This is a genomic window from Pseudomonas sp. AE27 (assembly GCF_037113495.1).
Lineage (GTDB): Bacteria > Pseudomonadota > Gammaproteobacteria > Pseudomonadales > Pseudomonadaceae > Aquipseudomonas > Aquipseudomonas palmensis.
This window is the reverse complement of record NZ_CP146966.1, coordinates 170,911-398,125: the sequence shown is the minus strand read 5'-3', so window position 1 is coordinate 398,125 and position 227,215 is coordinate 170,911. Positions and strand designations below refer to the sequence as shown.

Genomic DNA, 227,215 nt, shown 5'->3' with positions numbered 1-227,215 from the left:
AGCGTGCCGCTGACATTGCGCAGCTGCTTCTCGGCCTCCAGCTGCGTGCTGTAGTCCAGCCAGCCCAGGCCCGCGCTGCTGCCGGCGGCGCCTTCCAGGCCCAGTGGGTCATGCACGTGGGTCCCGAGCATCTGCAGGCCACCACAGATGCCCAGCAGTTTGCCGCCGTAGCGCAGGTGGCGGGCTATCGCCTCCTCCCAGCCGCGCTCGCGCAGGTGCGCCAGGTCGCTGCGTACGCTCTTGGAGCCCGGCAGGATGATCAGGTCGGCCGGCGGTATCGCGTCGCCCGGCCCGATGAACTGCAGATCCACCTGCGGATGCAGGCGCAGCGGGTCGAAGTCGGTATGGTTGCTGATGCGCGGCAGCACCGGCACGATCACCTTGAGCACCTGCGCGGCTTTCTGGCCCTGGCGTCGGTCCAGGCCATCCTCGGCTTCCAGATGCAGGTCCAGCACATACGGCAGCACGCCCAGCACCGGCTTGCCGGTACGCGCCTCGAGCCAGTCCAGGCCGGGCTGCAGCAGGGCGATGTCGCCACGAAAGCGGTTGATCACGAAGCCCTTGACCCGCGCCTGCTCGCTGGGCGACAGCAGCTCCAGTGTGCCGACCAGGTGTGCGAACACCCCGCCGCGGTTGATATCGGCGATCAGGATCACCGGGCAGTCGACCGCCTCGGCAAACCCCATGTTGGCGATGTCCCCGGCCCGCAGGTTGATTTCGGCCGGCGAGCCCGCGCCCTCCACCATCACCACCGGGTAGGCGTCGCTCAGGCGCTGGTGCGAGGCCAGTACCGCCTGCATGGCGATGGCCTTGTAGTCGTGATAGGCCACCGCGTTCATGCTGGTGACCGCGCGGCCATGCACGATCACCTGGGCTCCGGTCTCGCTGTTGGGCTTGAGCAGTACCGGGTTCATGTCGGTGTGCGGCGCCAGCCCGGCGGCCTGGGCCTGCACCGCCTGGGCGCGGCCGATTTCGCCCCCGTCGGCCGTCACCGCACTGTTGAGTGCCATGTTCTGCGGCTTGAACGGCACGACACCCACGCCCTGGCGCGCCAACCAGCGGCACAGCGCGGTCACCAGGGTGCTCTTGCCGGCATCGGAGGTGGTGCCTTGCACCATCAGGGTGGTCATGGGTGTTCCTTGCGGTAGTCGTCCAGCGCCTGGACCAGGCGCTGCCAATCGGTGTCGGTGGCCGGCAGGCCGAAACGCAGGCTGCTCAGGTGCTCGAACAGGCGCAGCAGGATGCCGCGCCGCGCCATGAACTGGTGCAACTGCGCGGCGTGGGCAAGCTCCAGGTACTGGAACAGGTCGCAGCCGCCGGCCGGCGTGAAACCGGCAGCATCGAGTACCTGCGCCAGGCGTGTGCTGGCCTCGGCGCAGCGGGTGATCTGGCGCTGCTGGGCGCCATGGTCGAGCAGGCAGGCCTGGCCCAGCACCCGCGTGGGCCCGGCGATCGACCAGGGCCCCAGTTGTTCGGCCAGCAGCTGCAGCAGTTGACGTTCGGCCAGCACGAAGCCCAGGCGTACACCGGCCAGGCCGAAGAACTTGCCGAACGAGCGCAGCACGATCAGCCCGTTGCGCCAGGTTTCGGCGGCGATGCTGTGTTGCGGGGTGTTGTCCATGAACGCTTCATCCACCACCAGCCAGCCACCGCGCTGGGCCAGGCGGGCGTGCCAGCCCAGCAGGCGCTCGGCGCTCAACAGACGCCCGGTGGGGTTGTTGGGGTTGACCACCACCAGCACATCGAGGCTGTCGAGAAAGAACTCCACCTCGGCCTCGCCGACTTCACGCACGCGGTGCCCGGCGCGCCGCCAGCCCTCGGCATGTTCGGCGTAGCACGGCGACAGCACACCGACCTTGCCACTGCGACGCAAGCGCGGCAGGGCCTGGATGGCGGCCTGGGACCCGGCCACCGGCAGCAGTTGCGGCACGCCGTAGTACTCGCGGGCCGCCTGCTCCAGGCCATCGTCGGTTTCGGGCAGGCGTGCCCAGGCGCGCAACGGGATCTCGGGGATCGCGAAGGGCCACGGCGCGATGCCGCTGGACAGGTCGACCCAGTCCTGCACTGCGATGCCGTACTCCAGCACCGCCCGTTGCAAACGACCACCGTGTTCAAGCATAGAATTGCGCCCCCACGCACAACAGCAGCAACCACAACCACACGCCCTTGCACACCAGTTGCCAGCCACGCTCGATGGCGTCGGCATCGGCCGGCGGGCCTTCACCCAGTTGCGGGCGCTGGTGCAGCTCGCCGTGGTACACCGCCGCGCCGCCCAGTTCGACACCCAGCGCACCGGCGCCAGCTGCCATCACCGGGCCGGCGTTGGGGCTGTCCCACAACGGTGCCTGACGGCGCCAGCAGCTCAGTGCCAGGCGCGTCCTGCCCAGCACCGCGTAGGTCAGGGCCACCAGCCGCGCCGGAATATAGTTGAGCAGATCGTCGATGCGCGCTGCGGCCCAGCCAAAGCGCTCGAAGCGCTCGTTGCGATAGCCCCACATGGCATCCAGGGTATTGCTCAGGCGATACAGCACCACACCTGGCGCCCCCGCCACCACGAACCAGAACAGGGCGGCGAACACTGCATCGCTACCGTTCTCCAGCACCGATTCGGTGGCGGCACGCGCCACGGCGGTGTCATCCAGTTCGCCGGTTTCACGGCTGACCAGGTAGCCCACGCGGCGGCGCGCTTCATCCAGGTCGCCGCCACGCAGCGCCTCGGCCACGGGCCGTACATGCTCACCAAGGCTGCGCAGGCCCAGCGCGCAGTACAGCGCCAGTATCTCCACCAGCCAGCCGATGTAGGGCAGCCACGACAGCACAGTGACCAGCAGGGTCAGGGGCACCACCGCCAGAAACCACGCGGTGACGCCATGGCTGCGCCAGCCACGACCGCCGGCATTGAAGCGTTGTTCCAGGCGTCCGGCATAACGGCCGAACGCGACCAGCGGGTGCGCACGCCGGGGCTCGCCCAGCAAGGCATCCAGCGCCACCCCGGCCACACTCAGCAAGGCCACACTCATCAACGCTCTCCCCAATGGTTTTCGTAGAGCATCTCGCTCAATGGCCGCTCGCGGGCCCAGCCTTCGAGCACCAGCATGGGCGCCTCGTAGAACGCCTCGACCGGGCCCAGGCACAGTACCGCCAGCGGTTTGGCACCGGCCGGCATGCCCAGCAGGTCGGCCAGTGCCTGCGGTTCGAACAGCGACACCCAGCCCATGCCCAGGCCCTCGGCACGGGCCGCCAGCCACAGGTTCTGGATGGCGCACGACAGCGAGGCCAGGTCCATTTCCGGCAAGGTGCGACGGCCGAAGATGTGCGCCTCGCGCCCGTCCATCAGCGCCGCCACCAGCACCTCGGCGCAATCGTTGATGCCCTCGACCTTGAGCCGCATGAAATCGTCAGAACGCTGCCCCAGTGCCTCGGCGGTGCGCACCCGCTCCTGCTCCACCAGCGCCTGGATCTGCTGGCGCAGCTCGCGGCGGGTGATGCGGATGAAACGCCAGGGCTGCATCAGGCCCACGCTCGGGGCCTGGTGCGCCGCCTGCAGCAGGCGTGCCAGCAGCTCGGGGGCCACCTCGCCGCCGCTGAAATGGCGCATGTCGCGGCGCTCGCCGATGGCGCGGTAGACCGCCGCGCGCTCGGCGTCGTTGAAGGCCTGGTCGCTCATGGTGCCAGCAGCGCCGCCAGCGCAGACGGGTTGGACGGGAAGTAGAAATGCACATACGAGGCCGTCAGCCGGCCGCAACGGTACACCGCCTCGGCGCCGCGCCCGCCGTTGGGGCTTTGCCCGCGGGCGATGGGTTCGAGCGCGGTGCTGGTCAGCGAATGGTGATAGGTATGCCCGCGCAGGGTGCCCTCGGGCAGCTCTACCGCTTGCAGGGCCAGGGCCGCCAGGCGCTTCTGCATCACCGCCTCGCCCGGCAGCAGGCCGGCCAGTTCGGCCCGTTCGCCGGCCACATCGGTCAGTGCATCGAGCAGGTAGAGCATGCCGCCGCATTCGGCCAGCAAGGGCTTGCCTGCCTGGTGATGGGCCCGGATCGCCGCCAGCATCGGCGTGTTGGCGGCCAACGCATGGTGGTGCAGCTCAGGGTAGCCGCCGGGCAGGTACAGGCTGTCGCAGTCTGGCAGCAGGCGGTCGTGGATCGGCGAGAAGAAGCTCAGCTGTGCGCCCATCTCGCGCAACAGGTCCAGGCTGGCGCCATAGGTGAATGCGAAGGCTTCGTCGCGCGCCACGCCGATCCGCACGCCGGCCAGCAGTGGCTCGATGCTGCGCGGCTGCGGCGCATCGAAGGCCACCGCCGGCGGCAGGGCCGACTCGCAGCTGTCGCCCAGGGCGTTGGCGGCGGCGTCCAGGCGCAGGTCCAGGTCGGTCAGTTCACTGGCCTGCACCAGGCCCAGGTGGCGGCTGGGAAGTTCGATGCCGGTTTCCCGCGACAGCCCGCCGTACCAGCGCAGGCCTTCGGTCAGGCTGCCTTCGAGCAGTTGCGCGTGACGCAGCGAGCCCACCCGGTTGGCCAGCACGCCGGCAAACGGCAGGTCGGGCTGGTAGCGCGCCAGGCCCAGGGCCAGCGCGCCGAAGGTCTGGGCCATGGCCGTGCCGTCGATCACCGCCAGCACCGGCACGCCGAAATGCCGCGCCAGGTCGGCGCTGGACGGCGTACCGTCGAACAGCCCCATCACCCCTTCGATCAGGATCAGGTCGGCGTCGGCGGCGGCTTCCCACAGCAGGCGCCGGCTTTCCTCGGCGCCGACCATCCACAGGTCCAGCTGGTACACCGGTGCGCCACTGGCGCGCTCCAGAATCATCGGGTCGAGAAAGTCCGGGCCACACTTGAACACCCGGACCTTGCGCCCCTGGTTGCGGTGCAGGCGCGCCAGTGCGGCCGTCACCGTGGTCTTGCCCTGGCCAGATGCAGGTGCCGCGATCAGCACCGCCGGGCAATGACGGGTTTGCCTCATAGTTCCACGCCCTTCTGGGCACGGATGCCGGCCTGGAAGGCATGCTTGACCATGCCCATCTCGGTCACGGTGTCGGCCAGCTCGATCATCTCGGGCTTGGCGCCGCGGCCGGTGACGATCACATGCTGCATCGGTGGGCGTGCCTGCAGGTCGCCGAGCACCTGGTCGAGGTCGAGGTAGCCGTGCTTGAGGGCGATGTTGAGCTCATCGAGCACTACAAAACCGATGGCCGGGTTCTGCAGCAACTGGCGCGAAACCGCCCAGGCAGCCTCGGCGGCGGCGATGTCGCGCTGGCGGTCCTGGGTTTCCCAGGTAAAGCCCTCGCCCATCACGTGGTAGCGCACCTGTTCGGGGAAGCGGCGGAAGAACAGCTCCTCGCCGGTGCTGTTGCGGCCCTTGATGAACTGCACCACGCCGCATTGCATGCCGTGGCCCAGGGCCCGCGCCAGCATGCCGAAGGCCGAGCTGCTCTTGCCCTTGCCGTTGCCGCTGAGTACCAGCAGCAGGCCGCATTCATTGGGCGAGTTGGCAATGCGTTCGTCGATTACCGCTTTTTTGCGCAGCATGCGCGCCAGATGGCGTTCGTCGCGATCGGTGGTGTCGGTCATCGGAGGCTCCGTGGGCAACTGGCGCGCACAGGGACCGGGGGGATCGAGTCGGCGCGACAGCAGGTTGGCGATGGCACACGGAAAACGCGCAGGCCCTGCCACTGGCCGGGAGAACCGCGCATCACCCTCCGTGATGCCGTTGATCTGTGACAGGCCGGTCTCCGGGCTCATGGGCGGGTCTGATCGACCCGGATCGCGCGCCTTCCCGGGCTGTTGCACCCAGTGGCCCTGCGCGATCCCGACTCATTTACCGTTGCGGGGGCAGCGCCGGAATCGCACGTTGCACGTGCCCACCGGCTTCCCTGTTTCACCCTGCCGGCACCTTGGCCGCAGAGCACCTGAAACAAGTCGCGAAGGTTAGAGGGTTGGGCCATGAGCGTCAATCAAAGGCGCTGCGAAGCGGTCTGGATCAATGGCATTTATGTCATCTTGTGTCACACTCACTGCAGTGATATCACATAGCCATTATCCGCACCTCTCCGATCCACAATAACAATGGAGCACGGCATGCAAGGTCTGATCATCAACAACCCGCGTCTGGAGTTCCTGCGCCCCGCCCTGGAACGTTGGGCCGAGTGCCTGGAGCGCTACAACCAGACCCTGGGCGACAGCGACGCCCCCTACTGGCAAGGCGTGCAAAGCAACCTTGGCGTGCTGGGCGCGGCGGCCTGGCAGGCGGAGCTGGTGACCTTGCAGGGTGCGCAGACCAAGAAGCAGCGCGACGAAGGCGAGCGTGCGGCGCACTGCGACCTGGTGATCGCCAGCAAGGAAGAGACCGCCTACCTGCAAGCCACCCAGCGCTGGCCACGGGTCGGCAAGCTCGACCTCACCGATGCCCTGCAGGAGAGCGTCGCCCAGGCTCGCCTGGTGGGCTATGCCAGCCAGCTCAAGGTCGCCGCGCTGTTCGTCAGCCCGTACAAGGCCGGGCAACACGCCAGCCCCGAAGAGCTTCAGGACCTGGTCGACGACCTGCAAAAGCACAATGCATGCGCCATCGCCTGGGTGTTCCCCTATGGCTACCGCAAGCTGCACGACGACGTGGGCCGCTACCACCCCGGCATCGCGCTGCTGCTCAAGCAGGCCTGAGCCCCTGTCGAGGGAACCTCGCCGACGTGCCCGCCTCTACCTTACTGGACACGGCCAACTTCGCGAGGGACACCGATCATGGGCAACATGCGCATTGCTGTACTGCTGGCACTCACCACCGGGCTGGTGGCCTGCGGCGAGAACGCCCGCCTGGACGTCACCGATGGCACCGGCCCGTCGCCGCGCCTGCCCGAACCGAACAAGACCCTGATCCCCACGGTAAACATCGCGCCGGCCATCGGCTGGCCAGAGGGCGGCAAACCCAAGGCTGCGGCAGGCACCCAGGTGGTGGCCTTCGCCGACAAGCTCGACCACCCGCGCTGGCTGTACGTGCTGCCCAACGGCGACGTGCTGGTGGCCGAGACCAACGCGCCGCCCAAGCCCGATGACGGCAAGGGCATCAAGGGCTGGGTGATGGGCAAGGTGATGGGCCGCGCCGGCGCCGGAGTGCCCAGCCCCAACCGCATCACCCTGCTGCGTGACAGCGACAAGGACGGCGTGGCCGACACCCGCACCACCTTCATCGAGGGGCTGAACTCGCCGTTCGGCATGGCCCTGGTGGGCAACGACTTCTATGTGGCCGACACCGATCGGCTGTTGCGCTTCACCTACGAGCCAGGCGCCACCCGCCTGCAGGGCACCGGCACCAAGGTGGTCGACCTGCCGGGCGGCACGCTCAACCACCACTGGACCAAGAACGTGATCGCCAGCCCCGACGGCAAGAAGCTGTACGTGACCGTGGGCTCCAACAGCAACGTGGCCGAAAACGGCATGGAGCAGGAGAAAGGCCGCGCCGCGATCTGGGAGGTCGACCCGGCCACCGGCAGCCAGCGCCTGTTCGCCACCGGCCTGCGCAACCCCAACGGCCTGGCCTGGGAACCCCATAGCCAGCAGCTGTGGACGGCGGTGAACGAACGTGACGAGATCGGCAGCGACCTGGTGCCGGACTACATCACGTCGGTGAAGGACGGCGCCTTCTATGGCTGGCCCTACAGCTATTACGGGCAGCATGTGGATGAACGCGTACAACCGCAGGATGCAAAACTGGTGGCCAGCGCGATTGCGCCGGACTATGCGGTGGGGCCGCACACCGCCTCGCTGGGGCTGGCGTTTACCGTGCCGAATGCCTTGCCGGCGCCGTTCGACCAGGGCGCGTTCATCGGCCAGCACGGCTCATGGAACCGCAAGCCGCACAGTGGCTACAAGGTGATCTTCGTGCCGTTCAGCACGGCGGGCAAACCGTCGGGCAAGCCCATCGATCTGCTGACCGGGTTTCTCGACGAGGACGGCAAGGCCATGGGGCGCCCGGTCGGCGTGGTGAACGATCAGCGTGGCGGGGTGCTGGTGGCCGACGACGTGGGCAATGTGATCTGGCGGGTGAGCAAGGCGCAGTAGCACTGCGCTGACGTGTTCGCCGGCAAGGTCGGCTCCTGCTGGAGCCGGCTTTGCAGGCCACGCTGTCAGGGATTGCGCGCCAGGTGCGCCGGCTGCAGCACGCGCTTGGCGTTGAGGTAGGTCTTCTGCCAGTAGCTGTTGGACAGGTAGTCCAGGCGCACCGTACCGCCCGTTGACGGTGCATGCACGAAACGCCCCTCGCCCACGTAGATACCGGCATGGCTCACCTGGGTGCCGCCATTGGTGGCGAAGAACACCAGGTCGCCCGACTGCAACGCACCCTTGTCGATGTCCGGGGCACGAATGCCGATCATCTCGCGGGTTGAGCGCGGCAGGGCGATACCCGCCGCGTCCCGGTACACGTAGCCAATCAGCCCGCTGCAATCGAACCCCGAGTCCGGGGTATTGCCGCCCCAGCGGTAAGGCGTGCCCACCAGGCCCAGGGCCCGGAACAGCACATCCTCGGCCACTGGCGAGAAATACACCTGGGGCGCCATCACCTTCGGCTCGACCACCTGAGGTTTCTGCGGGGCATGGCTGGAGCAGGCACCCAGCAGGGCCGCCAGGGAAAGTACAGCAACGCGCGCGAGTATCGACATAGTCAGAACATCCTGTCTGAAGCCGCCCGACCCCAAGTCGGAAATAGGTGAGAAACTAGATTAGACGTTTTCTGTAAACACGCACGGCGGCGAGCTTTTCAGCTACGCCGCCGTGCGGGACATCACGCGCAGACTCAGTTACGCGACAGGGTAGTCGGTGCCATGGCCAGCGCGCGCTTGGCTTCGATGAAGGTCTTGCTCCAGTAGCGGTCACCGAGATTGTCGATGCGCACGCCACCGCTGCGGCGGCTGCTGGAGTGAATGAACTGATCGTCGCCCAGATAGATGCCGGCGTGGCTGACGCGGCCGCGGCCATTGGTGCTGAAGAACAGCAGGTCGCCTGGCTTGAGCTTGTTGCGCGCAACCAGCGGGGCTTTCACGTTGATCATTTCGCGGGTGGAGCGCGGCAGGTTCATGCCGGCCTCTTCGCGGAACAGGTAGCCGATGAAGCCGCTGCAGTCGAAGCCGGACTTCTCCGAGGTGCCGCCGAAACGGTAGCGGGTACCGATCAGGGACATGCCACGTTCGAGAATGTTGTCGGCCAGGGCTGGCAGTTCGTAGGGCTTGGTGCTGGAGGAGAACGCTTCCAGGTCCTGCTCGGTGGCCAGCTCTTCTTCGAACACCGACGCGGCGGTGGAAGGCTTGGCGGCAGCCTGGGCAGCAACTGGAGCGGGAGCCTGCTGGTGGGTGACGGGACCGGTGGTCGCGCAGCCGAACAGCAAGGTCACAAGTGCGAGGGGCACGAGGGGTGCGAAGCGATTTAGCATGGGCACGACCGTGGCTTGAATTTGATGAAGCCGAGACTATGCCTTCTATCGGATCGATTTGCAAATTCAATCGAAAAAAATGTGACTTTTATGTGCCGAGGCTCTGGGCCGGCCCTACCAGCCCAATGTCTCTTTCAAAAACGGGATGGTCAGCTTGCGCTGCGCCTGCAGTGAAGCCTGGTCGAGGCGTTCGAGCAGGTCGAACAGTGCGCTCATGCTGCGCGTGCCTCGGGTCAGGATGAAATGGCCGACTTCGTCGGTGAGGTGCAGGCCCCGGCGCGAGGCGCGCAACTGCAGGGCACGCAGCTTGTCTTCATCCGACAGGGCGCGCATCTGGAAGATCAGCGCCAGGGTCAGGCGCGACTTCAGGTCGGCCAGCTTGATCGGCAGTTCCCGGGGGGAGCTGGACGCTGCCAGCAGCAAGCGGCGGCCGCTGTCGCGCAGGCGGTTGAACAGGTGGAACATGGCCTCTTCCCAGTCCGGCTTGCCGGCAATCACATGCAGGTCGTCCAGGCACACCAGTTCGTACTGTTCCAGGTTGTCGAGCAGTTCCACGCCGCGATCGAGCAGTTGCGCCAGAGGCAGGTACACCGCAGGCTCGCCCAGTTGCTCGAAGCGCAGGCACGCGGCCTGCAGCAGGTGGGTACGCCCTACGCCCTGCTTGCCCCACAGGTAGATCAGGCTTTCGGTCCAGCCGGCGTCGGCTTCGCAGAGTCGCTCGACGTAGCCCAATGCGGCGGCGTTGGCACCCGGATAGTAGTTGATGAAGGTGGCGTCATCACGCAGACGCACACCCAGGGGCAACTGGATCGGTTTCATGCTGGCTGGGCAGTCCCGAGGAACCGCAAGGGGCCTTTGGTGAAAAGTCCGCAAAGTCTATACCCGTGACGCCAACCGCACAATGCGTTAGCAAAATCAAAGGCTTGCGCGGCATATGGGGCAGGCATGGGTCAATCCTCCAGCAGTTCCTCTGCACTCAGGCGAAACAGCTCCACGGTGTTGATGCTCGCCCCTTCGAGCGAGCCTTCCTTATCCAGTACCTGGTTGGCCGCGTTCATCTCCGAACTGCGCCCGGCAACGCGCTGGAAGGTGCTGCGCGGTAGTGCGGCGCTCCAGCCATTCTCGAAGGTGTTGTAGGCCAGGGTCAGCGCCGCGGTGAAGTAGTGCTGATTGGCGACCGGGATCCGCACCGCATTGTCGTCCTGGTCATAGGCCGTGAAATGACTGGGCAGCGCCTTGAGCCCCAGACGCTTGAGCACCACCCAGGAAAACGCCGAGGGTACGAACATCGTGAGCTTCTCGGCCGCGTGCCGCGAGTAGCCCTGCTGCTGCAGGGCCGCTGCCACCTCATCCTCGTCGAGGTCATCGGCCAGCAGCGGCAATGCATCCATCACGCCTGCCAATGCACAGGCGTGGTCGGTTTCATGTTCCATCACTCAGGGTGTCCTTCAAAGGTCCGGGTCGATTTCACCAGCATACATGTCCGACTCTTTATAGAGGTCGTGCATGTGCCGCAGCAACACCATGATCACCGCCGCCACCGGCAGCGCCAGCAGCACCCCGGTGAACCCGAACAGCTCGCCGCCGGCCAGAATCGCGAAGATCACCGCCACCGGGTGCAGACCGATGCGGTCGCCCACCAGCAACGGCGTGAGCACCATGCCTTCAAGGGCCTGACCCACCATGAACACCGCGACGATGCCCAGCATCGGGTACAGATCGCCGCCGAACTGGAACATGCCGGCGATCAATGCCGCGCCGATGCCGATGATGAAACCCATGTAAGGCACGATGGCCGCAAGCCCGGCCATGATACCGATCAGCAGGCCCAGTTCGAGGCCCACCAGCATCAACCCGGCGGCGTAGATCACCCCCAGCGCCAGCATCACCAGCAACTGCCCGCGCACGAACGCACCGAGCACCTCGTGGCATTCCAGGGCCAGCGACACCACCTGCTCTTCGCGCTGGCGCGGCAACAGGCGGCGCAGTTTGGCCATCATCAGGTCCCAGTCGCGCAGCAGGTAGAAGCCCACCACGGGGATCAGCACCATGTTGGCCAACCAGCCGATCAGCGCCAGCCCGGACGCGGTAGCCTGGCTGAGCACGATGCCGACGATGTCGGTGGTCTGGCCCATGTGCTCGCTGATCGCCGACTTGATCTTGTCGAACTTCCAGAAGCCATCGGCCAGCCCCAGGCGCGTCTGCACCCACGGCAGCGCCACGTGCTGCAACCAGTCGAGCATCTGTGGTGCCAGCTCGTACAGGCGCACCAACTGCTTGGCCAGCATCGGGATCAGCACCAGCAGCATCGCCATGAACACCAGGGTGAACAGGGCGAACACCACCACCACGCCCCAGGTGCGTGACAGCCCGGCGCGCTCCAGCCGGTCCACCAGCGGGTCGGCCAGGTACGCCAGGCCGATACCTATAAGGAAGGGCGAGAGGATCCCGTGCAAGAAGTACAGCAGCGTGCCGATTACCAGCACCCCCAACACCCATACCCAACGGCGTGTATCCATCATTCAGTCACGCTCCCTGCCAACGAAACCGCAAACCGGTGAACGGTGCCGGCGCAGCCACCTGGGCCTCGCCTGGGGCTGCGGGTGCGACCGGCGCTGGGGCGGCGGCCTCTGCCGGCACCTCCTGCAGCCTGGCCAGGCCCAGTTGCGCACGCACCTGTTCGGGGGTGCCGCTGACGGTGTAGGTCAGGGTATCGCCGTCCACATAGGTCAGGCGCCCGCCCAGCGGCTCAAGGGTCTGCAAAAGCTGCGCATAGCGCTCCAGGGTCATGCCCTGGACCTGTATCTGGTTTTCGCCACCGGTGCCCGGCCGCGCGACAAAGCGCGGCGCCAGGCGCGTGCTGACGGCCAGCATCACCGCATCGGCCAGGGCGGCCTGATCGGCGCCTTCGACCTTGCCCTGCTCGCGCTGGTCGCCCAGCCACAGGCGCCAGGTGCCCTGCCATTTGCCCTCGCCCTCGGTGGCATGCACCGCCAGCAACGCATCGGCCGCGTAGCGCTCGGAGGCCTCGCGCAGGGGCGCGGGGTCGGTGCCTTCGAGGTTCTTGGCAGTGGCCACCAGTTGCTCGTTCAGGTCGCCCATGGGCAGGCGCAGCGGCAAGCCACGGTGTTGCGCGGCGCGGCGCAGCGGTTCGGCGCTGCTCTGGCCATCGCCCACCAGGCTCGAACCGCCCACGCTGTCGTTCAACCACCAGCCGAGGATGGCCGGCCGGTTGCTGCCCCACAGGGCCAGCCCGGCCTGGCGCAAAGCCCGGTCGGTGCTGCCGGGGTCGAAATCCACCAGCACGGTTTCAGGCGGGCCGGCCTCGAAACCGAACTGGCTGATGATTTGCTGCGGGTCCTTGCGTAGCCCTGCCAGGCCCGCACTCTGCGGCGCCTTGGGGTCGCCCGTGAGGCGCACCACCAGGGTGCTCAGGGCATTCTGGGTGGCCTGGGCGCGGGCTTCGGTGCCCTCGCCGCTGACCGGCTCGCGCACCTGATAAAGGCCAGTGAGGGTTTCGGCCTGAACGCTCAGGCCAAACAGGGCAAGGCAGCCAACGGCCAGGTATGAACGCAAACGCATGGAGGATTCCTGTCCAGGTAAATAGAAAGCGCGGTCAGTGAAAAGTGAAGCTCTGACCACCCCCGCGGGTAAAACATTCAGCCCTGCGGTCAAATTTCATTACCTATACCTTATACAGCCCATGGCGCGGCAACCAGCCGCCGTGCCGAATCAATGTTTTTATGTCGAATGAGGCCCTGCCCGTCGGCCTGAGGATGGCCGCTACCGGGTAACCCTGATAAAATCGCGCGCCTTCGCAGACCGGCGACGCTCAGGCAGCAGGAAAACCCTCGCAATGCCTGGCAGGTGCCGGTCGATTCCCCCGAATCCCTCCCCCTAAAGGCCTGGATCATGAGCAAGCAACCCTCCCTGAGCTACAAGGACGCCGGTGTAGACATCGACGCCGGTGAAGCATTGGTCGAACGCATCAAAGGCGTCGCCAAGCGCACGGCGCGCCCGGAAGTCATGGGCGGCCTGGGGGGCTTCGGCGCCCTCTGCGAAATTCCGGCCGGCTACAAGCAGCCGGTGCTGGTTTCGGGCACCGACGGCGTGGGCACCAAGCTGCGCCTGGCACTGAACCTGAACAAGCACGACACCATCGGCCAGGACCTGGTCGCCATGTGCGTCAACGACCTGGTGGTGTGTGGCGCCGAGCCGCTGTTCTTCCTCGACTACTACGCCACCGGCAAGCTCAACGTCGACACCGCGGCTGACGTGGTCACCGGCATCGGCGCCGGCTGCGAACTGGCAGGCTGCTCGCTGGTAGGCGGCGAAACCGCTGAAATGCCGGGCATGTACGAAGGCGAAGACTACGACCTGGCCGGCTTCTGCGTCGGCGTGGTGGAAAAGGCCGAGATCATCGACGGCTCCAAGGTGGCTGCCGGTGACGCCCTGATCGCCCTGCCATCGTCGGGCCCGCACTCCAACGGTTACTCGCTGATCCGCAAGATCATCGAAGTGGCCGGCGCCGACATCCAGAACGTCCAGCTCGACGGCAAGCCGCTGACCGAACTGCTGATGGCCCCGACCCGCATCTACGTCAAGCCGCTGCTCAAGCTGATCAAGGACACCGGCGCGGTCAAGGCCATGGCCCACATCACCGGTGGCGGCCTGCTCGACAACATCCCGCGCGTGCTGCCAAAAGGCGCCCAGGCCGTGGTCGACGTGGCCAGCTGGCAGCGCCCGGCGGTGTTCGACTGGCTGCAGCAGCAGGGCAACGTCGACGAGACCGAAATGCACCGCGTACTCAACTGCGGCGTGGGCATGGTGATCTGCGTGGGTCAGGATCAGGTCGACAACGCCCTGAACGTGCTGCGCGAAGCCGGCGAGCAGCCTTGGGTGATCGGCCAGATCGCCACCGCTGCCGAAGGCGCCGCCCAGGTCGAGCTGAAGAACCTCAAGGCGCACTGATGCCGAGCACGTCTTGTGATGTAGTGGTGCTGCTGTCCGGCACCGGCAGCAACCTGCAGGCCCTGATCGACAGTACCCGCACCGGCGACAGCCCGGTGCGGATCCGCGCGGTGATCTCCAACCGCGCCGATGCCTACGGCCTGCAGCGCGCCCGCGATGCGGGCATCGACACCGCCGTGCTCGACCACAAGGCCTTCGACGGCCGCGAGGCCTTCGACGCGGCGCTGGTCGAGCTGATCGACGGCTTTGCCCCGCAGCTGGTGGTGCTGGCCGGCTTCATGCGTATCCTCAGTGCCGGTTTCGTGCGCCATTACCACGGCCGCCTGCTCAATATCCACCCTTCCCTGCTGCCCAAGTACAAGGGCCTGCATACCCACCAGCGTGCGCTGGAAGCCGGGGATGCCGAGCATGGCTGCAGTGTGCACTTCGTCACCGAGGAACTCGATGGCGGGCCACTGGTCGTACAGGCTGTGATACCGGTAGTCTCGGATGACACGCCGGCGCAACTGGCCCAGAGGGTTCACAGCCAGGAACACCTGATTTATCCGCTGGCGGTGCGCTGGTTCGCCGAAGGCCGTTTGCGCCTTGGCGAGCACGGTGCTCTACTGGATGGCCAGCCCTTGGCGGCCAGCGGCCACTTGATTCGACCCTAGGAGATTTTATGCGTCGTGCCCTGCTCTTCGCACTTGCCGTGCTTGCACTGCCGCTTCAGGCAGCCGATCTGAAGCCTTTTTCGGCCAGCTACACCGCCGACTGGAAGCAACTGCCCATGAGCGGCACCGCCGAGCGCAGCCTGGCCAAGAACGCCAACGGGACCTGGAGCCTCAACTTCAAGGCCTCGATGATGATTGCCAGCCTGACCGAACAAAGTACCCTGCGCCTGGACAAGGACACCCTGCTGCCGCAGACCTACCACTTCGAACGTGGCGGCCTGGGCAAGGCCAAGAAGGTCGACCTGGACTTCGACTGGTCGAGCAAGAAGATCACCGGCTCCGACCGTGGCGACGCGGTCAACCTGCCGCTCAACCGCGGCGTGCTGGACAAGTCGTCCTACCAACTGGCCCTGCAGCATGACGTGGCAGCCGGCAAGAAGAGCATGACCTACCAGGTGGTGGATGGCGACGAGATCGACACCTACGACTTCCGCGTGCTGGGTACCGAGAAGGTCAGCACCAAGACCGGCCAGGTCGATGCGATCAAGGTCGAGCGCGTGCGCGACCCGAGCCAGAGCAAGCGCGTCACCGAGCTGTGGTTCGCCAAGGACTGGGACTACCTGCTGGTGCAACTGCGCCAGGTCGAGACCGACGGCAAGGAGTACGTGATCGTGCTGCAGGACGGCACGGTCGACGGCAAGTCGGTCAAGGGCAGCTGACAGGCCGCTAGCGTGCATTACCCGGAACCCCGCCTTGTGCGGGGTTTTGTTTTTGTGGCGTGGCCCTCCCTGCAGACACCAGCCTTGCTGGCGAAGGAGTCGCCTCGACCGTGCGGCATGAAAGATGTTTCATGCGCCAAGCATTTACTTAGGCTGCTAACAAATTCTATAAAAGAGACCTGCGACACGGTGCCGCAGTTAACTGGATTTGGAGTTAGCAGATGACTGTCAAAGTAACTGAGCGCGATGAATCGAAACTGTCCCACGAAGGCCTGGCCGCAGGCGTGCGTATCTGGGATGTGCATCAGCAGGACCAACTGGTCGGCATGTTCCACAACGAACAGGAAGCCCACAGCTACCGGATCGAACTGGAGTACCTCGAAGCCAAGCGCCAACCCCAGTAATTCCCCGTCTTCAGAAACAGCAAACCCCGCCGAGGCGGGGTTTGTCGTGTCTAGCCCAGCAGGCTTACCACATCAGGTCATCCGGGATGACGTAGGCGGCGTACGGGTCGTCCGCATCCGGCGCTTCGACCTGGGTGTTGAGCAGCACGATGCGCTGCGGGTCGCGCTCCTGGATCTTCAGCGCGGCCTCGCGCGGGATCACCTCGTAGCCACCGCCATGCTGCACGATCGCCAGCGAGCCGCTGCTCAGCTTGCTGCGCATCAACGCGTTGACCGACAGGCGCTTGACCTTCTTGTCGTCGACGAAGTTGTAGTAGTCCTCGGTGGTCAGCTTGGGCAGGCGCGACACCTCGATCAACTGCTTGACCTGGGCGGCACGGGCCTTCTGCTCGGCCTTTTCCTGCTGCTGGCGGTTGAGCTCCTGGTCACGCTTGGCCTTCTCGGCCATGGCTTCCTTGGCCAGGCGCTGCTGGGTGTCGTCGACTTCGACCTGGCCTTTGTGCTCCAGGCGTTTCTGTTTCTTCTGTTCTTTGCTGACCTGCTTGACCTGCTTCTGGTTGACCAGGCCGGCTTTGAGCAGTTGGTCACGAAGGGAAAGGCTCATCGGTGTTCACTCACTTATGCAACAGCTCAGCCGCAGCTGGGCAGGTTCTTTTCCTGACGTTTGGCTTCGCCCCAGAGCGCGTCCAAGTCTTCGAGGGTGCAATCTTCAATCGGGCGCCCCATGTCGCGCAATGCCTGTTCGATAAAACGGAAACGTCGTTCGAACTTGCGATTGGCGCCACGCAGGGCGTTTTCCGGGTCCAGCTTGAGGTGGCGGGCCAGGTTGACGGTGGCGAACAGCAAATCGCCCACCTCGTCGGCCAGCGCCGCCGGGTCGTTGTCGGCCATGGCCTGGAGTACTTCGTCCAGCTCCTCGCGCACCTTGTCCAGCACCGGCAACGGGTCGTCCCAGTCGAATCCGACCTGGGCCGCACGCTTTTGCAGTTTGGCCGCACGCGACAGGGCCGGCAAGGCCGCCGGCACGTCGTCGAGCAGCGACAGTTGTTCGGGCTCGCCCTTTTCGGCGCGCTCCTGGGCCTTGATCTCTTCCCAGCGCTGCTTGACCTGTTCTTCATCGAGCCGTGGCAGGTCCAGCGGCGCATGGAGCTCGCCGGTGGGGAACACGTGCGGGTGGCGACGGATCAGCTTGCGGGTGATGCTGTCGATCACCCCGGCGAATTCGAAACGGCCCTCTTCACGGGCCAGCTGGGCGTAGTACACCACCTGGAACAGCAGGTCGCCCAGTTCGCCCTGCAAGTGTTCGAAGTCGCTGCGCTCGATGGCGTCGGCCACCTCGTAGGCTTCTTCGAGGGTGTGCGGGATGATCGTGGCGTAGGTCTGCCTGAGGTCCCACGGGCAGCCGTACTGCGGGTCGCGCAGGCGGGCCATGAGGTGGAGCAGGTCGTCTAGGGTGTACATCGTGTGCTCTCTGTTCGGCAGGTCTGGCCACATCGCGGGTCAAGCCCGCTCCCACAAGGATCCTGCAGGAGCGGGCCTGCCCCGCAATGGCGCCCTCAAGGCGTACGGTTGCGCCGCGTCTCGATGATGTTGGGCAACTGCGAAATGCGCCCCAGCAAGCGCCCCAGGGCGTCCAGGCCCGGGATCTCGATGGTCAGCGACATCAGCGCGGTGTTGTCCTCCTTGTTCGAACGGGTGTTCACCGCCAGCACGTTGATTCGCTCGTTGAGCAGCACCTGCGACACGTCGCGCAGCAGGCCCGGGCGGTCATACGCACGCACGATGATGTCCACCGGGTAGGTCTGCACCGGCACCGGGCCCCAGCTGACCTGGATGATGCGCTCCGGCTCGCGACCGGCCAGTTGCAGCACCGAGGCGCAGTCCTGGCGGTGAATGGTCACCCCACGGCCCACGGTGATGTAGCCGACGATGGCATCGCCCGGCAGCGGCTGGCAGCACCCGGCCATCTGCGTCAGCAGGTTGCCCACGCCCTGGATCTGGATATCCCCGCGCTTGCCCGGCTTGTAGCCGGTGGCCTTGCGCGGCACCAGCTCAATGTGGTCGATGCGGTCCGGCTCCACCAGTTGCTGCGCGGCGTTGACCAGGTGCGCCAGGCGCAGGTCGCCGGCGCCCAGCGAGGCGAACATGTCTTCGGCAGTCTTGAGGTTGGCCTTTTCGGCCAGGCGCTCGAAGTCCACCTGCGGCAGGCCCAGGCGGTTGAGTTCGCGCTCGAGCAGGGTCTTGCCGGCGGCGACGTTCTGGTCGCGGGCCTGTAGCTTGAACCAGTGCACGATCTTGGCCCGCGCCCGCGAGGTGGTGACGTAGCCCAGGTTCGAGTTCAGCCAGTCGCGGCTCGGGTTGCCGTGCTTGCTGGTGATGATCTCCACCTGCTCGCCGGTCTGCAGGCTGTAGTTGAGCGGCACGATGCGCCCGTTGATCTTGGCGCCCCGGCAGTTGTGGCCGATCTCGGTGTGCACGCGGTAGGCGAAGTCCAGCGGCGTGGCGCCCTTGGGCAGGTCGATGGCGTGGCCGTCGGGGGTGAACACGTACACCCGGTCCGGCTCGATATCCACGCGCAGCTGTTCGGCCAGGCCGCCGATATCCCCCAGTTCCTCGTGCCATTCCAGCACCTGGCGCAGCCACGAGATCTTCTCCTCGTAGTGGTTGGAGCTGGGCTTGACGTCGGTGCCCTTGTAGCGCCAGTGCGCGCAAACGCCCAGTTCGGCCTCCTCGTGCATGGCATGGGTGCGGATCTGCACCTCCAGCACCTTGCCCTCGGGGCCGATCACCGCGGTGTGCAGCGAGCGGTAGCCGTTCTCCTTGGGGTTGGCGATGTAGTCGTCGAACTCCTTGGGGATGTGCCGCCACAGGGTATGCACGATGCCCAGCGCGGTGTAGCAGTCGCGCATCTCGGGCACCAGCACACGCACGGCGCGCACGTCGTAGATCTGGCTGAACTCCAGGCCCTTGCGCTGCATCTTGCGCCAGATCGAATAGATATGTTTGGCCCGGCCGCTGATGTCGGCCTTGACGCCCGTGGCCAGCAGCTCGTTCTGCAGCTGGTTCATCACGTCGCTGATGAAGCGCTCGCGGTCGAGCCGGCGCTCGTGCAGCAGCTTGGCGATCTGTTTGTACTGATCGGGTTCCAGGTAGCGAAACGAGAGGTCTTCGAGCTCCCACTTGATGTGGCCGATGCCCAGGCGGTGGGCCAGCGGCGCGTAGATGTCGAACACCTCGCGGGCCACGCGGTTGCGCTTCTCGTCGTCGGCGCCCTTCACCGCACGAATGGCGCAGGTTCGTTCGGCCAGCTTGATCAGCGCCACGCGCACGTCGTCGACCATCGCCACCAGCATCTTGCGCAGGTTCTCGACCTGCGCCTGCGAGCCCAGCACCAGCGAATGGCGCGGGCTGAGGCTGGCACTGATGGCCGCCATGCGCAGCACGCCGTCGATCAGCTTGGACACCACTGGGCCGAAACGCTGGCCCACCTCGGCCAGGGTCACCTTGCCTTCACGCACCGCACGGTAGATGACCGCCGCCACGAGGGAGTCCTGGTCGAGCTTGAGGTCGGCGAGAATCTCGGCGATCTCCAGGCCCGCCTGGAAGCTCGAGGTACCGTCGGCCCAGGAATGCTTGGCCGGGTTACCTTTTTTCTCTATGTCCTGAGCGAACTCGCAGGCCGCCTTGAGGGCTTCCCGGTCCAGCGCCAGGTCGACGCTGACCACATGATCCAGCCATGCTTCGAGATTGATACTGCCGTCGGTGTTGACCGGCTGGTGCACTCTCACCTGTACCATCTTTGTTTACCTTTCCCTACAGCGCATGCTCATGCGCTTGAAAACACGGGTGTCGCCCCTGCCAGATCGAAGGGGCGACACCGGGCGGGCCAGCGTCGCTAACCCACCTCGAATAACGCCATGGCCTCGACATGCGCAGTCTGCGGAAACATGTCGAGGATCCCGGCACATTTTAACCGGTACCCCTGCTTGACCAGCTCGACGGTGTCGCGGGCCAGCGTCGCCGGGTTGCACGACACGTAGACCAGACGTCGGGCGCCAAGTGCGGCGATGTTGCGCACCACCTCGAAGGCACCGTCGCGCGGTGGGTCCAAGAGTACCGCACAAAAGCCTCCTGCCGCCCAGCCTGAAGTCGCCAGAGGCTGGGATAAATCGGCCTGAAAAAACTGCGTGTTATGCAGTTTGTTGCGCTGGGCATTGGCCGCGGCCCGATCGACCATGGCCTGCACCCCTTCCACCGCCACCACTTCGCGGGCCTGCCGGGCCAGCGGCAGGGCGAAGTTGCCAAGGCCGCAGAACAGGTCCAGCACACGCTCGTCGGCCTGTGGCGCAAGCCATGCCAGGGCCTGCTCGATCATCGCGGTGTTGACCTGGGCATTGACCTGCACGAAGTCACCTGGCCTGTAGGCCAATTCCAGGTTCCACGGTTCCAGGGTAAACCCTAGCGTGTCCGCTGGATTGGCCGGGGCCGGTTGCCCCTCACCTTGTAACCAGAGTTGTACACCCGCCTCGCTGCAGAACGCCTGCAAACGTGCCAGGTCGGCCTCGACCAGTGGCGCGGTATGGCGCAGCAGCAGTGCCAGGGCGGTGCCGCTGAACAGCTCCACGTGCCCCACCACCTGTGGCTTGCTCAGGCTCTGCAACAGCAGCGGCAGGTGACGCAGTATCGACTGCAAGGGTTGTACCAGCACCGGGCAGTCGTCGATGGCGACAATGTCCTGGCTGGCTTCGGCGCGAAAGCCCACGTCGAGCTTCCGGGCCTTGGCGTCCCAGCGCACCGCCACGCGGGCGCGCCGGCGGTAACCGAATTCGGGGCCGGACAACGGCGCGGCCCACTGCTCGGGCACCACGCCGGCCACCCGCTGCAACTGCTCGGCCAGCAGGCGCTGCTTGAGTTCGAGCTGAGCGGCATGGGGCAGGTGCTGCAGGTTGCAGCCGCCACAGCGATCGAAGTGCTTGCACGGCGCCGGGCGCCGCGCCTCGCTGGGGCTGAACACACGCTCCAGGCGTGCCTCGACCACCTTGCCGTGGGCATTGAGCACCCGTGCCTCGACCTCTTCACCGGCCAGGGCGCCGCTGACGAACCAGGTGCGCCCTTCGAAGAAGGCGATGCCGCGGCCGTCACCGGCCAGGCGCTCGATGCTCAGGCGCTGCTTCTTGCCCGTTGGCACCTGGGGCGCACGGGTACCACCGGTCGGCTGGAAGCGCAGACCGCCATTGCGTTTGGCCTTGGACATCAGTTGGCCGCGTCGAAGATGCCGGTCGACAGGTAACGGTCGCCACGGTCACAGATGATCGCCACCATTACCGCGTTTTCCAGCTCGCGCGACAGGCGCAGCATGGCCGCCACCGCACCACCGGAGGACACGCCACAGAAAATGCCCTCTTCGCGGGCCAGCCGGCGGGTGGTTTCTTCGGCTTCGCTCTGGGCCATGTCGACCACACGGTCGACGCGGCTGGCGTCGAAGATCTTCGGCAGGTACTCGTGGGGCCAGCGGCGGATCCCGGGGATCGCCGAGCCTTCCATCGGTTGCAGGCCGACGATCTGCACGTTGGGGTTCTGCTCCTTGAGGTAGCGCGAGCAGCCCATGATGGTGCCCGTGGTGCCCATGGAGCTGACGAAATGGGTGATGCTGCCGCCGGTCTGCTGCCAGATTTCCGGGCCGGTGCTGACGTAGTGGGCTTCGGGGTTGTCACCGTTGCCGAACTGGTCGAGCACCTGGCCACGGCCTTCGGCCTGCAGGCGCTCGGCGAGGTCGCGGGCGCCCTCCATGCCTTCTTCCTTGCTGACCAGGATCAGCTCGGCGCCGTAGGCGGTCATGGCGGCCTTGCGTTCGGCGCTGGAGTTGTCGGGCATGATCAGGATCATCTTGTAGCCCTTGATCGCCGCTGCCATCGCCAGGGCGATACCGGTGTTGCCGGAGGTTGCCTCGATCAGCGTGGCGCCTGGCTTGATCTGCCCGCGCAGTTCGGCACGGGTGATCATCGACAACGCCGGCCGGTCCTTGACCGAGCCTGCCGGATTGTTGCCTTCGAGCTTGAGCAGGAGGGTATTGCTGGTCTCGCCGGCCATGCGCTGCAGGCGAACCAGGGGCGTGTTGCCGACGCAATCGGCGATGGTAGGGTACTGCAAGGTCATGGCGTATTTCGCAATCCAGACTGCGGGGGCGCCTATCATACCGGCAAACGGCTTTGGCCCATATCACGCAATGGTTGAGGGTTATAGCCGAGGGATATAAGCAGCCCGCGCGCAGCAACTTGAAACGGTGGTGGTGCATTGGCCGGCAAGGCCGGCGCCTACAGCCGCAGCGGTGTTAGATCACCGCCGGCAGCTGCATGTTCACCCGCAAGCCCTTGGCGTTGTTCTGCGCCCACAGCTGCCCGCTCTGACGCTGCAGGGCATTGCGCGCAATGCTCAGGCCCAGGCCGAAGCCGCCGTTCCCCGGCCGCGAGTCGTCCAGGCGGGTGAACGGCGCAAAGATGTGTTCCAGCTGGGCCTCGTCCACGCCTCCGCCTTCGTCCTCCAGCCACAGCAGCCACTGGCCCCCCTGGCGGCTTCCCGCCAGGCGTATCACCCCGCCCGGCGGAGAGTGGCGAATGGCATTGCGCAGAATGTTCTCCAACGCCTGGGCCAGGCTGTTGAGGTTGCCCTGCACCCAGCAGTCGGCCCCCAGCGTGCACACCAGTTGCTCCCGCGGCCAGCCACTTTCGAAGCAGGCATCCTCCGCCAGCATCTCCCACAACGCCTGCACCTGGATCGGTTCGCTGACCAACTGCGTGCGCTCGGCGTCCAGCCAGGCCAGTTGCAGGGCGTCTTCCACCAGGCGCTGCATGTTGTCCACTTCCCGGCCCAGGCGTTCGCGCAGCGCCTCCAGGTCGGTCTCGCCCTCGCTGGCCACCCGCAGGCGGCTCAGCGGCGTGCGCATTTCATGGGACAGGTCGCGCAGCAACTGCTGCTGCAGGGCCACCGTGCCCTGCAGGCGCTCGGCCATGTCGTCGAAGGCGCGCCCCAGCTCGCCGAACTCGTCCTTGCGGCTGGTGGTGTCGCTGGCCACCCGCGCGGTGAGCCGGTCGGCGCGCCAGGCATTGGCCTGCTCGCGCAACTGGCTCAGCGGGCGAATCAGCATGCGATACAGGCCCACGCAGAACACCAGGGTTAGCAAGCCGGGGATCAGGCCGTTGGTGACCATTCGCCAGAACAGCATGTTCAGGCGCCCCGGCATCAGCCGCTGCGGCAGTTCGATCACCAGGCTGCCCAGGCTGGAGTCGTCCGGGAACGGCACGAGCATCCATGGCGAGCGCGCCGAATGCCGGCTTACCGGCCAGTCGGTGCCGCGCAGAAACGTCAGGCGCTGGCTCTGGGCGTCGGTCAGCGGCACGCTGCCCAGCGATTGCAGATCGCTGCCGATCACGCCCACGAAACCGCGCTCGCGCTCGTGCATCTGCGTCAGCCACGCATCCACGCCGGCCTGCCCGCCGCGGCGCACGGCGTTTTCGGCCTCGCGGGCGTAGTCTTCCAGGGTGGCGCGCGCCTTGGGCGACAGGTAGGCGTTGCGGATCTCCATGTGCCGGCCCCACTGCCAGCTCAGGGCAATCATCAGCAGGCAGAACACCACCAGCAGCAAGGCCAGCTTCCAGAACAGGGAATGACGGCTGAGCACCTACAGGTCCTCGCTGGCGCTGAGCACATAGCCCTTGCCCCACACCGTGCGCACCTGGCGCTCCAGGTAACCGATGGCCTTGAGCTTGCGGCGGATCTGGCTCACGTGCATGTCCAGGCTGCGGTCATGCCGGGCATAGCCGCGCTGCAATACGTGCTGATAAAGGAATGCCTTGCTCAACACCTCTTCCTGGCTGCGGTGCAGGGTGTCGAGCAGGCGGTACTCGCTTAAGGTCAGGCCGGCCCGCTGCTGCCCGTGGAGCACATCGCAGGCCAGTTCATCGAACACCAGTTCGCCCGCGGGCGTGCCCTCCCCCGGCTGGTGCCGGCGCTCCAGCGCCACCCGCCGCAGGATCGCCTCGATGCGCACGCGCAGTTCGACCATGCTGAACGGTTTGGGCAGGTAGTCGTCGGCGCCGCGCTGGAAGCCGGTGATGCGATCGCCTTCGGCGCCCAGCGCCGACATCAGGATCACCGGTATCGAGCTCTTCTCGCGCAGCCGCGCCAGGGCATCCAGCCCGTTCAGGCCGGGCAGCAGGATATCCATCAGCACCACATCGAAGCTGCGCTGGCGAGCCATCTGCAGCCCTTCGCGGCCATCGCGGCACCAGGTCACCAGAAACCCGCTGCGCTCGAGCTGCTCGTGCAGGTGGGCACCCAGGACCGGATCGTCCTCGATGGCAAGTATGTTTGAGGCGTTAATGGCGACGGGATTCATTGGCGGGTGCTAGCAATTCTCAATCGCTCGATTATTGAGCATTCCCCCCATGCAAGCAACACGCGCCGACAAAAGCACCTGCGCCTCCTACAATCGACAAAAACAGATACAAATGAGTGCATTAGATACACAGTCGCGGTAATTTTCAGAGTTGGGTCGTCGGAACATGCCGACGAAGGTCCTACAGCGCTAACCGAGCACAGGAGAGTGGGCGTGCTGAATCGATTGGGAATCAGAAGCCGCGTACTGCTGCTCGCCCTGCTCCCGGCCAGCATGATGGCGCTGGTGCTGGGTGGTTACTTCACCTGGTTGCAGCAAAGCGAACTGCAGGCCCAGCTGCTGCAACGCGGTCGCATGATCGCCGAGCAACTGGCGCCCCTGGTGGCCCCGGTGCTGGCCCGCAACGATTCGGCGCAGCTCGAGCGCATCGCCGCCGAGGCGCTGGAGCAGGCCGACGTGCGCGCCGTGTCGTTTCTGCACCCCGACCGCAGCCACCTGGCCCACGCCGGCCCGAGCATGCTCAACCAGCAGCCCAGCGGTGGCGGCACCCAGTTGCTGCAACGCAGCGGCAACGATGCCACGCGCTACCTGTTGCCGGTGTTCGGCCGCCATCGCGAGCTGGCCGGCGAACGGGTTCCCGGTGAAGCCGACCGCCTGCTGGGCTGGGTCGAGATCGAGCTGTCCCACGATGGCACGCTGCTGCGCGGCTACCGCAGCCTGTTCGCCAGCCTGCTGCTGATTCTGGTGGGCCTGGGCGCGACCGCCCTGCTGGCGCTGCGCATGAGCCGCACCATCAACGGCCCCATCGGGCAGATCAAGTTCGCGGTCAACCAGCTCAAGGACGGCAACCTCGAACAGCGCCTGCCGAGCCTGGGCAGCCATGAGCTGGATGAACTGGCCAATGGCATCAACCGCATGGCCGAAACCCTGCACAACGCCCATGAAGAGCTGCAGCACAGCATCGACCAGGCCACCGAGGACGTGCGCCAGAACCTTGAGACCATCGAGATCCAGAACATCGAGCTGGACATGGCGCGCAAGGAAGCCCTGGAAGCCAGCCGCATCAAGTCCGAATTCCTGGCCAACATGAGCCACGAGATCCGCACGCCGCTCAATGGCATCCTGGGCTTTACCCACCTGCTGCAGAAAAGCGAACTGACCCCGCGCCAGCTCGACTACCTGGGTACCATCGAAAAATCCGCCGACAGCCTGCTGGGCATCATCAACGAGATCCTCGACTTCTCCAAGATCGAGGCCGGCAAGCTGGTGCTCGACAGCATCCCGTTCAACCTGCGCGACCTGATCCAGGACACCCTGACCATCCTCGCCCCGGCGGCCCACGCCAAGCAGCTCGAACTGGTCAGCCTGGTGTACCGCGACACCCCGCTGTCGCTGGTGGGCGACCCGCTGCGGCTCAAGCAGATCCTCACCAACCTGGTGAGCAACGCGATCAAGTTCACCCGCGAAGGCACCATCGTTGCCCGCGCCATGCTCGATGACGAAACCGAAGACAGCGTGCAATTGCGCATCTGCGTGCAGGACACCGGCATCGGCCTGTCCAGCCAGGATGTGCGTGCCCTGTTCCAGGCCTTCAGTCAGGCCGACAACTCGCTGTCGCGCCAGCCCGGCGGCACCGGCCTGGGGCTGGTGATCTCCAAGCGCCTGATCGAACAGATGGGCGGCGAGATCGGCGTCGACAGTACCCCGGGCGAGGGGTCGCAGTTCTGGATCAGCCTCAACCTGCCCAAGGCCCGCGACGACGCCGAGGACCTGCCACCCCAGGCGCTGCAAGGCCGGCGCATGGCAATCGTGGACGACCACGAACTGGCCCGCCAGGCATTGGCGCACCAGATGCAGGACTGCGGCCTGGACGTGACCACCTTCACCACCAGCGAGCAGCTGCTTAAGGGCATCGAGGCCGCCTTCCTTGCCGGCCAGCCGTTCGAGCTGGCGATCATGGGGGTCAACCTGCAATCGCTGGCGCCCGAGCGCCTGGGCCAGTACATCCAGCGCCTGGAGCACTTTGCCTGTCAGGCCCTGGTGCTGTGCCCCACCACCGAACAGGCGCTGTACCACCCGCACCTGCCCAATGCCCACGGCCAGTTGCACGCCAAGCCTGCGTGTACGCGCAAGGTGCGCCGGGCCCTGCTCGAGCTGGTGCAGCCCAGGCGTACCAGCGGCGAATACAAGGTGCCCAGCGGCCAGCGCCAGCCCCGCGTGCTGTGCGTGGACGACAACCCGGCCAACCTGCTGCTGGTGCAGACCCTGCTCGAAGACCTCGGCGCCGATGTGCTGGCGGTGGACAGCGGCCATGCGGCGATCAGCGCAGTGCAGGACGAGCACTTCGACCTGGTGCTGATGGACGTACAGATGCCGGTGATGGACGGGCGCGAATGCACCGAACAGATCCGCCAGTGGGAGGCCACGCGCAGCGCCCCGGCCTTGCCGATCGTGGCCTTGACCGCGCATGCCATGGCCAACGAGAAGCGCGCCCTGCTGCACAGCGGCATGGACGACTACCTGACCAAGCCGATCAGTGAGCGCCAGCTGGCCCAGGTGGTGCTGAAGTGGACCGGCCTGCAACTGGGCAGCCCGACCAACGAGCGCGGCGCCGAACTGCCGGTCGACGGCAACGACCTGAAGGTGCTGGACCCTGAGGAAGGCCTGCGCCTGGCGGCAGGCAAGCCGGACCTGGCCGCCGACATGCTGGCCATGCTGCTGGCTTCGCTGGATGCCGACCGCGACGCGATCCGCTGCGCCCGCGAGGCCGACGACCGCCACGCCACCATCGAGCGCGTGCACCGACTCAATGGCGCCACGCGCTATTGCGGCGTACCGCAGTTGCGCGCCGCCTGCCAGCGCAGCGAAACCCTGCTCAAGCAGGACGACCCCGAGGCCCAGCGTGCCCTCGACGAACTGGACCAGGCCATCAACCGCCTGACGACCGTGGCCCGCCAGAGCGCCTGATCTCTGGCAAGGCCCGGGCCTTGCCGGTTGGTTACACTGACGGCATCCGACCCTTGGGAACCATGCCATGCAAGCCTTGCTCTTCAGCAGCCAACACTATGACCAGGACAGCTTCAGCAGCGCGCCAGGGGCCACGCAACTGGCGCTGCACTTTCAAGGCGCGCGCCTGACCGAAGACACCGCGGCACTGGCCGAAGGCTACGAGGTGGTGTGCGCGTTCATCAACGACGACCTCTCGGCGCCGGTGCTGACCCGCCTCAAGGCCGGCGGCACGCACCTGATCGCGTTGCGCTCGGCCGGCTACAACCATGTCGACCTGGCCGCCGCCAAGCGCCTTGGGCTGACGGTGGTGCGGGTGCCGGCCTACTCGCCGCATGCGGTGGCCGAACACGCCGTGGCCCTGATTCTTGCCCTCAATCGCCGCCTGCACCGTGCCTACAACCGCACCCGCGAGGGCGATTTCAGCCTGCACGGGCTGACCGGTTTCGACCTGCACGGCAAGACCGTCGGCGTGGTCGGCACCGGCCAGATCGGCCTGGCTTTTGCGCGGATCATGGCAGGCTTCGGCTGCCAGCTGCTGGCGTACGACCCCTACCCCAACCCCGAGGTGGAGGCGCTGGGTGCACGTTACCTGGACCTGCCGGAGCTGCTGCGCGAATCGCGCATCATCAGCCTGCACTGCCCGCTCACGCCGCAGACCCGGCACCTGATCAACCCGCAGAGCCTGGCCAGCCTGCAGCTGGGCGCCATGCTGATCAATACCGGGCGCGGCGCGCTGGTCGACACACCGGCGCTGATCGACGCGCTCAAGAGCGGCCAGCTCGGCTACCTGGGGCTGGACGTGTACGAGGAGGAGGCGCAGATCTTTTTCGAGGACCGCTCCGACCTGCCGTTGCAGGACGACGTGCTGGCGCGGCTGCTGACCTTCCCCAACGTGATCGTGACCGCGCACCAGGCCTTCCTGACCCGCGAGGCACTGGCGGCGATCGCCGCCACCACGCTGGAGAACATTGCCCGCTGGGCGGCAGGCAATCCGCAGAATCTGGTCGAGGGATGATGCTAGGATACGCGCCATATTTGGAGGACCCATGGTCGAACACGATTTCCGCTACACCCTGTTCAATCCGCAACACACCCTGATCGAATGCCGCTCGCTGGTACCCGGTCGCTATCAGGTCACCGGCAACGGTGGCTCGATCCAGAAAGGCGACGTACTGCTGGTGACCCTCAAGGGCAGCAAGACCCTGTCGATGCGCCTGACGGTCGAGACCGTGCGCCACCTGATCAACCCCACCGGCCAGTGGGTGGCGGTAGCGGCGGGCCCGGTGTTCGGCGAGCTGGCGATTCATGCATGGCAGGTCAACTGCGATGGCTGCCAGGCCACACTGGACTTCGAATTCGCCGTGGATGCCAAGCTGGGCACCAAGGCGCAGAAGCCGGCGGCCGTGGCGCGCATCGCCGAATTGGGTTGGTGCACACAGGGCGACAAGCACCTGTGCCCGAAATGCCAGGAGGCTGCAAAGTGAAACCCGTGATGGTCTGTGCAGCGGTGGTCGCGACCCTGGCCGGTTGCGCAGCCGAGCCGATGAAGCTGCAACAGGAGCAGAGCTACGTGCTGGAGTGGATTGGCGAACGTCCGCTGATCGACTACAGCCACCTGACCCTGACGCTGGCCGAGGATGGCCGGGCGTATGGCAATGCCGGCTGCAACCACTGGTTTGCGCCGTATACGCTGGACGGCGAGAAACTCAGCTTTGGCCCGGTGGGCAGCACGCGCAAGCAGTGCGCGCCGGCGCTGATGGAGCAGGAAAAGCGCTTTCTGAAGGCGCTGGAGACCGTGCAGCGCTGGGACATCTCGCCGATCGAGCAGGTGCGCTTCTGGCCCGAACAGGGCAAGCCGCTGCGTTTCTGGCCTGAGGAAGGCTGACAGCCCGCATCGCCTGCATCGCGGGCCAGGCCCGCCCCACAACGCTGTGGGAGCGGGCTTGACCCGCGATCGGCGCACCGCCGATCAGGCGCCCTTTAGCACCTTGATCTTCTCGGCCAGCCCCTCGGCCGTCTGCTCGCCCATCAACTGCTCACGCACCTTGCCCTTGTCGTCGATGATGTAGGTCACCGGCAGCGCCTCGCTGCGCGGCAGGTCGTAGCGCTCGGCCGGGTCGTCGGCGAGCACGGTGAAGTCGATGCCCAGCGCCTGGCTGGCCTTTTTCAGCTCATCGCCGCGCAAGCCGTCGAAATTCACCCCCAGTACGGTGATCCCCTGCGCCTGCCAGTCCTTGGCGGCTGCGTTCAGTTCGGGGATCTCGGTGCGGCACGGCCCGCACCATTCGGCCCAGTAGTTGAGCACCACCCAGCGCCCTTCGATCTGCTCGGCTTTCACCGCATTGCCGTTCTGGTCGAGGCCGTAGTCCACACCGCATCCGCCGAGCAACAGGCTCGCGGTGATGGCCAGGGCTGCTGCCAATCGCCTTGTCATGGGTCAATCCTTCTTCAAGATTCAGGCAAAATGCCAATTCGCTGCGGTTAGAATAGCCGCCACCCCCTGCCGGATGCGACCCCGAACATGACCGAACTGACCCTGTATCACAACCCGCGCTGCTCCAAGTCCCGTGGCGCGCTGGAATTGCTCGAAGCCCGTGGCCTGACCCCGGAGGTGGTGCGCTACCTGGAAACCCCACCCGACGCCGCCACCCTCAAGGCCCTGCTCGGCAAGCTGGGCATCGGCGCGCGCCAGCTGCTGCGCAGTGGCGAAGACGAATACAAGACCCTGGGCCTGGCCGACCCGGCCCTGAGCGACGACCAGTTGATCGACGCCATGGCCCGGCACCCCAAGCTGATCGAACGCCCGATCCTGGTGGCGGGCAACAAGGCCGTGATTGGCCGGCCGCCCGAGAAGGTGCTGGAGATTCTGCCGTGAGCGCGCCCTATATCCTGATCCTGTTCTACAGCCGCCACGGCTCCACCAGCGAAATGGCCCGGCAGATTGCCCGTGGCGTCGAACTGGGTGGGCTGGAGGCGCGCCTGCGCACGGTGCCGGCGATTTCCACCGAGTGTGAAGCGGTGGCCCCCGACATCCCCGAGAACGGCGCGCTGTATGCCACCCTCGACGACCTGCGCCATTGCTCGGGCCTGGCCCTGGGCAGCCCGACGCGCTTCGGCAACATGGCCGCGCCACTCAAGTATTTCATCGACGGCACCAGCAGCCTGTGGCTGAGTGGCGGGCTGGTGGGCAAGCCAGCGGCTGCGTTCACCTCCACGGCCAGCCTGCATGGCGGCCAGGAGTCGACCCTGCTGTCGATGCTGCTGCCGCTGATGCACCACGGCATGCTGATCATGGGGCTGCCCTACAGCGAATCGGCGTTGCTCGACACCCGGGGCGGCGGCACGCCGTATGGCGCCAGCCACCATGCCGGGGCCGATGGCAAGCGCGACCTGGACGCCGACGAGATCGCCCTGTGCCGTGCCCTGGGCCAGCGCCTGGCGAGCACTGCCAAACTGCTGGAGAACGGCCGTGGCTAAGAAGCCCAAGGTGCTGCCGCCGCTGGAGTGGCTGGAGCCACGTGTGCGCGCTACCCGGGTGCTGAGCCTGGTGGCGTTTTTCAGCCTGATGGCGTTGCTGACGGTGAACAACCTGTGGTTCGCCAACCTGCACGGCGCGCGCGTGGGGGTGATCCTGGCCATCGAGCTGGTGCCGTTGCTGCTGGTGCTGCCGGGCATGCTGATGGGCAGTGCACGGGCCCATGCGTGGACGTGCTTCGTGGTGAACCTGTACTTCATCAAGGGCGTGCTGGCCGCGTTCGATCCGGCGCGGGCGTTGCTGGGGTGGCTGGAAGTGGGGATCAGCCTGGTGCTGTTCGTGAGTGCGCTGCTGTTTGTGCGCTGGCGCTTTCAGTATGAGCGGCGGGTGGCAATGTAGGAGCCGGCATTGCCGGCGAAGGGCTGCAACGCAGCCCTGTAGCATCAGACAGAATCGCGTTGCGGCCTTCGCTGGCAAGGCCAGCTCCTACAGGCGGCAGCAATACCGTCGATCTCAATGGTTGACGGTATACGCCAGCATCATCGACAACTGGCACATCGGCCGCCCGCTCTGGGCATGCCACTGGTTGAACGCCTGCTGCACGGTGGCCAGGTCGCGCTGGCTGGTCGGCTGCCGGTCGATCACATCCTGCGCCACCAGCGCCGCCACCACGTCATTGCTCGGCACGAAGGTGTCCTTGCCGGCCATGCGCAGAAAACGCGGCGCCGACAGCCCGCCCATCTGGTTGCCCTGCTTGGCCAGGTACTTCCACAGGCCGACGATGTCGGTCACCGGCCAGTCGGCGATCAACGCACCGAAACTGCCCTTCTCCCTGGCCACGTCGAGCATGAACTGCGCATTGCGCGGCACGCTCTTGAGCTTGCCCAGGTGGCGGATGATGCGGGTGTCCTGCATCAGCCGCTCCAGGTGCTCGGCGCCCATCAGCACCACCTTCTCTGGGTCGAAGCCGAAGAACACCTGCTCGAACGCCGGCCACTTGGCGTCCACCAGGCTGTGCTTGAGCCCGGCGCGAAACACCCGCAGGGCCATGGTCGAGAGGTAGCGGTCGTCGCTGATCTGGCGCAGCTGCGCCGGGCTCAACGGCTCGGGCAGGTGCGCCTCGAGCGCCGCCGCCGAACCGAAGCGGTTCAGGCAGAATTCATGCAGCCACTGATAATCGCGCATGCCGGTCAGAGGTTCAGAACATCGACGAACCGTGGGGTGGCGGTTTCATCGATGCGCAGGTTGGTGAAGTCGAACAGGTTGCGGTCCGCCAGCTGCGACGGCACCACGTTCTGCAGGCCGCGGAAGATGCTCTCGGTGCGTCCCGGGGTCTTGCGCTCCCACTCCACCAGCATGTCCTTGACCACCTGGCGCTGCAGGTTTTCCTGCGAGCCGCACAGGTTGCACGGGATGATCGGGAATTGCTTCATGTCCGAGTAGGCCTGGATGTCCTTCTCGGCGCAGTAGGCCAGCGGACGGATCACCACGTTGCGACCGTCGTCGGCGCGCAGCTTGGGCGGCATGGCCTTGAGCGTGCCGTTGAAGAACATGTTGAGAAAGAAGGTCTCGACGATATCGTCGCGGTGATGCCCCAGGGCCATCTTGGTCGCGCCGATCTCGTCGGCGAAGGTGTACAGCGTGCCGCGACGCAGGCGCGAGCACAGCGAGCAGGTGGTCTTGCCTTCCGGGATCAGTTCCTTGACCACCGAATAGGTGTCTTTCTCGACGATGTGGTACTCGATGCCCAGGGTCGCAAGGTAGGCCGGCAGGATGTGCTCGGGGAAGCCTGGCTGCTTCTGGTCCATGTTGACCGCGACGATGTCGAACTTGATCGGCGCCACTTTCTGCAGGTGCAGCAGAACATCGAGCATGGTGTAGCTGTCTTTGCCGCCCGACAGGCAGACCATGACCTTGTCGCCCTCTTCGATCATGTTGAAGTCGGCGACGGCTTCGCCGGCAAGGCGACGCAGGCGTTTTTGCAGTTTGTTCTGGTTGACCGAAAGGGTGCCCATGGCGATTGAATCCGCAAGGTGTGACAAAAGCGGCACATTTTACGCACAAACCTGACGCTCGCGTAGCCCATCCGATAAAGACTGCAAGGAAATGAAGCGCCGCGCTTACAGCGCAATTTGCTCTAAAAAAGCGGATTTGTGCAGCGAACCCCTTCCTATACTGCGTCATAAGGCCACAGCAAGCGTGACCTGATCCCGTCAGGCCCAGCCACTGGGCCGCGCAAGCGCTCCGCTGGGGGGCGATGGCAACAACGAGGGAGTGACTGGCATGATCCATCACGTTCTGGGGCTGTTCACCCATCCTGACCAGGAATGGAAAGAAATCCGTGGCGAAGACGAAACCATCAGCCACATGTACCTGACCCACACCTTGATACTGGCGGCGATACCCGCCGTTTCCGCGTTCATCGGCACCACCCAGGTGGGCTGGGTGATCGGCAACCGCGCACCGGTCATGCTCACCGTCGACAGTGCGATCTGGATGACCGTGATGTCCTACCTGGCCATGCTGGGCGGCGTCGCGGTGATGGGCGCCTTCATCCACTGGATGGCGCGCACCTACGACGCCACCCCGAGCATGGCCCAATGCATCGCGTTCGCCACCTACACCGCCACCCCGCTGTTCATCGGCGGCCTGGCGGCGCTGTACCCGCACCTGTGGCTGGGAATGATCGTCGGCACGGCAGCCATCTGCTACACGGTGTACCTGCTGTACGTGGGCCTGCCGACCTTCATGAACATCCCGTCCGACGAGGGCTTTCTGTTCTCGAGTTCGGTGCTGGCGGTGGGGCTGGTGGTGCTTGTCGCCATCATGGCCTTCACCGTGATCGTCTGGGGACTGGGCGTGGGGCCCGTCTATACCAGCTAGACAATACGCCAACCTAGGGGCTGTACCCATCAGGCCGCCGCAAGGCGGCTTGATGCTGTGCGGACCAGCGGTCTCGGCAGCGCCGCCCGGGTTGCGGCATAATTGCCGGCCAGGAGTGTCCAACCGATATGCCAGAGCTGCTCAATTCCCGCGTCGAAAGCTGTTACCAGCAAGCCGAAAGTTTTTTCAAGCGCCCCTTCCTGCGTCCCGAGGTGAGCTTCAAGCTGCGCGGGCAGAAGGCCGGTGTCGCGCACCTGCACGAAAACCTGCTGCGCTTCAACCTGCAGCTGTACCGCGAGAACAGTGAAGACTTCCTACGCCAGACCGTGCCCCACGAAGTCGCGCACCTGGTGGCGCATCAACTGTTCGGCGACCGCATCCAGCCCCATGGCGAGGAGTGGCAGCTGATCATGCGCGGGGTGTACGAGCTGCCACCCAACCGCTGCCACAACTATGCAGTCAAGCGCCGCAGCGTGACCCGCTACATCTACAAGTGCCCATGTGCGGGCAGTGACTTTCCGTTCTCGGCGCAGCGCCACGGGCTGGTGCGCCAGGGGCGGCGGTATTTGTGCCGGCGGTGTCGGCAGACGCTGGTGTTCACCGGCGAGACGCGGGTGGAGTAGACGCTTCGCCGGCAAGCCAGCGCCCTGCAGGAGCCGGCCTTGCGGCGAAGACGCCTGCACAGGCACAAAAAAAAGCCCATCCGAAGATGGGCTTTTTGCGTTTGGCTAACCTCAGCCCTGGCGTACCGCACCTTCGGCGACACCCAGGTCGTCGGTAGGACGGGTGTCGACCAGCGGCGAACCACCCGAAGCCAGCTCGGCTTGCAGCTTGTCTTCGTCCAGCTCGTTGACCCACTTGGCCACCACCACGGTTGCCACCGCGTTGCCGATCAGGTTGGTCAGGGCGCGGGCTTCGGACATGAAGCGGTCGATACCCAGGATCAGCGCCAGGCCGGCAACAGGCAGGTGGCCGACCGCCGACAGGGTCGCGGCCAGCACGATGAAGCCGCTGCCGGTAACGCCTGCAGCACCCTTGGAGGCCACCAGCAGCACCAGCAGCAGGGTGATCTGGTGGGTGATGTCCATGGTGGTGTCGGTGGCCTGGGCGATGAACACCGCAGCCATGGTCAGGTAGATCGAGGTGCCGTCCAGGTTGAACGAGTAGCCGGTCGGGATCACCAGGCCAACCACCGATTTCTTCGCGCCCAGACGCTCCATCTTGGCCAGCATGCGCGGCAGGGCCGACTCGGACGACGAGGTGCCGAGCACGATCATCAGCTCTTCACGGATGTAGCGGATCAGCTTGAGTACGCTGAAGCCGTGGGCACGGGCGATACCGCCCAGAATCACCAGGATGAACAGCAGGCAGGTGATGTAGAAGCAGGCCATCAGGTAGCCCAGCTGCACCAGCGAACCCACGCCGTACTGGCCGATGGTGAAGGCCATGGCACCGAAGGCACCGATCGGGGCCAGCTTCATGATCATGTTGATGATGTTGAACATGACGTGGGCGAAGCGGTCGATCAGGTCCAGCAGCGGCTTGCCGTAGGCACCCAGGCGGTGCAGGGCGAAACCGAAGATCACCGAGAACATCAGCACCTGCAGGATGTCGCCGTTGGCGAAGGCACCGACCACGGTGTTGGGGATGATGTTGAGCAGGAAGCCGACGGTGGTCTGCTGCGCACCGGCGGCGGCATAGGCAGCCACGCTGCTGGCGTTGAGGGTGGTTACGTCGATGTGCATGCCGGCACCCGGCTTGACCACGTTGACCACGACCAGGCCGATGATCAGCGCGATGGTCGAGACGATTTCGAAGTAGAGCAGCGCGTAGCCGCCGGTCTTGCCGACCGATTTCATGCTCTGCATGCCGGCGATGCCGCTGACCACGGTGCAGAAGATGATGGGGGCGATGACCATCTTGATCAGTTTGACGAAACCGTCACCCAGCGGCTTGAGCGCCACACCGGTGTCGGGATAGAAGTGACCCAGCAAGATACCGATGGTGATGGCGATGATCACCTGGATATACAGCGATTTGTACAGCGGCTGACGCGTCGTCATGGCTATTTTCCTCAATGTGCCGGCCCATCCTTCCCAGGAGGCGATCGGCACCTAAAGCGCGAACCCTCCTGCATTGGAGGGATTTGTTGTGTCGAGCTGCGTGGCAATGCTCTGCGGAGTCAATAGCAAGGCTGATGCCAGGATGTGCCAAGGCGGTGCAAACACCCTGTTTCAGGGCATTTCGTGCACCGCAAGGCAGCAAGGCAGGACGCGCCAGTTGGCGGATTTCCGCCCGGCACTCAAAGAATAGACCCGATGATGGCGGTAATCCGCCCACTGGGCGGAATGTGGCAGGCGCTCAGTCGAGCGGAAAGCGGATACGGAAGGCAGCGCCGCCCAGGGGCGAATCGTCGAGAGTGAGGGTAGCGTCGTAGCTCTCGATGATGTCCTTGACCACCGCCAGGCCGATGCCCTGCCCCGGGTACTGGCGATCGAGGCGCTCGCCCCGCTGCAGGATACGTTCGCGCTGGTGCACCGGTACGCCGGGGCCGTCGTCCTCGACACACAGCTCCAGCGCCGTGTCGCTGACCCGCAGGCTGATGCGGATCTGCCCCAGGCACAGACGGTAGGCGTTTTCCAGCAGGTTGCCGAGCAGTTCGAGCAATGCGCCCTGCTCCATGGGTACCAGTGCCTGGTCGGGCACTGCGTAGGTGATGTGCACCTGCTTGTCGCGGTAGACCTTGGCCAGGGTGCTGCACAGGCTGTCGAGCAGCGGGTGCAAGGCCACCTGGTGGCGCACCAGGCCGCTCTTGCGCAGGCTGGCGCGCTGCAACTGGTAGTCGATCTGCTGGCTCATGCGCTCGATCTGGCTCTGCAGCACCCGCGCCTGCTCGCGCTCGCCTTCGCGCTGGGCCATGCTTTCGCTGACCCCTTGCAGCACCGCCAGCGGGGTCTTGAGGCTGTGCGCCAGGTCATCCAGCGAGTCGCGGTAGCGCCCGCGCTGCTCGCGCTCGCTGCGCAGCAGGCGGTTGAGCGAGCCGGTCAGGCGCAACAGCTCGCGCGGGTGTTCGGCACTGAGGCCCTCGCGGGCGCCGGACTCCACGTCGTCCAGCTCCACGCTCATGCGCCGCAGCGAGCGCAGGCCCCAGGTCAGCCCGGCCCAGAGCAGCAGCATCAGGGCCAGCAGCGCCGCGCCAAAGCCCAGGTAGAGCTTCTCTTGCAGGCCGTTGAGGGTTTGCTGGTACTCGCGCACCGGTTGCAGGGCAACGATGCTGAAGGCCGCGCTCTTGCCGCCCAGCAGCTTGACCTCCACGTCATAGACGAAGAACTCCTCGCCGTGGTCCTGGCGGATGCGCGCGAACTCGTTGCCGCGCCCGTCGTAGCGGGGTGTGTAGTTGATGTTCTCGTCGTTGGTGGCACGCGAACGCCACACCAGGTTGCCCTGGCGGTCGTAGATGTAGCCGAGCAGGCGGCTGTCGGGCAGGTTGAATTTCTCGTCCGGCAGCAGATCGGGCATCTGCAGCTTGCCGCCGTCTATGCGCGCCGCCGAGATCAGCGTGGTCACGTCCGAGGCCAGGCGCTGCTCGATGGACTCCTGCAGGGCCAGGCTGAAGGCCTTCTGCAGGGCCGGCAACAGGGCCAGCATGAACAGCAGCGCCAGCACCGCTGCGGCCAGCATCAGACGCAGGCGCAGCGAACGAATCACAGGCAGCGCTCGGTGAACAGGTAGCCCAGGCCACGTACCGTGTCGATGGGCTTGAAGCCGTTGTCGCCCTCGAGCTTGCGGCGCAGGCGGCCGATCAGCACTTCTATCACGTTGGGGTCACGCTCGCCGTCGTCGGGGTACAGCTGCTCCATCAGACGGTCCTTGGCCACCACCTGCTGGTGATGGCGCATCAGGTATTCGAGGATGCGGTATTCGTAGGCGGTCAATGCCAGGGGCTGGTCATCGAGCAGCGCCTGCTTGCGGTTGAGGTCCAGGCGCAGGGGGCCTGCGATGATGGTCGACTGGGTGAAGCCGCTGGAGCGGCGCAGCAGCGCATTCAGGCGCGCCTCCAGCTCTTCGAACTGGAACGGCTTGACCACGTAGTCGTCGGCACCGGCGGCCAGGCCTTCGACCTTGTCCTGCCAGTTGCCACGGGCGGTGAGAATCAGGATAGGAAATGTCTTGCCCTGACTGCGCAGTTGGCGGATCAGGTCCAGCCCGCTCATGCCCGGCAGGCCCAGGTCGACGATGGCCAGGTCGTGATTGAACTGTTCGGCCTGGTACAGCGCCTCCTCGGCATTGGCCACCGCTTCGACCACATGCCCGCTTTCGCTCAGACGGCTGAACAGGTGATGCCGCAACAGGGCTTCATCCTCGACCACCAGCAGTTTCATACGCTCCTCCATAACCAGGCCCGGCCTGCTTGGCCGGGCATCTCGCTACATAACGGCAGAATAACAGCGAACCGGCCAGAGTGAAGGCCGGTTCGGGTATTGCGCGGGGGTTCAGAACAGGTAGTTGGCCGACAGGTAGGTTTGCGCGCTGCTTTTCAGGCGCAGGGCACCGAGCTTGTCGCCGTCGTGCTCGGACAGTTCGGTGGTGGCGTTGCTGCGCAGGTAGCGGTAGCCCAGTTCGACCGAAGCATTGCTGCTGACCTGTTGCAGTACGCCAGCCTGCAGGCCGTAGGCGTAGCCGGTGTCGGTGTCGCGGCTGTAGCCGGAGGATTCCTGGCTGAGCTTGGTCACGCCCAGGCTCGCACCGCCGAATGCCTTGGTGCTGCTACCCAGCGGATAGAACACGTCGTAGCTGCCCAGCAGGTTTTCCTGGCGCATTTTCAGGCCGCTGTGGTTGTTGGAGACGTTGTCGTAGGTGAGGTAGTAGCGGCCCTGGTCGTTCTGCTGACCAATGCGCGCACCCCAGGTGCCGTCCTTGCTGATGATGCCGTCGGTGTTGAGGTGGTCGGTGTTGCTGCTGAGCAGGCCGGACTTCTTGATCTTGTCGCTGGTCTGGCCGTAGGTGAGGCCGGCGAAGGTGGTGTCGGCAGCCTGTACCAGGGAGCTGGCACCCAGCATGGTGATGGCGATCAGTACGGTATTGAGGCTTTTCATGAGTGTGTACTCCAGAGTGATGCGCGGTGTTTGTGTGGGAGCTAGAGTAAGCAGGGCGCCCTGAACCGCCGCTGAATGCTGGCTGAACCCCGGCTGAACGAGCGGGCATCAACGGAAAAAAGGAGACTGACCATGCGTTACCTGCTCGCACTTGCCCTGATCGGCGCCACTGGCCTGGCCCAGGCTGCGGTGCAAACCCGCCAGATCGACTACCAGGACGCCGACGGCAAGCGCCTGGTGGGCTACTACGCCTATGACGACGCCGTGAAGGGCGAACGTCCCGGGGTGGTGGTGGTGCACGAATGGTGGGGGCTGAACGACTATGCCAAGCGCCGTGCCCGCGACCTGGCCGGGCTGGGCTACAGCGCGCTGGCCATCGACATGTATGGCGACGGCAAGAACACCGAGCACCCGGCCGATGCGCAGGCGTTCATGGCGGCGGCCCTGAAAGACCCGAAGACGGCAGCAACACGCTTCGATGCCGGGGTCGAGTTGCTGAAGATCCAGCCGCAGACCAACCCCGACAAGATCGCCGCCATCGGCTACTGCTTCGGCGGCAAGGTGGTGCTGGACGCTGCGCGGCGCAGTGAGCCGCTGGCGGGGGTGGCGAGCTTTCACGGAGCGCTGGTGACGGCCACGCCGGCAACCAGCGGCAGTGTGAAGGCACCGTTGCTGGTGGAGCATGGCACCAGCGACAGCATGGTAACCCCCGAGCAGGTGGCTGCGTTCAGGAAGGAGATGGAGGCAGCCGGCGCCGACCTGAAGTTCGTGAGCATCCCGGGTGCCAAGCATGGCTTCACCAACCCGGATGCCGACCGCCTGAGCCACGGCGAGCACGGCGGGCAGGATATCGGCTATGACAAGGCCGCCGATAAAAGCTCGTGGGCAGACCTGCAGGTGTTCTTGAAGAAGGTGTTTGACTGAAGCCCGCCTGGCGGCAACGCTGGCTCCTGCGGCAGGCCGCGTGAACCTGTAGGCGCCAGCGTTGCTGGCGAAGGCTCGTGGGCCACGGCACAATAGCGCCCATGAATCGACTCCCGCACTGCTGCGCCCCGCTCCAGCACCACTGGCCCCTGCCCCACCCGGTTCCCGGTGCGGTGCTGGTCAGCTGCGCTTTCGACCCGGCCAACCTCGCCGCCGATGACTTCCGGCGCGCCGCCATCGAACCCACCCCCAGCCTGCAACGCTCGGTGGCCAAGCGCCAGGCCGAGTACCTGGCCGGCCGCGTGTGCGCCCGCGCCGCCCTGCAGCGCCTGGACGGGCGCGACTACCTGCCCGCCACCGGCGACGACCGCGCCCCCCTATGGCCGGCCGGCATCAGTGGCTCGATCACCCACGGCAAGGGCTGGGCGGCCGCCGTGGTGGCCCGCAGCAGCGACTGCCAGGGCCTGGGCCTGGACCAGGAAAACCTGCTGGAGACCGAACGCGCCGAACGCCTGATGGGCGAAATCCTCACTGCCGATGAGCTGCAGCGCATGGACCGCAGCCAGCTGAGCCTGACCACCACGCTGACCTTCTCCCTCAAGGAAAGCCTGTTCAAGGCGCTGTACCCCATCGTGCACAAGCGCTTCTATTTCGAGCACGCCGAACTGCTGGAATGGTCCGCCGATGGCCACGCCCGCCTGCGCCTGCTCACCGACCTGTCGCCGCTGTGGTGCCACGGCCGGGAAATCCAGGGGCAGTTCAGCCTGCAGGGCGATCAGCTGCTGAGCCTGGTCAGCGTGTGAGCCGCAGGCTTACAGCGGGCACTGCGCGCAGCGCCCAACCCACTCGACCTTGTAGCTCAGGCAACAGGTGCGCCTGACCCGCCGCCCGTCAGGGGTGTAGCGCACCGCGCCGTACAGCGGGTTGCCGGGCGTATCCAGCAACCGCTGGACCTCGGGCCGCTCACCTGCAATCTGCTCCAGGCAGTCACCGGCATTGCCCCACAACACCGCCGCCGGCACGCTGCCCAGCACGGCCAGTTGCTCGACGATGGCTGGCAGGTGCCGTTCCAGTACCGCCGCCACACCGCCCACCGCCGCGGACGTCGACAGGTCGGTTGGCAGGCCGCGCCCATCCAGCGTCACCTCCAGCGCCTGAACCTGCAACGGGGCGCGCCCGACCAGGGCCGCACGCCACAGCACGGCGAAGTAGTACTTGGACCATTGCGACACCAGCACCGGCCGTTGCGCCGGCATCAGCTCGGGGCCGTACAGCCCCAGCAGCAGGGCATCGAAGGCGTCGGGGCGCAACAGCTCAGCGAGCCTCAAGGCCGTCCTCCTGCGCCTGCTCCGTGTCATGCGCGCGTGGCCAGCTCAGGCTGAAGCAGGCACCACCCAGGCGCTCGCTCTTGCCGATCAGGGCGCGCCCGGCATGCCAGTAGATGATCCGCCGCACGATCGACAAGCCCAGCCCGTGCCCGCCAGAGGCGCGGGTACGGCTGTCGTCCAGGCGGGTAAAGGGCGTGAAGATGCGCGACCAGGCGCTTTGTGGCACCCCCGGCCCATCGTCCTCGACGTCGATGCGACAGCGCTGGGCGCCCAGTTGATAGCTCAGGCTGACCTGCGACTCGGCGTGGCGCATCGCATTGCTCACCAGGTTCTGCAGGGCGCGGTGCAGGTAGCGCGGCTCGGCCTCGACCCACGCCCCCTGCTCGCCGCCCTGGCACGGCCCGCGCAGCACCCGCACCTCGCGGCGCAGCGGCGCCAGTTCGGCAATCACCTGGTCGAGCAAGGCGTCCAGGTCGATACGCTGGAAGTTCAGGGCCGGCGCCCCTTGCTCAAGACGTGCGTAGGTGAGCATCTCGTCGACCAGTCGGTCGAGGTCCTGAATGTCGTTGTCCATGCCCAGCAGGTATTTCTCGCGGGCGTGCTCGCTGCTGGCGTTCTCGACCATCTCCAGGCCAAAGCGCAGGCGCGCCACCGGGGTGCGCAGCTCATGGGACACCGCCCGCACCAGTTCGCGCTGCATGTTCAGCGATTGCTGCAGGTGCCCGGCCATATGGTTGAACGCCGCGGCCAGGCGCCCCACCGAGTCGGCGTCGTCCGCTGCCACCCGCACGTCCAGGCTACCCTGGGCAATCTGCGTGGCTGCCGCCTCCAGGCCCGACAGACGCCGCTCCAGCTGGCGCACCAGCAGGTACACGATCAGGCCGATCAGGCACAGCCCCAGCGCCGCGATCACCAGCAGCATCTGCGGTGGATACGGGTTCATCTGATACAGCGGCCCGATCTCCAGCACCCAGGGCGTGGCCACCATGCCGGCGAACACGCGGATCGAGTTGCCGTCCTTGCCCAGCGCCATCACGGTGTCGCCTTCGTCGACGCGACGGCGCTGGTCGCCGTCCATGTCGGTCTGGTCGAGGCTGAGCAGGCGCAGGTCGAAGCCGAACCCCTTGCTCTGCTTGAGTTCGGCCAGGCGCTGCGGCTGCTCGCCCACCGGGTAGCGCACCAGTTCGTCGGCCAGCAGGTAGATGGTGGCGCGGGCCAGTTGCTCGCTGATCTGCTGCACCTCGCCGGTCAGCAACAGGTTCTGCCCGCGCACCTGGCGCAGCACCCGCGCCGCATGGGGGCCGGTGCGCTGCACCAGCACATGCCCGCGTTGCAGGCGGGTGCGCTGGCTGCCGTCGAGGGCGGCCTGATCGATCGAGGCGAGGGCCAGCGGAATGCCCAGCAGGCGCCCCCATATCGCCAGCGCCCGGGTACGCTCCACATCGCTCATGGGGGCCAGGTTGTCGGCCATCAGGGTAAAGGTGCCGTGGGCCAGGCGCTCGCGGTACTGCTCGGCACGCACCTCGTTGAGCAGGTGCAGGCTGAGCGCGCCCAGCAACGCCACCAGCACCAGGGCGGCCAGCATGCCGCCGTAGATGCGCAGGAAGATCGAGTTCATTCAACCAGGCCCAGCGCCTGGGCAGCCTCGCCCACGAACAGGTAGCCTTTGCTGCGCACCGTCTTGATCATGCGCGGGTGGTCGGGGTCGTCGCCTATCTTGGGGCGGATGCGCGAAATGCGCACATCGATGGAGCGGTCCTGGCCGTCATAGCCCACCCCGCGCAGGGAGGTAAAGATCTCTTCGCGGGACAGGATGCGCCCCGCGTTGCTCACCAGCAGCCACAGCAGGTCGAACTCGGCAGCGGTCAGCTCGATGCCATTGTCGCCGAGCCAGGCTTCGCGCAGGGTGTTGTCCACCCGCAGCGGGCCGAACTGCAGGCTCTGGCGCTCGGCCGTGGTGGCCGGCACCTCGGTGCGGCGCAGCAAGGCGTTGATCCGCGCCAGCAACAGGCGCGGGCGCACCGGCTTGCACACGTAATCGTCGGCGCCCAGGTCCAGGCCCTGCACCTGGTCCAGGTCCTCGCTGCGCGCGGTGAGCATCAGGATGACCCCGTTGTACTGCGTGCGCACCTTGCGGCAGATGCTCAGGCCGTCCTCGCCGGGCAGCATCAGGTCGAGGATCACCAGGTCTGGCTGCTCGGCCACGATGCGCGCCGCCGCCTTCGCCCCATCGCCCTCCACCGCCACGTCGAAGCCATTGGCTTGCAGGTAGTCACGGGTCAGCTCGGCTAGACGCTCGTCATCCTCGACGATCAACACCTGACTGTTGGGCTGCTGCACGGATCACCTCGGCTGGGCTTTTTATTGTTGGAGTGAAGCCCTTCAATAAAGGGCAACATTGGCCCGCGATACTACCACTGCCGGGCGCCGGAAAAAGCCGCGCCAAAGTCGCTGGACAAGTGCGTTTTTTGTGATAGGGTTCGCGCCCTCAAAAATGCCCCTGCGACGCTTTGCCCGGGCAAAAAAAGAGTGACGAGCGGTGGAATGGCGGTGGGACGCGGCCTACAAGGCTTTGCCCATAATCACGCACAATCTACCCACACGTTATCCACAGGCCACTGCCTTGCAATACCCCCGATACCGCATTATCTTGTATCCCCAGCGCGACAAAACACTACATGTTGGGTTTTGAACAAAAATCCAAGCACAAGTGGAGCAGAGAACTCAAGCCTTCAGAGGCGCTTTTTTTGCTTGAACTTTGATTGAAATTCGCAGCCAAACCGCTCCTGCGGAAGGCGACCGGTGCAAGCCCGCGACGGGCCTTGTTTCGGGTACGGGTGTTGCAAGTGCAACCCCGTCAGCAACAGTTTTTGGGCCGTGGCCCAGAACCTTTGACTTCGGCCAGGGAGCGGCAAGCGATTGCCCCTTTTTTTCCTGATCTGTCCCGAAGTCGGTAGACCCTGCCCGGCCAGGCGCGCATGCGCCGGTGGGCAAGTTGGCGAGCTTTCGGACGGAACGGTAGGTGCCCAAAAGGCATCTGAACAAACATAGAGAACGTGGAGACACCCATGCAAACCGACACAACTCGCGAGAACCCGCAGGCGCTGGCGCCGCAGGCCGCTGATTCGAACCAGGATCTGGCTGCCACCGCCCCCGGCCAACTGCGCGTGATCAAGCGTAACGGCACTGTCGTCGCCTACACCGACGACAAGATCACCGTGGCCATCACCAAAGCGTTCCTCGCAGTTGAAGGCGGCACCGCTGCCGCCTCGTCGCGCATCCACGACACCGTCGCCCGCCTGACCGAGCAGGTCACCGCCACCTTCAAGCGTCGCATGCCTTCGGGCGGCACCATCCATATCGAAGAGATCCAGGACCAGGTCGAACTGGCCCTGATGCGTGCCGGCGAGCAGAAAGTCGCCCGTGACTACGTGATCTACCGTGACCAGCGTGCCAAGGAGCGTGCCACCCGCACTCCGGCCGACGCCTCGGTACAGCCGCACCCGAGCATCCGCATCAGCCTGGCCGACGGCAGCTTCGCGCCGCTGGACATGAACCGCCTGAACACCATCATCACCGAGGCCTGCGAAGGCCTGGCCGAAGTCGATGGCGAGTTGATCCAGCGCGAAACCCTGAAGAACCTGTACGACGGCGTGGCCATCAAGGACGTCAACACCGCCCTGGTGATGACCGCCCGTACCCTGGTAGAGCGCGAGCCGAACTACTCGTTCGTCACCGCCCGCCTGCTGATGGACACCCTGCGTGCCGAAGGCCTGAGCTTCCTCGAAGTGGCCGACAGCGCCACCCACCACGAAATGGCCGAGCTGTACGCCAAGGCGCTGCCTGCCTACGTGGCCAAGGGCGTGCAGTTCGAACTGCTCAACCCTGCCCTGGCCGACTTCGACCTGGAGCGTCTGGGCAAGGCCATCAACCACGAGCGCGACCAGCAGTTCACCTACCTGGGCCTGCAGACCCTCTACGACCGCTACTTCATCCACAAGGATGGCGTGCGCTTCGAGCTGCCACAGGTGTTCTTCATGCGCGTGGCCATGGGCCTGGCGCTGGAAGAGAAAGACAAGGAAGCCCGTGCGATCGAGTTCTACAACCTGTTGTCGTCGTTCGACTACATGGCCTCGACCCCGACCCTGTTCAACGCCGGCACCCTGCGTCCGCAGCTGTCGAGCTGCTACCTGACCACCGTGCCGGACGACCTGTCGGGCATCTACCACGCGATCCACGACAACGCCATGCTGTCGAAATTCGCCGGTGGCCTGGGCAACGACTGGACCCCTGTGCGTGCACTGGGCTCCTACATCAAGGGCACCAACGGCAAGTCCCAGGGCGTCGTGCCCTTCCTCAAGGTGGTCAACGACACCGCTGTTGCGGTCAACCAGGGCGGCAAGCGCAAGGGCGCGGTCTGTGCCTACCTGGAAACCTGGCACCTGGATATCGAAGAATTCATCGAGCTGCGCAAGAACACCGGTGATGACCGTCGTCGTACCCACGACATGAACACCGCCAACTGGATCCCCGACCTGTTCATGAAGCGTGTCTTCGATGACGGCAAGTGGACCCTGTTCTCGCCAAGCGAAGTACCAGACCTGCACGACCTGACCGGCAAGGCCTTCGAAGAGCGCTACGAGTACTACGAAGCCCTGACCGAGTACAACAAGATCAAGGTGTTCAAGACCGTCCAGGCCAAAGACCTGTGGCGCAAGATGCTGTCGATGCTGTTCGAGACCGGCCACCCGTGGCTGACCTTCAAGGACCCGTGCAACCTGCGTTCGCCGCAGCAGCACGTGGGCGTGGTCCACAGCTCGAACCTGTGCACCGAGATCACCCTGAACACCAACAAGGACGAGATCGCGGTCTGCAACCTGGGCTCGATCAACCTGCCGAACCACATCGTCGACGGCAAACTGGACACCGCCAAGCTGCAACGCACCGTGAACACTGCCGTGCGCATGCTCGACAACGTGATCGACATCAACTACTACTCCGTGCCGCAGGCGCGCAACTCGAACCTCAAGCACCGCCCTGTGGGCCTGGGCATCATGGGCTTCCAGGACGCGCTGTACCTGCAGCACATCCCGTACGGTTCGGACGCTGCGGTCGAGTTCGCCGACAAGTCGATGGAAGCGGTCAGCTACTACGCGATCCAGGCCTCCTGCGACCTGGCCGATGAGCGTGGCGCCTACGAGACGTTCCAGGGCTCGCTGTGGTCCAAGGGCATCCTGCCGCTGGACTCGCAACAGATCCTGATCGAGCAACGTGGCCAGCAGTACATCGATGTCGACCTGAACGAGAGCCTGGACTGGGCACCGGTACGTGCCCGCGTGCAGAAAGGCATTCGCAACTCGAACATCATGGCCATCGCACCGACCGCGACCATCGCCAACATCACCGGCGTTTCGCAGTCGATCGAGCCGACCTACCAGAACCTGTACGTGAAATCGAACCTGTCGGGCGAGTTCACCGTGATCAACCCGTACCTGGTCCACGACCTGAAGGCCCGCGGCCTGTGGGACTCGGTCATGATCAACGACCTGAAGTACTACGATGGTTCGGTGCAGCAGATCGAGCGTATTCCGCAGGAGCTCAAGGACCTGTACGCCACCGCGTTCGAAGTCGAGACCAAATGGATCGTCGATGCAGCCAGCCGTCGCCAGAAGTGGATCGACCAGGCCCAGTCGCTGAACCTGTACATTGCCGGCGCTTCGGGCAAGAAGCTGGACGTGACCTACCGCATGGCCTGGTACCGTGGCCTGAAAACCACCTACTACCTCCGTGCCCTGGCCGCCACCAGCACCGAGAAGTCGACCATCAGCACCGGCAAGCTCAACGCCGTGTCCAGCGGTGGTGACAGCGCCCCGGTCCAGGCAGCAGCGCCAGCCGGCCCTGCCCCAGTGCCAAAAGCCTGCGCGATCGACGAGCCGGACTGCGAAGCCTGCCAGTAAGGCCTGAAGGCGCTGGCCTTGCCAGCGAAGAGGTCGGCACAACCACCGGCCTCTATCGCCGAACACCCAGGTGCGGGTCACCCCGCCCTCCCCGAGGGGCTGCGCCCCCGGAAGCATTCCAAGATTTTGCGTGCACACCTTAACCGCGAGCAGCGCAACCCTAGATCCAACCGGCCATACTCTTTCATGGCCCTCAAGCAGGAGACCCATCATGCTGAGCTGGGACGAATTCGAAAACGAAGACGGCGAAGTCGCCGCCAAAGGTCAAACCGCCTCTCAGGTGGCTGAAGCGGGCATCGACAAGCTCGACAGCGCTGGCGGTGTGGCCGCGCAGGAAGCCCGTGCAGTGACCGCCGCCGACTCCGACGCGGTCAAGCGCGCCAAGGCGGCCCTGGACGATCTCGACATCGCCGAAGGCCTGGCCGAGCTGGAAGGCTCTGCTGCCCGTGTAGCGGTCGACGAGAAGCGCATGATCAACTGCCGCGCCGACCTCAACCAGCTGGTACCGTTCAAGTACGACTGGGCCTGGCAGAAGTACCTGGATGGCTGTGCCAACCACTGGATGCCGCAAGAGGTCAACATGACCGCGGACATCGCCCTGTGGAAGACCCCCGAAGGCCTGACCGACGACGAGCGTCGCATCGTCATGCGCAACCTGGGCTTCTTCTCCACCGCCGACTCGCTGGTTGCCAACAACCTGGCACTGGCCGTGTACCGCTTGATCACCAACCCCGAGTGCCGCCAGTACATCCTGCGCCAGGCGTTCGAAGAGGCGATCCACACCCACGCGTACCAGTACTGCATCGAATCGCTGGGCATGGATGAAGGCGAGATCTTCAACATGTACCACGAGATCCCTTCGGTCGCGAAAAAGGCCGCCTGGGGCCTGCGCTACACCCGTGCCATCTCGGACCCGGAGTTCGACACCGGCACCGTCGAGACCGACAAGGAGCTGCTGCGCAACCTGATCGCCTACTACTGCGTACTCGAAGGCATCTTCTTCTACTGCGGCTTCACCCAGATCCTGTCGATGGGTCGTCGCAACAAGATGACCGGCGTTGCCGAGCAGTTCCAGTACATCCTGCGTGACGAGTCGATGCACCTGAACTTCGGTATCGACGTGATCAACCAGATCAAGATCGAAAACCCGCACCTGTGGGATGCCGAGATGAAGGAAGAGGCCTCGCAGATGATCCTGCAGGGTACCCAGCTGGAAATCGAATACGCACGCGACACCATGCCACGCGGCGTGCTGGGCATGAACGCGGCGATGATGGAGGACTACCTCAAGTTCATCGCCAACCGTCGCCTGTCGCAGATCGGCCTGAAGGAAGAGTACCCAGGTACCACCAACCCGTTCCCATGGATGAGCGAAATCATGGACTTGAAGAAAGAGAAGAACTTCTTCGAGACGCGGGTTATCGAGTATCAGACTGGCGGCGCGTTGAGCTGGGATTGATTAAGCTCTAAGACCAAAAAGGACAGCTTTTAGCTGTCCTTTTTTTTTAAAATATCGTCAAAATCAGAAAGATCGCCTGATTGTTAATGGCCTATAGCCATGGTACAAATTAGCCTAGCGTATTCCTGCTCATCGAATAGCAAAGGATCTGTAATGGCAACTCAAAAAGCAAAGCTGCGAGACATTGTAAAGGATACAGATCTTGTCCAAAAAATCACAAAATCTTTCTCTGATTTACGAGCCGACTTCGATCTAAGCCTTGAGGCCTCTGCCGAAAAAATCATTGAGTTATCTGAAACACATGTTGACATAAAAGATCACCTCAACAAGCTAATATCTCACACCGGATCTTCTAGCGGCGTACTTCAAGGTTTGCGTGGAACGGGTAAAACACATTTACTTTTGCTTGCAAGACATCGAATTAACCAAGACCTATTTAAGAATGGTCACTTAGCTGTATGAATCGCCCCTGGTTTCCTAGACACTCTCCAAGCTCAGGAAATAGCGTTTCTCATACTCTACTGGAGACAGCTGCATAGCACTGCTGTGTCGGCGTTTAGGGTTATAGAACATCTCGATGTAATCGAAAATATCACTTCGGGCTTCTTCACGGGTTGTGTAGATCTTTCGTCGGACTCGCTCCCGCTTCAAAAGCTGGAAAAAGCTCTCGGCTACGGCATTGTCGTGGCAGTTTCCCCGCCGGCTCATGCTGCTGATTACATTGTTGGCCTTCAAGAAACTTTGCCAATCCGAGCTACTGAACTGACTGCCTTGATCTGAGTGAATCATCACTTGCTGCTGAGGCTTGCGTCGCCAAACAGCCATCAACATCGCGTCGATAGCTAGGTCGCTGCTCATCCTTGGCTTCATTGACCAACCAATTACTTGGCGTGAGAACAGATCCAGCACTACCGCGAGGTAGAGCCACCCTTCATAGGTGCGGATGTAAGTGATATCTGTCACCCAGACCTTGTTCGGCTCACTGACCTTGAACTGCCGCGCGAGGTGGTTGGGCGAGGCCACTGTTGGTTTTCCACCATAGAACCCTGGACGCCGCCGATAGCCCGTTTGAGAACGCAGCCCCTCCGCCTGCATCAAGCGCCCGACTCGATTTCGACCGCATTCCTCTCCCAGCTCACGCAGGTCATCGTGAATTTTGCGGTAGCCGTATACACCTCCGCTTTCCAGCCAAGCGTGTTTGATCAAGCCAAGCAGACGTTGATCTTCTTTTGCTCGGGAAGATTGAGGCTCGGCCAGCCAGGCGTAATAACCGCTGGGGTGCACCTTGAGGGTATGGCAAAGGCGCCGCACCGGGTAATCAGTCGAGTGCTTCTTGATGAAGGCGTACTTCAGCCGCACTCCTTGGCAAAGTACGCGGCGGCCTTTTTTAAGATGTCTCGCTCTTCCGTCACGCGCTTGAGTTCAGCGCGTAGCTTGCGCAGTTCGGCCTGCTGATCGTCGTCTTGCTGACGCTGCTCTTGGGGCTTGCTGTAGACCTTGATCCAGGCGTAAAGGCTGTGCACGGACATACCCAGGCGCTGGGCGACATCGGCGACAGGTTTGCCTTTCTCGGTCACTTGCTTGACCGCTTCGATCTTGAATTCTTCGGGGTAACGCTGACGACTCATGGCTCCTCCTATTTGGGCCTCATTATGAGGCTTGGAGGTGTCTACGAAACTAGGGGCGATTCAGTATACCTAAACTCAAAAAAATTAAACATCCCAGCAGACTGCACTCAAGAAATACTTAATCGGATATTTTCAAGCTTCTTGATAACTGGAATCATAGAACATCTCCAGAAAACATTAACAACATCAACCAAAACCACTACACTTGAAAAAATAAAATCCTACATTATCCCAAACAAACTAACACAGCAAATCAGTGAAGCACTGGATGTTTTGCTTGAGGCACAAAAGCCTCTACTGGCTGGGACGCACACTATACAGAACTATGAGGCTGGCCAGCAAAAAATAAATAGCCAACTTAAAGACTTGATAGAAGCAGTTGAAGAATTCTCACTCAAGGCCTCTCCAGCAGGCGTCAACCTAAATATTGCAAATAAAATAAAGCAAGTCGAAGAAACTAAAATCTCACAAGAAGAACACTCAAAATACTTAAGTTATCTCGATATTTCCCACATATCAACTACCATAAAAAAAATCATAGAAAAGCTAAAAATAAAATCTATAACATTCTATATTGACGAGTGGGAAAAACTTTACTACGAAGGGAGCGCACAGAAACTTCTGGCCTCCTACATAAACAAAATCATCGACAACCCAATTTATTTCTGGATCGCATACGTACCGTATCGCGGAACCCTTCACCCTCTTTCGATAGGTAACGACTTACAACATCTCATCGACTTAGATGAATCGCTTATATATGAAACCGATCAAAGCTCGTGCATTAAATACTTTCAGGACTTCATCGACAAACGTTTGCAACACCACTTACTCAGGACTGACATCTCAAACTCTGTACTAATAAACAACAAAATCAATTTTGAGTTACTAATCATGGGCTCTATGGGAAACCCTAGAGACTTCGGCACCATATTGGTTCACGCCTGGAATGAGTTTGTAACTTATAGAAACAACCCCCTGAAACGAGGCGGTGCATTCCAATATGTCTCAGCTTCAATGATAAAAAGTGCTATTAAGTCTGACGGAGAGAAAAAACTACTAAATTTCGAAGCTAGCTCCCACGCAATGTCTGCCTGGCGTGATCTTGAAGATTTTGCAATTAAAAATAAAACCAGCCACATCGCAGTAGAAGAAAGTGCTGAAAACCATGCCGCATTAGCAGAGAATGATTTTTCCGAGCTGATTTACCAACGTTTACTGCACAAGAGAACGGACCGTGTAAGCGCCAAGGAAAGCCACATACCAAATAAACTTTCCATATTTGCACTTAGCTACTCATGCACATACGACCGTCATCAAAAAGACAAGAAATTTCAATTCATTACAAAATATGAAGATATTCATAACAGAGTACGGCGATATATCTACAACCCCGTGACCGTAATCAAGAACAGAAAGCTCAAAGCAGGGGAGATTTTCCCTTGCCCTACTTGCAAATTTGAAATCACGCAAACAATGAAATTCGCTTGGGAAAAAAACATGTGCCCTGGATGTGGAGGCCATATAGTTAAAACTTGACACTCGCACAGCGCTCTGGGAGAGAGGCTCTCTCCCGAGCAAAGTTAATCTATTTAGATCATAAAAAAACTAAAGCACTTCACACCAAAACCCTTGTGACTTCTAAAAAAATAAAACTTATAGAAAAATAAAAACAGAAACCCCTACCACCTCAGACTAACCAACAATTCAAGGCACTTTACCTTCTACTTCCACGCTTAAAAAACAATCGCCTAGCAGATTTTCCACTTCACAGGAAACCGAATAATACTAAACGCTAAGGAGCTACACTTTTATTAGACCACAACCTCCCTCTCCCCCTCTGGCTCGAATCCAACACCTGATTGCGCCCGCGAATTTGGCCGCCTAATTTGCCGCTATTTCGACGAATAGATCATTTTCAAGCTTGAGGCAGAGCATGCGATCCATAATTCAATGTAAACGCTCCACAAACCCCACATGCAATGCGCTCAACTGATCCCCGGTGCAGCGCTTCCGATTTCCTTCTGGAGCCCGCCCACCATATGCGTCCCGGCGCGGAAGTCGAAAAATTCTATCTATATCCCCAGCCTGTAGATCTCCGAAAATCCATTGGAACTGCAAATCTTAATTTCAGAAATGGACTACACCATTCTAGATTGACCCTCCCGCTCAAATCTCTTACCTTCCTCCATGGCGCCTAAGAAACGCCGCACACAGCGGCTCACCCGCTCCCGACAGATGCGGCATTTTTGTGCCTGTGGTCTACTGCTGCGCACAGAAACACTCTGTTATGTCGGGAGTGGGCTAATACAAGACCCGAAAGGGAAATACGTCCGGCCCGCTGTGTGGGGTTTCTTAGCTCCCGACACCTAGCCCTGAGAAGGCTGTCATCACACAGAGGTAGTAGAAATGCCTAACGTAGCTCATGCTCGCAGGCTTTTCGCAGACGCGGCCCGCCTGAATCAAAACACCTGCACCACGGAGGTCAGCCATGACTGATCTCTATGAACCTACCCTTTTCTCCCGCCACAACCGCCCTCTCCACGCCCTCTGGCTCGAATCCCAAGCCTGGTTCTGCGCACGCGAACTTGGCCGACTGATCGGCCGTTATCTCGACGAGCAAATCATTCGCAGGCTCGATGCGGATCAGCATCGCACCGTCATGCTTTTGCGATACGGCGAGTACCGGAACACCGTGATGATCAGTGAGTCGGGCGCGTACACCGTATTGGCACACCACTACATTCCAGAGAATCGCAGCCTGCGACGATGGCTCACCTATGAGGTGATTGCTGTGATGCGTGACGCACAAGGTCCAACACAGCACGATGCTCCGCAGACCAGCCTGATGACCTGGACCGGGCGGTCGTTGTGCTTGCTGCATTGGCAGAGCGAACCGTGGATACGGTTGCGGGATATGCCGGAGGTGCTTGGTAAGTCATCGATTCATACGCCCTCGACTAATGCCAAACTTGCACAACCTTGGAGACAAGCCGCTGCTCGGCTGTTCAGAGGGTGATCCGCGCGCTGGCTTTGTAGCGAGCGACTGGTGGGAGCGGATTATGTCTATACAACCAATGGGTGCAGCGTAAGACCGATGCATGTCAGACCTCACTCCGAAAAATCGGACCTGGGCCAGGATTTGTCTACATCAAACTTGGCGCGTGCAACTGTCTTGGCGTTTTTGATGGAGTTCAGTGGACATGCTGCATGTCCGTCGCCTAGTTAAATGCGCAGTTGCCGAGTAGTTGATATCGCTGCGCCTACCAGCGTCTGGCGCCGTGGCTCCATGTTCCGGGCTGCTTTGCAGCCCTTCGCCGGCAAGGCCGGCTCCTACAGGGTCACGCTGTAACCCGGTAGGAGCCAGCCTTGCTGGCGAAGAGGCCAGCAGACCTTGCGCACTACTACAGTTGATCCGGCAAAAACTGCGGCACCCTGGCCTTCAACAGTTCAACCAACTCCGGCGCCATGAACCCATAGTCGTCCGGGATGCCCAGGCAAACGATGCGCTTGTCGCCCAGCACCGAGCGGAATCGCGCCGACAGTTTCTTGCGGTGCGCCTGTTCCATCACGATCACCAGGTCTGCCCACGCCAGCAACTCGTTGCCCACCGGCACGTCCGCATCATTGCCCACACCGGCAGAGGCCGTCTCCACCCCCGGCCAGTCGGCAAACACCTGTTCAGCCGTGGGGCTGCGCAAGCGGTTCTGAGTACACACGAACAGTACATGCAGTGTCATTGATTACCTGGAATTACAACAAGATTAGGGTTGGCAGACAGCCCATCGCGGGGCAAGCCCGCTCCCACAGGAGGGCGCAAACACTTTGTGGGAGCGGGCTTGCCCCGCGATGGCGTCGGCAAATCAGAGGGTCGCGCGATGGCTACCCGCGTTGCGAATCGAAAAACCGATACAACGCCCGCAAACCGATCACGACGGCCTCGACCGAAGCCGCATGCTCCTGCGGCTGCAACGCCTCGACTTTTTCGATGTTCTCGTCCAGCCCATGCAGCGCAATCGCCTCCAGGTGCCGTACCTGCACCGGCGGCAGCGCCGGCCAGCGCGCTACCTGCACACCCCGCAAATAGCCGAAGCACCACTCCTCGACCACCAGCTGCGGATCAGGCTCGGACTCGTCTTCGAGAAACAACGGCTCGAAGGCATCACACGCCTCACTGAGCTCGCCCGCCACGTTGTTCATGTAGCGCATCAACAACGCCGAAAACGCCTCGGCCTCGGCCGGCTTCTTGAACCGCGGCGCTCTGCCGCCGGTCACTTCGGGCAGCCATTCGTTGGGCGTCAACAACACGGGCGAACTGGCCAGCGCCACCAGAAAGCCATCCAGCTCCGAGAGCGTGAGGATGGCTTCATCGTTACCGTACTTGAGCAGAAAACCATCAAGACGGGTCATTTCCTTATCGTTCAAAGGCTGTACAAAAGCTGTCATGGCATAGCCTCAAGGCGGGATCCTGCCGTAACACTACATCACCCCGCCCTTCAGCGCTTACCCGGCGCCCGTCAGCCACGCCACAAATGGCAGGATCATCAGCGTGCAGGCAGCCATCGACAGCACGTTGCCAATGTACCCATGCATATGGCTGGGCAGGCGCTGGCTGATTGCGACCGCCAATGGCGGTGCCATCACCGCGCCCAGGCCGGCGCTGAGCACCACTACCTCCCACGTGCCACCCAATGTCAGCACCGCCGCCGGCACTACGGAAACGATCGGGATGTAGGTCGGGTACCACCCCCGCTGCATCCATTGCCTGCGCCACAACAGCACGCCGATCAGCGACGCCAGCGCCTGCCCGCCCACCATCTCCAGCACCAGCTGGGAGCCGTAGGCCGGCCCGGCCGGCGACAGCAGGTAGGCCGCCAGCACGCCGAGCAACAAGCCCAGGCTGGCCAGCTCATTGCCGAAGAACGGCGCCTCGCTGAAGTCGGCCAGCACCCGTCGCAGCGTCCAGCCAACGCCGTGGTGCGGTGGCGCTCTCTCGACGACCGGTGCTGGTGGCGGCGCATCGACAGGCGGCGTCGAGCGCACCAGGCCTGCAAACCGCCGGCACAGCATGAACGCCAGCACGCTCGCCACGGCCATGCCGCCAACATTGCCGATCACCACCGGCAAGCCCAGTGGGTAGCACAGGTAGTTGACCAGCAGCAGGCTCGCTGGCGTCACCAGCAGTGCCCCCAGCAACGCGCCATTGATCGTGACCTTCCAGCCGCCGCCGAACAGCAGCACCATCGCCGCCGGCAGCGAGACGAACGCGACGAAGGTGGGTTGCCAGGTGCTGGCGCTGAGCGTCCAGCCCCACAGCACATGGCTGAACACCAGCCCCAGCAGCGAACTGGTCACCAGCCAGGGCCACAACCCGGTGCCATAGCAGATCGCAAAGCCCTGCCATGCCCGGCCCGTGCGGTGCGCCCAATGGGCCAGCGCGGCGCCCAGCAGCAACCCGATCGCCGGCAGCTCATGCTTGTAGAACGCTACCTCGCTGATATCGCCGACGATCCAGCGCAACCGCGCCAGCGGCTCGTGCAGGTTGGCGACCATGTGCGCGTAGTCGGGCCATACCCCGACCCAGGATGCCGCACGCCCGCTGATGACCTCGATGAACACCCCGGTGCCCAGCGACACGCACACGCACATCAGCAGCAAAGGCAGAAAGCCTGCCTCCACCTTGTCGATTGACTTGTCCATGGCGACTCCTCAGCGCGGCAGCGCTGGATGCTGGTCATAACCCAGCATCGCGCCATAGCAATCGGTGCGACGGTCCCGTGGCAGGTCATTCAGGCTGTTCCAGACCGGCGCGCTGCGTGCAGTGCTGAGGTCGACATCGGCATACAGGATGCACTCGTCCTCGGCGCCCCCCACCTTGCCCAACGGCCAGCCATTGGTGCCCGCGATCAGCGAACACCCCAGAAAACGCCCGCCACGCTCGCTGCCGATGCGGTTGGCGGCGGCAATGTAGACATTGTTGACGTGGGCCGCGGTGATGGTGAGGTACGAGGCCATGCACCTGCCGCTGGCATCGAACAGCGGGGGCGGTGTCCACACCCAGTTGTTCAGGCTGCAGATGATGTCTGCACCCTGCAACGCAAGCAGGCGTGGCACCTCGGGAAACCATACGTCCCAGCAGATCATCAGGCCGATCCGGCCGATCGGGGTTTCAAACACCGGAAAGCCCAGATCACCGGGGCTGAACCAGAGCTTTTCCTGGTTCCACAGGTGTGCCTTGCGGTAATGGCCCAGCAGGCCGTCGGGGCCGAACAGCACCGCGCTGTCATACAGCTTGAGGCCATCGCGCTCGGCAAATCCTGCCACCAGGTACACCTGATGCTCCCGGGCGAAGGCGCGCCAGGTCTTGATGCTGGGACCTTCATCGAGGGTTTCGGCATGCGCATAGGCTTCTGCTCGGGTCTCGAAGGTGTAGCCGGTGTTGGCAAGCTCGGGCAGCACGATCAGGTTGGCGCCGTCATGCACCGCCTCTTCGGCGAGCTGCAGACCTTTGCACAAGTTGTTGTCGCACTGGTCCAGCCCGACCTGAGGGTCGAACTGGATCACGGCAATACGCACGGGGCTGACCGGGACAGAGGGTGCAGGCATGGGAGTGTCCTTTTTGTTGTTCGAGTTGTCGTTTGGAGGCTTTCCAGTGGACAAAACAACCCTCAAGAGGGACAAGTCGGCCCCTTCCGACAATGCTGCAAGGCCGCTCTGCGCCTGTAGGAAAGGCCTACCAGGACGCCTGGGGCTGAATGCGATAGTGCGGATAGACCGCCATGCTGAAACCGCCGTTGAACAGTGCCCCGGTGTCGTTGCACAGGTTGATCACGGCATCAATCGCGGTACGCAGGCAGGGCTCGGTCCAGCCTGCATCCACCGAGAACGACTCGCCTGCCAGGTACAACCCGCTGTGACGGGCATGCTCACGGCTGTATCGCATCAGGCTCAACGCATCGTAGTAGGTGCCGGCCCGGTAGAGCCTGGCGCAGCCCAGGGCATTGCGGTCGGTGACCCAACGCTGCACCCGCGCATTGCGGGTATCGACATACGGCGATAGCGGTGCCTGCACATTGCTGCACCGCAACAGGATCCGGTCCAGCTCCTGCACGCACTTTTCCACCAGTTGCTCATCGCTGAACGCGGCCAGTTTGGTCGCGTCGTCCTCCCAGGTGTAGCTGAGCAGGATGCAGTCGCTGGCATAGCGGTCGTTGTAGCGATAGGCATAAACATCGTGGATAAAGCTGTCAGTAACGAGAATTTGCGGGATGGCCTGATTACGTTGCAAAAAACTTTTCTGCAATGGCGCATACACCTTGCAGCTGGTTTCCCAGTGCGCCGTCTTGTACGCATCGATGATCTGCTGAGGCAGCATTGCCGCAGTGAAGCCTTCAAGACGCACCGATGTCTCGATCAGCCAGGAAGGCAAGGTGACGATCACTGCGTCGAAGTCTTCGCTCTGCAACGTGCTCGACTGCAGGTCGCTGGCATGCCACTGGTACTGCACGCGAATCTGCTGGTTCGCCAGCTTGCGCAGGCCAGTAACCGGGCTGTCGGTGAGCAGCCCGTTGGGCAGGGCACTGAGGTGCTGGTAGGGAGATGCACCGGTTGGCGCCACCGGCATGAACAACAGGCATTCATCCAGAGCGGCCAGCCCCAGGTAGGTAGGTGACGCGAACGGCAGACCTCTGCTGTCGTATACAGGCTGATTGGCAACCAGCGGCGCGTCCAGCGGGTCACCCTGCTCGTCCACGCGGCCATGCACCAGTTGCAGGTGGCTGCTGAAGCCGAAGATCGCCGTTCGCAGCGGATACAGGCTGCAGACATCATAGAAAGCCCCCCAGCTGCCGTCGCCGATACCGATGGCATAGAACAACGCGGACTCTGCCGCGCTCATGCCCAGGCCGCCGAAGTCGCCGGGCGTTTCAGGGTTCCACACATCAATTGCCGGCAACCTGACCAGGTCCCGAAACGACATTGCCTGATAGCGTTCAACAATGGCGGCCCACAGGTCTTCCCACTGCTCGCCGCCATAGGCTTGCGCCACGGTTTCGGTCATCCGGTCGGCAAACACCCGCCACTTTTCATGTACCTGTTGCAAGGTGGCCGTAGGTGGCGGTGTCCGGCCGTCAGCGTTGTCCCAGATCAACAGCGTCGGCTCGCCCTCGCCGTCCAGCAGGCCTTCACGCAGGTAGATGCCTGTCGAGCGTACGGCCGGCGTACCCGGGTTGGGAAAATCGGACAAGCGCAGATCGAACTGACTGGCGTAGTACGCCATCAACGAGCGCCCCTCTTTCGGCGCTTCGCCACTGCGATTGAACAACGGCATGCGCATGGCGCCCATTTCGAACGGCGTCGAAGGCTCCCTGTCGCCTGGGCCAGGGTCGACGATGGTCATGTGCCGACCGCCGATCCGTTGCGACTTTTCGATCAGGGTGATGTGCTGGAAGCCGCAACGCAGCAGCTCGCGGGCGGCAGTCAAGCCGGTAACACCGGCACCGATGATGCAAATGCGGTGCTCGGCGCGACGGGCTTGGGCGATACCACCGACCTGCTCGAGCAACCTGCGGTAGTCAAAACACAGATCGGGCGGGTTGGGGAACCGCGCCGACCAGCCTTCGGCATTACCCGCCAAGGGGGTCGCAACATCAGCGGGATGGTTGTAGGTGGAACCGATAGTCATGGGCTGCTCTCTGCTTGAAGTGGCGGAGCAGAGAGCTTGAAGTCGCTGCAGGTTGCAGCGGTGCTACATAGTTGAACGCCCTCACTCCGGCAGTTCGAGCGCCACCCCACCTGCATGCTGCCTCACTATCCGATACGGCAGCACCGCCCAGCCCACCCCACGGCAATGGCGCTGCACGCTGTCGAACACCGGGTCGAACTGGATGCCTTCGGGGGTAAAGCGCCATGTGGGCATCTGCCACACCTGCGCCTGTGCGTAATCGCAGCCGTCCTCGCCCACCTCGCCCAACATGTGCTGCGGATAAAGCTGCTTGAGCTGGCCCAGCAACCACGGCGCAAAGGTGCGCGAACGGTAGTCCACATAGGCACCGAAACTCACGGTGGCGAACTGCTCGGGGTTGGGGCCAGGCTGGTACTCGTAGTGAAACGGCTTGCCCTCGCCCACCCACAGCACATCGTCCAGGGTCAGCTCCTTGCCCGACTCCACCGCCAGGTTGAGCGGCGCATCGGTGGGCAGCATCGGCGTGCCGTCGCAGCTGTAGTCCTGCACGATGCTGACACTGAGCAGCGCATTGCTCATGAACCGCGGCGTCACCGTCTGCCGGTAGTACCCGCCAGGGCGCCCCAGCAGCATGCACTGGTGGTAGGCCACCACATCACTGGACAGGCGCGCGCGCAGCAACTGGTTGAGGCGTGTGAGCTGCTGCGCAGGGTAACCGTCCTCGATCACGAACAGGCTTATCCCCGAGGACGGCTCGCTCAGCCAGCGCAGCGGGTAGCCTTGAAAGTGTTCAAGCTCGCCGGGCTTCAACGGCAGTTGCATCAGCCTCAGGTATTCATAGGGTGAGTCGGTGTACTGGCGGCCCAGGAACGGATCGGCACCCGACGGTACCTGCGGCAGTCGTGCCGGCAGCAGCGTGATCGGCAGGCGTTTGCCCTGGGGGCTTTGCCACTCACCTTGCAGGCCGCCCTGGGCAGCCGGCCACAGCGCGAGTGTTGGCAGCGAGTCGATGCCTGCCTCCGGGGCCGGCTCATGCCCCTCCACCAGTTGAATCCGCGTGCCCTGGATGCTGCCGGTGAGCTGCAGGTCGTGGTGATGCTTCACGTAGAAGTAACGCCCGCTGACATCCTCGGGCACGGCGCGGTCGAGCTCCAGCACGATCGACTGGGTACCCAGGGTACCGGTGAACACGTCGCTGTCCAAGCCCGCCTGGGCGGGCATGGCTGCGGTCAAGGCCTGCGCGGCCAGCAGTGCGACGCAACATCCATGTTTCATGGGAAAAACGTCCGCTATTCAAGAGGGGTGAATTATGCCGACAAAGCCTGCGGCACAAGGCAACTAATTGAACGGCGGCGGATCTTTACTCAGAGCCCCCCACGGAAACCTCCCCCATGAACGAGCAGAAAAGCGGCAAGACCCCGGGCCTGTCAGCGGACGAAGAGCAGGAGGTCAGCCACAACCAGCCGCCACGTGCCGCTGTGCTCCACGAGATCATCCGCGCCCAGGGCGACAAGGAACTGCAGCGCACCATCGCGGCGCTGTGGTGGTCGGCACTGGCGGCCGGCTTGAGCATGGGCCTGTCGCTGATGGCGATGGGGCTGTTCTATTCCCGCCTGCCCGAGGGCGACAGCAGCCAGGTGATCGCCAGCCTGGGCTATTCGGCGGGCTTTCTGGCGGTGATTCTCGCGCGCCAGCAACTGTTTACCGAAAATACCCTGACCGCCGTGCTGCCGGTGATGACCAAACCCACGTTCAACAATGTAGGGCGCCTGTTGCGCCTGTGGGGCGTGGTGCTGTTCGGCAACCTGGTGGGCACCGTGCTGGTGTCATACGTGATGCTGCACCTGCCGATCTTCGACACCAAGACCGATCTCGCCTTTCTTGAAGTGGGGCGCAAGGTCATGGAAAACGAGGTGGGCCAGATGTTTGCCAAGGGCATCATCTCGGGCTGGATGATCGCGACCATGGTGTGGATGATCCCGTCGATGGAGAACGCCAAGATCTGGATCATCCTGCTGATCACCTATCTCATGGCGCTGGGTGACTTCACCCATATCGTGGTTGGCTCGGTCGAGGTGTCGTACCTGGTGTGGGCCGGGGAAGTGAGCTGGCAGCAGTTCTGGCTGCACTTTGCCGCGCCGACCCTGGCGGGCAACATCGTGGGCGGCAGCTTCATCTTCGCGCTGATCAGCCATGCGCAGATTCGCAGCGACGCCGGCCTGCCCGATGAAACCCTGAGCAAGGGCCGCGAGCGCCCCTTGCCCGGCCGGCGCGACCCTAGCGACGCACCTTAACGCTGCCCGGAGGCCAACACGGCCGCCTGGGCCTGCTGTTGCTCCAGTGGAAGCCACCACGCGGTACCCCGCTGCGGTTGCACCAGGCTGACCCGCTCCCCCATCTGCGGGGTGCTCAGCGGTACCCGTGCGTTGGCCGCCAGGGCCATGATGCGGTCGAAGGGTTCATGCCAGGCGTGGGTGGACAGGTCGAAGGTGCCGTTGTGGATCGGCAGCAACCAGCGCCCGCGCAGGTCCAGGTGCGCCTGCAGGCTCTGCTCGGGCTGCATGTGCACATTGGGCCAGTTGACGTTGTAGGCGCCGGTTTCCATCAGGGTCACGTCGAATGGCCCATAGCGTTCGCCGATCCGCCTGAAGCCCTCGAAATAGCCTGTATCGCCGCTGAAGAACAGGCGCAGGTCCTCATCGAGCATCACCCATGACGCCCACAGGGTGCGGTTGCTGTCGAACAGCCCGCGCCCGGAGAAGTGCTGCGCCGGGGTGGCGACGAACTGGATGCCCGCAACCTCCGTGGCCTGCCACCAGTCGAGCTGGCGCACCTTGGCCGCAGGCACGCCCCACCCGACCAGGGTGTCGCCCACCCCAAGCGGGGCAAGGAACACCTCGGTGCGCTCGGCCAGGGCCAGCACCGCCCGTTCATCCAGATGGTCGTAATGGTCGTGGGACAGTATCACCGCCGTGATCGGCGGCAGTTGCTCCAGCGCCAGCGGCGGCTGGTGAAAGCGCTGCGGGCCGGCCCACTGCACCGGCGAGGCGCGCTCGGCGAACACCGGGTCGGTGATGAAGAAACGATCGCGCAGCTTGAGCAGCACCGTGGAATGGCCCAGGCGCCACAGGCTGCGGTCCGGCGCGGCCAGCACCTGGGCCTGGCTCAGGGGGTGCACCGGTATCGGCAGGGTTGGCCGGGTGTCGGCCGGCTTGCTCAGAAACAGGAACTTGAAACCGATGCGCAGTTTTTTCAGCACCCCGTCGCGGGGCAACTGGGCCTGGTTGCGGTACCGCCCGTCCTGCTGCAGCGAAGGCTGCGCGGGGGTTTCGGTGGCTTGTGCTGCAAGGGAAGCCATGAATGCAAATACTCCGACTAACCGTTTCAGGTGCATGCCCATTGCCCGTACCAACTGTGAAATGGCCTGCAAGGCCATTCTTGAACAGCCCGGCTTTGTTCAACAATATTCACGCAAATTATGCGATGAACGGCGTCAGGCAGATCGGCAAATCATGACTCAAATCAGCAACGGCAAGGGACTATCATTTGTCAGAAGAATTTACCTGCCGCGTATCATCGGCTCGGGTATCGGCCTGTTCAGCGTGCTCTCCGGCGTGCTGCCCCTGCAGCTGCCGTACTGGGTCGTAGCGCTGCTGGTGTTCAACGGCCTGGGCTGGCCGCACCTGGCCTACCAGCTCGGCCTGCGCTCGCAAGCCCCCTATCGCGCCGAACAGCGCAACCTGATGGTCGACTCGCTGATGGGCGGCTTCTGGGCCGGCACCGTGCAGTTCAACCCGCTCATCAGCGTCACCATCCTGGCCATGATGGGCATGAACAACGTCGCCGCCGGTGGTCAGCGCCTGTTTGTGCAAGGTCTTTTGGCCATGGGGCTGGGCATGGTGGCGGCGGTGGCGCTGTTCGGGCCGAGCCTGCAACTGGAGGTCAGCACCGTGCAGGTGTACGCCTGCCTGCCGATGCTGACCCTCTATCCGCTGGCGCTGGGCTGGGTGTGCTACCGCCTGGCGATCAAGCTGGCCGAGCACAAGCGCAGCCTCAGTGCGCTGAGCCGCACCGACAGCCTCACCGGCCTGTTCAACCACGGCTCATGGAAAGACCTGCTGCAACTGCGCTTTCAGCTGTGCCAGCAGGCCCCGGCCCAGGCCGTGATCGCGATCATCGACATCGACCACTTCAAGACCATCAACGATGTGTATGGCCATGTGGTGGGTGACTGCGTGCTGCGCCAGCTGAGCGTCGAGCTCAAGCGCAACCTGCGCGAGGACGACGTGCCGGGGCGCTACGGCGGGGATGAATTCGGCGTGATCCTGCCCGGGTGCAGCCTGGAGCATGCCAGCCAGGTCATGGAGCGCCTGCGCCAGCGGGTCAACGAGTACCGCAACGAGCAGCTCCCGCAATTGCGCATCAGCCTGAGCATCGGCCTGGCCAGCTTCCAGCCAGGCTTCGCAGACTCCATGGTGTGGCTGAACGAGGCGGACAAGGCGCTGTATGCGGCCAAGCAGAGTGGCCGCAACAAGGTCAATGTGGCCCGCGGCGAGGTGGTGCCGCTGCGCCTGGCCTACCCGGACTGAAATGCAGGCACCACGTTCCGGCGCCTTCGCCGGCATGGCCGGCTCCTGCAGCTAGGGCTTGCGGCCCTGTGTCACGCCCGCAAGCGGCGCTGGGCCGCGATCTCCGGCAGGTCGTTGCGACGCAGGTACACCCGCAACGGCTCGGTGATGTTCAACCGCTCGTCGACATTCTGCGCCAGCAGCACCTCGATCAGTTCGCGGCGCAAGGTCATCACCTCGCCGCCGCTCGCCTGCCACACGAATTCATGGCTGGGGATGATGCTGTCGTCGGCCACGTCCATGCCGAACGAGTCTTCGCTGAAGCGCACGATATGCCGGCCCAGCTTGTGGTTGAAGCCTACGAAGCCCTTGAGCTGGTCGGCCGCGGCGCAGATATCCTGGGAAGTGATGTGCATGTCAAACCTCACTGAAGCATCGTCGAAGATGCGGGGTGAATGGAATTGGCACGCGGGGCGGGTCGTCTGCGGCCCTCTCTGACGGAGAAGCTCGACAGGCAGAGGTTACTAAAAACCCGCCTGCGCCTGACACCCTTTTTTTCGCTAAACTGCCAGACATCCTCACCTTGCCGCCAGCCACGTGGACGTTCCATGAGTACTGCCATCACCGCCGACCTTGCCACGATTGCGCGGATCAACGCCGTGCCGGCCATCCTCCAGGTGATCTGCGAAACCACCGGCATGCGCTTTGCGGCCGTGGCCCGTGTCACCGAGAACAACTGGACCGCCTGCGCCGTGCTCGACAACCTGGGCTTTGGCCTGGGAGTGGGCGGCGAGCTGGACGTGGCCACCACGCTATGCCACGAGATTCGCGGCAGCCACCAGACCATCGTGATCGACAAGGCCAGCGAGGACGCCCGCTACTGCCACCACCCCACCCCGCGCCTGTACCGCTTCGAAAGCTATATCTCGGTGCCGGTGTTTCGTACCAACGGCAGCTTTTTCGGCACCATCTGCGCGCTCGATCCGGCCCCGGCCGCTCTCACCGGCAGTGCCATCCAGCCGATGATGGAGTCCTTCGCGCGGCTGTTGACGATCCAGATCGAGAGCGAGGAAGCCGCCCAGCAGACCGAGGCGGCGCTGAAGAAGGAGCTGGCCATCGCCGAGCTGCGCGAACAGTTCATCGCGGTGCTCGGCCACGACCTGCGCAACCCGCTGTTCGCCATCACCGCCGGCGCCGAGCTGCTGGTCAAGCGCCTGGGCGATGCACGCTCGCGAACCATCGCCGAGCACATCCTCGCCTCCGGACGCCGTGCCACCGAACTGGTGCGCGATGTGCTGGACTTCGCCCGCGGGCGCTTGGGCAACGGCATCATGGTGAACATCCAGCCCTGCCCCGACCTGGACACCGCCCTGCGTCAGGTGGCCTCCGAGCTGCAACGGGTCTACCCGCAGCGGGTGATACGCCTGCATATCGATGACCTCAGCGGCATGTGCTGCGACCGCGAGCGGATCACCCAGCTGCTCTCCAACCTGCTGGCCAACGCCCTGAACCATGGCGACGCCAACAGCCCGGTAGATGTATCGGCGCGTATCGAGCAGCAGGTGTTCACCCTGGGCGTGCACAACCAGGGCGCGCCGATTGCCCCGGCGGTGATGGCGCAACTGTTCCAGCCGTTTTCGCGCCCGCTCGACGGCACCCCGCAAAGCGGCCTGGGGCTGGGCCTGTACATCGCCAACCAGATTGCCCTGGCCCATGGCGGGCGCATGGAAGTGGTGTCCAGCCGCGAGGCCGGCACGCTGTTCAGCCTGCGCCTGCCACTGGATCGAGTTGCCCCGCCAGAACCTGCTCCAGCCACCCCATGAACGCCGCCACCCGCAACGGCAGGTGCACCTGCCGAGCGAACAGCAATGACACCGGCATCGGCTCGGGCACCTGCTGGTCCAGCACGCTGACCAGTTGCCCGCTCTCCAGGTACTCGCGCACACCGGCAAAGGGCGCCTGGATGATGCCCAACCCGGCCAGGCAGGCGCTTTCGTAGGCATCGGTATTGTTCACCGTGACTGCACCGCCCATGGGCTGATACCGCGTCGTGGCGCCCTGTCGGTACTCGAACCCCGGACAGCGCGCCCCCAGGTTCTGTACGTAGTGGATCAACTGGTGGTCGCGCAGGGCCTCCAGCCGTGTCGGCACCCCCATGCGCTGCAGGTAGGCAGGGCTGGCGCAGTTGACCATGCGCAGGCTGCCCAGGGGCCGGGCAACCAGCGCAAGGTCGCTGAGCGCACCAATGCGCAGCACGCAGTCGAAGCCCTCGCGCACCAGGTCGACCTGGCGATCGGTGCAACTGATCTCCAGCGCCAGCCCCGGGTGCTGCTGCATGAACGCCGGCAAGGCCGGCAGGATGATGCGCCGTGCCATCAGCGTTGGCAGGTCGATGCGCAGGCGACCGTGCAACTGGGCCGGGTCGGGCCGAAACAGCCCTTCGAGCTCGTCCATTCGCGACAGCAGGTCTTTGCTACGCTCGTACAGTTGCAGGCCATCCTGGGTGGCCTGTACACGCCGCGTGGTGCGGTTGAGCAGGCGCGTGCCCAGGTGCCTCTCAAGCAGGCGCACCTGTTCCGAGACGGTAGAACGCGGCAGCCCCAGGCTCTCCCCGGCCAGGGTGAAGCTCGACAGTTCGGCAACCCGCACAAAGGTGCGCAACAGCTCCAGCGTGTTCATCCAGCCCCTCCATTGTTCGACCCTGCCGAACAGTATTTCCGAATCCAGCGGATTTATCAGTACCGGAGCGACCAATAGACTGTGCTCGACTTCAGCCACCCCGAGGAACCGACCATGACCCGCAAGATCGCACTGATTACCGGCGCCAGCCGTGGCCTGGGCAGGAACACCGCGTTGCACCTGGCAGCCCAGGGCATCGACATCATCGGCACCTACCACAGCAAGGCCGACGAGGCCCACGCGCTGGTGGCCGAGCTTGAGCAAAAAGGCGTGCGCGCCACCATGTTGCAACTGGACGTGAGCAACAGCGCCAGCTTCGAGGCGTTCGCCGCCACCCTCGATGACACCTTGCAGCGTACCTTCGGCCGTCGACAGTTCGACTTTCTGGTGAACAACGCCGGCATCGGCATCAACGCAAGCTTCAGCGAAACCACCGAAGCGCAGTTCGATACCCTGCTCAACATCCAGCTCAAGGGCCCGTTCTTTCTCACCCAGCGGCTGCTGCCGCTGCTTGCCGACCAGGGCCGCATCGTCAATATCTCCACCGGGCTGACCCGCTTCGCCCTGCCCGGCTTTGCCGCCTACGCGGCGATGAAGGGCGCAATGGAGGTGCTGACCCGCTACCAGGCCAAGGAGCTCGGTGCGCGTGGCATTCGCGTGAACATCCTGGCCCCCGGTGCCATCGAGACCGACTTTGGTGGCGGTGTGGTGCGCGACAATGACCAGGTGAACGGCTTTATCGCCAGCAACACCGCCCTGGGCCGCGTGGGCCTGCCGGATGATATCGGCGCGGCGGTGGCTGTGCTGCTCGGCGACGGTGGCAGCTGGATCAACGGCCAGCGGGTGGAGGTGTCGGGCGGGATGTTCCTGTGAAACCTCAGAGGTGCCTGTACAGCTCGGTGAGGCGGTCCAGCGCGGCCTGCACGAAGTCCTCGGGCAGGTCCTGGATCAATCGCGACGGGGCCTCGAACAGGTCCTCGCCGTGCGCTGCCTCAAGCGCCTCGAGCACTTCCATGCGCGCGTCACGACGCTCGGGATAGTGCGGGCCGAACAGCGCCAGGGCATCACCGAACGCCTTGGCAGTGACCGGCATGTGCAGGGCATGCAGGCCGCGCAAGGCGATCAGGGCCTGGTCGCCGGCACTGTTCCAGAAATACTGGTCCAGCCGCCCGTTCATGGTTTCGGCCTCCAGCCACCACAGCGCGATGGCTTCCTGCTCCTGCGCCAGCAAGGTGTCGAAACCGTGACCCCAGCGTGCTTCGAGTTGCGCCCAGGTGGGACTGTTGGTGATGCTCATGTACGTTCCCTCGCCCACGTGCCGAATCGATGGGCGCGATTATAGGCGCCGCCTCAGTCCTCGCGCACCTGCACGCTGGCGGTCATGCCTGCACTGAGGTTGACCCCCGCTGGCACCTCGTCGAGCCGGATGCGCACCGGAATGCGCTGGGCCAGGCGCACCCAGTTGAAGGTCGGCTCCACTTCGGCCAGCAACTGGCTGTCGGGGGTGGCGTTGCGATCGGTGATGCCGCGGCTGATGCTCTGCACATGGCCCTGCATCGGCTCGCCGGCGCTCATCAGCCACACCTTGACCGGCGCACCGACCTTGATGCGCGGCAGCTTGGTTTCTTCGAAATAGGCCTGCACATAGAAGGTCGAGTCGTCCACCAGCGCCATCACCGGCTGCCCGGCATTCACATAATTGCCCTCGGCCAGGCGCAGGTTGGTGATGTGCCCGTCCCGCGGTGCCTTGACCTGGCTGCGCGCCAGGTTGAGCGCGGCCACCTTGACCTCGGCCAGGGCCTGGCGCAGCTCGCCACGGGCCACGGCGGCGTTGATCTGGGCATTTTCGCGCAGCTCGGCGCTGATCGCCTGCGGGCCCAGTGCAGCGCGGCGCGAGGCCTCGTGTTCGCGCAGGCGCAGTTGCTGCTGGCGGGTCTCGGCCACGGCATTGGCTTTTTCCAGCGCGGCCTCGAAGCGGTCCTTGTCGATGGACATCAGCAAATCCCCCGCCTTGACCTCCTGGTTGTCGTGCACCTTGAGCTCGCGCACCCAGCCCGACACATCCGGGGCGACGATCACCACGTCGGCGCGGATCTTCGCGTCGCGGGTCCAGGGGGTGAGCATGTAGTAGCGCCACAGTTCGAGGCCGGCGAACACCGCCACCACCACCAGGCACAGGGTTACGGCAACACGCACATAGGTACGCATGGTCAAACTCCTTACAGGGGCCCCAGTACGCGGGTGACCAGGGCCAGAATACAAACGAACAGTGCAGTGTCGAACAGGGCTTCATGCCACACCCAGCGCCCCAGCGGGGTCAGACGCAGCAGCAGCCGCACCGCGAAGGTCAGCAGCAGCGCCAGCACCGCATAGATCAGAAACGGGCTGAGCAGTACCCCGCCCATTGCCCACTCACGCAACCCCATGGAGTTCCTCCTGTCGCCGGCACCATTTGGCCCAGCTGTGTCGAAGTTGCAGTACCGCGCCCACGGCAAGACGCAGCGGGTCGCTGTCGGGGCGTTGCTGCAACGCCGCGATGAAGGCTTCGCTGGCAGCATCCAGGCGCTGCCCGCGCCCGGCACCCGGGCCCTGTGCCAGCACGTTTTCCAGCTGCTGGAAATACGCACGCTGCGCCGCGTCCGGTGGCACCTGGGCCACCGCCAGGCACATGCGCAGGTGCAGCAGTTCGTCGCCGATGTCCAGCCCGTGCAGGCCATCGTCCCAGTGGCCGCGCTCCTGCTCGGGCAGCGCGGTGTAATGGCGCGCCAGCTGCAGCAGGCGGTCGGCCATGCGCCCGCCAAACCAGGTTTCGGCGCCGCGCAGGTCGCGCCGGGTCAGGCGTACCAGGTCGTTCTGGGTGGCGGCGCGCAGGCGCCGGCCGTGCCATGCGGGGTTGCGCAACACCAGCAGCTTGAACGCCAGCACCGCTGCGCCCACCCCCAGCAGCATGGCCTGGGCACTGTTGAGAAAGTTGGCCACATCGAACGTCATGGTATTGAGCGGTGCCACCAGCACGATGAAGTGCAGGCAGTACGAAGTGGCTGTGGCGCCGATTTTCGGGTTGGCCATGCCCAGCGCGCCCAGGAACAGCGGCACCCCCATACCCATGCACAGCAAGGCAAAACCGCTCCACTGCGGCAGCAGGATCTGCCCGACGAAGAACGCCACGGGCACCGCCAGCAGGATGCCGCGCAAGAAACTCATGCCGATCTGCGCGCCATTCTCGCGACTGGCGAACAGGCTGCACACCACGCAGGTGAGCACCAGGCCGCCGGGCGCCGCCGACCAGGCGGTGGCCAGCCAGAAGCTGGCCATGGCCAGGAACGCCAGCGCACTGCGCGAGCCGAACAGCAGTGCCAGCGGCACGTCGCGGTGCACCGCCAGGCTGTCGGGCAGGTCGGCTGGTGCCTTGCCCTCCTCCACCGCGCGCAGGGCCAGGGTCGCCGCCATGGCGTTATCCAGCAGCAGGGTCAGACGCGCCAGGCAGTAATGCTGCGCGGGGCTGTTGTGCTCGTCATGGGCGGCATCCCAAACGCGCTGGCGCAGCACCAGCAGTGCGGCCTGATCGGGCTCGGCCAGGGCGGCCTGCACCTCGCTCAGCCACGGGGCCATGTGCTGCGCCTGTTCGTCGTCGAGCTGGCGCCACTGACGGCGTACAGAACGGGCGATGCGCAACAGGATCAGCAGCTTCTGGCTGAGCCCGCGAATCGCCCGGGCACGCTGGCGACCCAGGCTGCCTTCGAACCAGGCGTGTTCGCGCTGGGCATCCACCGCGACGATGCGCCCCAGAATCTCCAGAAGGCCCTTGCGCCCCTGCTCCTCGCCGGTCAGGGTCGCACTGGCCGCCTGCAGGCCGCTTTGCCAGGCCTGGCGAGCCTGCCCGCTGAGCTGCTGCTCGACCCGCATCGGCCAGAGCAAGGCGCTGACCAAGGTGGCGCAGATGATGCCCAGGCTGATCTCGGTGCAGCGTGCCACCGCCTGGTCGAACACCAGCAGCGGGTGATTGATGGCCGGCAAGGCGATGATCGCCACGGTGTAGCCGGCCAGCACGAAGGAATACGCCCAGGCGCTGCGCAGCAGGGTCGAGCAGGCCGTGCACAGCGCCAACCACAGGGCCAACGCCAGCAGAAACAGCCACGGCGTCTGGGCGAACAGGCCCATGAACACCACTGACATGATCGTGCCGACCAGCGTGCCGAACAGCCGTGCCAGGCCCTTCTGCAGCACCATGCCCGACAGCGGCTGGGCCACGATGAAAGCCGTCATCAACGCCCAGGCCGGTTGTTCCAGCCCCCAACGCAACGCCAGCCACAGCGCCAACCCGCCGCCAAGCAGGGTTTTCACGGCAAATTGCACAGCGAGTCGGTTGGGCGCCAGCAGGGCCTGCAGAGTGATGGGCACGGATCGAACCTTGGGAAGCGATGAAGTAAAGATAGACACAGATACGCGGGAAAGGTCAGATGCGAATTATTAGCTAGCTAACTACTTATAGTCCAGAATTTTTCTGCCTTCCCGCGCCGGCAAGGCCGGTGCCTACAGGGCCCATCCCGGCAGGCCCCGGTACTGCCACCCCAAATTCCAGGCAAAAAAAATGGGCAACCGAAGTTGCCCTAAATGCCTTGCGTGCTCGTGTATCGGAAAGGATCAGCCCTGCTTGCGCTTGTTCGAGTCCTTCCAGATGAAAATACCCAGGCCTGCGAAAAACAGCAGCATCAGGCCGACTGTCACAACGCCAGCGATAACCACATTATCGAAGAACATATCGGCCTCCATTCGCCTGCACCTGTCTGATGGGGTAACAGTAGCGAATGGGGCGGGACAGGAAATTGACCGAGGTCAATGGCGCCCATCAACGGACGCGCGAGGCGGGTGCAGGGTTGACCTGCATCAAGAATCAGCGCTTCTTCGGCTTGCCCTTGGGCTTTTTCTTGCCCTTGCCCAGGGGCATTGCCTGCTCGAACGCCTGACGCACTTCGTTCAGGCGCTTTTCCTTGAGGTCGTGCACGCGACGGGCGCGCTCGGCGCCGAAATCGATCAGGTTGTCGTCTTGGCTCATGTTCAGGCTCGTGGAACGGACTGCGGAAGTCGCCATGATGAGGGCTCGCGCCCGCACTGAACAGCCCCGCTCAGACTTCGATGTCCACCAGCAGGCCCTGGCGCGGCTGTTCGCCCATCAGCGGCGCCACCGGCACGGTGTTGTCGGCGTTGACCTCGTCGCCCGGCAGGGCCTGGTACAGCTCTTCGTCCGGGGCCTTGCGGCGTTTGCCCTGGCGGCGGCGCTGCTCGTCACGCAGCAGTACCCCCGACTCCTGCGGGTCGCGCTTCTTGAAATCGATATTGCTGTCGGTGGCGCTGGGCTGGGCCGGCACCACGGGGGCGATGGTCGGCGGCTGCTTGACCGGGTCGTGTTGCGTGGTGACCGGGGCGGCACTGAGGGGAATGATGGGCGGCAGCATGGTTGTTGTTCTCCTGTCGCCAATGTGTCGGCTGCCAAACGGCAGCCTTGAGCGCCGATGGCAAAAGTGTGGCATCCGTCACAGCCAGGGGTGTGCCTGAGTATAGTACGCTGCGCTTCCCGTTTTTCGCCCTATAAGGCAGGAGCCTACGATGCGCATCCCCTATCGCCTCCTGGCGAGTATCGGCCTGGCCACGGCCGGCCTTGCGGCCATGGCTGACCCGGCTCCGGTGCTGTTCGGTGGCTGGCGCAACCTCGCCACGGCGGCCGATGCCGGGTATGTCGAAGAGAACATGGCATTCGCCATGCTGCCGGCAGTGGTTGCCCGCGGCACGCGCATGGCTGTGCTGGACGAGGAGCGCAAGCAGACCGTGTGTTGCCTGGAGGTGGTCAGCGTGCCGCTTGAAGACAGCCTGCTGCGCCACCGTTTCGACCTGCCGGGCGTCTGGGTGAGCGACCTGCGCAATGACTGGAACATCGACCACCGGCCCTACCTGCCCGAGGTGTTCGCCCTGCAACGACGCGACGCCCTGGTCGACTATCACTTCGATGAAAATGGCTACGGCCACCTGGGGGGCCTGCTCGTCCCGGCCGATGCACGAATCACGCCCCAGGGCACGCTGCACACCGGTGGCCAGACGTTCATCGTCGACATCGATACCCAGCCGATGGCCAACGACAACGGCTCGATGAGCCGCTACACCCTGACCGACACACGCAACCCGCAGCACCGCTATACGGTGGAAGTCCCCGTCGCCACCTACTGACGTGCCCTACTGATCGGGGTCGTCATCGTCCGGTTCGGGCGCCGCTTCGCTCCACGGGCGCTTGAGCACGCTGTTCCAGACCTTCTCCAGGTGTTCGCGCAGCACCGGCGGTGCGTCCTTGAGGGTGGGGCCGTCTTCGCGTTCACCACCAAAGGCATCCTCGCCTTCCGGGGCGATCAACGACTGGCCGTTGATCACGTAGCTGGCGGCCCCTTCGCGCAGTTCCACATGCAGGTCCTGCGGGTCGACACCGCCGCCGCAAAAGGAATGGCTGGCAACGGTCAGTTCGGCCACACCATCGTTGTTCAGGTCGCTGGCGCCGCTGACGTCGGTATAGAAGCCCACGTCCAGGTCCAGCCCCGGGCAGGTGGTTTCATTCTCGATGGTCCAGCGCGCCTTGTAGGTTTGGGCGTCGTGGCTGCGGCCATACAGGGTAGCGGTGAGCACCACCCGGTCGACCTCCTGCTGGGTTTCCTCGTCGCTGACCTGGTCGTCCAGACGGCTGAGCACCAGCACCGCCTCGCCGTCGCGGTCGCGAAAGTGCACGTTCTGCACCGGCACCTGTACGCCCAGCGCCGCCAGCGCCGGGGGCTCCAGTGGTGGCAGCAGTTCGAAACCCTGCTGGTCGCAGGCGCCGAGCGAGGCCAGGCTGGCCAGTACGATGCAGTGGCGTAACGGGAGGGACAGCAGAGGGTGTCGGAGCATGGGTCGAGGCCTGTGGTGGCAAAGACGGCTTTCGTCGATGAAATCGCCAGACGCTTTGGTCTGTGCAGCCCTATCCGTTAAGATAGTCGCCTTTTGAATGGCGGGAGTCAGGCAGTATGGCGCAGCAGTATCAACCGGGGCAACGCTGGATCAGCGACAGCGAAGCCGAGCTGGGTCTAGGGACCGTTCTGGCACAGGACGGCCGCTTGTTGACCGTGCTCTACCCGGCCACTGGCGACACCCGCCAGTACTCCCTGCGCAATGCGCCCCTGACCCGCGTGCGTTTCTCGCCGGGCGACCAGATCACCCACTTCGAAGGCTGGAAGCTGACCGTGCGCGAAGTCGAGGTCATCGACGGCCTGATGGTCTACCACGGCCTCGATGCCCAGAACCAGGCCTGCACCCTGCCTGAAACCCAGCTGTCGAACTTCATCCAGTTCCGCCTGGCCAGCGACCGCCTGTTCGCCGGGCAGATCGACCCGCTGGCGTGGTTCTCGCTGCGCTACAACACCCTGGAACACACCAGCCGCCAGTTGCAGTCGTCGCTGTGGGGCCTGGGCGGCACCCGTGCCCAGCCGATCGCCCACCAGTTGCACATTGCCCGCGAAGTGGCCGACCGTATCGCCCCGCGCGTACTGCTGGCCGACGAAGTGGGCCTGGGCAAGACTATCGAAGCCGGCCTGGTGATCCATCGCCAGCTGCTCACGGGTCGCGCCAGCCGCGTGCTGATCCTGGTGCCGGAGAACCTGCAGCACCAGTGGCTGGTGGAAATGCGTCGCCGCTTCAACCTGCAGGTGGCACTGTTCGACGCCGAGCGCTTCATCGAAAGCGATGCCAGCAACCCATTCGAGGATGCGCAACTGGCGCTGGTGGCGCTGGAGTGGCTGACCGAGGATGAAAAGGCCCAGGACGCGCTGTTCGCCGCCGGCTGGGACCTGCTGGTGGTCGACGAGGCGCACCACCTGGTGTGGCACGAAGACCAGGTCAGCCCGGAGTACGCGCTGGTCGAGCAACTGGCCGAGGTCATCCCCGGCGTACTGCTGCTGACCGCCACCCCCGAGCAACTGGGCCAGGACAGCCACTTCGCACGCCTGCGCCTGCTCGACCCCAACCGTTTCCACGACCTGGCCGCATTCCGCGCCGAGAGCGACAACTATCGCCCGGTGGCCGAGGCGGTGCAGGAGCTGCTCGATGAAGGCCGCCTGTCGCCCAAGGCCCACGCCACCATCCAGGGCTTCCTGGGTGCCGAAGGCGAGGCGCTGCTGGCCGCAGTCAACGATGGCGACACCCAGGCCAGCGCACGCCTGATCCGCGAGCTGCTGGACCGCCACGGCACCGGCCGCGTGCTGTTTCGCAACACCCGCGCCGCGGTGCAGGGCTTCCCGCAGCGCCAGCTGCACGCCTACCCGCTGCCGTGCCCCGACGAGTACATGGAACTGCCGGTGGGCGAGCATGCCGACCTGTACCCGGAAGTCAGCTTCCAGGCCCAGGGCGACAGCGACGAAGAGAGCCGCTGGTGGCGCTTCGACCCACGGGTCGAATGGCTGATCGACACCCTCAAGATGCTCAAGCGGGTCAAGGTGCTGGTGATCTGCGCCCACGCCGAAACCGCGATGGACCTGGAAGACGCCCTGCGCGTGCGCTCGGGCATTCCGGCCACGGTGTTCCATGAAGGCATGAGCATCCTGGAGCGCGACCGCGCCGCCGCCTACTTTGCCGACGAAGAGTTCGGCGCGCAGGTGCTGATCTGCTCGGAAATCGGCAGCGAAGGCCGCAACTTCCAGTTCGCCCACCACCTGGTGCTGTTCGACCTGCCGGCCCACCCCGACCTGCTGGAACAGCGCATCGGCCGCCTGGACCGTATCGGCCAGAAGCACACCATCGAGCTGCATGTGCCGCACCTGCAGAACAGCCCGCAGGAGCGCCTGTTCCAGTGGTACCACCAGGCACTCAATGCCTTCCTCAATACCTGCCCTACCGGCAACGCCCTGCAGCACCAGTTCGGCCCGCGCCTGCTGCCGCTGCTGGAAAGCGGCGACGACGGCGAGTGGGAAGCGCTGGTCAACGAAGCCTGCGCCGAGCGCCAGCGCCTGGAGTCTGAGCTGCACAGCGGCCGCGACCGCCTGCTGGAGCTCAACTCCGGTGGTGCCGGCGAAGGCCAGGCGCTGGTGGAGGCGATCCTCGAGCAGGACGACCAGTTCGCCCTGCCGATCTACATGGAAACCCTGTTCGACGCCTTCGGTATCGACAGCGAGGACCACTCGGAAAACGCCCTGATCCTCAAGCCGAGCGAGAAGATGCTCGACGCCAGCTTCCCGCTGGGCGACGACGAAGGCGTGACCATCACCTACGACCGCAACCAGGCGCTGTCGCGCGAGGACATGCAGTTCATCACCTGGGAACACCCCATGGTGCAGGGCGGCATGGACCTGGTGCTCAGCGGCTCGATGGGCAATACCGCGGTGGCGCTGATCAAGAACAAGGCGCTCAAGCCGGGCACCGTGCTGCTCGAACTGCTGTACGTCAGCGAAGTGGTCGCCCCGCGCGCCCTGCAACTGGGCCGCTACCTGCCGCCGGCAGCGCTGCGCTGCCTGCTCGACACCAACGGCAACGACCTGGCGGCGCGGGTGTCGTTCGAGACCCTCAACGACCAGCTCGAAAGCGTGCCCAAGGCCAGCGCCAACAAGTTCATCCAGGCCCAGCGCGATGTCCTGACCCCGCGCATCAATGCCGGCGAGGCCAAGATCATGCCGCGCCACGCCGAGCGTGTGGCCGAGGCGCAGCGCCGCCTGGCAGCCGAAACCGATGAAGAACTGGCGCGCCTGACCGCGTTGCAGGCGGTCAACCCGACCGTGCGCGACACCGAAATCCAGGCCTTGCGTGCGCAACGCGAGCAGGGCCTGGCGATGCTGGAGAAGGCCGCACTGCGCCTTGAGGCAATTCGGGTACTGGTCGCCGGCTGACCCACTGGCCGGCTCCTGCACGATCGATGCAGGAGCCGGCTTGCCGGCGAAGGGCGCGACTCGGTTTTAGAACCAAACGCTATCGCCCCAATCTCCAATCCATACAAGTCAATCTGCCATTAATCCCGATGGGTTAATGCTCTCTTCCTATACTCAGCCAAAACCGTCTCCACTCCGCTGGAGGCCGCGTGCACACCGGACCAAGAGGCATGCTATGGAGTGGCAGGGGCTGCATGTACTCGCCGAACTTCCCGCAACCGGACAATTGCTCCTCGATTGCCGGCACAACCCTTACCTGGTGGCACTTGCCTACCTGGTCGCCTGCGCGGGTAGTTTCGCCACCTTCGACATCATCGAACGCGTGGGCAATGCCGAGCACAGCGCCGCCCAACGTCAATGGCGCCTGCTCGGCACCTTCTGCCTGGCCTGCAGCGTGTGGGGCATGCACTTCATCGGCATGCTCGCCTTCCAGGCCCCCCTCGAGGTGCACTACGACCTGGCCCTGACGGCCGTATCGCTGCTGCTGATGCTGCTCGCCGCCTGGAGTGCGATGAACCTGCTCGGCACACCCCAGCCGCGCCTGCACCAGCATGTGCTGGCGGCCATCGCCATCGGCCTGGGCATCGGCGCCATGCATTACACCGGCATGGCAGCCATGCGCTCCAACGCCTCGCAGTTCTACCGCGCCGACCTGCTGGCAAGTTCGGTGGTGGTCGCCTTCGGCGTCAGCCTGCTGGCGTTGCTGCTGACCCGCTACCGCCCGGCCCACAGCAACTGGCCCAGGTACGTCGCCAGCCTGGTGATGGCCACCGGCATCATTGCTACCCATTTCACCGGCATGTGGGCCTTGACCCTGGTACTGCCCGTGGACGCGCCGCTGCAGTTGCCGATCACCGACAACAGCCTGCACCTGAGCCTGGCCATCGCCTTCGTCGCCCTGCTGATCAGCGCCAGTTGCATCAGCGCCGCCCTGTCGGACAAGAAGCTGCAGAGCAAGGAGCACGACCTGCGCCGGGTCAACATGCTGCTCAGCCAGCTGGACCAGGCACGGGTCTCGCTGCAACAGGCGGCGCACTACGATGCACTGACCAACCTGGTCAACCGTCGCGGTTTCAACCAGCTGTTCGCCGAGCGCCTGGCCGAACAGGCGGCCAGCGGCGGCATGCTGGCGGTGATGTTCCTGGACATCGACCACTTCAAGCGCATCAACGACAGCCTGGGCCATGACGCGGGGGACCAGTTGCTGCAGGTGATCGCCGCGCAGATCAAGAGCGCCACCCGCACCCACGACGTGGTGGCCCGCTTCGGCGGCGACGAGTTCTGCATTCTGATCGGCCTGCACAACCGCGACGAGGCCCGCCACCTGGCGCAGCGCATCATGCACAAGGTCAAGGAACCGATCGACCTGAGCGGCCGGCGCATGGTGATGACCACCAGCATCGGCATCAGCGTGTTCCCCGACGACGGCGAAAGCTGCGACGAGCTGCTCAAGCACGCGGACCTGGCCCTGTACCAGTCCAAGGGCTGCGGGCGCAACAACCTGAACTTCTTCAGCAGCAACCTGAAAACCCGCGCCACCCTGGAGCTGCAACTGGAGGAGGAGCTGCGCGTGGCCCTGCTCGAAGAGCGCGGGCTGCGCATCCACTACCAGCCGATCTTCGACCTGGCCAGCGGCCAGGTGGCCAAGCTCGAAGCGCTGATCCGCTGGCAGCACCCGCAGCACGGCCTGCTCAGCCCCGACCGCTTCATCGGCATTGCCGAAGCCAACGGCCTGATCGGCGAGCTCGACCTGTGGGTGTTGCGCCGCGCCTGCCAGGACCTGGCGCAGTTGAGCCGCCATGGCTTCGACCAACTCAAGGTCACCGTCAACTGCTCGGCGCTGACCCTGGGCCGCGAAGAACTCGTCAGCGAAGTGGAGGATGCGCTGTTCAGCGCGGGGCTGCCGGCCTGGCGCCTGGAAATGGAGGTGACCGAAAACGCGCTGATGGGCAACATCCACAACACCATCGCCCTGCTCAAGCGTATCCGGGCCAAGGGCGTTTCGCTCTCGATCGACGACTTCGGCACCGGCTACTCATCGCTGGCCTACCTCAAGCGCCTGCCGCTGGACACGCTGAAGATCGACCGCTCGTTCATCCAGGACATCCCCCACTCCGAGCAGGACATGGACATCGTGCAGGCCATCATCATCATGGCCCACACCCTGCACCTGAAGGTGGTGACCGAGGGAGTGGAAACCGTCGAGCAGTACCAGTTCCTGCGCCAGCAGGGCTGCGACTTTCTGCAGGGCTACCTGTTCAGCCGCCCGGTACCGATGGGCGAGCTGCACGCGGTGCTCGGCAGCCTCAACCAGTGCAGCGACCTGCCTATGGCTTGCGGCGAAACAGCTCGACCAGGGTTGCGGGATCCTTTTCCAGGTAACCCTGGCTGCCGTGCAAGCGCATCAGCTGCGCCGCCAGGCCGCTGATCGGGGTGGCCGAGCCCTGCTCGCGGGAAAACTTGACCGCCGTATCCAGGTCCTTGAGCAAGGTGCGCACGTGCCACTTAACCGGCTCGTAACGCTGCTCGGCCATTTGCGGGGCCAGGATCTGCAACGGCCTGGAATCGGCGAAACCGCCCGCCAGGGCTTCGGCGATCAGGCTGGCATCCACCCCTGACTGTTCGGCCAGGGCCACCACCTCGGCAATCACCAGTGCGTTGCAGGCCACGATCATCTGGTTGCAGGCCTTGGTCACCTGCCCTGCCCCCACCGCGCCCATGTGCGTGACCCTCTGCCCCAGCACCTGGAGCACCGGGCGCACCCGCTCAAGATCGGCCGCCTCGCCGCCGACCATGATCGCCAGGCTGCCGGCCTCGGCGCCCGGGGTGCCGCCCGACACCGGTGCATCCAGCCAGTGCATGCCGCAGGCCTGCCTCAGCTGTGCGGCCATTTGCCGCGTGGCGCCGGGCTCCAGGCTGGAAAAATCCACCAGCAGCTGCCCGGCCGCGCCGCCTGCGGCGATACCGTCGTCACCGAATACCACCTCGTGCACCACCTGGGTGTCGGCCAGGCACAGCATCACCACGTCCGCCGCCGCGCAGAGCTCTGCCGGGCTGTTCGCCTGGCTCGCCCCGGCGGCCACCAGTGGTGCGCACTTGTCCGATGAACGGTTCCATACGGTCAACGGAAAACCGGCCGCCAGCAGGCGCCGACACATGGGCAATCCCATCAGACCGATACCGGCGAACCCCAGCGAAGGTAGTGCAATGCTCATGACAGCTCCTGGCAAATTAAAGAAGTTGGCGATGCGGACGATTCAGTTCTCAGACGTGACAGGAAAACCCTTAGAGGGTTATAGGGCAGGACCCTATCGCTCACGCCAAAGGCGCACTGATACAGTCGCGAAACTTATCCCGTGATGGCTCGATGATATCGACTTTTACCAGCCGTCCACCCAGGCAAATGGCGCAAAATGACCTCAAAGAATACTTCTGCCACCGCGGTTTCCGAGCTGATGTCATCCTCCACCGCGCTCACCGCCCCGGCGCCTCGAGAATACTACAGCCCGCGCGCGGCTACGCCGCAGCAGTACCTGTATTACACCGAGACCGATATCCAGCGCATCCTGGACAACCTCGACGGCCTGCGCGACCTGGTGTTCCCGCCCAGTGTGCATGTCGAAGATGACACCCAGTTGCGCCTGGACCAGCAGTTCCCTTCGGTGTGCCTGATCGGCCTGGGTCGTTGCGGTTCGAACATTGCCCTGGATGTGGCGGAGCTGGTGTACAACGCCCGCACCTTCTACCTCAACGAATTCAACAACGAAGACCGCCACGCCGGCGAGCAGCCCTACAGCCCGGGCCGCTGGATCCGCAACAACCTGCGCCTGGTGCAGAACAAGGGCGCCAAGCCGGTGTTCCTGGTGGAACCGCTGGTGATGCTGGGCGACCTGGACAAGGACATCGCCGGGCGCATCCGTTTTTCGCGCAAGGGCGAGAAGAGCGGCTTTCTGCGCGATTACAGCAAGATGAAGATCATGGACCTGTCCGAGGTGCATGCGGGCGGCGCCGGCAACGCGCCGATCCTGGGCCAGTACCTGGCCAAGATCATCCTCAACAAGGAAACCCAGCGCTTCTCCAGTGCCGACTGGAAGCTGATCCACTCGTACCTGATCGACTCGTGCGGCATCAAGGCCAACCAGTCGCGCCTGTACTTCTACATCTTCAGCGCCGGTGGCGGTACCGGCTCGGGCATGGCATCGGAGTTCGGCCTGGCCCAGCAGTTCTCGTACATGAACAAGACGTTCGACACCAAGCCGGCCGACGAGAACGACACCAAGAGCGGGCACTCCTTCGTCTTCGAGCCGATCTTCACCAGCGGCATCTGCGTGCTGCCGAACATCTCCGACCACCGCAGCGAGATGTCCGAGGCACTGCACATCAACGCCGGCCGCCTGCTGTGCAAGTACCTGTCGGAGGAATGGGACTTCTCGTACAACTTCGACAACGAGGACAGCAGCGAAGCCAGCGTGATGGGGCGTATCCGTCCGTGGAACGCGATGATGCTGATCTCCAACGACATCATGCGCTATGCCGAGGAGAACGATGACGGCAACATCCAGGACATTGACGTCAATGCCATGGAGAAGCACGCCAACCAGTACATCTCGCAGCAGATCTTCAACATCCTCACCGCCCAGGCGGTGACCACCGACTACGACCAGAACTACTTCCGGCGCGCCGGCATCGACATCGGCGAGACCATCCGCCTGGATGCCAACGACCTGTTCATGAGCCTGGCCGGCCCGGTGGCCATCGCCTACGCCGAATCGGTAGTGCCCGAGCAGCCGACACCAGGCAACGACAAGTTCAAGGTGTTCGAGAAAGAGAAGCCGCAGCTCAACATCGACGACCTGTTCTTCCGCTCCATCGACCTGCCGCACTTCAACAAGGTGACCCAGGCGATCGAGGGCATCAGCCTGCTGCCGATCGAGTCCAAGCGCTATCGCGCGGCCCTGGAGCAGTACAAGACCTCCGGCTACGACGCCGCGGCGCTGCATGACCTGCACTTCTTCAAGAACTGCTCGTCGGTGGTGTCGATCGTGTCCCTGCCCAAGGACTACAAGCTCTCGTACATGGACCTGAACCGGCTCAAGACCCACCTCAACAGCCTGTTCCCCAACACCACGCTCAAGCGCTACGCGCTGGTGATCGGCGCCTCGGCCAACCTGTCGCTGACCACCCTGATCGCCAAGAGCCCGTGCCTGTCGGACGACTTCCTGACCCTGATCGTGGCGTTCATCAAGCGCTGTTTCGCGCGCACCCCGTACCGTTTCGACGACACGCTGGACAACGCCATCCTCGACTTCATCACCCGTGAGGAATTCGACGAGGACCGTATCGACGACCTGCTCAACGAGTTCGAGAACCCGGCCAAGATCCTCGATACCAACTGGTACGCGATCAAGCCGATGTACGAGAAGAAGTACCGCGAGCTGATCAACGACAAGAGCAAGTTCGTGTCGATCAACGATATCCGCCTGTCACGCGAGTGCGTGAAGAAGGCGGTGAAGTACCTGCGCGAGATCTACCGTCACCGCATCGGCAAGACGCGGGTGATTTCGCTCAACAGCCATACGGGCAAGACAGACTACGAGTAATCTGCGCGGCGGCTTTGCGGCCATCGCGGGTCAAGCCCGCTCCCACAAGGTCTCCACCAACCTGTGGGAGCGGGCTTGACCCGCGATGAGGCAAGAACTGTTACCGCGTTTTTTGAACCCCTGCCCCACTGTTACCAACAACCACCCCGCCTGAACGCCCTCGCGCACCAAAATCTTCCGGCTGTTCGTTTTTGCGCACCAGATCAGGGCGCGGACTTTTTCTGAATCACGATAAACGGCGAAACCACCACTGCCCAGATCGACGCAATCGTGTGCGAAAGGTCTAGCGCCTGCTCGGCAGTCACCGGCACGACCGTGCCATCATTTCGCCATTTTTCCACGGTTTCACTGCGGTTTTCGGCCATTGCCGACGCCACCTCGATCAGGTCCAGCGACGGGTCGACCCAAATCAGGTCACCCTTGGCCCAAAAACGCTCCAGCGCTTTCCACTCGATGATTGCAGTCTCGCCGAGCAATTTGGCATAGAGGGTGCTTGGTTGATCTGTCATGGGTTCCTACCAGAAATAATTCGACCACTGAAAGGTCGCTATTTTTGCAGAAAAACCCAGTTTCAAATAAGTAATTGATCGACAAGGCCATGAAGATCACGCCCCGCCGCAGCATGCTGGCAAATTGGCGGCGCCTTTATGTAACTTTCTGTCGATTAGGCGACACCCCCGGATTTTGCCCCGAAAAGCCCGCTTTTCAATCGATCAAGCGGCGCTCTACACTGTACCGGTACAGTTGCCAGGGCATTTTGCGGGGGAACACGGGAAAGGCGGGACGGCGTGGCCGTCACGGTATCCCGGTCCGTAGCCCTGGGCACCAGGACTATAAAAATTACAACAGAATGAGTGGAGCACTATGAGTAAGCAGATTTCCAAGCTGTTCGCCGCAATGGTTCTGGCCGGGGTTGCCAGCCATGCAGTTGCCGCCGATACCATCAAGATCGGCATCGCCGGCCCGAAGACCGGTCCGGTTACTCAATACGGTGACATGCAGTTCATCGGTGCAAAACAGGCCATCAAGGACATCAACGCCAAGGGCGGCGTTGACGGCAAGATGCTCGAAGCCAAGGAATACGACGACGCCTGCGACCCTAAACAGGCCGTGGCAGTCGCCAACAAAGTGGTCAACGATGGCGTCAAGTTCGTGGTCGGCCACCTGTGCTCCAGCTCCACTCAACCAGCGTCCGACATCTATGAAGATGAAGGCGTGATCATGATCACCCCGGCTGCCACCAGCCCGGAAATCACCTCCCGCGGCTACAAGCTGATCTTCCGTACCATCGGCCTGGACAGCGCCCAGGGCCCGGCCGCCGGCAACTACATCGCCGACCACGTCAAGCCCAAGGTGGTTGCGGTACTGCACGACAAGCAGCAGTACGGTGAAGGCATCGCCACCGCGGTCAAGCAGACCCTGGAAGGCAAAGGCACCAAGGTTGCCGTGTTCGAAGGCCTGAACGCCGGCGACAAGGACTTCTCCTCGATCATCCAGAAGCTCAAGCAAGCCAACGTCGACTTCGTGTACTACGGCGGCTACCACCCAGAGCTGGGCCTGATCCTGCGCCAGGCTCAGGAAAAAGGCCTGAAGGCCAAGTTCATGGGCCCAGAGGGCGTGGGCAACGACTCGATCTCGCAGATCGCCCAGGGCGCTTCCGAAGGCCTGCTGGTAACCCTGCCCAAGTCGTTCGACGCCGACCCTGCGAACAAGGCCATCGTCGACGCCATCAAGGCTGACGGCAAGGACCCGAGCGGTCCGTTCGTGTTCCCGGCCTACTCGGCGGTGGAGCTGATCGCCGAAGGCATCAAGGCGGCCAAGAGCGAAGACACCGACAAGGTCGCACAGGCCCTGCACACCGGCACCTTCAAGACCCCTACCGGCGACTTGTCCTATGACAAGAACGGCGACCTGAAGGACTTCAAGTTCGTCGTCTACGAATGGCATTTCGGCAAACCTAAAACCGAAGTTTCCCCTCAGTAATCCCGTCACTCCATGACTACAAGCCCACTGTGCGAGCAGTGGGCTTTGTTTTACGAGGTTCATGGGCCTGATTCCCGCGATCCGGGAGCAGGTTCACCTGAAAATCTTAAAACCGTCACCAGCGGTTCGCTGGCAGTGCCCGTGCGAAGTGGCCTCAGACCACAAGCCGGGACGGGCGCAAGCCCACCAGTGAAATGCGTATCGGGTTTTTAGGAGCGCTGTAATGCCTGAGATCTATCACTTCTTCCAACAGCTGGTTAATGGCCTGACCATTGGCAGCACCTATGCCTTGATAGCCATTGGCTACACAATGGTTTACGGCATCATTGGAATGATCAACTTCGCCCACGGCGAGGTGTACATGATCGGTTCCTACGTGGCCTTCATCGCCCTTGCCGGGCTGGCCATGATGGGCATCGACTCACTGCCGATACTGATGACCGCCGCGTTCATCGCGACCATCGTGGTCACCAGCGCCTATGGCTACAGCATCGAACGGGTCGCCTACCGCCCCTTGCGCAACAGCAACCGGCTGATCCCGCTGATCTCTGCCATCGGCATGTCGATTTTCCTGCAGAACACTGTCTTGCTTGCCCAGGATTCCAAGGACAAGTCGATCCCCAACCTGATTCCGGGGAGCATCTCCTTCGGGCCGGGCGGCGCCGAGGAAGTCCTGATTTCCTACATGCAGATCCTGGTCTTCGTCGTCACCCTGGTGGCCATGACCGGGCTGACCCTGTTCATCTCGCGTTCACGCCTGGGCCGCGCCTGTCGCGCCTGTGCCGAAGACATCAAGATGGCCAACCTGCTGGGTATCAACACCAACAACATCATCGCCCTGACCTTCGTGATCGGTGCGGCCCTGGCGGCCGTGGCAGCGGTACTGCTGAGCATGCAGTACGGCGTGATCAACCCCAACGCCGGCTTCCTGGTAGGCCTGAAGGCCTTTACCGCGGCGGTACTGGGCGGCATCGGCAGCATTCCGGGCGCCATGCTCGGCGGGCTGGTGCTGGGCGTGGCCGAGGCCTTTGGCGCCGATATCTTCGGTGACCAGTACAAGGACGTGGTGGCATTCGGTCTTCTGGTTCTGGTGTTGTTGTTCCGTCCGACCGGCATCCTGGGCCGTCCGGAGGTCGAGAAAGTATGAGCAGAAATCTCAAATCGGCGTTTTTCAGCGCCTTGCTGGTCTGGGCCGTGGCATTCCCGGTACTTGGCCTGAAACTCAGCATCGTCGGTATCAGCCTGCAGGTGCATGGCCAGGGGCCCCTGGCCCTGAGCGTGATTGTGGTGTGCTCGGTGCTGATGTTCCTGCGCGTGCTGTTCGACAAGCAATGGAGCGCGATGATGCGGTCCGCCCCCCGGGGTGCACTGATATCGCCCAAGGTCAGCAACTTCCTGACCCTGCCGCGTACCCAGCGCTACATCATCCTGGGCCTGATCGCGGTTGCCCTGGTGTGGCCGTTCTTCGGTTCGCGCGGTGCGGTCGACATCGCCACGCTCATCCTGATCTACGTGATGCTGGGCCTTGGCCTGAACATCGTGGTCGGCCTGGCGGGCCTGCTCGACCTGGGCTACGTGGGCTTCTACGCCGTGGGCGCCTACAGCTATGCGCTGCTGTCGCACTACTTCGGCCTGAGCTTCTGGGTGTGCCTGCCCATCGCGGGGATGATGGCGGCCACGTTCGGCTTCCTGCTGGGCTTCCCGGTGCTGCGCCTGCGCGGTGACTACCTGGCCATCGTGACCCTGGGTTTCGGCGAGATCATCCGGCTGTTCCTGCGTAACCTGACCGACCTCACCGGCGGCCCGAACGGCATCAGCAACATTCCCAAGCCGTCGTTCTTCGGCCTGAGCTTCGAGCGCAGGGCGGCTGAAGGCATGCAGACCTTCCACGAGTTCTTCGGGGTGGAATACAACTCGATCAACAAGGTGATCTTCCTGTACCTGGTGGCACTGCTGCTGGCCCTGCTCGCGCTGTTCGTGATCAACCGCCTGCTGCGCATGCCGATCGGGCGCGCCTGGGAAGCGCTGCGCGAAGACGAGATCGCCTGCCGTGCGCTGGGCCTGAACCCGACCATCATCAAGCTCTCGGCCTTCACCCTCGGTGCCTGCTTCGCCGGTTTTGCCGGCAGCTTCTTCGCCGCGCGCCAGGGCCTGGTGACGCCGGAGTCGTTCACCTTCATCGAGTCGGCGATCATCCTCGCCATTGTCGTGCTCGGCGGCATGGGCTCTCAGCTGGGCGTGATCCTCGCGGCCATCGTGATGATCCTGCTGCCCGAACTGATGCGCGACTTCAGTGAATACCGGATGCTGATGTTCGGTGCCCTGATGGTATTGATGATGATCTGGCGTCCGCAGGGCCTGCTGCCTATGCAACGTCCACACATGGAGCTGCGTCGATGAGCCGCGAAATTCTGCAAGTGAGCGGCCTGAGCATGCGCTTCGGCGGCCTGTTGGCGGTCAACGGCGTGGCCCTGTCCGTCAAGGAAAAACAAGTGGTGGCACTGATCGGCCCCAACGGCGCCGGCAAGACCACCGTGTTCAACTGCCTGACCGGCTTCTACAAGCCCAGTGGTGGCAGCATCCTGCTCGACGGCCAGCCCATCCAGGGCCTGGCCGGCCACGAGATCGCCCGCAAGGGCGTGGTGCGTACCTTCCAGAACGTGCGCCTGTTCAAGGAAATGACCGCACTGGAAAACCTGCTGATCGCCCAGCACCGTCACCTGAACACCAACTTCTTCGCCGGCCTGTTCAAGACCCCGGGCTTTCGTCGCAGCGAGCACGAGGCGATGGAGTACGCGCAGTACTGGCTGGAAAAGGTCGACCTGGTCGAGTTCGCCAACCGTAACGCCGGCACCCTGGCCTATGGTCAGCAACGCCGGCTGGAAATCGCCCGCTGCATGATGACCCGCCCGCGGATCCTCATGCTCGACGAGCCGGCGGCAGGCCTGAACCCGAAAGAGACCGAAGACCTCAAGGCGCTGATCGGCACCTTGCGTGAGGAACACGGGGTGACCGTGCTGCTGATCGAGCACGACATGAAGCTGGTCATGAGCATTTCCGACCATATCGTGGTGATCAACCAGGGCACGCCGCTGGCCGATGGCACCCCGCAACAGATCCGGGACAACCCCGAAGTGATCAAAGCCTACCTGGGGGAAGCGTAAATGCTGCAGTTCGAAAACGTTTCCACCTTCTACGGCAAGATCCAGGCGCTGCACAGCGTCAACGTGGAGATTCGCCAGGGCGAGATCGTCACCCTGATCGGCGCCAACGGCGCGGGCAAGTCGACCCTGCTGATGACCCTGTGCGGGTCGCCCCAGGCCCACAGCGGCAGCATCCGCTACATGGGCGAGGAGCTGGTGGGGCAAAGTTCGGCGCAGATCATGCGCAAGAGCATTGCCGTGGTGCCCGAGGGTCGGCGCGTGTTCGCACGCCTGACCGTGGAGGAGAACCTGGCCATGGGCGGGTTCTTCACCGACAAGGGCGACTACCAAGAGCAGATGGACAAGGTGCTGCACCTGTTCCCGCGGCTCAAGGAGCGCTTCAGCCAGCGTGGCGGCACCATGTCCGGGGGCGAGCAGCAGATGCTCGCCATCGGCCGTGCGCTGATGAGCAAGCCCAAGCTGTTGCTGCTCGACGAACCGTCACTGGGGCTGGCGCCGATCATCATCCAGCAGATCTTCGACATCATCGAACAGCTGCGCAAGGATGGTGTAACGGTGTTCCTGGTGGAGCAGAACGCCAACCAGGCCCTGAAGATCGCCGACCGTGCCTATGTGCTGGAGAACGGCCGGGTGGTGATGCAGGGCACCGGTGAAGCGCTGCTGACCGACCCGAAAGTACGCGACGCGTACCTGGGGGGCTGAACCAGACGGCCCCTTCGCCGGCAACGCCGGCTCCTACAGTGCAGGAGCCGGCGTTGTCGGTGAAGGGGCCGGTACCGGCAACGCACCCAGCGCCTGGCTGCCACGCTTGAACCAGCGCACCAGGTAATCGGCCACCACCTGCACGCGTTTGGGCATCCCGCCCTGATACGGGTGCACCAGGAACAACGGCGTACTGCGTGTCTGGTAATCGCGCAGCAACCAGCACAAGCGCCCGTCCGCCAGCTCGGCATGCAACATGTAGGACGGCAGCCGCGCCACCCCCGCCCCCACCAGCACCGCCTTCTTCAACAGGCTGTAGTGATTGCTGGCAAAATTCCCCGCCACCTGCACCCGCAGCAATTCATGCTGCTGGTGGTACAGCCATTCCTCGCGTCCGCTGTAATGACTGTTGAGCAGGCAGCGATGCTCGGCCAGCGCCTGCGGCGTGGTCGGCGTGCCGTGGCGCTCCAGGTACGCCGGGCTGGCGCAGGTCAGCTCCTGCATGGCCAGCAGCGGCCGCGCCACCAGGCGCTCGTCATTGCCCGGGATCTGTCGGATGGCCAGGTCGAAGCCGTCGCGCAGCAGGTCGCGGTAGGCATTGTCCAGTTCCAGTTCGATCTGCAACTGCGGGTACTGGTTGCCCAGCTCCAGCAGCAGGCCTTCGAAGAAGGTTTCACCCAGCGACACCGGCACCGTCACCCGCACCGGGCCCGACAGGTCATCCTTGAGCCGCGACAGCGCCTGGCGCGCCTGGGTCACCTGGCGCACCAGCGCCTGGGCCTGGGGCAGCAGCGCTGCGCCCGCGGCAGTCAGGCTCAGGCGCCGCGTGGTGCGGTGCAGCAGCTTGACCGAATGGCTGCTCTCCAGCTGGCTGATGCGCTTGGACAACTGCCCCTTGCTCCAGCCCAGCTGCTCCGCAGCCAGGGTAAAACTGCCCGCATCCATCAACACCGCAAAGGCCGCCAGATCGTCCAGCTCGCTCATGGATTGTTTCCGCATGAAAACCAAAGGTTGCCTATTAGCAGGCTTATTCACGCAAAAATCCACCCTAGACTGAAACCTCACCCCACACACGAGGAACAGCCCCATGAAAATCATTCTGATCGGCGCCGGCGGTACCATCGGTTCGGCCGTGGCCCGTGAACTGGAACAGCGCCACGAGGTGATCCGGGTCGGTCGCAACAGCGGCGACCTGCAGGCCGATATCAGCGACAGTGCCTCGATTCGCCGCCTGTTCGAGCAGACCGGGCGCTTCGATGCCCTGGTGTGCGCCGCCGGCAACGTGGTGTTCGCGCCCCTGGACGAACTGGACGAACAGGGGTTTGCCCTGGGCCTGAACGACAAGCTGATGGGCCAGGTCAACCTGCTGCTGATCGGTCGCGAGTTCATCAATGACGGCGGCTCGTTCACCTTCACCACCGGCGTCACCAGCCACGACCCGATCCGTACCGGCACCTCGGCCAGCCTGGTCAACGGTGCCATCGACGCCTTCGTGCGCGCCGCCGCCATCGAGCTGCCACGCGGGCTGCGGGTCAACGCCATCAGTCCGACCGTGCTGCTCGAGGCCATGCCCGACTATGCCCCCTACTTTCGCGGCTTCAAGCCGGTACCGGCGGCCGACGTGGCGCTGGCCTACGCCAAGAGCGTGGAGGGGCTGCAGACCGGGCAGACCTATCACGTGGGCTAGGGCCTTGTGATTGCGCCCCAGGCTGCGTAACGTGACGGCACTTTTCTGGACCCGATGCTGGAGCCCCCCGATGCGTGCCGCCCCTTCGCTGCTGTTAGCCGCCCTGCTGCCCCTGTTCGCCGGTTGCCAGATGCTGGCAGACAAACCCGAGACGGTGTCCACCGTCGGCATGACTCGCCTGCAGGGCGAGCTGTCCGCCGCTGGCGGCCAGTTGCTGTTCAAGCCGTGCGAGGAGAGCCGCCGCTTCGTGGTCCGCGACACCGGCAACACCGGCCTGCTGCAGGAAGCTTCGGCACTGGCGGCAACCCCCGGCACCCTGTTCGCCGACGTGCGCGGCAAGCTGGCCGGCAGCCAGCAGGCCGGCAACGATGGCCAGCTCGACGTGCAACAGCTGTACCGCGTCGAGCACTCCTCCAGCGCCTGCAGCGACCCGAACTTCAAGCGCCTGATCCTGCGCGCCAGCGGCCATGAGCCAGACTGGAACATCAAGGCCAGCGGCCAGGGCATGGTGCTCGACCGCCCAGGCCAGCCCTCGTTGGCGGTGCCGTACCTGGAAGAACAGATGCCCGACGGGCGCCTGTCACTGAGCACCGAAGCCAACGGCCAGCGCATCGACCTGTGGGTCGCCCCGCAGCGCTGCGTGGACATCGCCACCGGCGCGGTCAGCCACCTGAGCGCCGAATTGCGCATCGACGGCCAGACCCTGCGTGGCTGCGGCTACTACGGCGGCTCGCGCAACGACTGACCGGCCGCACGCGTTTAAGCTGCCTTAAGCGCCTGCGAACAGCTTATACTTGGCGGTTTGTGCAAAGCCGCCGGCCCTTTGATGGCCGGGATACTGGACCCTGTCATGCTACGAATCACTGAACTGAAGTTGCCGCTGGATCACCCGGACGAAGCCCTGCGCGAAGCCATCGTGCAGCGCCTGGGGATCAGCGACGACCAGCTGCTGGACTTCACGCTGTTCAAGCGCAGCTACGATGCGCGCAAGAAGAACACCGAACTGCTGTTCATCTACACCATCGACCTGACAGCCAGCAACGAAGCTGAGCTGCTGCAGAAGTTCGCCGACGATCACAACATCACCCCAGCCCCGGACGTCAGCTACAAGCCGGTCGGCCAGGCGCCGGCCGAGCTTGCCGAACGCCCGATCGTGGTCGGCTTCGGCCCGTGCGGGATCTTCGCCGGCCTGCTGCTGGCACAGATGGGCTTCAAGCCGATCATCCTCGAACGCGGCAAGGAGGTGCGCCAACGCACCAAGGACACCTGGGGCCTGTGGCGCAAGAGCGTGCTCAACCCCGAGTCCAACGTGCAGTTTGGCGAAGGCGGTGCCGGCACCTTCTCCGACGGCAAGCTGTACAGCCAGATCAAGGACCCGAAGCATCACGGCCGCAAGGTGCTGCACGAGTTCGTCAAGGCCGGTGCGCCGGACGAGATCCTGTACGTCAACAAGCCGCACATCGGTACCTTCCGCCTGACCGGCATGGTCGAGAACATGCGCCAGCAGATCGAAGCCATGGGCGGCGAGGTGCGTTTCGAGCAGAAGGTCACCGACCTGATCAGCGAGGGCGAGCAACTGACCGGCGTGGTACTCGAAAGTGGCGAACAGCTGCATTCGCGCCACGTGATCCTGGCCCTGGGGCACAGCGCCCGCGACACCTTCCGCATGCTGCATGCGCGGGGCGTGTTCATGGAAGCCAAGCCGTTCTCCATCGGCTTTCGCATCGAGCACCCGCAGACCCTGATCGACAAGGCCCGCCTGGGCAAGTATGCCGGACACCCGAAACTCGGCGCGGCCGACTACAAGCTGGTGTACCACGCCAAGAACGGACGTTCGGTGTACAGCTTCTGCATGTGCCCGGGCGGCACGGTGGTAGCTGCCACCAGCGAACCGGGCCGCGTGGTGACCAACGGCATGAGCCAGTACTCGCGCAACGAGCGCAATGCCAACTCTGGCATCGTGGTCGGCATCACCCCCGAGCAGGACTACCCGGGCGGCCCGCTGGCCGGCATCGAACTGCAGGAACGCCTGGAGAGCCTGGCCTATGAGCTGGGTGGCAGCAACTACCAGGCACCGGCGCAACTGGTGGGCGACTTTGTCGCCGGCAAGCCATCCACCGCCCTGGGCAGCGTGGAACCCTCGTACAAGCCGGGCGTGAGCCTGGGCGACCTGGCGCTGAGCCTGCCGGCCTTTGCCATCGAGGCGATCCGTGAGGCACTGCCGGCGTTCGACCGGCAGATCAAGGGTTACAACCTGCCCGATGCGGTGTTGACCGGCATCGAGACGCGTACCTCCTCGCCGCTGCGCATCACCCGTGATGCCAGCCTGCAGAGCCTGAACCTGAAGGGACTGTTCCCCGCCGGTGAGGGGGCTGGGTATGCAGGCGGGATTCTGTCGGCGGGCGTGGACGGAATTCGCGTGGCCGAGGCGGTTGCGCGCAGCATGCTGGGGCTGGGCCTGGAAGCGTGAGGTAGGGCTTGCGGGCCGTTTCGCCGGCAAGATCGGCCCCTGCAGGGGTTGGCCTTGCTGGCGGAAAAGCCGCAATAGCATATAACAAAAAAGAATATAGTTTTTGTTCTAAAGCATATCCCCACAGGGTAGGGTGTTCCTCTTCGAATTTCAGGATGGAGGAGCACCCTTGCCTCTACGCAGCACATTCACGCGTTTCTTCCAGCTCGAATCAGCCAGCGGCCTGCTGCTGATTGCCGCGGCTGCCCTTGCGCTGATCATCAACAACTCCCCCCTCTCCTACCTCTACAACGGCCTGCTCGAGGTGCCCGTGGTGGCCCAGGTGGGCGCGCTGCAAATCGCCAAGCCCCTGCTGCTGTGGATCAACGACGGCCTGATGGCACTGTTCTTCCTGCTCATCGGCCTGGAGGTCAAGCGCGAGATCATCGACGGCCACCTGTCCAGGCCCTCGCAGATCGTGCTGCCCGGCGCAGCCGCCATCGGCGGCATGGTGGTACCGGCACTGATCTACTACTTCCTCAACAAGGACAACCCCGCCGCCGTGGCCGGCTGGGCGATCCCCACCGCCACCGATATCGCCTTCGCCCTCGGCGTGCTGGCCCTGCTCGGCAAGCGTGTACCGGTGTCGCTCAAGCTGTTCCTGATGACCCTGGCGATCATCGACGACCTGGGCGCGATCATCGTCATCGCCCTGTTCTACTCCGGCGCCCTGTCCAGCCTGTCGCTGATGCTGGCCGCCGCCTGCCTGGTAGCGCTGGTGGCGATGAACCGGATGGGGGTGGTCAAGCTGGGGCCGTACATGGTGATCGGGTTGATCCTGTGGGTGTGCGTACTCAAGAGCGGCGTGCATGCCACGCTGGCCGGTGTCACCCTGGCGCTGACCATCCCGCTGCGCACTCGCAACGCCGAGCCGTCGCCCCTGCTGGCGCTGGAGCACGCCCTTCACCCCTGGGTGGCGTTCGGTATCCTGCCTCTGTTCGCCTTCGCCAATGCCGGCGTGTCGCTGGCCGGCGTCACCGCCGAGAGCTTTACCCACCATGTGCCGATGGGCATCGCGGTCGGCCTGCTGCTGGGCAAGACCGTCGGGGTGTTCGGCCTGACCTGGCTGGCGATCAAGCTGGGCCTGGCCGCCCTGCCCAGTGGCGCCAACTGGGGCCAGGTGCTGGGGGTGGCGATCCTGTGCGGCATCGGCTTCACCATGAGCCTGTTCGTCGGCTCGCTGGCCTTCGTGCCGGGCAGCAGCGAGTACGCCGGCATGGACCGCATGGGCATTCTCACCGGTTCCATCCTGGCAGCGGTGATCGGCTACGCGGTAACCGCCATGGCCAGCCGCAAGGCCGTCGGCAGTTGATGCCGAACCGGCAATGAAAAACCCCGACCGGCGGTGCCGAGTCGGGGTTTTGTTTGCACGCCCTCATAGCCAGAGGGCTGCAGGACAAGGTTCAGTGAGAAACCCGGCTGGTGCCATCCACGGTCATGATGCGAACGCGCTCGCCCACCCGGAAGATTTCGTTCTGCTGAACCTGCTGGACATAGGCGCGCATGCTGCCATCGTCTTCACGCACGGTGATTTCCACACCCTGGGTGCGGGTCAGGCCTTCCTCGGCTGCAGAACCTGCCAGGCCGCCGGCTACCGCACCGATGACTGCCGCGACGATACTGCCACGACCGCCGCCTACCGCGCTGCCGGCCACGCCACCCACGATGGCACCGGCGCCGCCGCCGATCGGGGTCTTGGTGCCTTCGATCTTGACCGGACGCAGCGATTCGATGGTACCCATGCGCACTTGCTGCACGCGACGGGCTTCATCGCGGGAATAGGAATCGCCGGTCAGGTTGGAGGTACAGCCGCCAAGCAGCAGCGACATCGTGGTGAACGACGCCACCAACAAAACTGATTTACGCATAGGATCATCTCCAGAAGACAGGTAGTCATTAGACTCCGCGCGTTGACCACTGTCACGACACACGGTGTATAAAATTGCTTCCATTCAGCGTCGGTACAGGCACTTGATCCCCGCCATGACCCCAACACTCAACAGGCAAGGATAGACATGGATTACTTCATCATCGCCGTAACCACCCTGGCGGGTCTGTATTTTCACGGGTGGCTGTATGTACGCATCAAGCGCTGGATGGACCGCGACCTGGCCCTGTCGCTTGCCGGGGACGACGAGCACAAACGCGTCTTCATGCTACAACGTCTGGACAGCGCCAGGGCGCAAAAGGTCAAACGCAAGGAATTGGCGGCCTGGCTGGAACGCGCGGCCGCCGAATACCGCGCCGGTTAAGGGGCCAGGCGCTCGCGCAGCCACAGGCCCTGTTTGAGCCGGTAGTTGAGACGATCATGCAGGCGGCTCGGGCGGCCCTGCCAGAACTCGATGCGTTCCGGCAGCAGGCGGTAGCCACCCCAGTGCTCGGGGCAGTGCGGCTGGGTATCGCTGAAACGCTGCTCGGTGGCCTTGACCAGATCCTGCAGCTCTTCACGGTTGGCGATCACCCGGCTCTGCGGCGATGCCCAGGCGCCCAGGCGGCTACCCAGCGGGCGTACCTGGTAATACGCATCGGATTCCTGCGCCGTGACCTTCACCACCTTGCCTTCGATGCGCACCTGGCGTTCCAGGGTGGGCCAGAAGAAGGTCATGGCGGCGAACGGGTTGGCGCGCAGGTGATGGCCCTTGGCACTTTCGTAGTTGGTGAAGAAAGTGAAGCCCTGCTCATCCAGCCCCTTGAGCAGCAGGATACGGCAATGCGGACGCCCCTCGCCGTCCACCGTTGCCAACGTCATGGCGTTGGCTTCGACGGGCGGCTGCTCGGTCTTGACGGCATCCTCGAACCATTGGTGAAACAACGCGAACGGCTCTGCCGGCGCCTGGGTTTCGGTCAGGCCGTCGCGAGTGTAGTCGCGGCGCATATCGGCCAGGGTCTGGGTCATGCTGCGTTTCCTTGACGATCAGTTGGTCTTCGCAGGGCTGGTGCTGCTGGCAACGACTTTCTTCGCGGCCGGGGCGGCTTTCTTGGCGGCCGGCTTGGCAGCGGCTGCAGCCGGCTTCTTCTTGGCCACCGGCTTGGCGGCCGGGGCTTTTTTCGCAGTGGCTTTCGCCGCTGGTTTGGTGGCGGGCTTGGCAGCGGCCTTGACCGGCGCCTTGACGTCCTGCACGGCAACCAGTTCGGCCGGGCTAGGGGTCGGCTGCTGGTACTTGGCCACCAGCGCCAGCATGGTGTTCTGTGGCGTCAACAGCAGCTCGACGCGGCGGTTCAAGGCGCGGCCCTGCACACTGTCGTTGGCGGCGCGCGGCGCCACCGACCCCATGCCACGCAGCATCAGGCGATCACGCTGCAGGCCGCTGAGGCGGAAAATCGCCGATACCGACTGGGCGCGCTCCTGGCTCAGCTTCTGGTTGGCAGCAGCTGCGCCGCTGCTGTCGGCATGGCCGAGTACCAGCACGGCGGTCTTGGAGTCGGTCTCGATCACCTTGGCCACGCGCGTGATCGGGCCGAGGGTGGCCGGCAACAGCATGGCGGGGCGGTCAGGGTTGTACGAAGAGTCGACCGGTACGGTCACCACCAGCACGTCTTCGCGGCGCTCGAGCTCGAACTTGCTGTCCTTGATCGCTTCGCGCAGCTTGGGCTCGTAGTCGTCGAGCCAGGCCTGGGTGGCCTTGACGTCGATCTTGGGTACCGCCTGGGCCTGGCTCTGGGCCTTGTCGCTGTTTCCGAACGGCCACCACCAGCGGCTACTGCTTTCAGACTTGGCATCAGCCTGGGCAACCTTCTCGGTGACCACATCCTTCACGTCCTTTTCGGCCACCTTGTCGGAGCCGAAGGGCCACCAGCCATGGCCGCCATCGGCCGAGCCGTTCTGAGGGTGCTGTGCGCAACCGGTCACGGCCAGGCACAGGGCGAGAGCTAAGGTTTTATGTGAAGACATCAGCGATACACCATGAAAATGAAAGAAATTTGACCCGACAGCGCAGGCTGTTGGAATCCAGAATAGACAATGGGTTCCGGTTGCAGGGACTTACCCGATCAAAGGCAGCCGGCCAGCACCCGAACCAGTTTCTGTGCCCGCGGGTCCATCAGGACATACGGGCCCAGGGTATTGGTGACAAAGCCAAAGGCCACGTCGTGTTCCGGATCGGCAAAACCGACCGAGCCGCCGGCCCCTGGGTGTCCGAAAGCCTTGGCGCCCAGCCCGAACGTGGCGTTGGGCACCTGTGGCTGATCAAGCATGCAGCCCAGGCCGAAGCGGGTCTGGGTCAGCAGGGTCATGTCCTGGCCCAGGCTGTGTTCGCGGGTCAGTTCGTCGAGCAGTTCCGATTCCAGCAGGCTGCCGTCCAGCAGCCCGGCATAGAACCCGGCCAGGCTGCGTGCGTTGCCGTGGCCGTTGGCCGCCGGTTGCTGCATGCGTCGCCACTCAGGCTTGTTGGTACTGGTCAGGATGGCTGGCGGGTTGGTGAAGGCGCGGGTGGACAACGCCTCGGGCTCACGCATCGTCACCTGCAGCAGCCGCTTGGCTGCCTCGTCACCCGGGTTGCCTTTGCCCCGGGCGATGTGCGCGACACGGTAGAACTCTTCATCGTCCAGTCCCACATGGAAATCCAGCCCCAGGGGCCTGGCGGTGCGCGCCACGATCGACTCGCCCGGGCCGCGGCCGTCGGCGCGGCGAATCAGCTCGCCCAGCAGCCAGCCGTAGGTGATCGCAGCGTAGCCGTGGGCGGTGCCGGGGGTCCACCAGGGGGCTTCGGCGGCCAGGGTGTCGACCATGGTCTGCCAGTCGTACAGGGCTTCGGCGGGCAGCAACTGGCGGATCGCCGGCAGGCCGGCCTGGTGGCACAGCAGTTGGCGCAGGGTTACCGAGCTCTTGCCGGCCTGGGCAAATTCTGGCCAGTAGCGAGCGACCGGTGCATCCAGCGCCAGCTTGCCTTCGGCCACCAGTTGCAGGGCGGTGACGGCGGTGAAGGTTTTTGTGCAGGAGAACAGGTTGGCGATGGTATCGCTGTGCCAGGCTTGCTGGCCGTCCTTGTCGGCGGTGCCGGCCCACAGGTCGAGGACCGTTTCGCCACCGACCTGGATGCACAGTGCGGCGCCGCGTTCCTGGGGATCATCGAAAAGTGCTGCGAAGGCTTCGCGTACCGCCTCGAACTGGAGTTCGTAATGACCTTGAATCTGCACCCGTAATTACCCCGCCGTACTGCGCCACAAAATGGCTGGCATTGTTCCAGCACTGGAGGTTTTTGGGAACACCGCAAAGCCAGGCGGTCCCCTTGCGCTCTCAGGCGCCTACCGTGCCGGCATCACCAGCGGCTTGTTCAGTTGCTCCACCACCCCAAGATTGCTCTTGCGCACACTCTCCACAAACCCCTGAAATGGCACGTCGGTAATCCCCACCAAGCCGAAATGCCCATTCTCGCCATCGAGCAAACGCCCGCTGGCCGGCTGATCCAGGTACTGGAACCAGTGCACCCCCACAATCGAAGGCTCCTTCAAGGCCGCCTTGACGAAGTTCGCATAGGCCGGCCCACGGTCCTCCTCACGCGCCACTTCCATCGGCCCCGGCCCGAACGGCCCACGATCACGCGAGCCATACTGGAACTCCGACACCAGCACCGGCTTGTCCAGCGCATTGAGCTGGGCAAAGTCGTAGCCATCCTGCGGCGTGGGTGCATACACATTGAAGCTCACCACATCACAGTACTTGGCACACGCCGCCACCGCTTCAGGCGTACTGACCGCAAACCGCCCACCCAGCAGCAGGTGATTGGGCGCATGCCATTTCAGCGAGTCGGAGATGGTCTTGAAGTAGGTCTCGGCAAACACCCGCTGGAAATACTTGAAGTCGGCCTCGATTTCCGGGTGCGCGGGGTCGGGCAGCGGCGGCTCGAAACCCGGATCCTCCATCAGTTCCCACGCCGTCAGTTCGATGCCCCACGCCTTGGACAGGCCTTCCTGGTTGCGGTACTTGTCGCGCAGCTGCTTGAGAAAGGCACGCTTGGCCGGCGAGTCGGTGGTCAGGCGCAAGGTGCCGTAGGCCAGCGCATAACGCTGCTTCGGTTCATTACCCGGCACCGCCCAGGCCAGCTCGTTGTCGGCGAAATAGCCAATCAGCCACGGATCGTCGCGATGGTCGCGCGCGGCAATCGCCACAGCACGTTCCGTGGCCATGGCAAAGCGCGGGTCGAACGGGTCGGGCATCGCACCCCACCAGTCCACCCCCGTGCTGATGCTGGTGTAGTCGCCGCCGATGGACAACGGCAGGGTGTAGGCCAGGCGTTGGCTCTGCAGGCCGTTGTCGCTCCAGTTGCCCAGGGTGTTGAAACCCCAGGCCTGCAGGCGATCCAAGCTCTGGCCCTGCCAGCGCGCCTGGTCGAACGTCGGCGTGGCGTGGCCACGGCCCAGGTTGGCGGCGTAGAAGTCGAACCAGCGCCCCTTGCCGAAACCGCGCCCCTGGGAAGAACCGTTGCCGTCCAGGTTGTCGCCCTGTCCGTAGTACTGCGCCAGCGGGGTCTGCGCCTCGGGCAAGGCGGTGAACATCGACTCGCGCCCTTCCACGTAGGTGCGCCCGCCATCGGCCGCCACGGCATTGACCCCCAGCGAGTAGAACGGATGCCCCAGCGGCGTGACCAGAAACCAGCGACCCTCACGCTTTTCGGTGCGAAAGAACCCCTTGGCCTCGAATGCCTCAGCGCCAAGCAGGCCGCCGAACGTGTCCAGCTTGAGCTTGCTGCGCTCGTCCAGCCAGCCCTTGAGCTGCTGCTGCTCGCGCTGGGCAGCCGCCTTGAGCTGGTCGTCACTGCTGATCTTTTCGGGCCAGCGACCACGGGTGGACTGCCCATAACCGTCGATGAGGCCGGCATAGGCGGCCTTTTGCAGCACGTCGTCGTCCTGCACGCCAAAGCGCTCGATCAGCAGGCTCTGCGCCACCTTGGGCCTGGGCATCGACAGCGTGACCGATACCACCTGCTTGAGGTCGGCCTTGCCCTCGCTGCTGGTCAGCAGCACCCGCTGGCCCTGATGACGGAACGGCATCGGCGGGCCGACACGCATGCCCTGGGTGAGCGGCGAGCTGGCGGTCAGCGGTACCATCACGGTCTGTGCCGGGCCGGCCGGCAGGTCGATGCGGCTGGTGAGGGTACTGCCGTCGCTGCTGAGCACCGTCACGTCGACGCTCAGCGCCCAGTCCATGGCGCTCTGCATGCGCAAGGTCAGCGCGGTAGCGCCCGTCCAGTCCCACACCCCGGTCTGCGGGCTAAGGCGCAGGCTCGGGCGCTCCACGGGGTTGAACACCACGCGCCGCAGTACCTCGCCCTCGGCTGTCTGCTCCGCGTTGTACTGCGGCAGGCTGGCATCTTCGGTCACCACATTGACCACCGCGGCCGGGCGAACGAAGTTGAACAGCGTCTGTTGCCCGGCCAGCAGCGGCGAGCTGAACAACAGTGCAATCACGGCAGGCAGGGTACGGCGCAACATAGGGCTGGAGTTCTCCTTGATGGCCCTTGCGGGCCTTGATCTGTGCAATAGACAACGGGGCACTGCAAAGCGCTGTGCCGCTCAGGAAATTTCCCGGCGAAACGGCGGCAGCGCATTGAGGATAGCCTTGCCGTAGCGCTGGGTGACCACGCGCCGGTCAAGCAGGGTGATGGTGCCGCGGTCCTGTTCGGTACGCAGCAGGCGCCCGCAGGCCTGGATCAGGCGCAGCGAGGCATCCGGCACGGCGATCTCCATGAACGGGTTGCCGCCACGGGCCTCGATCCACTCGGCCAGGGCCGCCTCGACCGGGTCGTCCGGCACCGCGAAGGGAATCTTGGCGATGACCACGTGCTCGCAATACGCACCCGGCAGGTCGACCCCTTCGGCAAAGCTGGCCAGGCCGAACAGCACGCTGGAGTCCCCGCCGTCGACGCGCGCCTTGTGCTTGTTGAGGGTTTCCTGCTTGGACAGGTTGCCCTGGATGAACACCTGCTTGCGCCAGTCGCGGTCCAGGCCGTCGAACACGTCCTGCATCTGCTTGCGCGACGAGAACAGCACCAGCGAGCCACGCGAGCCTTCCACCAGCTCGGGCAGGTCGCGGATGATCGCGGCGGTATGCGCCGGAGCATCGCGCGGGTCGGCACGCAGGTCCGGCACGCGCAGCACGCCCGCATCCACGTGGTGGAACGGGCTGGGCACCACCGCCGTGACGGCCAGCTTGGGCAGCCCGGCGCGCATGCGAAAGCGATCGAACTTGCCCAGCGCGGTCAGGGTGGCCGAGGTCACCAGGGCGCCATGGGCGACGTTCCACAGGTTGCGGCGCAGCATCTCGGCCGCCAGGATCGGGCTGGCGTTGACCTCGATATCGAACAGCGCACCGCTTTCGGCCAGGGTCAGCCAGCGCGCCATCGGCGGGCTGTCTTCCGGGTCTTCGGCGGTAAAGGCGGTCCACAGCTCCCAGTTGCCCTGGGCACGGGTCTGCAGGCTGCCGAACAACGGGTACCACTCCTCGGCCTGGTGGCTGGGGATGCCGATGCTGACTTCGGCGTCCATGCCTTCCTTGAGCAGGTCGGTGAGTCGGGTGAACAGGTCGGTCAGGCGCGAAAAGCCCTTTTTCAGTTCGATGCCCATCTCGCGCATGTGCTCGGGCACCACGCCGCCGACGAAGCGATAGCGCGGGCGTTCGCGACCTTCCATGTCCTCGCCCGGGCGAAACTCCGCCACCTGCTCGCAGGCGCTGAACATGAACTGCTGCTGGGCCTTGATCTCGCGGGCCAGTTCCGGCACCTGCTCGATGTACTTGCCCAGGTCGCCCGGCAACGGGTTCTGCGCCAGCAGCTTGGCCAGGTTCTTGGCGGTCTGCTCGAGCCAGTCGGCGGTTGAGCGCAGGCGGGTGTAATGGGCAAAATGGCCGATGGCCTTGTCGGGCAGGTGATGGCCTTCGTCGAACACATAGATGGTGTCGCGCGGGTCGGGCAGCACGGCGCCGCCGCCCAGGGCCAGGTCGGCCAGCACCATGTCGTGGTTGGTGACGATCACGTCGACCTTGCCCATGCCCTCGCGGGCCTTGTAGAAGGTGCACTGCCCGAAGTTGGGGCAGTGGCGGCCGGTGCACTGGCTGTGGTCGGTGGTCAGGCGCGACCAGTCCTGGTCTTCCAGGGCCTGTGGCCAGCTGTCGCGGTCGCCGTCCCATTTGTTGCCGGCCAGCTTCTCGATCATGCTGGTGAACAGCTTCTGACTGGCCTCGTCCACCTCAATGCGAAAGCCCTCCTCCTCGAACAGCTGCGCGGTGGCGGTCTGGGCGTGGCCTTCCTGCAGCAGCAGGTCGAGCTTGGACAGGCACAGGTAGCGACCACGCCCCTTGGCCAGGGCGAAGCTGAAGTTCAGGCCGCTGTTGCGCATCAGGTCCGGCAGGTCCTTGAACACGATCTGTTCCTGCAGGGCCACGGTGGCGGTGGCGATCACCAGGCGCTTGCCAGCAGCCTTGGCCGCGGGAATCGAGGCGAGGCTGTAGGCCACCGTCTTGCCGGTACCGGTGCCGGCCTCGACCGCGACCACGGCGGGCTCGCCACTGCGGCGGCCTTCGTCGTCCACGGCGATGTCGCCCAGCACCTTGGCCACTTCGGCGATCATCAGACGCTGGCCGTAGCGGGGCTTGAGGCTCTTGGCTTCGAGAAAACGCGAATAGGCGCCCTGAATCTGGGATTTGAGTTCGTTGCTGATCATGGTGTCGGGGCGCCCGGAGGGCTGGATAAATTTTCAGTGTTTCGAATGGGTCGCTATCATACCCCGCTATTGCCCCTTGCGCCGAATGGAGTTCCCGATGACCGCCTTTGCCATCCCCTACAGCCTGCATTTGCTGGCCGCCCTGATCTGGGTGGGCGGCATGTTCTTCGCCTGGCTGATCCTGCGCCCGGCCATGGTGGCCGCGCTTGACGGCCCTTCACGGCTGACGCTGTGGGTAGAAGTGTTTCAACGTTTTTTCGTGTGGGTCTGGGTGGCGGTCGCGGTGCTGGCGATCACCGGCGTTGGCATGATGCACATGCGTTTCTCGGGGTTCGAGACTGCGCCACGTTATGTGCAGGTGATGATTGGCGCAGGGATTGCGATGTTTGCGCTGTTTCTGAGAATCCAGGCGCTGCTGCTGCCAGAGTTGCGCAAGGCGGTGAAGGCGCAGGACTGGCCCGCCGGGGCCGCAGTGCTCGGGCGCATTCGGCGCCTGGTGGGGATCAACCTGCTGCTGGGTATTGCGGTGGTTCTGGTGGCGTCGAGCCGGCTGCTGGTGTGAGGTGACCGCTTCGCCAGCAAGGCGGGCTCCTGCAAAGGCCATGTTTGCCTGCAGGAGCCGACCTGGCCGGCGAATCGGCCCTGAAGATCAGAGGCGCTGAAGAATCAGCTCCCCGTCAGCCCCGGCCGCCCCCGGTTGCCCGGGCTGCCCGGGTCTTCCCGTCGCCCCTGCATCGGTGCGGTACACCAGGCAACCCTTGCTGGCCCCACCTGCGCCCGGCTTGCCCGGCGCACCTGCCAGCCCCGGCGCACCGCCGTCGAGCCTGACCTTGATCTGCTCGGCCGGGAAGCTGGCCGGCAGTGCCAGGCGCACCCGGCCTCCGGGCGCCCCGTCATGGCCATCGCCACCGTTGTCGCCATTGGCGCCACGGCTGGCCTGGCCCCAGGTGCAACCACCCGCCTTGCCGTTACCACCATCGAGCCCCACATACCCCGGTGCTCCCGCGCCGCCACGAGCGTCGATGGCCAGTTCTGAAGCCTCCAGCGCCTGAATGCGCAAGCTCAGGTCACGTCCGGGCCTGGCGACCCGCTCATAGGTACCCGGCGCACCGTGGGCAGCAATCTCACTGCCCTGGCCCAACTGCGCCTGGGCCACTTCCATGCTCAGCGCATGCTCGGCCGGCACGATGGCAATGCGCGCCTGGTTGCCCAGGTGCAGCTCATCCACCTTCAATTCCACCAGGCTCGCCGGCAGCACCAGGGTGGCCGAATCCGCCACCTCCAGGCGCTGCAGGTGCACCACGCTGGCCTTGTTCGGCAGGCGCAGCACCGAGTGCGCCGCCACGCTGATCGCATCGGCCAGGGCCAACGGGCTGAACAGTGCTGCCAACAACACGACCTTACGCATGACCAGCCTCCTGGCGCGGGGCCGGTATCGATTGGATATGAAAGATGCCGACCAGCAGAATCTGCAAACGGTCGAACCAGCGATGGCTGCGCTCACGCAACCGTCCGTTGAACATCAGCACCTCGAGCACGTGCAGCACCAGCAGCATGGCCCCCGCGAGGTTGATCAGCTGGTGGAACGGCTTGTCTGCCGGCATCAGCAGATTCACCAGTACCACCCACCAGAACACTACCGTCAGGGCCTTGCCCAGCCCCCACAACGCCTTCATACCCGCGCCCCTTGTTGTTGCGTTTTCTTGTTTGGCGGCCCGCTTACGCGACACAGGCACTGCACGCCACATTACCGGCTGGCACCCTCCGGATGCCAGCCCCGCTGTCGATCAATTGAGGTGCAATTCGACCCGGCGATTCTGCGCGCGGCCCGCATCGGTTTCGTTGTCGGCAATCGGCTCGCGCTCGCCACGCCCCTGGCTGGTGATTTTCTGCGGTGCCAGGCCCTGGCTGATCAGGTACTCGGCCACGCTGCTGGCACGCCGCTCGGACAACGCCTGGTTGTAAGCATCGCTGCCACGGCTGTCGGTGTGTCCGATCACCTTGATGCTGGCCACGCTCGGGTCATTGAGCTTGCCGGTCAGGGTACGCAACTGCTGCTGGGCGGCCGGGGTGAGTTCGGCCGAGTCGTAGGCGAACATCACGCTGCCCTGGTCGTTGAGGGTGATCACCTCGGGCTCAGGCGCCGGGGCCTTCTCGCTCGGCGGGTATTGGGGCAACGGGCAACCGTTGTGGCTCACCGGGGTGTTGGGCGGGGTATCGGGGCACCGGTCGCGGCGGTCGAACACGCCATCGCCGTCTTCGTCACCGTCCTGGGCAAAGCAGATCAGGCCACCGGCGATGGCACCCAGCGCCGCGCCGCCACCGGCCCAGGCAGAGCTTTCGATGGCGCCCAGGCCGCCACCCACGGCGCCGCCCAGCAGGCTGCATAGGGGCCAGGTTCTTTGGTTCAACGGGGCGCTGCCATCGCTGTGGGTGGCGCAACCGGACAGCAGGCTGGCGACCACGAGCACGGGCAGCGCAGCCTTGGTGATTACATTCATGGGGAATGCTCCTGTGTCACCGGCCAGTACCGGTCACACAGGAGTAAAGACGCGCCCGCGACACTTCACAAGCCGCGGGGCGCAAGGGCTTCAGCGATCGATGCGAATTTCCACGCGACGGTTCATCGCGCGTCCGTCGGCGGTGTTGTTGTCTGCCACCGGCTGGGTTTCACCGGCGCCCTGCACCGAAACGAAACTGCTGCGCGCAATGCCGCTCTCGACCAGGTAGTCGGTCACCGAATGGGCGCGGCGCTCCGAGAGTTTCTGGTTGTAGGCATCGCTACCGCGGCTGTCGGTGTGCCCGGTGACGCTCAGGCGTGCGCTCGGGGCTTCGGCCTTGAGGCGCGTGGCGATCTTGTCCAGGCGCAGTTTGTCAGCCGTGGTGAGCCTGGCCGAGTCGAACTCGAACAGCACATCGCGGATAACGATGACCTCTTCCTTGACCACCACGACTTCCTCGACCACCGCGACCGGCTCCGGCGGGCAGCCGTTGGCATCGACCTGAACGCCACGCGGGGTGCCCGGGCACTTGTCACGGCTGTCCGGTACGCCATCACCGTCTTCGTCGCCGTCGCCATGGGCCCAGCAGTAACCGGCCGCCAGGCCGCCGCCGAGCAGCGCGCCCCAGCCGGCCCAGCTGGAGCTTTCGATGGCGCCCAGGGCGGCACCGCCAACGCCCCCGACGGCGGCACACTTCGGCCAGTCGGTTTTTTGCAAACCTGCACAACCAGTCAATACGCTGGTTAGCAGAACCAGAGGCAATGCTGTGCGAACTATGCTCATTTTGTCGCGTCTCCTAGGGGGAATCGGTGCAAAACCGATGCTCTGGGAGTAAAGACCGGTGATTCCATCTGCGCCAGCAATAAGCCATGGCGCTTTGCGCGTGCCTCTATGCCTTGCGTCCCGGGCCGGCTAGTCTTGACGCATTACCGAGGAGCTTCGATGACTGACCGTTTTTCTTCGCGCACGCCCCAGCAGGCCCTCGCCGCCCTGCTGGAGCACCATGCCCCGCAACGCCTGTTGCTGGTGGGCACGTCGTTTCCGGCACTGGAGGCCTTCGCCGCCGCGCACCCGCAGGCGCAGATCGCCGTGGCCCGCCCCGGCGCGCTGCCGGCCGAGCTTGCCGCGCAGCGTTTCGACCTGGCGGTGCTGGTGGACTGCCTGGAACACCTGAGCAACCAGCAGGGCCTGCAACTGCTCGGCGGCATTCGCAACCTCAACGCCAGCCGCGTGGCGGTGCTGGTCGACCTTGCGGCCAGCGGCTGGCGCGACACCGACTTCTACGCACTGGCGCTGCAGGACAGCGAGCGTTTTCAACGTGACGAGCAGGTATTGAACCTGTTCACCTATGATCTACGTGACTACAAACAGGTACCCGACTGGCTCAACGCCAAGTTCTGGGCCAACCCGCAAAATTTTGGAAAGTACTGGTGGTGATGCAATGAGTGTCTCGGTTTGCCCGTGCGGCAGCGGTAACCTGCTCGATGCCTGCTGCGGGCATTATCATGCCGGCCACCCGGCGCCCGATGCACAGACGCTGATGCGCTCGCGCTACAGCGCCTATGTGCTGGGGCTGGTGGATTACCTGATCAAGACCACCCTGCCGGTGCAGCAGGCCGGGCTGGATCGCGCCGGCATTGCCGCCTGGAGCGCGCAAAGCACCTGGCTGGGCCTGGAGGTCGAGAGCGCCGAGGTGTTCGGCGGCCAGCCCGATCACGCGTTCGTCACCTTCACGGCGCGCTGGCACGACAACGACGGCGAGCACAGCCACCGCGAGCGCTCGGCCTTCGTGCACAACGGCGGGCACTGGTACTTCATCGACCCCACGGTGGGCCTCAAGGCCGGGCGCAACGACGCCTGCCCATGCGCCAGCGGGCAGAAGTTCAAGAAGTGCTGCGCCAGCTACATGAGCCATTAGTCATGACCACCTGCGCCCGTCGGCTGCTCATCGGCCTGCTGCTGATGAATCTGGCGGGCTGCGCCAGCTGGTGGGGCGGCAGCTACCAGGACCCCGGCGTGCACCTGGTGCGGGTCGAGACAGTAAAGGCGCGGCTGATGCAGCAGGAGTTCATCCTGCACTTTCGTATCGACAATCCCAACGACAGCACCCTGCAGGTGCGCAACCTGCATTACGCGGTGTACCTGGCCGACCTGTTGCTGGTCGAAGGCGACCACGGCCAGTGGTTTCGGGTGGACGCGCACAGTCGGCGCACCATCCAGGTACCGGTGCGTACCAACCTGTGGCGCCAGCTCAAGCCCATCGCCAAGCTGCTCAAGCGCCCCGATCAGGCCATCCCCTATCGCCTGGAGGGAGAGCTGAGCACCGGATTATTCTTTGCCCACGACCTGCACTTGTTGCGCAAGGGTGAGATAATTCCCGCCGATCTCATTCCGGAGTAACCCTCGATGACCCAGCAACCCCACGTTCATGGCCCCGACTGCAATCACGATCATGACCATCACGCGCATGATCATGACCACGGCCATGTGCATGGCCCGCACTGCAACCATGCCCCTCAGGAACCTGCGCGCAATGCCCTGAAGGACGTTGGCCGCAACGACCCTTGCCCATGCGGCAACGGCAAGAAGTTCAAGAAGTGCCACGGGGCCTGATGCCTCCCCTGTGGGAGCGGGCCTGACCCGCTCCCACACACGTTGCGCCTCGACATCAAGCACAGTTCCAGCAGACGACCATCAAACGGAGCGTGACCATGATCGACCTGTATTACTGGACCACCCCCAACGGCCACAAGATCACCCTGTTTCTCGAAGAGACCGGCCTGCCCTACACCCTTCACCCGATCAACATCGGCAAGGGCGAGCAATTTGCCGAAGACTTTCTGAAAATCGCCCCCAACAACCGCATCCCGGCCATCGTCGACCACGACACCGCCGACGGCCAGCCGCTGTCGCTGTTCGAGTCCGGGGCCATCCTGCTCTACCTCGCCGAAAAAACCGGGCAGTTCATTCCCAAGGACCTGCGCGGCCGCCAGGAGGCCCTGCAATGGCTGTTCTGGCAAATGGGCGGCCTGGGCCCGATGGCCGGGCAGAACCACCACTTCAACCGCTTCGCCCCCGAGAAGATCCCCTACGCCATCAAGCGCTACGTGGACGAAACCGCGCGCCTGTACGGGGTACTGAACAAGCGCCTGGCCGACCGACCATTCGTCGCCGGCAACGACTACAGCATCGCCGACATGGCGATCTACCCGTGGATCGTTTCGCACACCTGGCAGCAGCAGAACCTGGACGACTTCCCGGCCCTCAAAGGCTGGTTCCAGCGCATCCAGGCACGCCCCGCCACACAGCGCGCCTACGCCCTGGTCGAGCAGATCAACCCGCCGCCAGCCTGAACCACGACAAGGCCGCGCGGTACTTTGAAAATAAAGCCCGCGCCCCCGCTTGCATGGCGTGATCGCGCTCACTAACGTAGCGCCTTTTAGCGCCATCCCCTGCAGGAGCCTTGCCCATGGCCTCGCCAGCCCTTTCCCCCGTTCTACCCCGGTTCGGCGTCGCCGCGACCCTGCTCGGGCTGCTCAGCCTGGGCGGTTGCCAACTGGGCAACCATCAGGACAGCGTCATCCCCACCAGCGGCGTGCAACCGCTCAAGGGGCTGGCACAGAACGTCTCGGTGCGGCGCAACGCCCTGGGCATGCCGCTTATCGAGAGCAGCAGCTTCCACGATGCGCTGTTCACCCTGGGCTATGTGCACGCGGGCGATCGCATCGGGCAGATGGTCGGCATGCGTCTGCTGGCCCAGGGGCGCCTGGCCGAGATGGCCGGCCCGGATGCGCTGGAGGTCGACCGCTTCATGCGCGCGGTCAACCTGAAAAAGAACGCCAACGACCTCTACGCCGACGCCTCGCCGCGCCTCAAGCGCTTCTTCGAGGTGTACGCACGCGGGGTCAACGCCTACCTGTTCCGCTACCGCGACCGCCTGCCGGCCCCGCTGGCCCAGAGCGGCTACCGCCCCGAGTACTGGAAGCCTGAAGATTCGGCGCTGATCTTCAGCCTGTACAGCTTCAGCCAGTCGGTGAACCTGCAGGAAGAAATCGCCGCACTGACCCTGGCACAGAAAGTCGGTGCCGACACACTGCCGTGGCTGCTGCCCAGCTACCCGGACGAACCGCTGGCCATGGCCGAAGCCGACAAGCTCAAGGGCTTGAACCCGGGCAGCCAGCTGCCGGGCCTGGCCACACTGAACAAGGTCAGCGAGCAACTGGCCGCGCTCAACCTGCTGGGCACCCCGGCGTCGAGCAACTGGGCCATCGCCCCGCAGCGCAGCCGCAGCGGCCGCAGCCTGCTGGCCAGCGACAGCCAGGGCGCCTGGGCCTTGAGCCCGGTGCAGGTACGTACCACCAAATACCAGGCCGCCGGCTTCAGCCTGGCCGGCCTGCCGTTCGTGCTGTCCGGCTTCAACGGCAAGCTGGCCTGGAGCAGCAGCGCGGCAATGGGCGACAACCAGGACCTGTACCTGGAAAAACTCAAGCGCGAAGGCAACCGCGTGCTCTATGAAGTCGACGGCCGCTGGCAGCCGGTGCAGGCGCGCAACGAGACCTACTTCGTCAAGGGCCAGCGCCCGCAACGCGAAACCCTGTACGAAACCCGCCACGGCGCCCTGCTGACCGGCACCCAGGGCAGCCTCGGCCTGGCCCTGAAGATGCCCGAACTCAAGGGCGACAAGAGCCTCGATGCGTTCTTCGACCTGTCGCGGGCACAGAGCGTCGAACGTGCCTTCGACGCCAGCCGCGAAATCGGCGCCGCCGCGCTGAACCTGGTGTTCGCCGACGCCGCCAACGTGGGCTGGCAGGTTACCGGCCGCTACCCCAACCGCCGCGAAGGCCAGGGCCTGCTGCCCTCCCCAGGTGCCGACGGGCGCTATGACTGGGATGGCTACGCCGACGCCATGCTCCACCCCTACGACCAGGACCCGCCGCAAGGCTGGCTGGGCAATGCCAACCAGCGCAGCATTCCCAAGGGCTATGGCCTGCAACTATCCAACAGCTGGTACTACCCCGAGCGTGCCGAACGCCTGGCGCAGCTGGCCGGCAACGGCAAGCACGACAGCCGCAGCCTGATCGCCATGCAGTACGACCAGACCACCCTGTTCGCCGCCAAGCTCAAGGCCATGTTCGAAGCACCCGGCATGGCCCAGCAGCTCAAGCAGGCCATCGACGCCCTGCCCGCCGAGCAGAAGGCCCGCGCCCGCGAGGCCTACACCCGGCTGATGGCGTTCGACGGGCGCCTGAGCCCGCAATCGGCGGATGCCGCGGTGTACGAGCTGTTCCTGCAGCAAAGCGCCCGGCAGATCTTCCTCGATGAGCTGGGGCCTGAAACCAGCCCGAGCTGGCAAGCCTTCGTCGCCAATGCGCGGCTGTCGTACTCGGCCCAGGCCGATCACCTGCTGGGCCGCGACGACAGCCCGTTCTGGGACGACCGCAACAGCCCGGGCAAGCAGGACAAGCCGACGATCCTGGCCCGCAGCCTGGCCGCGGCCATCAGCGCCGGCGAAGCGCAGATGGGCACCGACCGCCGGGCCTGGCAATGGGGCAAGCTGCACCAGTACCACTGGCCCGTCAGCGCACCCTATGGCCTGGGCGACACGCTCAAGCGCGGCCCGCTGGCCACCGGCGGCGACCACACCACACTCAACGCCTCGGCCTATGCCTGGGGCCAGGACTTCGATGCCCGCCTGATGCCGTCGATGCGCATGGTGGTCGACTTCGGCCTGGCCGAGCCGCTGCAGGGGGTGAGCAGCAGCGGGCAGTCGGGCAACCCGGCCAGCGCGCATTTCGCCGACGGCCTGGATGCCTGGTTCAAGGGCAGCTACGTGACCTTCCCGTTGCAGCCGCAGAACTTCGAACGCGCCTACGGCAGCAAGCGCCTGACCCTGGTGCCCGGCAAGTAACCCCTTCGGCTCGCCGTCGCCCTGGCGGCGAGCCCCTTTCTCACCCCGCGCTGATCCATATCAAAGTGCCACCCTCGTCCATCGGCTATAACCGGGTTTGTCTGATGACCCTATAAAAACGATTGCGGATACGTGCCTACAGGACCACCTGCGGCCGCATCCAAAGGACGATTGCGATGGCTTCTCTTGTATCGCGTCTGGCCATGCTTGGCTCGACGCTGCTGTTTGCGTACCCCGCGTCTGCCAGTGAGCCGCCCCCGGCAACGGCAGTCGAACGCGGCGCCTACATTGCCCGTCTGGGCGACTGCGTGGCCTGCCACACTGCCAAGGGCGGCGAGTTGATGGCCGGCGGCCTCGAACTGACCACGCCGATGGGCACCATCTACTCCAGCAACATCACCCCCGACAAGGTCACCGGCATCGGCCGCTACACCTTCGAGCAGTTCGACCGCGCCATGCGCGAAGGGGTGAACGCGGCCGGCACCAACCTGTACCCGGCCATGCCCTACCCCTCCTACGCGAAAATGACCGAAGGCGACATGCGCGACCTGTACGCCTACCTGATGGAGGACGTGAAGCCGGTCAACCAGCCAAACCTGGAAGCGGACATGAAGTTTCCGTTCAGCCAGCGCTGGGGCCTGTCGCTGTGGAACCTGGTGTTTCTCGACAAGCAACCCTTCGTGGCCGACCCGGCCCGCAGCGACGAGCTCAACCGCGGCGCCTACCTGGTACAGGGCCTGGGCCACTGCGGCGCCTGCCATACCCCGCGCGGCGTGGCCTTCCAGGAAAAGGCCATGGACGACGCCGGCAGCGGCGGCCAGCACTTCCTGGCCGGCGAGACCGTGGAGCACTGGCGCGCCCTGAGCCTGCGCAACCTGTGGACGGTGGAAGACACCGTGCAGTTGCTCAAGACCGGGCAGAACCGCTTTGCCACGGTGTCGGGCAACATGGCCGAGGTGATCTCCCACAGTACCCAGCACTTCACCGACGCCGACCTCACCGCCATCGCGCGCTACCTCAAGTCGTTGCCACCGGGCAAGGACGACCTGCCGATGCCGATGGTGGAACGAACCCCTGCCCCAGCGCCGGACAACCTGTTCACCAGCCGCGGCGGGCTGGGCTACACGCAGTTCTGCAGCGACTGCCACCGCCCGGACGGCGCCGGCGTGGCGGGCATGTTCCCGCCACTGGCGCACAACCCCAGCGTGGCCTCGGCCAACCCGACCTCGCTGCTGCACATCACCCTGACCGGCTGGCAGACCGCCGAAACCGTCGCCCACCCGCGGGTGTACACCATGCCCGGGTTCTCGCGCCTGACCGACACCGAGATCGCCGAGATCCTCACGTTCGTGCGCAGCAGCTGGGGCAACGACGGCTCGGCGATCAGCGCAGCGCAGGTGGCCAAGCTGCGCCAGCAGCTCAAGCCCCAGGACCGCGACGCCTCGACCTTCGAGACCCCGCGCCTGGCCGACCTGCTGGCGGCCAGCAATGCCGATCAGGTGGTGCGCGGCATGCGCCTGCACCTGCAGACCCGTGACCTGCTGCCCGACAACGTCGGCAACGCGCTCAACTGCACCAGTTGCCACCTGAACGCCGGCACCGTGGCCGACGGTTCGCCGTTCGTCGGGGTATCGGCCTTCTTCCCCGGCTATGCGCCACGGGCGGGCAAGGTGATCACCCTGGAGGAGCGCATCAACGGCTGCTTCCGGCGCTCGATGAGCGGCTCGCCGCTGCCACCGCAAGGGGCCGACATGCAGGCGATGGTGGCGTACTTCGAGTGGATGAAGAACAACACCAAGCCCGAGGACAAGGTGCCAGGGCGCGGTGTAGGCAAGGTCGACCCGTCGATCAAGCCCGACCTGGACAACGGCAAGCAGGTGTATGCCCAGCAGTGCGCGGTGTGCCATGGCAACGACGGCGAAGGCCTGACCCGTGCCGACGGCACCTGGATCTTCCCGCCGCTGTGGGGCGAGCAGTCGTTCAACATCGGTGCCGGCATGGCGCGCACCTACACCGCGGCCGCCTTCGTCAAACGCAACATGCCGATCGGCATGCACGAGAAGTTCCCGCTCGGCCAGGGCGGCCTGTCCGACCAGGACGCGGTGGACGTGGCGGCCTGGTTCTCCAGCCAGCCACGCCCGGACTTCCCCGACAAGGTCAAGGACTGGCCCAACGGCGGGCGCCCGGTAGACGCGCGCTACTGAAGCAGCCCCCCTGCAGCGTCGCCGGCAGCACGCCGGCGACGCTTTCGGATCGAACTTCACCGGCCCGGCCGCGCTCCTAGGTTAAACCCCCAGCGCAGCGGCCTTGGCATGGACCTGGTGATTGCACGACCCGAAGGATTGTATTGCCCACCCGGGGATTTCTACATCGACCCGTGGCGCCCCGTTGAACGTGCGGTGATCACCCACGGCCATGGCGACCACGCCCGCAACGGCAACCGCCACTACCTCACCGCCAGCCCCGGCGCGGGCATCCTGCGCAGCCGCCTGGGCGCCGACATCAACCTGCAGACCCTCGACTACGGCCAGCGCCTGGACCACGGCGGGGTGACCCTGAGCTTGCACCCGGCCGGCCATGTGCTGGGCTCGGCCCAGGTGCGCCTGGAGTATCGCGGCGAGGTGTGGGTGGCGTCCGGCGACTACAAGGTCGAACCCGATGGCACCTGCGCACCGTTCGAACCGGTGCGCTGCCACACCTTCATCACCGAGTCGACCTTCGGCCTGCCGATCTACCGCTGGGAGCCCCAGCAGCAGATCTTCGACCAGATCAATGCGTGGTGGCGCGAGAACATCACACTGGGCAAGGCCAGCGTGCTGTTCTGCTATTCGTTCGGCAAGGCGCAGCGCATCCTGCATGGCCTGGACCCGAGCCTGGGGCCGATCCTGGTGCATGGCGCGGTCGAGCCGCTGAACCGGGTATACCGCGAAGCGGGTGTCGCCCTGCCCGCCACGCTGCATGCCAGCGAGATGGACAAGCACGACCCACGCATGCGCCAGGCGCTGATCCTGGCCCCGCCCTCGGCGGCCGGCAGCAGCTGGATGCGCCGCTTCGGCGACTACAGCGACGCCTTCGCCAGCGGCTGGATGCGCCTGCGCGGCACCCGGCGCCGGCGCGGGGTGGACCGCGGCTTCGTGCTCTCCGACCACGCCGACTGGCCCGGCCTGCTATGGGCCATCGAACAGACCGGGGCGCAGCGGGTGATGGTGACCCACGGCTCGGTGGCCGTGCTGGTGCGCTACCTGTGCGAGCGCGGGCTGGATGCCCAGGCGTTCGTCACCGAATACGGTGACGAGGATGAAGGCGCCCCGACCGAGGCCAGCGCATGAAGGCCTTCGCCGAACTCTACGGCCAGCTCGACGCCACCACCTCGAGCAACGCCAAGCGCGATGCACTGGTGCGCTACTTCGCCAGCGCCAGCCCCGCAGACGCCGCCTGGGCGGTGTACTTCCTGGCCGGCGGGCGGCCGCGCCAGCTGGTACCCACACGGCTGCTGCGCGAGCTGGCAATCAGCCTGTCGGGTTTGCCCGACTGGTTGTTCGAGGAGAGCTACCAGGCCGTGGGCGACCTGGCCGAGACCTTTTCGCTGCTGCTGCCCGAAGCCGCCCACAGCAGCGACGCGGGCCTGGCCTACTGGGTCGAGGATTGCCTGCTGCCGCTGCGCGGACTGCCGCTCGAAACCCTGGCGCAGCGCCTGCCGCCCCTGTGGGCACAGCTCGACCGGCAGAGCCTGCTGGTGTGCCTGAAGCTGGTCACCGGCAGCTTTCGCGTCGGCGTGTCGAAGCTGCTGGTCACCCGCGCCCTGGCGCAACTGGCTGACATCGACAGCAAGCGCGTGGCCCAGCGCCTGGTGGGCTACACCGACCTGTCGCACCGCCCCACGGCCCAGGGCTACCTCAAGCTGATCGCGGCCGAGTCCGAAGACGAACATGCCCAGCGCGGCGGCCAGCCGTACCCGTTCTTTCTGGCCCATGCGCTGCAACAGCCGGTGGACCAGTTCGACGCCCTGCTCGGCCCGCCCCAGGCCTGGCAGGCGGAATGGAAGTGGGACGGCATCCGTGCGCAGGTGGTCAAGCGCGAGGGCCAGCTGTGGGTGTGGTCACGCGGCGAGGAGCTGCTGACCGAGCGCTTCCCCGAACTGCAGGCGCTGGCCGCCGTGCTGCCCGATGGCTGCGTGGTGGACGGCGAGATCGTGGTGTGGCGCGACGGCGTGCAACCCTTCGCCCTGCTGCAGCAGCGCATCGGGCGCAAGACCCTGGGCAAGAAGATACTGGCCGATGCGCCAGTGGTGCTGTTGGGCTACGACCTGCTCGAATGGCAGGGCGCCGACTGGCGCAGCCGCCCGCAGGCCGAGCGCCGGGCGCAGCTGGAAGCGCTGGTTCAGACCACTGCGCACCCGGCGCTGCGCCTGTCGCCGGTGCTGCAGGGCGACACCTGGGCCGAGCTTGCCGCCCAGCGCGAGGCATCGCGCAGCCTGGGGGTCGAGGGCCTGATGCTCAAGGCCCGCGACGCCCTGTACGGGGTGGGCCGCACCAAGGACATGGGAGTGTGGTGGAAATGGAAAATCGACCCGTTCAGCGTGGACGCGGTGCTGATCTATGCCCAGCGCGGACATGGCCGGCGCGCCAGCCTGTACAGCGACTACACCTTTGCGGTGTGGGACGCCCCCGCCGGCAGCCCGCAGCGTAGCCTTGTGCCCTTTGCCAAGGCGTATTCGGGGCTCAGCGACGAAGAGATGCGCAAGGTTGATGCAATCATCCGCAAGACCACCGTGGAAACCTTCGGGCCGGTACGCAGCGTGACCCCGACGCTGGTGTTCGAACTCGGCTTCGAGGGCATCGCACTGTCCAAGCGCCACAAGAGCGGGATTGCGGTGCGCTTCCCGCGGATGCTGCGCTGGCGCCTGGACAAACCGGTGGACGAAGCAGACGACCTGGCCACGTTGCAGTCGCTGCTGGGGTAAGCGAAACGCAGCAATTGGGACTATGGTGCGGAAATTGCTGTGAGCTTGATGTCGAGCGGCCAGCGGTAACGCTGCGCAGCCACCCATCACTTGCGCTTGAAGGACCACACCATGAAAAAAGCTCTGCTGACGCTGTCTGCTCTGGCGTTGTGCCTGGCTGCGGGCAATACCCTGGCCAAGGACTACAAGGAACTGCGCTTCGGCGTCGATCCCTCCTATGCCCCTTTCGAGTCCAAGGCCGTCGACGGCAGCCTGGTGGGCTTCGACATCGACCTGGGCAACGCGATCTGTGCCGAGCTCAAGGTCAAGTGCAGGTGGGTCGAGAGCGACTTCGACGGCATGGTTCCGGGCCTCAAGGCCAACAAGTTCGACGGCGTGATCTCGTCCATGACGGTGACCCCGGCGCGGGAGAAGGTCATCGACTTCTCTGACGAGCTGTTCTCCGGGCCTACCGCACTGGTGTTCAAAAAAGGTGCAGGCATGAGCGCCGACCCGGCCTCGCTCAAGGGCAAGACCGTCGGCTATGAGCAGGGCACCATCCAGGAAGCCTATGCCAAGGCCGTGCTGGACAAGGCCGGGGTCAAGACCCAGGCCTACCAGAACCAGGACCAGGTGTATGCCGACCTGATTTCGGGACGCCTGGACGCCTCGATCCAGGACATGCTGCAGGCCGAACTGGGCTTTCTGAAATCGCCACAGGGCGCGGGCTACGAAGTGAGCCAACCGGTGGACAGCGAATTGCTGCCGTCGAAGACGGCAGTGGGCATTAAGAAAGGTAACAGCGAGCTGAAGGCCCTGCTGAACAAAGGTATCAAAGCGTTACACGATGATGGCACCTATGCCGACATCCAGAAGAAGCACTTTGGTGATCTGAACCTGTACAGCGGCAAGTAGGGCCGGCCTCTTCGCCGGCAAGGCCGGCTCCTACACGGGTACGCGGTGCGTGCAAGAGCTGACGCACTGCGTACCCAAGGTCCCACCCGCACAGGCTCGCCCCATGCTTGACGACCTCCTGCAACACCTGGGCCTTGGCGCCTTCAGCCTCAGGGGCTTCGGCCCGCTGCTGCTGCAAGGCACCTGGATGACCCTGCAACTGTCCTTCATGTCGCTGCTGGTCAGCGTCGGCCTGGGCCTGCTCGGCGCCAGCGCCAAGCTCTCCGCGTTGCCGCTGCTGCGCATCCCCGCGCAGCTCTACACCACGCTGATCCGCGGGGTGCCCGACCTGGTGCTGATGCTGTTGATCTTCTACAGCCTGCAGACCGGGCTCACCAGCCTGACCGACGCCATGGAGTGGGACTACATCGAGATCAACCCCTTCGCTGCCGGGGTCATCACCCTGGGCTTCATCTACGGTGCCTATTTCACCGAGACCTTTCGCGGCGCGATCCTCGCGGTGCCGCGCGGCCAGGTCGAAGCGGCCACCGCCTATGGCCTCAAGCGCTTTCAGCGGTTTCGCTTCGTGGTGTTCCCGCAGATGATGCGCTTCGCCCTGCCGGGCATCGGCAACAACTGGATGGTGATGCTCAAGGCCACCGCGCTGGTGTCGATCATCGGCCTGGCCGACCTGGTCAAGGCCGCCCAGGATGCCGGCAAGAGCAGCTACCAGCTGTTCTACTTCCTGGTGGTGGCGGCCTTCATCTACCTGCTGATCACCAGCGCCTCGAACGTGGCCCTGCGCTGGCTCGAACGGCGCTACAACGTCGGCACCCGGGAGGCGCTGCGATGATCGAGCTGCTGCAGGAATACTGGCGCGCGTTCCTCTATACCGACGGCACCCACATCACCGGGCTGGCGATGACGATGTGGCTGCTCAGCGCCTCGCTGCTGATCGGCTTCGTGGTGTCGATCCCGCTGTCGATTGCACGGGTGTCACGGCGCCTGTGGGTGCGCTGGCCAGTGCAGTTCTACACCTACCTGTTTCGCGGCACGCCGCTGTATATCCAGCTGCTGATCTGCTACACCGGCATCTACAGCCTGGAGGTGGTGCGCGGGCAACCGCTGCTCGACAGCTTCTTTCGCGACGCCATGAACTGCACCATCCTGGCCTTTGCCCTGAACACCTGCGCCTACACCACCGAGATCTTCGCCGGCGCCATCCGCAGCATGCACCACGGTGAAGTCGAGGCAGCCAGGGCCTACGGCCTGCGCGGCTGGAAACTTTATGCTTATATCATCATGCCGTCCGCGTTGCGCCGCTCGCTGCCGTACTACAGCAATGAGGTGATCCTGATGCTGCACTCGACCACCGTGGCCTTCACCGCCACCGTGCCGGACATCCTCAAGGTCGCCCGCGACGCCAACTCGGCCACCTTTCTGACCTTTCAGTCGTTCGGTACGGCCGCCATCATCTACCTGTGCGTGACGTTCGCACTGGTGGGCCTGTTCCGCCTGGCCGAACGACGCTGGCTGGCCTTCCTCGGCCCCGCACACTAGGACCGTTCATGCACCACAAGACCCACGACATCCTGGCCCCGGTGCCGGGGATTTGCCGCCAGATCCACAGCTTCCACTTCGGCCCGCGCGGTGCCGGCAAGGTCTATATCCAGGCTTCGCTGCATGCCGACGAGCTGCCCGGCATGCTGGTGGCCTGGCACCTCAAGCAACGCCTGGGCGAATTGCAGAGCCAGGGCCGCCTGCGCCACGAGATCGTGCTGGTGCCCATCGCCAACCCGGTGGGCCTGGAACAGGTGCTGATGGACGTGCCCCTGGGGCGTTTCGAGCTGCAGAGCGGCGAGAACTTCAACCGCCACTTCGTCGACCTGAGCGACACCATCGGTGACCAGATCGAAGCGCACCTGACCCAGGACCCGCGGCACAACGTCGAGCTGATTCGCGAGTGCATGCGCCGGGCGCTGGACGCGCAGCCTGCCGCCACCCCGCTGCAATCCCAGCGCCTGGTACTGCAACGCCTGGCCTGCGATGCCGACATGGTGCTGGACCTGCACTGCGACTTCGAGGCCGTCGCGCACCTGTACACCACCCCGGAAGCCTGGCCCCGGGTCGAGGCGCTGTCGCGCTATCTCGGGGCCCAGGCCAGCCTGCTGGCCACCGATTCGGGCGGGCAGTCGTTCGATGAGTGTTTCACCCTGGTGTGGTGGCAGCTGCAGCAACGCTTTGCCAAGCAGTTCCCCATCCCCCAGGGCAGCTTTTCGGTGACGGTGGAGCTGCGCGGTCAGGGCGATGTGAGCCACCCGCTGGCCAGCACCGACTGCGAGGCGATCCTGAACTACCTGACCCGTTTCGGTGCCATCGAAGGCGAGGCCGCCCCCTTGCCGCCCCTGCCCTACCCGGCCACGCCGCTGGCGGCGGTCGAACCGGTGGCCACGCCGCTGGGCGGCCTGCTGGTGTTTCATGTCACCCCGGGCCAGCCGGTGCAGGCCGGGCAACTGATCGCAGAGGTGATCGACCCGCTCAGCGACCGCGTGACCCCGGTACACAACCAGCAGGCCGGGCTGCTATATGCCCGCTCGCTGCGACGCATGGCCACCGCTGGCATGGTGATTGCGCATGTGGCGGGCAACCAGCCGTACCGCAGCGGCTACCTGTTATCGCCATGAGGGGCCGTGCATGTACAAACTGACCATCGAAGGCCTGCACAAGCGCTACGGCGAGCACCATGTGCTCAAGGGCGTTTCACTGCAGGCCAGCACCGGCGACGTGATCAGCCTGATCGGCGCCAGTGGCTCGGGCAAGAGCACCTTTCTGCGCTGCATCAATTTTCTCGAACAGCCCGACGAGGGCAGCATGACCCTGGACGGCCAGCCGGTGCGCATGGTGCACGACCGCCACGGCCTGCGCGTGGCCGATGCCGACGAGCTGCAGCGTATCCGCACGCGCCTGGCCATGGTGTTCCAGCATTTCAACCTGTGGAGCCACCTGAGCGTGCTGGAGAACATCAGCATGGCGCCGCGCCGGGTGCTGGGGGTAAGCCGGCACGAGGCCGAGGAACGGGCACGTGCCTACCTGGACAAGGTAGGCCTGGCGCCCCGGGTGGCAGACCAGTACCCGGCGTTCCTGTCCGGTGGCCAGCAGCAGCGGGTGGCGATCGCGCGGGCGCTGGCAATGGAGCCGGAGGTGATGCTGTTCGACGAGCCGACTTCGGCGCTGGACCCGGAGCTGGTGGGGGAAGTGCTGCGGGTGATCCAGGGGCTGGCCGAGGAAGGCCGCACCATGATCATGGTGACCCACGAAATGAGCTTTGCACGGCAGGTATCGAGCCAGGTGCTGTTCCTGCATCAGGGGCTGGTGGAGGAACAGGGCGCACCGGCCGATGTGCTGGGCAACCCCAGGAGCGAGCGGCTGCGCCAGTTCCTGAGTGGCAACCTCAAATAACCCGACGATTGTCACCCGCTAAAACTAATGCCGGGCATTGATGGTCTGTGAAGACACACCCACTGCCCACAAGCGGCCCCGGCATGCGTAAACCGTCCGACCTTGCTGGCCCCTGGTTTGCCACCCGTGGCTGGAAGCCCTTCGCCTTTCAGAAGCGCGTGTGGGCCGCCGTCGCCCGCGGCGAATCCGGGTTGCTGCATGCCAGCACCGGCGCCGGCAAAACCTACGCCCTGTGGCTGGCCGCGCTGCAACACCTCCATGCCCAGGACACGCCACGCGCCAAGCACCCGGCACCGCTGCAAGTGCTGTGGATCACCCCCATGCGCGCCCTGGCCGCCGATACCGCGCGGGCCTTGCAGGCGCCACTGGACGCGTTGCAGATTCACTGGAGCCTGGGCGTGCGCAGCGGCGACACCTCCAGCGCCGAGCGTGCCCGCCAGAGCCGGCGCCTGCCCAGCGCCCTGATCACCACCCCCGAAAGCCTGACCCTGCTGCTGACCCGCGATGCGGCGCAGAGCGAGTTCGCCAGCCTGCGCCTGGTGGTGGTGGACGAATGGCACGAGCTGCTCGGCAACAAGCGCGGTGTACAACTGCAACTGGCCCTGGCGCGCCTGCGTCGCTGGCACCCGGGCCTGATCGTATGGGGCATCTCGGCCACCCTGGGCAACCTGGAGCATGCCCGCGACGTGCTGCTGCCCGAGGGCGGTTGCCTGGTGCAAGGCCGCCAGGACAAGCGCATCGAGGTCGATACCCTGCTGCCCGAAGCCATCGAGCGCTTCCCCTGGGCCGGGCACATGGGGCTCAAGATGCTCGCGCAGGTGCGCGATGAGGTGGCGCGCAGCAGCAGTTGCCTGGTGTTCACCAACACCCGCGCCCAGGCCGAGCTGTGGTATCAGGCGCTGCTGGAGGCGCGCCCCGACTGGGCCGGCATCATTGCCCTGCATCACGCCTCGCTGGCCCGCGAAACCCGCAACTGGGTCGAGCAGAGCCTGAAACAGGGCCAGCTCAAGGCAGTGGTATGTACCTCAAGCCTCGACCTGGGGGTGGATTTTCTGCCCGTCGAACGGGTGTTGCAGATCGGCTCGGCCAAGGGCGTGGCGCGTCTGATGCAGCGCGCCGGACGCTCGGGGCACGCGCCGGGCCGCCCTTCGCGGGTGACCCTGGTACCGACCCACAGCCTGGAGCTGGTGGAGGCCGCCGCCGCCCGCGAGGCCGTTGCAGCACGCCAGATAGAGGCAAGGCGCTCTCCGGCGCTGTGCATGGATGTGCTGGTGCAGCACCTGGTGAGCATGGCCCTGGGGGCCGGGTTTCGCCCCGCGCAACTGCTCGAGGAAGTGCGCAGCACCTGGGCCTATCGGCACCTGCGCGACGAACAGTGGCAATGGGCGCTGGAATTCGTGCGCAACGGCGGTGCCTCGCTGGGCGCCTACCCTGACTATCACCGGGTCATCGAAGCGCCGGACGGGGTATGGCGGGTGGCCAACGCGCGCCTGGCGCGCCGCCACCGCATGGGCATCGGCACCATCGTCAGCGATGCGAGCATCCAGCTGAAGTTCTGGAGCAAGGGAGGCGGCGGGCGCAACCTGGGCAGTGTCGAGGAAGCCTTCGTTGCCCGCCTGCGCCCGGGCGATGCCTTCCTGTTCGCCGGGCGCACGCTGGAGCTGGTGCGCATCGACAACATGACCGCCTATGTGCGTCGCAGCACCGCGCGCAAACCTGCCGTACCACGCTGGAACGGCGGGCGCATGCCGCTTTCCAGCGAGCTGGCCAGGGCCGTGGTCGAGCAGCTCGACAGCGCTGCGCACGGTCGCTACCACGGGCCGGCCATGCAGGCGGTCAAGCCATTGCTGGAGCTGCAGCGGCGCTGGTCGGTGATCCCCACCCACGACATGCTGCTGGCCGAGACCTGGACCTCGCGTCAGGGCTGCCATCTGTTTCTCTATCCATTTGCCGGGCGCACCACCCACCTTGGGCTGGCCAGCCTGCTGGCGTGGCGCTACAGCCGCAGCCAGCCGGCGAGTTTCTCGATTGCGGTGAACGACTACGGCCTGGAACTGCTGTGCCCTGGCGAAGTGCCGTGGGCGGCCATGCTGCCGGACCTGCTGAGCCCCGATGAACTGCTCGAGGACGTGCTGGCCAGCCTGAATGCCGGCGAAATGGCCATGCGCCGTTTTCGCGAAATTGCGCAGATCTCCGGGCTGGTGTTCGGCGGCTATCCCGGCTCGCACAAGAGCACCCGGCAGATCCAGGCGTCCAGCGGCCTGTTCTTCGAGGTGTTCCGCCAGCACGACGCGGGCAACCTGCTGCTGGGCCAGGCCCGTGACGAGGTACTGAACGCAGAGCTTGAGATCGACCGGCTGGCGCAGGTACTGAGCCGGCTGGGCGGTTTGCGCCTGCATCTGCAGCCGCTTGCGCGCCCGGGCCCGCTGGCCTTTCCGCTGCTGGTGGAAGGCATGCGCGAAACCCTGAGCACGGAAAAGCTCGCCGACCGCATCGCCCGCATGGTCGCCGACCTGGAAAAGGCCGCGAGCCGGGAGCGCTGAATGAGTCACTGCCTGAACATCGACGTACACGGCGAGCAGCTCTGGCTGCTGGGGGACAAGGCGCTGTACTGGCCGGCGCGCAAGGTGATGCTGGTGGCCGATGTGCACATCGGCAAGGCGGCGGCATTTCGCGCCCAGCACCTGCCCGTGCCCCGCGGCACCACGCAATCGACCCTGCAACGTCTGGACCGGCTGCTGACCAGCTACCCGTGCGAAGAGCTGATCGTGCTGGGCGACTTTCTGCACGCACGCACCGGCCGCGCCGCGGCCACGCTGGAACGCGTGCAGCAATGGCGGGAGCAGCACGCCCGGCTGAAGATCACGCTGATACGCGGCAACCACGACCTGCATGCCGGCGACCCGCCCGAGGGGCTGCGCATCGATGTGCTGGACGGCCCGCTGCTGCTGGGGCCGTTCGCCTTGCAGCACGAGCCCGAGCCCCATGCCACGCACCTGGTGCTGGCCGGCCACGTACACCCGGTGTATGTGCTGCGGGGGCGCGCGCGGCAACGCCTGCGCCTGCCCTGCTTCGTGATCGGCGAACGGCTCGGCCTGCTGCCGGCCTTCGGGGACTTCACCGGCGGCTGGGCAGTGCAGCCTCAGCCGGGTGAGCGCGTGTACCTGACGGCAGACGCGCAGGTATGGCCGGTCAAGCCCTAGGCTCAGGCAACCGGTGCCGGTGGCGGTTCATCAGGGAGTGTGGGTTCACCCGGTTCCATCGGAGGGTTATCGCCTGGCTGCGGCGGCGACGGGGTGTCCGGGCCAGGCTGGCCGGGGACGCCACCGGCCTGCATCAGTGGCGGCTGCGCGAGCAATGACCAGGCCACCAGCCCGATCTGATTGGGCTGCAGCACGGCAAGTTTGGCGCTGATTGAGGGGTCGAGTTTCATAGGCGGCTCCTGAGCGAAGTCCGACACGCCTCCTGGCGTGCCGGGACGGTTCATCTGCTTGGAGTGCCTTGCCGGCGAGTAATTCCCTCGCTTCGTCGGCTCAGGTGCGCGGCAGGGTCACACCGCGCTGGCCCTGGTACTTGCCGCCGCGGTCCTTATAGGACACTTCGCACTCTTCGTCGGACTCCAGGAACAGCATCTGCGCCACGCCTTCGTTGGCGTAGATCTTGGCCGGCAGGGTGGTGGTGTTGGAGAACTCCAGGGTCACGTGGCCTTCCCACTCCGGCTCGAGCGGGGTGACGTTGACGATGATGCCGCAACGGGCATAGGTGCTCTTGCCCAGGCAGATGGTCAGCACGTTGCGCGGGATGCGGAAGTACTCGACGGTGCGCGCCAGGGCGAAGGAGTTGGGCGGGATGATGCACACGTCGCTCTTGACGTCGACGAAGCTGCCGGCGTCGAAGTTTTTCGGATCGACGGTGGCCGAATTGATGTTGGTGAACACCTTGAACTCGTCGGCGCAGCGCACGTCGTAGCCGTAGCTGGAGACGCCGAAGGAGATCAGCCGGTTGTCGCTTTCGCCGCGTACCTGACGCTCGACGAAGGGCTCGATCATGCCGTGTTCCTGCGCCATGCGGCGAATCCACTTGTCCGATTTGATGCTCATGGCGGGTGTCCTGAAATAGCGTGGTGAAGAAATTCTGTGGGGCATCTTACCGGGCCCGGCGCCGGGTTCAAAGTTCCGTGCGGTGTTGGCGGCAAGATCCGCGTCATACGGGGCCTGCGCGGGGTATCGCGGCGCCGTCAGTCTTGAATTGCACGAAAGCTGAACAAGACCATTGGCACGTTCTGGAAAAAGGGTTATGGTGACGCCACTGTGCTGCACGTGTCACTGAGAATCTCTACCTGATGCAAGATCTCGATCAACCCATCTTCATGAATTTTCTGCCTCTTTGCACTCAGTCTCGGCCAGGGCGTTTCCTGAGCCGTAATTAACTTTGTCCAAGGAGACAGACCATGTCCAATCGCCAAACCGGTACCGTTAAGTGGTTCAACGATGAAAAAGGCTTCGGCTTCATCACCCCACAATCCGGTGACGACCTGTTCGTACACTTCAAAGCCATTCAAGCTGACGGCTTCAAAAGCCTGAAAGAAGGCCAGCAGGTCTCTTTCGTCGCTACCCGCGGCCAGAAAGGCATGCAAGCTGAAGAAGTACAAGTTATCTAACTTGCGCTTCACTGCTTGAAAAAAGCCCTGCCCTCACCGGCGGGGCTTTTTTTTGCCTTGTGTCCCGTCCTGAATAAGGTTTACACCTCCCATCCCGAATTTCCGGAGAGTCAGATGGAACAAGGTGTAAAGCGCACACAGCGTGATTACTCACTGTCTTTTAAATTGGCGGTGGTTGATCAGATTGAAAAAGGCGAACTGACCTACAAGCAGGCCCAGGTGCGGTATGGCATCCAGGGACGGTCGACGGTTCTGGTATGGTTGCGTAAGCACGGTCGGCAGGATTGGAGCCAGGGGGCTTCGATCCGCGACGAGAGGAGCTGCGCGATGTCTGACCCCAAAACGCTCACTCCAGAGCAGCGGATCAAAGAGCTTGAGCAGCAGCTTGAGCTGATGAGCCAGAAGGCCCAGTTCTTTGAAACGGTCGTTGATGTTCTGAAAAATGACTATGGTGTCTCGGTCGTAAAAAAGCGATCCGGCAAGTCCTCTCGCAAGGTCAAGTCGCAGGACTGAGCATTGCCAGGGCTTGTCAGTTTCTAGGCATCAGTCGACAGGCTTACTACAAGCGCAACCGAGCTGCTGATGGCAAAGAGCGCCAGGCAGATCGGGTGGTTCAGTTTGTTCAGCAAGTCCGGCTGCGCCAGCCCCGTCTGGGTACCCGTAAGCTGCACTATTTGCTGCATTGCCAACCTGACAAACGATTCCAAGTCGGCCGAGATAGGCTGTTTCAGGTCTTGGGAGAGCGCCGTTTGCTGGTACTGCCCAAGCGGGCATACCACAAGACAACACAGAGCTTTCATCGCTTCTACCGCCATCCCAACTTAATCAAGCCCGGTCCAAGCCAAGTCGTCCCGACAAGGCCGGAGCACGTCTGGGTTGCCGACATTACTTATCTGCCCGCACGCAACGGCCCGCTGTACCTGAGCCTGGTAACGGACGCGTACTCCAGGAAAATTGTTGGTCACCACGTCCATGAAAGCCTGCATGCCGAGTCAGTAGCGCAAGCCTTCAAGCAGGCCTTACGAAAGCGACGTCATCGCCAGCCATTAGTCCACCATTCGGATCGAGGCATCCAATATTGCTCGGCGCTATACCAGTCACTGCACCAACGGCACGGCGTTCAGTGCTCCATGACTGATGGGTATGACTGCTACCAGAACGCGCTGGCTGAGCGAATCAACGGAATCCTCAAGATGGAGCTGCTGTTGAGCAGCCCTGAAGATCTGGAGCAAGCGAGGCAGATGGTTGATGAGGCAGTGCAGATCTACAACACAGAACGGCCCCATATGGCCCTGAAAAACAAAACGCCCGATGCGGTGCATCAGGCGTTTTGAGGCCTATCGGCCTACCTGAACAGGTGTAAACCTATTTCAGGACTAGACATTGCCGGTGGGCCTGCCCGTAGGAGCCGGCGTTGCCGGCGAAGGCAACACCGCAGTACCTGCCTGGTGATGCAGTGGGCCCTTCGCCGGCAACGCCGGCTCCTACACAGGCGAGGGTATCGACTCAGTCTTCGCTGATGGTGATATTGGGCATCGCCGGCGCCGCCGCTTCCTGCAGCACGATGCGCGCCCCCACCTGCCGTGCCAGTTCCTGGTACACCATGGCAATCTGGCTTTCAGGCTCGGCAATCGCGGTCGGCTTGCCGCTGTCGGCCTGCTCGCGAATCAGCATCGACAGGGGCAGCGAAGCCAGCAGCTCCACACCGTACTGCGCCGCCAGCTTCTCGCCACCACCTTCACCGAACAGGTGCTCGGCATGCCCGCAGTTCGAGCAGATATGCACGGCCATGTTCTCGACCACGCCCAGCACCGGGATATTCACCTTGCGGAACATCTCCACACCCTTTTTCGCGTCCAGCAGCGCAAGGTCCTGCGGCGTGGTCACGATCACCGAACCGGCCACCGGCACCTTCTGCGCCAGGGTCAGCTGGATGTCGCCGGTGCCCGGCGGCATGTCGATCACCAGGTAGTCGAGGTTGTCCCAGGCGGTCTGGGTCACCAGTTGCAGCAACGCACCGGAGACCATCGGGCCACGCCATACCATCGGCGTGTTGTCGTCGGTGAGAAACGCCATCGACATGACTTCCACGCCATGCGCACGCAACGGCACGAACCACTTCTGGTCGCGGATCTGCGGCCGGGTCCCTTCGGCGATACCGAACATCACGCCCTGGCTGGGGCCATAGATGTCGGCATCCAGGATACCCACCCGCGCCCCTTCACGGGCCAGGGCCAGGGCCAGGTTGGCGGCGGTGGTGGACTTGCCCACACCGCCCTTGCCCGAGGCAACGGCCACGATGTTCTTGACGTTGGCCAGGCCCGGAATCTGCGCCTGGGCCTTGTGCGCGGCGATCACACAGGTGATCTCGACCTGTGCCGAGGCCACGCCCTCGATCCCCTCGACGGCGGTCTGCAGCACCTGGGCCCAGCCGTTCTTGAACAGGCCGGCGGCATAGCCCAGCTCCAGGGCCACGCTGACCCGGTCGCCCTGGATATCGATGCTGCGCACACACCCGGCGCTGACCGGGTCCTGGTTCAGGTAAGGGTCGGTGTATTGGCGAAGGACGGTTTCAACCGCTGCGCGAGTGACGGCGCTCATGGAGACTCCCGATAAAAGACTGAATGAAACAGGTCGCTATGCTAACCCGTGAAACAACGGCAGATACGTCCATGGGGTGAAATATATTTCCCATCGTTTTATAGTGGCCGATCACCGTTCATACCCTGTAGCCGAAAGTAGCCGAGCCCCCATGTCCGAGCCACGCCAGATTCTCGTCACCAGCGCCCTGCCCTATGCCAACGGGTCGATCCACCTTGGCCACATGCTCGAGTACGTTCAGACAGACATGTGGGTGCGCTTCCAGAAGTACCGCGGCAACCAGTGCACCTACGTGTGCGCCGACGACGCGCACGGTTCGGCGATCATGCTGCGCGCCGAGAAAGAAGGCATTACCCCCGAGCAACTGATCGCGAACGTGCAGGCCGAGCACTGCGGCGACTTTGCCGACTTTCTGGTGGAGTTCGACAACTACCATTCGACCCACGCCGACGAAAACCGCGAGCTGTCGAGCCAGATCTACCTGAAACTGCGTGACGCCGGGCATATCGCCACGCGCTCGGTCACCCAGTATTTCGACCCCGACAAGCAGATGTTCCTGGCCGACCGCTTCATCAAGGGCACCTGCCCCAAATGCGCGGCCGACGACCAGTATGGCGACAACTGCGAAAAATGCGGCGCCACCTACGCACCGACCGAACTGAAGAACCCCAAGTCGGCGATCTCCGGCGCCACCCCGGTGCTCAGGGACTCCCAGCACTTCTTCTTCAAGCTGCCCGACTTCCAGGCCATGCTGCAGCAGTGGACCCGCAGCGGCACACTGCAGGACGCCGTGGCCAACAAGTTGGCCGAATGGCTGGATTCCGGCCTGCAGGAATGGGACATCTCCCGTGATGCGCCGTACTTCGGCTTCGAGATCCCGGGCGAGCCGGGCAAGTACTTCTATGTGTGGCTGGACGCGCCGATCGGCTACATGGCCAGCTTCAAGAACCTGTGCGACCGCACGCCGGAACTGGACTTCGACGCCTACTGGAAAAAAGACTCCAGCGCCGAGCTGTACCACTTCATCGGCAAGGACATCGTCAACTTCCACGCGCTGTTCTGGCCGGCCATGCTCGAAGGCGCCGGCTACCGCAAGCCGACCGCAATCAACGTGCACGGCTACCTGACGGTCAACGGCCAGAAGATGTCCAAGTCCCGTGGCACCTTCATCAAGGCGCGCACCTACCTCGACCACCTGTCGCCGGAATACCTGCGCTACTACTACGCGGCCAAGCTGGGCCGTGGCGTGGATGACCTGGACCTGAACCTGGAAGACTTCGTGCAGAAGGTCAACTCGGACCTGATCGGCAAGGTGGTCAACATCGCCAGCCGCTGCGCAGGGTTCATCCACAAGGGCAACGGCGGCGTGATGGTGGCCGGCGACGCCGCACCGGAGCTGACCGAGGCCTTCCTGGCTGCGGCACCGGGTATCGCCGACGCCTACGAAGGCCGCGACTTCGCCCGTGCGATGCGCGAAATCATGGGCCTGGCCGACCGCGCCAACGCCTGGATCGCCGACAAGGCCCCGTGGTCGCTGGCCAAGCAGGAAGGCAAGCAGGACGAAGTGCAGGCCGTGTGCGCCCAGGGCATCAACCTGTTCCGCCAGCTGGTGATCTTCCTCAAGCCGGTGCTGCCGCAACTGGCCAGCGATGCCGAGGCGTTCCTGAACGTCGCGCCGCTGACCTGGAACGACCACCAGAGCCGTCTCGAGAACCACCAGCTGAACCCGTTCAAGGCATTGATGACCCGCATCGACCCGGTCAAGGTGCAAGCCATGGTCGACGCTTCCAAGCAGGACCTGGCCGCCAGCCAGACCAGCGTGGTCACCGGCAACGGCGAACTGACCAAGGACCCATTGGCAGCTGAGATCGACTTCGACACCTTTGCCGCCGTCGACCTGCGGGTAGCGCTGATTCTCAAGGCCGAAGCCGTGGAAGGGGCCGACAAGCTGCTGCGCCTGACCCTGGACATCGGTGACGAGCAGCGCAACGTGTTCTCCGGCATCAAGTCCGCCTACCCGGACCCGAGCAAGCTGGAAGGTCGTCTGACCATGATGATCGCCAACCTCAAGCCACGCAAAATGCGCTTTGGCGTGAGCGAGGGGATGGTCATGGCCGCAGGCCCTGGCGGCGAGGAGATCTACCTGCTCAGCCCTGACAGCGGCGCCAAGCCGGGTCAGCGCATCAAGTAAGTGCCACGCCCCGACCCTGACCGGCCGGGGCGTTCTCATTGCACCGTGATTGCCGGATAATGGCGCACAGCCTCTTGCCTGTGGCGCGCCCATGACCGAACTGCTCCTTACCCTTATCAGCGCTGCGCTGGTCAACAACCTCGTGTTGCACCAGGCCCTCGCGCTCGACCCGCTGCTGCAGCCCGTCGAGCCGGCGTCACGTCGCCGGGTGCACGCACTGGGGTTGGCGACGCTGGTGCTGATGGTGCTGGCGGTCGTACCGGGGCAGTTGCTTTACCGCTACGGGTTGCGCCCGCTGCAACTGGAGTACCTGCGCCTGTTCGTGTTCCTGCCGCTGTGCGTTCTGCTGGCAGCGCCGGTGCTGAACCGGTTGCAACGCCAACTGCCACACTGGCCGTTCACCGGCCTCAAACCCTTGCTGCTGGGCAATGCCGCCGTCCTGGGCCTTGCCCTGCAAGCCAGCGATGCCACGCTCGACCCGTTCGCCACCCTGGCCCTGAGCCTGGGCGGCGGCCTGGGCTTCTGGCTGGCGCTGTGCCTGTTCGACGACCTGCGCCAACGCAGCGACGCGGCCCCCGTGGCCTTGCGCGACCTGCCCATCGAGCTGATCGGCGCAGGGATCATGGCCCTGGCCTTTCTCGGTTTCAACGGACTGTTCACCTCATGAGCCTGATTCAACGCATCGACGCCCTGCTGCCCCAGACCCAATGCGGCAAGTGCGGTCATGCCGGCTGCCAGCCTTACGCCCAGGGGCTGGCGGCGGGCGAGGCCATCAACAAGTGCCCACCCGGCGGCAGCGAGACCATTGCCGCACTGGCCGCACTGCTGCAGGTGCCGGTGATTGCCCTGGATACCGACCGCGGCAGTGCGCCCGCCCAGGTCGCCTTCATTCGCGAGGCCGAATGTATCGGTTGCACCAAATGCATCCAGGCCTGCCCGGTGGACGCCATCGTCGGCGCCGCCAAGCTGATGCACACGGTCATCAGCGCCGAATGCACCGGCTGCGACCTGTGCGTGGCGCCTTGCCCGGTCGACTGCATCGACCTGCTGCCACTGCCTGCCGACAGCCCCATCGTGCCGATCGTCGGCGGCCTTGCTCACACCCGGCCACAGCAGCTCGCCCGCGCCGCCCGGCGCAGCCATGCACGCCACCGCTTCGAGCAGCGTGCCCAGCGCCTGCAACGCGAAGAGGCGCGCAAGCAGGCCGAACGCATCGCGCGCAGCCAGCGGCCCGCCCCGAACGCGGCGGCTGCGGTGCCGGCCGACGACCCGATCAAGGCCGCGATTGCGCGGGTGCAGGCGCAAAAGGCTGCAGCCGCCGATGCGGCGCTGAAAAAGGCCAAGATTGCCGCGGCCATGAGTCGCGCCCAGCTGACCAAGGCGCGCACAGCCTTTGGCGACTCGCCAAGCCCGGCGCAGCAAGCGCAACTGGCTGAGCTGCAGCAAGCGCAGCAACAGGCCCAGGCTCACCTGGAATCACTGCTGGCGGTAAGCGATGCTGCCCGCGCCTGACCCGGGCGAACGCCTGCGCGCCAGCCTGCGCCTGGTGCTGCTGGCGTGCCTGCCCGGCTTGCTGGCACTGACCTGGCTGCACGGTTGGGGCACCCTGCTCAACCTGCTGCTGACCACCACCGCGGCGCTGGCGACCGAAGCGGTGTTGCTGCGCGCCCAGCGCCGCCCGGTACGTGCTGCACTGGGCGATGGCAGCGCCCTGGTCAGCGCCACACTGCTGGCCATCGCCCTGCCCGCCTACCTCGCCTGGTGGGTGCCGGTGATTGCCAGCGCAAGCGCCCTGGCCCTGGGCAAGCATGTGTACGGCGGGCTTGGCAAGAATCCGTTCAACCCGGCCATGCTCGGCTATGCCGTGGCCCTGGTCAGCTTTCCGGCCCAGATGACCCAGTGGCCCGGACCGCAACCGCTGGACCTGGGCACCAGCCTCGAAGCGGTGTTCGGCTTGGCCGTCCGACCCGACGCCTGGGCCCAGGCGACGGTGCTGGATGTGGTGCGCCACAACCAGAGCCTGACCATCGAAGAACTGTTCGGCCAGCACCCGGCCTTCGGCCGATTCGCCGGCGCGGGCAGCGAGTGGGTCGCCCTGGCCTTCCTGGCCGGCGGCCTGTTGTTGCTGCAGCGCAAGGTGTTCAGCTGGCATGCCCCGGTGGCCATGCTGGGCAGCCTGTTCATCATGAGCCTGCTGGGCTGGAACGGCTCGGGCTCCGACTCCAATGGCTCGCCGCTGTTTCACCTGCTGGCCGGCTCCAGCCTGTTCGTCGCGTTCTTCATCGTCACCGAACCGGTCAGCGGCCCCAGGGCGGCCAGCGCACGCCTGCTGTTCGGCGCCGGGGTGGGCGTGCTGGTCTATCTGATCCGTACCTGGGGTAGCTATCCCGACGGCAGCGCGTTCGCCGTGCTGCTGATGAACCTGTGCGTGCCGGCGCTCGAACGCTGGGCCGCGCGGCGCCAAGGGCAGCCGGCATGACCCCCCGGGCGCGTGCAGTGCTGCTGGTGGCGGCCGTGGCGTGCCTGGCCATCGGCTGCGCCATTGGCTGGGCGCAGTTGAACGCCGCGCGTATCAGCCAGGCTGAACAGCAGCTCAAGGCCAGGAGCCTGCTGAGCGTGCTGCCGGCAGAGCGCTACGACAACCAGCCGCTGCAACGCCCCCTCGTACTGCCCGCACCGAGCCTGGCCCATAGCACCCTGCTGGCCGGCTACCGCGCGACCCTGCTCGGCCAGCCCAGCGCCGTGGTGCTGCACAGCCGGGTTCAGGGCTATGCGGGGCCACTGGAGCTGCTGATCGCCATCGACAGCCACGGCCGCCTGCTGGCCACCCGGGTGCTGCAGCACCAGGAAACGCCAGGGCTTGGCGGCAAGTTGAGTGAACCGGGCAACACCTGGCTACGCGGGTTCGAGGGCCGCACGCTGGCGGACACCCCCGATCCGGCCTGGGCCCTCAAGCGCGATGCCGGCCAGTTCGACCAGCTGGCCGGCGCCAGCGTGACCTCCCGCGCAGTGATCCAGGCGGTGCACGATGCCCTGCGCTACTTCGACGAACACTCCCACTATCTGCTGGGTACCGGTGAACATGAATAGCCGCAGCCTGCTCATCCTCAGCCTGGCCCCGATGCTGGGCGCCAGCCAGACCCTGGCCCAGGCCGCAGCGCTGGCGTTGTTCAGCCTGTTGAGCCTGTGCCTGCACCGGTTGTGCATGACGCCCTTGCGCCCGCTGCTGCAAGGGCTGCAGACCACGCTGGTCAGCGTGCTGCTGGCGGCGATGCTGGTGACCTGCCTGGAGCTGAGCCTGCGCGCCTGGGCCCTGGAGGTTCACGCGCAACTGGGCATCTACCCGGGGCTGATCGCACTGCAATGCGTGCTGCTGGAACAGTGCTTCGAGCGCCATCGCGGCGTCGCGCAAGGCCTGCTGGTGGTCATCGGCTTGTGTACAGTGCACCTGCTGCTGGGCCTGTGCCGCGAACTGCTGGGCTCTGCCGGGCTGCGCCTGGCCCAACTGACCCCGGGCGCACTGATCCTGCTGGGCCTGCTACTGGCCATTTTCAACCGGGTGCGGCGCAAGCCGGCCCCCTCTAGCCGTCAAGGAAGCCTCTGAGCCCATGAATGCTGCCAAACGCCTGGAAATCTTTCGCAGGCTGCACGAAGACAACCCGGACCCGAAGACCGAGCTGGCCTACACCACCCCCTTCGAACTGCTGATCGCGGTCATCCTCTCGGCGCAATCCACCGACGTGGGGGTCAACAAGGCCACTGCACGCCTGTACCCGGTGGCCAACACGCCCCAGGCCATCTACGACCTGGGCGTTGAAGGGTTGTCCAGCTACATCAAGACCATCGGCCTGTACAACAGCAAGGCCAAGAACGTCATCGAAACCTGTCGCCTGCTGATCGAGCGCCACGGCGGCGAAGTGCCGCAAACCCGCGAAGCCCTCGAAGCGTTGCCCGGGGTGGGCAGAAAGACGGCCAACGTGGTGCTCAACACCGCATTTCGCCAGCCGACCATGGCGGTGGACACGCATATCTTCCGGGTCAGCAACCGCACCCGTATCGCCCCCGGCAAGACGGTGCTGGAGGTGGAAAAGGCATTGATGAAGTTTGTGCCCAAGGACTATCTGCTGGATGCGCACCACTGGCTGATACTGCATGGGCGCTATGTATGCCAGGCGCGCAAGCCACGCTGTGGAAGCTGCCGTATCGAGGACCTTTGCGAGTACCCGCAAAAAACCTCCGACGATTGAACAAATAGTTGAATCGGTTGCGCACGATTGAAAAAATCTTTTTTACCGGCTCTGAAAATATCGCTATAAGGTGCGCCAATAGCCCTCTTGGCATGGAGTGACTTATGAGCACCGATAACGAAGAGCTGGATATCGACGTCGAGCCGGACACGGCAGACGAACAGGAAACGGAAAGCCCGCCCGAAACGGCGAAGACCAACCTCAGCAAGCGTCGCACCATCGACAACATGCTGGAAGAACGCCGCCTGCAAAAGCAGTTGGCCGATTACGACTTCGATCTTTGACGGCCCACTTCAGGTCGCGGGCGGGCCGTCTCTAGCGCATGCAGGGGCCAGGCAGTCGCCCTGGCAAGGTCTGGTTCACACCAGGCCGTTACGCTGGGCCAGTTCGATAAGGTCCACCAGGGAGCGCGCATTGAGCTTGAGCAACAGGCGCGTCTTGTAGGTACTCACCGTCTTGTTGCTCAGAAACATGCCGTCGGCAATCTCCTTGTTGGTCTTGCCGCGTGCCAGTTGCTGCAGCACCATCATCTCCCGCCCCGACAGACGTTCGACCATATCCGCTTCGCTGGAACCGCCAAGGTTCGAACGCACCGAGTGCAGGGCCTGGTTGGGGAAGTAGCTGTAACCGGAGAGGACCGCCTTGATGGCGCTGAGCAGCTCGGTAAGGTCCTGCTGCTTGCAGACATAACCCGCGGCGCCCGCCTGCATGCACCGCATCGAAAAATGCCCAGGTGCCTGTGAGGTCAGCACCAGTACCTTTATGTTCACGTCATTGGAGGTCAACCTTGCGATGACCTCCAGCCCATCGAGCTTGGGCATGCCGATATCCAGTATCACGATATCGGGCAGGTGTTTCTTGACCAGCTGCAGCGCGTCCACTCCGTTGTCGGTCTCTGCGACAACTTCATAGCCATGCCGCTCCATCAGCATGCGTACAGCCAGGCGAATGACCGGATGATCATCCACGATCAGCACTTTATTCATGGGCAAAATCCAATTTTCGCTGTTCGATTTTTTGAGCCCGCACAATAGCCTAGTCAACCGGCATAGTGCATTGCAGCTTCCTTGACAGTTGCACGACAAGACCAGACCTACCTAAATAGAAGATTATTCCTACAAAACTTCCTGATAGCAGGCGTTAAGCAGAAACAATCATTGCGTCGTTCGAGGCGTGCATGCAGTGCGAACAAACACTAACACCGCACTCTCGCCACGTTCCATATGACAACGCTCGCCCGCACGCAGGAAATATCCGTGATATTTGACTAACCCGGGTATCAATCCTGTCACGGCGTTTTATCGCGTCGAAGTTGCACCGAAGTATTTCCTGAGGACGATCCATAACCCCCTGAACACCGAAGTACCCAGGCCGCATAGTGGTTCCAAAAACAATGCGAACCCTGACCCTTGCGCCCACGAAACAGCGCTCACGCCGAGCAGCAGGCACGTACATGAGCAACGTCGAACCGAAAAGCCCACTGACGATCATTGCTATTTTCGCGGGTATCATCGAAGCCTCTGCGTTGGCCTCACTGCCCTTTCTTGGCGAAGACAGCCAGGGTATCTACACGTGGTTTCTGGTGGGCTTTCCACCCTTTCTGACAATCCTGTTTTTCCTGACGCTCAACTTCAACAGCAAGACGCTGTATTGCCCGGAGTACAACGAGGACACGCCTGAAGTTCAGGATGAACCCAAAGACTGGTCAACTTCAGAACAACATGAAAGTCACCTGCCGCCTGCCCGTTCTGCCTTTGCACAATTGACCACACAAGCCCCACCCCTGGGTTGCGACGCCATGGCACCCGCTATCTCGACCATCGTCATTTCCGGTGCACACAGCACATCGCTGATCGAATACCTTGTCACTCAGGCCATCACGCAACAGCCCAGGCTGGGCACGCTGGTCATCCACAACCTTGAAACCGGCACGCAGACCACACTGACCACCCATGCCCTGGGCGCCGAGCCACCGCAATGAAGGCATAAAAAAACCCGGCCTCAGGCCGGGTTCCTTTCGTTCAAGCGCCCCTCACACCAGTGAGCGGCCCTTGTTCGCGGCAATGCGCAGGCGCAGTGCGTTGAGCTTGATGAAGCCCGCCGCGTCGGCCTGGTTGTAGGCGCCGCCGTCTTCTTCGAAGGTGGCGATGTTGGCGTCGAACAGCGAATCGTCAGACTTGCGACCGGTGACGATCACGTTGCCCTTGTACAGCTTCAGGCGAACCACACCGTTCACGTTCAACTGCGAAGCATCGATCATCTGTTGCAGCATCAGACGCTCAGGGCTCCACCAGTAGCCGGTGTAGATCAGGCTGGCGTACTTGGCCATCAGCTCATCCTTGAGGTGAGCCACTTCGCGGTCCAGGGTGATGGACTCGATCGCACGGTGCGCGCGCAGCATGATGGTGCCGCCCGGGGTTTCGTAGCAGCCACGGGACTTCATGCCCACATAGCGGTTCTCGACGATGTCCAGGCGACCGATGCCGTTCTCGCCGCCGATGCGGTTCAGGGTGGCCAGGACGGTGGCCGGAGTCATCTCGACGCCGTCCAGCGCCACGACGTCGCCGTTGCGGTAGGTCAGTTCCAGGTAGGTCGGAACGTCAGGGGCGTTTTCTGGCGACTTGGTCCAGCGCCACATGTCTTCTTCGTGCTCGGTCCAGGTATCCTCCAGCACGCCGCCCTCGTAGGAGATGTGCAGCAGGTTGGCGTCCATCGAGTACGGCGACTTCTTCTTGCCGTGACGCTCGATCGGGATACCGTGCTTCTCGGCGTAGTCCATCAGCTTCTCGCGCGAGAGCAGGTCCCACTCGCGCCATGGGGCGATGACCTTGACGCCTGGCTTGAGCGCGTAGGCACCCAGCTCGAAACGCACCTGGTCGTTGCCCTTGCCGGTGGCGCCATGGGAAATGGCGTCGGCGCCGGTTTCGTTGGCGATCTCGATCAGACGCTTGGCGATCAGCGGACGTGCGATGGAAGTACCCAGCAGGTACTCGCCTTCGTAGACGGTGTTGGCGCGGAACATCGGGAACACGAAATCGCGGACGAATTCTTCTCGCAGGTCATCGATGTAGATCTCTTTGACACCCATGGCCTGAGCCTTGGCGCGGGCCGGTTCGACCTCCTCGCCCTGCCCCAGATCGGCGGTGAACGTCACCACTTCACAGTTGTAGGTATCTTGCAGCCACTTGAGAATCACCGAAGTATCAAGGCCGCCGGAATACGCCAGTACGACCTTTTTTACGTCCGCCATGCCATCACTCCACGGGTTGTACGGAAAGCCGGTGATTCTACCGGCCTTACCGCAGAATTTACAGTGGGGCGACAGCTTGTGACGACAAAGCGACAGAAATTGTCGTCGGCGCGACCGGCGGTCGCACCGTCGAATCAGGCGGCGGGTTTGCCTGCCTGGGCGGCCGGCGTCTGCGTGGGTGCCGGCGCAGGCGGGGTCGCTGCCGGTTCGGCAGGCTTGTGCGGGGCAACCTCTGCGGGCTTCTCGACCGGGGTGACGCGGTCGAGCTGGATGTTCACCCGGCGGTTGCGTGCCCGATTGGCGGCATTGGTATTGGCCGCCAGCGGATAGCGCTCGCCATGGAAGCGCACGGTGATCTGCTCTTCGGGGATGCCATGGGCCTTGAGGTAGTCCTGCACCGCCAGGGCGCGGCGACGCGAGAGGTCGCGGTTGGTCAGGCGGTTGCCGCTGTTGTCGGAGTGGCCATCGAGCTCGATGTGGTTGACCGTGGGGTCGGCCTTGAGGAAGTCGATGATCACGTCCAGGCGGGCACGTGCATCGGCATCCAGATCGATACCGCCCCCCGGAAAGCCCACGCGCGCCTGGCGCACCTGGTCATAGTTCATCGGCAGCAGCTTGGCCGCACAGGCCTGGTAGTCACCGTAGGCACGGTTGAACTTCACCGGCAGCACGCGCACTTCCATGCTGCGCCCGGCTTCGCCGGTGTAGTTGCGCACCACGGTGCTGCGCCCGTCCAGCAGGCCATTGATGAGCCGGCTGGCCTGGCCCTGGGAGCTGTTGAACAGCACGCCGCTGCGCGCCATGCGCACCGCGCCCAGGTTGATGTCGCCACGCCCGGGCTGCCACGGTGCGGCGGCGGCCAGCAGGGTCGCGGAGCCGGCGCCCAGCACATTGCTGGTGGAGCGCAGCTGGAAGGTGGCCTGCTCGCCCGCGCGGCGCACGAACTCGCCGCTGCCGAAATCGGCGATCGGCTGGATCAGCCGGCATTCGAACTGATCGCCCTCGACCTTCCACTCGACGTTCTCCACGCGAGTCTGGAAGGTGAGTGCCACGGCCGGCAGGCTGGCAAACATACTGAGCAGGGCTAGGTAACGCTGGCGCACGGGCGGCTCCACAAATTTCTTACGGCATACCTGCAAGCTATCGGACGCCCTGCGCAAAACTTGATAGCGAGTGCTCGGATCGGGCTTTTCCGGTAGCATTCACCGGGAGTTCGAACCGCCTGGAATCCCCAATGTCCGACCGCCTGACCCTCCTGCGTCCCGACGACTGGCACATCCATCTTCGCGATGGCGCTGTATTGCCCCATACCGTCGGCGACGTGGCGCGCACCTTTGCCCGCGCCATCATCATGCCCAACCTGGTACCGCCGGTACGCAACACTGCCGAAGCCGACGCCTATCGCCAGCGCATCCTGGCCGCCCGCCCTGCCGGCAGCCGCTTCGAACCGCTGATGGTGCTGTACCTCACCGACCGCACCCAGCCCGAGGACATTCGCGCGGCCAAGGCCAGCGGATTCGTGCATGCCGCCAAGATGTACCCGGCCGGCGCGACCACCAACTCGGACTCCGGCGTGACCAGCGTCGACAAGATTTTCCCGGTGCTCGAAGCCATGGCCGAAGTGGGCATGCCGCTTCTGGTGCACGGCGAAGTGACCCGCCCCGAGATCGACGTGTTCGATCGCGAGAAGCTGTTCATCGACGAGCATCTGCGCCGTGTGGTCGAGCGCTTCCCCACGCTCAAAGTGGTGTTCGAGCACATCACCACTGCCGAAGCCGTGCAGTTCGTCAACGAGGCCCCGGCCAACGTCGGCGCAACCATCACCGCCCAGCACCTGCTGTACAACCGCAACCACATGCTGGTGGGCGGTATTCGCCCGCACTTCTACTGCCTGCCGATCCTCAAGCGCAACACCCACCAGGTGGCTCTGCTCGACGCAGCCACCAGCGGCAGCAGCAAGTTCTTCCTCGGCACCGATTCGGCGCCCCACGCCCAGCATGCCAAGGAAGCCGCCTGCGGCTGTGCCGGCTGCTACACCGCGTTCGCCGCCATCGAGCTGTACGCCGAGGCGTTCGAACAGCGCAACGCGCTGGACAAGCTGGAAGGTTTCGCCAGCCTTCATGGCCCGGCGTTCTACGGCCTGCCGGCGAACACCGACCACATTACCCTGGTCCGCGAAAGCTGGACCGCCCCAGGCAGCCTGCCGTTCGGCGAGCAGACTGTCATCCCGCTGCGCGCCGGTGAGCAACTGCGCTGGCGCCTGCTGGAGGAGACTGTGTGAGCGACGATTACGAAGACGACCAGGAAGGTCAAGGCGGCGGTTCGCGCCATCCGATGGCAGAGCGCTTTCGCGGCTACCTGCCGGTGGTGGTGGATGTTGAAACCGGTGGTTTCAACTGCGCCACCGATGCACTGCTGGAAATAGCCGCAGTCACCATCGGCATGGACGAAAAGGGCTTTCTGTTCCCGGAGCACACCTATTTCTTCCGCGTCGAACCCTTCGAGGGCGCCAATATCGAACAGGCGGCCCTGGACTTCACCGGCATCAAGCTCGATCACCCGCTGCGCATGGCGGTCAGCGAAGAGTCGGCGCTGACCGACATCTTCCGCGGCGTGCGCAAGGCCCTCAAGGCCAATGGCTGCAAGCGCGCGATCCTGGTGGGGCACAACAGCAGTTTCGACCTGGGCTTCCTCAACGCGGCCGTGGCGCGCCACGACATGAAGCGCAACCCCTTCCACCCGTTCTCCAGCTTCGACACCGCCACCCTGGCTGGCCTGGCCTATGGTCAGACCGTGCTGGCGCGGGCCTGCCAGAGTGCCGACATCGACTTTGACGGGCGGGAGGCACACTCGGCGCGCTACGACACCGAGAAAACGGCCGAGCTGTTCTGCGGCATCGTCAATCGCTGGAAGGAAATGGGCGGCTGGCAGGACTTTCGCGACTGACCGCTTCGCCGGCCGGCGCCTGCAGACGCTACGCGACGCAGGAGCCAGCCTTGCTGGCGAACAGGCATAAAAAACCGGCCACCAGGGCCGGTTTTTTCATGCGTGGCGCTTACAGCTTGCCAGCATTCTCGCTCAGGTAGGCAGCAACGCCTTCTGGCGAAGCGGTCATGCCCTTGTCGCCTTTTTTCCAGTTGGCAGGGCAGACTTCGCCGTGCTCTTCGTGGAATTGCAGCGCGTCGACCAGACGGATCAGCTCTTCCATGTTGCGGCCCAGCGGCAGGTCGTTGACGATCTGCGAACGGACAACACCCTTGTCGTCGATCAGGAACGCGCCACGGAAGGCCACGCCGCCTTCGGACTCGACGTCGTAGGCCTGGGCGATTTCGTGCTTGAGGTCGGCAGCCATGATGTATTTGACCGGGCCGATACCGCCGGCGTTGATCGGGGTGTTGCGCCAGGCGTTGTGGGTGAAGTGCGAGTCGATCGAAACGGCGATCACTTCAACGTTGCGCGCCTTGAAGTCGTCCATGCGGTGATCCAGGGCGATCAGCTCGGACGGGCAGACGAAGGTGAAGTCCAGTGGGTAGAAGAACACCAGGCCGTACTTGCCCTTGATAGCCGAAGCCAGGTTGAAGCTGTCGACGATCTCGCCGTTGCCCAGTACTGCAGGTACGGTGAAGTCCGGGGCGTTTTTGCCTACGAGCACGCTCATTCGATATCTCCTGATGGTATTGAATGGTTTGCGCAGCCGACCCGCAGGTCCGCTGGCATGACACAAGAACTGCCCATCATACACCGACCGACGCCGTGCGCCGAGCGAATGCCAGCCCACTGCCAGACTGACCGCCGGTCGCTCTGGAACGGGCCTCTGCACAAGGTACTTTGACAAGCATTCTCATTAGCATTAAGCTCCCCGACATCAAGCCTTTACCAGCGATGGTCTCCCTTATGTATGTGTGTCTTTGTGTTGGTGTTACCGACGGACAGATCCGCGATGCGATTTACGAAGGATGCTGCAGCTACAAGGAAGTCCGTGCCGCCACCAACGTGGGCACCCAGTGCGGCAAATGTGCCTGCCTGGCCAAGGAAGTGGTACGTGAAACCCTGACCAAACTGCAGGTCAGCCAGGCCGCCCTGCCTTATCCGGTAGAATTTACCGCAGCCTGAAAACAGCGAATTTGAAGAACCGGACCTCGTGTCCGGTTTTTTTATGCCTGCAATTCAAGTAGTTAGGCTTAAAACGCGGAACACAAACATTCTTATTCCGATTAATTTTCATTTATTATTCAATAACTTAGGTTTGACACTGGAAGTTGTCGGGCTCAGACTCGTGCTTATCGACACACTTACGCAGGGCAGGACCCCATCATGAAAGGCGACGTTAGCGTCATCCAGCATCTCAACAAGATCCTCGGAAACGAGCTGGTCGCAATCAACCAATACTTCCTGCATGCGCGCATGTACGAAGACTGGGGTCTGGAAAAGCTCGGCAAGCACGAATACAAAGAATCCATCGACGAGATGAAACACGCTGACAAACTGATCAAGCGCATCCTGTTTCTCGAAGGTATTCCCAACGTCCAGGACCTGGGCAAGCTGCTGATTGGCGAACACACCAAGGAAATGCTCGAGTGCGACCTGCGCCTGGAGCAGAAAGGCCTGATCGACCTGAAGGCGGCGATTGCGCATTGCGAGACCGTGGGCGACTTCGGCAGCCGCGAACTGCTCGAAGACATCCTCGAGGCCGAGGAAGAGCATATTGACTGGCTGGAAACCCAGTTGAGCCTGATCGACAAGGTCAGCCTGGAAAACTACCTGCAGTCGCAGATGGGCGAGTAATCACGCCCAACCGGCTGCAACCAAAGCCCCGCCTGTGCGGGGCTTTTTTTCGCCTGGGGTAACCGGCCTTGCCGGCCACCGGGCCCAGACAGGCACAAAAAAGCCCCGCAGATGCGGGGCTCTTCAGTGCAAAACCGGATTCAGGCCTTGGCAGCCTCGGCCTTGGCAGCGGCGTCCTTGATCAGGGTCTGCAGCTCGCCGTTGGCAAACATCTCGGCCATGATATCGCTGCCGCCGACCAGCTCACCGCCCACCCACAGTTGCGGGAAGGTCGGCCAGTTGGCGTACTTGGGCAGGTTGGCGCGGATTTCCGGGTTCTGCAGGATATCCACGTAAGCGAACTTCTCGCCACAACCCATCACGGCTTGCGCCGCCTTGGCCGAAAAGCCGCACTGCGGGGCATTCGGCGAGCCTTTCATGTAAAGCAGAATGGTGTTGTTGGCAATCTGCTCTTTGATTGTTTCGATAATATCCATGAAGCACCTCGCGGCTGAACTTTCCGACCTGGTTGTCGGCACGGTGACGCATTGTATCGGAAAGCCGAGCGTGACGCTCGGCCTTGCCGATATCAGGCCGCAACCACCTCTACCACCACCCCGTTGAGCGCCGCATTGCCCGATATCGCGTCGCGCTGACGCTCGTCGGTCAGATCGTTGGCACTGGCCCCTGCTTGCGCCTGAGCGATGCCCAGGCGCATGCCTGGCCGCCCATGGCCGAAGCCGTGTGGCAGGCTGACCACGCCGGGCATCATATCGGTGCTGGCGAACACCTCCACCTCGATGCTGCCCACGCGCGAGCTGACACGCACCCGCTGGCCGTCCTGCAACTGCCGGCCGGCCAGGTCGTCGGGATGCATCAGCAGCTGGTGGCGCGGCTTGCCCTTCACCAGGCGATGGTAGTTGTGCATCCAGGAGTTGTTGCTGCGCACATGCCGACGCCCGATCAGCACCAGTTGCGTGGCGTGAGGCAAAGCTTGCGCGGCGAAGCGCTGAAGGTCGGCCAGGATCACCGCGGGCGCGGCCTCGACACACTGGCTGGCAGTTTTCAGCCGCGCACCGAGGTTGGGCTGCAACGGCCCCAGGTCGATACCGTGGGGATAGCGCTCGAGGGTGTGCAGCGACAGGTCGAACACGCTGCCCTGGCCATGGGGCCCGCCGCGCAAGCCCAGGTCGATCATCTGCGCGGGTGTCAGGGTCGGTTTGAGCGGCTTGTCGGCCAGTGCCGCGAAGGCCTTGGCCAGGCCGACGAAGATCTCCCAGTCGTGCAGCGCGCCTTCGGGCTTGGGCAGGATCGCCCGGTTGAAGCGGCTGACGTTGCGCACCGCCAGCAGGTTGAAGGTGGTGTCGTAGTGATCGTTCTCCAGCGCCGAGGTGGACGGCAGGATCAGGTCGGCATGGCGCGTGGTCTCGTTGATGTACAGGTCGATGCTGAGCATGAACTCCAGCCCTTGCAGCGCCTGCTCCAGCTGCCGTCCATTGGGCGTGGAGAGCACCGGGTTGCCGGCCACGGTGACGAGTGCGCGCACCTGCCCTTCGCCCTCGCACAGCATCTCTTCGGCCAGTGCCGCCACCGGCAGCTCGCCTGCGTACTCGGGCAGGCCCGACACACGGCTCTGCCAGGCGTTGAAATGCCCGCCGCTGGTACTGGCCACCAGGTCCACTGCCGGCTGGGTGCACAAGGCGCCGCCGACCCGATCCAGATTGCCACTGACCAGGTTGATCATCTGCACCAGCCAATGGCACAGGGTGCCGAAAGCCTGGGTCGAGATGCCCATGCGCCCATAGCACACGGCCTTGTCGGCGGCGGCGAAGTCGCGGGCCAACTGGCGGATCTGCGTGGCCTCGATACCACAGCGCGGGCCCATGGCTTCGGCTGTGAACGGCGCGATTGCCTCGCGCACCGCGTCCAGCCCGGCCACCGGCAGGTGCGTAGTACGGCTCAGGCCTTCCTCGAACAGGGTGTTGAGCAGCCCGCACAGCAGCGCCGCATCAGCGCCTGGGCGCACGAACAGGTGTTGGTCGGCCATGGCCGCGGTCTCGCTGCGCCGCGGGTCGACCACCACCAGCTTGCCGCCCCGTGCCTGCAGGGCCTTGAGGCGCTTTTCGACATCGGGCACGGTCATGATGCTGCCGTTGGAAGCCAAGGGGTTGCCGCCCAGAATCAGCATGAAGTCGGTATGGTCGATGTCCGCAATCGGCAACAGCAGGCCATGGCCGTACATCAGGTAGCTGGTCAGGTGCTGCGGCAACTGGTCGACCGAGGTCGCGGAAAAGCGGTTGCGCGTCTTGAGCAGGCCCAGGAAATAGTTGCTGTGGGTCATCAGGCCGTAGTTGTGCACGCTGGGGTTGCCCTGGTACACCGCCACCGCGTTCTGACCATGGCGCTGCTGCAGGGCCCAGAGCTTCCGGGCGGCCAGCGCGAACGCCTCGTCCCAGCCGATGGCCTGCCATTGCTCGCCGATGCGGCGCATGGGAGTACGCAGGCGGTCCGGATCGTTCTGGATGTCCTGCAACGCAACGGCCTTGGGACAGATATGGCCACGGCTGAAGGTGTCCAGCGCATCGCCCTTGATCGACGTGATGCGCGGCGCCTGCCCAGGCTCATGGGCCACTTCCAGGGTCAGGCCGCAGATGGCTTCGCACAGATGACAGGCACGGTGATGCACGCTTTTGCTCATGGCCGCCTCTTGTTGTGGGTCTGATTAGCGACCTCGACTATGGCCCTGCCCCGCCCCCCTCGCCAGTGACGTTCGTGGCGTGAATCGCCCGGCATCAGGCAAGGCGATGGTCGCGGCGCGCTGGCACCTGTACCGCGCATGCGTTGCAAAGGCCTCGGCGGGCAGTGTACAAAGCCTGTCCGGCCCAATAAAAAGCGTCACCCAACGGCTTGCAACACATTCGGCAACGTCGAGTTCGCAGCCCCCACTTGGTAAGACGCGACATTTAATTATAGTATTGCGCCTTTCCCTATTTCGTCGCCCCGTGCGGCTTTCGCCGCAGGTCACTTCCGTTGTTTTCGAAAACCGGCTTTTGATGATCTGCGGTCTGTTGCAAAAAGGTAGTCAATGATGAGCGCTAGGCACTTTCTCTCCCTGATGGATTTCACCGCCGAAGAACTGGTCAGTGTGATCCGCCGAGGGATCGAGCTGAAGGACCTGCGTAACCGCGGCGTACTCTTCGAACCCCTGAAAAACCGCGTGCTGGGCATGATTTTCGAAAAGTCGTCCACGCGTACCCGGCTGTCGTTCGAAGCCGGCATGATCCAGCTCGGTGGCCAGGCCATCTTCCTGTCGCCACGCGACACCCAGCTGGGCCGTGGCGAGCCGATCGGTGACTGCGCCATCGTCATGTCGCGCATGCTCGACGCGGTGATGATCCGTACATTTGCCCACAGCACGCTCACCGAGTTCGCCGCCAATTCGCGGGTACCGGTGATCAACGGCCTGTCCGACGACCTGCACCCGTGCCAGCTGCTGGCCGACATGCAGACTTTCCTCGAACACCGCGGCTCGATCCAGGGCAAGACCGTGGCCTGGGTGGGCGATGGCAACAACATGTGCAACAGCTATATAGAAGCGGCCATCCAGTTCGACTTCCAGCTGCGCATCGCCTGCCCTGAGGGCTATGAGCCCAACCCGGCGTTCGTGGCCCAGGCCGGCGAACGCGTGCAGATCGTGCGCGACCCCAAGGACGCCGTGCGCGGTGCACACCTGGTGAGCACCGATGTCTGGACTTCCATGGGCCAGGAGGAGGAAACTGCACGGCGCCTGGCGCTGTTTGCGCCTTACCAGGTCAACCGCGAACTGCTCGACCTGGCGGCTGCGGATGCCCTGTTCATGCACTGCCTGCCCGCCCACCGTGGCGAGGAAATCAGCCTGGACCTGCTCGACGACCCCCGTTCGGTCGCCTGGGACCAGGCCGAAAACCGCTTGCATGCACAGAAGGCGCTTCTCGAATATCTTGTCGAACCGGCCTATCACCACGCATGAGTCAACCTCTACTGCTTAACCTGCGCGACCTCGCCTGCGGCTATGGCGAGCAGCGCATCGTCCAGAACCTCAACCTGCACCTCAACGCCGGCGACATCGGTTGCCTGCTGGGTTCCTCGGGGTGCGGCAAGACCACCACGCTGCGCGCCATCGCCGGTTTCGAGCCGGTGCACGAGGGCGAGATCAGCCTGGCGGGCGAAGTCATCTCCAAGGCCGGCTTCACCCTGGCCCCGGAGAAGCGCCGCATCGGCATGGTGTTTCAGGACTACGCGCTGTTCCCGCACCTGACCGTGGCCGAGAACATCGCGTTCGGCATCGGCAAGCACCCGCGCCAGCGCCAGGTGGTCGATGAAATGCTCGAGCTGGTGAAGCTGGACAAGCTTGGCGGGCGCTACCCGCACGAGCTGTCCGGCGGCCAGCAACAGCGTGTGGCCCTGGCCCGTGCCCTGGCACCCGAGCCGCAACTGCTGCTGCTGGACGAGCCGTTCTCCAACCTCGACGTGGAACTGCGCCGACGCCTCAGTCATGAGGTGCGTGACATCCTCAAGAGTCGCGGCACCAGCGCGATCCTGGTCACCCATGACCAGGAAGAGGCCTTTGCCGTCAGCGACCATGTGGGCGTGTTCAAGGAAGGCCGCCTGGAGCAGTGGGACACCCCGTACAACCTCTACCACGAACCGTTCACGCCGTTCGTGGCCAGCTTTATCGGCCAGGGCTATTTCATCCGTGGCCAGCTGACCAGCCCCGAATCGGTGCAGACCGAACTGGGCGAGCTGCGCGGCAATCGGGCCTACACCCTGCCCCAGGGCAGCGCGGTGGATGTGCTGCTGCGCCCGGACGACATCGTGCATGCGCCCCACAGTGCCTTGAAGGCAAGCATCGTCGGCAAGAGCTTCCTCGGTGCGTCCACCCTGTACCGCCTGCAACTGGGTACCGGCAGCCAGCTCGAAGCGATCTTCCCGAGCCATATCGACCATCAGGTCGGCGGCGAAGTGGGCATTGAAGTGGCGGCGGACCACCTGGTGCTGTTCCCGGTGGCCGGCACGGTGCCGGCACAACTGCCGGTGGCGGAGAACGGCGTGCGACGCTACAGCGCGGCGCTCTGATAACGCTTCGCCAGCAAGGCTGGCTCCTACAGGAAATTGCCTGGCCTACTGTAGGAGCCAGCCTTGCTGGCGAAAAGGGCCGCTAGAGGAACAACGTCCCGCTCGCCACCCGCGTCGCATACCCGCCAATCTTCACCCGCGCCCCTTCCAGCCGGCAGAACAGCTCCCCGCCGCGCGCGGAACACTGCACCGCGTGCAGCTCATCCTTGCCCAGGCGCTGCGCCCAGTAAGGGATCAGCGAGCAGTGCGTGGAGCCGGTCACCGGGTCTTCAGGGATACCGATCCCCGGCGCAAAATAGCGCGACACAAAATCATGCTCGCGCCCTGGCGCCGTGACAATCACGCCCAGCCCCGGCAACGGCACCAGCGCCGCCATGTCAGGGCGACAATCCCGCACCGCCTGTTCGCTTTCGAGCACCACGAACAGTTCATTGGTCTGCCACACCTCGACCACCGGGCACCCCAGCGCCTGCGCCACCGGCGGCAGCTCGGCCAGCGGCTGCGGGTCGTAGCGCGGGAAGTCCAGCACCAGGCGCCCCGCCTCGCGGCTCACGGTCAGCGGCCCCGAACGGCTGTCGAACGCCAGGCACTCGGCATCTTCCCCATACACCTCGAACAGCACATGCGCGCTGGCCAGGGTCGCATGCCCGCACAGCGGCACTTCGGTGGAGGGCGTGAACCAGCGGATGCGCCAGCGCTGCGCCTCGCGCACGACGAATGCGGTTTCGGCCAGGTTGTGCTCGGCCGCAATTTTTTGCATCAGTTCATCGGGCAGCCATTGCTCCAGGCGATACACCATCGCCGGGTTGCCGCTGAAGGGTTGGGAACTGAAGGCATCGACCTGGTGAAATTCAAGCTGCATGGGTTGGCTCCTGCATGGGAAGGCAGCGAGCATGCCTGCCCGGGCGCTCGCGCTTCCATATACAGAATGGCCGGATTTGGAGGATACAGATGCTACTCGCGGCCGATCGCCGCAAAGCTGCCCCGGGTGTGCTCGGCCAGCACCGCCGCCGCCAGTTCCACCTCCAGCCCGCGCCGCCCGGCGCTGACATGAATGGTTTCGAACTGCTGCGCCGAAGCATCGATGAAGGTGCGCAGGCGCTTCTTCTGCCCCAGCGGGCTGATCCCGCCCACCAGGTACCCGGTGGAACGCTGTGCGGCCATCGGGTCGGCCATTTCGCACTTCTTTGCACCCGCCGCATGGGCCAGGGCCTTGAGGTCCAGGCTGCCCACCACCGGCACCACCGCCACCAGCAACTCGCCCTTCTCGGTGCTGGCCAGCAGCGTCTTGAACACCCGCGCTGGCTCCAGGTTGAGCTTCTCGGCGGCTTCCAGGCCGTAGGAAGCCGCCTTGGGGTCGTGTTCATAACTGTGGATGCGGTGTTCGGCGCGGGCTTTCTTGAGCAAATCCAGGGCGGGGGTCATGCAGGGCTCCAGGCAGGGTGATCGGTCTCCAGTCGCTGGCTACTTTAGGGCAAAACGCCGGAGCCAACCATTACCCGCCCGGTTGCCACCGACACCACCTGAGCCACCGGCAGTCAGAATATGAATGGCAGTTCACTTTCGACCTTTGACATCAGCGTTTCTTGTCTATATTTTTTCGATTCTGAATATCGAACTGCCCCAATACCGTGCAGTTCTGCCGTCAACCCGACCAGAATGGGGATTCTGCTCGGGTTTTTGTCGAGCGCACACGCGCCTCACAACAACAAGAACCGAGGTCACGAATGACGACTGCTCTACGACAACCAACGCTGTCTGCCCAATGCATGGCCGAATTCCTCGGCACCGCATTGCTCATCTTTTTCGGTACCGGCTGCGTCGCGGCACTCAAGGTCGCGGGCGCCAGCTTCGGCCTGTGGGAAATCAGCATCATCTGGGGCGTGGGGGTCAGCATGGCGATCTACTTCACCGCCGGGGTGTCGGGTGCACACCTGAACCCGGCCGTGAGCATCGCCCTGAGCCTGTTCAGCGGCTTCGAAAAGCGCAAGCTGCCGTTCTACATCGTCGCCCAGGTGGCCGGTGCCTTCTGCGGCGCGGCGCTGGTGTACACCCTGTACAGCAACCTGTTCTTCGATTACGAACAGACCCACGCCATGGTGCGCGGCAGCACCGCCAGCCTGGAGCTGGCCTCGGTGTTCTCCACCTATCCGCACCCGTTGCTGTCCACCGGCCAGGCATTTCTGGTGGAGGCCGTGATCACGGCCATCCTGATGGCGGTGATCATGGCCCTTGCCGACGACAGCAACGGCCTGCCCCGGGGCGCACTGGCACCACTGCTGATCGGCCTGCTGATCGCGGTGATCGGCAGTGCCATGGGCCCGCTGACCGGCTTTGCGATGAACCCGGCGCGCGACTTCGGCCCCAAGCTCATGACCTTCCTGGCCGGCTGGGGCAACGTGGCCTTTACTGGCGCACGTGACATTCCCTATTTCCTGGTTCCCATCATTGCGCCGATCATAGGTGCAAGCGTGGGTGCCGCCCTGTATCGCGGCGTGATCGCGCGCAACCTGCCCACGGCAGACGGCGCGAACGCCCAGACCGACGACAACGCTCGGGGCAAGACCCAGGCCTCCTGATGCCGAACCGGCGAGCCAGGCTCGCCCTGCCCCGACTTCCACCTTTTCGAGTGCAAGGCCCACACCATGACCGACACCCCGAACAAGCACTACATCATTGCCCTGGACCAGGGCACGACCAGTTCACGCGCGATCATCTTCGACCGTGACGCCAACGTGGTCGGCACCTCGCAGCGCGAGTTCGCCCAGCATTACCCCCAGGCCGGCTGGGTCGAGCACGACCCGATGGAGATCTTCGCCACCCAGAGCGCGACCATGGTCGAAGCACTGGCCCAGGCGGGCCTGAGCCACGACCAGGTGGCGGCCATCGGCATCACCAACCAGCGCGAGACCACCGTGGTGTGGGACCGCGAAACCGGTCGCCCGGTGTACAACGCCATCGTCTGGCAGTGCCGACGCAGCACCGAGATCTGCGAGCAGCTCAAGCGTGACGGCCACGCGGACTACATTCGCGAAACCACCGGCCTGGTCACCGACCCGTACTTCTCGGGCACCAAGCTCAAGTGGATCCTGGACAACGTCGACGGCGTGCGTGAACGCGCCGAACGCGGCGAGCTGCTGTTCGGCACCGTGGATACCTGGCTGATCTGGAAGTTCTCCGGCGGCAAGGTGCATGTCACCGACTACACCAACGCCTCGCGCACCCTGATGTTCAACATCCACACCCTGGAATGGGACGAGAAGATGCTGCAGGTGCTGGGCATCCCGAAGCAGATGCTGCCCCAGGTACGCTCGTCGTCAGAGGTGTACGGCCACACCAAGAGCGGCATCGCCATTGCCGGCATCGCCGGCGACCAGCAGGCTGCGCTGTTCGGCCAGATGTGCGTGGAGCCGGGCCAGGCCAAGAACACCTATGGCACCGGCTGCTTCCTGCTGATGAACACCGGCGACAAGGCCGTGCAGTCGTCCCATGGCCTGCTGACCACCATTGCCTGCGGCCCGCGCGGCGAAGTGGCCTATGCCCTGGAAGGCGCGGTGTTCAACGGCGGTTCAACCGTGCAGTGGCTGCGTGACGAGCTGAAGATCGTCAACGACGCCCACGACACCGAGTACTTCGCCAGCAAGGTCAAGGACAGCAACGGCGTGTACCTGGTGCCGGCATTCACCGGCCTGGGTGCGCCGTACTGGGACCCGTACGCGCGCGGCGCCCTGTTCGGCCTGACCCGCGGGGTCAAGGTCGACCACATCATCCGCGCCGCGCTGGAGTCGATCGCCTATCAGACCCGCGACGTGCTCGACGCCATGCAGCAGGATTGCGGCGAGCGCCTGAGCGCACTGCGGGTGGACGGTGGCGCGGTGGCCAACAACTTCCTGATGCAGTTCCAGGCCGACATTCTCGGCACCTGCGTGGAACGCCCGCAGATGCGCGAAACCACTGCGCTCGGCGCCGCCTACCTGGCCGGCCTGGCATGTGGCTTCTGGAGCGGGCTGGACGAGCTGCGCGGCAAGGCCATCATCGAGCGCGAGTTCACTCCGCAGTTGGAGGAGGCGCAGAAAGAGAAGCTGTACGCCGGCTGGCTGAAGGCAGTGGACCGTACCCGCGACTGGGAACCGCACGAGGAATAAAACCTGCGCAGGCTTCTTCGCCAGCAAGGCTGACTCCTACACTGTAGGCACCAGCCTTGCTGGCGAGGCGCCCACAGGATCGTTTCAGCCAGCCCCGCGCTGGCCCCCGCCCCCATCCTGCGGCATCATGCAGATTTGCCCGGCAGCCCAAAAGGACCGCCCATGAATCTGCCCCCTCGCCAACAACAAATTCTCGAGCTGGTCCGCGAACGCGGCTATGTCAGTATCGAGGAAATGGCGCAGCTGTTCGTTGTAACCCCGCAAACCATCCGCCGTGACATCAACCAGCTGGCCGAAGTGAACCTGCTGCGCCGCTATCACGGTGGCGCGGCCTATGACTCGAGCATCGAGAACACCGCCTACGCCATGCGTGCCGACCAGATGCGCGACGAAAAACAGCGTATCGCCGAAGCCATCGCCGCGCAGATCCCCGATCACGCCTCGCTGTTCATCAACATCGGCACCACCACCGAGTCCATCGCCCGCGCCCTGCTCAACCACAACCACCTGAAGATCATCACCAACAACCTGCATGTGGCCTCCATCCTCAGCGCCAAGGACGATTTCGAAGTACTGCTGGCCGGCGGCAACGTGCGCCGCGATGGCGGTGTGGTCGGCCAGGCCAGCGTCGACTTCATCAACCAGTTCAAGGTCGACTTCGCCCTGGTCGGCATCAGCGGCATCGATGAGGACGGCAGCCTGCTCGACTTCGATTACCAGGAAGTGCGTGTGTCCCAGGCCATCATCGCCAATGCGCGCCAGGTGATCCTCGCCGCCGACTCCAGCAAGTTCGGGCGCAACGCCATGGTGCGCCTGGGCTCGATCAGCCTGATCGACTGCCTGGTGACCGACCAGCCCCCCGTCGCCGCCCTCGCCCAGTTGCTCAACCAGCACAAGATCCGCCTGGACGTGGTGTAGCGCCATCGCGGCCCTCGCAACGGGGGCCGCTCGAATGTTCATAATTTTTCATTTATTTGTCATCCGATCAGTATTTTCTATTGAAAGCGACTGGCGGGCGCCATTTTGTTGCGCTACCATTTTCGCAAACGAACATTAATGTTCATATTCGATAGAAACCAGAGGCCGCCTCGTGTCCCAGTCCAGCTCGCCATCGCCCGCCCTTGCCGAAATCTATGACGTTGCCGTGATCGGTGGCGGCATCAACGGCGTCGGTATCGCCACCGATGCGGCCGGACGCGGCCTGTCGGTACTGCTCTGCGAAAAGGATGACCTGGCCAGCCATACGTCCTCGGCCAGCAGCAAGCTGATCCACGGTGGCCTGCGCTATCTGGAGCACTACGAGTTCCGCCTGGTGCGCGAAGCGCTGGCAGAACGCGAAGTGCTGCTGGCCAAGGCGCCGCATATCGTCAAGCCGATGCGCTTCGTGCTGCCGCACCAGCCGCACCTGCGTCCGGCCTGGATGATCCGCGCCGGCCTGTTCCTGTATGACCATCTGGGCAAGCGCAAGCAGCTGGGCGCCTCGCGCAGCCTGCGCTTCGGCCCGGGCAACCCGCTCAAGCCGGCCATCACCCGCGGTTTCGAATACGCCGACTGCGCAGTGGACGACGCCCGCCTGGTGGTGCTCAACGCCATGGCCGCGCGTGAGCTGGGTGCGCACATCCTCACCCGTACCCGCTGCGTCAGCGCACGGCGCGTGGGCAAGCTGTGGAACGTGCAGCTCGAACGCGCCGACGGCAGCCAGCAGACCATCCAGGCCCGCGCCCTGGTGAACGCGGCCGGCCCGTGGGTGGCCAGGTTCATCAAGGACGACCTCAAGCTGGAGGCGCCCTACGGCATTCGCCTGATTCAGGGCAGCCACCTGATCGTGCCCCGGCTGTACGAGGGCGAGCATGCCTACATCCTGCAGAACGAAGACCAGCGCATCGTGTTCGCCATCCCGTACCTGGAGCGCTTCACCCTGATCGGCACCACCGACCGCGAGTACAGCGGCGACCCGGCCCAGGTGAGCATCACCGAGGCCGAGACCGACTACCTGCTCAAGGTTGTGAACGCGCACTTCAACCACCAGCTGGGCCGCGCCGACATCCTCAGCACCTATTCCGGTGTGCGCCCGTTGTGCAACGACGAGTCGGACAACCCCTCGGCGGTCACCCGCGACTACACCCTGGCCCTGTCGGCGTCTGCCGGCGAGGCGCCGCTGCTGTCGGTGTTCGGCGGCAAGCTGACCACCTACCGCAAGCTGGCCGAGTCGGCCATGGCCGAGCTGGCGCCGTACTTCACCCAGATGACCGGTAGCTGGACCGCCACCTCCAGCCTGCCGGGCGGTGAACAGATGACCACGCCGCAGGCGCTGTGCGACGAGATTCTCGCGCGCTTCGGCTGGCTGCCAGCGGATATCGCCAAGCGCTGGGCGCTGACCTACGGCAGCCGCGTATGGCGCCTGCTCGAGGGCGTCCAGGGCCCGGACGACCTGGGCGATGCGATTGGTGGCGGGTTGTTCACCCGCGAGGTGGATTACCTGTGCAGCGAGGAATGGGCGGTCAGCGCCGACGATATCCTGCTGCGGCGCACCAAGCTGGGGCTTTTCACCAGCCCGGCCGAACAACAGGCTCTGCGGGTTTACCTGCAACGGGTAGAACTGAGCCGCGGGCGTATTCAGGCGGCCTGACACCGCCAAATCGCATCGCGGGTCAAGCCCGCTCCCACAAGGTCACCAAACCTGTGGGAGCGGGCTTGACCCGCGATGAGGCCACCAAAGCACTATCTGTTCGGTTTCCCGAACGAGCCATTGGCCCTTAATCGGAAACCCGGACATCCCTCCCCCGCCATACCCCGGCAAAAAATGCCCGCCGCCGCTATTTGCATGGGGTTATGATCAAAATCAGAGTTTGGCATGAGTCATGCTCTACACTCAGTACCCGAATGCGCAACCGCTTCATTGCTGTGTTCGCTGAACGAAAGAGCCCGCCAACGGCTCAATAAGAAAAACAACGTCGAGGAAAATTTGATGCGTATCGTTCCCCATCTGTTGGGCGCCGCCATGGCGACCGCTTTGATCAGCACGCCGGCCCTTGCCGCCGAACTGACCGGCACCCTGAAGAAAATCAACGACTCGGGCACCATTACCCTGGGGCACCGCGACGCTTCCATCCCGTTCTCCTACATCGCCGACGCTTCGGGCAAACCCGTCGGTTACTCCCACGACATCCAGCTGGCTATCGTCGAGGCCCTGAAAAAGGACCTGAACAAGCCGGACCTGAAGGTCAAATACAACCTGGTCACCTCGCAGACCCGCATCCCGCTGGTGCAGAACGGCACCGTTGACGTCGAGTGCGGTTCCACCACCAACAACCTCGAGCGCCAGCAACAGGTCGACTTCTCGGTCGGCATCTTCGAGATCGGTACCCGCCTGCTGTCCAAAAAGGATTCCTCCTACAAGGACTTCCCGGACCTGGCCGGCAAGAACGTGGTGACCACCGCCGGTACCACATCCGAGCGCATCCTCAAGTCGATGAACGCCGACAAGCAGATGAAGATGAACGTCATCTCCGCCAAGGACCACGGCGAGTCGTTCCAGATGCTCGAGTCCGGCCGCGCCGTGGCCTTCATGATGGACGACGCCCTGCTCGCCGGCGAAATGGCCAAGGCCAAGAAGCCGACCGACTGGGCCGTGACCGGTACCCCGCAGTCCTATGAAATCTACGGCTGCATGGTGCGCAAGGGCGATGCCCCGTTCAAGAAGGCGGTCGATGACGCCATCGTCGCCCTGTACAAGTCGGGTGAGATCAACAAGATCTACGACAAGTGGTTCAACCAGCCAATCCCGCCTAAAGGCCTGAACCTGATGTTCCCCATGAGCGACGAGCTCAAGGCGCTGATCGCCAATCCTACCGACAAAGCTGCAGACGAAAAGAAGTCCTGACCCCCAGCTAGTTAGTGTCTAACCTTTCATCCGAGGGCGCCCAGCGCCCCCGGATGCTCGAAGGTGCCCGTGAAACAACCGATCTGAGGGGAGACCCCGATGAATTACAACTGGGACTGGGGCGTTTTTTTCAAGTCCACCGGCGTTGGCAGCGAGACCTACCTGGACTGGTATATCACCGGCCTGGGCTGGACCATCCTGATCGCCGTTGCCGCCTGGATCATTGCGCTGCTGCTGGGCTCGGTGCTCGGCGTCATGCGTACCGTACCGAACCGTCTGGTGTCGGGTATCGCCACGTGCTACGTGGAACTGTTTCGCAATGTGCCGCTGCTGGTGCAGCTGTTCATCTGGTACTTCCTGGTACCCGACCTGCTGCCCGAAGGCCTGCAGGAGTGGTACAAGCAGGACCTCAACCCGACCACCTCGGCGCTGATCAGCGTGGTCATCTGCCTGGGGCTGTTCACCGCTGCACGGGTGTGCGAGCAGGTGCGCACCGGCATCCAGGCGCTGCCCCGTGGCCAGGAAGCCGCTGCCCGCGCCATGGGCTTCAGCCTGCCGCAGATCTACAGCAACGTGCTGCTGCCGCAAGCCTACCGGATCATCATTCCGCCGCTTACCTCCGAATTCCTGAACGTGTTCAAGAACTCCTCGGTGGCGTCGCTGATCGGCCTGATGGAGCTGCTGGCACAGACCAAGCAGACCGCCGAGTTCTCGGCCAACCTGTTCGAGGCCTTCACCCTGGCCACGCTGATCTACTTCACCCTGAACATGGGGCTGATGCTGCTGATGCGCCTGGTCGAGAAGAAAGTCGCGGTGCCGGGCCTGATCTCCGTGGGGGGTAAATAATGGACATGGATTTCAGTGGAATCGTGCCAGCCCTGCCGGGCCTGTGGAACGGCATGAAGATGACCCTGCAGCTGATGCTCATGGGCATCATTGGCGGCATCGCGCTGGGCACTGTGCTGGCACTGATGCGGTTGTCGTCGAGCAAGCTGCTGTCGCGCCTGGCCGGCGCCTACGTGAACTACTTTCGCTCCATCCCGCTGCTGCTGGTGATCACCTGGTTCTACCTGGCGGTACCGTTCGTGCTGCGCTGGATCACCGGCGAAGACACCCCGGTGGGTGCATTCACCTCCTGCGTCGTGGCATTCATGATGTTCGAGGCGGCGTACTTCTGCGAAATCGTGCGGGCCGGCGTGCAGTCGATCTCCAAGGGCCAGATGGCGGCTGCCCAGGCACTGGGCATGAACTACGCGCAGACCATGCGCCTGATCATCCTGCCCCAGGCATTTCGCAAGATGACCCCGCTGCTGCTGCAGCAGAGCATCATCCTGTTCCAGGACACCTCGCTGGTCTACACCGTGGGCCTGGTGGACTTCCTCAACTCGGCACGGGCCAGTGGCGACATCATCGGGCGCTCCAACGAGTTCCTGCTGTTTGCCGGCGCCGTGTACTTTGTCATCAGCTTCTCCGCTTCCTTCCTGGTCAAGCGTCTGCAGAAAAGGATAACCGTATGATTTCCATCAAGAACGTCAACAAGTGGTACGGCGATTTCCAGGTTCTGACCGACTGCAGCACCGAGGTCAAGAAAGGCGAAGTGGTGGTGGTGTGCGGGCCGTCTGGCTCGGGCAAGTCCACCCTGATCAAGTGCGTCAACGCGCTGGAACCGTTCCAGAAGGGCGACATCGTGGTCGACGGCACCTCGATCGCCGACCCCAAGACCAACCTGCCCAAGCTGCGCTCGCGGGTCGGCATGGTGTTCCAGCACTTCGAACTGTTCCCGCACCTGACCATCACCGAGAACCTGACCATCGCGCAGATCAAGGTGCTGGGCCGCAGCAAGGAAGAAGCCACCAAGAAGGGCCTGCAACTGCTCGAGCGCGTCGGCCTGTCGGCCCATGCGCACAAGCACCCCGGCCAGCTCTCCGGCGGCCAGCAGCAGCGCGTGGCCATCGCCCGCGCCCTGGCCATGGACCCGATCGTGATGCTGTTCGACGAACCCACCTCGGCCCTGGACCCGGAAATGGTCAGCGAGGTACTCGACGTGATGGTGCAACTGGCCCACGAAGGCATGACCATGATGTGCGTGACCCACGAAATGGGCTTTGCGCGCAAAGTGGCCAACCGGGTGATCTTCATGGACAAGGGCAACATCATCGAAGACTGCACCAAGGAAGAGTTCTTCGGTGACCAGAGCGTGCGCGACGAGCGTACCCAGCACTTCCTCAGCAAGATCCTGCAGCACTGATGCCGCCCGGTGCCCCTGCCCGGCCCACGCCGGGCAGAGGGCGCTGGTCGTGACAAGGCCACTGTGATGAAATGCGATCCCACGCTCTTTCGCCCAGCCAAGCCTGACCTTGCCGTGAAACCTCGCCTGATCCGCCACCTGTTCCTGCCCCCACTGGTCCTGCTGCTGATGATCGGCCTGGGTGTGATCGGCTACCTGATCAGCGAGCACAACGGCATCCGCACCCTCAGCGAGACCGGCGAACGTCAGCTTGAACTGCATGCCCGCGCGGTCGAGAGCGAGATCAGCAAGTACACCTACCTGCCCAGCCTGCTGGAACTCGAAGACAGCGTCTCCAGCCTGCTGAACTCCACCGATGGCGACCAGCGCCAGGCGGTCAACGAATACCTCGAAGGGCTCAACCGGCGCAGCCGCAGCCGCGCCATCTATGTGCTCGACACCACCGGCCGGGTGCAGGCCACCAGCAACTGGCGCGACGTCGACAGCTATCTGGGCGAAGACCTCTCGTTCCGTGCCTATTTCCAGAATGCCGTGCGCGGCCAGCCCGGGCGCTTCTACGGCATCGGCAGCACCACCGGCGAACCTGGCTACTACCTGGCCCATGGCCTGGAAGAACACGGCAAGATCATCGGCGTGGCGGTGATCAAGGTGCGCCTGGAAGCGCTCGAAGAGCGCTGGCAGCGAGCCCGCCTGGAAGCCTTCGTCAGCGACGAGAACGGCATCATCATCCTCTCCAGCGACCCGGCGCGGCGGCTGAAGTCGGTGCGCCCGCTGACCCCGGAAATCAAGGAGCGCCTGGCGCGCAGCCTGCAGTACTACTGGTTCCCGCTCAACGAACTGCAGCCGCTGGCGCGCGAGAAGCTCGCCGACGGGGTCGAGAAGCTGACCTTTCCGGCCAATGCCGAACTGGGCGACAGCAACCGCAAGGTCACCTACCTGGCCCAGACCCGGCGCCTGAGCGACACGCCCTGGCACTTCACCCTGCTGACCCCGCTGCAGGACCTGCGCCACGAATCGATGATCCAGGGCGTGCTGGTGGCCGTGGCCTTCGCCCTGCTGGCGATCCTGCTGATAGCCTGGAACGAGCGACGCAAGGTGATCGCCACCCGCCTGGCCGCCCGCGAGGCGCTGGAAGAAGCCAACAACCAGCTCGAACGCAAGATTGCCGAGCGCACCGCCGACCTGCGTGCCAGCAACGAACGCCTCAAGGGCCAGATCCGCGAACGCCGGCACGCCGAGCAGACCCTGCGCCATGCCCAGGACGAACTGGTACAGGCCGGCAAGCTGGCGGCCATCGGGCAGATGTCGACCAGCATCGCCCATGAGCTGAACCAGCCGCTGGCGGCGCTGCGCACCCTGTCGGGCAACACCGTGCGCTTTCTGCAGCGCGGTGCGCTGGAAACCGCCAGCGCCAACCTGCTGACCATGAACGAACTGATCGACCGCATGGGCCGTATCACCGCCAGCCTGCGCTCGTTCGCCCGGCGCGGCGACGACCGTGGCCAGGCCTCGCTGGAAAAGGCCGTGACCGCCGCCCTGCAACTGCTCAATGCGCGCATCGAGGGCTGCCACTTGAAACTGCACCTCGAGTACGCCGACCAGCAACTGACCATCGACCAGACCCGCCTGGAGCAGATCCTGGTCAACCTGATCGGCAACGCCCTGGATGCCATGGCCGCGGTGCCGCTGCCGCAACTCTGGCTCGAAGGCGAGCTGGTGGGCGACAAGTACCGCCTGCGCGTGCGCGACAACGGCCATGGCATCGACGATGAAGCGCGCAAGCACCTGTTCGAACCGTTTTTCACCACCAAACCGGGCGAGCACGGCCTGGGCCTGGGCCTGACCCTGTCGGCCAGCCTCGCCGCTGCAGCCGGCGGTACCCTGAACGTCGAACACCCCGCCAGCGGCGGTACCGCGTTCGTGCTCAGCCTGCCGCTGGTCGATGCCCCCACTGAACCTGCCGAGTCCCTATGACCCCATCGCCCCTTACCGTCCTGATCGTCGAAGACGATCCGCATGTGTTGCTCGGGTGCCAGCAGGCGCTGGCCCTGGAAGATATCGCCTGCGAAGGCGTCGGCAGTGCCGAACAGGCACTGGAGCGCATCGGCGATGATTTCGCCGGCATCGTGGTCAGCGATATCCGCCTGCCGGGCATCGATGGCCTGGAACTGCTCAGCCGCCTCAAGGCCCGCGACAAGAGCCTGCCGGTGGTGCTGATCACCGGCCACGGCGACATCGACATGGCCGTGGGCGCCATGCGCAACGGCGCCTACGACTTCATGGAAAAGCCCTTCTCGCCGGAGCGCCTGGTGGATGTGGTACGCCGGGCGCTGGAACAGCGCGGCCTGGCCCGCGAAGTGTTCTCGCTGCGCCGCCAGCTGGCCGAGCGCAGCACCCTGGAGGGGCGCATCATCGGCCGCTCGCCGGCCATGCAGAACCTGCGCGAGCTGATCGCCAACGTCGCCGATACCTCGGCCAACGTGCTGATCGAGGGCGAGACCGGCACCGGCAAGGAGCTGGTCGCGCGCTGCCTGCACGACTTCAGCCGGCGCCAGAGCCAGCCCTTCGTGGCGTTGAACTGCGGCGGCCTGCCGGAGAACCTGTTCGAAACCGAGATCTTCGGCCACGAGGCCAACGCCTTCACGGGTGCCGGCAAGCGCCGCATCGGCAAGATCGAGCACGCCAACGGCGGCACGCTGTTTCTCGACGAAGTCGAGAGCATGCCGCTCAACCTGCAGATCAAGCTGCTGCGCGTGTTGCAGGAGCGCACCCTGGAACGCCTGGGTTCGAACCAGAGCATTGCGGTGGATTGCCGGGTGATCGCCGCCACCAAGTCGGACCTGGATGCCCTCGGCCAGACCGGCCAGTTTCGCAGCGACCTGTACTACCGCCTCAACGTGGTGACCCTGGAACTGCCGCCGCTGCGCGAGCGCCGCGAAGACATCCTGCAACTGTTCGAGCACTTCCTGCAGCAGTCGGCCCTGCGCTTCGACCGCGAGGCACCGCCGCTGGACAGCCAGACCCTGTCGCGCCTGATGGCCCATGACTGGCCGGGCAACGTGCGCGAGCTGCGCAACGTGGCCGAACGACACGCCCTGGGCCTGCCGGCGTTCAAGAAGGCCGGCGCCAATGTGGCGCAGAGCCTGGGCTTTGCCGAGGCGGTCGAGGCCTTCGAGCGCAACCTGCTCAGCGACGCCCTGCAGCGCACCGGCGGCAACCTCAGCCAGGCCAGCCAGGAGCTGGGCATGGCCAAGACCACCCTGTTCGACAAAGTCAAAAAATACGGCCTGGCCTGAGCGAGCGTTTCGATGGACATGATTCTCAAGGCCTGCCTGGGCGCCGTGGTGGTGCTGATCATCGCGGCCCTGGCCAAGACCCGCAATTACTACGTGGCAGGGCTGGTGCCGCTGTTTCCCACCTTTGCCCTGATTGCCCACTACATCATCGGCAAGGGCCGCTCGCTGGAGGACCTGAAGGCCACCATCGTGTTCGGCATGTGGTCGATCATCCCCTACTTCGTGTACCTGGCCGCGCTGTACGTGCTGGTCGACCGCCTGCGCCTGGAGCTGTCACTGGCGCTGGCGGCGGTGGCCTGGCTGATCGCCGCCACCGTGCTGGTCAGCGTATGGGTGCGCCTGCACTAGCGTTGGGCCAGATGGCCCAGCTCTTCGCGGTGCGCCTTCAGGTAAGGCAGTACCGCCGCCAGCAGCGGGGCCTTGAACGGCTCCTGGAAGCGGTGCGCCAGGCCCGGTATCAGGCGTAGCTGGCTGCCCTGGATGTGCGCGGCCAGGTGCACGCCGTGCATCACCGGCAACAGCGGGTCGGCCGTGCCGTGCACCACCAGGGCCGGGACTCGCAGGTTGTCGAGCAGCTCGACACGGCTGGGCTCGGCAAGTATGGCCATGACCTGGCGCTGCACGCCTTCGGGGTTGAAGGCCCGGTCGTAGGCAGTGGCGGCCTGCTGCAACAGGGCCTGGCGATCATCCTGCACCTGCGGGCTGCCCAGCGCGGCCAGCAAGTCGGCCTGCTGCTCCAGGGCCACCTGGCGATTCGGCGCACCGCGCCGGGCCAACTGCCGAACCAGCGCCGGCGCAGGCGCAGGCAGCCCCTGCGCCCCCGAACTGGACATGATCAGGGTCAGGCTCTCGACCCGCTCGGGCGCCATCGCCGCCAGGTGCTGGGCAATCATTCCACCCATGCTCACCCCCAGCACATGAAAGCGCTGCGCGTGCAGCGCATCCATCAGCGCCAGGCCATCAGCGGCCATGTCGCTCAGGCTGTAGGGCGCCGCCACCGGCAGGCCGAGCCGGTAGCGCAGCGCCTCGACCGTCAGGTTGGCCTGGGCGGGGGGCTGGTTCCAGCGCGACAGGCCGACGTCGCGGTTGTCGTAGCGGATCACCCTGAAGCCCTGCTGGCACAGCGCAAGTACCACCTCGTCGGGCCAGTGGATCAACTGGCCGCCCAGGCCCATGACCAGCAGCAGGGCCGGGTCGCGGTCACGCCCGATGCTCTGATAGGCCAGGCTGACCGGCCCCGCCTCGGCGTATCGGATAGCTGAAGTGATGTCGCAGCGAGGCGCCGCGAACGAAGAAAAGGCGCTGCACAGCGCCACCAGAAAAAGGAATGCCCGCATGAAAGAAACACCAGAGTGCAGTTCGCCAGTAAAGCGCGAGTCTGATGAAGTTCATACCGGCGCGCTGCCACAGATCGGTGACCGTTTGATGACAACTGCCGGGCGGTCGACAGCATCGTCAACATGAGACAAACTCAACGAATTGTCTCATCCATCAAATTCTGTTCATGGAGCACCCGGGTGCTGGAAATTCGCCACCTCAAGACCCTGCACGCCCTGCGCGAAGCCGACAGCCTGGTGGAGGCCGCCGAGCGCCTGCACCTGACCCAGTCGGCGTTGTCCCACCAGTTCAAGGAACTCGAAGAACGCCTGGGCATGCAATTGTTCACCCGCAAGACCAAGCCGATCCGCTTCACCAGCGCCGGCCTGCGCCTGCTGCAACTGGCCGATGCCACCCTGCCGCTGCTGCGCGGCGCCGAACGGGACATCGCGCGCCTGGCCGGCGGCACTGCCGGGCGCCTGCACATGGCCATCGAGTGCCACAGCTGCTTCCAGTGGCTGATGCCCACCATCGACCAGTTCCGCGATGCCTGGCCAGAGGTGGAGCTGGACCTGGCCTCGGGCTTCGCCTTCGCCCCGCTGCCGGCCCTGGCCCGTGGCGACCTGGACCTGGTGGTGACCTCCGACCCGCTGGAGCTGACCGGTATCACCTACGTGCCGCTGTTCACCTACGAGGCGATGCTGGCGGTGGCCAACCAGCACGTACTGGCCTCCAGGCCCTACGTGGTGCCGCAGGACCTGGCCACGGAAACCCTGATCACCTACCCGGTGGAACGCGACCGCCTGGACATCTTCACGCGCTTTCTGGAGCCTGCCGACATCGAGCCCGGGCAGGTGCGCACCGCCGAGCTGACGGTGATGATGATGCAGTTGGTGGCCAGCGGACGCGGGGTATGCGGCATGCCGCACTGGGCCCTGCACGAGTACAGCTCGCGCGGCTACGTAAAGGGCAAGCGCCTGGGTGAAAAGGGCCTGTTCGCCACGCTGTACGCCGCAGTGCGCAGCGACATGCTCGATGCACCGTACATGCGCGACTTTCTGCTGACCGCCAAGGACACCTCGTTCTCGACCCTGGATGGGGTCAGTGCGGTGCGCTGAAGGTTCAAGCGGCAAGCATCAAGCCAGTTTGCGTTGTTCCTGCACCAGGCGCAGCGCAAGGGCCGCCAGCACAAAGCCCATCACGTAGCGCTGCAACATCAGCCACAGCGGGTAGCGCGCGAACCAGGCCGACAGGCCGGCGGCGAACAGTGCGATCAGCAGGTTCACGGTGAAGCTCACGCCGATCTGGGTCAGGCCCAGGGTCAGGCTCTGCGCCAGCACCGAGCCGTGCTCGGGCGAAATGAACTGCGGCAGCACCGACAGGTAGAACACCGCCACCTTGGGGTTCAGCACGCTGGTCAGAAACCCCATCGTCACCAGCCGCGCCGGTGAATCAGGGGCCAGCTCACGGGGCTCGAACGGCGAGCGCGCACCCGGCTTGACCGCCTGCCAGGCCATCCACAGCAGGTAGCCGGCACCGGCCCAGCGCAGCAGGTCGTAACCCAGCGGCACCGCCATGAACAACGCGGTGAGGCCCACAGCTGCGGCCGTCATGTGCACCAGAAACCCGCCCACCACACCGATCAGCGACGTCACGCCGGCCATGCGGCCCTGGCAGATCGAGCGCGAGATCAGGTAGATCATGTTCGGCCCGGGGGTCAGTACCATCAGCAGCGCGGCGCCGCTGAACAGCAGCCATTCGTGCAGCGGGATCATTGCGCGGCCCGTTGCAGGTGCAGCGGCAGGATCAGGTCGCGGGTCAGCGGCGCCAGTTCGAGGTGATCCACCTGGTGGGCGTCGACCCAGCAGGCTTCCTCGATTTCCGCTGCGGGTTCAAGCGTCAGGTCGGTGTGCAACTGAAACAGCTCGGCCTGCACTTCGAAACCCGGCTCGTTGGCCGCCGGTGCGCTGAACTGGCCCAGGTACTGCGCCTGCTGCGGGTCGATGCGCAGGCCCAGCTCTTCGAACAGCTCGCGGGCCAGGGCATCGACGGGTTGCTCGTGGGGTTCGATCTTGCCGCCAGGCTGCATGAAGGCCAGGGTGCCGCGCTTGCGCACCAACAGGGTACGGCCCTGAGCGTCGAGCAACAGGGCAGCGGCGATACGGATGGTTTTGCTCATGGTAGGCGGCTCGTGGCGGGGAAGGCGCGCTAGGATCACATGCTGGCGCAGGGCTTTCAATCTTGCTGAGCGCTTCGCCGGCAAGGCCGGCTCCCACAGGTTCGGCGCATTCCTTGTAGGAGCCGGCCTTGCCGGCGAAGCGGCCGCAGCAGCCTGACGAAAGCCCCTTGCAACCAGGGCGCAACGGCCGCATAAACAGCTGATGAACCTGCCCGCCCGCAATCACCCGGTACTCGACGGCTTCCACCCCGCCGTCCGTGCCTGGTTCCAGCACCGTTTCGCCACGGTGACCGCCGCCCAGGCCCAGGCGTGGCCGCTGATCCGCAGCGGGCAATCGCTGCTGGTGGCGGCCCCCACCGGCTCCGGCAAGACCCTCACCGCGTTCCTCGCGGTCCTCGACGAACTCTTCACCCAGGCCCTGCACGCCGGCGGCGAGCTGCCCGAACAGACGCTGGTGGTGTACGTCTCGCCGCTCAAGGCGCTGTCCAACGACATCCAGCTCAACCTGCAGGCCCCCCTGGCCGGTATCAGCGCCGAACTGGCCGCACTCGGGCTGCCCACCCCTACCCTGCGCACCGCAGTGCGCAGCGGCGATACCCCGCAGAAGGAACGCGCGGCCATGCGCCGCCAGCCCCCGCATATCCTGGTGACCACCCCCGAGTCGCTGTACGTGCTGCTCGGCTCGACGTCCGGGCGCCAGGGCCTGGCCTCGGTGCACACGGTAATCGTCGACGAGATCCACGCCGTGGCCGGCAACAAGCGCGGCAGCCACCTGGCGTTGAGCCTGGAACGCCTGCAGGCGCTGTGCCAGCGCCCGCTGCGGCGCATCGGCCTGTCGGCCACCCAGCGTCCGATCGAGCGGGTGGCGCAGTACCTGGTGGGCCATCAGCGCCCCTGCGCCCTGGTGGATATCGGCCATGCGCGCCAGCGCGACCTGGCCATCGAGGTACCGCGCGCGCCACTGGGCGCGGTGATGGCCAACGATGTGTGGGAGCTGGTCTACGATCGCCTCGCGCAACTGGCCCGCGAGCATCGCACCACCCTGGTGTTCGTCAACACCCGGCGCCTGGCCGAGCGCCTGGCGCGCCACCTGAGCGAGCGCCTGGGACGCGAGGCGGTGGCCGCGCACCATGGCAGCCTGGCCAAGGAATTTCGCCTCGACGCCGAGCAGCGTCTCAAGCGCGGCGAGCTGCAGGTGCTGGTGGCCACCGCCTCGCTGGAGCTGGGCATCGACATCGGCGAGGTCGACCTGGTGTGCCAGATCGGCTCGCCTGGCTCGATTGCCGCGCTGCTGCAGAGGGTTGGCCGCTCCGGCCACCAGGTGGACGGCACCCCCAAGGGTCGTGTGTTCGCCACCACCCGCGACGAGCTGATCGAGTGCGTGGCCCTGCTCGACTGCGTGCGCCGTGGCGAGCTGGACGAGCTGCATATCCCCAACGCACCGCTGGACGTGCTGGCCCAGCAGATCGTCGCCGAGGTCAGTTGCCAGCCCTGGGACGAACAGGCGCTGTTTGCGTGCCTCACCCGTGCGATGCCCTACGCCAATCTCGACCAGGCGCATTACCAGGCCCTGCTGCGCATGCTCGCCGAAGGCTACAGCGGGCGCCAGGGCGTGCGCGGCGCGTACCTGCACCGCGATGCGGTCAGTGCCCAGTTGCGTGGACGGCGCGGCAGCCAGCTGGCCGCCCTGACCAGTGGCGGGGCGATACCGGACAACGCCGACTACCGCGTGCTGCTCGAACCCCAGGCCTTGAACATCGGCAGCGTGAACGAAGACTTCGCGGTGGAGAGCATCGCCGGCGACATCTTCCAGCTGGGCAACGCGTCGTACCGCATCCTGCGCGTGGAGGCCGGCAAGGTACGGGTAGAGGATGCCCACGGGCAACCGCCGACCATCCCCTTCTGGCTGGGCGAGGCGCCGGGGCGCAGCGACGAGCTGTCCTTCGCGGTGGCACGCCTGCAAGCCGAAATCGACCAGCGCCTGGATGCCAGCGGCGGCCAGCTGCAACCGCTGCTGACCTGGCTGCACGCCACGCTCGGGCTGAACGCGGACAGCGCCGAGCAACTGCTCGACTACCTGGCCCGCACCCGCCAGACCCTCGGCGCCCTGCCCTCGCAGGACACGCTGATCATGGAGCGCTTTTTCGATGAGTCCGGCGGTACCCAGCTGATCATCCACTCGCCCTTCGGCAGCCGCATCAACCGCGCCTGGGGGCTGGCACTGCGCAAACGCTTCTGTCGCACCTTCAATTTCGAGTTGCAGGCGGCAGCCAGCGAGGATGCGCTGATCGTGTCGCTGTCGGCCGGCCACAGTTTTGCCCTGGAAGAGGTGTGGCGCTACATTTCCAGCGCCAGTGCCGAGCACCTGCTGACCCAGGCCGTGCTCGATGCGCCGCTGTTCGGCGTGCGCTGGCGCTGGAACGCCGGGGTGTCGCTGGCACTGCCGCGCTATGCCGGCGGGCGCAAGGTCGCCCCGCAGATCCAGCGCATGAAAAGCGAAGACCTCACCGCTGCCGTGTTCCCCGACCAGCTGGCGTGCCTGGAAAACATCGTCGGCGAGCGCGAGATTCCCGACCACCCGCTGGTCGAGCAGACCCTCGACGACTGCCTGCACGAGGCGATGGATTGCGACGGCTGGCTGAACCTGCTGCGGCGCATCGAAGACAAGCGCATCCGCCTGATCTGCCGCGACCTGCCGGCGCCTTCGCCCCTGGCGGCGGCGATCCTGAATGCACGTCCATACGCCTTTCTCGATGACGCACCGCTGGAAGAGCGGCGTACCCAGGCCGTGCTCAACCGGCGCTGGAGCGACCCGCAAAGTGCCGACGACCTGGGCGCACTGGATCCGCAGGCGATTGCCGCAGTGCGTGCCGAGGCCTGGCCGTTGCCCGGCGGCAGCGACGAAATGCACGAGGCACTGATGAGCCTGGCGGCCGTGTGCGATGCCGAGGTGCAGGCCAACCCGGGTTGGCTGGCATGGCTGCAGCAACTGGCCGCCGGCGCACGCGCCTGCCACCTGAAGTTGCCGCAGGGTGGCGGCCTGTGGCTGGCCCGCGAACGCCTGCCGTGGCTGCTGGCGCTGTACCCGCAAGCGGCGCCCACCCCATTGCCCGGGTTCGATCAGCCCATCGATGCCGACAGCGCTGCCGTGGAACTGCTGCGCGCGCGCCTGAGCGGCTTCGGCCCGCTGACCAGCAGCGAGATCGGCGCGCCGCTGTGCCTGAGCCCCTCACAGGTCGAGCAGGCCATGCTGCGCCTGGAAGCGGAGGGCTATGTGATGCGCGGGCACTTCAGCCCGGGCCACACCCCTGAACAATGGTGCGAACGCCACCTGCTGGCGCGCATCCACCGCTACACGCTCAAGCGCCTGCGCCGCGAAATCGAGCCGGTCAGCCTGCAGAACTTCATGCGCTTTCTGTTCGACTGGCAGCATCTTTCGCCCGGCACCCGGCTGGAGGGCCCGGCGGCGCTGGGCGAGGCGCTGACCCAACTGGAAGGCTTCGCCGCAGCGGCCTCGGCCTGGGAAAGCGACCTGCTGCCGAGCCGGCTGCGCGACTATAGCGGGCAGTGGCTGGACGATGCCTGCCGGGCCGGCAAGTTCGTGTGGGCTCGCCTGGCCCCTTCGGGCAAGGCTGCGGCCAGTACCCTGCGCAGCACCCCTGTCGTGCTGCTGCCACGGGCGCGGCTGGGGTTGTGGCGAGCACTGGCCGCCACCGACGACGCCCCCGCACCGTCGCCCCGCGCGCAACGTGTGCTGGCCGCGCTGAGCGAGCACGGCGCACTGTTTTTCGATGAGCTGCGCGACGAGGCACGCCTGCTGCCCAGCGAGCTGGAGACAACCCTGCAGGAACTGGTGGCGGCCGGGCAGATCAGTGCCGACAGCTTTGCCGGCCTGCGTGCACTGATCACCCCGGCCAGCAAGCGCCAGGCACGCAGCCATCGGCGCGGTCGCGGGGCATTCAGTGGCGGCATGGAGGACGCCGGGCGCTGGGCATTGCTGCGCCGCGCCGGCACGCCGGCCGAGGACGCCCTGGAACAGGTGGCCCTGACCTTGCTGCGCCGCTATGGCGTGGTGTGCTGGCGGCTGCTCGAACGCGAGGCCGACTGGCTGCCGAGCTGGCGGGACCTGCTGCGCACGTTGCACCGCCTGGAGGCGCGTGGCGAGATCCGTGGCGGTCGCTTCATCAGCGGGCTGGCCGGCGAACAGTTCGCCTTGCCCGAGGCCATCGGCGTATTGCGCGAAGTACGCAGGCGCCCGCTGGATGGCAGCCTGGTGGCGGTGAGTGCCAGCGACCCGCTGAACCTGGTGGGCACCTTGCTGCCCGGCAGCAAGGTGGCAGCGGTGAGCGGCAACCGGGTGGTGTACCGCGACGGCGTGGCGGTGGCGGCGCGGGTGGCGGGCAAGGCGCAGTACTGGGTGCAGGAGGATGCGGCGCTGCGTGAGCGGGTGGTGCGCGATGTCCATCACTGATCCCGAAGCTTTGCGGTGTGTGCAGGAGCCGGCATTGCCGGCGAAGGCCGCAACGCTGTCTTGATGGGTTCACTGGCATCCAATCCCCCATTCGATATAAGGTCTTGGATTGCCTGCAAAAGGAACCCGCATGAGCCTCTCCCTCCTCAGCCGTTATGCCTTCTTCGCCGCGTGTGTCGTGTTCACCCTCGCCAGCCTGCCGTTCCTGCACCACGACTGGCTGTGGCCCTTCACCCTGGTCACCGGCCTGCTCAGCCTGCTGGGCCTGTTCGACCTGCTGCAGAGCCGCCATGCGGTGCGGCGCAACTACCCGATCCTGGGCAATATCCGCTACCTGGTGGAGGGCATCCGCCCGGAAATCCGCCAGTACCTGCTCGAATCCGACAGCGATGCGCTGCCCTTCTCCCGCGCCCAGCGCTCGCTGGTGTACTCGCGGGCCAAGAACGAAACCGCCGACAAGCCGTTCGGCACCCTGATCGACGTCTACCAGTCGGGCTTCGAGTTCATCGGCCACTCCATGCGCCCGGCACCGCTCAGCGACCCCGAGAGCTTTCGGGTGATCGTCGGCGGCCCGCAGTGCACCCAGCCCTATTCGGCCTCGGTGTTCAACATCTCGGCCATGAGCTTCGGCTCGCTCAGCGCCAACGCCATTCGCGCCCTCAACCAGGGTGCCAAGCTCGGCAACTTCGCACATGACACCGGCGAGGGCAGCATCAGCCCCTACCACCGCGAACATGGCGGCGACCTGACCTGGGAACTGGGCAGCGGCTACTTCGGCTGCCGCACCTCGGACGGTCGCTTCGACCCCGAGCGCTTCGCGCAGCAGGCCAGCAGCCCGCAGGTGCGCATGATCGAAATCAAGATGAGCCAGGGCGCCAAGCCCGGCCACGGCGGCATCCTGCCCAAGCACAAGGTGACCCAGGAAATCGCCGACACCCGCGGCATCATGATGGGCGAAGACTGCATCTCGCCGTCGCGCCACAGCGCATTCTCCACCCCCATCGAGCTGATGCAGTTCATTGCCCAGCTGCGCGAGCTGTCCGGCGGCAAGCCGGTCGGCTTCAAGTTCTGCCTGGGCCACCCGTGGGAGTTCATGGGCATTGCCAAGGCCATGCTCGAGACCGGCATCCTGCCCGACTTCATCGTGGTCGACGGCAAGGAAGGCGGCACCGGCGCCGCGCCGGTGGAGTTCACCGACCACATCGGCGTGCCGCTGCGCGAAGGGCTGCTGTTCGTGCACAACACCCTGGTGGGGCTGAACCTGCGCGACAAGATCAAGCTGGGCGCCAGCGGCAAGATCGTCAGTGCGTTCGATATCGCCAGCGTGCTGGCCATCGGTGCCGACTGGGCCAACTCGGCGCGCGGCTTCATGTTCGCCATCGGCTGCATCCAGTCGCAAAGCTGCCATACCAACAAGTGCCCGACCGGCGTGGCCACCCAGGACGGCCTGCGCCAGCGGGCGCTGGTGGTGCCGGACAAGGCGCAGCGGGTGTTCAGCTTCCACCGCAACACGCTCAAGGCGCTGGCCGAGATGCTCGCCGCCGCCGGGCTGGATCACCCCTCGCAGCTGGAGGCCAAGCACCTGGTGCGGCGCATGTCGGCCACCGAGATCAAGCTGTTCTCGCAGCTGCACGTGTTCCTCAAGCCGGGTGAACTGCTTACCGGCGAGGTGAACGGCGAGTTCTACTCGCGGATGTGGCAGATGGCGCGGGCAGACAGTTTCGAGCCCAACGCCGAAGCGGCGTAACGGCGTCGCCGACTCCTCACCTGCAGGAGCCGGCATTGCCGGCGAAGGGGCAATACAGCCACACAAAAACCCCGGCCTGGGCCGGGGTTGTGTACATCAGGATGCGCTGGATGCCGCCACTGCTTCACTGTCGCCCTTGGGCGCCAGCTTGAACACGTGGTACAGCACCGTCAGCATTACCAGGAACGCCGGGCCGATGAACAGCGCCACGCGGGTTTCCTCGAAGTAGGCCATCAGGCCGACCACCAGGATCAGGAACGCCAGGGCCAGGTAGGAACTCAGCGGCCACAGCCACATGCGGTACTTGAGCGCGGCCCGTTCGGCCTGGCTCAGCCCGGCGCGAAAGCGCAGTTGCGCCAGCAGGATCATCACCCAGGTCCAGATCGCGCCGAAGGTAGCGATCGAGGTCACCCACACGAAGACCTTTTCAGGTACCAGGTAGTTGGCCAGCACGCCCAGCAGCAGCGCGCCGATCGACAGCAGCAGTGCATTGCGCGGCACGCCGTTGCGCGAGGTGCGCGCAAAGCTGGCCGGGGCCTGGCCGTTCTGCGCCAGGCTGTAGAGCATGCGCCCGGTACTGAAGATACCGCCGTTGCACGACGACAGCGCCGCGGTGATCACCACGAAGTTGATGATGCCGGCTGCGGTCTTGATGCCCAGGCGCTCGAAGGTCATCACGAACGGGCTGCCCTGGCTGCCGATCTCGTTCCACGGGTACAGCGACAGGATCACGAACAGCGCGCCGACATAGAACAGCAGGATGCGCCAGAACACCGAGCCGATGGCCTGCGGGATGGTCTTTTGCGGGTTGCGCGCTTCACCGGCGGTAAGGCCGATCATCTCTACGCCCAGGTAGGCGAACATCACCATCTGCAGCGACATCAGCACGCCGGTCACGCCGTTGGGCATGAAGCCGCCGTGACTCCACAGGTTGGAGATGCCCAGCGCCACACCGTCGTTGCCGAAGCCGAAGGCGATCACGCCGATGCCGCCCAGCACCATGGCGATGATGGTCACGATCTTGATCAGGGCGAACCAGAACTCGAACTCGCCGAAGGCCTTCACCGCCACCAGGTTGATCGCGCCCATGCTGCCCAGCGCCGCCAGGGCCCAGATCCAGCGCGGTACGTCCGGGAACCAGATGCCCATGTAGATGGCCACCGCGGTGATCTCGGCGACACAGGTCACCAGCCACAGGAACCAGTAGTTCCAGCCGGTCAGAAAGCCCGCCAGCGGGCCCAGGTAGTCTTGTGCGTAGCGGCTGAAGGACCCGGCCACCGGGTTGTGCACGGCCATCTCGCCCAGCGCGCGCATGATCACCAGGATCGCCAGGCCGCCGATGATGTAGGACAGCATGATCGCCGGCCCGGCCATTTCGATGGCCTTGGCCGAACCGAGGAACAGCCCGACACCGATACAGGCGCCCAGCGCCATCAGGCGAATGTGACGTTCGCCGAGTTCCCGCTTGAGTGGGCCGCCCTGGGCGGTCTCACCATGAGAAGGGTGGTTGCCGACTGGCATAGGAATACAACCTCATTTTGTTATTGGATATAACCCTTCGTGCAGGCTGTACAGCGCCGATAGGCTGCTGTTTCGCCGCGCCGGGCTCACCTTGTGGGCAAGCACGTCGACCGGGGCGCGGAGCACCGGCCGAGCGAAAGGGGCGAGCAGTATAGGAAGGCCGCTACAGGGCTTTTCACTATATAAACCCCGATATTTGGCGAGAACTCTCGGCAATTACCGCTTATTCGGAGTGGCATTACCCGCGCTTGGCCGTGCGGGTGTCAACCGGGCGGCTAACATAGCACCAAAACGGGGCAACACAACCTTGCACCAAAGGCGCATGTTCGCGCCGTGATTGGCGAACCTGCCGCTGGCAACCCACAAATTTTTCATCAATTGCGACCAGCGTCTAAGCTTCAGGCAAGCGAGACGAACATACGCAGCCGGGCTGAACACTATGGGCGCACAGTGGCAAACGGAACCAGACAAGACGCAGGCTGCCGCAGAACAACCGGATACTCCCGCATTGCCCAAACGTCCCCGCCGGCGCTATGGCTGGTGGCTGTTCGGCCTGCTGGTGCTGGGGGCCCTGGTACTGCTGGGCCTGGCGATCGCCCGTGAAATGCACACCTCGCGCTTGCAGGCGCGCGAGTTCAGCCAGTTCGCCGCCACCCTGAGCTATTCGATGCACAAGGGCCCCAGCGATGCCGTCATCTACCCGGGCGAAGGCCCGTTCGACAAGCGCCTGGGCTACAGCGCGCTGGGCGAGTTCCTGCCGCGGCTGTTCAAGCGCGATTACGTGATCGTCGAGCAGGCGCGTTTTTCGCCGGCGCTGATGAACTATGTGCAGCACGGGTTCTTCGTGCCCTATGCCGAGAAGATCCAGGCCGGCCTGTCGATCACCGACTGCAAGGGCGACGCGCTGTACCAGTTCCATTACCCGCAGCACCTGTACCCGGATTTCGCCTCGATCCCGCCGGTGATCGTGCACAGCCTGCTGTTCATCGAGAACCGCGACCTGCTCGACCCCGCCGATCCGCGCAGCAACCCGGCGGTGGACTGGCCGCGCTTCGCCATGGCCGCCTACAGTCAGGTCGCCAAGCACCTGGCCCTGCCCGGCCAGTCGGCCGGCGGCAGCACGCTGGCCACGCAGCTGGAAAAATACCGCCACTCCCCCGATGGCCTCACGGTGTCGGGCAGCGAGAAACTGCGCCAGATGATTTCGGCCAGCGTGCGCGCCTACCAGGACGGGCCGCAGACCCTGGGCGCACGCCAGCGCATCGTGCGCGACTACCTCAACAGCGTGCCGCTGTCGGCGGTGCCCGGCCACGGCGAAGTGCACGGCATGGCCGAGGGCCTGCGGGTGTGGTACGGCGCCGACTTTGCCGAGGTCAACAAGACCCTGGCCAGTACCGATAGCGACCCGGCCAGCCTGGCCGCGCGTGGCCTGGCACTGCGCCAGGTGTTGTCGCTGATGATCGCCCAGCGTCGCCCGTCGCACTTTCTGTCCAAGGGTCGCAACGAACTGGCCACCCTCACCGACAGCCACGTGCGCCTGCTGGCCGCCAACAACATCATCGACCGCCCGCTGGCCGATGCCGCGCTGGCAAGCAAGGTGGTGTTCCGCGACTGGGTGGCACAGCCGACCATCGTGCCCATCGTCACCAACAAGGGCATCAGCGTGGCCCGCAGCCGCTTGTCGTCGGCGCTGGGGCGCCCGCTGTACGACCTGGACCGCCTCGACCTGTCGGCCACCAGCACGCTGCAGGCCGACCTGCAGGGGCAGGTCAGCGAGTACCTCAAGAGCCTCGCCGATCCGGCCTTTGCGGCGCAGATGGGGCTGATTGGCGAACGCCTGCTGACCCCCACCAGCACCACCCAGGTGCGCTACAGCTTCACCCTGCTGGAACGCACCGCCGACGGCTCGCGGGTACGGGTACAGACCGACAGCACCGACCAGCCGTTCGACATCAACGAGGGCAGCAAGCTTGAGCTGGGCTCCACCGCCAAGTTGCGGGTGCTGACCCAGTACCTGGAAATCATCGCCGAGCTGCACGACAAGTACGTCGACATGACCCCGGCCCAGTTGAGCAAGGTGGAGGTGGCCGACACCGACTTCATCAGCCGCTGGGCCCTGGATTACCTGGCCCGCAACAAGGACCGCAACATCACCGCGATGCTCGACGCGGCGCTGGAGCGCAAGTATTCGGCCAGCCCCGGCGAAGCCTTTTTCACCGGCGGCGGCATGCATGTGTTCAACAACTTTCGCCGCGAGGACAACGGCCGCATGCCGACCCTCAAGGATGCCCTGCGCGAGTCGATCAACCTGCCCTTCATTCGCCTGATGCGCGACCTGGTGCGCTACAGCACCTATTCGGCACCGGGCAACAGCGGCAAGTTGCTCAAGGACGATGCCGAGCCGCGGCGCCAGGAGTACCTTGCCCGCTTCGCCGACCGCGAGGGCACCGACTTCATGCGCCGGTTCTGGAAGAAGTACCAGCGCAAGACCTCGCAGGAACGCCTGGACACCTTTCTCGACAGCCTGCGGGTCACGCCGATCCGCCTGGCCGCCGTGCACCGCTACCTGTTCCCCGAGGCCGACCAGGCCACCTTCAACGCCTTCGTGCGCGCGCACATGAAGGCCGAGCCAGGGGCGGCCAAGCGGCCACCGCTGAAAAAGGACCAACTGACCGACCAGCGTCTGGAAGGCCTGTATGCCGCCTACGGCCCGGGCACCTACGACCTGCCCGACCAGGGCTACATCGCCCGGGTGCACCCGCTGGACCTGTGGCTGCTGGGCTACCTGCTGAAGAACCCCACCGCAAGCTTTCAGGACGCGGTGCTGGCCAGCCATTTCGAACGCCAGGAAGTCTACAGCTGGCTGTTCAAGAGCCGGCACAAGGGCGCCCGTGACAGCCGTATCCGTACCATGGTCGAGATCGAGGCGTTCCTCGACATTCACCAGCGCTGGAAGCGCGTGGGCTACCCGTTCGATCACCTGGTGCCATCGCTGGCCACCGCCATCGGCAGCTCGGGCGACCGCCCGGCGGCGCTGGCCGAGCTGGTGGGCATCATCCAGAACGACGGCGTGCGCCTGCCGGTGCTGCGTATCGACACCCTGCACTTCGCCGCCGACACGCCCTATGAACTGCGCCTGGCCGGCGACCCGGACCGGGGCCAGCGGGTGCTGTCGGTGGAAGTGGCGCGGGCCCTGCGCGGGGCCATGTCGCAGGTGGTGGATGCCGGTACGGCGCGACGGGTGTCGGGGAGCTTCAAGCTGCCCGACGGCACCCTGCTGACCATGGGCGGCAAGACCGGTACCGGGGACAACCGCATAGAGAGCTTCGGTGCTGGCGGGCGGCTGATCGGTTCGCGTTCGTTGAACCGCACCGCGACGTTCGTGTTCTTTCTGGGCGACAACCATTTCGGCACCTTGACGGCGTTCGTGCCGGGGCGCGCGGCCGAGGCATTCAAGTTCACCTCGGCGTTGCCGGTGCAGGTGCTCAAGGGCATGGCGCCGATACTGCTGCCATACCTGCAACCGGGGGGCAACACGTTGTGCACGCCGCCGCTGGTGGCAACGCAAGACCTTTCGAAGCCCTGACGCCATTCGCCCGCCTGCACCAACCACACGCTTGCGTGCAGGAGCCGGCCTTGCCGGCGAAACAGATCAGCGCCAAATGCGAAAAATAATCATCTCCATGTCTTGCGTTAAGATATATCTTGAGTAATATCTTTAGATGCATCGCAACGCAGACAGGAGACAGTCCATGCGTGACCATCACCCACCCCACCGCGACAGCGGCGAGCGCCATGACGGCTTCGAGCGCCGGCACGGCCGTGAACGCGGCGACCGTGGCCCCCGCGTGTTCGCCCCCGGCGATCTCAAGTTGCTGCTGCTGGCCATGCTTTCGGAAAAGCCCGGGCACGGCTACGACCTGATCCGCCAGATCGAGGCCGAGTTCGACGGCGGCTACAGCCCCAGCCCCGGCGTAATCTACCCGACCCTGACCTTTCTCGAAGAGAGCGAGCTGATCAGCGGCGAAGTCCACGGCAGCAAGAAGCTCTACAGCGTCACCGACGCCGGGCGCCAGTCGCTGGTCGACCAGGCCATCGCCCTGGACGGCGTGCGCACGCGCATCGAGGTGAGCAAGCGCTCGATGCGCGTGCACGACCGTCCGCCGGAAATCCACGAAGCCGTACACAACCTGCGCCATGCCTTGCAGATCCACGCCGGGCGCTGGAACCCCGCAGAGATCGAGCGGGTACGCACCCTGCTCAACGACACCGCAAAAGCCATCGTTGCCGGCCCGGCAACCCCCACCCAGGAGACTTCCGAATGACGGACAGCCCCAACCTTTCGATCCATCGCGTCAACCACGAGATCAAGCGCCGCCGCCTCGAGGTACTGCGCGTGACCGAGCTGACCCCGCGCATGCGCCGCATCACCCTCGGCGGCGCCGAGCTGCAGGGCTTTCTCAGCGTCGGCAGCGACGACCACGTCAAACTCATGTTCGCCTGCTCCCCCGAAGAACAGGTGGCCCTGGACAACCCCGGCGCCACCGACGTGCGACCGACCATGCGCGAGTACACCCCGCGGCGCATCGACCTGGCCGCCGGCGAGCTGGACCTGGACTTCGTGCTGCACGGCGACGGCCCCGCCTCCACCTGGGCGGCCCAGGCCGAACCCGGCCATTACCTGCATATCGCCGGGCCACGCGCCTCGCTGGTGGTACCGGACATCTTCGACAGCTACCTGCTGGTGGGCGATGAAACCGCCATCCCGGCCATCGGCCGCCGGCTCGAAGAGTTGCCAGCCGGACGCAAGGTGCTGGCGGTGATCGAAATCGAGGACGACCAGGAACGCCAGCCGCTGCCCAGCGCGGCGCAGGTCGAGGTGATCTGGGTACGGCGCCACCAGCAGGACGTGCTGCAGGTGTTGCGTGACCTGAGCCTGCCGTCGGGCACGCTGTACGCCTGGGTTGCCCTGGAAAAGGCGCTGACGCGCAAGGCCAAGAGCCTGCTGCTGGAAGAGAAAGGCGTGAACGAGGCGTACCTCAAGGCGGCCGCCTACTGGCGACTGGACCCCAACGACGAGGAATAAGCGTCGACCTTCAGGGTTGCGCCTGGGCCCGTGCCAGGCGCCTGCCCTGCCAGCGGTCGAGGAGAATCAGCAGCACGCCGACCAGAATGAAGCCCCCCAGCATGGCCAGCGCATTGAGCAGCACCTGCGCATAGCCCAGGCTCGCCACATCGACGAACGGGTACGGATAGAAACCGATACCGTGACCGCGCGCCAGCACATACGCAAAGTACCCCAGCGGGTATACCAGCCAGCCCAGCAGGTGGGTGAAACGCAACTGCCCCTTGGGCACGCACCACCACCAGTACAGCGCATAGGCCGCCGGCATCACGTCGTGCAGCAGCTCATCGGCCAGCCACTGCCAGCCCTGCGGTTGCCACAGATGACGCAGCAACAGGCTGTAGGCCAGCGCCACGAACACGATGCTCACCGCCACCCCGGAACTCACCCAGGGCGACAGCCACCAGCGCCGCGCCGCCGATTCACGGCCAAAGGCCGCCTGGGTCAGCACCGTGGCCACCAGGGTATTGCTCAACACCGTGAAATAACCGAACAGATTCACCAACCCGCCCAGCAGGCTGGCCTGATCCTGCCAGCGCGCCAGCAGCACCAGATACAGCTGGATGGTCAACGCCGCCCAGCCAAGGCCCGCCAGCAGGCCGATGCCCATGCGACGGTCAGCCACCGGCATCGGCTCAGCGACCGCGTTGCAGCTTCAGGTACAGGCGCTCGACCTTCTCCCGCGCCCAGGGCGTCTTGCGCAGGAAGGTCAGGCTCGACTTGATGCTCGGGTCACTCTTGAAGCAGCGGATATCGATGCGCTGCGCCAGCCCTTCCCATTGGTAGTGCGCCACCAGCGCGGTGAGGATCTGTTCCAGTGTCACGCCATGCAGCGGGTTGTTGTCAGCGGCAGTCATGCCTGTGCTCCAGCCAAACGAAGGTGCGCACCTTAGCCCAGGTGCGGCGGCGCGTCAGCACCTGGTGCGGCCTTTCTCGATCAAGGGCACCTGAGGTGATTCTAGTGACCACGAAGGCTCTGGACAGCACCTTGGCATTTATTGTTTTACGGTAATGTTATATTGTAACCAAAACGATAACTGCCAAGGACCCCACCATGCGTCACCTGCCGCTCCACCTCTCCCCCCTTGCCGCCGCACTGTGGCTGGCCTCGCTGCCCAGCCACGCGGTTGAACTGCAACCCCAGGTCATCACCGCCAACCCGTTGGGCACCCCGCTGGCAGCCCCCAGCAGCGTGCTCGAAGGCGACACATTGACCTTGCAGCAAAAGGGCAGCCTGGGCGAAACCCTGAACACCCAGCCCGGCGTCGCCTCCACCTGGTTCGGCCCGGGCGCCAGCCGCCCGGTGATCCGCGGCCTGGACGGCGACCGGATCCGTATCCTGCGCAACGGCGTGGGTGCACTGGATGCCTCTTCGCTGTCGTACGACCACGCCGTGCCACTGGACCCGGTGAACGTCGAGCGCGTCGAGATCGTGCGCGGCCCGGCCGCCCTGCTCTACGGTGGCAATGCCATCGGCGGGGTGGTCAACACCTTCGACAACCGCATCCCCGACGCGCCGGTGCAAGGCATTCATGGTGCCGGCGAGCTGCGCTACGGGGGCGCCGACACCACCCGCAGCAGTGCGGGCAAGCTGGAAGCCGGCGATGGACGCTTCGCCCTGCACCTGGACGCCAACAGCCGCCAGTTCAACGATTTGCGCATCCCCGGCTACGCCCGCAGTTCGAAGGTGCGCGATGCCGACGAACCCGGCGGCAAGCATCGCCTGGAAAACAGCGACGGGCGCCAGGACGGTGGTGCCGTCGGCGGTTCGTACAACTGGGAACACGGTTACGCGGGCCTGTCCTACAGCCGCTACGATGCCAACTACGGTTCGGTGGCCGAGCCCGGCGTGCGTCTGGCCATGGAACAGGACCACTACGCCTTTGCCTCCGAACTGCGCGACCTAGACGGCCCGTTCAGCTCGCTCAAGTTCGACGCCGGCTACACCGACTACAAGCATCAGGAGCTGGAAGGCGGCGAGGTGCATACCACCTTCAAGAACAAGGGCTACGAGGCCCGCGTCGAGGCTCGGCACCAGCCGCTGGGGCCGGTGGAAGGCGTGATCGGCGCCCAGGTCACCCGCAACGAGTTCTCGGCGCTGGGCGAAGAAGCCTTCGTGCCGCAGACCGATACCGACAGCCTGGCGCTGTTCGTGCTCGAACAGTGGAAGGCCACCGACCGCCTCGACCTGAGCCTGGGCGCACGCCTGGAGCACACCCGGGTCGACCCCGACAGCCAGGGCAGCGAACGTTTCGCCCAGGCCGACAGCGCCAGCAGCTTCACCGCCGCCAGCCTGTCCTCGGGTGCGGTGTACCAGTTGACCCCGGTGTGGTCGCTGGCCGCCAGCCTGGGCTACACCGAACGTGCACCGACCTTCTACGAGCTGTATGCCAATGGCGCCCACGTCGCCACCGGCACCTACGAGGTGGGCGACCCGGGGCTTTCGAAGGAGAAGGCGATCTCCAGCGACCTGGCCCTGCGCTTCGACAACGGCACGCACAAGGGCAGCGTGGGCGTGTTCTACAGCCATTTCCGCAACTACATCGGCCTGCTGGCCAGCGGCAACCTGCGCGAAGGGCATGATCACGATCACGGGGATGACGATCACGATCACGACCATGATCACGAGCATGGCGACGTGCCCGAATACCTCTATCACGGCGTGCGCGCCCGCTTCTACGGCATCGAAGCCCAGGACCGCTGGCAATTGCTGGAAAACGCCTACGGCAGCTTCGCCCTGGAACTGTCTGGCGACTACACCCGCGCCAAGAACCTGGATACCGGCGAAGACCTGCCACGCATTGCCCCGCTGCGCCTGAACAGCGGCCTGACCTGGAACCTTGAACGCTGGCAGGCGCGGGTCGACGTGCAGCATGCCAGCAGCCAGCATCGCAAGCCGGCCAATGAAACCAGCACCGACGGCTACACCACCCTGGGGGCCAGCGTGGGCTATCGCTTCGAGATCGGCCAGAGTGAATGGCTGGCCTTCGTGCGCGGCGAAAACCTCACCGACCAGACCGTACGCTATGCCAGTTCGATCCTGCGCGACATCGCCCCAGCGCCGGGTCGCAGCGTCCAGGTAGGCCTGCGAACCACCTTCTGAACCCACACCGTTGCCGGATTGTTACCCATCCGGCAACGGTCACTCTTGCTGATTCGGCTTTTTTTCCGGCACGTTCGCCTATATCCTCCCCGCCTCAAGCTGAACCGCTTCACCTATTCCTGATACTGCCTTGCCCTCGACGATGCCTGCATCTCGGGCAATTTGCCGTTCTTCCAACAATCAAAAGACAGCGCTATCTCATGCATCAGTTCCATCATCTGCCCCCCGCCGCCGCGACCTTGCTGGCAGGCCTGGCCGCCAGCACGCTGGCCTGCAGCCTGCAGGCCGCCCCCCTCTTGGACGGCGACTCGCCCTGGATGCTCGGCGACTGGGGCGGCACACGCTCGGCGCTGGCCGAGCGCGGCTACGACTTCACTCTGGGCTACACCGGGGAGATGGGCAGCAACCTGCACGGTGGCCACGACCACAGCAACACCGCCCGCTACAGCGACCAGTTCAGCCTGGGCAGCCACCTGGACCTGCAGAAGATCCTCGGCTGGCAGGGCGCCGAATTCCAGTTGACCGTGACCGAGCGCCACGGCAACAACATCAGCAACGATCGCATCAACGATCCGCGGGTGGGCGGCTTCACCTCGGCCCAGGAAGTCTGGGGCCGTGGCCAGACCTGGCGGCTGACCCAGATGTGGTTCAAGCAGACGTACCTGGACGGCGACCTCGACGTGAAGGTCGGGCGCTTCGGCCAGGGCGAGGACTTCAACAGCTTCCCCTGCGACTTCCAGAACCTGGCCTTCTGCGGCTCGCAGGTGGGCAACTGGGCCGGCAGCATCTGGTACAACTGGCCGGTGAGCCAGTGGGCCCTGCGCGTCAAGTACCACCTAACGCCGGAACTCTACGCCCAGGTCGGTGCCTACGAACAGAACCCCTCCAACCTCGAGCGCCAGAACGGCTTCAAGCTCAGCGGCAGCGGCACCCAGGGCGCGGTACTGCCGGTGGAACTGGTGTGGACGCCGGCCATCGACGGCCTCAAAGGGGAATATCGCGCCGGTTACTACTACAGTAGTGCCAAGGCACAAGATGTTTACAAGGACGGCAACGGCCAACCGGCAGCCCTCAGTGGCCAGGACTATCGCAGCAGCTCGAGCAAGCACGGGTTCTGGTTGGGGGCACAGCAGCAGGTGACGTCGTTGGCCAGCGATCACTCACGTGGCCTGAGCGTTTTTGCCAATGCCACGCTGCACGACAAGAAGACCAATGCCATCGACAACTATGTTCAGGCAGGTGTGGTTTACAAAGGGCTGTTCGATGCCCGCGCCAAGGACGACATCGGCTTCGCCCTCGCTCGCGTGCACGTCAACCCGGCCTATCGCAGGAACGCCGAGGCCCGCAACCGCGCCAATGCCCTCTTCGACTACGACAACCCCGCCTTCCTGCCCGTCCAGGACACCGAGTACAGCGCCGAGCTGTATTACGGCATCCACCTGGCCCAGTGGCTGACCGTGCGCCCGAACCTGCAGTACATCCGCCACCCGGGCGGGGTCGGGCACGTGGACGACGCGCTGATTGGCGGCCTCAAGATCCAGAGCAGCTTCTGAACGGGCCCTGCGGCTCGAACCTTTTCACCTTGATGGAGAACACACGATGAGCACTGATGGTGCCTTGAGTAGAACCCGCTGGCTGCCGAGACTGCTCGGCGTGCTGCTGTTACTGATGGGGCTGGCGCTGCTGGCCGGCGGTATCAAGCTGAGCCAGCTCGGCGGCTCGCTGTATTACCTGATCGCCGGTATCGGCTTTGCCCTGTCGGGCGTGCTGCTGCTGGCACTGCGCCGCACCGCGCTGGGCCTGTACGGCCTGGTGCTGCTGGGTAGCACCCTGTGGGCATTGTGGGAGGTCGGCCTGGACTGGTGGCAACTGGTACCGCGCCTGTCGCTGTGGTTCGCCCTGGGCGTGGTGTTGCTGCTGCCGTGGGCACGCCGCCCGCTGCTGGGCCAGCCCGGCAAGCTCAACACAGGGCTGCTGAGCCTGGCGGTGGTGCTGTCGGGCGCCACCGCAGTGGCCAGCCAGTTCACCTTCCCGGGTGAAATCAAGGGCGAGCTGGGCCGCGACAGCACCGAGCTGAGCAGCACCGCGCCGGCCATGCCCGATGGCGACTGGCAGGCCTACGGGCGCACCGAATTCGGTGACCGCTACTCGCCGCTGCGCCAGATCACCCCGAACAACGTGCACAAGCTCGAAGAGGCCTGGCGCATTCGCACCGGCGACCTGCCGACCAGCGATGACCCGGTCGAGCTGACCAACGAGAACACCCCGCTCAAGGTCAATGGCAAGCTGTATGCCTGCACCGCGCACAGCAAGGTGCTGGCCCTGGACCCGGATACCGGTGCCGAGATCTGGCGCTTCGATCCGCAGATCAAGAGCCCGGTGGGCTTCAAGGGCTTTGCCCACATGACCTGCCGTGGCGTGTCGTACTACGACGAAAACAACTACGTGAACATGGACGGCGCCCCTGCGCCGAAAATCTCCGAAGCCGGCCAGGCCGTGGTGCGCAGCTGCCCGCGTCGCCTGTACCTGCCCACCGCCGATGCGCGCCTGATCGCGATCAACGCCGACACCGGCAAGGTCTGCGAAGGCTTCGGCAACCAGGGCGTGGTCGACCTGACCCAGGGCATCGGCCCGTTCACCGCCGGTGGCTACTACTCCACCTCGCCTGCCGCGATCACTCGCGAGCTGGTGATCATCGGTGGCCACGTCACCGACAACGAGTCCACCAACGAGCCCTCGGGCGTGATCCGTGCCTACGATGTGCATGACGGTCGTCTGGTCTGGAACTGGGACAGCGACAACCCGGACGAGACCGCGCCGCTGGCACCGGGCAAGACCTACAGCCGCAACTCGGCCAACATGTGGTCGCTGGCCAGCGTCGACGAGAAGCTGGGCATGGTGTACCTGCCACTGGGCAACCAGACCCCTGACCAGTGGGGCGCCGACCGCACCCCAGGTGCCGAGAAGTTCAGTGCCGGCATCGTCGCCCTGGACCTGGCCACCGGCAAGGTACGCTGGAACTACCAGTTCACCCACCACGACCTGTGGGACATGGACGTCGGCAGCCAGCCGACCCTGCTCGACCTGAAGACCGCCGACGGCGTCAAACCTGCGCTGATCGCCCCGACCAAGCAGGGCAGCCTGTACGTGCTCGACCGTCGTGACGGCAGCGCCATCGTGCCGATCCGCGAGATCCCGGCGCCCCAGGGCGCGGTCAAGGGCGACCACACCGCACCGACCCAGGCCCGCTCGGACCTGAACCTGCTGGGCCCGGACCTGACCGAGGCGGCCATGTGGGGCGCCAGCCCGTTCGATCAGATGCTGTGCCGTATCCAGTTCCGCGAACTGCGCTACGAGGGCCAGTACACCCCGCCGTCGGAGCAGGGTAGCCTGATCTACCCGGGCAACGTGGGCGTGTTCAACTGGGGCGGCGTGTCGGTCGACCCCGTGCGTCAGCTGCTGTTCACCAGCCCCAACTACATGGCCTTCGTGTCGAAGATGGTGCCGCGTGCCGAAGTGGCCGAGGGCAGCAAGCGCGAAAGCGAGACCAGCGGCGTGCAGCCCAACACCGGCGCACCTTACGCGGTGATCATGCACCCGTTCATGTCGCCCCTGGGCGTACCGTGCCAGGCCCCGGCCTGGGGCTATGTGGCCGGTATCGACCTGACCACCAACAAGGTGGTGTGGAAGCACAAGAACGGCACCAGCCGCGACAGCTCGCCGATTCCGATCGGCCTGCCGGTGGGTGTACCGAGCATGGGCGGCTCGATGGTGACGGCCGGCGGCCTGGGCTTTTTGAGCGGCACCCTGGACCAGTACCTGCGTGCGTATGACGTGAACACCGGCAAGGAGCTGTGGAAATCGCGCCTGCCGGCTGGCGGCCAGGCCACGCCGATGACCTACACCGGCAAGGATGGCCAGCAGTACGTGCTGGTGATGGCTGGCGGGCACGGTTCGCTGGGCACCAAGATGGGCGATTACGTGATCGCCTACAAACTGGCGCAGTGATCGACCGCTGAACCTGGGCTGCCGTGCAGCCCTTCGCCGGCAAGGCCGGCGCCTGCAGGACCATGTGACAGCATGGCCCGGCAGGCGCCGGCCTTGTCGCTGAAGGGGCCGCCCGGCACTGCACATACCTGTCCGCCCATTGAAACCTCCCCCCTCCCGCCCCATCTAAGCACCATAGCCATTCACGCAGGTGCCCCATGAGCGACCAGCAGGATCTCCCCGAACATCCCGACCAAGACGCTGAAGTCGAGCATCTCGACGCCTCCGACCACACCGGTCGCACCCTCGCCATCCCCGGCCAGCAACTGCCGGACAAGGTCTACGTGATCCCGATCCACAACCGCCCGTTCTTCCCCGCGCAGGTACTGCCGGTGATCGTCAACGAAGAACCCTGGGCCGAGACCCTGGACCTGGTGGCCAAGACCCCGCATCACAACCTGGCGCTGTTCTTCATGGACACCCCGCCCGAAGACCATCGCCACTTCGATACCTCGGCCCTGCCGCTGTACGGCACCCTGGTCAAGGTGCACCACGCCAGCCGCGAGAACGGCAAGCTGCAGTTCGTCGCCCAGGGCCTGACCCGCGTGCGGATCCGCACCTGGCTCAAGCACCACCGCCCGCCCTACCTGGTGGAAGTCGAATACCCGCACCAGCCCAGCCAGCCGACCGACGAGGTCAAGGCATACGGCATGGCCCTGATCAACGCGATCAAGGAGCTGCTGCCGCTCAATCCGCTGTACAGCGAGGAGCTGAAGAACTACCTCAACCGCTTCAGCCCCAACGACCCTTCGCCGCTCACCGACTTTGCCGCCGCCCTGACCTCCGCCACCGGCAACCAGCTGCAGGAAGTACTCGACTGCGTGCCCATGCTCAAGCGCATGGAAAAGGTGCTGCCGATGCTGCGCAAGGAAGTCGAGGTGGCACGCCTGCAGAACGAGATCTCTGCCGAGGTGAACCGCCAGATCGGCGAGCACCAGCGCGAGTTCTTCCTCAAGGAACAGCTCAAGGTCATCCAGCAGGAGCTGGGCCTGACCAAGGACGACCGCAGCGCCGACCTGGAGCAGTTCCAGCAACGCCTGGCAGGCAAGACCCTGCCCGCTGCGGCGCAAAAGCGCATCGACGAAGAAATGGGCAAGCTGTCGATCCTGGAGACCGGCTCGCCCGAGTACGCCGTCACCCGCAACTACCTGGAATGGGCCACCGCCCTGCCCTGGGGCGTGTACGGCAAGGACAAGCTCGACCTCAGGCATGCACGCAAGGTGCTCGACCAGCACCACGCCGGCCTGGATGACATCAAGGACCGCATCATCGAGTTCCTTGCCGTGGGCGCCTACAAGGGCGAGATCAGCGGTTCGATCGTGCTGCTGGTGGGCCCGCCGGGCGTGGGCAAGACCAGCATCGGCAAGTCCATCGCCGAGTCCCTGGGGCGGCCGTTCTACCGCTTCAGCGTCGGCGGCATGCGCGATGAGGCCGAGATCAAGGGCCACCGGCGCACCTACATCGGTGCCCAGCCAGGCAAGCTGGTGCAGGCGCTCAAGGACGTCGAGGTGATGAACCCGGTGATCATGCTCGACGAGATCGACAAGATGGGCCAGAGCTACCAGGGCGACCCGGCCTCGGCCCTGCTCGAAACCCTGGACCCGGAACAGAACGTCGACTTCCTCGACCATTACCTGGACCTGCGCCTGGACCTGTCCAAGGTGCTGTTCGTGTGCACCGCCAACACCCTCGATGCCATCCCCGGGCCGCTGCTCGACCGCATGGAGGTGATCCGCCTGTCCGGTTACATCACCGAGGAAAAGGTCGCCATCGCCAAGCGTCACCTGTGGCCCAAGCAACTGGCCAAGGCCGGCGTGGCCAAGGCCAGCCTGGGTATCAGCGACAGCGCATTGCGCACGGTTATCGAAGGCTATGCCCGTGAAGCCGGGGTGCGCCAGCTGGAAAAGCAACTGGGCAAGCTGGTGCGCAAGGCCGTGGTGCAGTTGATCGACACACCCGATGCAGTGATAAAGATCGGCCCCAAGGACCTCGAAGCTTCACTCGGCATGCCGGTGTTTCGCAGCGAGCAGGTGCTGTCGGGCAAGGGCGTGATCACCGGCCTGGCCTGGACCAGCATGGGCGGCGCCACGCTGCCGATCGAGGCGACCCGCATCCACACCCTCAACCGTGGCTTCAAGCTCACCGGCCAGCTGGGCGAGGTGATGAAGGAATCCGCCGAGATCGCCTACAGCTACGTCAGCGCCAACCTCAAGCAGTACGGTGGTGAGGTGGGCTACTTCAACGAGTCGTTCATTCACCTGCACGTGCCCGAAGGGGCCACGCCCAAAGACGGCCCGAGTGCCGGGGTGACCATGGCCAGCGCCCTGCTGTCCCTGGCACGCGACCAGGCACCGAAAAAAGGCGTGGCCATGACCGGCGAGCTGACCCTGACCGGGCAGGTATTGCCGATTGGCGGGGTACGCGAGAAGGTGATTGCGGCGCGCCGGCAGAAGATCCACGAGCTGATCCTGCCGGAGGCCAACCGCGGCGACTTCGAAGAACTGCCCGGCTACCTGAAGGCCGGCCTGCAGGTGCATTTCGCCAGGCGCTTCAGCGACGTGGCCAAGGTGCTGTTCTGAAACAGCGGTAACAGAAACAGCGCGGGCTGCAGGCAGCCCGCGCGGGCACCCGGCAGCGAAGCGTGAGAATCTTCCCAAGGCAGCACACTTTCCCTATTATCGGCTGCCCGGACCCTCCGCGAGCCAGGAGTCATGATGACCGCATCCCGTGTGTTACTGAGTTCGAGCCTGATACTCCTGGCCAGCTGTGCCAGCCAGCCCACACCTCCACAGCCGCTGCTGGTGGAAAAACAGAGCCAGTGCCCGGTGACGCTCGATGTCGGCCAGGCCATCACCCTGGCGTTGCCCAGCAACCCCAGTACCGGTTATCGCTGGCTGCTGCAGAATCCGGCCAACGGCGTACTTGCGGCGCTGGGCCCCGAGGTCTACAGCAACCCCGAAGACACCGGCCTGGTGGGCAGTGCCGGCCGATCGCTGTGGCGCTTCAAGGCCAGCGCCAGCGGCAGCGGCCACCTGCTGCTGGTGTATCAGCAACCCTGGGCACCGGAGGTCAAGCCGGCGATGAGCTTCGACTGCGACATCCAGGTACGCTGAGGCTGCGCCCCGGAGCATTTACTCGAGGCGTTTCTGAAGACGCCTGGCGCACTCTTCGATGAATGACCACTGCGCCAGGAAGTTCTTGAAGTGAATGACGAATCTGGCCAGTTGCTGACTGTCCTGCATGCTGTGCAACTTGCCGATCGAGGCGTCCAGATAGGTCTCGATGAACTGCCAGGCGGTCTGCAGGTGCGACGCAGCAGTGGTGACGTCTTCCAAGCGTACCACCAGATTTCGCATGCGCTGCGCCAGTACCCCCAGGTTCCCTTCCTTTGTGCCGGATGCCACCAGGCGCTCGATCTTGCGCCCCAGTGCCGGCCTCAATTCGAACCGGGCGTCATCACGAAACCTGTCGGTCTCCTTGCGTACTTCACCGACCTGGAACTGGAAGACGCCCGCCGAGTTCCTGAGGTTGGCCACCCACCGTGCCATCTCCAGCACAAGGGTTCGGTCTGGTGCATCCAGTTGCACGGGCACCTCGAACTGCACGCCTTGCCAAGCCTCCCTGCGCCCGCCCAACGCCTTGGTACGTTCACAGGCCAGCAGCGCACGCTCCCCTGACAGGCTGATGGAGCTTGCGCAGTTGATCAGCGCGATGGGCAACTGAATGCTTTTCTGCTTCAACCGCCCCCATGAGTCGGCGTGGATATTGATGCGATGGAACAACACCTGCATCGGGTAGAAGTCGAGCTCGGGGTCCGGGTGACGGTAGTATCCCAACCACTGCAGAAAGGCCTCCCGCCGGGTCGGTATCGCCATCACATGGTCCATGTAGGCATCCAGCACGGCAACGTGTTCGCGGGTGAACGTCAGGTCGATCCGCCCCTCCTCCTCCAGATCCTGCACCAATTGCAGCGGAATCAGGGCTATCTGGGTATCCAGCTCATCCTGAGGCAGTGGATGCCTCAGTCTTTGAATAATGTTGTTCATTGTGGTCATCACCAGAGCAATCCAGAAGCCGCAAGGCGCTGCTGGCCAGCACAGCCTGCAGCGCCTTGCGCCCTTCACTCAAAGGCCGGCAACATACTCGGCCTTGATCTTGTTCTTGTAGGCTTTCAACGCCTCGACCAGCTCGCTGACCGCTCTCAACGCCTGCACATCGTCGATGCTGCAGGCGATGAGCCGATCCCACACCGGTTTCAATTGCACGGCGATGCGCCTGATGCCGGCCAGCCATTGCTCGCGCGACGTGACCAGCTCGGCATAAGCCTCCAGGTGCTGGCACTGGGCCTGGAGGCGCGTCTTGTCCCGTGCCATCGCGGTCAGTTGCAGTTGCAGTTCATCGTGCTGCTTCTGCATCCCTCGGCGCTGCTCGAGCATCGTTGCATAGCGCATGCCTTCCATTGCCGCACCGATGATTTCGCCGATTTTCTTCAGCGCACCTTGCACTGCCTCGACCGACAGTCCGCCCGTGGCGATGACATCCGCCGCCGACTTGAGCTGCTCGGTGGTCGGCAACAGGCCGCCGAAGGTGGATTCCACCTTGGCCGCCTCAAGTACCTTGATCGCCTCGTCAAGACTGGCCAGGGCCTCGCGCCGCACGGCCAGTTCGTCTTCGCAGGCCTTGCGATTGGCCGCCAGCCTGTCGAGCTCGCCCTGATAGCGAGCCTTGTCGGCACTGGAGTCATAGACCGGGATGGCCGTGATCTGAGCCGTGGCCGTGCGCAACTGCCCCAACTGATCGTTGAGCTTGACGGCAATCTCGCCGATGGCGTCCTGTGCCACCTCCAGATACTGCGCAATGTCCTCGGGATCATCGTTCGGGTCGATGTCCTTTTCGAGGCCGCCCAGGTCATTGCTCTTGATCGCGACGATGATGCGATCGGCATGGCGCATCAGTTGCTGGAGGTTGTCGTCAAGACAGCGTGCATTGCGCTCCACACGCTCGTGCAACAGTGGCAGGAAGGCATAGCGACTGTCCTGGGCGGCCTTCAGGTAGGCGGCACCGGCACGCAGGACCCTGTCGAACTGCGGATCATCCCAGCCCAGCGGAAATTGAAGAATGTTGCTCATGGGTAGCTCCTTATTGGGCCCACAGCGTGTCGTCGAAGACCCGGCTCATGGTGATGGAGCAGGCTTCGATAAACGCCCACTGCGAGAGAAAGTTTCTGAAATGGATGATGAAAATGCCCAGCTGCCGGCTGTCGTTCATCTTTTCGAGCTTTTCGATGGACGCTTCGATGTAGGTGCCGATGGTCTGCCAGGCCGTCTGCAGGTGCGAGGAAGCGGTCACCACCTCCTGCAGGCGGGTGGCCAGTTCATCCATATGGGTCGTGAGTACCTGCAGGCGTCCCTCCAGGTTGACCGCCGCCGTCAGGCGCGCCCCCACAGCCTTGCGTTCCTTCTGCACCCGGTTGCGGGTCTTGCGCACCTTTTCGGCCTTGGAGCCGTAGATCGAGCCTGAGATGACCGCCCCCAGCGGGCCGGCCGCCAGCCCGGCCAGGGCCGCCTTGACGTACTCGTCGTACTGCTTGTTGAGGTTGTCGATTTCCTTGTCGAGCGCCGCCAACTCATCGCGCAGGGCCTGGGTGGCACCGCTGGCCTGGTGACGCTCGATGGCGTCGGTCTTGAGGGCGACCTCGTTCATCAGCTCGAAACGCGCGGTGTCGCGAAAGGTTTCGGTGTGGCTGCGCACACTGCTTACGCGCGCGTGAAAATGCTCGACTTCATCCTTGAGCACCTCCATGTAGTCCACCAGCGACGAGACGATCTCCCGGTCGCCGAAGCTCAACGCAACCGGCGCTGCGAACTGCACGGACTCCCACGTATCACGCCGCCCGCCAAGGGCCTTGGTCTTCTCGCATTCCTGCATCACCCCCTCGCCGGTGGTGTTGATGCCACGGGCACACACCCCCAGCTCGGCGGACAGCTTCTTGCACTCGTCGGACAGCGTGCCCCAGGCGCGGGCATGCTTGTGCAGGTTGAGAAAGGTCGTGCGCATGGCACTGACCGACAGTACCGGCTCCTTGATGTCGGTGTAGCCAAGCCAGGGCACCAGCGACGCGGTTTCGGTCGGCAGGCCGGTGACATACTTCACATACTGATTGAGCGTGACGATATGTTCGCGGGAAAGCGTCAGCCCTCCCTCGTTTTCGCCATCACGCTGGTTCATGCCTTCGATCAGGTTTCTGGGCAGCAGGGCCGCTTCCTTTTCCAGTTCACCGGTATCGTACGAGCGCGCGCCAGGTTCGAGTTTCATTTCACATTCCTTGTGAGTGAGCCAATAGGGTCAAGCCACTTCACTCTAAGGACCCGCCGGCAAGACAAATAGCCGGCAGGCTTTCCTCGAAGCCGGCATTGGAATGCAGCGGCCAGCCGCGCCGGTCAGTCGGCCATGCATCCTGTTGCAACATTGGCTAAAATGCCGGCCCTTTACCGCCGAACGCCTGGATTGCCCGTGAGCAAAGAGCCCGATCGCCTGTTCGCCACCCCGCTGGCGCAGGTCCCCGATTTCACCTTCAACGAAGATGTCGTGCGGGTTTTCCCCGACATGATCAAGCGCTCGGTGCCCGGCTACCCGACGATCGTCGAGAACATCGGCGTGCTGGCTGCCCAGTTCGCCCAGCCCGATACCCTGCTGTACGACCTGGGCAGCTCGCTCGGTGCAGTGACCCAGGCGATGCGCCGACATGTACGCAGCGAGGGCTGCAAGGTGCTGGCGGTAGACAACTCCCCGGCCATGGTCGAGCGCTGCCGCGAATACCTCAGCCACCAGGACGCGATGCACCAGGAGTTGCTGCCGGTGCAGGTGATCGAGGCCGACATCACCGCGCTGGACCTGCAGCCGGCGTCGGTGGTGGCGCTGAACTTCACCCTGCAGTTCATCGAGCCGCCGGCACGCCTGGCCCTGCTTGGCCGCATTCGCCAGTGCCTGGTGCCTGGCGGCGCACTGATCCTGTCGGAGAAGCTGCGCTTTGCCGACCCGCAGCAACAGGCCCTGCTCACCGATCTGCACGTGGCTTTCAAACGCGCCAACGGCTACAGCGAACTGGAGATTGCCCAGAAGCGCAGTGCCATCGAAAACGTGATGAAACCCGACAGCCTCGAGGAACACCGTCAGCGCCTGCTGGCAGCCGGTTTCTCGCAGGTGGTGCCGTGGTTCCAGTGCCTGAACTTCGCCTCGCTGATTGCCCTGCCATGATCGATCTGACTCCCCTGGTCCGCCGCATGGCGGGCACCCCATTGGCGCACTGGGCCCAAGGCCTGCAAGCGCAACTCGATGCCAAGCTGGAAAAGGGCCATGGCGACCTGGAGCGCTGGCAAAGCGCACTGGATGCGCTGCCGGCCCTGGAGCCCAGCCAGGTCGACCTGCTGCACGGCCTGCGCCTGGACAGCGACTGCGACGACGCCACCCGCGCACAGGTGCGCACCGCGCTGATGGGCCTGTCGCCCTGGCGCAAGGGCCCGTTCGACCTGTTCGGCGTGCACGTGGACACCGAATGGCGTTCGGACTGGAAGTGGTCACGGGTCGCGCCGCACCTGGACCTGCGCGGCAAACGCGTGCTGGATGTGGGCTGTGGCAACGGCTACTACCAATGGCGCATGCTCGGCGCCGGCGCCGACAGCGTGATCGGCGTAGACCCCAACTGGTTGTTCTTCTGCCAGTTCCAGGCCGTGCAGCGTTACCTGCCGGACCTTCCCGCCTGGCACTTGCCGTTCGCCCTGGAAGACCTGCCGGCCAACCTGGAAGGTTTCGACACGGTGTTCTCGATGGGGGTGTTCTACCACCGCCGCTCGCCGATCGAGCATTTGCTGGCGCTCAAGGACTGCCTGGTCAAGGGGGGCGAACTGGTGTTGGAAACCCTGGTGGTCGAGGGTGACGAGCATCAGGTGCTGGTGCCTGAAGACCGCTATGCGCAGATGCGCAATGTATGGTTTCTGCCCTCGGTGCCGGCACTGGAGCGCTGGTTGCGTCGCGCCGGCTTCAGCAATGTGCGCTGCGTGGATGTGAGCGTGACCAGCGTCGAGGAACAACGCAGCACCGACTGGATGCGCTACCAGTCGCTGAGCGACTTCCTCGACCCTACCGACCCGACCCGAACCGTCGAAGGCCTGCCGGCACCCAGGCGGGCGGTGCTGGTGGCGCGCAAGTAATCAGAAGGGGGCCTCTTCGCCTGCAGGAGCCGGCCTTGCCGGCGCAGAGGCCCTTGCGACCACGGCGTGCGTCAGTCCTTCACCACCTGCTGCTGCACCTGCTCCTTCTTCTGCGCTACCTCCTTCCTGCCCTCCCCATGCACCCGCTCCTGGCTCTTGCGAAACTCGGCCCAGAACGCCTTGGTGCGCTCGGCGCCGCCTTCGGCCATTGCCGCGCTGCTGCCCAGCAGCAACGCGGCGATCAGTGCGTACTTGCTCAGGTTCATCGACCTTCCCTCATGATTGGATTCGAACCGATCATAAGCAGCCCAAGCTAACGCCAAGGTGAGCCGCACATTACAGTGCTGCAAGATTGTGCTCCTCCTCCTTGCGGTGCGCCCAGTGGTACAGCGCCGGCAGCACCAGCAGGGTCAACGCGGTGGACGAGAGGATGCCGCCGATCACCACGGTGGCCAGTGGGCGCTGCACCTCGGCACCGGTGCCAGTGGCCAGGGCCATCGGAATGAACCCCAGCGACGCCACCAACGCGGTCATCAGCACCGGCCGCAGACGCGTCAGCGCACCTTCGTCGATGGCCACGCGCAGCGGCCGGCCCTGCTCGCGCAGGCTGCGGATGAAGGCGATCATCACCAGCCCGTTGAGCACCGCCACCCCCGACAGGGCGATGAAGCCCACCCCCGCCGAAATCGACAATGGAATGTCGCGCAGCCACAGCGCCACCACCCCGCCGGTCAGCGCGAACGGGATGCCGGTGAACACCAGCAGGCCGTCCCTGACGCTGTTGAACATCATGAACAGCAGCCCGAACACCAGCAGCAATGCCACCGGCACCACCACCTGCAGGCGCTTGGCCGCCGATTGCAGCTGCTCGAACTGACCGCCCCAACGCGTCCAGTAGCCAGGCGGCACCTCCACCTGCGTATCGATGCGCTCGCCGGCCTCGGCCACGAACGAACCGATGTCGCGGCCACGCACGTTGGCGCTGACCACCACCAGGCGCTTGCCGTCTTCGCGGCTCACCTGGTTGGGCCCCTGCACCAGCGCCAGGCTGGCCACCTCGGCCAGGCTGATGAAGCCGATACCGCCGTCGCTGCCCGCACTGGCCGGTACCGGAATCAGCAGCTGCGACAAGCCTTCGATGTCGGTACGCACATCGTCCGAGAGGCGCACCACCATGTCGAAACGCCGGTCGCCCTCGTACAGCGTGCCGGCCTGGCGGCCGCCCACGGCCACGGCGATGGTGTCCTGCACATCGCCGACGTTGAGCCCGTAGCGTGCAGCCTTGTCGCGGTCGACCTCGATGGTCAGCACCGGCAGGCCCGAGGTCTGCTCGACCTTGACCTCCGATGCCCCCGGCACCGCCTGCAAGGTTGCGGCAATCTGTGCTGCCGTGCGGTTGAGCACCGTCATGTCGTCGCCGAAGACCTTGACCGCCACATCGCTGCGCACCCCGGAAATCAGCTCGTTGAAGCGCAGTTGAATCGGCTGCGACAGCTCGTAGTTGCTACCCGGCACCCGCGCCGCCGCGCGCTGGATATCGGCGATCAGTTGCTCGCGCGACTTGCCGGGGTCGGGCCACTGCGCCTGCGGCTTGAGCATCACGTAACTGTCGGAGATGTTCGGCGGCATCGGGTCGGCGGCGATCTCGGCGGTGCCGGTGCGCGCAAATACGCGCTGCACCTCCGGCACCTGGCTGACCACACTCTCCTCCAGGCGTTGCTGCAATTGCACCGACTGGCTCAGGCTGGTGCCCGGCACCCGCAGCGCCTGCAGGGCGAAATCGCCTTCGCTGAGGCTGGGCACGAACTCGCTGCCCATGCGCCCGGCCAGCACCGCGCACAGCAGCACCGACGCCCCGGCCAGGGAAAACGCCAGCCCACGGTGCCCCATCACCCAGCGCAATAGCGGCGCATAGCCGGCCTTGGCGCTGCGCATCAGCAGGTTTTCCTCTTCCTTGACCTTGCCGGTGACGAACAGCGCGATGGCCGCCGGCACGAAGGTCACCGAGAGCAGCATCGCTCCCAGCAGGGCGATCACCACGGTGAAGGCCATGGGGTGGAACATCTTGCCCTCCACCCCGCTCAGGGCAAAGATCGGCAGGTACACCACCATGATGATCAACTGGCCGAAGATCAGCGGGCGGCGCGCCTCGCGGGCGGCATTGAACACTTCGTGCAGGCGCTCGGAGCGGGTCAGCAGGCGGCCATGGTGCTGCTGGGCGTGGGCCAGGCGGCGGATCGCGTTCTCCACGATCACCACCGCGCCATCGACGATGATGCCGAAGTCCAGCGCACCCAGGCTCATCAGGTTGGCACTGACCTTGTTGCCGAACATGCCGGTGAAGGTGAACAGCATCGACAGCGGAATCACCATGGCGGTGATCAGCGCGGCGCGGATGTTGCCCAGAAACAGGAACAGCACCGCGATCACCAGGATTGCACCTTCCACCAGGTTCTTCTTCACCGTGGCGATGGCCTTGTCGACCAGGTCGGTGCGGTCGTACACCGTGACCGCGCTGACACCCGCCGGCAGCGTGCGGTTGATCTGCGCCAGCTTGTCGGCCACTGCCCGCGACACGGTGCGGCTGTTCTCGCCGACCAGCATGAACACGGTGCCCAGCACCACCTCACGGCCATTTTCGGTAGCCGCGCCGCTGCGCAGTTCGCGGCCGATGCCCACCTGGGCGACATCGCGCACGCGAATCGAGGTGCCGTCGACAGTGGCCAGCACGATGTTGGCAATGTCGTCGATGCCTGCCAGTTGCCCCGGCGCACGAATCAGCAGTTGCTCGCCACGGCGCTCGATGTAGCCGGCACCGACGTTGGCGTTGTTGCGCTCCAGGGCCGTCAGCAGGTCGCCCAGGGTCAGCTTGTAGGCGGCCAGGCGCCTGAGGTCGGGGGCAATCTGGTACTCCTTGGCGTAGCCGCCGATGCTGTTGATCTCGGCCACGCCGCGCACGTTGCGCAACTGCGGCTTGATGATCCAGTCCTGGATCTCGCGCAGGTCGGTGGGCGTGTACTCGCTGCCGTCGGCCTTGCGCGCATCCGGCGCGGCTTCCACGGTCCACAGGAAGATCTCGCCCAGGCCGGTGGAGATCGGCCCCATGGCCGCCTCGACGCCGTCGGGCAACTGCCCGCGCGCCTGTTGCAGGCGCTCGTTGACCAGTTGCCGGGCGAAGAACAGGTCGGTGCCCTCGTCGAAGATCACCGTCACCTGCGACAGCCCCGAGCGCGACAGCGAACGGGTCTGCTCCAGGCCCGGCAGGCCGGCCATGGCGGTCTCGATGGCGAAAGTGATGCGCTGCTCGGTTTCCAGCGGTGAAAAGCCCGCCGCCGAGGTGTTGATCTGCACCTGCACGTTGGTGATGTCGGGCACCGCATCGATCGGCAGCTTCTGGTAGCTGGCCAGCCCCAGCCCGGCCATCAGCAGCACCGCGAGCATCACGATCAGGCGCTGCTCGATGGCAAATTGAATGATCCGTTCGAACATGAGGAGTACTCGTGGGGGCTCAGTGGGAGTGCTCGGCGCTGGCTTTGCCCAGCTCCGACTTGAGGATGAAGCTGCCCTGTGCCGCCACCTGCTGGCCGGCCTGCAGGCCCGCCTTGATCTGCACGAAGCCGTCGGCCACCACACCCGGGGTCACCGCCTGGGCGGTGAAGCCCTCTGCACTGCGCACGAACACGGTGGGCTGCTCTTCGAGGGTCTGCAGCGCGGCCTCCGGTACCGCCAGCGCCTCGTCCAGACGCTCGGTAGGCACCCGCACTGCCACGAACAGGCCGGGGCGCCAGGCGCCGCGAGGGTTGTCCAGGGTGACCCGCACGGTGGCGGTGCGGGTCTGCTCGCCGAGCAGGCTGCCCACATGGCTGACCGTGCCGCTGGCCTGCTCGCCCAGTTCACTGGCCAGCACCGTCACCGGCATGCCGACGCGCAGCCTGGCCAGGTCACGCGGGGCCACGCCAAAGGTTGCCCACACCCGCGACAGGTCGGACAAGGTGAAGGCCGCACTGCTCTCGCTGACCACTTCGCCCGGCACCAGGTGCTTTTCCACCACCTGCCCGTCAAACGGTGCACGCAGCTCATAGCGGTTGCCGCCGGCCAGCACCACGCTGCCACTCAGCGCGCTGATCTTCTGCCGGGCATTGGTGGCGGCGATCTCGGCTTCCTGCAGGGCCTGGCGCGCCTGCAGGTAGTCCTGTTCGGCAGAGATGCCCTCCTGCCACAGGTCTTTCTCGCGGGCGAAGGTGCCGCGCGCCAGTTCCAGTCGCCGCTGGCTGGCCGCCAGCTCGCTGCGCTGCTCGGAGATCTGCGGGCTGGCGATCACCGCCAGCAGTTGCCCGGCCTTGACCTGCTGGCCGAGCACCACGGCCACCGATTCCACCACCCCGGCCGCACGCGGCACCAGGTGCGCGGTACGGTCCTCGTCGAAGCGGATCTCGCCCGGCAGGCCGAGGCTGCGGCTCAAGGTGCGCGGGGCCACGGTGGCCAGCTCGATACCGGCCACCTGGATCTGCTCGTCGCTCAGGGTCAGGTGGCCCTCCTGCTGTTCTTCGCCATGGCCTTCCTCGCCATGGGCGTCGTCGCCATGGCCCTTTTCCTCATCGCCATGGCCCGCCTCGGCATGCGCCGCGTGGGAGGCCTGCGGCGCATTCATCTGGTGACCCAGCACAACCCCCAGGCCAACGCCCAGGGTCAGGGTGACGGCCACCAGCGTGATGGTTTTGCTGTTCATGCACATTCCTCGGCAAATCGTCGGGGGTCAGCGGCTGGCGGTGGCCAGGTCGCCGAAAAGTCGTTCCAGGCGGACTCGCGCATCGCTGCCCTGGGCCTGCGCCGCCAGGTATTGGGTGCGCGCCGCCACCAGCGTGCGCTGGGCGTCGAGCACCTCGAGAAAGCTGAACTTGCCGCGCTCGAAACCCCGCGTGGCGGCGTCCACCGCCTGCTGCGCCGCCGGCAGTATCGAGCGGTCGAAGGCCTGTACCTCGCCCGCAGCCACCTGCCACTGCGCCAGCGCCTGCACCACTTCGCTGCGCACCCGCAGTTCGGCGCCGTTGCGCAGGTCGCGGGCCTGATCGGCACGCCGCGCCGCCGCCAGCACATTGCCCTGGTTGCGATCGAACAAGGGCAGCGGTATCGACACCCCGACCACATTGATGCGCTCGCGGTCGGCCTCGCTGTACTGGCTACCCAGGCTGACGGTGAGGTCGGGGATGCGCTGGCTGCGAGCCAGCCCCAGGTCAGCCTCGCGCTGCTCGATCTGCAGGCGGGCCAGGCGCAGCTCGGCCGTGCGCTCGAGGCGGGCAAGCAGCGTGTCGCCCTCGGCTGGGGTCAGGGCGTCGGACGGCATGCCTGCCACCCGCTCGAACCCCGCCTGCGGCGCCCCCGTCACGCTGGCCAGTTGCTGATAGGCCACGGCCACGGCCTGCTGGGCACGGCCTCGTTCCAGGCGCATCTCGGACACCTGCACCTGCGCGCGGGTGGTTTCGATGGGGGAAGCGCTGCCGGCCCGCACCCGCCCCTGCACCACCTGCAGGCCACGCTCGGTCAGGCGCAGCGACTGCTCGGCCAGTTGCAGCCGTTCCTGGGCCTGCACGGCGGCATGAAACGCAGCCAGCACCTCGGCGCGCAAGGCATTGCCCTGGCGTTCCAGTTCCAGCGCCGCGAGGGCCTGCTCGCGCTGGGCCACCTCCACCCGCGCACCGCGCTTGCCGCCCAGTTCCAGGCGCTGGCTGAGGCTGACGGTGGTGGTCTGCGAGCCGCGGCGGGTATCTTCCTGCTCCCAGCTCAACTCCGGGTTGGGCAGCAGGCCGGCCTGGTTGCGTTCGCCCAGGGCGATCTCGGTGCCCCAGCGCGCCGCGGCAAGCTCGGGGTTGTTGTCCTGCGCGGTGCGCAACGCGGCATCAAGCGTCAGCACGCTCGCCTGCAGCGCTGTCGAAAGCCCCAGCAGCACCCCGGCCAGCGCCGCCAGCCGCGCCACGCGCTGTGGTTGAAGCCTGTGCCTGCACGTCATGCGTGAATCCCCCGCGCCCATTTCGAAGCGGGCACTTTAGGGAGCGGGCTTTATCGTCAACATGACCCCAGGATTACAAATCTGTTATCCAGCGCCGCTCAGGACCGGCTTGGCTTACCATGCGCGACACGCCTTGACCCTGAAGTGACTCAAGGGTTGAGAATTGCCGTTTTGCACGCCGCGAGTACCCCATGCGCCTATTGATCATCGAAGACGAAGTCCGTACCGCCGAGTACCTGCAGCAGGGCCTGAGCGAGAACGGCTACATCGTCGACTGCGCCGCCACCGGCATTGACGGCCTGCACCTGGCCCGCCAGCACGCCTACGACCTGGTCATCCTCGATGTCAACCTGCCGCAGCTCGACGGCTGGAGCGTGCTGCAACGCCTGCGGGCGGAGTCCTCGACCCGTATCATGATGCTGACCGCCCACGGCCGGCTCTCGGATCGGGTCAAGGGCCTGGACCTGGGCGCCGACGATTACCTGCTCAAGCCGTTCGAGTTTCCCGAACTGCTGGCACGCATTCGCAGCCTGTTGCGGCGCAGCGAGCAGAACCTGGCGCCGGCCACGCTCAGGGTCGCCGACCTTGAGCTGGACCCCAGCCGCCACCGCGCCTACCGGCGCAACCAGCGTATCGACCTGACGGCCAAGGAGTTCGCCCTGCTGCACCTGCTGATGCGCCAGAGCGGCGAGGTGCTGTCGCGCACGCAGATCATCTCGCTGGTGTGGGACATGAACTTCGATTGCGACACCAACGTGGTGGAGGTGTCGATCCGGCGCCTGCGGGCCAAGATCGACGACCCCTTCGAGGACAAGCTGATCCACACCCTGCGCGGCGTGGGCTATGTGCTGGAAGCGCGCGAATGAAACCGGCACGACTGTCGTTGCGCCTGGGCCTGAGCGTCAGCCTGATGGGCGCGGCGCTGGTGCTGCTGCTGGCGAGCCTGGCGGTACTGGCGCTGGACCACGAACTGGACAACCGCGCCCGCAAGGTGCTGGCACGCAAGATGGAGCAGATCGAGCACAGCCTGGGAGTGGACCTGAAGGCCAGCGACCTGGGCTCGCGCGCCCACCCCCTGCTCGACCTGGTGATGGGCCACGACGACCTGAGCCTGAACATCATCGCCCAGACCGGACGCCACCCGGCCCTGTTGAGCCTGGGGCCTGCAGTGGAGGCCGAGCCGCTGCGGCGTATCGCGGCCGGGACAGCGCTGGGCTACAGCGAATGGCAGGACAGCGCCGAGGCCCGTCTGATGACCGCCGCGCGCCTGATGACCCTGCGTGACGGCACCCCGGTGCGGGTACTGCTGACGCTGAACCGGGCCGACGACCTCGGCCTGCTGCAGGCCTACCTGCGTTCGACGTTGCTGGCGTTGCCACTGCTGTTGCTGCTGATCGGCATTGCCGCCTGGAAGCTGGTGCAGCGTGGTCTGCTGCCGCTGCGCAGGTTTCGGCGGATTGCCGCCCAGGTGTCGGCGCAGGAGCTGAGCCACCGCCTGCCCGAGGACAAGCTGCCCCAGGAACTGAGTGCCCTGGCACGCGGCATCAACGTGATGCTCGACCGGCTGGATGGCGGCGTGCAGCGTCTGTCGCAGTTTTCCGATGACCTGGCGCACGAACTGCGCACGCCGATCAGCAACCTGATGGGCAGGGCCCAGGTGACCTTGTCACGGGTGCGCTCGGCCGAGGACTACCGGGTGGCGCTGGAGGACAGCATCGAGGAGCTGACGCGCCTGAACCGGATCATCACCGACATGCTGTTCCTGGCCCAGGTGGACGCGCCGCGTCAGCAACTGGCGTTGAAGCCGGTGGCGCTGGCCGACGAGGCGCAACGGGTGGTGGAGCTGTTCGCGCTGAGCGCCGAATGCAAGGCGATCACCCTGAAGGTCAGCGGCTGGGGCACGGTGCAGGGCGACCGGCTGATGCTGCAGCGGGCGCTGTCGAACCTGTTGAGCAATGCAATTCGCCACAGCCCCGAGGGCCGCCTGGTGGAAATCGGCATCGAGCAGAGCGCACGGGGCGTGCAATGCTGGGTGCGCAACGAGGGGCCGGGGATCGAGGCGGTGCACTGGCCGCACCTGTTCGAGCGGTTCTACCGGGTGGGCTGCGGGCGCTCGCGGGTGGAGGGCGGCACGGGGCTGGGGCTGGCCATCGTGCAGTCGATCATGCAGGTACATGGTGGGCAGGTGGAGGTGAGCAGCGCGGCGCAGGGGCCTACGCGCTTCAGTCTGATATTTGGCTAGGCGGCTTCGCCGGCAAGGCCGGCTCCTACAGGAATCGCGGTGCTTGTAGGAGCCGGCCTTGCCGGCGAAGGTCACGACGCATTCAGCGGTTGCTGGCTGCCAGAATCAGCTGTTTCATCTCGCTGACCGCACCCTTGAAGCCCACGAACAACGCATGGGCCACCAGTGCATGGCCGATGTTCAGTTCGTTGATGCCCTTGATCGCCGCCACCGGCTCGACGTTGTGGTAGTGCAGGCCATGCCCGGCATTCACGATCAGCCCCTGGGCCAGGCCGAAGGCCACGCCATCGGCCACGCGCTGGAGTTCTTCGGCCACCTCGGCGGGGGTCTGCGCATCGGCGTAACGCCCGGTGTGCAGTTCGATCGCCGGCGCGCCAACACGGCGCGAGGCCTCGATCTGGCGCTCGTCGGCATCGATGAACAGCGACACCTCCGACCCCAGGCGCGACAGGCGCTCCACCGCCGCCTTGATCCGCGCCTCCTGCCCCGCCACGTCCAGGCCACCTTCGGTGGTCAGTTCCTGGCGTGTCTCGGGCACCAGGCAGATGTGCGCCGGGCGAATGCGCTCGGCAAACTGCATCATCTCTTCGGTGACGCCCATCTCGAAGTTCATGCGCGTCTGCAGCACCTCGCTCAGTACCAGCACGTCACGGTCCTGGATATGCCGGCGGTCTTCGCGCAAGTGCACGGTGATGCCGTCGGCACCCGCCTCTTCGGCGTCCAGCGCGGCCTTGACCGGGTCCGGATATCGCGTGCCACGGGCCTGGCGCAGGGTCGCCACGTGGTCGATGTTCACGCCAAGGAGGATGCGGTTGCTGGTGGTCACGAAGAGACTCTCCTGAAAATTGAGCCTCACAGCATACGTCGTGATCAAGGCTTGCGAAACAGTTCCCGGCTGACCAGCGGGCGCCCGCCCAGGTGCACCGCCAGCGCCTGGCGCATCAGGCGCTTGGCCGCGCCCAGCGCGCCCGGCATCGACCACTCGGCCTCGGCCATGGCCAGCAGGTGCGCACCACTGAACAAGCCCGGCTGCACCAGGTACACCCGCTCCAGCCCCGCGTCCACCTGCAGGCGGTACAGGCCGTCGGCCACCAGCGGATCGCCATTGATGTCGTGCTCAAGCGCAAAGCCATAGCCCAGCTCGTCCAGCAGGCGCCATTCGAAGGCACGCAGCAACGGCTCCAGCGGGCGCCCCGCGCCCAGTGCCTGCAAGGTGGCAGCGTACTGCTCGAACATCACCGGGTGCGGGTCTTCGGCCTGAAGCAGGCGAATCAGCAGCTCATTGAGGTACAGCCCGCTGAACAGCGCGTCGCCGTTGAGCCAGACCGCCACGCCTGCGCTGTCCATGCGACCGACATTCTTGAGCTCGCCGCGCCCATGGAACTGCACCTCCAGCGGCACGAACGGACGCGCCAGGCTGCCGGCCTTGCCGCGCGCACGACGCAGCACGGCGCGCAGGCGCCCCTGGGGGGTAAGGAAGTCGACCAGCGCACTGGTTTCACGGTACGCCCGGCTGTGCAGCACGAAGGCCGGTTGGCCGTCTGGCATGTCCATGATTCAGCGCTTCACGAAGAGGTGGGCCCGACACCGGTCGGTGTCGGGCCAGGGCAATCAGAGGTCGCCGTAGCCCAGCGAACGCAGGGCGCGCTCGTCGTCGGACCAGCCACCCTTGACCTTGACCCACAGGTTCAGCATGACCTTGGCGTCGAACAGCAGCTCCATGTCCTTGCGCGCCTCGGTGCCGATACGCTTGATGCGCTCGCCCTTGTCGCCAATGATGATCTTCTTCTGGCCGTCACGCTCGACCAGGATCAGTGCATGGATATGCAGCACGTTGCCCTGCTGCTTGAATTCCTCGATCTCGACGGTGATCTGGTACGGCAGCTCGGCGCCGAGCTGGCGCATGATCTTCTCGCGTACCAGTTCGGCAGCCAGGAAGCGGCTGCTGCGGTCGGTGATCTGGTCTTCGGGGAAGAAGTGCTCGTTTTCCGGCAGGTGCTTGGCAATCAGCGCTTCGAGGGCATCGAGGTTGTGCCCGTGCTGCGCCGAGACCGGCACGATCTCGGCGTTGGGCAGTTGCTCCTGCAGCCATTGCAGGTGCGGCATCAGCTCGGCCTTGTCCTCGATGCGGTCGGTCTTGTTGATGGCCAGGATCACCGGGCCCTGCACGTACTGCACGCGCTCGAGCACCAGTTGGTCCTCGTCGGTCCACTTGGTGCGATCGACCACGAAGATCACCACGTCGACGTCTTTCAACGCCGCCGAGGCGGTACGGTTCATGTAGCGGTTGAGCGCCTTCTCGTTGCCCTTGTGCATGCCGGGGGTATCGACGTACACCGCCTGCACATCACCTTCGGTCTTGATCCCGAGCATGTTGTGGCGGGTGGTCTGCGGCTTGCGCGAGGTGATCGCGAGCTTCTGCCCGAGGATGTGGTTGAGCAGCGTCGACTTGCCCACGTTGGGGCGGCCGACGATGGCGACGTAGCCGCAACGGGTAGTGTTCTGTTCAGTCATTGCCATTCTCCACGCCCAGGGCGATCAGTGCTGCGGCGGCCGCGACCTGCTCGGCGATACGCCGGCTCACGCCCTGCCCTCGGCTTTTTTCAGTCAACAGGGTCACTTCGCATTCGACGAAAAACGTCCGGCAATGGGGTTCACCCTGGATATCCACCACTTCGTAGCGGGGCAGTTCGCAGGCCCGCGACTGCAGAAACTCCTGCAGGCGGGTTTTCGGGTCCTTGTTGGTGTCGACCAGGGTCAGGCTCTCGAACTCACCGGCCAGCCATGCCAGCACGCGATCGCGTGCGGTGTGCATGTCCGAGTCCAGGTAGATCGCACCGATCAGCGCCTCGAGGGCATCGGCCAGGATCGACTCGCGCCGGAACCCGCCGCTTTTCAGCTCGCCCGAGCCCAGGCGCAGGTACTCGCCCAGGTCGAAACCGCGGGCCAGCACGGCCAGGGTTTCACCCTTGACCAGCCGGGCGCGCAGGCGCGACAGCTGGCCTTCGCGGGCCTGGGGGAAGCGCTCGAACAGGGCCTCGCCGGCGACGAAGTTGAGGATCGCATCACCGAGGAACTCCAGCCGTTCGTTGTTGCGGCCGGCAAAGCTGCGATGCGTGAGGGCCAGCAGCATCAGCTCCTGGTTCTTGAAGGTGTAGCCGAGCTGGCGCTCGAGGCGGCTCAAGGAAACGCTCACAGTGTACCCACGCGCTGTTCGTGGTCGATTTTCAGCAGCGGCGCCAGGGCGCCGGGCTCACACAGTTCTGTCCGGCTCGAAGCCGACGGGGTTAACGCGTTGTTCAAATGCAAATCCTGAAAGACGGTTTTGTTCATGCCTGACGTCCGGCCGGGGCGCGTCTTGTGGACGCCCTTGTACAGCCTATGCCAGAAAAGCATTCGGCGCTGTCGAAGGACAGCGCCGTTAGGGTGTTACTTGATCAGGCCAACCCGCGAAAGGCTCGGGAAGTGGCTGAGCTTGGGCTCTGGCCAGCTCATCCAGATGGCGAAGGCCTTGCCGACGATGTTCTTGTCGGGAACCATGCCCAGCAGCTCCTTGGGAATGTTGGGGTCATCCCAGTAGCGACTGTCGTTGGAGTTGTCGCGGTTGTCGCCCATCATGAAATAGTGCCCGGCAGGCACCACCCACTGCTGGTCCGGCGGCATGCGATAGCGGCTCATCTCCTTGCGGATCAGGTGCTCGGCCTCGCCCAGCTTCTCCTTGTACAGTTCGGCGCTGCCCAGGGTGCCCGGCTCGCTGCCGACCAGTTGCTCGGCAATCGGCTGGCCGTTGACGAACAGACGCTTGTCGCTGGTGTAGCGCACCTGGTCGCCCGGCAGGCCGACCACACGCTTGATGTAGTTGACGTTCGGGTCGCTCGGGTAGCGGAACACCATCACATCGCCACGCTGCGGGTCACCGACCTCGATGACCTTCTTGTCGATCACCGGCAGGCGGATGCCGTAGGAGAACTTGTTCACCAGGATGAAGTCGCCCACTTCCAGGGTCGGCTTCATCGACCCCGAAGGGATCTGGAACGGCTCGACCAGGAACGAGCGCAGCACCAGCACGATGAACAGCACCGGGAAGAACGACTTGCCGTACTCGACCAGCAACGGCTCCTTGTTCAACTGCTCGACCACCGCCATCTCAGGCTGGCTGACGCTGCCCTGATAGGTGTTGATCGCCGTGCGCCGGCGCGGGGCCAGGAACAGCAGATCGATCAGGGCCAGCAGTCCACACACGGCAACGGCGATGACTAGCAACAGCGGGAAATTTAGTGACATAGGACCTAGCTATCCAACCTGAGCACGGCGAGGAAGGCTTCCTGTGGAATTTCCACGTTGCCCACCTGTTTCATGCGTTTCTTACCGGCTTTCTGCTTTTCCAACAGCTTGCGCTTACGGCTAACGTCGCCACCGTAGCATTTGGCCAGTACGTTCTTTCTGAGCGCCTTGACAGTGGTACGCGCCACAATCTGCCCGCCAATGGCGGCCTGGATTGCCACATCGAACATCTGCCGCGGGATCAGTTCCTTCATCTTCTCGGTCAACGCGCGGCCTTTGTAGTGCGCATTGTCACGGTGCACGATCAATGCCAGGGCATCGACCTTGTCGCCGTTGATCAGTACATCGAGCTTGACCAGGTTGGCCGACTGATATCGGTCGAAATGGTAGTCCAGCGAAGCATAGCCGCGGCTGGTGGATTTGAGGCGGTCGAAGAAGTCCAGTACCACTTCGTTCATCGGCAGGTCGTAGCGCACCTGCACCTGGGAACCGAGGAACTGCATGTCGCGCTGTACGCCACGCTTCTCGATACACAGGGTGATGACGTTGCCCAGGTGCTCCTGCGGCACGAGGATGGTGGCGGCCACGATCGGCTCGCGGAAGTCTTCCACCGACGACACGTCCGGCAGCTTGGACGGGTTGTCGACGTAGATGGTTTCACCGGTCTTGAGCTTGACCTCGAAGATCACGCTCGGCGCGGTGGTGATCAGGTCCAGGTCGTACTCGCGCTCCAGGCGCTCCTGGATGATCTCCATGTGCAGCATGCCGAGGAAGCCGCAACGAAAGCCGAAGCCCAGTGCGTCGGAGCTTTCGGGCAGGTACTGCAGCGACGAGTCGTTCAGGGTCAGCTTTTGCAGCGCGTCACGAAAATCTTCGAAATCTTCGGAACTGACCGGGAACAGGCCGGCATATACCTGGGGCTGGATACGTTTGAAGCCTGGCAGCACTTCCACGTCGGGCGTGGAGCTGAGGGTCAGGGTGTCACCGACCGGTGCACCGTGAATGTCCTTGATGCTGGCGATGATGAAGCCCACTTCGCCGGCCTTGAGGTCGGCGGTGGCGGTGTGCTTGGGGTTGAACACGCCCACGCTGTCGACCAGGTGCACCTTGCCGGTGGACTTGACCAGAATCTTGTCGCCCTTCTTGACCCGGCCATGGCGCACGCGCACCAGGGACACGACGCCCAGGTAGTTGTCGAACCAGGAGTCGATGATCAGCGCCTGCAGCGGTGCATCGATGTCGCCGGTAGGGGCCGGAATGGTCTGCACCAGGCGCTCGAGCACCTCGTCCACGCCCATGCCGCTCTTGGCACTGCAGGCCACGGCGTCGGTGGCGTCGATGCCGATGATCTTCTCGATCTCGTCCTTGACGCGGTCCGGATCGGCCTGGGGCAGGTCCATCTTGTTCAGTACCGGCATGACCTCCAGGCCCTGCTCGATGGCGGTGTAGCAGTTGGCGACCGACTGGGCCTCCACGCCCTGGCCGGCATCGACCACCAGCAGCGCGCCTTCGCAGGCGGCCAGCGAACGGCTGACTTCATAGGTGAAGTCGACGTGGCCGGGGGTGTCGATGAAGTTCAGCTGGTAGGTGATGCCGTCGTTCGCCTTGTAATACAGGGTAACGCTATGGGCTTTGATGGTGATCCCGCGCTCGCGCTCGAGGTCCATGGAGTCAAGTACCTGCGCTTCCATCTCGCGCGCGGTGAGGCCACCGCACATCTGGATGAAACGGTCGGCCAGGGTCGACTTGCCATGGTCAATGTGGGCGATGATGGAGAAATTGCGGATATGACTCAAATCACTCACGGGTCAACACTCAAAAAGGCTGCGGGGCGAACGCCCGCCGAAAAATAGCCGGGAATTGTACCTTATGAAGGGGCCAGCCGCCACGCCCGCCCCTCCAGTTTCATGGTGCCTGATATTTCTGTCAGTAGATGGCCGCTCGCGCAGACCCGAATATAGGGCACCAGACGGAGAAATGGCCATGGCACATATTCAACCAGCAGTCCCCGGAAGCCCCGACACGAGCTTTGGTGACAACGGCGAGCGCTCCCTACCGCAAATTGCGGACACCGATCGTTTCATCACTGATGTGGCAATACACGATGACACGATCACCGTGTGTGGCCTGACCGGCGACCACGAGCAGTCCCGCTACACCTTGCTTCGCTTCGATGAAAAAGGTGACCTGGACCCGACGTTCGGCGACGACGGGATAGTGTTCGGGACATTCGACCCGGTGGCCGAATCGGGCGCGGAAGCCATCGTCGTCGAAGCCAGCGCGAAGATATGGATGCTGGGATGGATGAACAGCGCCGGCAAGCCCTACAGGCTGGTGGTGGCACGTTTCGACGCGCAGGGCGCGTTGGACACCAGCTATGCCTCACCCCACGGTTACCTTGCCCTGGATCAGGACAGCAGCCTTCACCTGAAGCTGCATTCCACCTCACTCCAGCTGCAGGCCGGACACCTGCTCGCCAGTGCTACGCTGGAGTCGGACTGGCTGGCTACCCATGCTTGCGTCTATCGACTGGATCTTGCCGGCAATGCCGGTTTCCCGAGCGGTCAGTTCATCGAGATCACGCACCCCTACGGGACGGTGCAGATCGCCAATGTCATTGCGCAGGAAAGTACATTTCTCGTTGCCGGGACCTTGCGCAACGGGCCTGATACCCGAGGCTTCGTCGCACGCTTCAGAAACGACGGCACACCCGACCCGTCCTTTGGCGACCGATACGGTTTCAAGCTGTATGAATCCCCGCTGTCACGCTGGCTGCGCTGGTTGCCACGCTGGCTCCACTGGCTTGCTCCGCGTCGAAACGCCAACATCCGCTTCAACACGCTGATTCAACGCCCCGATGGCCACCTGATCGTCGCGGGGAACCTGCCCGGCGAGCGCCCCGAAGACACCAACGCCATGACCTGGCAGTTCGATGCCGAAGGTGTGAGGGACGCGACCTATAACCACGGCAACCCGACGGTGCTGACCTTCGACACGCACACCGAAGACGAATGGGAAGCCGCAGCGCTGCACCAGGACGGCAAGCTGGTGGTGTTTGGCCTGGGCGGTCAGCGCATCTACCGTGCCCGCTATACAGCCCATGGCCGACTGGATACTGCCTTTGGCAACCAAGGTATCGCCTTCCAGGACTACCTCAAGGACAGAAAGATGATCGCCGTCGCAATGACGCCCGCCGCCACACTGCTTGGCTTGAACAGCCGGCACGCATGGGGTTTCTCCGGTCTTCTGGCACGCTTTCGCAATTGACTGCGCGCCCATGAAAAAGCCCGACGCATCGGCGTCGGGCTTTTTCTTACCGCGACCTTCTCGGTCAGGCCTTACTCGGCCAGCTTGAAGGTGATGAAGCTGGCACGGCCCTGACGCAGCACGCGCATCGATACCGAACGGTTCTTCGGCAGTTCCTTGGCGATTTCGGTGAAGTTCTTCGCCGACAGGATGGCCTGGTTGTTCAGGTGGCTGATGACGTCACCGGGACGCAGGCCGATCATCGCGGCCGGACCATCCTGCACTTCCTTGATGACCACGCCGCCCTTGAGCTCCAGAGTCTTTTTCTGCTCTGCGGTCAGGTCGGCTACCGATACACCCAGGCGGTTGCTGCTGCGCTCGACACCGCCATTGGCACCGGTGGTCACGTCCTGATCTTCATCGGGCAGTGCACCGATGGTCACGTCCAGGTTCTGGCGCTTGCCGTTGCGGATGATTTCCAGCTTGGCCTTGGCGCCATCTTTCAGGCCACCGACCAGGTGCGGCAGGTCAGCCGACATGACGATCGGCTGACCGTTCATGCTCAGGATCACGTCGCCCACCTGCAGGCCGCCCTTGGCTGCCGGACCATCTTCCAGCACCTGGGCTACCAGCGCGCCGGCCGGTTTGTCCAGGCCGAAGGATTCGGCCAGGTCCTTGTTGACCTCCTGGATCACCACGCCCAGCCAGCCACGGCTGACCTTGCCGTCCTTTTTCAGCTGGTTGGATACATCCAGTGCAACATCGATCGGGATAGCGAACGACAGGCCCATGAAGCCGCCCGAGCGGGTGAAGATCTGCGAGTTGATGCCGACCACTTCGCCATTCATGTTGAACAGCGGGCCACCGGAGTTACCCGGGTTGATCGCAACGTCGGTCTGGATGAACGGCACGTAGGTGTCGTTGGGCAGGGTGCGGCCCTTGGCGCTGACGATACCCTTGGTCACCGAGTGATCGAAGCCGAACGGCGAACCGATGGCCAGTACCCACTCGCCCACCTTGAGTTTCTCGGAGTCGCCCAGCTTGACCGTGGGCAGGTTCTTGCCATCGACCTTCAGCAATGCCACGTCGGTACGCGGGTCGGTGCCGACCAGCTTGGCCTGCAGTTCACTGCGGTCGGACAGGCGCACGATGATTTCATCGGCATCGGCCACCACGTGGTTGTTGGTGAGGATGTAGCCGTCGGCCGAAATGATGAAGCCCGAACCCAGCGACTGGGCCTCGCGCTGACGATCGCCACGGGGTGAGCGCGGGGCTTGCGGCATGTTGCGTTCGAAGAACTCGCGGAACATCGGCGGCAGGCCTTCGAGGTCAGGCATCTGACCCGCGGCATACTTGCGATCAGGCAGCTTCTGCTTGGTACTGATGTTGACCACCGCCGGCGAGGCCTGCTCGACCAGGGTGGTGAAATCAGGCAGGGCTTCGGCCTGGGCGTTGAGCACCTGCCCGAGCATGAGCACGGCGGCGAACAGCGACAGATAGGATTTCAAGCGAGGTATTGACATACGGCTCCCGTCACAACGAGCGTGGTTAAGCAGTAGGGACCAGCCAACGCACAAAGCCCGGCAACATCCTCGAAAGGCTGCGACCAGGCTCGGTGGATCGGCATTGTTGATGCTGCAACAGCAGTAAAGGCCAGCCCCCGAAAGAACTGACCTATAGATAAATCTGGAGAATTTTGCAAATTCGAAGGCTTACGAATCATGTCAACGCCTTGGCGGCCCATCGATCATCAACGCATTACCTGTGGCTCGTCATTGGCTGGCGTGGGCGTCTTGGGCACGCATCGACAAGGCGACCCGCTCGGCGGTACCGATGGGGATCTCCCCTACCACGGTGACCACCACATCCCCCTTGGGCGTGGTCAGCCGGCGCGAAACCGCGACCGTCGGGCCAAGCTGGGTACGGGCGTCGATGCCCGAATTGCCTGCAACCGGCTCCAGAAACACCGAGAAGCGTGCCAGGCCATCATCGTACATCAGGCTGCTGACGATGCTCTTGTGCTCCGGATCCTTGCGTACCGCGCTGTTGACCAACTCGAAGCCCGGTGGCAACCAGTCGGAACGCCATCCCGATGCGGCCTCGGCAACCTGCTGAGTGGCCTGGGCCACCGGCTTGCAGTTGCTGCTTGGCTGCAGTTGGGCATCGTCCGGCGCCTTGTCGGTCTCCAACCGGGTGAACTGGAAGCGCTCCAGCAGTTGCTCCTTGTCGTTGAGCAGCAACGACTTGAGGGGCAACCCCGACTGTCGATCCAGGTGCAGCTCGAAGGCATAACGATGCTGATCGCGCGGCCTGAGGGTGATGATCTCGACCTCGCGACCGGCCACCCGGGAGCGCCCTGCCACACTCAGGTCGTACCAGTTCATAAGCTTCAAGGGGTCCAGCACACGGGGCGAAGACTGCGCCGCATTGCCCACTCCGCGGGCCAGGGCGCCGCTCACGCACTGGGTACGTCCATCTACCCGCACAACCTCAAGGGCTGGGCCATCGAGTTGCAACAAGCGTTCACGAACCTTGCCCTCCTGCACCCGATGCCAGATGTCATGGGTGGAAAAGCTGCCGTTACGCTCGTAGACGAAAGTACCCTGATAACTCTGCTGCTGCTCGGCCTTGGCCAGACGGTTGAGCCAGTCTGCGGCATCAGTGGAGGAGTTGGCGGCCAGGGCCGGCACCGACAGACATCCTCCGAGCAAGAGCGGTAGTAGAGTTGGCGCGCGCATGATCCTCCTTACTCAGCGATTTTCCAGGCTGGCCGCACGGGCATAAGGCAGAGCACTTTCAGTCCCTTCCACGGCGGCTTCCTGTGCATGCTGGCGCAGGTAGCCCGGCAGACGTTCGTCCTGCCAGCCGCTCTGACCTTGCAGCACGCCATTGGCCATCGGGCCGGTCGGCTGTTCGGCACTCTCGGTGTAGCCTGCCAGTACTGCCGGGCCTTGCACCTGAGGTACGGTCACGCCTTGCTGCACAGGCTGCTGGGCAGCCAGTTGGGCACCGCTGATGTCGTCCTGGTTGTACAGGCGTACACCTGCCAGTACTGCAACGGTCACCGACGCTGCAACGGCCAGACGACCCAGGCTGCGCCATGGACCACGGGCAACCTTGACCGGCGTAGCTTCGTCAGCCAATGCGGCACTGACCGCGGCGGCGATATCCAGTTTTGGCAGCAGCAGTTCCTTGTGCATCGCTGCTCGGGCAACCTGGTAACGCGACCAGGTGGCACGGGTTTCATTGTCGTCGACGGCATTCAATACCCGACGCAACTCCAGTTCGTCCGCTTCGTTATCCATCACCGCGGACAGCGATTCCTGCAAAGCTTCACGACTCATGGCGGTTCCTCTCTTGGCTGTCGCCGCTGTCTCAGGTTTCCTGCAACAACGGCTGCAGGGCTTTATCTATGGCCTCCCGAGCGCGGAAAATTCGAGAGCGCACGGTACCCACCGGACACTGCATGACGCTCGCAATGTCCTCGTAACTCAGACCATCGAATTCACGTAAAGTTAACGCCGTACGCAAATCTTCTGGCAGCTGCTGGATGGTTCGGTGGACGGTGCCCTCGATTTCATCTCGTAACAGCGCGCGCTCTGGTGACTCGAGATCCTTGAGGCCATGATCGCCATCGTAAAATTCCGCATCCTCGGAACTGACATCACTGTCTGGCGGCCGTCGACCGCGGGATACCAGATAGTTTTTCGCCGTGTTGATCGCAATGCGGTACAGCCAGGTATAAAACGCACTGTCGCCACGGAAATTGCCAAGCGCACGGTAAGCCTTGATGAACGCTTCCTGTGCCACATCCTGGGCTTCATGGGTGTCGTGCACAAAACGCACGATCAACCCGAGAATCTTGTGCTGATACTTCAGCACCAACAGATCAAACGCTCGCCTGTCGCCACGCTGCACGCGCTCGACAAGCTGCTGATCCTCTTCCTGGGTTAGCATGAACACTCCTCGGTGGACCTGGAGGAGTGCTGCAGCGGCCATCGTTCAGGCTTGCAACCATAGACTCGGGCTTTTCGCAAAAGTTCTCCCCTCCAAGCAAGTTTCCTGCGGCCCTTGAACGGCTCGCACGAAAAACGCAGCACGGTCACGGCCGGCTGCGTCAATATTCTGGTCTCGTGTACGCAGGCAGAGCCGATATCAGCCCCAGGCCTCCCGTCGCCGCCGCGTCCTGGCATGCAGGCAACCTTCTATGGATAGGCAGGGTTCCAGGAAAGTTCCCACATGCAAGCATCAGGTCGCACCGCACGTCATGGAAATCAGGCCCTCGAGGCTGTTATAAAGGCAACCCAGCCCGTTTCACGATAGTTTCACAATGCCATAAACACCTGACTATTGTGCCGATACCCCCGTCCTTATACTAGTGGTCGCCTCGCTCGGATATCCCTGACATGAGCCAACAATTCCAACATGACGTTCTGGTGATCGGCAGCGGTGCCGCCGGCCTGAGCCTGGCCCTGAACCTGCCGGCGCACCTGCGCATCGCCGTACTGAGCAAAGGCGAGCTGGCCAACGGCTCGACCTTCTGGGCACAGGGCGGTGTTGCCGCCGTGCTCGACGACACCGACACGGTACAGTCCCACGTGGAGGATACGCTCAATGCCGGCGGCGGGCTGTGTCATGAAGACGCGGTGCGCTATACGGTCGAGCACAGCCGCGAGGCGATCCAGTGGCTGATCGACCAGGGCGTGCCGTTTACCCGTGACGAACAGGCCGGCGTCGATGAACGCGGCTTCGAGTTCCACCTGACCCGCGAGGGCGGCCACAGCCACCGGCGCATCATCCACGCGGCCGACGCCACTGGCGCGGCGATTTTCACCACGTTGCTGGAGCAGGCCCGCCAGCGCCCGAACATCGAGCTTCTGGAACAGCGCGTGGCGGTCGACCTGATCACCGAGCGGCGCCTGGGCCAGGCCGGCGAGCGCTGCCTGGGGGCCTATGTGCTCAACCGTGCCAGCGGCGAGGTCGACACCTTTGGCGCCCGCTTCACCGCGCTGGCCACCGGCGGCGCGGCCAAGGTCTACCTCTATACCAGCAACCCGGACGGCGCCTGCGGCGACGGAATCGCCATGGCCTGGCGCGCCGGCTGCCGGGTGGCGAACCTGGAGTTCAACCAGTTCCACCCCACCTGCCTGTACCACCCGCAGGCCAAGAGCTTCCTGATCACCGAAGCACTGCGCGGCGAAGGCGCCCTGCTCAAGCTGCCCAACGGCGAGCGCTTCATGCCGCGCTTCGACCCGCGCGCCGAACTCGCCCCGCGCGACATCGTGGCCCGCGCCATCGACCATGAGATGAAGCGCCTGGGCGTCGACTGCGTGTACCTGGACATCAGCCACAAGCCTGCGGAGTTCGTCAAAAGCCACTTCCCGACCGTGTACGAACGCTGCCTCACCTTCGGTATCGACATCACCACCCAGCCGATCCCGGTGGTACCGGCGGCGCACTACACCTGTGGCGGGGTGATGGTCGACGACCACGGCCAGACCGACGTACCGGGGCTCTATGCCATTGGCGAAACCAGCTTCACCGGCCTGCACGGTGCCAACCGCATGGCCAGCAACTCGCTGCTCGAATGTTTCGTCTACGGCCGCTCGGCGGCAGCCGACATCCTCGCCAGGCTCGACAGCGTGGCCATGCCCCAGGCCCTGCCCTGCTGGGATGCCAGCCAGGTCACCGATTCGGACGAAGATGTAATCATTGCGCACAACTGGGACGAGCTGCGCCGGTTCATGTGGGACTACGTCGGCATCGTGCGCACCAGCAAGCGCCTGCAGCGCGCCCAGCACCGGGTACGGCTGCTGCTGGACGAAATCGACGAGTTCTACAGCAACTACAAGGTCAGCCGCGACCTGATCGAGCTGAGGAACCTTGCCCAGGTGGCGGAACTGATGATCAGGTCTGCCATGGAACGTAAGGAATCTCGGGGTCTGCACTACACGCTGGACTATCCAGACATGCTGCCAGAGGCAATGGACACGATCCTTGTCCCAAGATGACTACGCGGGGGCTCACTCCAACAGTTCGCCCCTCCCCCAACGCATTCGACCCCGCAAATCCCGGGCTTCATCCACTTCATACATGAGTAAAGTTCACCCGTGATGTCAAACAGCAGACACCTTGCTTTCAGCCTCACTGCGATCATGGCTTCCTTGACGCTGACCGGATGCACCCAATACGCCCCTGGCTATGACGGCTGGACTTCAGACACCGTTGAAAAAGTTAAACATAATGCCAGGGCAAAGTTTTCGGATCTCAAGCATGAAGACGGCAAGCTTCTCGGCGTCGATTACCTCAAGTTCGACACTGCTGCCTATCAGGTCTCAGTCCAGGGCAGCGACCTGAAAACCGCGACGCAGTGCGAAAGTCCTCCCTACGTAAAGTTTCGAATGATCGGCACTGTCGCGCTGAAGACCTCCGTATGCCTGAACACACAGGGCGAAGTCAGTCGATTGATTTTCGACTACGTCGGCAGCAATCATTCCGACGTTCAGGAGATAGCCAACCTGGCTCAAGAAGAATTAAAGAGCAGGTACGGGAGTTCGATACCCGCAGCAACTGAAAAAGCGTTCATCACGAAAGGTGAGTACCACTCGATCTATTTCGCCCCTTCCCCTTCGCAAGAAGCGCTTTTGCAGTACAACTCGTTACTTGTGAGCGACTACATCACCAGCGCAAGCGCTGATTGGACTTACAACGCAAGCCATCAACCACGCAAGGATGTTCGCTTCGTCCTGGACATGAAGCTCAGGGATTACTCATCCATTCAAAAACAGGCTGCCGCCCGTCGAACCGAGCGATTGAAAGCCCTGCTGAACGCCAGTGAGTAAGTACCGCTATCGGTGATCACTACTCAACGGCCGCCCACCTACGCCGACTGAACTTCAACCGCAAGCGCAGGCGCCGGTGCAGCACCGGTTCCAGCGCATCGGGGGCGATGCACTGGCTCTGGCTGAACAGCCGCCCCGGCCGGCGATAACGCAGCACTACCAGGGCGGGCAAGGCGAGGCTGTCGCGGCGCAGTTGCACCTGCTGCCAGCCCGTGGCCGCGCTGAACAGGTGCCAGCCAGAAGGATCACGGCGCAGGCCGGTGACGGCACGCGGGTGGGTAAGCAGGATATGCCGGGGCACGACCCAGGCTGCGTGTGCCAGGCAAAGCGCCAGGCCAAGCAGGGTCATGTATAGCGAAATGGCCAGCAGGCACAGCGCGATCAGCGCCAGCAACTGGCATGCGAGGTAGGCCGCCAGCAGGGCCCGCGAGCCCTGCCAGCGACACTCGAAGCGGTCACTTGGGCTGGACACGGTCCAGGATCATGCGCACCATGCGCTGCAGCTCAGGGTCGTCGGACTCGCTGCGTTCCATGAACCAGCCGAACATGTCCTGGTCTTCACAGGTCAGCAGCCGGACATAGAGCGCGCGGTCGACGTCGTTCAAGGTGCTGTACACCTCCTGGGTAAACGGCACCAGCAGCACGTCCAGCTCCAGCATGCCGCGGCGGCTATGCCAGAAGAGCCGGTTGAGTTCAGATTGTTCGACGACCATGGAGCCCTCCTCAAATTGGCCGCCAGTATACAGGCCGAGCCTGTGAACGGCACAAGGCGTTGGTCTAGGTCGGCTACCTATTTTGCCGACAGCACTCTATGATGACCCCCAGTCCTGATTACCTGCGAAGACCCATGGCCGACTCCGCTTTTTTCTGCCCCCTGTCCCACGAGGGCGTCCTCGCCGTCCGCGGCTCTGACGCCGGCAAGTTTCTGCAAGGTCAACTGACCTGCAACATCAATTACCTCGACGAGCACACCTCCAGCCTCGGCGCGCGCTGCATGGTCAAGGGGCGCATGCAGTCGAGCTTTCGCATCGTGCCCCACGCCGACGGCTTCGTGCTGGCAATGACCCACGAACTGCTTGAGCCGCAACTGGCCGACCTGAAGAAGTACGCCGTGTTCTCCAAGGCCAAGCTCACCGACGAGAGCAGTGCCTGGGCGCGCTTCGGCCTGCAGCATGGCGACAAGGCGTTGCAGGCGCTGGGCATCGAGCCGCCGACGCAAGATGGCGCCATCAGCCGGCACGACCACCTGTTCGCGATTGCCGTATCGCCGGGCCGCACCGAACTGTGGGTACCGGCCGAACAGGCCGCAGCCGTACGCGAGCAACTGGCCCAGCACCTCGACGAAGGCCCGCTGGACGCCTGGCTGCTGGGGCAGATCCGCGCCGGTATCGGCCAGGTGATGGCCCAGACCCGCGAGCTGTTCATCCCGCAGATGATCAACCTGCAGGCCGTGGGTGGCGTCAGCTTCAAGAAGGGTTGCTATACCGGGCAGGAAATCGTCGCGCGCATGCAGTACCTGGGCAAGCTCAAGCGTCGCCTGTATCGCCTGGCCCTGGCCGAGGGTACTGCTCCGCCCCCTGGCACCGAGGTGTTCTCCCCTACCCATGCCTCATCGGTGGGTGAGGTGGTGCTGGCCGCCACGAGCGCGCAGGGCAGCGAGCTGCTGGCGGTGCTGACTGCCGATGCGGTAGCAGACGACAACCTGCACCTGGGCAGCCCCGAGGGCCCGCGCCTGGAACTGCTGAGCCTGCCTTACGAACTGGACCGCGATCGCGAAATCCAGCGCTGAGCCCACCTGCCCCGCCGCGTGTGGCGGTGGGGCCCCTGAATGCGCTAGAGAATCCACGATGAACACGCTGGCCCAGATCGTTGAAGCACAATTGCTCAGCGCCATCGACAACGATGACCTGGTGCTGCCGACCTTGCCGGAAGTGGCCCTGAGCATCCGCGAAGCGGCCGAAGACAGCGAGATCAGCGTCAGCACCCTGAGCAAGGTGATCGGCCGCGACGCCGCGTTGTCGGCACGCCTGATCAAGGTGGTCAACAGCCCCCTGTTGCGTGCGGCCACCGAAGTCACCGACCTGCAGACCGCCATCACCCGCATGGGTATCAACTACAGCTGCAACCTGGCCATCGGCCTGGTGATCGAGCAGATCTTCCATGCGCGCTCACCGGTGGTCGAACAGAAAATGCGTGAAATATGGGCCAAGAGCCTGGAAGTGGCCGGCATCAGCTATGAGCTGTGCCTGCGCTTCACCCAGCTCAAGCCCGACCAGGGCGCCCTCGCCGGGCTGGTCCACCAGATCGGCGCATTGCCGATCCTGACCTATGCCGAAGAACACAACGAACTGCTCTCCGACCCGGTCTGCCTGAACCATGTGATCGACCTGATCCACCCGGTACTGGGCGACAAGATCCTCAGCGTGTGGGAATTTCCCGAGCAACTGGCCGGGCTGCCGAGCCTGTCGCAGAACCTGGAGCGCAGCACCGACAAGCTCGACTATGTCGACATCGTGCAGATCGCGCGCACCCTCAGCGATGGCAATGAACATGCCCTGGCGCGCCTGCCGGCGATGCGTCACCTGAAGCTGCCACCCAACAGCCACCTGCAGGTCAGCGAGCTGATCGGCGCCAAGCACATGTTTCGCGCCTGATCAGTCGCCCGGGTTGAAGCTGACCCGAACCTTGAGCCCGCCGCGCTCGCCATCGTGCAGGCTGATCTGCGCCAGGTGTGCGCGGCAGATCTCACCGACGATAGCCAGCCCCAGGCCGGTGCCCTGCGCACTGCGCCGATAGAAGCGTTCGAACACCCGCTCGCGCTCCTGCGGGGGAATCCCCGGCCCGTCGTCCTCCACCTCCAGTACCGCCGGGGCCGTCACCCGCAGAATCACGTTGCCATTGGCCGGGGTGTGCGCCAGGGCGTTGTCCACCAGGTTGCTCAGCAATTCGTTGAGCAGCGTCGGCTCGCCGCGTATCCACACCGGCGCCTGGGCTTCCAGTGCCAATGCCACACCCCGTGCATGCGCCAGCGGCGCCATGGCCATGCCCAGCTCGCGGGCCAGCTGGCTGAGGTCGAGCAACTGTGCACCGCCCTCGGCAATGGCGCGCGCACCGTTCTCCACCCGTGCCAGCGACAGCAGCTGGTTGGCCAGGTGGGTCAGCTTGTCGGTGCCCTGGGCCGCCAGTTCGAGCGTGGTGCGCCATTCCTGCGGGTCCTTGGCGCGCAGGCCCAGTTCCACCCGCGCCTTGAGCGCCGCCAGGGGGGTACGCAACTCGTGCGCGGCGTCGGCGATGAACTGCGCCTGGCGCTCGAACTGGCCTCGCAGGCGCTCGGTGAAGTGATTCAGTGCACGCACCAGCGGCCCCAGTTCGCGCTGAACCTGAACCACCGGCAGGGCGCGCAGGTCGTCGGGCTGGCGTTCTTCCACGGCGCTGCGCAGGCGCTCCAGCGGGCGCAATGCGGCGCTGACCGCAAACCACACCAGCAGCAACGCCCCCATCGCCAGCATGCCCAGGCGCAGCAGGGTATCGGCCATCAGGCTGCGGGCCATGCTCACCCGCGCCTCTTCGGTTTCGGCCACGCGGATCTCCGCCATGCCGTTCATGTTCGGCTCGCTCACCGCCTTGAGCAGGCTGACCACCCGCACGTCCTGGCCCAGGTAGCGCGCATCGTAGAAGCGCGCCAGGGCCGGATAGTCATCGGTACGCGGGGTATCGGGCGGCGGTGCGGGCAGGTTTTCGTAGCCGGAAATCAGGCGTTGATGGATGTCGTTGACCTGGTAGTAGATCCGACCCGCGCTGTCGTAGGCAAAGGTGTCCAATGCCACGTAGGGCACATCGGCGCTGAGGGTGCCGTCGCGTTGCGAGAGCCCTGCGGCGATGGTGCGCGCCGAGGCCAGCAGGGTACGGTCATAGGCGGTGTCGGCAGCCTCGCGACCGTTCCAGTAGGCACTCAGCCCGCTGGCCACCATCAGCACCACCAGCAGCAGGGCGAGGTTCCACAGCAGGCGCCCGCGCAGGCTGCCGGCGTCACGCATCACGGTGCTCGAGCAGATAGCCCAGCCCACGGAAGGTGACGATCGCCACGGCATGACCGTCGAGCTTCTTGCGCAGGCGGTGCACGTAGATCTCGATGGCGTCGGGGCTGGCCTCCTCGTCCAGGCCGAACACCTGCGCCGCCAGTTGCTCCTTGCTCATCACCCTGCCAGGGCGGGCGATCAGCGCCTCGAGCACGGCCTGTTCGCGGGAGGTCAGGGCCAACAGCTCGCCCCCCAGGGTGAAGCGCCGGGTATCCAGGTCGTAGACCAGCGGGCCGCAGGTCTGCTGGCGCTCGCCACCGAGCACGCTGCGGCGCAGCAGGGCCTTGACCCGCGCCTCCAGCTCGGTCAGTTCGAACGGCTTGGCCAGGTAGTCGTCAGCCCCCAGGTTCAGGCCGTGCACCCGGTCCTTGACGTCGCTGCGGGCGGTCAGCATCAGCACCGGCACGGTCTTGCCGCGGGCCCGCAGGCGCGCCAGCACCTCGAAGCCGTCCATGCGCGGCAGGCCCACATCGAGCACCGCCACGGCATATTCCTCGCTGGCCAGGGCCAGGTCGGCAGCAACCCCATCGTGCAGCACATCCACCGTCAGGCCGGTGCTCTTGAGGGCCTGGGCCACGCTCTCAGCCAGTTGCAGATGGTCTTCGACGAGCAGTACACGCATCGATTTCTCCTGGTCGTGTCGCGTTCAATGGCGCGGAGTTTACAGCGCGGCGGGCGCCTGTGAAGCCATCGAAACATTGAAAGGCCACTGAAAGGTTAGCGAAAGGTTGAGCCCCTAGCATCGCCTGACGGCCCGTTGTACAGGCCGTAGATCGAACCGAAGCGTTCGACCCGAATAAGAACAATAACGGAGTCACCCCACGATGCTGTCCACCCAGCCTCAGGCGCCTGCGCCTGCCCGTCGCCTGCACCCTCGTCCCTCTGCCATCGCCAGTGCCCTCGCTTTTGTCGGCGTCGCCCCGCTGAGCCAGGCCGCGTTCATCGAAGACAGCACCGCCACCTTCGAAACACGCACCATGTACTTCAACCGCGATTTCCACAACGAGCCCAGCACCACGCAGTCCAAGCGCGAGGAATGGGCCCAGGGCTTCATGCTCAACCTGGAATCGGGCTACACCGAAGGCACCGTCGGCTTCGGCGTCGACGCCCTGGGCATGCTCGGGGTCAAGCTCGACTCCGGCAAGGGCCGCACCGGCACCGGCCTGCTGCCGACCCATGACGACGGGCGCGCCGCCGACGAGTACTCCAAGCTCGGCCTGACCGGCAAGGTCAAGGTGTCGGCCACCGAGCTGAAGGTCGGTACGCTGATCCCGCAAACGCCCACCCTGCGCCCCAACGACGGGCGTATCCTGCCGCAGACATTCGAGGGCGGGCTGCTGACCTCCCAGGAAATCAGGCACCTGACCTTCACCGGTGGCCGCCTTGAAAAGGTCAAGGACCGCAACGACACCAACAAGGAAGACATCGCCCTCAACAACAAGAACGGTCGCTTCCTGGGCACGGCCGAGGGCAACCATTTCGACATGGCCGGAGTGGACTACAAGCTCACCGACCGCATCACCGGCAGCTATCACTTCGCCCAGCTCGACGACGTGTACCGCCAGCACTTCGTCGGCCTGCTCGCGACCCAGCCGTTCGGCCCGGGCACCTTCGGCGCCGATGTGCGTGTGGCGTTCAGCGGCGACCAGGGCCAGGCCCGCGGCGGCAGGATCGACAACACCGCCTTCGGCAGCCTGCTCAGCTATGCCCTCGGCGGCCACAAGCTGAGCACCGGCTACCAGCGCCTGTCGGGCGACAGCGCATTCCCCTACGTCGATGGCGCCGACCCCTACCTGGTCAACTTCGTGCAGATCAACGACTTCGCCCAGGCCGACGAGCGCTCCTGGCAAGTGCGCTACGACTACGACTTCGCCAAGCTCGGCGTACCCGGCCTGAGCTTCATGAGCCGCTACCTCAGTGGCGACAACGTCAGCCGCGCCGGCGGTGGCGAAGGCAAGGAGTGGGAGCGCAATACCGAATTCAAGTACGTGGTACAGAGCGGCGCCCTGAAGAACGTCGCGGTGCGCCTGCGTAACGCCACCTTCCGTTCCAACTTCTCCCGCGACGCCGACGAAGTGCGGCTGCTGGTGAGCTACAGCGTGGCGCTTTGGTAATCCGCCCATAACAACAATGTTCACGGAGACTGACGATGACTTTTTCACTGCGCAAGATCGCCCTGGCCACCGGCTGCCTGCTGCTGGCCGGCAACGTGCTGGCCGCCGAACCCAAACGCCCCGAGTGCATTGCCCCGGCCTCGCCCGGCGGCGGCTTTGACCTGACCTGCAAGCTGGTGCAGAGCGCGCTGCTCAACGAGAAGATCCTGAGCAAGCCGATGCGCGTCACCTACATGCCCGGCGGAGTCGGCGCGGTGGCCTACAACGCGGTGGTGGCCCAGCGCCCGGCCGACGCCGGCACGCTGGTGGCGTGGTCCAGCGGCTCGCTGCTGAACCTGGCCCAGGGCAAGTTCGGCCGCTTCGACGAGAACGCAGTGCGCTGGCTGGCAGCGGTAGGCACCAGCTACGGCGCCATCGCGGTGAAAAAGGACTCGCCCTACAAGACCCTCGATGACCTGGTGGCGGCACTGAAAAAAGACCCTGGCAAGGTGGTGATCGGCTCGGGCGGTACCGTTGGCAGCCAGGACTGGATGCAGACCGCACTGATTGCCAAGGCCGCCGGCATCAACCCGCGCGACCTGCGCTATGTGGCACTGGAAGGCGGTGGCGAGATTGCCACCGCATTGCTGGGCGGGCACATCCAGGTGGGCAGCACGGACATCTCCGACTCGATGCCGCACATCCAGAGCGGCGACATGCGCCTGCTGGCGGTGTTCTCCCCCGAACGCCTGGACGAGCCCGAGATGAAGGACATCCCTACCGCCAAGGAACAGGGCTACGACATCGTCTGGCCAGTAGTACGCGGGTTCTACCTGGGGCCGAAGGTGAGCGACGAGGACTACGCCTGGTGGAAGGCATCGTTCGACACGCTGCTGGCCTCGGACGAATTCGACAAGCTGCGTGACCAGCGCGAGCTGTTCCCGTTCGCCATGACCGGTGAAGCGCTGGACGTGTATGTGAAGCAGCAGGTAGCGGACTACAAGGCACTGGCCCAGGAATTCGGACTGATCCAGTAACCCATCGCTTCACCTGTAGGAGCCGGCCTTGCCGGCGGATCACCGCGGTCCCGCCAGGTCGGTGGCGCGTCATGCGCCGGCAAGGCCGGCTCCTACGGGTGCAGGTTTGCCCTTCGAGGATTCCCCCATGATCCTGCAACGCCTTTTCGCCCTGACCCTGCTGGCCGCCTGCGCCGCACTGGCCGTCATGGCCTGGCCCTACCAGGCCGCCTTCTCCTACGAACCGGTCGGCCCGCGCGCCTATCCGTTGCTGATGCTCGGCCTGATGGCCATCGCCCTGCTCTACCTGGCGATCCGTCCCACGCCCATCGTGCGCAAGGACGACGAACCAGAGCTGGACCGCGCCAGCCTGATCAAGATCGGGCTGTGCACCGGCCTGCTGCTGGTGTTCGCCGCCACCTTCGAATCCCTGGGCTTCATCCTCAGCAGCACGCTGATCGGCATCCCCATGGCGCGCCTGTACGGCGGACGCTGGCTGCCCAGTGCGGTCATCGTCGGATTGATGAGCATCGCCCTGTACCTGCTGTTCGACCGCGCCATGGATGTGCCCCTGCCCCTGGGCCTGCTCGACGTTCTGGAGAATTGACATGGATACTTTCAGCTACCTCGGCCAGGGCTTCGGCGTCGCCCTGAGCCCCTACAACCTGGTGACTGCACTGTGCGGCACCCTGATCGGTACGGTGGTCGGCCTGCTGCCGGGCCTGGGCCCGATCAACGGCGTGGCGCTGCTGATCCCCATCGCGTTCGCCCTGGGCCTGCCGCCGGAATCGGCGCTGATCCTGCTGGCCGCGGTGTACCTGGGCTGCGAATACGGCGGGCGCATCAGCTCGATCCTGCTCAACATCCCCGGTGAAGCCTCCACCGTGATGACCACCCTGGACGGCTACCCCATGGCTCGCCAGGGCCTGGCCGGGGTGGCGCTGTCGCTGTCGGCCTGGAGCTCGTTCATCGGTGCGTTCATCGCCACCTGCGGCATGGTGCTGTTCGCCCCGCTGCTGGCCAAGTGGGCGATCGCCTTCGGCCCGGCGGAGTATTTCGTGCTGATGGTGTTCGCCATCGTGGCACTGGGCGGCATGGCCGGCGACAAGCCGCTCAAGACCTTCATCGCCGCCCTGATCGGGCTGTTCCTTTCGGCCGTGGGCATCGACGCCAACAGCGGTGTGTACCGCTTCACCGGCGACAGCATCCACCTCACCGACGGCATCCAGTTCGTGGTGCTGGTGCTGGGCCTGTTCTCCATCAGCGAGATCCTGTTGCTGCTGGAAAAGACCCACCACGGGCACAAGGCCGTGGAAGCCACCGGACGCATGCTGTTCAACCTCAAGGAAGCCGCTTCGGTGTTCGTGGTGAACATCCGCTGCGGCCTGCTCGGCTTCTTCATGGGCGTGCTGCCCGGGGCCGGTGCGACCCTGGCCAGTGCCGTGGCGTACATGACCGAAAAACGCCTGGCCGGTGCCAGCGGCACCTTCGGCAAGGGTGACAAGCGCGGCCTGGCCGCTCCGGAAACCGCCATCGGCGCCTCCTGCTGCGGCGCCCTGGTGCCGATGCTGACCCTGGGCGTACCGGGCTCGGGTACCACGGCGGTGATGATCGGTGCCTTGAGCCTGTACAACATCACCCCCGGCCCGCTGCTGTTCGAACAGCAGCCGGACATCGTCTGGGGCCTGATCGCCTCGCTGTTCATCGCCAACATCATGCTGGTGATCCTCAATATCCCCATGGTGCGCCTGTTCACCCGCATCCTGTCGGTGCCCAACTGGGCGCTGGTGCCGGTGATCGCGATCATCACCGCGATCGGCGTGTATGCGGTGCATGCCACCACCTTCGACCTGTTCCTGATGATCGGCATCGGCATTTTCGGCTACATCCTGCGCAAGCTGGACTTCCCGCTGTCGCCGCTGTTGCTGGGCTTCATTCTCGGCGGGCTGATGGAGCAGAACCTGCGCCGGGCGCTGTCGATCTCCAACGGTGAACTGGAGATTCTGTGGGCCAGCCCGATCAGCCTGGGGGTGTGGGCGATGGTCGCGTTGATGCTGACCCTGCCGCTGCTGCGTATCTGGCGCCGCCGCAGCGCCCAGCGTCGTGCCCTGGCCGATGTCTGAATCCACCTTGCGCACCTGGTGGGCCACTCCACTGGTCGGCCTGGCCGGCGGGTACCTCGCCAGCCTGGTCGGCTGGCCGCTGCCATGGATGGTCGGCTCGCTGCTGGCGGTGATTCTAGTGCGCTGCCTGACGCCCTGGCAGATCGGTGAAATACCCAACGGGCGCAAGTGCGGCCAGTGGATCATCGGCGTCGGCATCGGCCTGCACTTCACCCCCCAGGTGGTCGAACAGGTGGCCAGCCATTTCGGCTTGATCTTCTTCGGCGCGCTGATCACCAGCGTATCCAGCCTGATCGGCGTATGGCTGTTGCTGCGCACCGGTGAAGACCGGGCCACGGCGTTCTTTTCCAGCATGCCGGGCGGCTCGGGCGAGATGGTCAACCTGGGTGCACGCAACGGCGCAGTGCTCAGCCGCGTCGCCGCCGGGCAGAGCCTGCGGGTACTTGCGGTCGTGCTGTGCGTGCCCGCAGCGTTCAAGTTCCTGCTCGGCGACGGCGTACCGTTGAGCCATGCCGGTACGGTGGATGGTTACTGGCTGGCGTTGATCGCGCCGCTCGGGGTGCTGGCCGCACTGCTCTGGCAGCGCCTGCGCCAGCCCAACCCGTGGCTGTTCGGCCCGCTGCTGGTGGCCTCGAGCATCAGCATCGGCGCCAACCTGCACACCGGCCTGCCCGACGGCGCCAGCCAGCTCGGCCAGTGGCTGATCGGCAGCGGCCTGGGCTGTCACTTCAACCGCGCGTTCTTTCGTCGCGCGCCGTCGTTTCTGGGCCGTACCCTGGTCGCCACGGCGCTGACCATGCTGCTGGCCGGCATGGCGGCCTGGGCCTTGAGCGCGTTGACGGCGCTGGACCTGCGCTCGCTGACCCTGGGCATGATGCCCGGCGGTATCGCCGAAATGAGCCTGACTGCCGAAACCCTGCAACTGTCGGTACCGCTGGTGACCGCGCTGCAGGTGATGCGCCTGCTGTTCGTGCTGTTTCTGGCCGAGCCGTTGTTCCGGCACTGGGCGGGCGAACGAACATCTGCCAACCCCTGAAACGAGAAAAGGAAGCCGAGGCTTCCTTTTCTTTTCTATGACTCGCCTGCTTAGAAGCGATAGCTTGCGCCGAGGCTGAAGCTGTACGGCATCTCGATGTTCTTGCCGTTCATGTAGCCAGCCTCGCCGTACACCTGGAAGTCCTTGGCGACGGTCCAGGCAACCCCTGCGCCCAGCTCGGCGCGCGAACCGGACAGGTCGTTGTTGAACAGGTTGTTGTTCACCTGCACCTGGTTGCGCTGGGCGAACTCGTGGGCAAACGCGGCCTTCACGTAGGGCTGGATCATGCTGTCGCCGCCCAGCGAGATGGTCTTGCCGAGCGTGGTACCAACCTTGCCCAGCAGCGAGCGGCTGACATCGCCATTGGCGTCGAAGCCGTTGTCCAGGGTGAAGTCCTTGCCGGCCACCGCCGCAGCGGCCACCTGGGCGAAGGGTTCGATGAAGTAGCCATCGTCGAGCTTGATGTGCTTGCCGACTTCGACCGAGGCGCTCATGCCGTGGGTGTCGTAGTCGCCCTTGGTGCGGGTGCCATCGCTCAGGCCGACCTTGGCGTCGTTCTGGTAGCGGTTGTACTTGAGCACGCTGTCGACGTAGTAGCCGCTCTCAGGGTCCATCCAGGTGGCGTAGCCGCCCACATAGTAGCTGTCGATGCTGCCGGAGCTGCCGTAGCTCAGGTTCAGGTCCGAGCGGCTGTGGCCGGCCAGCAGGCCCAGGGTCCAGTTGCTTTCGCCCAGTTGCGCATCGGCCCCGAAGGTCAGCCCGCGCTGGTTCTGCTGGTACCCTACGCCCGACGAGGCGTCGGCAATGTTGTGCTGGTTGCCGTATGCACGCATCCACACCCCGGCGTTCTTGCCCTGGTTGTAACGCAGTTCGCCCATGCGGCTGCGCAGCGAGGTCATTTCGCCGTAGGCGATGGTGATCGGGGTGTTGAACAGGGCCATGACCGTGCGGGTCATCGGGCTGATGGTGCGGGTTTCCCTGTCCAGGTACCAATCCTGATCGCCCTTTTGCACCAGCTTGTAGGAGTAGGCGCCCAGGTCTACCTGTTCACCCTGGTTGAGCAGGCTGAATTGCGCGTCGCCAGAGCCCATGTGCACCACTTTAAGGCTGTCCAGGGAAGGGTCTGCGCCATTGGAGCCCATCAGCAGGCCATGGCTGCCGCTGGCGTTGCCAGTGACATTGAGGAAGTCGGTGTTGCCATTGGAAAAGTCCGATGCCATGACGAAGGTGCCATTGCCCGAGAGGTTCTCGACGTTCAGACGATAGAACGTGGCGTTGTCGCCGAAGGTGACCTGGCCGCCGTTCATGGCCAGGCTACCGACCGAACTGGTATCGGTCATGGTCCAGTTGGCACCACCGCCAATGCCGGCCTGCTGTACATCCACCGTCTTGCCTGTGAATTGTGCATTGCTGTCCAGGCTCAATACCTGGACGCGGTCCAGATCGCCAACCAGCAACGAGCCACCTTGAACACTGACTAGCTGCGCATTCTGAACGTTGCCAGCCAACTGCGAGCGTTCCGCCAACACCAGCGAAAGGTCCCCCCCCTCCTGCGCGACAAGATTGCCGATCATGCTGGACTGGTTGAAGCTTACGTTCGCAGTACCGGCAGCAGCGACAGTAACATCACCCTCCAGAACCGATTGATTGAAGTCGACTGCTGTTGTGCCACCGCTCTGAATATCCCCGACCAGGCGGCTGTTATCCAGCCCCAGACTGGCCCGGCCACCTTCAGCGACCACGATATTCCCCTCGATCTCGGACGCTCCGGCGGTCAACGTGGTGTTGGAAAACTCACTGATATTGATTGCAGTACCGTTGCCTGCGGACACACGGGAGCCATTTTGCATATCGATGATCGCGTCACCACGAGTGCGCACTTCAATGCCGTTACCTGTAACGCTACTTACCGAACTGTTGTCCAGTCGCAGGGCTGCGACATCCGGACGTAGCTCGCTTTCACGCAGCATCCTTACACCGAAGTTCTGCCCAATGATGCTGCTGTTCGATACCTGAGCGGTACCCCCTTGCAAACGCAAGCCGTCACTGTTCGCTGCAGTCGCACTCACCTGTGAGTTAGCCAGGGTCAATTCACCTCCGGCATTGACCTGAATGCCAACCGAGCCACCTTGAATGGTGCTGTTAGAAACCGAAGCAGTAGACCCATCCCCCGCCCCGTGCGCCAGTAACAACCCGACACTGCCCCTACTGGTAATTGTGGCGTTGGCAATACTCGCCTGACTATCGACCAGGTTGATGGCGACGCTGTTGGACGTCAGCGTATCGCCTCGCAAAATGCTCAGCACTGAATCGGTGACACTGATTGACGACGTTTGCGCGCCATCGACCGTGAGAGCTGACTGATTGATCAACACGTAGCTATCCAGCGGTGTGCCTGAGGAAACTGTCAGTGTTTGGTTATCCAGAACAACAGCCCACGCGGAGGTGCTGATACAACCAAAAGAAAAAACGCTCACCCACTTCAATAGCGGCAATGTTAATCGTGTGTTTCTTAACAAACGCATCGACGTGTGCATGTTGATCTACCTGTTGAAATTGACGGACTGTTTTCAAGCGCCGAACGGAAGCGGCGATTTTAAATAAAGGACCGCACGCCTGATGTAGGAATAATCAACAACTCACACAGGATTCAACGACATCAATAACCTGCAACCACGCGGGCGGTTGCAGGTTTGACATGGAACAGCTATTCGCTAGCGACTGGAAGCAACTACCCACGCGGCACACAACAAACCACCCTGGCGAGTATTGTACTTGACCAGCACGGCTCTTGATTTGTAGACATCCACCCCACGCTGAACGGTGTAATACGCGACGAAAGAATCGGCCCTAGGCTCGGGTGGATTAGTCGTCTGATCAAACAAGCTGTTCTCATAAGGAACTCTGATATTGATAGTCGTTCCCGGAGTGTATGAAGCACCCAGCG

At 64.5% G+C, this 227,215-nt stretch carries 210 protein-coding genes, 1 pseudogene and 1 riboswitch (2 of these 212 running past the window's edge); of the genes and pseudogenes, 110 read left to right on the top strand and 101 right to left on the bottom strand.

Translation table 11 applies throughout. The features are described 5' to 3' along the window. The 6 genes in view from V9K84_RS01840 to cobO are tightly spaced (each overlapping or abutting the next) and all read right to left on the bottom strand, a layout consistent with a single transcriptional unit that may run on beyond the window. On the bottom strand, positions 1-1,130 hold the 5' portion of the coding sequence (locus tag V9K84_RS01840) for a cobyric acid synthase (protein ID WP_058541008.1). 325 nt of this gene lie to the left of the window's left edge; 1,130 of the gene's 1,455 nt are visible here — the first part of the coding sequence; the start codon lies at positions 1,128-1,130; its stop codon lies beyond the left edge, outside the window. Continuing rightward, a complete protein-coding gene (cobD, locus tag V9K84_RS01835) occupies positions 1,127-2,119 on the bottom strand; it encodes a threonine-phosphate decarboxylase CobD (protein ID WP_088514025.1) in 993 nt (330 codons plus the stop codon). Before cobD ends, V9K84_RS01840 begins: the two co-directional genes overlap by 4 nt. Beyond that, positions 2,112-3,020 (bottom strand): adenosylcobinamide-phosphate synthase CbiB, encoded by a 909-nt coding sequence (gene cbiB / locus V9K84_RS01830; protein ID WP_043862538.1) that lies wholly within the window; start codon positions 3,018-3,020, stop codon positions 2,112-2,114. The genes cobD and cbiB overlap by 8 nt, the downstream gene beginning before the upstream one ends. Beyond that, on the bottom strand, positions 3,020-3,667 hold the full coding sequence (gene bluB, locus V9K84_RS01825; RefSeq protein ID WP_043862539.1) for a 5,6-dimethylbenzimidazole synthase: 648 nt from the start codon (positions 3,665-3,667) through the stop codon (positions 3,020-3,022). The genes cbiB and bluB overlap by 1 nt, the downstream gene beginning before the upstream one ends. After that, on the bottom strand, positions 3,664-4,959 hold the full coding sequence (locus V9K84_RS01820; RefSeq protein WP_043862540.1) for a cobyrinate a,c-diamide synthase: 1,296 nt from the start codon (positions 4,957-4,959) through the stop codon (positions 3,664-3,666). The genes bluB and V9K84_RS01820 overlap by 4 nt, the downstream gene beginning before the upstream one ends. Beyond that, positions 4,956-5,567: a cob(I)yrinic acid a,c-diamide adenosyltransferase gene (cobO, locus tag V9K84_RS01815; protein ID WP_043862541.1), complete on the bottom strand. Its 612-nt coding sequence runs from the start codon at positions 5,565-5,567 to the stop codon at positions 4,956-4,958. The genes V9K84_RS01820 and cobO overlap by 4 nt, the downstream gene beginning before the upstream one ends. Before the next feature lie 134 nt (positions 5,568-5,701). Then, positions 5,702-5,924: riboswitch (cobalamin riboswitch) on the bottom strand. A 150-nt stretch (positions 5,925-6,074) separates the two neighbouring features. Between cobO and V9K84_RS01810 the strand changes: the two genes are divergently transcribed. Continuing rightward, positions 6,075-6,653, top strand: coding sequence for a hypothetical protein (locus V9K84_RS01810; RefSeq protein ID WP_043862542.1), 579 nt, complete (start codon positions 6,075-6,077; stop codon positions 6,651-6,653). 78 nt (positions 6,654-6,731) lie between these two features. After that, entirely contained in the window at positions 6,732-8,048 is a 1,317-nt protein-coding gene (locus V9K84_RS01805) for a sorbosone dehydrogenase family protein (RefSeq protein ID WP_088514026.1), read from the top strand. Between the two features lie 65 nt (positions 8,049-8,113). On the opposite strand, the gene V9K84_RS01800 is transcribed toward V9K84_RS01805, so the two are convergent. The 6 genes from V9K84_RS01800 to V9K84_RS01775 form a co-directional block, all read right to left on the bottom strand. After that, positions 8,114-8,647: a C40 family peptidase gene (locus tag V9K84_RS01800; RefSeq protein ID WP_054914695.1), complete on the bottom strand. Its 534-nt coding sequence runs from the start codon at positions 8,645-8,647 to the stop codon at positions 8,114-8,116. A gap of 134 nt (positions 8,648-8,781) precedes the next feature. After that, positions 8,782-9,414, bottom strand: coding sequence for an NlpC/P60 family protein (locus tag V9K84_RS01795; protein WP_043862545.1), 633 nt, complete (start codon positions 9,412-9,414; stop codon positions 8,782-8,784). A 114-nt stretch (positions 9,415-9,528) separates the two neighbouring features. Then, positions 9,529-10,233 carry a DnaA regulatory inactivator Hda gene (gene hda, locus V9K84_RS01790; protein WP_043862546.1) on the bottom strand — a complete coding sequence of 235 codons (705 nt, stop codon included), beginning with the start codon at positions 10,231-10,233 and terminating at the stop codon, positions 9,529-9,531. 131 nt (positions 10,234-10,364) lie between these two features. Further along, the gene (locus V9K84_RS01785) at positions 10,365-10,847 is read right to left on the bottom strand and encodes a hypothetical protein (RefSeq protein ID WP_043862547.1); all 483 of its coding nucleotides are present in this window, start codon (positions 10,845-10,847) and stop codon (positions 10,365-10,367) included. Between the two features lie 15 nt (positions 10,848-10,862). Next, on the bottom strand, positions 10,863-11,936 hold the full coding sequence (locus V9K84_RS01780; protein ID WP_043862548.1) for an AI-2E family transporter: 1,074 nt from the start codon (positions 11,934-11,936) through the stop codon (positions 10,863-10,865). A gap of 4 nt (positions 11,937-11,940) precedes the next feature. Next, positions 11,941-12,996, bottom strand: a complete 1,056-nt coding sequence (locus tag V9K84_RS01775; protein WP_058541003.1) for a DUF2066 domain-containing protein — start codon at positions 12,994-12,996, stop codon at positions 11,941-11,943. Between the two features lie 330 nt (positions 12,997-13,326). Between V9K84_RS01775 and purM the strand changes: the two genes are divergently transcribed. The 4 genes from purM to V9K84_RS01755 all read left to right on the top strand — a co-directional run bounded on the left by purM (position 13,327) and on the right by V9K84_RS01755 (position 16,161). Beyond that, positions 13,327-14,385: a phosphoribosylformylglycinamidine cyclo-ligase gene (gene purM / locus V9K84_RS01770; protein WP_043862550.1), complete on the top strand. Its 1,059-nt coding sequence runs from the start codon at positions 13,327-13,329 to the stop codon at positions 14,383-14,385. After that, a complete protein-coding gene (gene purN / locus V9K84_RS01765; RefSeq protein WP_054914698.1) occupies positions 14,385-15,038 on the top strand; it encodes a phosphoribosylglycinamide formyltransferase in 654 nt (217 codons plus the stop codon). The genes purM and purN overlap by 1 nt, the downstream gene beginning before the upstream one ends. Positions 15,039-15,046: 8 nt before the next feature. Next, a complete protein-coding gene (locus V9K84_RS01760) occupies positions 15,047-15,757 on the top strand; it encodes a DUF3108 domain-containing protein (RefSeq protein WP_043862552.1) in 711 nt (236 codons plus the stop codon). Between the two features lie 221 nt (positions 15,758-15,978). Continuing rightward, positions 15,979-16,161: a hypothetical protein gene (locus tag V9K84_RS01755; protein WP_043862553.1), complete on the top strand. Its 183-nt coding sequence runs from the start codon at positions 15,979-15,981 to the stop codon at positions 16,159-16,161. A gap of 64 nt (positions 16,162-16,225) precedes the next feature. Here V9K84_RS01755 and V9K84_RS01750 read toward each other — a convergent pair whose 3' ends face one another. The 7 genes from V9K84_RS01750 to V9K84_RS01720 all read right to left on the bottom strand — a co-directional run bounded on the left by V9K84_RS01750 (position 16,226) and on the right by V9K84_RS01720 (position 24,556). Further along, positions 16,226-16,765, bottom strand: coding sequence for a DUF2058 domain-containing protein (locus V9K84_RS01750; protein ID WP_043862554.1), 540 nt, complete (start codon positions 16,763-16,765; stop codon positions 16,226-16,228). Positions 16,766-16,791: 26 nt separating this feature from the next. Beyond that, positions 16,792-17,622 carry a nucleoside triphosphate pyrophosphohydrolase gene (mazG, locus tag V9K84_RS01745; RefSeq protein WP_043862555.1) on the bottom strand — a complete coding sequence of 277 codons (831 nt, stop codon included), beginning with the start codon at positions 17,620-17,622 and terminating at the stop codon, positions 16,792-16,794. 95 nt (positions 17,623-17,717) lie between these two features. After that, positions 17,718-19,958 (bottom strand): GTP diphosphokinase, encoded by a 2,241-nt coding sequence (gene relA / locus V9K84_RS01740; RefSeq protein ID WP_054914700.1) that lies wholly within the window; start codon positions 19,956-19,958, stop codon positions 17,718-17,720. Between the two features lie 98 nt (positions 19,959-20,056). Beyond that, positions 20,057-21,415: a 23S rRNA (uracil(1939)-C(5))-methyltransferase RlmD gene (rlmD, locus tag V9K84_RS01735; protein ID WP_088514027.1), complete on the bottom strand. Its 1,359-nt coding sequence runs from the start codon at positions 21,413-21,415 to the stop codon at positions 20,057-20,059. Beyond that, the gene (gene cysM / locus V9K84_RS01730; RefSeq protein WP_162484876.1) at positions 21,415-22,317 is read right to left on the bottom strand and encodes a cysteine synthase CysM; all 903 of its coding nucleotides are present in this window, start codon (positions 22,315-22,317) and stop codon (positions 21,415-21,417) included. The genes rlmD and cysM overlap by 1 nt, the downstream gene beginning before the upstream one ends. 175 nt (positions 22,318-22,492) lie before the next feature. Continuing rightward, the gene (locus tag V9K84_RS01725; protein WP_043862559.1) at positions 22,493-23,839 is read right to left on the bottom strand and encodes a sensor histidine kinase; all 1,347 of its coding nucleotides are present in this window, start codon (positions 23,837-23,839) and stop codon (positions 22,493-22,495) included. After that, positions 23,840-24,556 carry a response regulator transcription factor gene (locus V9K84_RS01720; RefSeq protein ID WP_088514028.1) on the bottom strand — a complete coding sequence of 239 codons (717 nt, stop codon included), beginning with the start codon at positions 24,554-24,556 and terminating at the stop codon, positions 23,840-23,842. It lies immediately after the preceding gene. 213 nt (positions 24,557-24,769) lie between these two features. Here V9K84_RS01720 and V9K84_RS01715 point away from each other — a divergent pair, with 213 nt between their 5' ends. The 4 genes from V9K84_RS01715 (at position 24,770) to V9K84_RS01700 (ending at position 29,450) form a co-directional block, all read left to right on the top strand. Further along, a complete protein-coding gene (locus tag V9K84_RS01715; RefSeq protein WP_043862561.1) occupies positions 24,770-27,523 on the top strand; it encodes a response regulator in 2,754 nt (917 codons plus the stop codon). 67 nt (positions 27,524-27,590) lie between these two features. After that, complete coding sequence (locus V9K84_RS01710; RefSeq protein WP_088514029.1) at positions 27,591-28,580, top strand: 2-hydroxyacid dehydrogenase; 990 nt, start codon at positions 27,591-27,593, stop codon at positions 28,578-28,580. A gap of 31 nt (positions 28,581-28,611) precedes the next feature. Next, positions 28,612-29,049, top strand: coding sequence for a hypothetical protein (locus tag V9K84_RS01705; RefSeq protein ID WP_058541001.1), 438 nt, complete (start codon positions 28,612-28,614; stop codon positions 29,047-29,049). Positions 29,050-29,057: 8 nt separating this feature from the next. Then, on the top strand, positions 29,058-29,450 hold the full coding sequence (locus V9K84_RS01700; protein ID WP_078479811.1) for an META domain-containing protein: 393 nt from the start codon (positions 29,058-29,060) through the stop codon (positions 29,448-29,450). Positions 29,451-29,534: 84 nt separating this feature from the next. Here the strand turns inward: V9K84_RS01700 and V9K84_RS01695 are convergent, their stop codons facing one another. Further along, on the bottom strand, positions 29,535-29,999 hold the full coding sequence (locus V9K84_RS01695) for a TlpA disulfide reductase family protein (RefSeq protein WP_043862565.1): 465 nt from the start codon (positions 29,997-29,999) through the stop codon (positions 29,535-29,537). A gap of 87 nt (positions 30,000-30,086) precedes the next feature. Here V9K84_RS01695 and arsC point away from each other — a divergent pair, with 87 nt between their 5' ends. The 3 genes from arsC to V9K84_RS01680 are packed head-to-tail and all read left to right on the top strand — an operon-like array spanning position 30,087 to position 31,439. Continuing rightward, entirely contained in the window at positions 30,087-30,440 is a 354-nt protein-coding gene (gene arsC / locus V9K84_RS01690) for an arsenate reductase (glutaredoxin) (protein ID WP_054914702.1), read from the top strand. Beyond that, a complete protein-coding gene (gene wrbA, locus V9K84_RS01685) occupies positions 30,437-31,042 on the top strand; it encodes an NAD(P)H:quinone oxidoreductase (RefSeq protein ID WP_043862567.1) in 606 nt (201 codons plus the stop codon). The genes arsC and wrbA overlap by 4 nt, the downstream gene beginning before the upstream one ends. Continuing rightward, on the top strand, positions 31,035-31,439 hold the full coding sequence (locus tag V9K84_RS01680) for a DUF2069 domain-containing protein (RefSeq protein WP_058540998.1): 405 nt from the start codon (positions 31,035-31,037) through the stop codon (positions 31,437-31,439). Before wrbA ends, V9K84_RS01680 begins: the two co-directional genes overlap by 8 nt. 114 nt (positions 31,440-31,553) lie before the next feature. On the opposite strand, the gene V9K84_RS01675 is transcribed toward V9K84_RS01680, so the two are convergent. Then, positions 31,554-32,225: a DNA-3-methyladenine glycosylase I gene (locus tag V9K84_RS01675; protein WP_338793663.1), complete on the bottom strand. Its 672-nt coding sequence runs from the start codon at positions 32,223-32,225 to the stop codon at positions 31,554-31,556. A 5-nt stretch (positions 32,226-32,230) separates the two neighbouring features. Then, positions 32,231-33,055: a tRNA 2-thiocytidine(32) synthetase TtcA gene (gene ttcA, locus V9K84_RS01670; RefSeq protein WP_054914704.1), complete on the bottom strand. Its 825-nt coding sequence runs from the start codon at positions 33,053-33,055 to the stop codon at positions 32,231-32,233. Between the two features lie 268 nt (positions 33,056-33,323). Between ttcA and V9K84_RS01665 the strand changes: the two genes are divergently transcribed. Continuing rightward, positions 33,324-33,923 (top strand): Yip1 family protein, encoded by a 600-nt coding sequence (locus tag V9K84_RS01665; protein ID WP_043862571.1) that lies wholly within the window; start codon positions 33,324-33,326, stop codon positions 33,921-33,923. Between the two features lie 128 nt (positions 33,924-34,051). Beyond that, positions 34,052-34,546 (top strand): SprT family zinc-dependent metalloprotease, encoded by a 495-nt coding sequence (locus V9K84_RS01660; protein ID WP_043862572.1) that lies wholly within the window; start codon positions 34,052-34,054, stop codon positions 34,544-34,546. Between the two features lie 111 nt (positions 34,547-34,657). On the opposite strand, the gene V9K84_RS01655 is transcribed toward V9K84_RS01660, so the two are convergent. From V9K84_RS01655 to V9K84_RS01640, 4 genes are all read right to left on the bottom strand, one after another. Further along, complete coding sequence (locus V9K84_RS01655; RefSeq protein WP_054914705.1) at positions 34,658-35,986, bottom strand: dicarboxylate/amino acid:cation symporter; 1,329 nt, start codon at positions 35,984-35,986, stop codon at positions 34,658-34,660. A gap of 298 nt (positions 35,987-36,284) precedes the next feature. Next, on the bottom strand, positions 36,285-37,631 hold the full coding sequence (locus V9K84_RS01650) for an ATP-binding protein (protein WP_043862574.1): 1,347 nt from the start codon (positions 37,629-37,631) through the stop codon (positions 36,285-36,287). Next, positions 37,628-38,305: a response regulator gene (locus V9K84_RS01645; protein ID WP_043862575.1), complete on the bottom strand. Its 678-nt coding sequence runs from the start codon at positions 38,303-38,305 to the stop codon at positions 37,628-37,630. The genes V9K84_RS01650 and V9K84_RS01645 overlap by 4 nt, the downstream gene beginning before the upstream one ends. A gap of 111 nt (positions 38,306-38,416) precedes the next feature. After that, complete coding sequence (locus tag V9K84_RS01640; RefSeq protein ID WP_043862576.1) at positions 38,417-39,019, bottom strand: membrane protein; 603 nt, start codon at positions 39,017-39,019, stop codon at positions 38,417-38,419. Between the two features lie 132 nt (positions 39,020-39,151). Here V9K84_RS01640 and V9K84_RS01635 point away from each other — a divergent pair, with 132 nt between their 5' ends. Both V9K84_RS01635 and V9K84_RS01630 read left to right on the top strand, forming a co-directional pair. Beyond that, the gene (locus V9K84_RS01635) at positions 39,152-39,943 is read left to right on the top strand and encodes a dienelactone hydrolase family protein (RefSeq protein ID WP_088514030.1); all 792 of its coding nucleotides are present in this window, start codon (positions 39,152-39,154) and stop codon (positions 39,941-39,943) included. A 101-nt stretch (positions 39,944-40,044) separates the two neighbouring features. Next, the gene (locus V9K84_RS01630; RefSeq protein ID WP_088514031.1) at positions 40,045-40,746 is read left to right on the top strand and encodes a 4'-phosphopantetheinyl transferase superfamily protein; all 702 of its coding nucleotides are present in this window, start codon (positions 40,045-40,047) and stop codon (positions 40,744-40,746) included. A gap of 9 nt (positions 40,747-40,755) precedes the next feature. On the opposite strand, the gene fhuF is transcribed toward V9K84_RS01630, so the two are convergent. From fhuF to V9K84_RS01615, 3 genes are read right to left on the bottom strand one after another with little or no spacing between them, the layout of a single operon-like run. Continuing rightward, positions 40,756-41,271: a siderophore-iron reductase FhuF gene (gene fhuF / locus V9K84_RS01625; protein ID WP_157811435.1), complete on the bottom strand. Its 516-nt coding sequence runs from the start codon at positions 41,269-41,271 to the stop codon at positions 40,756-40,758. Then, positions 41,258-42,889, bottom strand: a complete 1,632-nt coding sequence (locus V9K84_RS01620; RefSeq protein WP_088514033.1) for an ATP-binding protein — start codon at positions 42,887-42,889, stop codon at positions 41,258-41,260. Before V9K84_RS01620 ends, fhuF begins: the two co-directional genes overlap by 14 nt. After that, positions 42,886-43,611, bottom strand: coding sequence for a response regulator transcription factor (locus V9K84_RS01615; protein WP_088514034.1), 726 nt, complete (start codon positions 43,609-43,611; stop codon positions 42,886-42,888). The genes V9K84_RS01620 and V9K84_RS01615 overlap by 4 nt, the downstream gene beginning before the upstream one ends. Positions 43,612-44,339: 728 nt before the next feature. On the opposite strand from V9K84_RS01615, the gene V9K84_RS01610 reads away from it, so the two are divergent. The 3 genes from V9K84_RS01610 to V9K84_RS01600 all read left to right on the top strand — a co-directional run bounded on the left by V9K84_RS01610 (position 44,340) and on the right by V9K84_RS01600 (position 49,149). Beyond that, complete coding sequence (locus tag V9K84_RS01610; protein WP_043862582.1) at positions 44,340-47,228, top strand: ribonucleoside-diphosphate reductase subunit alpha; 2,889 nt, start codon at positions 44,340-44,342, stop codon at positions 47,226-47,228. Between the two features lie 211 nt (positions 47,229-47,439). Next, positions 47,440-48,687, top strand: coding sequence for a ribonucleotide-diphosphate reductase subunit beta (locus V9K84_RS01605; RefSeq protein WP_043862583.1), 1,248 nt, complete (start codon positions 47,440-47,442; stop codon positions 48,685-48,687). 153 nt (positions 48,688-48,840) lie between these two features. Further along, positions 48,841-49,149, top strand: a complete 309-nt coding sequence (locus V9K84_RS01600; protein ID WP_338793650.1) for a hypothetical protein — start codon at positions 48,841-48,843, stop codon at positions 49,147-49,149. A gap of 15 nt (positions 49,150-49,164) precedes the next feature. Here the strand turns inward: V9K84_RS01600 and V9K84_RS01595 are convergent. Next, positions 49,165-50,315, bottom strand: a protein-coding gene (locus V9K84_RS01595; RefSeq protein WP_095160079.1) for an IS3 family transposase whose coding sequence is annotated in 2 segments (ribosomal slippage) — positions 49,165-50,072 and positions 50,072-50,315 — 1,152 coding nt in all. Because the reading frame shifts where the segments join, the coding sequence is not laid out codon by codon here. Between the two features lie 24 nt (positions 50,316-50,339). Between V9K84_RS01595 and V9K84_RS01590 the strand changes: the two genes are divergently transcribed. Further along, entirely contained in the window at positions 50,340-51,854 is a 1,515-nt protein-coding gene (locus tag V9K84_RS01590) for a hypothetical protein (RefSeq protein WP_338793648.1), read from the top strand. A 952-nt stretch (positions 51,855-52,806) separates the two neighbouring features. Beyond that, a complete protein-coding gene (locus tag V9K84_RS01585) occupies positions 52,807-53,334 on the top strand; it encodes a Bro-N domain-containing protein (RefSeq protein WP_088513937.1) in 528 nt (175 codons plus the stop codon). 385 nt (positions 53,335-53,719) lie between these two features. Here the strand turns inward: V9K84_RS01585 and V9K84_RS01580 are convergent, their stop codons facing one another. From V9K84_RS01580 to V9K84_RS01555, 6 genes are all read right to left on the bottom strand, one after another. Further along, positions 53,720-54,049, bottom strand: coding sequence for a low molecular weight protein tyrosine phosphatase family protein (locus tag V9K84_RS01580; protein WP_229590066.1), 330 nt, complete (start codon positions 54,047-54,049; stop codon positions 53,720-53,722). 148 nt (positions 54,050-54,197) lie between these two features. Further along, entirely contained in the window at positions 54,198-54,725 is a 528-nt protein-coding gene (locus V9K84_RS01575; protein WP_229589998.1) for a UPF0149 family protein, read from the bottom strand. A 93-nt stretch (positions 54,726-54,818) separates the two neighbouring features. Then, the gene (locus tag V9K84_RS01570; protein ID WP_256582760.1) at positions 54,819-55,964 is read right to left on the bottom strand and encodes a hypothetical protein; all 1,146 of its coding nucleotides are present in this window, start codon (positions 55,962-55,964) and stop codon (positions 54,819-54,821) included. Between the two features lie 60 nt (positions 55,965-56,024). Then, a complete protein-coding gene (locus V9K84_RS01565) occupies positions 56,025-56,921 on the bottom strand; it encodes a nitrilase family protein (protein ID WP_054914714.1) in 897 nt (298 codons plus the stop codon). Positions 56,922-57,048: 127 nt separating this feature from the next. After that, positions 57,049-58,998, bottom strand: coding sequence for an FAD-dependent oxidoreductase (locus tag V9K84_RS01560; protein ID WP_088513939.1), 1,950 nt, complete (start codon positions 58,996-58,998; stop codon positions 57,049-57,051). Between the two features lie 81 nt (positions 58,999-59,079). Then, positions 59,080-60,273, bottom strand: a complete 1,194-nt coding sequence (locus tag V9K84_RS01555; RefSeq protein ID WP_143516611.1) for a hypothetical protein — start codon at positions 60,271-60,273, stop codon at positions 59,080-59,082. A 116-nt stretch (positions 60,274-60,389) separates the two neighbouring features. Here V9K84_RS01555 and V9K84_RS01550 point away from each other — a divergent pair, with 116 nt between their 5' ends. Continuing rightward, complete coding sequence (locus V9K84_RS01550) at positions 60,390-61,292, top strand: formate/nitrite transporter family protein (protein WP_043862589.1); 903 nt, start codon at positions 60,390-60,392, stop codon at positions 61,290-61,292. Here the strand turns inward: V9K84_RS01550 and V9K84_RS01545 are convergent. After that, the gene (locus V9K84_RS01545) at positions 61,289-62,356 is read right to left on the bottom strand and encodes an MBL fold metallo-hydrolase (RefSeq protein WP_088513941.1); all 1,068 of its coding nucleotides are present in this window, start codon (positions 62,354-62,356) and stop codon (positions 61,289-61,291) included. The two genes, V9K84_RS01550 and V9K84_RS01545, sit on opposite strands and share 4 nt — an antisense overlap. Positions 62,357-62,510: 154 nt before the next feature. Between V9K84_RS01545 and V9K84_RS01540 the strand changes: the two genes are divergently transcribed. Further along, on the top strand, positions 62,511-63,587 hold the full coding sequence (locus tag V9K84_RS01540; RefSeq protein WP_078480541.1) for a diguanylate cyclase: 1,077 nt from the start codon (positions 62,511-62,513) through the stop codon (positions 63,585-63,587). Positions 63,588-63,658: 71 nt separating this feature from the next. Here V9K84_RS01540 and V9K84_RS01535 read toward each other — a convergent pair whose 3' ends face one another. Then, on the bottom strand, positions 63,659-63,982 hold the full coding sequence (locus V9K84_RS01535) for a DUF2025 family protein (protein ID WP_043862592.1): 324 nt from the start codon (positions 63,980-63,982) through the stop codon (positions 63,659-63,661). 192 nt (positions 63,983-64,174) lie between these two features. Here V9K84_RS01535 and V9K84_RS01530 point away from each other — a divergent pair, with 192 nt between their 5' ends. After that, a complete protein-coding gene (locus tag V9K84_RS01530; RefSeq protein WP_043862593.1) occupies positions 64,175-65,389 on the top strand; it encodes an ATP-binding protein in 1,215 nt (404 codons plus the stop codon). Here V9K84_RS01530 and V9K84_RS01525 read toward each other — a convergent pair. Continuing rightward, positions 65,328-66,245, bottom strand: coding sequence for a LysR family transcriptional regulator (locus V9K84_RS01525; RefSeq protein ID WP_058540987.1), 918 nt, complete (start codon positions 66,243-66,245; stop codon positions 65,328-65,330). The genes V9K84_RS01530 and V9K84_RS01525 overlap by 62 nt on opposite strands. 114 nt (positions 66,246-66,359) lie before the next feature. Here V9K84_RS01525 and V9K84_RS01520 point away from each other — a divergent pair, with 114 nt between their 5' ends. Continuing rightward, complete coding sequence (locus tag V9K84_RS01520) at positions 66,360-67,118, top strand: SDR family oxidoreductase (RefSeq protein WP_078480543.1); 759 nt, start codon at positions 66,360-66,362, stop codon at positions 67,116-67,118. A gap of 4 nt (positions 67,119-67,122) precedes the next feature. Here V9K84_RS01520 and V9K84_RS01515 read toward each other — a convergent pair whose 3' ends face one another. From V9K84_RS01515 to V9K84_RS01485, 7 genes are all read right to left on the bottom strand, one after another. Beyond that, positions 67,123-67,542 carry a DUF4375 domain-containing protein gene (locus tag V9K84_RS01515; RefSeq protein ID WP_058540986.1) on the bottom strand — a complete coding sequence of 140 codons (420 nt, stop codon included), beginning with the start codon at positions 67,540-67,542 and terminating at the stop codon, positions 67,123-67,125. Positions 67,543-67,595: 53 nt separating this feature from the next. Further along, positions 67,596-68,453: an HlyD family secretion protein gene (locus V9K84_RS01510; protein WP_043862597.1), complete on the bottom strand. Its 858-nt coding sequence runs from the start codon at positions 68,451-68,453 to the stop codon at positions 67,596-67,598. A gap of 11 nt (positions 68,454-68,464) precedes the next feature. Next, positions 68,465-68,671 carry a DUF1656 domain-containing protein gene (locus tag V9K84_RS01505; protein ID WP_043862598.1) on the bottom strand — a complete coding sequence of 69 codons (207 nt, stop codon included), beginning with the start codon at positions 68,669-68,671 and terminating at the stop codon, positions 68,465-68,467. Further along, positions 68,658-70,646 (bottom strand): FUSC family protein, encoded by a 1,989-nt coding sequence (locus tag V9K84_RS01500; protein ID WP_043862599.1) that lies wholly within the window; start codon positions 70,644-70,646, stop codon positions 68,658-68,660. The genes V9K84_RS01505 and V9K84_RS01500 overlap by 14 nt, the downstream gene beginning before the upstream one ends. A 243-nt stretch (positions 70,647-70,889) precedes the next feature. After that, the gene (gene ccoM, locus V9K84_RS01495) at positions 70,890-71,006 is read right to left on the bottom strand and encodes a cytochrome c oxidase subunit CcoM (protein WP_043862641.1); all 117 of its coding nucleotides are present in this window, start codon (positions 71,004-71,006) and stop codon (positions 70,890-70,892) included. A 133-nt stretch (positions 71,007-71,139) separates the two neighbouring features. Next, positions 71,140-71,301, bottom strand: coding sequence for a hypothetical protein (locus V9K84_RS01490; RefSeq protein ID WP_088513942.1), 162 nt, complete (start codon positions 71,299-71,301; stop codon positions 71,140-71,142). 70 nt (positions 71,302-71,371) lie between these two features. Beyond that, positions 71,372-71,701 (bottom strand): hypothetical protein, encoded by a 330-nt coding sequence (locus V9K84_RS01485; RefSeq protein WP_043862600.1) that lies wholly within the window; start codon positions 71,699-71,701, stop codon positions 71,372-71,374. A 151-nt stretch (positions 71,702-71,852) separates the two neighbouring features. Between V9K84_RS01485 and V9K84_RS01480 the strand changes: the two genes are divergently transcribed. Continuing rightward, positions 71,853-72,467, top strand: a complete 615-nt coding sequence (locus tag V9K84_RS01480) for a decarboxylase (RefSeq protein ID WP_088513943.1) — start codon at positions 71,853-71,855, stop codon at positions 72,465-72,467. A 6-nt stretch (positions 72,468-72,473) separates the two neighbouring features. Here V9K84_RS01480 and V9K84_RS01475 read toward each other — a convergent pair whose 3' ends face one another. Next, positions 72,474-73,172, bottom strand: a complete 699-nt coding sequence (locus tag V9K84_RS01475) for a hypothetical protein (protein WP_058540983.1) — start codon at positions 73,170-73,172, stop codon at positions 72,474-72,476. Positions 73,173-73,288: 116 nt separating this feature from the next. Between V9K84_RS01475 and rapA the strand changes: the two genes are divergently transcribed. Next, complete coding sequence (gene rapA, locus V9K84_RS01470; protein WP_054914722.1) at positions 73,289-76,135, top strand: RNA polymerase-associated protein RapA; 2,847 nt, start codon at positions 73,289-73,291, stop codon at positions 76,133-76,135. A 214-nt stretch (positions 76,136-76,349) separates the two neighbouring features. Continuing rightward, positions 76,350-78,602, top strand: coding sequence for an EAL domain-containing protein (locus V9K84_RS01465; RefSeq protein WP_088513944.1), 2,253 nt, complete (start codon positions 76,350-76,352; stop codon positions 78,600-78,602). Here V9K84_RS01465 and V9K84_RS01460 read toward each other — a convergent pair. Further along, on the bottom strand, positions 78,502-79,389 hold the full coding sequence (locus tag V9K84_RS01460) for an NAD(P)-dependent oxidoreductase (RefSeq protein ID WP_043862605.1): 888 nt from the start codon (positions 79,387-79,389) through the stop codon (positions 78,502-78,504). The two genes, V9K84_RS01465 and V9K84_RS01460, sit on opposite strands and share 101 nt — an antisense overlap. Positions 79,390-79,587: 198 nt before the next feature. Between V9K84_RS01460 and V9K84_RS01455 the strand changes: the two genes are divergently transcribed. After that, entirely contained in the window at positions 79,588-81,774 is a 2,187-nt protein-coding gene (locus tag V9K84_RS01455; protein WP_054914724.1) for a hypothetical protein, read from the top strand. A 203-nt stretch (positions 81,775-81,977) separates the two neighbouring features. Here the strand turns inward: V9K84_RS01455 and V9K84_RS01450 are convergent, their stop codons facing one another. Further along, positions 81,978-82,283 carry a DUF2288 domain-containing protein gene (locus tag V9K84_RS01450; RefSeq protein ID WP_088513945.1) on the bottom strand — a complete coding sequence of 102 codons (306 nt, stop codon included), beginning with the start codon at positions 82,281-82,283 and terminating at the stop codon, positions 81,978-81,980. A gap of 355 nt (positions 82,284-82,638) precedes the next feature. Here V9K84_RS01450 and V9K84_RS01445 point away from each other — a divergent pair, with 355 nt between their 5' ends. The 5 genes from V9K84_RS01445 (at position 82,639) to V9K84_RS01425 (ending at position 87,623) form a co-directional block, all read left to right on the top strand. Then, a complete protein-coding gene (locus V9K84_RS01445) occupies positions 82,639-83,757 on the top strand; it encodes a branched-chain amino acid ABC transporter substrate-binding protein (protein ID WP_043862608.1) in 1,119 nt (372 codons plus the stop codon). Positions 83,758-83,980: 223 nt separating this feature from the next. Further along, entirely contained in the window at positions 83,981-84,904 is a 924-nt protein-coding gene (gene livH, locus V9K84_RS01440; protein ID WP_043862609.1) for a high-affinity branched-chain amino acid ABC transporter permease LivH, read from the top strand. Continuing rightward, a complete protein-coding gene (locus V9K84_RS01435; RefSeq protein WP_043862610.1) occupies positions 84,901-86,157 on the top strand; it encodes a high-affinity branched-chain amino acid ABC transporter permease LivM in 1,257 nt (418 codons plus the stop codon). Before livH ends, V9K84_RS01435 begins: the two co-directional genes overlap by 4 nt. Then, positions 86,154-86,921: a high-affinity branched-chain amino acid ABC transporter ATP-binding protein LivG gene (livG, locus tag V9K84_RS01430; RefSeq protein ID WP_054914726.1), complete on the top strand. Its 768-nt coding sequence runs from the start codon at positions 86,154-86,156 to the stop codon at positions 86,919-86,921. Before V9K84_RS01435 ends, livG begins: the two co-directional genes overlap by 4 nt. Further along, the gene (locus V9K84_RS01425; protein WP_043862612.1) at positions 86,922-87,623 is read left to right on the top strand and encodes an ABC transporter ATP-binding protein; all 702 of its coding nucleotides are present in this window, start codon (positions 86,922-86,924) and stop codon (positions 87,621-87,623) included. A gap of 33 nt (positions 87,624-87,656) precedes the next feature. Here the strand turns inward: V9K84_RS01425 and V9K84_RS01420 are convergent, their stop codons facing one another. Next, on the bottom strand, positions 87,657-88,607 hold the full coding sequence (locus V9K84_RS01420; protein ID WP_043862613.1) for a LysR family transcriptional regulator: 951 nt from the start codon (positions 88,605-88,607) through the stop codon (positions 87,657-87,659). A 103-nt stretch (positions 88,608-88,710) separates the two neighbouring features. On the opposite strand from V9K84_RS01420, the gene V9K84_RS01415 reads away from it, so the two are divergent. The 4 genes from V9K84_RS01415 to nhaA all read left to right on the top strand — a co-directional run bounded on the left by V9K84_RS01415 (position 88,711) and on the right by nhaA (position 93,131). Then, the gene (locus tag V9K84_RS01415) at positions 88,711-89,310 is read left to right on the top strand and encodes a short chain dehydrogenase (protein WP_043862614.1); all 600 of its coding nucleotides are present in this window, start codon (positions 88,711-88,713) and stop codon (positions 89,308-89,310) included. A 70-nt stretch (positions 89,311-89,380) separates the two neighbouring features. Continuing rightward, positions 89,381-90,055: a membrane protein gene (locus V9K84_RS01410; RefSeq protein ID WP_043862615.1), complete on the top strand. Its 675-nt coding sequence runs from the start codon at positions 89,381-89,383 to the stop codon at positions 90,053-90,055. Between the two features lie 105 nt (positions 90,056-90,160). Next, positions 90,161-91,780 carry an NAD(P)/FAD-dependent oxidoreductase gene (locus V9K84_RS01405; RefSeq protein ID WP_088513946.1) on the top strand — a complete coding sequence of 540 codons (1,620 nt, stop codon included), beginning with the start codon at positions 90,161-90,163 and terminating at the stop codon, positions 91,778-91,780. 169 nt (positions 91,781-91,949) lie between these two features. Beyond that, positions 91,950-93,131 (top strand): Na+/H+ antiporter NhaA, encoded by a 1,182-nt coding sequence (gene nhaA / locus V9K84_RS01400; RefSeq protein ID WP_088513947.1) that lies wholly within the window; start codon positions 91,950-91,952, stop codon positions 93,129-93,131. Positions 93,132-93,222: 91 nt separating this feature from the next. Here nhaA and V9K84_RS01395 read toward each other — a convergent pair whose 3' ends face one another. Beyond that, positions 93,223-93,687, bottom strand: a complete 465-nt coding sequence (locus V9K84_RS01395) for a glycine zipper 2TM domain-containing protein (RefSeq protein WP_043862618.1) — start codon at positions 93,685-93,687, stop codon at positions 93,223-93,225. A gap of 147 nt (positions 93,688-93,834) precedes the next feature. Here V9K84_RS01395 and V9K84_RS01390 point away from each other — a divergent pair, with 147 nt between their 5' ends. Continuing rightward, the gene (locus V9K84_RS01390) at positions 93,835-94,071 is read left to right on the top strand and encodes a hypothetical protein (RefSeq protein ID WP_043862619.1); all 237 of its coding nucleotides are present in this window, start codon (positions 93,835-93,837) and stop codon (positions 94,069-94,071) included. Here V9K84_RS01390 and pdxH read toward each other — a convergent pair. The 5 genes from pdxH to dinG form a co-directional block, all read right to left on the bottom strand. Further along, a complete protein-coding gene (pdxH, locus tag V9K84_RS01385; protein ID WP_043862620.1) occupies positions 94,068-94,715 on the bottom strand; it encodes a pyridoxamine 5'-phosphate oxidase in 648 nt (215 codons plus the stop codon). The genes V9K84_RS01390 and pdxH overlap by 4 nt on opposite strands. Positions 94,716-94,733: 18 nt before the next feature. After that, a complete protein-coding gene (locus V9K84_RS01380) occupies positions 94,734-95,711 on the bottom strand; it encodes an OmpA family protein (protein ID WP_054914729.1) in 978 nt (325 codons plus the stop codon). A 98-nt stretch (positions 95,712-95,809) separates the two neighbouring features. Beyond that, complete coding sequence (locus tag V9K84_RS01375) at positions 95,810-96,955, bottom strand: serine hydrolase domain-containing protein (protein ID WP_054914730.1); 1,146 nt, start codon at positions 96,953-96,955, stop codon at positions 95,810-95,812. Between the two features lie 108 nt (positions 96,956-97,063). Next, positions 97,064-99,250, bottom strand: a complete 2,187-nt coding sequence (locus V9K84_RS01370) for a beta-galactosidase (RefSeq protein WP_088513948.1) — start codon at positions 99,248-99,250, stop codon at positions 97,064-97,066. A gap of 81 nt (positions 99,251-99,331) precedes the next feature. After that, positions 99,332-101,476, bottom strand: a complete 2,145-nt coding sequence (dinG, locus tag V9K84_RS01365; RefSeq protein WP_043862624.1) for an ATP-dependent DNA helicase DinG — start codon at positions 101,474-101,476, stop codon at positions 99,332-99,334. Positions 101,477-101,573: 97 nt separating this feature from the next. On the opposite strand from dinG, the gene V9K84_RS01360 reads away from it, so the two are divergent. After that, positions 101,574-102,038 carry a CopD family protein gene (locus tag V9K84_RS01360; RefSeq protein ID WP_043862625.1) on the top strand — a complete coding sequence of 155 codons (465 nt, stop codon included), beginning with the start codon at positions 101,574-101,576 and terminating at the stop codon, positions 102,036-102,038. Positions 102,039-102,125: 87 nt separating this feature from the next. Here the strand turns inward: V9K84_RS01360 and V9K84_RS01355 are convergent, their stop codons facing one another. The 4 genes from V9K84_RS01355 to V9K84_RS01340 all read right to left on the bottom strand — a co-directional run bounded on the left by V9K84_RS01355 (position 102,126) and on the right by V9K84_RS01340 (position 104,760). Continuing rightward, positions 102,126-102,884, bottom strand: coding sequence for a hypothetical protein (locus V9K84_RS01355; RefSeq protein ID WP_043862626.1), 759 nt, complete (start codon positions 102,882-102,884; stop codon positions 102,126-102,128). Then, on the bottom strand, positions 102,877-103,152 hold the full coding sequence (locus V9K84_RS01350) for a DUF1145 domain-containing protein (RefSeq protein WP_043862627.1): 276 nt from the start codon (positions 103,150-103,152) through the stop codon (positions 102,877-102,879). Before V9K84_RS01350 ends, V9K84_RS01355 begins: the two co-directional genes overlap by 8 nt. 111 nt (positions 103,153-103,263) lie before the next feature. Continuing rightward, positions 103,264-103,977 carry an OmpA family protein gene (locus tag V9K84_RS01345; protein ID WP_054914734.1) on the bottom strand — a complete coding sequence of 238 codons (714 nt, stop codon included), beginning with the start codon at positions 103,975-103,977 and terminating at the stop codon, positions 103,264-103,266. A 90-nt stretch (positions 103,978-104,067) separates the two neighbouring features. Beyond that, a complete protein-coding gene (locus V9K84_RS01340; protein ID WP_043862629.1) occupies positions 104,068-104,760 on the bottom strand; it encodes an OmpA family protein in 693 nt (230 codons plus the stop codon). Between the two features lie 159 nt (positions 104,761-104,919). Here V9K84_RS01340 and V9K84_RS01335 point away from each other — a divergent pair, with 159 nt between their 5' ends. The 16 genes from V9K84_RS01335 (at position 104,920) to pdeM (ending at position 122,383) form a co-directional block, all read left to right on the top strand. Continuing rightward, positions 104,920-105,414, top strand: coding sequence for a DUF6231 family protein (locus V9K84_RS01335; protein ID WP_043862630.1), 495 nt, complete (start codon positions 104,920-104,922; stop codon positions 105,412-105,414). A 4-nt stretch (positions 105,415-105,418) separates the two neighbouring features. Further along, complete coding sequence (locus V9K84_RS01330; protein WP_043862631.1) at positions 105,419-105,895, top strand: YchJ family protein; 477 nt, start codon at positions 105,419-105,421, stop codon at positions 105,893-105,895. 2 nt (positions 105,896-105,897) lie between these two features. Then, a complete protein-coding gene (locus tag V9K84_RS01325; RefSeq protein ID WP_043862632.1) occupies positions 105,898-106,377 on the top strand; it encodes an LEA type 2 family protein in 480 nt (159 codons plus the stop codon). Between the two features lie 6 nt (positions 106,378-106,383). Further along, on the top strand, positions 106,384-106,590 hold the full coding sequence (locus V9K84_RS01320; RefSeq protein ID WP_078480560.1) for an SEC-C metal-binding domain-containing protein: 207 nt from the start codon (positions 106,384-106,386) through the stop codon (positions 106,588-106,590). 98 nt (positions 106,591-106,688) lie between these two features. Further along, positions 106,689-107,330: a glutathione binding-like protein gene (locus V9K84_RS01315; protein WP_043862633.1), complete on the top strand. Its 642-nt coding sequence runs from the start codon at positions 106,689-106,691 to the stop codon at positions 107,328-107,330. A gap of 116 nt (positions 107,331-107,446) precedes the next feature. Then, positions 107,447-109,885 (top strand): penicillin acylase family protein, encoded by a 2,439-nt coding sequence (locus V9K84_RS01310; protein ID WP_088513949.1) that lies wholly within the window; start codon positions 107,447-107,449, stop codon positions 109,883-109,885. 176 nt (positions 109,886-110,061) lie between these two features. Then, complete coding sequence (locus tag V9K84_RS01305) at positions 110,062-112,089, top strand: c-type cytochrome (RefSeq protein ID WP_088513950.1); 2,028 nt, start codon at positions 110,062-110,064, stop codon at positions 112,087-112,089. A 108-nt stretch (positions 112,090-112,197) separates the two neighbouring features. Beyond that, complete coding sequence (locus tag V9K84_RS01300; RefSeq protein ID WP_043861951.1) at positions 112,198-113,214, top strand: ligase-associated DNA damage response exonuclease; 1,017 nt, start codon at positions 112,198-112,200, stop codon at positions 113,212-113,214. Further along, entirely contained in the window at positions 113,211-114,848 is a 1,638-nt protein-coding gene (locus V9K84_RS01295; protein ID WP_088513951.1) for an ATP-dependent DNA ligase, read from the top strand. The genes V9K84_RS01300 and V9K84_RS01295 overlap by 4 nt, the downstream gene beginning before the upstream one ends. A gap of 111 nt (positions 114,849-114,959) precedes the next feature. Next, positions 114,960-115,742, top strand: a complete 783-nt coding sequence (locus V9K84_RS01290) for a transporter substrate-binding domain-containing protein (RefSeq protein ID WP_088513952.1) — start codon at positions 114,960-114,962, stop codon at positions 115,740-115,742. A gap of 103 nt (positions 115,743-115,845) precedes the next feature. Then, positions 115,846-116,574 (top strand): ABC transporter permease, encoded by a 729-nt coding sequence (locus tag V9K84_RS01285; protein ID WP_043861954.1) that lies wholly within the window; start codon positions 115,846-115,848, stop codon positions 116,572-116,574. After that, positions 116,571-117,281: an ABC transporter permease gene (locus V9K84_RS01280; RefSeq protein WP_043861955.1), complete on the top strand. Its 711-nt coding sequence runs from the start codon at positions 116,571-116,573 to the stop codon at positions 117,279-117,281. Before V9K84_RS01285 ends, V9K84_RS01280 begins: the two co-directional genes overlap by 4 nt. A gap of 8 nt (positions 117,282-117,289) precedes the next feature. After that, positions 117,290-118,405 carry a succinylglutamate desuccinylase/aspartoacylase family protein gene (locus V9K84_RS01275; protein ID WP_088513953.1) on the top strand — a complete coding sequence of 372 codons (1,116 nt, stop codon included), beginning with the start codon at positions 117,290-117,292 and terminating at the stop codon, positions 118,403-118,405. Between the two features lie 10 nt (positions 118,406-118,415). Beyond that, positions 118,416-119,180, top strand: coding sequence for an ATP-binding cassette domain-containing protein (locus V9K84_RS01270; protein ID WP_054914743.1), 765 nt, complete (start codon positions 118,416-118,418; stop codon positions 119,178-119,180). Positions 119,181-119,263: 83 nt separating this feature from the next. Next, positions 119,264-121,723, top strand: coding sequence for a ligase-associated DNA damage response DEXH box helicase (locus tag V9K84_RS01265; RefSeq protein ID WP_054914744.1), 2,460 nt, complete (start codon positions 119,264-119,266; stop codon positions 121,721-121,723). Beyond that, complete coding sequence (gene pdeM, locus V9K84_RS01260) at positions 121,724-122,383, top strand: ligase-associated DNA damage response endonuclease PdeM (protein ID WP_088513954.1); 660 nt, start codon at positions 121,724-121,726, stop codon at positions 122,381-122,383. It abuts the gene before it with no gap. A 2-nt stretch (positions 122,384-122,385) separates the two neighbouring features. Here the strand turns inward: pdeM and V9K84_RS01255 are convergent, their stop codons facing one another. After that, positions 122,386-122,613 carry a hypothetical protein gene (locus V9K84_RS01255; RefSeq protein ID WP_058540970.1) on the bottom strand — a complete coding sequence of 76 codons (228 nt, stop codon included), beginning with the start codon at positions 122,611-122,613 and terminating at the stop codon, positions 122,386-122,388. A 100-nt stretch (positions 122,614-122,713) separates the two neighbouring features. Beyond that, the gene (dcd, locus tag V9K84_RS01250) at positions 122,714-123,280 is read right to left on the bottom strand and encodes a dCTP deaminase (RefSeq protein WP_028943496.1); all 567 of its coding nucleotides are present in this window, start codon (positions 123,278-123,280) and stop codon (positions 122,714-122,716) included. A 350-nt stretch (positions 123,281-123,630) separates the two neighbouring features. Between dcd and V9K84_RS01245 the strand changes: the two genes are divergently transcribed. Next, positions 123,631-123,840 (top strand): cold-shock protein, encoded by a 210-nt coding sequence (locus V9K84_RS01245; RefSeq protein WP_008365925.1) that lies wholly within the window; start codon positions 123,631-123,633, stop codon positions 123,838-123,840. 114 nt (positions 123,841-123,954) lie between these two features. Then, positions 123,955-125,174, top strand: a protein-coding gene (locus tag V9K84_RS01240) for an IS3 family transposase (protein ID WP_338790690.1) whose coding sequence is annotated in 2 segments (ribosomal slippage) — positions 123,955-124,303 and positions 124,303-125,174 — 1,221 coding nt in all. Because the reading frame shifts where the segments join, the coding sequence is not laid out codon by codon here. A gap of 172 nt (positions 125,175-125,346) precedes the next feature. On the opposite strand, the gene apbC is transcribed toward V9K84_RS01240, so the two are convergent. After that, positions 125,347-126,441: an iron-sulfur cluster carrier protein ApbC gene (apbC, locus tag V9K84_RS01235; protein ID WP_058540969.1), complete on the bottom strand. Its 1,095-nt coding sequence runs from the start codon at positions 126,439-126,441 to the stop codon at positions 125,347-125,349. Positions 126,442-126,592: 151 nt separating this feature from the next. Between apbC and metG the strand changes: the two genes are divergently transcribed. The 8 genes and pseudogenes from metG (at position 126,593) to V9K84_RS01195 (ending at position 133,163) form a co-directional block, all read left to right on the top strand. Further along, positions 126,593-128,632 carry a methionine--tRNA ligase gene (metG, locus tag V9K84_RS01230; RefSeq protein ID WP_078480568.1) on the top strand — a complete coding sequence of 680 codons (2,040 nt, stop codon included), beginning with the start codon at positions 126,593-126,595 and terminating at the stop codon, positions 128,630-128,632. 91 nt (positions 128,633-128,723) lie between these two features. Continuing rightward, on the top strand, positions 128,724-129,299 hold the full coding sequence (locus tag V9K84_RS01225; protein ID WP_088515470.1) for an Rnf-Nqr domain containing protein: 576 nt from the start codon (positions 128,724-128,726) through the stop codon (positions 129,297-129,299). Further along, positions 129,296-130,111 (top strand): annotated as a pseudogene (locus V9K84_RS01220) (RnfABCDGE type electron transport complex subunit B); the annotation flags it as partial. The gene V9K84_RS01225 and the pseudogene V9K84_RS01220, both read left to right, overlap by 4 nt. A gap of 16 nt (positions 130,112-130,127) precedes the next feature. Next, entirely contained in the window at positions 130,128-131,111 is a 984-nt protein-coding gene (locus tag V9K84_RS01215) for an RnfABCDGE type electron transport complex subunit D (RefSeq protein ID WP_054914748.1), read from the top strand. After that, the gene (locus V9K84_RS01210) at positions 131,108-131,722 is read left to right on the top strand and encodes an RnfABCDGE type electron transport complex subunit G (protein ID WP_088515472.1); all 615 of its coding nucleotides are present in this window, start codon (positions 131,108-131,110) and stop codon (positions 131,720-131,722) included. The genes V9K84_RS01215 and V9K84_RS01210 overlap by 4 nt, the downstream gene beginning before the upstream one ends. Next, positions 131,715-132,236: an Rnf-Nqr domain containing protein gene (locus V9K84_RS01205; RefSeq protein ID WP_088515473.1), complete on the top strand. Its 522-nt coding sequence runs from the start codon at positions 131,715-131,717 to the stop codon at positions 132,234-132,236. The genes V9K84_RS01210 and V9K84_RS01205 overlap by 8 nt, the downstream gene beginning before the upstream one ends. A gap of 4 nt (positions 132,237-132,240) precedes the next feature. After that, complete coding sequence (gene nth, locus V9K84_RS01200) at positions 132,241-132,879, top strand: endonuclease III (protein ID WP_043861967.1); 639 nt, start codon at positions 132,241-132,243, stop codon at positions 132,877-132,879. A 104-nt stretch (positions 132,880-132,983) separates the two neighbouring features. Next, complete coding sequence (locus V9K84_RS01195) at positions 132,984-133,163, top strand: hypothetical protein (protein ID WP_043861968.1); 180 nt, start codon at positions 132,984-132,986, stop codon at positions 133,161-133,163. A 75-nt stretch (positions 133,164-133,238) separates the two neighbouring features. On the opposite strand, the gene V9K84_RS01190 is transcribed toward V9K84_RS01195, so the two are convergent. Next, complete coding sequence (locus V9K84_RS01190) at positions 133,239-133,865, bottom strand: response regulator transcription factor (protein ID WP_043861969.1); 627 nt, start codon at positions 133,863-133,865, stop codon at positions 133,239-133,241. Between the two features lie 467 nt (positions 133,866-134,332). Between V9K84_RS01190 and V9K84_RS01185 the strand changes: the two genes are divergently transcribed. Continuing rightward, positions 134,333-134,860: a hypothetical protein gene (locus V9K84_RS01185; protein ID WP_256582886.1), complete on the top strand. Its 528-nt coding sequence runs from the start codon at positions 134,333-134,335 to the stop codon at positions 134,858-134,860. A gap of 51 nt (positions 134,861-134,911) precedes the next feature. On the opposite strand, the gene V9K84_RS01180 is transcribed toward V9K84_RS01185, so the two are convergent. Next, positions 134,912-136,129 carry an argininosuccinate synthase gene (locus tag V9K84_RS01180; RefSeq protein WP_043861971.1) on the bottom strand — a complete coding sequence of 406 codons (1,218 nt, stop codon included), beginning with the start codon at positions 136,127-136,129 and terminating at the stop codon, positions 134,912-134,914. A 134-nt stretch (positions 136,130-136,263) separates the two neighbouring features. Continuing rightward, positions 136,264-137,232, bottom strand: a complete 969-nt coding sequence (locus V9K84_RS01175; RefSeq protein ID WP_043861972.1) for an OmpA family protein — start codon at positions 137,230-137,232, stop codon at positions 136,264-136,266. A gap of 131 nt (positions 137,233-137,363) precedes the next feature. Between V9K84_RS01175 and pyrC the strand changes: the two genes are divergently transcribed. Together pyrC and rnt are read left to right on the top strand one after the other, a co-directional pair. Further along, on the top strand, positions 137,364-138,410 hold the full coding sequence (gene pyrC, locus V9K84_RS01170; protein WP_043861973.1) for a dihydroorotase: 1,047 nt from the start codon (positions 137,364-137,366) through the stop codon (positions 138,408-138,410). Positions 138,411-138,463: 53 nt separating this feature from the next. Continuing rightward, positions 138,464-139,075 (top strand): ribonuclease T, encoded by a 612-nt coding sequence (rnt, locus tag V9K84_RS01165; RefSeq protein ID WP_173925077.1) that lies wholly within the window; start codon positions 138,464-138,466, stop codon positions 139,073-139,075. 109 nt (positions 139,076-139,184) lie between these two features. Here rnt and V9K84_RS01160 read toward each other — a convergent pair whose 3' ends face one another. Beyond that, positions 139,185-139,787 carry a peroxiredoxin C gene (locus tag V9K84_RS01160; protein ID WP_043861975.1) on the bottom strand — a complete coding sequence of 201 codons (603 nt, stop codon included), beginning with the start codon at positions 139,785-139,787 and terminating at the stop codon, positions 139,185-139,187. A 236-nt stretch (positions 139,788-140,023) separates the two neighbouring features. On the opposite strand from V9K84_RS01160, the gene V9K84_RS01155 reads away from it, so the two are divergent. Together V9K84_RS01155 and bfr are read left to right on the top strand one after the other, a co-directional pair. Further along, complete coding sequence (locus V9K84_RS01155; protein ID WP_043861976.1) at positions 140,024-140,242, top strand: bacterioferritin-associated ferredoxin; 219 nt, start codon at positions 140,024-140,026, stop codon at positions 140,240-140,242. A gap of 201 nt (positions 140,243-140,443) precedes the next feature. Continuing rightward, complete coding sequence (bfr, locus tag V9K84_RS01150; RefSeq protein ID WP_043861977.1) at positions 140,444-140,914, top strand: bacterioferritin; 471 nt, start codon at positions 140,444-140,446, stop codon at positions 140,912-140,914. 140 nt (positions 140,915-141,054) lie between these two features. Here the strand turns inward: bfr and grxD are convergent, their stop codons facing one another. After that, positions 141,055-141,390: a Grx4 family monothiol glutaredoxin gene (grxD, locus tag V9K84_RS01145; RefSeq protein ID WP_038999109.1), complete on the bottom strand. Its 336-nt coding sequence runs from the start codon at positions 141,388-141,390 to the stop codon at positions 141,055-141,057. Between the two features lie 92 nt (positions 141,391-141,482). Then, positions 141,483-143,591 (bottom strand): molybdopterin oxidoreductase family protein, encoded by a 2,109-nt coding sequence (locus tag V9K84_RS01140; protein ID WP_088515474.1) that lies wholly within the window; start codon positions 143,589-143,591, stop codon positions 141,483-141,485. 390 nt (positions 143,592-143,981) lie between these two features. Between V9K84_RS01140 and argF the strand changes: the two genes are divergently transcribed. Continuing rightward, positions 143,982-144,902, top strand: coding sequence for an ornithine carbamoyltransferase (gene argF, locus V9K84_RS01135; protein ID WP_043861979.1), 921 nt, complete (start codon positions 143,982-143,984; stop codon positions 144,900-144,902). Then, on the top strand, positions 144,899-146,008 hold the full coding sequence (locus tag V9K84_RS01130; RefSeq protein WP_043861980.1) for an ABC transporter ATP-binding protein: 1,110 nt from the start codon (positions 144,899-144,901) through the stop codon (positions 146,006-146,008). Before argF ends, V9K84_RS01130 begins: the two co-directional genes overlap by 4 nt. Positions 146,009-146,090: 82 nt before the next feature. Here the strand turns inward: V9K84_RS01130 and V9K84_RS01125 are convergent, their stop codons facing one another. Further along, positions 146,091-146,870: a PhzF family phenazine biosynthesis protein gene (locus V9K84_RS01125; protein ID WP_058540964.1), complete on the bottom strand. Its 780-nt coding sequence runs from the start codon at positions 146,868-146,870 to the stop codon at positions 146,091-146,093. Between the two features lie 92 nt (positions 146,871-146,962). After that, positions 146,963-147,433: a Cys-tRNA(Pro) deacylase gene (gene ybaK, locus V9K84_RS01120; RefSeq protein WP_043861982.1), complete on the bottom strand. Its 471-nt coding sequence runs from the start codon at positions 147,431-147,433 to the stop codon at positions 146,963-146,965. 302 nt (positions 147,434-147,735) lie between these two features. On the opposite strand from ybaK, the gene V9K84_RS01115 reads away from it, so the two are divergent. From V9K84_RS01115 to V9K84_RS01065, 11 genes are all read left to right on the top strand, one after another. Beyond that, a complete protein-coding gene (locus V9K84_RS01115; RefSeq protein WP_043861983.1) occupies positions 147,736-148,587 on the top strand; it encodes an MIP/aquaporin family protein in 852 nt (283 codons plus the stop codon). Between the two features lie 66 nt (positions 148,588-148,653). Beyond that, on the top strand, positions 148,654-150,153 hold the full coding sequence (gene glpK / locus V9K84_RS01110) for a glycerol kinase GlpK (RefSeq protein WP_043861984.1): 1,500 nt from the start codon (positions 148,654-148,656) through the stop codon (positions 150,151-150,153). A gap of 162 nt (positions 150,154-150,315) precedes the next feature. After that, positions 150,316-151,071 carry a DeoR/GlpR family transcriptional regulator gene (locus tag V9K84_RS01105; protein WP_043861985.1) on the top strand — a complete coding sequence of 252 codons (756 nt, stop codon included), beginning with the start codon at positions 150,316-150,318 and terminating at the stop codon, positions 151,069-151,071. Positions 151,072-151,243: 172 nt separating this feature from the next. After that, entirely contained in the window at positions 151,244-152,782 is a 1,539-nt protein-coding gene (gene glpD / locus V9K84_RS01100) for a glycerol-3-phosphate dehydrogenase (RefSeq protein ID WP_043861986.1), read from the top strand. 339 nt (positions 152,783-153,121) lie between these two features. Then, positions 153,122-154,036 (top strand): glutamate/aspartate ABC transporter substrate-binding protein, encoded by a 915-nt coding sequence (locus V9K84_RS01095; protein WP_043861987.1) that lies wholly within the window; start codon positions 153,122-153,124, stop codon positions 154,034-154,036. Positions 154,037-154,135: 99 nt separating this feature from the next. Then, positions 154,136-154,882 carry an amino acid ABC transporter permease gene (locus tag V9K84_RS01090; RefSeq protein WP_088515475.1) on the top strand — a complete coding sequence of 249 codons (747 nt, stop codon included), beginning with the start codon at positions 154,136-154,138 and terminating at the stop codon, positions 154,880-154,882. Next, the gene (locus tag V9K84_RS01085) at positions 154,882-155,553 is read left to right on the top strand and encodes an ABC transporter permease subunit (RefSeq protein WP_043861989.1); all 672 of its coding nucleotides are present in this window, start codon (positions 154,882-154,884) and stop codon (positions 155,551-155,553) included. The genes V9K84_RS01090 and V9K84_RS01085 overlap by 1 nt, the downstream gene beginning before the upstream one ends. Next, positions 155,550-156,284: an amino acid ABC transporter ATP-binding protein gene (locus V9K84_RS01080; protein ID WP_043861990.1), complete on the top strand. Its 735-nt coding sequence runs from the start codon at positions 155,550-155,552 to the stop codon at positions 156,282-156,284. The genes V9K84_RS01085 and V9K84_RS01080 overlap by 4 nt, the downstream gene beginning before the upstream one ends. A 66-nt stretch (positions 156,285-156,350) precedes the next feature. Beyond that, on the top strand, positions 156,351-158,258 hold the full coding sequence (locus tag V9K84_RS01075) for an ATP-binding protein (RefSeq protein WP_043861991.1): 1,908 nt from the start codon (positions 156,351-156,353) through the stop codon (positions 158,256-158,258). A gap of 47 nt (positions 158,259-158,305) precedes the next feature. Continuing rightward, the gene (locus V9K84_RS01070) at positions 158,306-159,580 is read left to right on the top strand and encodes a sigma-54 dependent transcriptional regulator (RefSeq protein WP_229590064.1); all 1,275 of its coding nucleotides are present in this window, start codon (positions 158,306-158,308) and stop codon (positions 159,578-159,580) included. A gap of 21 nt (positions 159,581-159,601) precedes the next feature. Next, entirely contained in the window at positions 159,602-159,928 is a 327-nt protein-coding gene (locus V9K84_RS01065; protein ID WP_173925076.1) for a GlpM family protein, read from the top strand. Here V9K84_RS01065 and V9K84_RS01060 read toward each other — a convergent pair. Next, positions 159,925-160,917, bottom strand: coding sequence for an alpha/beta hydrolase (locus tag V9K84_RS01060; RefSeq protein WP_088515476.1), 993 nt, complete (start codon positions 160,915-160,917; stop codon positions 159,925-159,927). The genes V9K84_RS01065 and V9K84_RS01060 overlap by 4 nt on opposite strands. 180 nt (positions 160,918-161,097) lie before the next feature. Between V9K84_RS01060 and metR the strand changes: the two genes are divergently transcribed. Beyond that, positions 161,098-162,015, top strand: a complete 918-nt coding sequence (gene metR / locus V9K84_RS01055) for a transcriptional regulator MetR (RefSeq protein ID WP_043861995.1) — start codon at positions 161,098-161,100, stop codon at positions 162,013-162,015. Positions 162,016-162,033: 18 nt separating this feature from the next. On the opposite strand, the gene V9K84_RS01050 is transcribed toward metR, so the two are convergent. Further along, positions 162,034-162,672, bottom strand: a complete 639-nt coding sequence (locus V9K84_RS01050; RefSeq protein ID WP_054914755.1) for a LysE family translocator — start codon at positions 162,670-162,672, stop codon at positions 162,034-162,036. After that, complete coding sequence (locus tag V9K84_RS01045) at positions 162,669-163,076, bottom strand: NUDIX domain-containing protein (RefSeq protein WP_043861997.1); 408 nt, start codon at positions 163,074-163,076, stop codon at positions 162,669-162,671. The genes V9K84_RS01050 and V9K84_RS01045 overlap by 4 nt, the downstream gene beginning before the upstream one ends. A gap of 202 nt (positions 163,077-163,278) precedes the next feature. Between V9K84_RS01045 and V9K84_RS01040 the strand changes: the two genes are divergently transcribed. Both V9K84_RS01040 and V9K84_RS01035 read left to right on the top strand, forming a co-directional pair. Further along, positions 163,279-167,547, top strand: a complete 4,269-nt coding sequence (locus V9K84_RS01040) for a DEAD/DEAH box helicase (RefSeq protein WP_088515477.1) — start codon at positions 163,279-163,281, stop codon at positions 167,545-167,547. A gap of 130 nt (positions 167,548-167,677) precedes the next feature. Continuing rightward, positions 167,678-169,294 carry an FMN-binding glutamate synthase family protein gene (locus V9K84_RS01035; protein ID WP_054914757.1) on the top strand — a complete coding sequence of 539 codons (1,617 nt, stop codon included), beginning with the start codon at positions 167,678-167,680 and terminating at the stop codon, positions 169,292-169,294. A 96-nt stretch (positions 169,295-169,390) separates the two neighbouring features. Here the strand turns inward: V9K84_RS01035 and V9K84_RS01030 are convergent, their stop codons facing one another. Then, positions 169,391-170,815 (bottom strand): amino acid permease, encoded by a 1,425-nt coding sequence (locus V9K84_RS01030; protein WP_043862000.1) that lies wholly within the window; start codon positions 170,813-170,815, stop codon positions 169,391-169,393. 439 nt (positions 170,816-171,254) lie between these two features. Here V9K84_RS01030 and V9K84_RS01025 point away from each other — a divergent pair, with 439 nt between their 5' ends. The 3 genes from V9K84_RS01025 (at position 171,255) to V9K84_RS01015 (ending at position 175,901) form a co-directional block, all read left to right on the top strand. After that, positions 171,255-174,401: a transglycosylase domain-containing protein gene (locus V9K84_RS01025; protein ID WP_088515478.1), complete on the top strand. Its 3,147-nt coding sequence runs from the start codon at positions 171,255-171,257 to the stop codon at positions 174,399-174,401. A 166-nt stretch (positions 174,402-174,567) separates the two neighbouring features. Beyond that, a complete protein-coding gene (locus V9K84_RS01020) occupies positions 174,568-175,140 on the top strand; it encodes a PadR family transcriptional regulator (RefSeq protein ID WP_054914759.1) in 573 nt (190 codons plus the stop codon). Then, positions 175,137-175,901 carry a siderophore-interacting protein gene (locus V9K84_RS01015; RefSeq protein WP_043862003.1) on the top strand — a complete coding sequence of 255 codons (765 nt, stop codon included), beginning with the start codon at positions 175,137-175,139 and terminating at the stop codon, positions 175,899-175,901. The genes V9K84_RS01020 and V9K84_RS01015 overlap by 4 nt, the downstream gene beginning before the upstream one ends. Before the next feature lie 10 nt (positions 175,902-175,911). Here the strand turns inward: V9K84_RS01015 and V9K84_RS01010 are convergent, their stop codons facing one another. Together V9K84_RS01010 and V9K84_RS01005 are read right to left on the bottom strand one after the other, a co-directional pair. Continuing rightward, positions 175,912-176,571: a Pr6Pr family membrane protein gene (locus V9K84_RS01010; RefSeq protein ID WP_054914761.1), complete on the bottom strand. Its 660-nt coding sequence runs from the start codon at positions 176,569-176,571 to the stop codon at positions 175,912-175,914. Positions 176,572-176,575: 4 nt separating this feature from the next. After that, positions 176,576-176,797: a VF530 family protein gene (locus V9K84_RS01005; RefSeq protein WP_043862005.1), complete on the bottom strand. Its 222-nt coding sequence runs from the start codon at positions 176,795-176,797 to the stop codon at positions 176,576-176,578. A 197-nt stretch (positions 176,798-176,994) separates the two neighbouring features. On the opposite strand from V9K84_RS01005, the gene V9K84_RS01000 reads away from it, so the two are divergent. The 5 genes from V9K84_RS01000 to V9K84_RS00980 all read left to right on the top strand — a co-directional run bounded on the left by V9K84_RS01000 (position 176,995) and on the right by V9K84_RS00980 (position 186,203). Further along, positions 176,995-179,043 (top strand): TonB-dependent receptor, encoded by a 2,049-nt coding sequence (locus V9K84_RS01000; RefSeq protein WP_058540956.1) that lies wholly within the window; start codon positions 176,995-176,997, stop codon positions 179,041-179,043. Positions 179,044-179,243: 200 nt separating this feature from the next. Then, positions 179,244-180,596 carry a carbohydrate porin gene (locus V9K84_RS00995; protein WP_054914764.1) on the top strand — a complete coding sequence of 451 codons (1,353 nt, stop codon included), beginning with the start codon at positions 179,244-179,246 and terminating at the stop codon, positions 180,594-180,596. A gap of 46 nt (positions 180,597-180,642) precedes the next feature. Next, complete coding sequence (locus V9K84_RS00990; protein ID WP_043862008.1) at positions 180,643-183,051, top strand: glucose/quinate/shikimate family membrane-bound PQQ-dependent dehydrogenase; 2,409 nt, start codon at positions 180,643-180,645, stop codon at positions 183,049-183,051. Positions 183,052-183,248: 197 nt separating this feature from the next. Continuing rightward, on the top strand, positions 183,249-185,669 hold the full coding sequence (gene lon, locus V9K84_RS00985; protein WP_043862009.1) for an endopeptidase La: 2,421 nt from the start codon (positions 183,249-183,251) through the stop codon (positions 185,667-185,669). 135 nt (positions 185,670-185,804) lie between these two features. Continuing rightward, positions 185,805-186,203, top strand: a complete 399-nt coding sequence (locus tag V9K84_RS00980) for a protease inhibitor I42 family protein (protein WP_043862010.1) — start codon at positions 185,805-185,807, stop codon at positions 186,201-186,203. Positions 186,204-186,221: 18 nt separating this feature from the next. Here the strand turns inward: V9K84_RS00980 and V9K84_RS00975 are convergent, their stop codons facing one another. From V9K84_RS00975 to V9K84_RS00965, 3 genes are all read right to left on the bottom strand, one after another. Next, on the bottom strand, positions 186,222-187,136 hold the full coding sequence (locus V9K84_RS00975; protein ID WP_143516669.1) for a hypothetical protein: 915 nt from the start codon (positions 187,134-187,136) through the stop codon (positions 186,222-186,224). Positions 187,137-187,214: 78 nt separating this feature from the next. Beyond that, positions 187,215-188,219: an alpha-xenorhabdolysin family binary toxin subunit B gene (locus V9K84_RS00970; protein ID WP_088515480.1), complete on the bottom strand. Its 1,005-nt coding sequence runs from the start codon at positions 188,217-188,219 to the stop codon at positions 187,215-187,217. A 10-nt stretch (positions 188,220-188,229) separates the two neighbouring features. Further along, positions 188,230-189,405, bottom strand: a complete 1,176-nt coding sequence (locus tag V9K84_RS00965) for an alpha-xenorhabdolysin family binary toxin subunit A (protein WP_088515481.1) — start codon at positions 189,403-189,405, stop codon at positions 188,230-188,232. 198 nt (positions 189,406-189,603) lie between these two features. Here V9K84_RS00965 and cmoA point away from each other — a divergent pair, with 198 nt between their 5' ends. Continuing rightward, positions 189,604-190,347 (top strand): carboxy-S-adenosyl-L-methionine synthase CmoA, encoded by a 744-nt coding sequence (cmoA, locus tag V9K84_RS00960; protein ID WP_088515482.1) that lies wholly within the window; start codon positions 189,604-189,606, stop codon positions 190,345-190,347. Continuing rightward, a complete protein-coding gene (gene cmoB, locus V9K84_RS00955; protein ID WP_088515483.1) occupies positions 190,344-191,300 on the top strand; it encodes a tRNA 5-methoxyuridine(34)/uridine 5-oxyacetic acid(34) synthase CmoB in 957 nt (318 codons plus the stop codon). Before cmoA ends, cmoB begins: the two co-directional genes overlap by 4 nt. Before the next feature lie 71 nt (positions 191,301-191,371). Here the strand turns inward: cmoB and V9K84_RS00950 are convergent, their stop codons facing one another. From V9K84_RS00950 to V9K84_RS00935, 4 genes are all read right to left on the bottom strand, one after another. Then, positions 191,372-191,566 carry a co-regulatory protein PtrA N-terminal domain-containing protein gene (locus V9K84_RS00950; protein WP_058540951.1) on the bottom strand — a complete coding sequence of 65 codons (195 nt, stop codon included), beginning with the start codon at positions 191,564-191,566 and terminating at the stop codon, positions 191,372-191,374. A 70-nt stretch (positions 191,567-191,636) separates the two neighbouring features. After that, positions 191,637-194,789, bottom strand: a complete 3,153-nt coding sequence (locus V9K84_RS00945) for a CusA/CzcA family heavy metal efflux RND transporter (RefSeq protein WP_043862017.1) — start codon at positions 194,787-194,789, stop codon at positions 191,637-191,639. Between the two features lie 19 nt (positions 194,790-194,808). Continuing rightward, positions 194,809-196,029, bottom strand: coding sequence for an efflux RND transporter periplasmic adaptor subunit (locus V9K84_RS00940; RefSeq protein WP_043862018.1), 1,221 nt, complete (start codon positions 196,027-196,029; stop codon positions 194,809-194,811). A gap of 27 nt (positions 196,030-196,056) precedes the next feature. Continuing rightward, positions 196,057-197,307 (bottom strand): TolC family protein, encoded by a 1,251-nt coding sequence (locus tag V9K84_RS00935; RefSeq protein ID WP_088515484.1) that lies wholly within the window; start codon positions 197,305-197,307, stop codon positions 196,057-196,059. Between the two features lie 191 nt (positions 197,308-197,498). Here V9K84_RS00935 and V9K84_RS00930 point away from each other — a divergent pair, with 191 nt between their 5' ends. After that, positions 197,499-198,173, top strand: a complete 675-nt coding sequence (locus tag V9K84_RS00930) for a heavy metal response regulator transcription factor (protein ID WP_043862020.1) — start codon at positions 197,499-197,501, stop codon at positions 198,171-198,173. After that, positions 198,170-199,549: a heavy metal sensor histidine kinase gene (locus V9K84_RS00925; protein WP_088515485.1), complete on the top strand. Its 1,380-nt coding sequence runs from the start codon at positions 198,170-198,172 to the stop codon at positions 199,547-199,549. Before V9K84_RS00930 ends, V9K84_RS00925 begins: the two co-directional genes overlap by 4 nt. Before the next feature lie 82 nt (positions 199,550-199,631). Here V9K84_RS00925 and pdxJ read toward each other — a convergent pair whose 3' ends face one another. The 7 genes from pdxJ to lepA all read right to left on the bottom strand — a co-directional run bounded on the left by pdxJ (position 199,632) and on the right by lepA (position 205,638). Beyond that, positions 199,632-200,375, bottom strand: coding sequence for a pyridoxine 5'-phosphate synthase (gene pdxJ / locus V9K84_RS00920; RefSeq protein WP_054914771.1), 744 nt, complete (start codon positions 200,373-200,375; stop codon positions 199,632-199,634). 44 nt (positions 200,376-200,419) lie between these two features. After that, positions 200,420-201,103, bottom strand: a complete 684-nt coding sequence (gene recO, locus V9K84_RS00915) for a DNA repair protein RecO (RefSeq protein ID WP_043862023.1) — start codon at positions 201,101-201,103, stop codon at positions 200,420-200,422. 57 nt (positions 201,104-201,160) lie between these two features. After that, positions 201,161-202,063: a GTPase Era gene (gene era, locus V9K84_RS00910; protein WP_043862024.1), complete on the bottom strand. Its 903-nt coding sequence runs from the start codon at positions 202,061-202,063 to the stop codon at positions 201,161-201,163. Then, positions 202,056-202,745: a ribonuclease III gene (gene rnc / locus V9K84_RS00905; RefSeq protein WP_043862025.1), complete on the bottom strand. Its 690-nt coding sequence runs from the start codon at positions 202,743-202,745 to the stop codon at positions 202,056-202,058. The genes era and rnc overlap by 8 nt, the downstream gene beginning before the upstream one ends. Continuing rightward, entirely contained in the window at positions 202,742-202,882 is a 141-nt protein-coding gene (locus tag V9K84_RS00900; protein WP_156326207.1) for a hypothetical protein, read from the bottom strand. The genes rnc and V9K84_RS00900 overlap by 4 nt, the downstream gene beginning before the upstream one ends. A 96-nt stretch (positions 202,883-202,978) precedes the next feature. Then, positions 202,979-203,833, bottom strand: a complete 855-nt coding sequence (gene lepB / locus V9K84_RS00895) for a signal peptidase I (protein WP_043862027.1) — start codon at positions 203,831-203,833, stop codon at positions 202,979-202,981. 5 nt (positions 203,834-203,838) lie between these two features. Then, the gene (gene lepA, locus V9K84_RS00890) at positions 203,839-205,638 is read right to left on the bottom strand and encodes a translation elongation factor 4 (RefSeq protein ID WP_043862028.1); all 1,800 of its coding nucleotides are present in this window, start codon (positions 205,636-205,638) and stop codon (positions 203,839-203,841) included. 178 nt (positions 205,639-205,816) lie between these two features. On the opposite strand from lepA, the gene V9K84_RS00885 reads away from it, so the two are divergent. Continuing rightward, on the top strand, positions 205,817-207,100 hold the full coding sequence (locus V9K84_RS00885) for a hypothetical protein (protein WP_168186863.1): 1,284 nt from the start codon (positions 205,817-205,819) through the stop codon (positions 207,098-207,100). 71 nt (positions 207,101-207,171) lie between these two features. Here V9K84_RS00885 and V9K84_RS00880 read toward each other — a convergent pair whose 3' ends face one another. The 4 genes from V9K84_RS00880 to rpoE all read right to left on the bottom strand — a co-directional run bounded on the left by V9K84_RS00880 (position 207,172) and on the right by rpoE (position 211,036). Further along, positions 207,172-208,602, bottom strand: a complete 1,431-nt coding sequence (locus V9K84_RS00880) for a DegQ family serine endoprotease (protein WP_043862030.1) — start codon at positions 208,600-208,602, stop codon at positions 207,172-207,174. 249 nt (positions 208,603-208,851) lie between these two features. Further along, a complete protein-coding gene (locus V9K84_RS00875) occupies positions 208,852-209,817 on the bottom strand; it encodes a MucB/RseB C-terminal domain-containing protein (RefSeq protein ID WP_043862031.1) in 966 nt (321 codons plus the stop codon). Positions 209,818-209,829: 12 nt separating this feature from the next. Beyond that, entirely contained in the window at positions 209,830-210,423 is a 594-nt protein-coding gene (locus V9K84_RS00870) for an RseA family anti-sigma factor (RefSeq protein WP_043862032.1), read from the bottom strand. A gap of 31 nt (positions 210,424-210,454) precedes the next feature. Further along, positions 210,455-211,036 carry an RNA polymerase sigma factor RpoE gene (gene rpoE / locus V9K84_RS00865; protein ID WP_010220971.1) on the bottom strand — a complete coding sequence of 194 codons (582 nt, stop codon included), beginning with the start codon at positions 211,034-211,036 and terminating at the stop codon, positions 210,455-210,457. Between the two features lie 449 nt (positions 211,037-211,485). On the opposite strand from rpoE, the gene nadB reads away from it, so the two are divergent. Further along, on the top strand, positions 211,486-213,090 hold the full coding sequence (gene nadB / locus V9K84_RS00860; protein ID WP_088515487.1) for an L-aspartate oxidase: 1,605 nt from the start codon (positions 211,486-211,488) through the stop codon (positions 213,088-213,090). A gap of 102 nt (positions 213,091-213,192) precedes the next feature. After that, positions 213,193-213,921: a hypothetical protein gene (locus V9K84_RS00855; protein WP_088515488.1), complete on the top strand. Its 729-nt coding sequence runs from the start codon at positions 213,193-213,195 to the stop codon at positions 213,919-213,921. A gap of 19 nt (positions 213,922-213,940) precedes the next feature. On the opposite strand, the gene V9K84_RS00850 is transcribed toward V9K84_RS00855, so the two are convergent. Both V9K84_RS00850 and V9K84_RS00845 read right to left on the bottom strand, forming a co-directional pair. Next, entirely contained in the window at positions 213,941-214,393 is a 453-nt protein-coding gene (locus tag V9K84_RS00850; protein ID WP_088515489.1) for a protein YgfX, read from the bottom strand. Then, positions 214,377-214,634 carry a succinate dehydrogenase assembly factor 2 gene (locus tag V9K84_RS00845; protein ID WP_043862035.1) on the bottom strand — a complete coding sequence of 86 codons (258 nt, stop codon included), beginning with the start codon at positions 214,632-214,634 and terminating at the stop codon, positions 214,377-214,379. The genes V9K84_RS00850 and V9K84_RS00845 overlap by 17 nt, the downstream gene beginning before the upstream one ends. A gap of 134 nt (positions 214,635-214,768) precedes the next feature. On the opposite strand from V9K84_RS00845, the gene V9K84_RS00840 reads away from it, so the two are divergent. Both V9K84_RS00840 and V9K84_RS00835 read left to right on the top strand, forming a co-directional pair. Further along, entirely contained in the window at positions 214,769-215,710 is a 942-nt protein-coding gene (locus V9K84_RS00840) for a folate-binding protein YgfZ (RefSeq protein ID WP_088515490.1), read from the top strand. Positions 215,711-215,768: 58 nt separating this feature from the next. Next, a complete protein-coding gene (locus tag V9K84_RS00835) occupies positions 215,769-216,575 on the top strand; it encodes an HDOD domain-containing protein (protein WP_054914777.1) in 807 nt (268 codons plus the stop codon). On the opposite strand, the gene V9K84_RS00830 is transcribed toward V9K84_RS00835, so the two are convergent. Both V9K84_RS00830 and V9K84_RS00825 read right to left on the bottom strand, forming a co-directional pair. After that, complete coding sequence (locus tag V9K84_RS00830; protein ID WP_043860097.1) at positions 216,576-217,958, bottom strand: sensor histidine kinase; 1,383 nt, start codon at positions 217,956-217,958, stop codon at positions 216,576-216,578. After that, positions 217,951-218,622: a response regulator gene (locus tag V9K84_RS00825; RefSeq protein ID WP_043860096.1), complete on the bottom strand. Its 672-nt coding sequence runs from the start codon at positions 218,620-218,622 to the stop codon at positions 217,951-217,953. Before V9K84_RS00825 ends, V9K84_RS00830 begins: the two co-directional genes overlap by 8 nt. A gap of 202 nt (positions 218,623-218,824) precedes the next feature. On the opposite strand from V9K84_RS00825, the gene V9K84_RS00820 reads away from it, so the two are divergent. The 5 genes from V9K84_RS00820 (at position 218,825) to V9K84_RS00800 (ending at position 224,268) form a co-directional block, all read left to right on the top strand. Then, a complete protein-coding gene (locus tag V9K84_RS00820) occupies positions 218,825-220,114 on the top strand; it encodes an OprD family porin (protein WP_088515491.1) in 1,290 nt (429 codons plus the stop codon). 35 nt (positions 220,115-220,149) lie between these two features. Next, positions 220,150-221,130: a tripartite tricarboxylate transporter substrate binding protein gene (locus V9K84_RS00815; protein ID WP_043860094.1), complete on the top strand. Its 981-nt coding sequence runs from the start codon at positions 220,150-220,152 to the stop codon at positions 221,128-221,130. Positions 221,131-221,257: 127 nt separating this feature from the next. Further along, positions 221,258-221,716: a tripartite tricarboxylate transporter TctB family protein gene (locus tag V9K84_RS00810; protein WP_043860093.1), complete on the top strand. Its 459-nt coding sequence runs from the start codon at positions 221,258-221,260 to the stop codon at positions 221,714-221,716. 1 nt (position 221,717) lies between these two features. Beyond that, on the top strand, positions 221,718-223,232 hold the full coding sequence (locus tag V9K84_RS00805; RefSeq protein WP_043860092.1) for a tripartite tricarboxylate transporter permease: 1,515 nt from the start codon (positions 221,718-221,720) through the stop codon (positions 223,230-223,232). Beyond that, complete coding sequence (locus V9K84_RS00800) at positions 223,225-224,268, top strand: AbrB family transcriptional regulator (RefSeq protein ID WP_088515492.1); 1,044 nt, start codon at positions 223,225-223,227, stop codon at positions 224,266-224,268. The genes V9K84_RS00805 and V9K84_RS00800 overlap by 8 nt, the downstream gene beginning before the upstream one ends. A gap of 50 nt (positions 224,269-224,318) precedes the next feature. Here V9K84_RS00800 and V9K84_RS00795 read toward each other — a convergent pair whose 3' ends face one another. Beyond that, positions 224,319-225,842, bottom strand: coding sequence for an autotransporter outer membrane beta-barrel domain-containing protein (locus V9K84_RS00795; RefSeq protein WP_338793491.1), 1,524 nt, complete (start codon positions 225,840-225,842; stop codon positions 224,319-224,321). A gap of 1,140 nt (positions 225,843-226,982) precedes the next feature. Further along, on the bottom strand, positions 226,983-227,215 hold the end of the coding sequence (locus V9K84_RS00790; RefSeq protein WP_088515494.1) for a hypothetical protein. The gene runs 2,074 nt beyond the window's last position; the window shows 233 of its 2,307 coding nt (coding positions 2,075-2,307); its start codon lies beyond the right edge, outside the window; the stop codon is at positions 226,983-226,985.

Bases quoted from the DNA above. Each gene is read 5' to 3' on its own strand.
- V9K84_RS01540 (WP_078480541.1), top strand. From the start codon at position 62,511: ATGACTCAAATCAGCAACGGCAAGGGACTATCATTTGTCAGAAGAATT.
- V9K84_RS01085 (WP_043861989.1), top strand. From the start codon at position 154,882: ATGGACATGGATTTCAGTGGAATCGTGCCAGCCCTGCCGGGCCTGTGG.
- V9K84_RS01585 (WP_088513937.1), top strand. From the start codon at position 52,807: ATGACTGATCTCTATGAACCTACCCTTTTCTCCCGCCACAACCGCCCT.
- V9K84_RS01265 (WP_054914744.1), top strand. From the start codon at position 119,264: ATGCGTAAACCGTCCGACCTTGCTGGCCCCTGGTTTGCCACCCGTGGC.
- V9K84_RS00935 (WP_088515484.1), bottom strand. From the start codon at position 197,307: ATGACGTGCAGGCACAGGCTTCAACCACAGCGCGTGGCGCGGCTGGCG.
- V9K84_RS00825 (WP_043860096.1), bottom strand. From the start codon at position 218,622: ATGCGTGTACTGCTCGTCGAAGACCATCTGCAACTGGCTGAGAGCGTG.
- cobO (WP_043862541.1), bottom strand. From the start codon at position 5,567: ATGACCGACACCACCGATCGCGACGAACGCCATCTGGCGCGCATGCTG.
- V9K84_RS01800 (WP_054914695.1), bottom strand. From the start codon at position 8,647: ATGTCGATACTCGCGCGCGTTGCTGTACTTTCCCTGGCGGCCCTGCTG.
- V9K84_RS01320 (WP_078480560.1), top strand. From the start codon at position 106,384: ATGACCCAGCAACCCCACGTTCATGGCCCCGACTGCAATCACGATCAT.
- V9K84_RS01345 (WP_054914734.1), bottom strand. From the start codon at position 103,977: ATGAATGTAATCACCAAGGCTGCGCTGCCCGTGCTCGTGGTCGCCAGC.
- V9K84_RS01105 (WP_043861985.1), top strand. From the start codon at position 150,316: ATGAATCTGCCCCCTCGCCAACAACAAATTCTCGAGCTGGTCCGCGAA.
- V9K84_RS01130 (WP_043861980.1), top strand. From the start codon at position 144,899: ATGAGTCAACCTCTACTGCTTAACCTGCGCGACCTCGCCTGCGGCTAT.
- V9K84_RS01515 (WP_058540986.1), bottom strand. From the start codon at position 67,542: ATGAGCATCACCAACAGTCCCACCTGGGCGCAACTCGAAGCACGCTGG.
- V9K84_RS00805 (WP_043860092.1), top strand. From the start codon at position 221,718: ATGGATACTTTCAGCTACCTCGGCCAGGGCTTCGGCGTCGCCCTGAGC.
- V9K84_RS00820 (WP_088515491.1), top strand. From the start codon at position 218,825: ATGCTGTCCACCCAGCCTCAGGCGCCTGCGCCTGCCCGTCGCCTGCAC.
- cbiB (WP_043862538.1), bottom strand. From the start codon at position 3,020: ATGAGTGTGGCCTTGCTGAGTGTGGCCGGGGTGGCGCTGGATGCCTTG.
- V9K84_RS01290 (WP_088513952.1), top strand. From the start codon at position 114,960: ATGAAAAAAGCTCTGCTGACGCTGTCTGCTCTGGCGTTGTGCCTGGCT.
- V9K84_RS01310 (WP_088513949.1), top strand. From the start codon at position 107,447: ATGGCCTCGCCAGCCCTTTCCCCCGTTCTACCCCGGTTCGGCGTCGCC.
- V9K84_RS01445 (WP_043862608.1), top strand. From the start codon at position 82,639: ATGAGTAAGCAGATTTCCAAGCTGTTCGCCGCAATGGTTCTGGCCGGG.
- V9K84_RS00900 (WP_156326207.1), bottom strand. From the start codon at position 202,882: ATGAACAAAACCGTCTTTCAGGATTTGCATTTGAACAACGCGTTAACC.
- V9K84_RS01160 (WP_043861975.1), bottom strand. From the start codon at position 139,787: ATGAGCGTGCTCGTAGGCAAAAACGCCCCGGACTTCACCGTACCTGCA.
- purN (WP_054914698.1), top strand. From the start codon at position 14,385: ATGCCGAGCACGTCTTGTGATGTAGTGGTGCTGCTGTCCGGCACCGGC.
- V9K84_RS00925 (WP_088515485.1), top strand. From the start codon at position 198,170: ATGAAACCGGCACGACTGTCGTTGCGCCTGGGCCTGAGCGTCAGCCTG.
- V9K84_RS01305 (WP_088513950.1), top strand. From the start codon at position 110,062: ATGGCTTCTCTTGTATCGCGTCTGGCCATGCTTGGCTCGACGCTGCTG.
- V9K84_RS01210 (WP_088515472.1), top strand. From the start codon at position 131,108: ATGACCCCCCGGGCGCGTGCAGTGCTGCTGGTGGCGGCCGTGGCGTGC.
- V9K84_RS01590 (WP_338793648.1), top strand. From the start codon at position 50,340: ATGAGGCTTGGAGGTGTCTACGAAACTAGGGGCGATTCAGTATACCTA.
- ccoM (WP_043862641.1), bottom strand. From the start codon at position 71,006: ATGTTCTTCGATAATGTGGTTATCGCTGGCGTTGTGACAGTCGGCCTG.
- V9K84_RS01485 (WP_043862600.1), bottom strand. From the start codon at position 71,701: ATGCTGCCGCCCATCATTCCCCTCAGTGCCGCCCCGGTCACCACGCAA.
- V9K84_RS00840 (WP_088515490.1), top strand. From the start codon at position 214,769: ATGGCCGACTCCGCTTTTTTCTGCCCCCTGTCCCACGAGGGCGTCCTC.
- V9K84_RS00945 (WP_043862017.1), bottom strand. From the start codon at position 194,789: ATGTTCGAACGGATCATTCAATTTGCCATCGAGCAGCGCCTGATCGTG.
- V9K84_RS01805 (WP_088514026.1), top strand. From the start codon at position 6,732: ATGGGCAACATGCGCATTGCTGTACTGCTGGCACTCACCACCGGGCTG.
- V9K84_RS00815 (WP_043860094.1), top strand. From the start codon at position 220,150: ATGACTTTTTCACTGCGCAAGATCGCCCTGGCCACCGGCTGCCTGCTG.
- V9K84_RS00855 (WP_088515488.1), top strand. From the start codon at position 213,193: ATGTCAAACAGCAGACACCTTGCTTTCAGCCTCACTGCGATCATGGCT.
- V9K84_RS01420 (WP_043862613.1), bottom strand. From the start codon at position 88,607: ATGAGCGAGCTGGACGATCTGGCGGCCTTTGCGGTGTTGATGGATGCG.
- V9K84_RS01675 (WP_338793663.1), bottom strand. From the start codon at position 32,225: ATGCGCGATTATCAGTGGCTGCATGAATTCTGCCTGAACCGCTTCGGT.
- V9K84_RS01695 (WP_043862565.1), bottom strand. From the start codon at position 29,999: ATGACAAGGCGATTGGCAGCAGCCCTGGCCATCACCGCGAGCCTGTTG.
- V9K84_RS01710 (WP_088514029.1), top strand. From the start codon at position 27,591: ATGCAAGCCTTGCTCTTCAGCAGCCAACACTATGACCAGGACAGCTTC.
- V9K84_RS01700 (WP_078479811.1), top strand. From the start codon at position 29,058: ATGGTCTGTGCAGCGGTGGTCGCGACCCTGGCCGGTTGCGCAGCCGAG.
- V9K84_RS00970 (WP_088515480.1), bottom strand. From the start codon at position 188,219: ATGAGCAACATTCTTCAATTTCCGCTGGGCTGGGATGATCCGCAGTTC.
- V9K84_RS01555 (WP_143516611.1), bottom strand. From the start codon at position 60,273: ATGAAACATGGATGTTGCGTCGCACTGCTGGCCGCGCAGGCCTTGACC.
- V9K84_RS01185 (WP_256582886.1), top strand. From the start codon at position 134,333: ATGAGCAACGTCGAACCGAAAAGCCCACTGACGATCATTGCTATTTTC.
- V9K84_RS01415 (WP_043862614.1), top strand. From the start codon at position 88,711: ATGAAAATCATTCTGATCGGCGCCGGCGGTACCATCGGTTCGGCCGTG.
- V9K84_RS01720 (WP_088514028.1), bottom strand. From the start codon at position 24,556: ATGAATCCCGTCGCCATTAACGCCTCAAACATACTTGCCATCGAGGAC.
- V9K84_RS01275 (WP_088513953.1), top strand. From the start codon at position 117,290: ATGCACCACAAGACCCACGACATCCTGGCCCCGGTGCCGGGGATTTGC.
- argF (WP_043861979.1), top strand. From the start codon at position 143,982: ATGAGCGCTAGGCACTTTCTCTCCCTGATGGATTTCACCGCCGAAGAA.
- V9K84_RS01180 (WP_043861971.1), bottom strand. From the start codon at position 136,129: ATGGCGGACGTAAAAAAGGTCGTACTGGCGTATTCCGGCGGCCTTGAT.
- V9K84_RS01775 (WP_058541003.1), bottom strand. From the start codon at position 12,996: ATGCGTTTGCGTTCATACCTGGCCGTTGGCTGCCTTGCCCTGTTTGGC.
- cobD (WP_088514025.1), bottom strand. From the start codon at position 2,119: ATGCTTGAACACGGTGGTCGTTTGCAACGGGCGGTGCTGGAGTACGGC.
- V9K84_RS01195 (WP_043861968.1), top strand. From the start codon at position 132,984: ATGAGCACCGATAACGAAGAGCTGGATATCGACGTCGAGCCGGACACG.
- V9K84_RS01225 (WP_088515470.1), top strand. From the start codon at position 128,724: ATGACCGAACTGCTCCTTACCCTTATCAGCGCTGCGCTGGTCAACAAC.
- cmoB (WP_088515483.1), top strand. From the start codon at position 190,344: ATGATCGATCTGACTCCCCTGGTCCGCCGCATGGCGGGCACCCCATTG.
- V9K84_RS01505 (WP_043862598.1), bottom strand. From the start codon at position 68,671: ATGGGGTTGCGTGAGTGGGCAATGGGCGGGGTACTGCTCAGCCCGTTT.
- purM (WP_043862550.1), top strand. From the start codon at position 13,327: ATGAGCAAGCAACCCTCCCTGAGCTACAAGGACGCCGGTGTAGACATC.
- V9K84_RS01270 (WP_054914743.1), top strand. From the start codon at position 118,416: ATGTACAAACTGACCATCGAAGGCCTGCACAAGCGCTACGGCGAGCAC.
- V9K84_RS01390 (WP_043862619.1), top strand. From the start codon at position 93,835: ATGGATTACTTCATCATCGCCGTAACCACCCTGGCGGGTCTGTATTTT.
- nth (WP_043861967.1), top strand. From the start codon at position 132,241: ATGAATGCTGCCAAACGCCTGGAAATCTTTCGCAGGCTGCACGAAGAC.
- V9K84_RS01820 (WP_043862540.1), bottom strand. From the start codon at position 4,959: ATGAGGCAAACCCGTCATTGCCCGGCGGTGCTGATCGCGGCACCTGCA.
- V9K84_RS01620 (WP_088514033.1), bottom strand. From the start codon at position 42,889: ATGAACTCGATCTTCCTGCGCATCTACGGCGGCATGCTGGCCGCCCTG.
- V9K84_RS00870 (WP_043862032.1), bottom strand. From the start codon at position 210,423: ATGAGTCGTGAAGCTTTGCAGGAATCGCTGTCCGCGGTGATGGATAAC.
- V9K84_RS01510 (WP_043862597.1), bottom strand. From the start codon at position 68,453: ATGCGTACCTATGTGCGTGTTGCCGTAACCCTGTGCCTGGTGGTGGTG.
- V9K84_RS01030 (WP_043862000.1), bottom strand. From the start codon at position 170,815: ATGCCAGTCGGCAACCACCCTTCTCATGGTGAGACCGCCCAGGGCGGC.
- dinG (WP_043862624.1), bottom strand. From the start codon at position 101,476: ATGATCAGCAACGAACTCAAATCCCAGATTCAGGGCGCCTATTCGCGT.
- V9K84_RS01410 (WP_043862615.1), top strand. From the start codon at position 89,381: ATGCGTGCCGCCCCTTCGCTGCTGTTAGCCGCCCTGCTGCCCCTGTTC.
- cysM (WP_162484876.1), bottom strand. From the start codon at position 22,317: ATGACCTTGCAGTACCCTACCATCGCCGATTGCGTCGGCAACACGCCC.
- V9K84_RS00975 (WP_143516669.1), bottom strand. From the start codon at position 187,136: ATGAACAACATTATTCAAAGACTGAGGCATCCACTGCCTCAGGATGAG.
- V9K84_RS01215 (WP_054914748.1), top strand. From the start codon at position 130,128: ATGCTGCCCGCGCCTGACCCGGGCGAACGCCTGCGCGCCAGCCTGCGC.
- V9K84_RS01045 (WP_043861997.1), bottom strand. From the start codon at position 163,076: ATGAGCAAAACCATCCGTATCGCCGCTGCCCTGTTGCTCGACGCTCAG.
- V9K84_RS01575 (WP_229589998.1), bottom strand. From the start codon at position 54,725: ATGACCCGTCTTGATGGTTTTCTGCTCAAGTACGGTAACGATGAAGCC.
- V9K84_RS01490 (WP_088513942.1), bottom strand. From the start codon at position 71,301: ATGAGCCAAGACGACAACCTGATCGATTTCGGCGCCGAGCGCGCCCGT.
- V9K84_RS01245 (WP_008365925.1), top strand. From the start codon at position 123,631: ATGTCCAATCGCCAAACCGGTACCGTTAAGTGGTTCAACGATGAAAAA.
- bfr (WP_043861977.1), top strand. From the start codon at position 140,444: ATGAAAGGCGACGTTAGCGTCATCCAGCATCTCAACAAGATCCTCGGA.
- V9K84_RS01405 (WP_088513946.1), top strand. From the start codon at position 90,161: ATGCTACGAATCACTGAACTGAAGTTGCCGCTGGATCACCCGGACGAA.
- livG (WP_054914726.1), top strand. From the start codon at position 86,154: ATGAGCCGCGAAATTCTGCAAGTGAGCGGCCTGAGCATGCGCTTCGGC.
- ybaK (WP_043861982.1), bottom strand. From the start codon at position 147,433: ATGACCCCCGCCCTGGATTTGCTCAAGAAAGCCCGCGCCGAACACCGC.
- pdxH (WP_043862620.1), bottom strand. From the start codon at position 94,715: ATGACCCAGACCCTGGCCGATATGCGCCGCGACTACACTCGCGACGGC.
- V9K84_RS01380 (WP_054914729.1), bottom strand. From the start codon at position 95,711: ATGTCTTCACATAAAACCTTAGCTCTCGCCCTGTGCCTGGCCGTGACC.
- relA (WP_054914700.1), bottom strand. From the start codon at position 19,958: ATGGTACAGGTGAGAGTGCACCAGCCGGTCAACACCGACGGCAGTATC.
- V9K84_RS01360 (WP_043862625.1), top strand. From the start codon at position 101,574: ATGACCGCCTTTGCCATCCCCTACAGCCTGCATTTGCTGGCCGCCCTG.
- V9K84_RS00800 (WP_088515492.1), top strand. From the start codon at position 223,225: ATGTCTGAATCCACCTTGCGCACCTGGTGGGCCACTCCACTGGTCGGC.
- V9K84_RS01370 (WP_088513948.1), bottom strand. From the start codon at position 99,250: ATGTTGCGCCGTACCCTGCCTGCCGTGATTGCACTGTTGTTCAGCTCG.
- V9K84_RS01520 (WP_078480543.1), top strand. From the start codon at position 66,360: ATGACCCGCAAGATCGCACTGATTACCGGCGCCAGCCGTGGCCTGGGC.
- lepB (WP_043862027.1), bottom strand. From the start codon at position 203,833: ATGTCACTAAATTTCCCGCTGTTGCTAGTCATCGCCGTTGCCGTGTGT.
- V9K84_RS00845 (WP_043862035.1), bottom strand. From the start codon at position 214,634: ATGGTCGTCGAACAATCTGAACTCAACCGGCTCTTCTGGCATAGCCGC.
- V9K84_RS01630 (WP_088514031.1), top strand. From the start codon at position 40,045: ATGAATCGACTCCCGCACTGCTGCGCCCCGCTCCAGCACCACTGGCCC.
- V9K84_RS00965 (WP_088515481.1), bottom strand. From the start codon at position 189,405: ATGAAACTCGAACCTGGCGCGCGCTCGTACGATACCGGTGAACTGGAA.
- V9K84_RS01340 (WP_043862629.1), bottom strand. From the start codon at position 104,760: ATGAGCATAGTTCGCACAGCATTGCCTCTGGTTCTGCTAACCAGCGTA.
- V9K84_RS01075 (WP_043861991.1), top strand. From the start codon at position 156,351: ATGAAATGCGATCCCACGCTCTTTCGCCCAGCCAAGCCTGACCTTGCC.
- metG (WP_078480568.1), top strand. From the start codon at position 126,593: ATGTCCGAGCCACGCCAGATTCTCGTCACCAGCGCCCTGCCCTATGCC.
- V9K84_RS01115 (WP_043861983.1), top strand. From the start codon at position 147,736: ATGACGACTGCTCTACGACAACCAACGCTGTCTGCCCAATGCATGGCC.
- V9K84_RS01000 (WP_058540956.1), top strand. From the start codon at position 176,995: ATGCGTCACCTGCCGCTCCACCTCTCCCCCCTTGCCGCCGCACTGTGG.
- V9K84_RS01545 (WP_088513941.1), bottom strand. From the start codon at position 62,356: ATGGCTTCCCTTGCAGCACAAGCCACCGAAACCCCCGCGCAGCCTTCG.
- recO (WP_043862023.1), bottom strand. From the start codon at position 201,103: ATGGACATGCCAGACGGCCAACCGGCCTTCGTGCTGCACAGCCGGGCG.
- V9K84_RS01465 (WP_088513944.1), top strand. From the start codon at position 76,350: ATGGAGTGGCAGGGGCTGCATGTACTCGCCGAACTTCCCGCAACCGGA.
- V9K84_RS01655 (WP_054914705.1), bottom strand. From the start codon at position 35,986: ATGACGACGCGTCAGCCGCTGTACAAATCGCTGTATATCCAGGTGATC.
- bluB (WP_043862539.1), bottom strand. From the start codon at position 3,667: ATGAGCGACCAGGCCTTCAACGACGCCGAGCGCGCGGCGGTCTACCGC.
- V9K84_RS01140 (WP_088515474.1), bottom strand. From the start codon at position 143,591: ATGAGCAAAAGCGTGCATCACCGTGCCTGTCATCTGTGCGAAGCCATC.
- mazG (WP_043862555.1), bottom strand. From the start codon at position 17,622: ATGTACACCCTAGACGACCTGCTCCACCTCATGGCCCGCCTGCGCGAC.
- V9K84_RS01610 (WP_043862582.1), top strand. From the start codon at position 44,340: ATGCAAACCGACACAACTCGCGAGAACCCGCAGGCGCTGGCGCCGCAG.
- V9K84_RS01600 (WP_338793650.1), top strand. From the start codon at position 48,841: ATGGCAACTCAAAAAGCAAAGCTGCGAGACATTGTAAAGGATACAGAT.
- V9K84_RS01460 (WP_043862605.1), bottom strand. From the start codon at position 79,389: ATGAGCATTGCACTACCTTCGCTGGGGTTCGCCGGTATCGGTCTGATG.
- pyrC (WP_043861973.1), top strand. From the start codon at position 137,364: ATGTCCGACCGCCTGACCCTCCTGCGTCCCGACGACTGGCACATCCAT.
- V9K84_RS01395 (WP_043862618.1), bottom strand. From the start codon at position 93,687: ATGCGTAAATCAGTTTTGTTGGTGGCGTCGTTCACCACGATGTCGCTG.
- V9K84_RS01010 (WP_054914761.1), bottom strand. From the start codon at position 176,571: ATGCCGGTGGCTGACCGTCGCATGGGCATCGGCCTGCTGGCGGGCCTT.
- V9K84_RS01060 (WP_088515476.1), bottom strand. From the start codon at position 160,917: ATGCGGGCATTCCTTTTTCTGGTGGCGCTGTGCAGCGCCTTTTCTTCG.
- livH (WP_043862609.1), top strand. From the start codon at position 83,981: ATGCCTGAGATCTATCACTTCTTCCAACAGCTGGTTAATGGCCTGACC.
- dcd (WP_028943496.1), bottom strand. From the start codon at position 123,280: ATGAGCATCAAATCGGACAAGTGGATTCGCCGCATGGCGCAGGAACAC.
- V9K84_RS01190 (WP_043861969.1), bottom strand. From the start codon at position 133,865: ATGAATAAAGTGCTGATCGTGGATGATCATCCGGTCATTCGCCTGGCT.
- glpK (WP_043861984.1), top strand. From the start codon at position 148,654: ATGACCGACACCCCGAACAAGCACTACATCATTGCCCTGGACCAGGGC.
- arsC (WP_054914702.1), top strand. From the start codon at position 30,087: ATGACCGAACTGACCCTGTATCACAACCCGCGCTGCTCCAAGTCCCGT.
- V9K84_RS01040 (WP_088515477.1), top strand. From the start codon at position 163,279: ATGAACCTGCCCGCCCGCAATCACCCGGTACTCGACGGCTTCCACCCC.
- apbC (WP_058540969.1), bottom strand. From the start codon at position 126,441: ATGAGCGCCGTCACTCGCGCAGCGGTTGAAACCGTCCTTCGCCAATAC.
- V9K84_RS01300 (WP_043861951.1), top strand. From the start codon at position 112,198: ATGGACCTGGTGATTGCACGACCCGAAGGATTGTATTGCCCACCCGGG.
- V9K84_RS01330 (WP_043862631.1), top strand. From the start codon at position 105,419: ATGAGTGTCTCGGTTTGCCCGTGCGGCAGCGGTAACCTGCTCGATGCC.
- V9K84_RS01660 (WP_043862572.1), top strand. From the start codon at position 34,052: ATGCCAGAGCTGCTCAATTCCCGCGTCGAAAGCTGTTACCAGCAAGCC.
- V9K84_RS00835 (WP_054914777.1), top strand. From the start codon at position 215,769: ATGAACACGCTGGCCCAGATCGTTGAAGCACAATTGCTCAGCGCCATC.
- V9K84_RS01760 (WP_043862552.1), top strand. From the start codon at position 15,047: ATGCGTCGTGCCCTGCTCTTCGCACTTGCCGTGCTTGCACTGCCGCTT.
- V9K84_RS00875 (WP_043862031.1), bottom strand. From the start codon at position 209,817: ATGCGCGCGCCAACTCTACTACCGCTCTTGCTCGGAGGATGTCTGTCG.
- V9K84_RS01480 (WP_088513943.1), top strand. From the start codon at position 71,853: ATGCGCATCCCCTATCGCCTCCTGGCGAGTATCGGCCTGGCCACGGCC.
- V9K84_RS01665 (WP_043862571.1), top strand. From the start codon at position 33,324: ATGATCCATCACGTTCTGGGGCTGTTCACCCATCCTGACCAGGAATGG.
- hda (WP_043862546.1), bottom strand. From the start codon at position 10,233: ATGAAACCGATCCAGTTGCCCCTGGGTGTGCGTCTGCGTGATGACGCC.
- V9K84_RS01750 (WP_043862554.1), bottom strand. From the start codon at position 16,765: ATGAGCCTTTCCCTTCGTGACCAACTGCTCAAAGCCGGCCTGGTCAAC.
- V9K84_RS01050 (WP_054914755.1), bottom strand. From the start codon at position 162,672: ATGATCCCGCTGCACGAATGGCTGCTGTTCAGCGGCGCCGCGCTGCTG.
- V9K84_RS01350 (WP_043862627.1), bottom strand. From the start codon at position 103,152: ATGAAGGCGTTGTGGGGGCTGGGCAAGGCCCTGACGGTAGTGTTCTGG.
- V9K84_RS01635 (WP_088514030.1), top strand. From the start codon at position 39,152: ATGCGTTACCTGCTCGCACTTGCCCTGATCGGCGCCACTGGCCTGGCC.
- pdeM (WP_088513954.1), top strand. From the start codon at position 121,724: ATGAGTCACTGCCTGAACATCGACGTACACGGCGAGCAGCTCTGGCTG.
- V9K84_RS01325 (WP_043862632.1), top strand. From the start codon at position 105,898: ATGACCACCTGCGCCCGTCGGCTGCTCATCGGCCTGCTGCTGATGAAT.
- nadB (WP_088515487.1), top strand. From the start codon at position 211,486: ATGAGCCAACAATTCCAACATGACGTTCTGGTGATCGGCAGCGGTGCC.
- V9K84_RS01530 (WP_043862593.1), top strand. From the start codon at position 64,175: ATGAGTACTGCCATCACCGCCGACCTTGCCACGATTGCGCGGATCAAC.
- V9K84_RS00980 (WP_043862010.1), top strand. From the start codon at position 185,805: ATGACCGCATCCCGTGTGTTACTGAGTTCGAGCCTGATACTCCTGGCC.
- V9K84_RS01810 (WP_043862542.1), top strand. From the start codon at position 6,075: ATGCAAGGTCTGATCATCAACAACCCGCGTCTGGAGTTCCTGCGCCCC.
- V9K84_RS01080 (WP_043861990.1), top strand. From the start codon at position 155,550: ATGATTTCCATCAAGAACGTCAACAAGTGGTACGGCGATTTCCAGGTT.
- V9K84_RS01475 (WP_058540983.1), bottom strand. From the start codon at position 73,172: ATGCTCCGACACCCTCTGCTGTCCCTCCCGTTACGCCACTGCATCGTA.
- V9K84_RS00940 (WP_043862018.1), bottom strand. From the start codon at position 196,029: ATGAACAGCAAAACCATCACGCTGGTGGCCGTCACCCTGACCCTGGGC.
- V9K84_RS01705 (WP_058541001.1), top strand. From the start codon at position 28,612: ATGGTCGAACACGATTTCCGCTACACCCTGTTCAATCCGCAACACACC.
- V9K84_RS01005 (WP_043862005.1), bottom strand. From the start codon at position 176,797: ATGACTGCCGCTGACAACAACCCGCTGCATGGCGTGACACTGGAACAG.
- V9K84_RS01565 (WP_054914714.1), bottom strand. From the start codon at position 56,921: ATGCCTGCACCCTCTGTCCCGGTCAGCCCCGTGCGTATTGCCGTGATC.
- V9K84_RS01020 (WP_054914759.1), top strand. From the start codon at position 174,568: ATGCGTGACCATCACCCACCCCACCGCGACAGCGGCGAGCGCCATGAC.
- V9K84_RS01025 (WP_088515478.1), top strand. From the start codon at position 171,255: ATGGGCGCACAGTGGCAAACGGAACCAGACAAGACGCAGGCTGCCGCA.
- V9K84_RS01605 (WP_043862583.1), top strand. From the start codon at position 47,440: ATGCTGAGCTGGGACGAATTCGAAAACGAAGACGGCGAAGTCGCCGCC.
- V9K84_RS00810 (WP_043860093.1), top strand. From the start codon at position 221,258: ATGATCCTGCAACGCCTTTTCGCCCTGACCCTGCTGGCCGCCTGCGCC.
- V9K84_RS00880 (WP_043862030.1), bottom strand. From the start codon at position 208,602: ATGTCAATACCTCGCTTGAAATCCTATCTGTCGCTGTTCGCCGCCGTG.
- V9K84_RS01125 (WP_058540964.1), bottom strand. From the start codon at position 146,870: ATGCAGCTTGAATTTCACCAGGTCGATGCCTTCAGTTCCCAACCCTTC.
- V9K84_RS01645 (WP_043862575.1), bottom strand. From the start codon at position 38,305: ATGAAACTGCTGGTGGTCGAGGATGAAGCCCTGTTGCGGCATCACCTG.
- V9K84_RS00885 (WP_168186863.1), top strand. From the start codon at position 205,817: ATGGCACATATTCAACCAGCAGTCCCCGGAAGCCCCGACACGAGCTTT.
- V9K84_RS01295 (WP_088513951.1), top strand. From the start codon at position 113,211: ATGAAGGCCTTCGCCGAACTCTACGGCCAGCTCGACGCCACCACCTCG.
- V9K84_RS01785 (WP_043862547.1), bottom strand. From the start codon at position 10,847: ATGGAACATGAAACCGACCACGCCTGTGCATTGGCAGGCGTGATGGAT.
- rapA (WP_054914722.1), top strand. From the start codon at position 73,289: ATGGCGCAGCAGTATCAACCGGGGCAACGCTGGATCAGCGACAGCGAA.
- V9K84_RS01280 (WP_043861955.1), top strand. From the start codon at position 116,571: ATGATCGAGCTGCTGCAGGAATACTGGCGCGCGTTCCTCTATACCGAC.
- V9K84_RS00950 (WP_058540951.1), bottom strand. From the start codon at position 191,566: ATGAACCTGAGCAAGTACGCACTGATCGCCGCGTTGCTGCTGGGCAGC.
- V9K84_RS01550 (WP_043862589.1), top strand. From the start codon at position 60,390: ATGAACGAGCAGAAAAGCGGCAAGACCCCGGGCCTGTCAGCGGACGAA.
- V9K84_RS01640 (WP_043862576.1), bottom strand. From the start codon at position 39,019: ATGAAAAGCCTCAATACCGTACTGATCGCCATCACCATGCTGGGTGCC.
- rpoE (WP_010220971.1), bottom strand. From the start codon at position 211,036: ATGCTAACCCAGGAAGAGGATCAGCAGCTTGTCGAGCGCGTGCAGCGT.
- lon (WP_043862009.1), top strand. From the start codon at position 183,249: ATGAGCGACCAGCAGGATCTCCCCGAACATCCCGACCAAGACGCTGAA.
- V9K84_RS00930 (WP_043862020.1), top strand. From the start codon at position 197,499: ATGCGCCTATTGATCATCGAAGACGAAGTCCGTACCGCCGAGTACCTG.
- V9K84_RS00990 (WP_043862008.1), top strand. From the start codon at position 180,643: ATGAGCACTGATGGTGCCTTGAGTAGAACCCGCTGGCTGCCGAGACTG.
- V9K84_RS01035 (WP_054914757.1), top strand. From the start codon at position 167,678: ATGAGCCTCTCCCTCCTCAGCCGTTATGCCTTCTTCGCCGCGTGTGTC.
- V9K84_RS01355 (WP_043862626.1), bottom strand. From the start codon at position 102,884: ATGCGTAAGGTCGTGTTGTTGGCAGCACTGTTCAGCCCGTTGGCCCTG.
- V9K84_RS01535 (WP_043862592.1), bottom strand. From the start codon at position 63,982: ATGCACATCACTTCCCAGGATATCTGCGCCGCGGCCGACCAGCTCAAG.
- V9K84_RS01525 (WP_058540987.1), bottom strand. From the start codon at position 66,245: ATGAACACGCTGGAGCTGTTGCGCACCTTTGTGCGGGTTGCCGAACTG.
- V9K84_RS00830 (WP_043860097.1), bottom strand. From the start codon at position 217,958: ATGCGTGACGCCGGCAGCCTGCGCGGGCGCCTGCTGTGGAACCTCGCC.
- V9K84_RS01095 (WP_043861987.1), top strand. From the start codon at position 153,122: ATGCGTATCGTTCCCCATCTGTTGGGCGCCGCCATGGCGACCGCTTTG.
- V9K84_RS01560 (WP_088513939.1), bottom strand. From the start codon at position 58,998: ATGACTATCGGTTCCACCTACAACCATCCCGCTGATGTTGCGACCCCC.
- V9K84_RS00995 (WP_054914764.1), top strand. From the start codon at position 179,244: ATGCATCAGTTCCATCATCTGCCCCCCGCCGCCGCGACCTTGCTGGCA.
- V9K84_RS01285 (WP_043861954.1), top strand. From the start codon at position 115,846: ATGCTTGACGACCTCCTGCAACACCTGGGCCTTGGCGCCTTCAGCCTC.
- rnt (WP_173925077.1), top strand. From the start codon at position 138,464: ATGGCAGAGCGCTTTCGCGGCTACCTGCCGGTGGTGGTGGATGTTGAA.
- V9K84_RS01255 (WP_058540970.1), bottom strand. From the start codon at position 122,613: ATGAAACTCGACCCCTCAATCAGCGCCAAACTTGCCGTGCTGCAGCCC.
- ttcA (WP_054914704.1), bottom strand. From the start codon at position 33,055: ATGGGCACCCTTTCGGTCAACCAGAACAAACTGCAAAAACGCCTGCGT.
- V9K84_RS01450 (WP_088513945.1), bottom strand. From the start codon at position 82,283: ATGACAGATCAACCAAGCACCCTCTATGCCAAATTGCTCGGCGAGACT.
- V9K84_RS01015 (WP_043862003.1), top strand. From the start codon at position 175,137: ATGACGGACAGCCCCAACCTTTCGATCCATCGCGTCAACCACGAGATC.
- V9K84_RS00795 (WP_338793491.1), bottom strand. From the start codon at position 225,842: ATGATCGGCAATCTTGTCGCGCAGGAGGGGGGGGACCTTTCGCTGGTG.
- era (WP_043862024.1), bottom strand. From the start codon at position 202,063: ATGACTGAACAGAACACTACCCGTTGCGGCTACGTCGCCATCGTCGGC.
- rlmD (WP_088514027.1), bottom strand. From the start codon at position 21,415: ATGTCCAAGGCCAAACGCAATGGCGGTCTGCGCTTCCAGCCGACCGGT.
- V9K84_RS01780 (WP_043862548.1), bottom strand. From the start codon at position 11,936: ATGATGGATACACGCCGTTGGGTATGGGTGTTGGGGGTGCTGGTAATC.
- V9K84_RS01755 (WP_043862553.1), top strand. From the start codon at position 15,979: ATGACTGTCAAAGTAACTGAGCGCGATGAATCGAAACTGTCCCACGAA.
- V9K84_RS01090 (WP_088515475.1), top strand. From the start codon at position 154,136: ATGAATTACAACTGGGACTGGGGCGTTTTTTTCAAGTCCACCGGCGTT.
- V9K84_RS01795 (WP_043862545.1), bottom strand. From the start codon at position 9,414: ATGCTAAATCGCTTCGCACCCCTCGTGCCCCTCGCACTTGTGACCTTG.
- V9K84_RS01155 (WP_043861976.1), top strand. From the start codon at position 140,024: ATGTATGTGTGTCTTTGTGTTGGTGTTACCGACGGACAGATCCGCGAT.
- V9K84_RS01425 (WP_043862612.1), top strand. From the start codon at position 86,922: ATGCTGCAGTTCGAAAACGTTTCCACCTTCTACGGCAAGATCCAGGCG.
- grxD (WP_038999109.1), bottom strand. From the start codon at position 141,390: ATGGATATTATCGAAACAATCAAAGAGCAGATTGCCAACAACACCATT.
- V9K84_RS01570 (WP_256582760.1), bottom strand. From the start codon at position 55,964: ATGTGCGTGTGCGTGTCGCTGGGCACCGGGGTGTTCATCGAGGTCATC.
- V9K84_RS01205 (WP_088515473.1), top strand. From the start codon at position 131,715: ATGAATAGCCGCAGCCTGCTCATCCTCAGCCTGGCCCCGATGCTGGGC.
- V9K84_RS01455 (WP_054914724.1), top strand. From the start codon at position 79,588: ATGACCTCAAAGAATACTTCTGCCACCGCGGTTTCCGAGCTGATGTCA.
- V9K84_RS01435 (WP_043862610.1), top strand. From the start codon at position 84,901: ATGAGCAGAAATCTCAAATCGGCGTTTTTCAGCGCCTTGCTGGTCTGG.
- V9K84_RS01315 (WP_043862633.1), top strand. From the start codon at position 106,689: ATGATCGACCTGTATTACTGGACCACCCCCAACGGCCACAAGATCACC.
- V9K84_RS01335 (WP_043862630.1), top strand. From the start codon at position 104,920: ATGACTGACCGTTTTTCTTCGCGCACGCCCCAGCAGGCCCTCGCCGCC.